At 64.4% G+C, this 230,686-nt stretch carries 213 protein-coding genes, 1 tRNA gene and 1 pseudogene (2 of these 215 only partly in view); 100 read left to right on the top strand and 115 right to left on the bottom strand.

Going from position 1 to position 230,686, the window contains the following annotated elements; genetic code table 11:
* A protein-coding gene (locus CH273_RS04290) for a DUF3995 domain-containing protein (protein WP_032396681.1) crosses the window boundary here: on the bottom strand, positions 1 to 441 show its 5' portion. Its footprint begins 33 nt before the window's first position; only the first 441 of its 474 coding nucleotides appear in the window; it begins with the start codon at positions 439 to 441; the stop codon falls past the left edge of the window.
* Between the two features lie 77 nt (positions 442 to 518).
* Between CH273_RS04290 and CH273_RS04285 the strand changes: the two genes are divergently transcribed.
* On the top strand, positions 519 to 2,234 hold the full coding sequence (locus CH273_RS04285; RefSeq protein WP_371828379.1) for an AMP-binding protein: 1,716 nt from the start codon (positions 519 to 521) through the stop codon (positions 2,232 to 2,234).
* A gap of 68 nt (positions 2,235 to 2,302) precedes the next feature.
* Here CH273_RS04285 and CH273_RS04280 read toward each other — a convergent pair whose 3' ends face one another.
* The 6 genes from CH273_RS04280 to CH273_RS04255 form a co-directional block, all read right to left on the bottom strand.
* A complete protein-coding gene (locus tag CH273_RS04280; protein ID WP_371828378.1) occupies positions 2,303 to 3,106 on the bottom strand; it encodes an alpha/beta fold hydrolase in 804 nt (267 codons plus the stop codon).
* Between the two features lie 77 nt (positions 3,107 to 3,183).
* Positions 3,184 to 4,785, bottom strand: coding sequence for an ABC-F family ATP-binding cassette domain-containing protein (locus CH273_RS04275; protein WP_032396680.1), 1,602 nt, complete (start codon positions 4,783 to 4,785; stop codon positions 3,184 to 3,186).
* Between the two features lie 133 nt (positions 4,786 to 4,918).
* Positions 4,919 to 5,464 carry a hypothetical protein gene (locus tag CH273_RS04270; RefSeq protein WP_032396679.1) on the bottom strand — a complete coding sequence of 182 codons (546 nt, stop codon included), beginning with the start codon at positions 5,462 to 5,464 and terminating at the stop codon, positions 4,919 to 4,921.
* Between the two features lie 30 nt (positions 5,465 to 5,494).
* Positions 5,495 to 6,913, bottom strand: a complete 1,419-nt coding sequence (locus tag CH273_RS04265; protein WP_032397256.1) for an FAD-binding oxidoreductase — start codon at positions 6,911 to 6,913, stop codon at positions 5,495 to 5,497.
* Between the two features lie 27 nt (positions 6,914 to 6,940).
* The gene (locus CH273_RS04260) at positions 6,941 to 10,363 is read right to left on the bottom strand and encodes a BTAD domain-containing putative transcriptional regulator (protein WP_094637950.1); all 3,423 of its coding nucleotides are present in this window, start codon (positions 10,361 to 10,363) and stop codon (positions 6,941 to 6,943) included.
* Between the two features lie 73 nt (positions 10,364 to 10,436).
* On the bottom strand, positions 10,437 to 11,873 hold the full coding sequence (locus tag CH273_RS04255) for an MFS transporter (protein WP_032396678.1): 1,437 nt from the start codon (positions 11,871 to 11,873) through the stop codon (positions 10,437 to 10,439).
* A gap of 93 nt (positions 11,874 to 11,966) precedes the next feature.
* Here CH273_RS04255 and CH273_RS04250 point away from each other — a divergent pair, with 93 nt between their 5' ends.
* From CH273_RS04250 to CH273_RS04240, 3 genes are all read left to right on the top strand, one after another.
* On the top strand, positions 11,967 to 13,796 hold the full coding sequence (locus CH273_RS04250) for a penicillin-binding transpeptidase domain-containing protein (protein WP_032397254.1): 1,830 nt from the start codon (positions 11,967 to 11,969) through the stop codon (positions 13,794 to 13,796).
* Positions 13,797 to 13,891: 95 nt separating this feature from the next.
* A complete protein-coding gene (locus tag CH273_RS04245; RefSeq protein ID WP_179275420.1) occupies positions 13,892 to 15,553 on the top strand; it encodes an NTF2-like N-terminal transpeptidase domain-containing protein in 1,662 nt (553 codons plus the stop codon).
* A gap of 44 nt (positions 15,554 to 15,597) precedes the next feature.
* Positions 15,598 to 16,344: a sulfite exporter TauE/SafE family protein gene (locus tag CH273_RS04240; protein WP_032396677.1), complete on the top strand. Its 747-nt coding sequence runs from the start codon at positions 15,598 to 15,600 to the stop codon at positions 16,342 to 16,344.
* On the opposite strand, the gene CH273_RS04235 is transcribed toward CH273_RS04240, so the two are convergent.
* From CH273_RS04235 to CH273_RS04170, 14 genes are all read right to left on the bottom strand, one after another.
* Entirely contained in the window at positions 16,329 to 17,561 is a 1,233-nt protein-coding gene (locus CH273_RS04235) for an MFS transporter (RefSeq protein ID WP_082322577.1), read from the bottom strand. The genes CH273_RS04240 and CH273_RS04235 overlap by 16 nt on opposite strands.
* The gene (locus tag CH273_RS04230) at positions 17,554 to 18,888 is read right to left on the bottom strand and encodes an FAD-dependent oxidoreductase (RefSeq protein ID WP_032396676.1); all 1,335 of its coding nucleotides are present in this window, start codon (positions 18,886 to 18,888) and stop codon (positions 17,554 to 17,556) included. Before CH273_RS04230 ends, CH273_RS04235 begins: the two co-directional genes overlap by 8 nt.
* Positions 18,885 to 19,940, bottom strand: coding sequence for an ArsO family NAD(P)H-dependent flavin-containing monooxygenase (locus tag CH273_RS04225; RefSeq protein ID WP_082322576.1), 1,056 nt, complete (start codon positions 19,938 to 19,940; stop codon positions 18,885 to 18,887). Before CH273_RS04225 ends, CH273_RS04230 begins: the two co-directional genes overlap by 4 nt.
* Positions 19,941 to 19,945: 5 nt before the next feature.
* On the bottom strand, positions 19,946 to 20,362 hold the full coding sequence (locus CH273_RS04220) for an arsenate-mycothiol transferase ArsC (protein WP_032396674.1): 417 nt from the start codon (positions 20,360 to 20,362) through the stop codon (positions 19,946 to 19,948).
* Positions 20,359 to 20,781, bottom strand: coding sequence for an arsenate reductase ArsC (locus CH273_RS04215; protein ID WP_032396673.1), 423 nt, complete (start codon positions 20,779 to 20,781; stop codon positions 20,359 to 20,361). The genes CH273_RS04220 and CH273_RS04215 overlap by 4 nt, the downstream gene beginning before the upstream one ends.
* Positions 20,781 to 21,869: an ACR3 family arsenite efflux transporter gene (gene arsB / locus CH273_RS04210; RefSeq protein WP_032396672.1), complete on the bottom strand. Its 1,089-nt coding sequence runs from the start codon at positions 21,867 to 21,869 to the stop codon at positions 20,781 to 20,783. The genes CH273_RS04215 and arsB overlap by 1 nt, the downstream gene beginning before the upstream one ends.
* Positions 21,866 to 22,228, bottom strand: a complete 363-nt coding sequence (locus CH273_RS04205) for an ArsR/SmtB family transcription factor (protein WP_032396671.1) — start codon at positions 22,226 to 22,228, stop codon at positions 21,866 to 21,868. The genes arsB and CH273_RS04205 overlap by 4 nt, the downstream gene beginning before the upstream one ends.
* Before the next feature lie 31 nt (positions 22,229 to 22,259).
* A complete protein-coding gene (locus tag CH273_RS04200) occupies positions 22,260 to 23,444 on the bottom strand; it encodes an APC family permease (RefSeq protein WP_094637957.1) in 1,185 nt (394 codons plus the stop codon).
* A gap of 115 nt (positions 23,445 to 23,559) precedes the next feature.
* A complete protein-coding gene (locus tag CH273_RS04195; RefSeq protein WP_218829558.1) occupies positions 23,560 to 24,657 on the bottom strand; it encodes a serine hydrolase domain-containing protein in 1,098 nt (365 codons plus the stop codon).
* 43 nt (positions 24,658 to 24,700) lie between these two features.
* Entirely contained in the window at positions 24,701 to 26,017 is a 1,317-nt protein-coding gene (gene nhaA / locus CH273_RS04190) for a Na+/H+ antiporter NhaA (RefSeq protein WP_032396668.1), read from the bottom strand.
* Positions 26,018 to 26,167: 150 nt separating this feature from the next.
* The gene (locus tag CH273_RS04185; protein ID WP_179275417.1) at positions 26,168 to 26,551 is read right to left on the bottom strand and encodes a DUF3054 domain-containing protein; all 384 of its coding nucleotides are present in this window, start codon (positions 26,549 to 26,551) and stop codon (positions 26,168 to 26,170) included.
* Positions 26,552 to 26,698: 147 nt separating this feature from the next.
* Entirely contained in the window at positions 26,699 to 27,250 is a 552-nt protein-coding gene (locus tag CH273_RS04180) for a YceI family protein (RefSeq protein ID WP_032396667.1), read from the bottom strand.
* A gap of 106 nt (positions 27,251 to 27,356) precedes the next feature.
* Positions 27,357 to 28,487 (bottom strand): lysylphosphatidylglycerol synthase transmembrane domain-containing protein, encoded by a 1,131-nt coding sequence (locus CH273_RS04175; protein WP_052049877.1) that lies wholly within the window; start codon positions 28,485 to 28,487, stop codon positions 27,357 to 27,359.
* 9 nt (positions 28,488 to 28,496) lie between these two features.
* Positions 28,497 to 29,972, bottom strand: a complete 1,476-nt coding sequence (locus tag CH273_RS04170; protein WP_032397250.1) for an adenylate/guanylate cyclase domain-containing protein — start codon at positions 29,970 to 29,972, stop codon at positions 28,497 to 28,499.
* A 142-nt stretch (positions 29,973 to 30,114) separates the two neighbouring features.
* Between CH273_RS04170 and CH273_RS04165 the strand changes: the two genes are divergently transcribed.
* Genes CH273_RS04165 through CH273_RS04150 form a run of 4 tightly spaced genes read left to right on the top strand, consistent with a single transcriptional unit; the run spans position 30,115 to position 33,394 of the window.
* A complete protein-coding gene (locus CH273_RS04165; protein ID WP_032396665.1) occupies positions 30,115 to 31,323 on the top strand; it encodes an AI-2E family transporter in 1,209 nt (402 codons plus the stop codon).
* The gene (gene macS, locus CH273_RS04160) at positions 31,310 to 32,479 is read left to right on the top strand and encodes a MacS family sensor histidine kinase (RefSeq protein ID WP_032396664.1); all 1,170 of its coding nucleotides are present in this window, start codon (positions 31,310 to 31,312) and stop codon (positions 32,477 to 32,479) included. Before CH273_RS04165 ends, macS begins: the two co-directional genes overlap by 14 nt.
* On the top strand, positions 32,476 to 33,135 hold the full coding sequence (locus CH273_RS04155) for a response regulator (protein ID WP_032397249.1): 660 nt from the start codon (positions 32,476 to 32,478) through the stop codon (positions 33,133 to 33,135). Before macS ends, CH273_RS04155 begins: the two co-directional genes overlap by 4 nt.
* Before the next feature lie 37 nt (positions 33,136 to 33,172).
* Positions 33,173 to 33,394 carry a hypothetical protein gene (locus tag CH273_RS04150; RefSeq protein WP_032396663.1) on the top strand — a complete coding sequence of 74 codons (222 nt, stop codon included), beginning with the start codon at positions 33,173 to 33,175 and terminating at the stop codon, positions 33,392 to 33,394.
* Between the two features lie 2 nt (positions 33,395 to 33,396).
* On the opposite strand, the gene CH273_RS04145 is transcribed toward CH273_RS04150, so the two are convergent.
* Positions 33,397 to 33,786, bottom strand: a complete 390-nt coding sequence (locus CH273_RS04145; protein WP_032396662.1) for a hypothetical protein — start codon at positions 33,784 to 33,786, stop codon at positions 33,397 to 33,399.
* A 109-nt stretch (positions 33,787 to 33,895) separates the two neighbouring features.
* Between CH273_RS04145 and CH273_RS04140 the strand changes: the two genes are divergently transcribed.
* The 3 genes from CH273_RS04140 to CH273_RS04130 all read left to right on the top strand — a co-directional run bounded on the left by CH273_RS04140 (position 33,896) and on the right by CH273_RS04130 (position 37,657).
* Positions 33,896 to 35,008, top strand: a complete 1,113-nt coding sequence (locus CH273_RS04140) for a glycosyltransferase (protein WP_032397248.1) — start codon at positions 33,896 to 33,898, stop codon at positions 35,006 to 35,008.
* A gap of 21 nt (positions 35,009 to 35,029) precedes the next feature.
* Positions 35,030 to 35,680: a DUF1707 SHOCT-like domain-containing protein gene (locus tag CH273_RS04135; protein ID WP_032396661.1), complete on the top strand. Its 651-nt coding sequence runs from the start codon at positions 35,030 to 35,032 to the stop codon at positions 35,678 to 35,680.
* A gap of 75 nt (positions 35,681 to 35,755) precedes the next feature.
* The gene (locus CH273_RS04130) at positions 35,756 to 37,657 is read left to right on the top strand and encodes a DUF2339 domain-containing protein (RefSeq protein WP_179275416.1); all 1,902 of its coding nucleotides are present in this window, start codon (positions 35,756 to 35,758) and stop codon (positions 37,655 to 37,657) included.
* Positions 37,658 to 37,813: 156 nt separating this feature from the next.
* Here CH273_RS04130 and CH273_RS04125 read toward each other — a convergent pair whose 3' ends face one another.
* The 4 genes from CH273_RS04125 to trmB all read right to left on the bottom strand — a co-directional run bounded on the left by CH273_RS04125 (position 37,814) and on the right by trmB (position 44,640).
* Positions 37,814 to 39,967 carry an MMPL family transporter gene (locus CH273_RS04125; protein WP_032396660.1) on the bottom strand — a complete coding sequence of 718 codons (2,154 nt, stop codon included), beginning with the start codon at positions 39,965 to 39,967 and terminating at the stop codon, positions 37,814 to 37,816.
* Between the two features lie 87 nt (positions 39,968 to 40,054).
* Positions 40,055 to 43,180, bottom strand: a complete 3,126-nt coding sequence (locus CH273_RS04120; RefSeq protein WP_032396659.1) for an MMPL family transporter — start codon at positions 43,178 to 43,180, stop codon at positions 40,055 to 40,057.
* Positions 43,181 to 43,867: an NYN domain-containing protein gene (locus CH273_RS04115; protein ID WP_230596976.1), complete on the bottom strand. Its 687-nt coding sequence runs from the start codon at positions 43,865 to 43,867 to the stop codon at positions 43,181 to 43,183.
* Positions 43,868 to 43,881: 14 nt separating this feature from the next.
* On the bottom strand, positions 43,882 to 44,640 hold the full coding sequence (gene trmB / locus CH273_RS04110) for a tRNA (guanosine(46)-N7)-methyltransferase TrmB (RefSeq protein ID WP_032396657.1): 759 nt from the start codon (positions 44,638 to 44,640) through the stop codon (positions 43,882 to 43,884).
* A gap of 178 nt (positions 44,641 to 44,818) precedes the next feature.
* Between trmB and CH273_RS04105 the strand changes: the two genes are divergently transcribed.
* The 4 genes from CH273_RS04105 (at position 44,819) to CH273_RS04090 (ending at position 49,896) form a co-directional block, all read left to right on the top strand.
* On the top strand, positions 44,819 to 45,880 hold the full coding sequence (locus CH273_RS04105) for a hypothetical protein (RefSeq protein ID WP_143546174.1): 1,062 nt from the start codon (positions 44,819 to 44,821) through the stop codon (positions 45,878 to 45,880).
* Entirely contained in the window at positions 45,877 to 47,412 is a 1,536-nt protein-coding gene (locus tag CH273_RS04100; protein WP_032396655.1) for a P-loop NTPase family protein, read from the top strand. The genes CH273_RS04105 and CH273_RS04100 overlap by 4 nt, the downstream gene beginning before the upstream one ends.
* Before the next feature lie 38 nt (positions 47,413 to 47,450).
* Entirely contained in the window at positions 47,451 to 47,756 is a 306-nt protein-coding gene (locus CH273_RS04095) for a DUF6802 family protein (protein ID WP_045197272.1), read from the top strand.
* 310 nt (positions 47,757 to 48,066) lie between these two features.
* Entirely contained in the window at positions 48,067 to 49,896 is a 1,830-nt protein-coding gene (locus CH273_RS04090) for a phosphoenolpyruvate carboxykinase (GTP) (protein WP_032396654.1), read from the top strand.
* Positions 49,897 to 49,962: 66 nt separating this feature from the next.
* Here CH273_RS04090 and CH273_RS04085 read toward each other — a convergent pair whose 3' ends face one another.
* On the bottom strand, positions 49,963 to 50,841 hold the full coding sequence (locus tag CH273_RS04085; RefSeq protein ID WP_032396653.1) for an ROK family protein: 879 nt from the start codon (positions 50,839 to 50,841) through the stop codon (positions 49,963 to 49,965).
* A 9-nt stretch (positions 50,842 to 50,850) separates the two neighbouring features.
* Positions 50,851 to 51,621, bottom strand: a complete 771-nt coding sequence (locus tag CH273_RS04080) for a class I SAM-dependent methyltransferase (RefSeq protein ID WP_230596926.1) — start codon at positions 51,619 to 51,621, stop codon at positions 50,851 to 50,853.
* 82 nt (positions 51,622 to 51,703) lie between these two features.
* Here CH273_RS04080 and CH273_RS04075 point away from each other — a divergent pair, with 82 nt between their 5' ends.
* On the top strand, positions 51,704 to 52,924 hold the full coding sequence (locus CH273_RS04075) for a glycosyltransferase family 4 protein (protein WP_032397245.1): 1,221 nt from the start codon (positions 51,704 to 51,706) through the stop codon (positions 52,922 to 52,924).
* Here CH273_RS04075 and CH273_RS04070 read toward each other — a convergent pair.
* Positions 52,871 to 54,607, bottom strand: coding sequence for a hypothetical protein (locus CH273_RS04070; protein WP_371828377.1), 1,737 nt, complete (start codon positions 54,605 to 54,607; stop codon positions 52,871 to 52,873). The genes CH273_RS04075 and CH273_RS04070 overlap by 54 nt on opposite strands.
* Positions 54,608 to 54,632: 25 nt before the next feature.
* Here CH273_RS04070 and CH273_RS04065 point away from each other — a divergent pair, with 25 nt between their 5' ends.
* The gene (locus CH273_RS04065; RefSeq protein WP_179272786.1) at positions 54,633 to 55,847 is read left to right on the top strand and encodes an MATE family efflux transporter; all 1,215 of its coding nucleotides are present in this window, start codon (positions 54,633 to 54,635) and stop codon (positions 55,845 to 55,847) included.
* A 70-nt stretch (positions 55,848 to 55,917) separates the two neighbouring features.
* Here the strand turns inward: CH273_RS04065 and CH273_RS04060 are convergent, their stop codons facing one another.
* Entirely contained in the window at positions 55,918 to 57,405 is a 1,488-nt protein-coding gene (locus CH273_RS04060) for a hypothetical protein (RefSeq protein WP_032396650.1), read from the bottom strand.
* Between the two features lie 117 nt (positions 57,406 to 57,522).
* Positions 57,523 to 58,644, bottom strand: coding sequence for a PorA family protein (locus tag CH273_RS04055; RefSeq protein ID WP_032396649.1), 1,122 nt, complete (start codon positions 58,642 to 58,644; stop codon positions 57,523 to 57,525).
* Between the two features lie 166 nt (positions 58,645 to 58,810).
* Here CH273_RS04055 and CH273_RS04050 point away from each other — a divergent pair, with 166 nt between their 5' ends.
* Complete coding sequence (locus CH273_RS04050; protein WP_052049874.1) at positions 58,811 to 59,956, top strand: acyltransferase family protein; 1,146 nt, start codon at positions 58,811 to 58,813, stop codon at positions 59,954 to 59,956.
* On the opposite strand, the gene CH273_RS04045 is transcribed toward CH273_RS04050, so the two are convergent.
* The 3 genes from CH273_RS04045 to CH273_RS04035 all read right to left on the bottom strand — a co-directional run bounded on the left by CH273_RS04045 (position 59,934) and on the right by CH273_RS04035 (position 64,963).
* The gene (locus CH273_RS04045; RefSeq protein ID WP_032396648.1) at positions 59,934 to 64,181 is read right to left on the bottom strand and encodes an alpha-(1->3)-arabinofuranosyltransferase; all 4,248 of its coding nucleotides are present in this window, start codon (positions 64,179 to 64,181) and stop codon (positions 59,934 to 59,936) included. The two genes, CH273_RS04050 and CH273_RS04045, sit on opposite strands and share 23 nt — an antisense overlap.
* Before the next feature lie 22 nt (positions 64,182 to 64,203).
* Entirely contained in the window at positions 64,204 to 64,374 is a 171-nt protein-coding gene (locus tag CH273_RS04040; protein WP_082073827.1) for a DUF2613 domain-containing protein, read from the bottom strand.
* Positions 64,375 to 64,477: 103 nt separating this feature from the next.
* The gene (locus CH273_RS04035) at positions 64,478 to 64,963 is read right to left on the bottom strand and encodes a universal stress protein (RefSeq protein ID WP_371828376.1); all 486 of its coding nucleotides are present in this window, start codon (positions 64,961 to 64,963) and stop codon (positions 64,478 to 64,480) included.
* A gap of 135 nt (positions 64,964 to 65,098) precedes the next feature.
* Between CH273_RS04035 and CH273_RS04030 the strand changes: the two genes are divergently transcribed.
* Together CH273_RS04030 and CH273_RS04025 are read left to right on the top strand one after the other, a co-directional pair.
* A complete protein-coding gene (locus CH273_RS04030; RefSeq protein ID WP_032396647.1) occupies positions 65,099 to 66,274 on the top strand; it encodes a glycoside hydrolase family 3 N-terminal domain-containing protein in 1,176 nt (391 codons plus the stop codon).
* Positions 66,275 to 66,336: 62 nt separating this feature from the next.
* The gene (locus tag CH273_RS04025) at positions 66,337 to 66,939 is read left to right on the top strand and encodes a TetR/AcrR family transcriptional regulator (RefSeq protein WP_032396646.1); all 603 of its coding nucleotides are present in this window, start codon (positions 66,337 to 66,339) and stop codon (positions 66,937 to 66,939) included.
* A gap of 77 nt (positions 66,940 to 67,016) precedes the next feature.
* Here CH273_RS04025 and CH273_RS04020 read toward each other — a convergent pair whose 3' ends face one another.
* A complete protein-coding gene (locus CH273_RS04020) occupies positions 67,017 to 67,874 on the bottom strand; it encodes a MaoC/PaaZ C-terminal domain-containing protein (protein ID WP_032396645.1) in 858 nt (285 codons plus the stop codon).
* Positions 67,871 to 69,217, bottom strand: coding sequence for a 3-oxoacyl-ACP reductase (locus CH273_RS04015; RefSeq protein ID WP_032396644.1), 1,347 nt, complete (start codon positions 69,215 to 69,217; stop codon positions 67,871 to 67,873). Before CH273_RS04015 ends, CH273_RS04020 begins: the two co-directional genes overlap by 4 nt.
* Before the next feature lie 83 nt (positions 69,218 to 69,300).
* Here CH273_RS04015 and CH273_RS04010 point away from each other — a divergent pair, with 83 nt between their 5' ends.
* Positions 69,301 to 70,644, top strand: a complete 1,344-nt coding sequence (locus CH273_RS04010; protein ID WP_045197258.1) for an acetyl-CoA C-acetyltransferase — start codon at positions 69,301 to 69,303, stop codon at positions 70,642 to 70,644.
* Between the two features lie 136 nt (positions 70,645 to 70,780).
* On the opposite strand, the gene CH273_RS04005 is transcribed toward CH273_RS04010, so the two are convergent.
* The 5 genes from CH273_RS04005 to CH273_RS03985 are packed head-to-tail and all read right to left on the bottom strand — an operon-like array spanning position 70,781 to position 75,613.
* Positions 70,781 to 72,082 (bottom strand): ABC transporter substrate-binding protein, encoded by a 1,302-nt coding sequence (locus CH273_RS04005; RefSeq protein WP_230596925.1) that lies wholly within the window; start codon positions 72,080 to 72,082, stop codon positions 70,781 to 70,783.
* A gap of 14 nt (positions 72,083 to 72,096) precedes the next feature.
* Positions 72,097 to 73,140 carry a branched-chain amino acid ABC transporter permease gene (locus CH273_RS04000; protein ID WP_032396641.1) on the bottom strand — a complete coding sequence of 348 codons (1,044 nt, stop codon included), beginning with the start codon at positions 73,138 to 73,140 and terminating at the stop codon, positions 72,097 to 72,099.
* Between the two features lies 1 nt (position 73,141).
* Positions 73,142 to 74,020 carry a branched-chain amino acid ABC transporter permease gene (locus tag CH273_RS03995; RefSeq protein WP_032396640.1) on the bottom strand — a complete coding sequence of 293 codons (879 nt, stop codon included), beginning with the start codon at positions 74,018 to 74,020 and terminating at the stop codon, positions 73,142 to 73,144.
* Positions 74,021 to 74,046: 26 nt separating this feature from the next.
* Positions 74,047 to 74,769, bottom strand: a complete 723-nt coding sequence (locus CH273_RS03990; protein WP_032396639.1) for an ABC transporter ATP-binding protein — start codon at positions 74,767 to 74,769, stop codon at positions 74,047 to 74,049.
* Positions 74,759 to 75,613: an ABC transporter ATP-binding protein gene (locus CH273_RS03985; RefSeq protein ID WP_230596923.1), complete on the bottom strand. Its 855-nt coding sequence runs from the start codon at positions 75,611 to 75,613 to the stop codon at positions 74,759 to 74,761. The genes CH273_RS03990 and CH273_RS03985 overlap by 11 nt, the downstream gene beginning before the upstream one ends.
* A 148-nt stretch (positions 75,614 to 75,761) precedes the next feature.
* Here CH273_RS03985 and CH273_RS03980 point away from each other — a divergent pair, with 148 nt between their 5' ends.
* From CH273_RS03980 to CH273_RS03965, 4 genes are all read left to right on the top strand, one after another.
* The gene (locus CH273_RS03980) at positions 75,762 to 77,066 is read left to right on the top strand and encodes a PucR family transcriptional regulator (protein WP_306436882.1); all 1,305 of its coding nucleotides are present in this window, start codon (positions 75,762 to 75,764) and stop codon (positions 77,064 to 77,066) included.
* 229 nt (positions 77,067 to 77,295) lie between these two features.
* Entirely contained in the window at positions 77,296 to 79,605 is a 2,310-nt protein-coding gene (locus CH273_RS03975; RefSeq protein ID WP_179275415.1) for a VanW family protein, read from the top strand.
* Between the two features lie 150 nt (positions 79,606 to 79,755).
* Positions 79,756 to 80,247, top strand: a complete 492-nt coding sequence (locus CH273_RS03970; protein ID WP_032396637.1) for a flavin reductase family protein — start codon at positions 79,756 to 79,758, stop codon at positions 80,245 to 80,247.
* Between the two features lie 527 nt (positions 80,248 to 80,774).
* A complete protein-coding gene (locus CH273_RS03965) occupies positions 80,775 to 81,761 on the top strand; it encodes a hypothetical protein (RefSeq protein ID WP_094637949.1) in 987 nt (328 codons plus the stop codon).
* A 234-nt stretch (positions 81,762 to 81,995) separates the two neighbouring features.
* Here CH273_RS03965 and CH273_RS03960 read toward each other — a convergent pair whose 3' ends face one another.
* The 3 genes from CH273_RS03960 to CH273_RS03950 form a co-directional block, all read right to left on the bottom strand.
* The gene (locus CH273_RS03960; RefSeq protein WP_032396636.1) at positions 81,996 to 83,831 is read right to left on the bottom strand and encodes an acyl-CoA dehydrogenase; all 1,836 of its coding nucleotides are present in this window, start codon (positions 83,829 to 83,831) and stop codon (positions 81,996 to 81,998) included.
* A 79-nt stretch (positions 83,832 to 83,910) separates the two neighbouring features.
* A complete protein-coding gene (locus tag CH273_RS03955; RefSeq protein WP_032396635.1) occupies positions 83,911 to 84,534 on the bottom strand; it encodes a class I SAM-dependent methyltransferase in 624 nt (207 codons plus the stop codon).
* Between the two features lie 23 nt (positions 84,535 to 84,557).
* On the bottom strand, positions 84,558 to 85,646 hold the full coding sequence (locus CH273_RS03950; RefSeq protein ID WP_032397238.1) for a DUF4185 domain-containing protein: 1,089 nt from the start codon (positions 85,644 to 85,646) through the stop codon (positions 84,558 to 84,560).
* Positions 85,647 to 85,805: 159 nt separating this feature from the next.
* Between CH273_RS03950 and CH273_RS03945 the strand changes: the two genes are divergently transcribed.
* On the top strand, positions 85,806 to 86,240 hold the full coding sequence (locus tag CH273_RS03945; RefSeq protein ID WP_032396634.1) for a MarR family winged helix-turn-helix transcriptional regulator: 435 nt from the start codon (positions 85,806 to 85,808) through the stop codon (positions 86,238 to 86,240).
* A gap of 6 nt (positions 86,241 to 86,246) precedes the next feature.
* Here the strand turns inward: CH273_RS03945 and CH273_RS27590 are convergent, their stop codons facing one another.
* From CH273_RS27590 to CH273_RS03925, 5 genes are all read right to left on the bottom strand, one after another.
* Positions 86,247 to 86,408 carry a hypothetical protein gene (locus tag CH273_RS27590; protein ID WP_176459095.1) on the bottom strand — a complete coding sequence of 54 codons (162 nt, stop codon included), beginning with the start codon at positions 86,406 to 86,408 and terminating at the stop codon, positions 86,247 to 86,249.
* A 195-nt stretch (positions 86,409 to 86,603) separates the two neighbouring features.
* Complete coding sequence (locus tag CH273_RS03940; RefSeq protein WP_032396633.1) at positions 86,604 to 87,254, bottom strand: TIGR04282 family arsenosugar biosynthesis glycosyltransferase; 651 nt, start codon at positions 87,252 to 87,254, stop codon at positions 86,604 to 86,606.
* The gene (locus CH273_RS03935; RefSeq protein ID WP_032396632.1) at positions 87,251 to 87,904 is read right to left on the bottom strand and encodes a glycosyltransferase; all 654 of its coding nucleotides are present in this window, start codon (positions 87,902 to 87,904) and stop codon (positions 87,251 to 87,253) included. The genes CH273_RS03940 and CH273_RS03935 overlap by 4 nt, the downstream gene beginning before the upstream one ends.
* Positions 87,897 to 88,955: an NAD-dependent epimerase/dehydratase family protein gene (locus CH273_RS03930; RefSeq protein ID WP_032396631.1), complete on the bottom strand. Its 1,059-nt coding sequence runs from the start codon at positions 88,953 to 88,955 to the stop codon at positions 87,897 to 87,899. Before CH273_RS03930 ends, CH273_RS03935 begins: the two co-directional genes overlap by 8 nt.
* Complete coding sequence (locus CH273_RS03925; RefSeq protein ID WP_032397237.1) at positions 88,952 to 89,749, bottom strand: S-methyl-5'-thioadenosine phosphorylase; 798 nt, start codon at positions 89,747 to 89,749, stop codon at positions 88,952 to 88,954. Before CH273_RS03925 ends, CH273_RS03930 begins: the two co-directional genes overlap by 4 nt.
* Before the next feature lie 78 nt (positions 89,750 to 89,827).
* Here CH273_RS03925 and CH273_RS03920 point away from each other — a divergent pair, with 78 nt between their 5' ends.
* Positions 89,828 to 91,144, top strand: coding sequence for a glycosyltransferase family protein (locus CH273_RS03920; protein WP_052050023.1), 1,317 nt, complete (start codon positions 89,828 to 89,830; stop codon positions 91,142 to 91,144).
* Here the strand turns inward: CH273_RS03920 and CH273_RS03915 are convergent.
* From CH273_RS03915 to CH273_RS03895, 5 genes are all read right to left on the bottom strand, one after another.
* Positions 91,131 to 91,796: a methyltransferase domain-containing protein gene (locus tag CH273_RS03915; protein ID WP_082322571.1), complete on the bottom strand. Its 666-nt coding sequence runs from the start codon at positions 91,794 to 91,796 to the stop codon at positions 91,131 to 91,133. The genes CH273_RS03920 and CH273_RS03915 overlap by 14 nt on opposite strands.
* A complete protein-coding gene (locus CH273_RS03910; protein WP_032396629.1) occupies positions 91,793 to 92,263 on the bottom strand; it encodes a hypothetical protein in 471 nt (156 codons plus the stop codon). Before CH273_RS03910 ends, CH273_RS03915 begins: the two co-directional genes overlap by 4 nt.
* Before the next feature lie 90 nt (positions 92,264 to 92,353).
* Positions 92,354 to 93,049: a hypothetical protein gene (locus tag CH273_RS03905; RefSeq protein WP_032396628.1), complete on the bottom strand. Its 696-nt coding sequence runs from the start codon at positions 93,047 to 93,049 to the stop codon at positions 92,354 to 92,356.
* A gap of 163 nt (positions 93,050 to 93,212) precedes the next feature.
* On the bottom strand, positions 93,213 to 94,799 hold the full coding sequence (locus CH273_RS03900; RefSeq protein ID WP_032396627.1) for a GMC family oxidoreductase: 1,587 nt from the start codon (positions 94,797 to 94,799) through the stop codon (positions 93,213 to 93,215).
* 32 nt (positions 94,800 to 94,831) lie between these two features.
* The gene (locus CH273_RS03895) at positions 94,832 to 96,550 is read right to left on the bottom strand and encodes an aldehyde dehydrogenase family protein (protein ID WP_032397235.1); all 1,719 of its coding nucleotides are present in this window, start codon (positions 96,548 to 96,550) and stop codon (positions 94,832 to 94,834) included.
* A gap of 188 nt (positions 96,551 to 96,738) precedes the next feature.
* On the opposite strand from CH273_RS03895, the gene CH273_RS03890 reads away from it, so the two are divergent.
* On the top strand, positions 96,739 to 97,926 hold the full coding sequence (locus CH273_RS03890; protein ID WP_032396626.1) for a PucR family transcriptional regulator: 1,188 nt from the start codon (positions 96,739 to 96,741) through the stop codon (positions 97,924 to 97,926).
* Between the two features lie 3 nt (positions 97,927 to 97,929).
* On the opposite strand, the gene CH273_RS03885 is transcribed toward CH273_RS03890, so the two are convergent.
* The 6 genes from CH273_RS03885 to CH273_RS03860 form a co-directional block, all read right to left on the bottom strand.
* On the bottom strand, positions 97,930 to 98,886 hold the full coding sequence (locus CH273_RS03885) for an esterase/lipase family protein (RefSeq protein ID WP_032396625.1): 957 nt from the start codon (positions 98,884 to 98,886) through the stop codon (positions 97,930 to 97,932).
* Positions 98,887 to 99,054: 168 nt separating this feature from the next.
* Entirely contained in the window at positions 99,055 to 99,906 is an 852-nt protein-coding gene (locus tag CH273_RS03880; RefSeq protein WP_032396624.1) for a glycoside hydrolase family 16 protein, read from the bottom strand.
* 374 nt (positions 99,907 to 100,280) lie between these two features.
* A tRNA-Gly gene (locus CH273_RS03875) sits at positions 100,281 to 100,354 on the bottom strand.
* Between the two features lie 31 nt (positions 100,355 to 100,385).
* A complete protein-coding gene (locus tag CH273_RS03870; RefSeq protein WP_052049872.1) occupies positions 100,386 to 102,167 on the bottom strand; it encodes a putative bifunctional diguanylate cyclase/phosphodiesterase in 1,782 nt (593 codons plus the stop codon).
* Between the two features lie 117 nt (positions 102,168 to 102,284).
* Complete coding sequence (locus CH273_RS03865; RefSeq protein WP_032396622.1) at positions 102,285 to 104,414, bottom strand: Rv1355c family protein; 2,130 nt, start codon at positions 104,412 to 104,414, stop codon at positions 102,285 to 102,287.
* Positions 104,411 to 105,124: a hypothetical protein gene (locus CH273_RS03860; RefSeq protein ID WP_052049869.1), complete on the bottom strand. Its 714-nt coding sequence runs from the start codon at positions 105,122 to 105,124 to the stop codon at positions 104,411 to 104,413. Before CH273_RS03860 ends, CH273_RS03865 begins: the two co-directional genes overlap by 4 nt.
* Before the next feature lie 140 nt (positions 105,125 to 105,264).
* Here CH273_RS03860 and dcd point away from each other — a divergent pair, with 140 nt between their 5' ends.
* The 8 genes from dcd (at position 105,265) to CH273_RS03820 (ending at position 112,919) form a co-directional block, all read left to right on the top strand.
* Positions 105,265 to 105,843, top strand: a complete 579-nt coding sequence (gene dcd / locus CH273_RS03855; RefSeq protein ID WP_032396620.1) for a dCTP deaminase — start codon at positions 105,265 to 105,267, stop codon at positions 105,841 to 105,843.
* Between the two features lie 105 nt (positions 105,844 to 105,948).
* The gene (locus tag CH273_RS03850) at positions 105,949 to 107,547 is read left to right on the top strand and encodes an Hsp70 family protein (RefSeq protein ID WP_032396619.1); all 1,599 of its coding nucleotides are present in this window, start codon (positions 105,949 to 105,951) and stop codon (positions 107,545 to 107,547) included.
* A 55-nt stretch (positions 107,548 to 107,602) separates the two neighbouring features.
* Complete coding sequence (locus CH273_RS03845) at positions 107,603 to 109,045, top strand: CYTH and CHAD domain-containing protein (RefSeq protein ID WP_032396618.1); 1,443 nt, start codon at positions 107,603 to 107,605, stop codon at positions 109,043 to 109,045.
* An 82-nt stretch (positions 109,046 to 109,127) separates the two neighbouring features.
* Entirely contained in the window at positions 109,128 to 109,871 is a 744-nt protein-coding gene (locus CH273_RS03840) for a hypothetical protein (protein ID WP_052049867.1), read from the top strand.
* On the top strand, positions 109,849 to 110,205 hold the full coding sequence (locus CH273_RS27335) for a hypothetical protein (RefSeq protein WP_179275413.1): 357 nt from the start codon (positions 109,849 to 109,851) through the stop codon (positions 110,203 to 110,205). Before CH273_RS03840 ends, CH273_RS27335 begins: the two co-directional genes overlap by 23 nt.
* Positions 110,206 to 110,355: 150 nt before the next feature.
* Entirely contained in the window at positions 110,356 to 110,643 is a 288-nt protein-coding gene (locus CH273_RS03830) for an ANTAR domain-containing protein (RefSeq protein WP_032396616.1), read from the top strand.
* Between the two features lie 141 nt (positions 110,644 to 110,784).
* Positions 110,785 to 111,753 (top strand): Hsp70 family protein, encoded by a 969-nt coding sequence (locus CH273_RS03825; protein ID WP_032396615.1) that lies wholly within the window; start codon positions 110,785 to 110,787, stop codon positions 111,751 to 111,753.
* Between the two features lie 50 nt (positions 111,754 to 111,803).
* A complete protein-coding gene (locus CH273_RS03820) occupies positions 111,804 to 112,919 on the top strand; it encodes a fused (3R)-hydroxyacyl-ACP dehydratase subunits HadA/HadB (RefSeq protein WP_032396614.1) in 1,116 nt (371 codons plus the stop codon).
* A 169-nt stretch (positions 112,920 to 113,088) separates the two neighbouring features.
* Here the strand turns inward: CH273_RS03820 and CH273_RS03815 are convergent, their stop codons facing one another.
* The 4 genes from CH273_RS03815 to CH273_RS03800 form a co-directional block, all read right to left on the bottom strand.
* Entirely contained in the window at positions 113,089 to 113,484 is a 396-nt protein-coding gene (locus tag CH273_RS03815) for a VOC family protein (RefSeq protein ID WP_032397233.1), read from the bottom strand.
* Positions 113,481 to 113,609, bottom strand: a complete 129-nt coding sequence (locus CH273_RS28430; protein WP_218829557.1) for a CGNR zinc finger domain-containing protein — start codon at positions 113,607 to 113,609, stop codon at positions 113,481 to 113,483. Before CH273_RS28430 ends, CH273_RS03815 begins: the two co-directional genes overlap by 4 nt.
* 33 nt (positions 113,610 to 113,642) lie before the next feature.
* The gene (locus CH273_RS03805; RefSeq protein WP_032396613.1) at positions 113,643 to 114,179 is read right to left on the bottom strand and encodes a hypothetical protein; all 537 of its coding nucleotides are present in this window, start codon (positions 114,177 to 114,179) and stop codon (positions 113,643 to 113,645) included.
* Positions 114,180 to 114,240: 61 nt separating this feature from the next.
* Complete coding sequence (locus tag CH273_RS03800) at positions 114,241 to 114,708, bottom strand: winged helix-turn-helix transcriptional regulator (protein ID WP_094637948.1); 468 nt, start codon at positions 114,706 to 114,708, stop codon at positions 114,241 to 114,243.
* A 93-nt stretch (positions 114,709 to 114,801) separates the two neighbouring features.
* Between CH273_RS03800 and CH273_RS03795 the strand changes: the two genes are divergently transcribed.
* Positions 114,802 to 115,971 carry a thiolase family protein gene (locus CH273_RS03795; RefSeq protein ID WP_032396611.1) on the top strand — a complete coding sequence of 390 codons (1,170 nt, stop codon included), beginning with the start codon at positions 114,802 to 114,804 and terminating at the stop codon, positions 115,969 to 115,971.
* Positions 115,972 to 116,069: 98 nt separating this feature from the next.
* Here CH273_RS03795 and CH273_RS03790 read toward each other — a convergent pair whose 3' ends face one another.
* From CH273_RS03790 to CH273_RS03755, 8 genes are read right to left on the bottom strand one after another with little or no spacing between them, the layout of a single operon-like run.
* Positions 116,070 to 116,696: a TenA family protein gene (locus CH273_RS03790; RefSeq protein ID WP_032396610.1), complete on the bottom strand. Its 627-nt coding sequence runs from the start codon at positions 116,694 to 116,696 to the stop codon at positions 116,070 to 116,072.
* The gene (locus CH273_RS03785) at positions 116,693 to 117,445 is read right to left on the bottom strand and encodes a glutamine amidotransferase (protein WP_032396609.1); all 753 of its coding nucleotides are present in this window, start codon (positions 117,443 to 117,445) and stop codon (positions 116,693 to 116,695) included. The genes CH273_RS03790 and CH273_RS03785 overlap by 4 nt, the downstream gene beginning before the upstream one ends.
* Before the next feature lie 9 nt (positions 117,446 to 117,454).
* Positions 117,455 to 118,468 (bottom strand): phosphotriesterase family protein, encoded by a 1,014-nt coding sequence (locus CH273_RS03780; RefSeq protein ID WP_230596920.1) that lies wholly within the window; start codon positions 118,466 to 118,468, stop codon positions 117,455 to 117,457.
* An 11-nt stretch (positions 118,469 to 118,479) separates the two neighbouring features.
* Positions 118,480 to 119,514, bottom strand: coding sequence for an ABC transporter permease (locus CH273_RS03775; RefSeq protein WP_032396607.1), 1,035 nt, complete (start codon positions 119,512 to 119,514; stop codon positions 118,480 to 118,482).
* Positions 119,511 to 120,293, bottom strand: a complete 783-nt coding sequence (locus CH273_RS03770; protein WP_032396606.1) for an ATP-binding cassette domain-containing protein — start codon at positions 120,291 to 120,293, stop codon at positions 119,511 to 119,513. The genes CH273_RS03775 and CH273_RS03770 overlap by 4 nt, the downstream gene beginning before the upstream one ends.
* Positions 120,294 to 120,297: 4 nt before the next feature.
* On the bottom strand, positions 120,298 to 121,311 hold the full coding sequence (locus tag CH273_RS03765) for a substrate-binding domain-containing protein (protein WP_032396605.1): 1,014 nt from the start codon (positions 121,309 to 121,311) through the stop codon (positions 120,298 to 120,300).
* Positions 121,308 to 122,204, bottom strand: a complete 897-nt coding sequence (locus CH273_RS03760) for a carbohydrate kinase family protein (RefSeq protein ID WP_032396604.1) — start codon at positions 122,202 to 122,204, stop codon at positions 121,308 to 121,310. The genes CH273_RS03765 and CH273_RS03760 overlap by 4 nt, the downstream gene beginning before the upstream one ends.
* A gap of 3 nt (positions 122,205 to 122,207) precedes the next feature.
* Positions 122,208 to 123,074 (bottom strand): BtpA/SgcQ family protein, encoded by an 867-nt coding sequence (locus CH273_RS03755; RefSeq protein ID WP_230596918.1) that lies wholly within the window; start codon positions 123,072 to 123,074, stop codon positions 122,208 to 122,210.
* 201 nt (positions 123,075 to 123,275) lie between these two features.
* On the opposite strand from CH273_RS03755, the gene CH273_RS03750 reads away from it, so the two are divergent.
* Positions 123,276 to 124,301 carry a LacI family DNA-binding transcriptional regulator gene (locus tag CH273_RS03750; protein WP_032396603.1) on the top strand — a complete coding sequence of 342 codons (1,026 nt, stop codon included), beginning with the start codon at positions 123,276 to 123,278 and terminating at the stop codon, positions 124,299 to 124,301.
* Here CH273_RS03750 and CH273_RS03745 read toward each other — a convergent pair.
* From CH273_RS03745 to CH273_RS03735, 3 genes are read right to left on the bottom strand one after another with little or no spacing between them, the layout of a single operon-like run.
* Positions 124,262 to 125,359 (bottom strand): M20 family metallopeptidase, encoded by a 1,098-nt coding sequence (locus tag CH273_RS03745; RefSeq protein WP_052049864.1) that lies wholly within the window; start codon positions 125,357 to 125,359, stop codon positions 124,262 to 124,264. The two genes, CH273_RS03750 and CH273_RS03745, sit on opposite strands and share 40 nt — an antisense overlap.
* Positions 125,349 to 126,212, bottom strand: a complete 864-nt coding sequence (locus CH273_RS03740; RefSeq protein WP_032396602.1) for an alpha/beta fold hydrolase — start codon at positions 126,210 to 126,212, stop codon at positions 125,349 to 125,351. The genes CH273_RS03745 and CH273_RS03740 overlap by 11 nt, the downstream gene beginning before the upstream one ends.
* Positions 126,206 to 127,402, bottom strand: coding sequence for an alpha/beta hydrolase family protein (locus CH273_RS03735; RefSeq protein ID WP_032396601.1), 1,197 nt, complete (start codon positions 127,400 to 127,402; stop codon positions 126,206 to 126,208). The genes CH273_RS03740 and CH273_RS03735 overlap by 7 nt, the downstream gene beginning before the upstream one ends.
* 69 nt (positions 127,403 to 127,471) lie before the next feature.
* Between CH273_RS03735 and CH273_RS03730 the strand changes: the two genes are divergently transcribed.
* Positions 127,472 to 128,227 carry a TspO/MBR family protein gene (locus CH273_RS03730; protein ID WP_032396600.1) on the top strand — a complete coding sequence of 252 codons (756 nt, stop codon included), beginning with the start codon at positions 127,472 to 127,474 and terminating at the stop codon, positions 128,225 to 128,227.
* Here the strand turns inward: CH273_RS03730 and CH273_RS03725 are convergent.
* Positions 128,224 to 128,889, bottom strand: a complete 666-nt coding sequence (locus CH273_RS03725) for a TetR/AcrR family transcriptional regulator (RefSeq protein WP_052049861.1) — start codon at positions 128,887 to 128,889, stop codon at positions 128,224 to 128,226. The genes CH273_RS03730 and CH273_RS03725 overlap by 4 nt on opposite strands.
* Before the next feature lie 70 nt (positions 128,890 to 128,959).
* The gene (locus CH273_RS03720; RefSeq protein ID WP_032396599.1) at positions 128,960 to 130,162 is read right to left on the bottom strand and encodes an acyl-CoA dehydrogenase family protein; all 1,203 of its coding nucleotides are present in this window, start codon (positions 130,160 to 130,162) and stop codon (positions 128,960 to 128,962) included.
* 140 nt (positions 130,163 to 130,302) lie between these two features.
* Here CH273_RS03720 and CH273_RS03715 point away from each other — a divergent pair, with 140 nt between their 5' ends.
* Positions 130,303 to 130,734: a type II toxin-antitoxin system Rv0910 family toxin gene (locus CH273_RS03715; protein ID WP_032396598.1), complete on the top strand. Its 432-nt coding sequence runs from the start codon at positions 130,303 to 130,305 to the stop codon at positions 130,732 to 130,734.
* 166 nt (positions 130,735 to 130,900) lie between these two features.
* On the opposite strand, the gene CH273_RS03710 is transcribed toward CH273_RS03715, so the two are convergent.
* Both CH273_RS03710 and CH273_RS03705 read right to left on the bottom strand, forming a co-directional pair.
* The gene (locus CH273_RS03710; RefSeq protein ID WP_032396597.1) at positions 130,901 to 133,255 is read right to left on the bottom strand and encodes a transketolase-like TK C-terminal-containing protein; all 2,355 of its coding nucleotides are present in this window, start codon (positions 133,253 to 133,255) and stop codon (positions 130,901 to 130,903) included.
* A 271-nt stretch (positions 133,256 to 133,526) separates the two neighbouring features.
* Positions 133,527 to 134,135, bottom strand: a complete 609-nt coding sequence (locus CH273_RS03705) for a TetR/AcrR family transcriptional regulator (RefSeq protein ID WP_032396596.1) — start codon at positions 134,133 to 134,135, stop codon at positions 133,527 to 133,529.
* A gap of 117 nt (positions 134,136 to 134,252) precedes the next feature.
* Here CH273_RS03705 and CH273_RS03700 point away from each other — a divergent pair, with 117 nt between their 5' ends.
* From CH273_RS03700 to CH273_RS03690, 3 genes are read left to right on the top strand one after another with little or no spacing between them, the layout of a single operon-like run.
* Complete coding sequence (locus tag CH273_RS03700) at positions 134,253 to 134,888, top strand: VOC family protein (protein WP_032397229.1); 636 nt, start codon at positions 134,253 to 134,255, stop codon at positions 134,886 to 134,888.
* A 40-nt stretch (positions 134,889 to 134,928) separates the two neighbouring features.
* A complete protein-coding gene (locus CH273_RS03695) occupies positions 134,929 to 135,855 on the top strand; it encodes a fumarylacetoacetate hydrolase family protein (RefSeq protein WP_032396595.1) in 927 nt (308 codons plus the stop codon).
* Entirely contained in the window at positions 135,852 to 137,642 is a 1,791-nt protein-coding gene (locus CH273_RS03690) for an FAD-dependent monooxygenase (RefSeq protein WP_052049858.1), read from the top strand. Before CH273_RS03695 ends, CH273_RS03690 begins: the two co-directional genes overlap by 4 nt.
* Before the next feature lie 70 nt (positions 137,643 to 137,712).
* Here the strand turns inward: CH273_RS03690 and CH273_RS03685 are convergent, their stop codons facing one another.
* Positions 137,713 to 138,627: an alpha/beta fold hydrolase gene (locus CH273_RS03685; protein WP_032396594.1), complete on the bottom strand. Its 915-nt coding sequence runs from the start codon at positions 138,625 to 138,627 to the stop codon at positions 137,713 to 137,715.
* Between the two features lie 138 nt (positions 138,628 to 138,765).
* Between CH273_RS03685 and CH273_RS03680 the strand changes: the two genes are divergently transcribed.
* The gene (locus tag CH273_RS03680; protein ID WP_032396593.1) at positions 138,766 to 139,746 is read left to right on the top strand and encodes an NmrA family NAD(P)-binding protein; all 981 of its coding nucleotides are present in this window, start codon (positions 138,766 to 138,768) and stop codon (positions 139,744 to 139,746) included.
* 98 nt (positions 139,747 to 139,844) lie between these two features.
* Entirely contained in the window at positions 139,845 to 140,606 is a 762-nt protein-coding gene (locus CH273_RS03675; protein ID WP_032396592.1) for a lysophospholipid acyltransferase family protein, read from the top strand.
* A gap of 6 nt (positions 140,607 to 140,612) precedes the next feature.
* On the opposite strand, the gene CH273_RS03670 is transcribed toward CH273_RS03675, so the two are convergent.
* A complete protein-coding gene (locus CH273_RS03670) occupies positions 140,613 to 141,290 on the bottom strand; it encodes a TetR/AcrR family transcriptional regulator (protein WP_032396591.1) in 678 nt (225 codons plus the stop codon).
* Positions 141,291 to 141,450: 160 nt separating this feature from the next.
* Between CH273_RS03670 and CH273_RS03665 the strand changes: the two genes are divergently transcribed.
* From CH273_RS03665 to CH273_RS03650, 4 genes are read left to right on the top strand one after another with little or no spacing between them, the layout of a single operon-like run.
* The gene (locus CH273_RS03665; RefSeq protein WP_032397227.1) at positions 141,451 to 142,653 is read left to right on the top strand and encodes a cytochrome P450; all 1,203 of its coding nucleotides are present in this window, start codon (positions 141,451 to 141,453) and stop codon (positions 142,651 to 142,653) included.
* Positions 142,650 to 142,847, top strand: a complete 198-nt coding sequence (locus tag CH273_RS03660) for a ferredoxin (RefSeq protein WP_032396590.1) — start codon at positions 142,650 to 142,652, stop codon at positions 142,845 to 142,847. Before CH273_RS03665 ends, CH273_RS03660 begins: the two co-directional genes overlap by 4 nt.
* Positions 142,844 to 143,986: an NAD(P)/FAD-dependent oxidoreductase gene (locus tag CH273_RS03655; protein ID WP_094637947.1), complete on the top strand. Its 1,143-nt coding sequence runs from the start codon at positions 142,844 to 142,846 to the stop codon at positions 143,984 to 143,986. Before CH273_RS03660 ends, CH273_RS03655 begins: the two co-directional genes overlap by 4 nt.
* An 11-nt stretch (positions 143,987 to 143,997) precedes the next feature.
* On the top strand, positions 143,998 to 144,378 hold the full coding sequence (locus CH273_RS03650; protein WP_032396588.1) for a hypothetical protein: 381 nt from the start codon (positions 143,998 to 144,000) through the stop codon (positions 144,376 to 144,378).
* A 20-nt stretch (positions 144,379 to 144,398) separates the two neighbouring features.
* Here the strand turns inward: CH273_RS03650 and CH273_RS03645 are convergent, their stop codons facing one another.
* Positions 144,399 to 145,703 carry a carboxylesterase family protein gene (locus tag CH273_RS03645; protein WP_230596916.1) on the bottom strand — a complete coding sequence of 435 codons (1,305 nt, stop codon included), beginning with the start codon at positions 145,701 to 145,703 and terminating at the stop codon, positions 144,399 to 144,401.
* 95 nt (positions 145,704 to 145,798) lie between these two features.
* Here CH273_RS03645 and CH273_RS03640 point away from each other — a divergent pair, with 95 nt between their 5' ends.
* From CH273_RS03640 to CH273_RS03625, 4 genes are all read left to right on the top strand, one after another.
* The gene (locus CH273_RS03640) at positions 145,799 to 146,350 is read left to right on the top strand and encodes a TetR/AcrR family transcriptional regulator (protein ID WP_032396587.1); all 552 of its coding nucleotides are present in this window, start codon (positions 145,799 to 145,801) and stop codon (positions 146,348 to 146,350) included.
* A gap of 102 nt (positions 146,351 to 146,452) precedes the next feature.
* Positions 146,453 to 148,045 carry a GMC oxidoreductase gene (locus CH273_RS03635; RefSeq protein WP_032396586.1) on the top strand — a complete coding sequence of 531 codons (1,593 nt, stop codon included), beginning with the start codon at positions 146,453 to 146,455 and terminating at the stop codon, positions 148,043 to 148,045.
* 21 nt (positions 148,046 to 148,066) lie between these two features.
* Entirely contained in the window at positions 148,067 to 149,359 is a 1,293-nt protein-coding gene (locus CH273_RS03630; RefSeq protein WP_230596914.1) for a lipase family protein, read from the top strand.
* A 45-nt stretch (positions 149,360 to 149,404) separates the two neighbouring features.
* The gene (locus tag CH273_RS03625; RefSeq protein ID WP_082322566.1) at positions 149,405 to 150,241 is read left to right on the top strand and encodes an EAL domain-containing protein; all 837 of its coding nucleotides are present in this window, start codon (positions 149,405 to 149,407) and stop codon (positions 150,239 to 150,241) included.
* Here CH273_RS03625 and CH273_RS03620 read toward each other — a convergent pair.
* Positions 150,168 to 150,341, bottom strand: a pseudogene (locus CH273_RS03620) (RraA family protein); the annotation flags it as partial. The gene CH273_RS03625 and the pseudogene CH273_RS03620 overlap by 74 nt on opposite strands.
* Positions 150,342 to 150,482: 141 nt before the next feature.
* Between CH273_RS03620 and CH273_RS03615 the strand changes: the two are divergent.
* Positions 150,483 to 151,271 carry a hypothetical protein gene (locus CH273_RS03615; protein ID WP_032396584.1) on the top strand — a complete coding sequence of 263 codons (789 nt, stop codon included), beginning with the start codon at positions 150,483 to 150,485 and terminating at the stop codon, positions 151,269 to 151,271.
* Positions 151,268 to 151,621, top strand: a complete 354-nt coding sequence (locus tag CH273_RS28425) for a type II toxin-antitoxin system PemK/MazF family toxin (RefSeq protein WP_032396583.1) — start codon at positions 151,268 to 151,270, stop codon at positions 151,619 to 151,621. Before CH273_RS03615 ends, CH273_RS28425 begins: the two co-directional genes overlap by 4 nt.
* 73 nt (positions 151,622 to 151,694) lie before the next feature.
* Here the strand turns inward: CH273_RS28425 and CH273_RS03605 are convergent, their stop codons facing one another.
* Genes CH273_RS03605 through CH273_RS03590 form a run of 4 tightly spaced genes read right to left on the bottom strand, consistent with a single transcriptional unit; the run spans position 151,695 to position 155,421 of the window.
* Positions 151,695 to 152,306: an RraA family protein gene (locus CH273_RS03605; protein WP_032396582.1), complete on the bottom strand. Its 612-nt coding sequence runs from the start codon at positions 152,304 to 152,306 to the stop codon at positions 151,695 to 151,697.
* 23 nt (positions 152,307 to 152,329) lie between these two features.
* The gene (locus tag CH273_RS03600; protein WP_032396581.1) at positions 152,330 to 153,322 is read right to left on the bottom strand and encodes a Bug family tripartite tricarboxylate transporter substrate binding protein; all 993 of its coding nucleotides are present in this window, start codon (positions 153,320 to 153,322) and stop codon (positions 152,330 to 152,332) included.
* Positions 153,319 to 154,842 carry a tripartite tricarboxylate transporter permease gene (locus CH273_RS03595; RefSeq protein ID WP_032396580.1) on the bottom strand — a complete coding sequence of 508 codons (1,524 nt, stop codon included), beginning with the start codon at positions 154,840 to 154,842 and terminating at the stop codon, positions 153,319 to 153,321. Before CH273_RS03595 ends, CH273_RS03600 begins: the two co-directional genes overlap by 4 nt.
* 3 nt (positions 154,843 to 154,845) lie before the next feature.
* Positions 154,846 to 155,421 carry a tripartite tricarboxylate transporter TctB family protein gene (locus tag CH273_RS03590; RefSeq protein WP_032396579.1) on the bottom strand — a complete coding sequence of 192 codons (576 nt, stop codon included), beginning with the start codon at positions 155,419 to 155,421 and terminating at the stop codon, positions 154,846 to 154,848.
* 142 nt (positions 155,422 to 155,563) lie between these two features.
* Here CH273_RS03590 and CH273_RS03585 point away from each other — a divergent pair, with 142 nt between their 5' ends.
* Entirely contained in the window at positions 155,564 to 156,403 is an 840-nt protein-coding gene (locus tag CH273_RS03585; protein WP_082322564.1) for a MurR/RpiR family transcriptional regulator, read from the top strand.
* On the top strand, positions 156,403 to 157,572 hold the full coding sequence (locus CH273_RS03580; protein WP_052049852.1) for an MFS transporter: 1,170 nt from the start codon (positions 156,403 to 156,405) through the stop codon (positions 157,570 to 157,572). The genes CH273_RS03585 and CH273_RS03580 overlap by 1 nt, the downstream gene beginning before the upstream one ends.
* Position 157,573: 1 nt before the next feature.
* On the opposite strand, the gene CH273_RS03575 is transcribed toward CH273_RS03580, so the two are convergent.
* Positions 157,574 to 158,011: a GNAT family N-acetyltransferase gene (locus tag CH273_RS03575; RefSeq protein WP_032397221.1), complete on the bottom strand. Its 438-nt coding sequence runs from the start codon at positions 158,009 to 158,011 to the stop codon at positions 157,574 to 157,576.
* An 88-nt stretch (positions 158,012 to 158,099) separates the two neighbouring features.
* The gene (locus tag CH273_RS03570) at positions 158,100 to 159,269 is read right to left on the bottom strand and encodes a PucR family transcriptional regulator (RefSeq protein ID WP_032396577.1); all 1,170 of its coding nucleotides are present in this window, start codon (positions 159,267 to 159,269) and stop codon (positions 158,100 to 158,102) included.
* Between the two features lie 122 nt (positions 159,270 to 159,391).
* On the opposite strand from CH273_RS03570, the gene CH273_RS03565 reads away from it, so the two are divergent.
* The 5 genes from CH273_RS03565 (at position 159,392) to CH273_RS03545 (ending at position 163,667) form a co-directional block, all read left to right on the top strand.
* Positions 159,392 to 160,447, top strand: a complete 1,056-nt coding sequence (locus tag CH273_RS03565) for an NAD-dependent epimerase/dehydratase family protein (protein WP_218829556.1) — start codon at positions 159,392 to 159,394, stop codon at positions 160,445 to 160,447.
* The gene (locus tag CH273_RS27585; RefSeq protein ID WP_052049850.1) at positions 160,447 to 161,133 is read left to right on the top strand and encodes a DUF4286 family protein; all 687 of its coding nucleotides are present in this window, start codon (positions 160,447 to 160,449) and stop codon (positions 161,131 to 161,133) included. Before CH273_RS03565 ends, CH273_RS27585 begins: the two co-directional genes overlap by 1 nt.
* 36 nt (positions 161,134 to 161,169) lie before the next feature.
* Complete coding sequence (locus tag CH273_RS03555; protein WP_032396576.1) at positions 161,170 to 162,033, top strand: fumarylacetoacetate hydrolase family protein; 864 nt, start codon at positions 161,170 to 161,172, stop codon at positions 162,031 to 162,033.
* On the top strand, positions 162,030 to 163,343 hold the full coding sequence (locus CH273_RS03550) for an MFS transporter (protein WP_032396575.1): 1,314 nt from the start codon (positions 162,030 to 162,032) through the stop codon (positions 163,341 to 163,343). The genes CH273_RS03555 and CH273_RS03550 overlap by 4 nt, the downstream gene beginning before the upstream one ends.
* 69 nt (positions 163,344 to 163,412) lie before the next feature.
* Positions 163,413 to 163,667: a WhiB family transcriptional regulator gene (locus CH273_RS03545; RefSeq protein WP_032397218.1), complete on the top strand. Its 255-nt coding sequence runs from the start codon at positions 163,413 to 163,415 to the stop codon at positions 163,665 to 163,667.
* 134 nt (positions 163,668 to 163,801) lie between these two features.
* Here the strand turns inward: CH273_RS03545 and CH273_RS03540 are convergent, their stop codons facing one another.
* From CH273_RS03540 to CH273_RS03520, 5 genes are all read right to left on the bottom strand, one after another.
* Positions 163,802 to 164,518: a TetR family transcriptional regulator gene (locus tag CH273_RS03540; protein WP_032396574.1), complete on the bottom strand. Its 717-nt coding sequence runs from the start codon at positions 164,516 to 164,518 to the stop codon at positions 163,802 to 163,804.
* A gap of 57 nt (positions 164,519 to 164,575) precedes the next feature.
* Positions 164,576 to 165,361, bottom strand: coding sequence for an SDR family NAD(P)-dependent oxidoreductase (locus tag CH273_RS03535; RefSeq protein WP_230596912.1), 786 nt, complete (start codon positions 165,359 to 165,361; stop codon positions 164,576 to 164,578).
* A complete protein-coding gene (locus CH273_RS03530; protein ID WP_032396572.1) occupies positions 165,358 to 166,338 on the bottom strand; it encodes an SDR family oxidoreductase in 981 nt (326 codons plus the stop codon). Before CH273_RS03530 ends, CH273_RS03535 begins: the two co-directional genes overlap by 4 nt.
* Positions 166,339 to 166,510: 172 nt before the next feature.
* Positions 166,511 to 167,488 (bottom strand): bile acid:sodium symporter family protein, encoded by a 978-nt coding sequence (locus tag CH273_RS03525; RefSeq protein WP_032396571.1) that lies wholly within the window; start codon positions 167,486 to 167,488, stop codon positions 166,511 to 166,513.
* A gap of 58 nt (positions 167,489 to 167,546) precedes the next feature.
* Positions 167,547 to 168,599, bottom strand: coding sequence for a YihY/virulence factor BrkB family protein (locus CH273_RS03520; protein WP_032397217.1), 1,053 nt, complete (start codon positions 168,597 to 168,599; stop codon positions 167,547 to 167,549).
* Positions 168,600 to 168,701: 102 nt separating this feature from the next.
* Here CH273_RS03520 and CH273_RS03515 point away from each other — a divergent pair, with 102 nt between their 5' ends.
* Positions 168,702 to 169,082 (top strand): VOC family protein, encoded by a 381-nt coding sequence (locus tag CH273_RS03515; protein ID WP_032396570.1) that lies wholly within the window; start codon positions 168,702 to 168,704, stop codon positions 169,080 to 169,082.
* A gap of 7 nt (positions 169,083 to 169,089) precedes the next feature.
* Here CH273_RS03515 and CH273_RS27580 read toward each other — a convergent pair whose 3' ends face one another.
* Positions 169,090 to 169,254 carry a hypothetical protein gene (locus CH273_RS27580; protein ID WP_155290812.1) on the bottom strand — a complete coding sequence of 55 codons (165 nt, stop codon included), beginning with the start codon at positions 169,252 to 169,254 and terminating at the stop codon, positions 169,090 to 169,092.
* An 88-nt stretch (positions 169,255 to 169,342) separates the two neighbouring features.
* Positions 169,343 to 170,023 carry a FadR/GntR family transcriptional regulator gene (locus tag CH273_RS03510; RefSeq protein WP_032396569.1) on the bottom strand — a complete coding sequence of 227 codons (681 nt, stop codon included), beginning with the start codon at positions 170,021 to 170,023 and terminating at the stop codon, positions 169,343 to 169,345.
* Positions 170,024 to 170,200: 177 nt separating this feature from the next.
* Here CH273_RS03510 and CH273_RS03505 point away from each other — a divergent pair, with 177 nt between their 5' ends.
* A complete protein-coding gene (locus CH273_RS03505) occupies positions 170,201 to 171,961 on the top strand; it encodes a 2-isopropylmalate synthase (RefSeq protein WP_052049846.1) in 1,761 nt (586 codons plus the stop codon).
* Here the strand turns inward: CH273_RS03505 and CH273_RS03500 are convergent.
* Positions 171,958 to 172,401 carry a VOC family protein gene (locus tag CH273_RS03500; RefSeq protein ID WP_032396567.1) on the bottom strand — a complete coding sequence of 148 codons (444 nt, stop codon included), beginning with the start codon at positions 172,399 to 172,401 and terminating at the stop codon, positions 171,958 to 171,960. The genes CH273_RS03505 and CH273_RS03500 overlap by 4 nt on opposite strands.
* 125 nt (positions 172,402 to 172,526) lie before the next feature.
* Between CH273_RS03500 and CH273_RS03495 the strand changes: the two genes are divergently transcribed.
* Positions 172,527 to 172,934, top strand: coding sequence for a hypothetical protein (locus CH273_RS03495; protein WP_032396566.1), 408 nt, complete (start codon positions 172,527 to 172,529; stop codon positions 172,932 to 172,934).
* 2 nt (positions 172,935 to 172,936) lie between these two features.
* Here CH273_RS03495 and CH273_RS03490 read toward each other — a convergent pair whose 3' ends face one another.
* From CH273_RS03490 to CH273_RS03470, 5 genes are all read right to left on the bottom strand, one after another.
* A complete protein-coding gene (locus CH273_RS03490) occupies positions 172,937 to 173,722 on the bottom strand; it encodes a hypothetical protein (RefSeq protein ID WP_032397215.1) in 786 nt (261 codons plus the stop codon).
* Between the two features lie 86 nt (positions 173,723 to 173,808).
* The gene (locus CH273_RS03485) at positions 173,809 to 174,030 is read right to left on the bottom strand and encodes a hypothetical protein (RefSeq protein WP_306436881.1); all 222 of its coding nucleotides are present in this window, start codon (positions 174,028 to 174,030) and stop codon (positions 173,809 to 173,811) included.
* Between the two features lie 136 nt (positions 174,031 to 174,166).
* The gene (locus CH273_RS03480; protein ID WP_032396565.1) at positions 174,167 to 175,321 is read right to left on the bottom strand and encodes an FAD-dependent oxidoreductase; all 1,155 of its coding nucleotides are present in this window, start codon (positions 175,319 to 175,321) and stop codon (positions 174,167 to 174,169) included.
* A gap of 92 nt (positions 175,322 to 175,413) precedes the next feature.
* A complete protein-coding gene (locus CH273_RS03475; protein ID WP_032397214.1) occupies positions 175,414 to 176,076 on the bottom strand; it encodes a TetR/AcrR family transcriptional regulator in 663 nt (220 codons plus the stop codon).
* 69 nt (positions 176,077 to 176,145) lie between these two features.
* Entirely contained in the window at positions 176,146 to 177,492 is a 1,347-nt protein-coding gene (locus tag CH273_RS03470; RefSeq protein ID WP_032396564.1) for a 2-hydroxycarboxylate transporter family protein, read from the bottom strand.
* A gap of 168 nt (positions 177,493 to 177,660) precedes the next feature.
* On the opposite strand from CH273_RS03470, the gene CH273_RS03465 reads away from it, so the two are divergent.
* The 3 genes from CH273_RS03465 to CH273_RS03455 are packed head-to-tail and all read left to right on the top strand — an operon-like array spanning position 177,661 to position 180,498.
* On the top strand, positions 177,661 to 178,905 hold the full coding sequence (locus CH273_RS03465) for a CaiB/BaiF CoA transferase family protein (RefSeq protein ID WP_045197130.1): 1,245 nt from the start codon (positions 177,661 to 177,663) through the stop codon (positions 178,903 to 178,905).
* The gene (locus CH273_RS03460) at positions 178,905 to 179,849 is read left to right on the top strand and encodes a beta/alpha barrel domain-containing protein (RefSeq protein ID WP_052049842.1); all 945 of its coding nucleotides are present in this window, start codon (positions 178,905 to 178,907) and stop codon (positions 179,847 to 179,849) included. The genes CH273_RS03465 and CH273_RS03460 overlap by 1 nt, the downstream gene beginning before the upstream one ends.
* 28 nt (positions 179,850 to 179,877) lie before the next feature.
* Entirely contained in the window at positions 179,878 to 180,498 is a 621-nt protein-coding gene (locus CH273_RS03455) for a GntR family transcriptional regulator (protein WP_032396563.1), read from the top strand.
* Between the two features lie 7 nt (positions 180,499 to 180,505).
* Here CH273_RS03455 and CH273_RS03450 read toward each other — a convergent pair whose 3' ends face one another.
* The 10 genes from CH273_RS03450 to CH273_RS03405 form a co-directional block, all read right to left on the bottom strand.
* Positions 180,506 to 181,540, bottom strand: coding sequence for a hypothetical protein (locus CH273_RS03450; protein WP_230596910.1), 1,035 nt, complete (start codon positions 181,538 to 181,540; stop codon positions 180,506 to 180,508).
* A gap of 1 nt (position 181,541) precedes the next feature.
* Positions 181,542 to 182,651: a glycosyltransferase gene (locus CH273_RS03445; protein WP_032396562.1), complete on the bottom strand. Its 1,110-nt coding sequence runs from the start codon at positions 182,649 to 182,651 to the stop codon at positions 181,542 to 181,544.
* Positions 182,648 to 183,808 carry a lipopolysaccharide biosynthesis protein gene (locus CH273_RS03440; RefSeq protein WP_032396561.1) on the bottom strand — a complete coding sequence of 387 codons (1,161 nt, stop codon included), beginning with the start codon at positions 183,806 to 183,808 and terminating at the stop codon, positions 182,648 to 182,650. Before CH273_RS03440 ends, CH273_RS03445 begins: the two co-directional genes overlap by 4 nt.
* A gap of 30 nt (positions 183,809 to 183,838) precedes the next feature.
* Positions 183,839 to 184,906, bottom strand: coding sequence for a glycosyltransferase (locus CH273_RS03435; protein ID WP_032396560.1), 1,068 nt, complete (start codon positions 184,904 to 184,906; stop codon positions 183,839 to 183,841).
* Entirely contained in the window at positions 184,906 to 185,523 is a 618-nt protein-coding gene (locus CH273_RS03430) for an acyltransferase (RefSeq protein ID WP_032396559.1), read from the bottom strand. Before CH273_RS03430 ends, CH273_RS03435 begins: the two co-directional genes overlap by 1 nt.
* Complete coding sequence (locus CH273_RS03425; RefSeq protein WP_230596908.1) at positions 185,520 to 186,494, bottom strand: GDP-mannose 4,6-dehydratase; 975 nt, start codon at positions 186,492 to 186,494, stop codon at positions 185,520 to 185,522. The genes CH273_RS03430 and CH273_RS03425 overlap by 4 nt, the downstream gene beginning before the upstream one ends.
* Positions 186,491 to 187,486 (bottom strand): GDP-mannose 4,6-dehydratase, encoded by a 996-nt coding sequence (locus tag CH273_RS03420; protein ID WP_032396558.1) that lies wholly within the window; start codon positions 187,484 to 187,486, stop codon positions 186,491 to 186,493. Before CH273_RS03420 ends, CH273_RS03425 begins: the two co-directional genes overlap by 4 nt.
* A complete protein-coding gene (locus CH273_RS03415) occupies positions 187,483 to 188,616 on the bottom strand; it encodes a glycosyltransferase (RefSeq protein ID WP_032396557.1) in 1,134 nt (377 codons plus the stop codon). The genes CH273_RS03420 and CH273_RS03415 overlap by 4 nt, the downstream gene beginning before the upstream one ends.
* A 427-nt stretch (positions 188,617 to 189,043) precedes the next feature.
* Positions 189,044 to 190,519: a glycoside hydrolase family 5 protein gene (locus CH273_RS03410; RefSeq protein ID WP_256991279.1), complete on the bottom strand. Its 1,476-nt coding sequence runs from the start codon at positions 190,517 to 190,519 to the stop codon at positions 189,044 to 189,046.
* A 156-nt stretch (positions 190,520 to 190,675) separates the two neighbouring features.
* Positions 190,676 to 192,097 carry an O-antigen ligase family protein gene (locus CH273_RS03405; protein ID WP_032396556.1) on the bottom strand — a complete coding sequence of 474 codons (1,422 nt, stop codon included), beginning with the start codon at positions 192,095 to 192,097 and terminating at the stop codon, positions 190,676 to 190,678.
* A 110-nt stretch (positions 192,098 to 192,207) separates the two neighbouring features.
* On the opposite strand from CH273_RS03405, the gene CH273_RS03400 reads away from it, so the two are divergent.
* From CH273_RS03400 to CH273_RS03300, 21 genes are all read left to right on the top strand, one after another.
* The gene (locus CH273_RS03400) at positions 192,208 to 193,668 is read left to right on the top strand and encodes a tyrosine-protein kinase domain-containing protein (RefSeq protein ID WP_082322561.1); all 1,461 of its coding nucleotides are present in this window, start codon (positions 192,208 to 192,210) and stop codon (positions 193,666 to 193,668) included.
* Positions 193,669 to 193,673: 5 nt separating this feature from the next.
* A complete protein-coding gene (locus tag CH273_RS03395) occupies positions 193,674 to 194,918 on the top strand; it encodes an alpha/beta hydrolase family protein (protein WP_032396555.1) in 1,245 nt (414 codons plus the stop codon).
* Positions 194,915 to 195,592: a YveK family protein gene (locus tag CH273_RS03390; RefSeq protein WP_052049840.1), complete on the top strand. Its 678-nt coding sequence runs from the start codon at positions 194,915 to 194,917 to the stop codon at positions 195,590 to 195,592. The genes CH273_RS03395 and CH273_RS03390 overlap by 4 nt, the downstream gene beginning before the upstream one ends.
* On the top strand, positions 195,589 to 196,827 hold the full coding sequence (locus CH273_RS03385; RefSeq protein WP_230596904.1) for a lipase family protein: 1,239 nt from the start codon (positions 195,589 to 195,591) through the stop codon (positions 196,825 to 196,827). Before CH273_RS03390 ends, CH273_RS03385 begins: the two co-directional genes overlap by 4 nt.
* 16 nt (positions 196,828 to 196,843) lie before the next feature.
* Complete coding sequence (locus tag CH273_RS03380) at positions 196,844 to 198,115, top strand: acyltransferase family protein (protein WP_032397205.1); 1,272 nt, start codon at positions 196,844 to 196,846, stop codon at positions 198,113 to 198,115.
* 4 nt (positions 198,116 to 198,119) lie between these two features.
* Positions 198,120 to 199,337 carry a lipase family protein gene (locus tag CH273_RS03375; protein WP_032396554.1) on the top strand — a complete coding sequence of 406 codons (1,218 nt, stop codon included), beginning with the start codon at positions 198,120 to 198,122 and terminating at the stop codon, positions 199,335 to 199,337.
* Complete coding sequence (locus CH273_RS03370; RefSeq protein WP_230596901.1) at positions 199,334 to 200,203, top strand: sialate O-acetylesterase; 870 nt, start codon at positions 199,334 to 199,336, stop codon at positions 200,201 to 200,203. The genes CH273_RS03375 and CH273_RS03370 overlap by 4 nt, the downstream gene beginning before the upstream one ends.
* Before the next feature lie 254 nt (positions 200,204 to 200,457).
* Positions 200,458 to 201,963 (top strand): sugar transferase, encoded by a 1,506-nt coding sequence (locus CH273_RS03365; RefSeq protein ID WP_230596900.1) that lies wholly within the window; start codon positions 200,458 to 200,460, stop codon positions 201,961 to 201,963.
* Between the two features lie 51 nt (positions 201,964 to 202,014).
* Entirely contained in the window at positions 202,015 to 202,314 is a 300-nt protein-coding gene (locus CH273_RS03360) for a hypothetical protein (RefSeq protein WP_032396551.1), read from the top strand.
* Positions 202,315 to 202,513: 199 nt separating this feature from the next.
* On the top strand, positions 202,514 to 203,833 hold the full coding sequence (locus tag CH273_RS03355; RefSeq protein ID WP_032397204.1) for a UDP-glucose dehydrogenase family protein: 1,320 nt from the start codon (positions 202,514 to 202,516) through the stop codon (positions 203,831 to 203,833).
* 497 nt (positions 203,834 to 204,330) lie between these two features.
* On the top strand, positions 204,331 to 205,842 hold the full coding sequence (locus CH273_RS03350; RefSeq protein WP_052049838.1) for a sugar transferase: 1,512 nt from the start codon (positions 204,331 to 204,333) through the stop codon (positions 205,840 to 205,842).
* A 148-nt stretch (positions 205,843 to 205,990) separates the two neighbouring features.
* Positions 205,991 to 206,971, top strand: a complete 981-nt coding sequence (locus tag CH273_RS27325) for a glycosyltransferase (protein WP_179275412.1) — start codon at positions 205,991 to 205,993, stop codon at positions 206,969 to 206,971.
* Complete coding sequence (locus CH273_RS03340) at positions 206,946 to 208,193, top strand: hypothetical protein (protein WP_143546171.1); 1,248 nt, start codon at positions 206,946 to 206,948, stop codon at positions 208,191 to 208,193. Before CH273_RS27325 ends, CH273_RS03340 begins: the two co-directional genes overlap by 26 nt.
* Before the next feature lie 409 nt (positions 208,194 to 208,602).
* Entirely contained in the window at positions 208,603 to 209,322 is a 720-nt protein-coding gene (locus CH273_RS28085) for a glycosyltransferase (protein ID WP_230596898.1), read from the top strand.
* Positions 209,323 to 209,348: 26 nt separating this feature from the next.
* Positions 209,349 to 210,800: an O-antigen ligase family protein gene (locus CH273_RS03330; protein WP_179275411.1), complete on the top strand. Its 1,452-nt coding sequence runs from the start codon at positions 209,349 to 209,351 to the stop codon at positions 210,798 to 210,800.
* Positions 210,801 to 210,843: 43 nt separating this feature from the next.
* On the top strand, positions 210,844 to 211,857 hold the full coding sequence (locus CH273_RS03325) for an acyltransferase family protein (protein WP_179275410.1): 1,014 nt from the start codon (positions 210,844 to 210,846) through the stop codon (positions 211,855 to 211,857).
* Between the two features lie 38 nt (positions 211,858 to 211,895).
* Positions 211,896 to 212,999 (top strand): glycosyltransferase, encoded by a 1,104-nt coding sequence (locus tag CH273_RS03320; protein ID WP_082322608.1) that lies wholly within the window; start codon positions 211,896 to 211,898, stop codon positions 212,997 to 212,999.
* A 126-nt stretch (positions 213,000 to 213,125) separates the two neighbouring features.
* The gene (gene rfbA, locus CH273_RS03315) at positions 213,126 to 214,001 is read left to right on the top strand and encodes a glucose-1-phosphate thymidylyltransferase RfbA (protein WP_094631888.1); all 876 of its coding nucleotides are present in this window, start codon (positions 213,126 to 213,128) and stop codon (positions 213,999 to 214,001) included.
* The gene (locus CH273_RS03310) at positions 213,998 to 214,582 is read left to right on the top strand and encodes a dTDP-4-dehydrorhamnose 3,5-epimerase family protein (protein WP_032396422.1); all 585 of its coding nucleotides are present in this window, start codon (positions 213,998 to 214,000) and stop codon (positions 214,580 to 214,582) included. Before rfbA ends, CH273_RS03310 begins: the two co-directional genes overlap by 4 nt.
* A gap of 211 nt (positions 214,583 to 214,793) precedes the next feature.
* On the top strand, positions 214,794 to 215,816 hold the full coding sequence (gene gmd / locus CH273_RS03305) for a GDP-mannose 4,6-dehydratase (RefSeq protein ID WP_032396421.1): 1,023 nt from the start codon (positions 214,794 to 214,796) through the stop codon (positions 215,814 to 215,816).
* Positions 215,813 to 216,790, top strand: a complete 978-nt coding sequence (locus CH273_RS03300; RefSeq protein ID WP_032396202.1) for a GDP-L-fucose synthase family protein — start codon at positions 215,813 to 215,815, stop codon at positions 216,788 to 216,790. Before gmd ends, CH273_RS03300 begins: the two co-directional genes overlap by 4 nt.
* Before the next feature lie 36 nt (positions 216,791 to 216,826).
* On the opposite strand, the gene CH273_RS03295 is transcribed toward CH273_RS03300, so the two are convergent.
* Complete coding sequence (locus CH273_RS03295) at positions 216,827 to 218,974, bottom strand: acyltransferase family protein (protein ID WP_032396201.1); 2,148 nt, start codon at positions 218,972 to 218,974, stop codon at positions 216,827 to 216,829.
* Between the two features lie 242 nt (positions 218,975 to 219,216).
* Between CH273_RS03295 and CH273_RS03290 the strand changes: the two genes are divergently transcribed.
* From CH273_RS03290 to CH273_RS03260, 7 genes are all read left to right on the top strand, one after another.
* Positions 219,217 to 219,765, top strand: a complete 549-nt coding sequence (locus CH273_RS03290) for an acyltransferase (protein WP_032396200.1) — start codon at positions 219,217 to 219,219, stop codon at positions 219,763 to 219,765.
* Between the two features lie 232 nt (positions 219,766 to 219,997).
* Positions 219,998 to 221,431, top strand: a complete 1,434-nt coding sequence (locus CH273_RS03285; RefSeq protein WP_230596863.1) for a hypothetical protein — start codon at positions 219,998 to 220,000, stop codon at positions 221,429 to 221,431.
* Positions 221,428 to 222,336, top strand: a complete 909-nt coding sequence (locus tag CH273_RS03280; protein WP_032396199.1) for a glycosyltransferase family 2 protein — start codon at positions 221,428 to 221,430, stop codon at positions 222,334 to 222,336. The genes CH273_RS03285 and CH273_RS03280 overlap by 4 nt, the downstream gene beginning before the upstream one ends.
* Positions 222,326 to 223,129, top strand: coding sequence for a glycosyltransferase (locus tag CH273_RS03275; RefSeq protein WP_032396198.1), 804 nt, complete (start codon positions 222,326 to 222,328; stop codon positions 223,127 to 223,129). Before CH273_RS03280 ends, CH273_RS03275 begins: the two co-directional genes overlap by 11 nt.
* Before the next feature lie 29 nt (positions 223,130 to 223,158).
* Positions 223,159 to 224,544, top strand: a complete 1,386-nt coding sequence (locus tag CH273_RS03270) for a lipopolysaccharide biosynthesis protein (protein ID WP_230596862.1) — start codon at positions 223,159 to 223,161, stop codon at positions 224,542 to 224,544.
* On the top strand, positions 224,541 to 225,059 hold the full coding sequence (locus tag CH273_RS03265) for an acyltransferase (protein ID WP_032396197.1): 519 nt from the start codon (positions 224,541 to 224,543) through the stop codon (positions 225,057 to 225,059). Before CH273_RS03270 ends, CH273_RS03265 begins: the two co-directional genes overlap by 4 nt.
* Positions 225,059 to 226,324, top strand: coding sequence for a glycosyltransferase family 4 protein (locus tag CH273_RS03260; RefSeq protein WP_032396196.1), 1,266 nt, complete (start codon positions 225,059 to 225,061; stop codon positions 226,322 to 226,324). Before CH273_RS03265 ends, CH273_RS03260 begins: the two co-directional genes overlap by 1 nt.
* On the opposite strand, the gene CH273_RS03255 is transcribed toward CH273_RS03260, so the two are convergent.
* Positions 226,276 to 227,214 carry a cellulase family glycosylhydrolase gene (locus CH273_RS03255; protein ID WP_032396195.1) on the bottom strand — a complete coding sequence of 313 codons (939 nt, stop codon included), beginning with the start codon at positions 227,212 to 227,214 and terminating at the stop codon, positions 226,276 to 226,278. The two genes, CH273_RS03260 and CH273_RS03255, sit on opposite strands and share 49 nt — an antisense overlap.
* Positions 227,215 to 227,394: 180 nt before the next feature.
* Here CH273_RS03255 and CH273_RS27925 point away from each other — a divergent pair, with 180 nt between their 5' ends.
* From CH273_RS27925 to CH273_RS03240, 4 genes are read left to right on the top strand one after another with little or no spacing between them, the layout of a single operon-like run.
* Positions 227,395 to 227,994, top strand: coding sequence for an LbetaH domain-containing protein (locus CH273_RS27925; protein ID WP_045197070.1), 600 nt, complete (start codon positions 227,395 to 227,397; stop codon positions 227,992 to 227,994).
* The gene (locus tag CH273_RS27920) at positions 227,994 to 228,524 is read left to right on the top strand and encodes a DapH/DapD/GlmU-related protein (RefSeq protein ID WP_032396417.1); all 531 of its coding nucleotides are present in this window, start codon (positions 227,994 to 227,996) and stop codon (positions 228,522 to 228,524) included. The genes CH273_RS27925 and CH273_RS27920 overlap by 1 nt, the downstream gene beginning before the upstream one ends.
* Positions 228,525 to 228,532: 8 nt before the next feature.
* Entirely contained in the window at positions 228,533 to 229,636 is a 1,104-nt protein-coding gene (locus tag CH273_RS03245) for a glycosyltransferase (protein ID WP_032396194.1), read from the top strand.
* Positions 229,623 to 230,333: an SGNH/GDSL hydrolase family protein gene (locus tag CH273_RS03240; RefSeq protein ID WP_032396193.1), complete on the top strand. Its 711-nt coding sequence runs from the start codon at positions 229,623 to 229,625 to the stop codon at positions 230,331 to 230,333. Before CH273_RS03245 ends, CH273_RS03240 begins: the two co-directional genes overlap by 14 nt.
* Positions 230,334 to 230,339: 6 nt before the next feature.
* Here the strand turns inward: CH273_RS03240 and CH273_RS03235 are convergent, their stop codons facing one another.
* Positions 230,340 to 230,686, bottom strand: partial view of an SGNH/GDSL hydrolase family protein gene (locus CH273_RS03235; RefSeq protein WP_052049765.1) — the final stretch only. Its footprint extends 439 nt past the window's final position; the window shows 347 of its 786 coding nt (coding positions 440-786); its start codon lies off the right edge, out of view — the gene reads right to left on this strand; its stop codon occupies positions 230,340 to 230,342.

The raw sequence follows: 230,686 nt of genomic DNA, 5'->3' as shown, positions 1-230,686 counted from the left end.
GATCAGTGCCGTCAGAAGCGCGGCACCCCAGAGCAGGAAGATGCCGTCGAAGAACAAGTGCCCGTACTTGACACTTCGATTCTCGTCCGAGGCGATCAAGCCGATCACCGCGCCGACGAACGACGCCCCGCCCCAGAGGATCAGCAGCACCGAGCCGGGCCAGGAGATGCCGAGGATCAACGACGGCACCCTGGTCCGGTTCTGTGCTGCCAGGCGCGGCCGGTTCATGTACGCGAGGGCCGGAAGAATCGCCGCGCCGAGTTTGACCAGCGCGAGCACCAGCAGTGCCGTTCGCGCTGTTGCCGGGTCGCTGTCGACCCACTCTGTGGCGAAAGCACCGACGGTATCGAGCATCCACCGTCCACCTGCGGCCCAATAGCCGGAAAATGCTGCGTGGACTGTCCCCAGTGCACCTGCGATCGCGAAGTATCCGATGGCCACGGTGGTCGAGGCTAGCCGAGTTGCCACCCCCGTTCAGGGGTAGCGAGCAATTGTTCATCTCACCTACCGTGACGGTGATGGGCATCACACGCGCAGGAGGAAACATGGCCGAATCGGCATACACGGCATTCAGGAACGCTCGCGATCTACTGCTCGACGCCTACGGCGAGTACGACCGCGCCGTCGACACTTTCGAGTGGCCGTCGTTCGGTGAGACGTTCAACTGGGCGATCGACTGGTTCGACGCGATCGCACGAGGCAACGACGGCACCGCGCTGTGGATAGTCGAGGAGGACGGCAGCGAGGCCAAGTACAGCTTCGACGACATCGCTCGTCGCTCCGACCAGGTTGCCCGGTGGCTCGAGCAGCAGGGAATCGGCCGCGGTGACTCGGTGATCCTGATGCTCGGCAATCAGGTGGAGTTGTGGGAAGCGATGCTCGCGGTCATGAAGCTGGGCGCTGTGTTGATGCCGACCACCACGGCCATCGGATCCTCGGACCTGACCGACCGCGTGGTACGCGGCAATGCGCGAGCAGTGATCGTGAACCCCTCGGACACCGGCAAATTCGACGATGTCCCCGGTGACTACCTGCGTATCGCCACCTCCGCCTCCGACGGTTGGGTCGACTATTCCGGGGCCCGTGATGTCGAAGCTCGATCGTTCGAGTCGGTGACCGCTCCCACCGACCGACTGCTGATGTACTTCACCTCCGGCACCACCAGCAAGCCCAAACTCGTCGAACATACTCAGATCTCCTATCCCGTAGGGCATCTGAGCACCATGTACTTCCTCGGGCTGCGCCCGGGAGACGTGCACCTGAACATCAGCTCCCCGGGGTGGGCCAAGCACGCGTGGAGTTGCTTCTTCGCCCCGTGGATTGCCGAGGCGACCATCTTCATCTACAACTACGGCAAGTTCGACGCGAAAGCACTGCTCGAGCAGATCCGGCGCGCCGAGGTGACGACGTTCTGCGCGCCACCGACCGTGTGGCGCATGCTGATTCAGGCCGATCTCGCCGGCGGCGGCGGCTCGCTCCGCGAGGCGATCGGAGCCGGTGAACCGCTCAATCCCGAGGTGATCTCGCGGGTCCAGCAGGAGTGGGGCCTGAGTATCCGCGACGGGTTCGGACAGACGGAAACCACTGCACTGGTGGCCAACACGCCCGGTGCGGTACTCAAGTCCGGCTCCATGGGTAGGCCGTTGCCGGGCGTCCCGGTGGTGATCGTCGACCCCACCACCGGCGAACTCGCCGACGAGGGCGAGATCTGCCTCGACCTGGCCCAGCACCCGTTCAACCTGATGACCGGCTACCTCGGTGACCCCGAACGCAATGCCGCCGTGATGGCCGACGGTTACTACCACACCGGCGACGTCGCATCACGGGACTCCGAGGGCTACATCACCTACGTCGGCCGCACCGACGACGTGTTCAAGGCCTCGGATTACAAGATCTCCCCGTTCGAGCTCGAAAGCGTGCTCATCGAACACCCCGCCGTTGCCGAGGCAGCGGTGGTGCCGGCCCCGGACGAGACGCGACTGGCCGTTCCCAAGGCATACGTGGCATTGGCGTCGGGCTGGGAACCCAACGAGGACACGGCATTCGAGATCTTGAAATACGCACGCGAGCACCTGGCTCCGTTCCTGCGTGTGCGTCGCATCGAATTCTTCGAGCTACCGAAAACGATCTCCGGCAAGATCCGCCGTGTGGAATTGCGCGCTCGTGAGGATGCGGCCGTGGGTCCGCTGGAGACCGAGTGGCGCGACGACCAGTTTCCTGCGCTGAAGAGGTGATGTGACTGTCCACAATTTGCCTGCGGAGACGGGATCCCGATTCTCGAGGCGAATTGTGGGCGCTCAGGTCACCTGCCCCAGAACCGTTCGAGGACGCCGAGCACTTCTGCGGAGGCCGCCATCGTCGTCGCATGATCGAATCCGCGGATGACATGCAATTCGGAGTTCGGTACCAACGCTGCGGCAGCGCGCGTGTCGTCGAGCCGGGTGCCGTCCTGAGAGCCGACGTAGAACAGCGACGGCTGGGTGAACTGCTGCAACGTCTCGTCCGGTAGTCCGGGATCGGCGTCATTGGCTCGGATGTACGCAGCCATGGCCTGAGCGTCGTTGGCGGAGAACACCGCTCGCGTACCGGGATCGATCGGAAACATGCGGTGGTCGTTCCACGCCTCGAGGAACCCGTCCATGCCACTGTGCTCCAACACATCCGCGCATCCCGGGAAGAACAGGCGATCGAACGCTCCGGCCTGAGCGCCGTGACTACCGCCGCCCACGGCCAGTGATCGCACTCGCTCGGGCCTCGCCGCGGTCAACGCCAAGCCCGCCCGGGCCCCGAACGAATAGCCGAGGTAGTCGACGGTGTCGACACCCACTGCGTCGAGCACCGCAGTCAGATCGCCGACGATGATGCTCATCGCATACGCGTCGGGAGTATGGGGCTTGTCGCTGCGGCCGTGACCGCGACTGTCGATCAGAATCAACTGCCGACTCCCGCGCAGCGCCTTCACATACCCGAACGTCCGCCAGATCGTGTGCGTCAGAAAACTGCCGTGCACCATCAACAACGGTGGGCCCGACCCCACCACCGTGTACGCAATCCGTGTCCCATCGTCTGCATTCGAGGCGTACTCCACCCCGCGATTCTTGCCCACTGCGCCTGTGGGTCGCTCCGCAGGCTCCACTCCGGTCCACTCAATGTGACATTGACCCCCGAAAAGGCCACTGAACGTCACATTGACTCCTCACGGGTGGGCGCTTCTCGGGCCGACTCTGCGGTCGGGGTGAGGTCGATGGTGCGGGTCGGGCCGATGGCGTCGAGGAACGGTCGATCGTGGCTTGCGACGATCAGTGCACCTTCGAATGTCTCGAGTGCGTCGATGAGGTGTTGTCGGCTGGTGATGTCGAGGTTGTTGGTGGGCTCGTCGAGCATCAGTAGTTTCGGAGCGGGCTCTGCCAGCAGAATTCGTGCCAGTGCGGCGCGCAGTCGCTCTCCTCCGGAGAGGGTCGCGACGACGGCATCGGCGTCGGATCCGCGGAACAGGAAGCGCGCGAGTTGGCCTCGAATCCGTTCGGCGGTGGCCTGTGGCGCGACGTCTGCGACGTTGTCGGCGACGGTGCGAGCCTCGTCGAAGATGTCGAGTCGCTGCGGTAGGTACTTCCACGGAACCTCGGCTCCGGTGGCGTCCAGAGCCCGTAGCAGTGTGGTCTTGCCGCTGCCGTTCGGCCCGACCAGAGCGATGCGTTCGGGACCGACGACAGTGAGCTCCTCGTGGGTCAGAACGACCTGTCCGGGATGAACTCTCGTTGCCGGGAGGTCGACGCGTATCTCGCGGTCGTCGCGCACGAGGTCCTCGGCGGCCGAGAGCGACGATCTGGCGTCGTCGACGCGATCGGTGTGGGTACCGCGTAGCTTTCCGGCCGATTCCTGTGCGGCGCGTTTTCGCGCGCCCATGATGATCTTGGGTTCGCGCTTCTGCTCTTCCATCTTCTTGCCGTACCGCAGACGGCGGTCGAGTTTGATTCGGGTGTCGATCAATTCGCGTTCCTGCTTGCGGACGTCGTTCTTCGCGTCGCGGACCGTTGCCCGCGCCGCCTCCTGTTCGGCGTCGATCACCGAGCGATAGTGCCGGTAGTTGCCGCCGAACATGCGCAGCCGCGAGACTCCACTGCGCTCTGCCCGCACCTCGGCGATGGAGTCGACGCGTTCGAGCAGTTCGAGGTCGTGAGTGCACACGATCAGCACACCCGAATACCCGTCGACCGCTGTGTACAACCGTTGTCGCGCAACCCGATCGAGGTTGTTGGTCGGTTCGTCCAGCAGTAGTACGTCGGGCTCGGCCAGTAGCTCCGCGGTGAGAGCGAGCAGCGTGGCCTCGCCGCCCGACAGGGTGCCGATTCGGCGATCCAGGTCGTCGAGGGACCCGACGACGCTGCCGAGGCCGAGCTTGTCCAGCAACGCCAGAGCGCGCTCCTCGATGTCCCAGGCCGACCCGACGATTGCGAAGTCTTCCTCGTCGGCGGAACCGGATTCGATGCGGTGCAGTGCTTCTCGCACCGAATCGATGGCCAGTACCCGATCCACGGGTAGGTCGGGGTCCAGTGTGATGTCCTGTCGCAGGTAGCCCAAGACGCCCGGCATCGTGATGGAACCTCGTTGCGGTACCAATTCCCCGGCGAGCAACCTCAATAAGGTCGACTTCCCCGCGCCGTTGGAACCGACGAGACCTGTTGTGCCGCTGGTAAAGATGGCCGACAAGGCGTCGAACACGGGGTCGCCGTCGGGCCAGGAGAACGTCAGGTTCGAGACAGAAAGGGAGGATGAATGAGGCATGGGCGCTCCAAAGGTGTGCATGCGGACGATCTGCAGGCGTCTAGGACCTTTGGAAGAGCAATGGCCACTCCGAATCTGTGGGCAACAGGGCAGGACCCACGCTAGCCCCGAACCCCGCGAGCGCGCAATCGAATTAGATCGTCGGGCCCTTCTTGCGCAGATCGTCGACCGTCTCCATGGCGCCGCGGAGCTCGTCCAACCACTCCTGGGTGTGTTCTCCGACCAGCTTGACGGCCCACGCGAGGGCGTCCGCGCGGGAGCGAGCGACGCCGGCGTCGACGAGGGTGTCCAGGACGCGACGCTCGGGCTGACGCAGGCGGGTCATGACCGGTACCGCGAGGTGGGTGAACAGGACCACGTCGGATCCGGTTCTCACACCCCAGGCGACCTTGCGTCCGTATCGCTTCTCGGCCTCGGCGGCGATCTGCATGCGGTCGCCGCGGGTCGTTTCTCGGAACCGTGCGATGCGACCCTCGTTGGTGGCCGGTGAACTGTCCGGCTCTGCAGGCAATGTTCCGACGACGACGATCTCCTCTCGGTCGACCTCGACCGACGCGGCACCGTCGAACCAGGTGTCCGGGAGTCGGCCACCGAACCAGTCGGCGGCGTCGGTGGCGTCCGGAATGTCTGCGTGCTGCCAGCCGCCGGGGCGGCCGAACGAGCGTCCGTTGGGTTTCATGAGGACTCCTTCGCTGTGTTGTAAGACTGATTACATAATTACACCTCCTTCGGCAGGTGCGCCACCGATGTCGCGTACGACTGGTCCGACGCGCAAAACACCCGCAGGATCGTGCTCTTCGGCGAGGGCGCCCAGCCAGTGTGCGGTGTCCTCGTCGTACATCCTCGAGATGCGCTCCGGATCGCCACTGGACGCGAAATTGGGCAGCGATCCTCCGGTCGACCATGGCGACATCGCCTGAGCGACGAGCTCCGCATGCGAAAGAACGGGCTCGACTTCTGCCCCGTGCGCCGGCACGCCGGTCGTGAAGAGGGTGAATGCCGCATTCCGATGGCAGAACGCGCTGCGGTGCCGGGGTTCGCGGGCGAGCGCACCGCCGAGCAGGCGTGCTTCCACGACCGTCTGCGGTGACCCCGACTCCGGGCCTGCGACGGCGAGCAACTCGTCGATCGCGTCATGAGTCAATTGTTCGGTCAGACAGCTGAATTCGTGGCTCGGCATTGGATCGACCGGATCGGCGTGCACGGCCCCGATCGCCGCGTACGGCAGCATGCCCACCGCATCGATGACGGGCGTGGCGACGCCTCGAACCGGGGTCAGGAGCGCTTCTGCCTCCTTCGGGCCCGCGACACTGGCGAACCGAATCGCCACGGTGAAGCGACCGGCAAGAGGTGGTGGAACCTGCGGCAGCGACGGCAGCTGCAGCAGGGCCATCGAGGTCGACGTGTGCTCGGGGAGGTCGGTGCACAGATCCAGCCAGGCGTGGGCGACAGCGGCGGCATCGGAACCGACGAAATACAGTGCACCGCCGTAGAAGTGCGAGAGCTGCATCAGGTCGATCTCGACGGAGGTGACGATGCCGAGCGTGGACTTTCCGCCGCGCAGTCCCCAGAAGAGTTCTGCATGCTGATCGGGCGTGACACGCAGGATGTCACCCTCTCCGGTGACGAGCTCGAACGCTCGGACGTGATCTGAGGACAGACCGAACGTGCGCACCAGCGGGGCGATGCCGCCACCGGTGAGGAAGCCGACCACCCCGACGGCGGTGGACGATCCGCACAAAGGAGCCAGGCCGTGCGGCGCGGCGGCGTCGACGACGTCCTGCCAGATCACACCGGCACCGAGCTGAGCTGTCCGGGTGTCTGCGTCCACGACGCAGCTGTTCAGGCGTCCGGTGTGGACGAACAGGACGTCGCCCTCGATCGGGACTGCGCCGTGTCCGGTTCGACCGACGGCGACCCGTAAGCCGGTGCGGGCGGCATATCGAACTGTGCTCACCACATCGCGAACGTCGTGTACCTCGATCACCGCGAGCGGTCGCACGGGCACGGCGACGTTCCAGGGCGTTGCGAGTTCGTAGCCCGGCTCGCCGGGCAGCGCGAGCGAGCCGGTCAGTTCGCTGCGCAGTGAGTTCAGATCTGCGTGGATCGTGGGGGTGTGAAAAGCCATGATGGGGTCCATTTCTCGTCGAGTGCTTCAACGAGGACGAGAATTGCCCACCGCGCTTGGAGAATTCTTGAACTGTGCGGTCAGCCCGAGCATGCCGATTCGTCGGGCCTCCGCGATCACCTCGGCAATCGCGTTCTCGCGGGCACTCGACGGCGGCTGTAGCTGGGCCCTGAGCAACCGACACCGCAGCAGGGTCGGGCGGCTGGAGGTTCGGCTGGCCAGTGCCTCGGCTCGATCGAGCAACTCGGCGGCGCGGTCGCTGCGCCCCAGCACTGCGTGGAGCCTGGCCGACGCCTCCGCGACCGAACCGATGGAGCCGACATGCCCCACCGTCGCGATGCGGTCGGTGAAGGGCTGGAGTAACTCCACGAATTGCTCGGCGTACTGGACCAATTCGAGATCCGCGACGACGCGAGCCAGGAGGGTCGTGTGGCCGAGTGTCGTCCACGTCGGTGGCCGAGACTCCGTCAACCAGCCCGATATCGATTGTGTCGCTTGAGCTTTCCTGCCATTGGCTGCGTCGATCGCGATGCTCCACGATTGCGGCTCGACGATCCCCGGTTCCGCGGTGGCCAGATTGCCGCACTCCCACTCCAGTGCGTTCATCGCCAGCCCGGCACTGCCCGCGGTGTACAGCTCGGTCTGCAGATGGATCTGGCGGGCGGTCTCGTACTGGCGACGGCACTCGTCGAAGTTTCCGTGCCAGGCTGCCAATGTTGCTTCCATCCAGCGCAATTGAACGCGAACAACCGGTAGGCGCAGTAGATCGCACCCGGCGATTCCGCGTCGCAGGTGATCGGTGGCGTTCTCGACATCGCCCAGATTCATCTCGGTCATGCTCGCAACCGCATGGGCGATGACGTTGTCGAAAGGAGAATGGCGATGCGGCAGCGTGAACAACTCGCGAATCAGCCCGAGGGACTCCTCGCTGCGCTGAGCCACACCGGAGAACAGCAGGATCCGAGCAAGCAGAGCATCGGCGACAATCTCGAAGTCGTCTGTTGCCGAGGCAATATCGAGTGCTCGACGGCTCAGCGCGTCGGGAACGGACGAGTCCGGGTGGTAGCAGAATCCGACGGCGGTTGCCGCCAGTACACGCGCATGAGCGGCCGCGTCCGATTCGACGAACTGCTCCATTCCGGCGAGTCTGCCGAGCAACGGTGCCGGGTCGCGGCCGTAGGACACCCACGGCCATGCACCCGCGGCGCGCAGGAGGGCTGCGGCCAACCGTCCGACAGTCGATGTTCGACCTTGACGCACGGCGTCGAGCAGACACTCGTCGACGACGTCGAGGACGGTTTGACCGCGCCCTGCCCGAGCGAGTGCTTCGACGCGTGCGACCAGTAGGTCGTCGCGGTCGTCCGGCACCTGTTCCGAGGCAGGGAGGAGATCGAATGCCTGGACCGCACCATCCCACCATCGTGCTGCTGTTTCCGAACTCCACCGTTCGGTCGCTTCACGGGCGGCATCGGTACAGGCGGAGAGTGCGCTTCGAGGGTCGACGATCGGCAGCGCGGCCATCAGATGTTGCGCGCGCTTGCTCGATCGGTCGGCATCGTGGGAATCGATCAGTGCCTCGGCAACCGACGCATGGATACGTTGCCTACGCAATGCCGGAATAGCCGCCAGCACTGCGTCTCTCAACAGACCGTGGGCAAAGACGCAGCCACCTCCGGCGGGATCGGCGACGATGATGCGCTCGTCTGCGGCGTCGTCGAGGTAGTCGACCAGGGTATCGACGGTCAGCCCGGTCGCCGCAGCGAGCAGGCCGACGTCGAGGGCGTCTCCGATCACCGCTGCAACCCGAAGTACCTGCAGTACGGCTGGTTCCACTGCGTGGAGGCGGCGGTCGAGTACCGACCGCACGGCAGAGGGAATCTCACCGTCCCGGCGATCGTCTCGGGGTAGTCTCGCGTACTCGGACACGAACAGTGGGTTTCCGCCGGTGCGCTCGGCGAGGCGGTGAATTTCGTCGGCATCGAGATCTTCGCCCGCGACGCGCCGGGCCAGTGCGTCGACCTCCATGGGGCCGAGCGGGGTGACCGTGAGGTGGCGGTTCCCCGCTGCGTGGAGCACCGTCTCGACCAGCTTGCGTACCTCGGGTCCGGTCTCGTTCTCGCGCAACGTCAGAACGAACCACACCGGGTGCCGGTGCAGCGCTGCGACCAGATGCATCAGACATCGCAGAGAGGTCGTGTCTGCCCACTGGACGTCATCGACGACCAACGTCGTCACACCCGACCCGAATCCCGCCACCGAGTCCTCGATGGCTGCGGTGACTCGCTCGTAGACGGCGAATCTCGCCTCGTCCGGTTCCACGTGGGCGGGTGGGAGGAGGACACTCTCGGCGTCGACCCCCAACTGGCGCAACAGTTGTCGAATCGGCCACCAGGCTGGGGTGCCGTCGTCCTCCAGGCATCTGGCCCACAGTGACCGGCCGGCGGCGGCGAGGGTGCGGCGGTCGCACTCCTCGGCGAGGCGTGTCTTGCCGATTCCGGCGGGACCGGTCAGCACGAGCCAGCGACTCTCGCCGCCGCGAACCCGGTCGAGCATCCCGGCGATCAGTTCGGACTCCGAAGTCCGTCCGATCAGCGTGGATTCCGGCTCCATCGCGGCGGACTCCGGCGGCCCCGCCGGCGATGCCGGGATCGACAGCCGCTCGGCCCCCGACCATCCCGGCTGTCGCGGCCACGCCGCCAGACCCGGATCGTGACGCAGAATCGCGGTGTGGAGGGACGCGAGTTCGGTGCCTACGTCCAATCCGAGTTCGTCGTCCAACCGCGCGGAGTGATCGCGGTATGCCTGAAGTGCTTCGGTGGAGCGTCCGGCTCGGTGCAACGCGAGCATGCGGAGCCAGCACGTGCGATCACGCAGCGGGTATTCGTGGCACAGCGCGGCGGCGTCGACCAGAGCCGGTGCCACACGTCCTGCGGCCAACAGAGCAGTGATGCGGGTTTCGCGGCACTCCGTGCGGACTTCCTCGAATGCCGCCGCCTCCACTTCCACCCAGTGCTCGTCGCGAAGATCTTCGAGGAACGGCCCGCGAACCCTGGCCAGCGCACGATCTGCGTTGGTCAGGGCTTGCTCCCACTGCGCTGCCCGAACGTGCTGCCTCGCCGATTCCGCCTCCGTGAGGAATACGGCCCGGTCGATGTATTGATCATCGAGGTCGAGCACGTAGCCCGGTGGTTGCCGGACGATGACCGACGCCGCGGCAGGGTCGACGCGCAGAGCTCGTCGCAGATTCGAGATGTACGCCTGCAGACTCGCCATGGCGCTGGACGGGGCATTGCCCTGCCACAGCACGTCGATCAGCCGATCGGTGGACACCACCCGCCCGTTGTCGGCCAGGAGTGCAGCAAGTACGGCTCGCTGCTTACGCGGTCCGAGATCGATTGGACGGCCGTCGGGCCGCGTCACCTCCAGGGGGCCGAGCAATCGGTAGATCATGCGCGAGCCCCCTCCCCACGTGCTGTTCGGCGTCAGTGTAAGTACCGATGCTCGATCGCGTCAGCGAGAACGGTCATGCCGCCACCTCTGCCGGACTCGAAGTGGACGTCATGGCCTCCGGCCGGGTGGTGTGCTGCAACGTCGTCGCGCAGACGAGTGCACCGACCGCGGCGATCAGTGCGGCGACGAACAATGCCGCGTGCAGCCCGTGCACCAGCTCGATCGGTGAACCGCCGGGCAGCATCGACTCAGCGGGGAGAAACGCGCCGAGTCCGGCGACTCCGACGGCGATTCCGCTCTGCCGGAACGCGTCGTTGATGCCTGCGGCCAAGCCGGAGTGGTGGGCTGTGCCTTCGCCCAGAACGAGTCCGCTCATGACGGGGTTGAACACCCCGGCACCGATGCAGGCGACCACGAATCCCGGGATCAACGTGTACGGCGAGCCGTCGACGTCCACGACGGTCATCATCAGCAGGCCGACGGAGACGAGGATCAGCGACACGGTCAACGAGAGCGCAACCGGAATTCGACCGTCCAGTTTCGCGGTCATGCCTGCCACGACGAACATCGCCACCGTCGCGGGCAGGTACACCAGACCGGCCTCGATCGGCGAGAGATTCTGCACGTTCTGCAGGTAGACGGTGGTATAGACGAACACCGCGAACAGGGAGGCGGAGATGGCGAACGCGGCGATCTGTGCTCCGGCAAACGCACGGTTGGCGAGTAGATGCGGCGGCAGCATCGGCTCCGGTGCGTTGAGCTCGTGCAGGCAGAACGCCACGAGGGTGACTGCTGCGACAGCAAGAGCGAGCACGGTCGTCGGTTCCGTCCACCCCGCCTCGTTGCCGTGCAGCAGTCCGTAGACCAAGCCGGCCAGGCCGGCCGACACCAACACCTGCCCGGGTACATCTGCTCCGCGAGGGCGAGGATCGCGAGATTCGGGCACCCATCTCAGGGTCGCGACCAGAGTGAGCAGTCCGATGGGAATGTTGATCAGAAACACTGCGCGCCAATGGAACACCTCGGTGAGCACGCCGCCCACGAGTGGGCCGACCGCGAAGGCTCCGCCGATGGTGGCACCGTAGGCGGCCAGCGCAGACGCCCGGTCCGGCCCCTTCTCGAACACGTCCGCGAGCAGCGCGAGCGAGCAGGCGAAGAGCAACGCTCCGCCGACTCCTTGTGCGGCACGGGCGATGTCGAGGATCACGATGTTCGGCGCGAGCGCGCACGACAACGATGTGACGGTGAACGTGACGATGCCGATGAGGAAGACCCGTTTCCGCCCGCGGCGATCGGCCCACGAGCCGGCGCTGAGAACCACGGTCGCCAAGGCGAGGGTGTAGGCGTCGACGACCCATTTCAGGGCGCTGACGCCGGAATTCAGGTCGGCTGCGATGGAGGGTAGGGCGGTGTTGACCACCGCGATGTCGAGCATGAGCATTGCCGTCGTCACACAGACGACGGCCAGGGTGGCGCGGCGGACAGCCGCACTTTTCGGTGTTGCGAACATGAAGGGTCCTGGTGAGTCGAAGGAACAGTGCTCGATCACGGTGCGCGGAAGGTCTTGGTCAACTCTTGGACTCCGCCAGGACTCGCTCGAGGCATGATCGACCCCGTGCGCACTTCGAGAAGACCCACGACTCTGGCCGCGATCGTGTCGGTACTGGCATTGGTGCTCGCCGCCTGCGGTCAGAGTGGGCCGGATCAGCCGCAGACTGTCGCCGAGCAGTTCGCCGCCGCGGTCAACAGTGCGAACATCGACCAGGCGGCTGCGTTGACCACCGATCCGGCCGGCGCGACGGCAGCCCTCACCGAGCTGTACGACGGGCTTTCGGCAGGCGGAACGGTGACGGCGACTCCCGATTTCGAGGCCACCGACGCCAACGCCGATACCGGCACGTTCACGTTGAATGCCGGTTGGCGCTTCTCGACGACCACCGACGGCACCGCCGAACCCGACGGCGAGCCGAAGGAATGGAACTACACGACCTCGGCGACCGCGGCGGAGACCGAGCAGGGCTGGAAGATCACCTGGGATCCGGCGATGTTGGTGCCGGGCCTGACGGCCGACTCGTCGGTGCGCTTCACTCCGACCGACGCGCTCGTCGCGCCGCGCATCTTCGACGGCAACGGCGTCGAGCTGATGTCGCAGCAGGTGGTCACCCTGGTCAACGTCGATGCGACGGCCGATCCCGTGGCTGTCGCGAACCTCGTCGGATCCGTCGTCCCGGGTATCACCGCCGAGTACGTCACCTCGACTGTGGCTGCAGCGCAGGGTAATTCGGCCACCATCGTGTTGCTTCGTCAGGCGGACATCGACCCCATCGGTGCTCAGCTCGCGACCGTCCCCGGAGTCACCCTGGCCCCGCAGACGCGGTTGCTCGCCACCGACCGCAACCTGGTGTCGCCGGTCCTCAACGACCTCACGACGCTGTGGGAGCAGGAGCAGGCGGCCAATCGTGGATGGGCTGTACAGGCTGTTGCAGCGGACGGCACCGTCACTCCGCTGGCGGGACGCGATGCCGGAACCGGCGACGATATTGCGACCACCCTGGATTCGGCACTGCAACTCAAAGCCGAGAATGCCCTTGCTTCGCTGCCGCAGCAGGCGGCCATCGTTGCGCTTCGGCCGTCGACGGGGGCGGTTCTGGCAGTGGCGCAGAATGCCGCCGCCGATGCCGAGGGCCCGATCGCGCTGACCGGCCTGTACCCGCCGGGGTCGACGTTCAAGACGGTGACCACCTCGGCTGCACTGCAGTCCGGTGCCGTCACCCCCGATACCGTGCTGCCGTGCCCGGCGACGGAGAACATCGAAGGCAGGCAGATCCCGAACGACGACAACTTCGATCTCGGCGACGTGCCGCTCCACACCGCCTTCGCCAAGTCCTGCAACACGACGATGGGCCGCCTCGGTGTGGCACTCCCGCCGAACGGACTGACCGACGCGGCCGCGCAGTACGGCCTCGGCGTCGACTACGTCACCCCCGGTCTGACGACCGTCACCGGCTCGGTCCCGTCGGCCGACACCCCGGCGCAGCGCGTCGAGTCCGCCATCGGACAGGGGCAGGTGACCGCGTCGCCGTTCGGAATGGCGCTGGTCGCGTCGTCGATCGCGAACAACGGATTGCTGCCGCCGACGATCGTCGTCGGAGAGCCGGGCGTGGGTAACATGCAGCCGGCAGCGGTGAACCCGCAGGTCACCGAGCAGATCAAGACCATGATGCGCGAGACGATCACCGGCGGCACCGCGACGGCGCTCAATGACATCCCCGGGTTGCTCGGCAAGACCGGCACCGCGGAGTTCGGTGCCAACAACGAAGGCGCCCACGGTTGGTTCGTCGGGATCTCGGGCGATCTCGCGTTCGCGGTGTTCGTGAACGACGCGGGCAGTTCGAGCCCGGCCATCGAGGCTGCGGGTCGTTTTCTGCGGTGAATCGGCTGCGGCCGAGTCTCAATCGTGACCGGCTCGTATGAATCCCGTGCTTGTTACTCGTGTGACTACAGTGAATATTGTGATTCATGAGTTCTATGAGTCGTGCCCGTCGTGGCCCGCGCAAGGTCCGCGGTCGCTACCTCGTCGCCGTTGCAGCATCGGCGACGTTGACGGTCTCGGCAGTGTTCTGGATGGTCGATCGCCCGCCGAGCGAGGCCGAGGTGCTGGTCTCGAAGTTCGTCGACGCCCTGGACAACCGCGATGTGGCGGCCGCTGCCGCGATGACGACCTACCCGAACGCCGCGACGGCCGCGCTGAACCAGATGTTCGACGGCTTGTCGGCCGGTGGCACGTCCACCGGTGACTTCGACCTGACCCAGTACATGGACCTCTCGGACGAGAGTGGATTCTTCACCATGGCGTCCGCCTGGAACTTCGGTGAGGGCAAGGACTGGAAGTACAGCGCACAGGGCTCGACCAAGAAGCTCAGCGTGGGTTGGCGCATCGCGTGGGATCCGGCCACCCTCGTCCCCGACCTCACCTCGGGCGGATCGGTCCGCTACACCCGGACCGACGCCGCCCCGCCGCTGATCTTCGACGCCGCGAACAACGTGCTGATGAGCGAGCGCACCATCAACGCCATCTCCCTCGACCCGGCGCAGATGAGCGATCCGGCCACGTCCACGGCGCAACTAGCGGATGTCATCGACGTCGTCGCCCCGCTCATCACCTCCGAATCGATGCTGGCCGAATTGAACTCGGCCGGCGGCGCACCGATCACCGCCGTGACCTTGCGTGACGACGACTTCGCCGTCCTCGAAGACGACCTGCGCGCCGTGCCGGGCGTCGTGGTCTCGCCGCAACCCAAACTGATCGTCGACGATCGTCGGATCACCTCTCCCGTGCTGGATTCGCTGCGCGCCGCATGGCAGGAAGGACGCGACGCCACCGCAGGCTGGGCCGTCGACACCTACACCGTCGACGGAACGGGCGAACGCCGCGTCGGATTCCAAGGACCGGGTGGGCCGGATCTGCACGCGACACTCGATCCGCGTATCCAGTTGGCAGCCGAGAATGCGGTCGTCATGGCGGGATCGTCGGCGTCGATCGTCGCCGTGTCCACCTCGACCGGCGCGATTCTCGCTGCGGCACAGAACAGTTACGCCAACGAGCAGGGCGACGTGGTGTTCGGGGGCTCCTACCCGGCAGGCACCGCGTCTGAGCTCGTGCGGGCCGTGCAGTCCGATCGCGGCGACGACAGTGCCGAAGACGCAGCTGCCGGCTTGGGTCTCGGTATCAACTACTCGATGCCGGGACTCGACGCCCACACAGGATCTCCCGCCGCCAGCCGCAGTGCGATCGACGGCATCAGGACCGTGTCCACTGCCTCCGGTGACGAGGCGACCGTGACTCCGTTCGGACTCGCGCAGATGGCAGCCGCGATCTCTCGGGGCAGCGCTCCGACTCCGGCGATCGTCGCGGGGCAGACCGCAGTCGCCGATCGAGAGTCCAAGGCAATGGGGTCGGATGCGGTAAACCGGTTGCGCGGCATACTCGCCGACTCGTCGAGCAGTAGCGGTCTCGACACGTTCGACGGTGTGCAGGGATTCGCCGGGGACAGTGGCGACGACCGCTTCGTCCTCGCCACCAGTGGTGACGTCGCATTCGCGGTGTACATCGAGGACGCGGACGGTGGTGACCAGGCAGTGCGGATGACGAGCCGGTTGCTGCAGGAGATGGCGAACCCCGTCGAATGAGCCTGAGGTTCAGGCCAGATAGTTAGGCGCGGTAGTTTCATTCGGTGACTGTGCTCGATTTCGGACTTCTGGTGGTGGCCGGGTTCTTCGCCGGGCTCATCGGGTTCGTCACCGGGCTCGCATCGCTCGTGTCCTACCCTGCTCTGCTCGCAGTGGGTTTGCCTGCGGTATCGGCGAACGTGACGAACACTGTCGCGTTGGTCGCGGCCGGTGTCGGAGCGACGGTGAGCTCCTCGGCCGAGCTGGCCAAGGACGGTAAGCAGTTGGTTCGCTACGCGATCTACTCGGCGCTGGGCGGCACCACGGGTGCGATTCTGCTGCTCAACACGCCGGACGGTTCGTTCGAGGTGGTCGTGCCGTTCCTGGTCGCCATGGCAGCCATCGCGCTACTGCTGCAGCCGAGTATCCGAAAGCTGTCCGGAGGCAGGCAGTTTCCGACGCTCTATCCGCTGGCGCTGTTCGCGGTCGCGATCTACGGCGGCTACTTCGGGGCCGGGGCCGGGGTCATCTTCCTCGCGCTGGCATTGATCTGCACGGCGGATACGTTCTGGCGCGCAAGCGTTCTGAAGAGCTTCTTCCTCGGTATCGCGAACCTGATTGCCGCGATCATCTTTTCGTTCTCCGGTCAGGTGAACTGGTGGGCTGCGCTCGCGCTGGCGATCGGTTGCTTCGCCGGCGGTGCCTGCGGGCCACCGACGGTCAAGGTGATCTCGCCGATCATTCTGCGTATTGCGGTCGGGATTCTGGGGCTCGGTCTCGCCGGGTGGCTGGGGTATCAGGCCTTCGGCTGACGGTCGGTGTTCGGCATGCTCAGCGCAGCCAGCCCGACGGCGGTCAGCGCCAGAAGGCCGAGAATCACGTACGCACCCGAGTAGCTTCCGGTCCATTCGGCGAGCACGGCACCGGCCCAGGGGGCCGAGGCCATCGCGATGACGATCGGCGCAGACATGATGCCGCTCAGATGCCCGTACTGGCTCGGACCCCAGCGATCGGTGATGGCGGTGGCCTGGACGAGTGTGAACAGTCCGCGCGCGAGTCCGGCACCGATCGCGACGGCGATCAGCGCCACGACCGAGGTGGCGACGCCGAGCAGGATGGTCGACAGGGCAGTTGCGGCGATGATCCCTACGGTCCTGGTTCGGGTACCGGCGAAGCGTTGCAACGGAAGGTAACCGATGCGGCCGAGCACCTGCCCGGCTCCGCCGAGACCGAGAGCCGTTGCCGCGAGAGCAGTATGGGCACCGTGTTCGATCAGCAGCGGAACCAGATTGAAGATTCCGGCGAACGCGACGAAGCCGGTGACGCTCATCGCTGCGGTGAGCATGACGAACGGACGACTACGGACGGTCTGTGCAGCAGTAGGTACTGCTCGCGCGTGCCCGGACTCACCCGTCGACGGCCACTGTCCGCGCAACCCGATCGAGTGCGCGGGAACGGTGACGATCAGTAGGACGACTGCGAGTACGAGATACGTTCGACGCCAATCGGAGTGGCTCGACAGGATCGCCGTCAGCGGAGCGAAGACCGTACTGGCCAGTCCCGCGGCCAGAGTGAGGATCATCAGGGCTCGGACGCGGTCGGTGCCCCACCACCGTGTCAGTGCAGCGAACGCAGGGGGATACAGCACCGCCCCCATGGCGATACCGGCCACGAACCATCCGAGAAAGAACAGCGGAAGTGTCGGGGACGTCGCGATGAGAACCAGCGCGGGTATCGCGAGAATCGACCCTGCGCTCATCACCCAGCGCGGTCCGCGGCGGTCCAGGATGCGACCGACGGGAACTCCGACCAATGCTGCAACGAACTGGCCGATCGAGAACTCGGCCACGATCGCCGTCGTCGACCATCCGGTATCCGCGGAGATCGCAGGCGACAGAACGGGGAAGGCGTAGTACAGAATTCCCCAGCTGGTGATCTCCGTGACGCACAGAACCGACAGGATTCGGCGTCGCCCCGGGTGCGAAATTTCCAGGGGCAACGCCGAATCCACCGCCGCAGAGTCAGTCACGCGACGGTGCGCCGAGAGTGATCAACTCCGGCGCAGCAGGGGCACCGCAGCAACCGCCGCTCGACGGGGCGTCGGGCTCGTCGAACAGGCCCGCGCCGCCGCAGACGCCGGTGTCGGGCAGCGTCAGCTCCACTTTCCGCGCGCCTTCGTGGTCACCCGCGAGTTCGGCCGCGATGCTGCGAACCTGCTCGTATCCGGTCATCGCCAGGAACGTCGGCGCGCGGCCGTAGCTCTTCATGCCCACCAGGTACAGGCCCGGCTCGGGCTGGGTGAGTTCCTCGACGCCGTGCGGTGACACCGATCCACACGAATGCAGGTTCGGATCCACCAACTCGGCGACGAACTTCGGTGCCTGCAGGGTGGGGTCGAGATCGAGGCGAACCTCGGACAGCCAGGACAGATCCGGGCGGAACCCGGTCAGCGCGACGACGCGGTCGACGTCATCGATGCGCGATCCGGTGTCACCGATCAGAGCGAGCCGATCACCCTCCACAGCAACAGTTTCGGTGCGGAAGCCCGAGACCACGGTGAGGAAGCCGTCGTCGACCGCCTTCTTGGCACGCTGACCGAGAGCGCCGCGAGCGGCAAGTTCGTCCGCGTCCCCGCCGCCGAAGACCTCCGCGGTCACGCCTCGACGCACGGCCCAGGTGATCGTCGTACCGGGCTCGTCCGCGGCGAGTTCGGCGAAGGTGATGATCGCGGTCAGCGCGGAATGGCCGCTGCCGGCGATGACGATGTGCTTGCCTGCGAACTGGGCGCGGATCACCGGGTCGGTCAGGTCGGGAACACGGTAGTCGATCCGGTCTGCGGCGGTCTTCTCGCCGATGGCCGGAAGTCCCTCGCTGCCCAGTGGATTGGGTGATCCCCAGGTGCCGGACGCGTCGACGACCGCGCGGGCGAGGATGCGTTCCTCGGTGCCGTCGGAGTGGCGGATGTGCACCGACAGCGGCTCGGTGTCGCGGCCGGCGTCGACCACCCGGTCGCGTCCGCGGCGAGCGACGCCGACCACCTCGGAGTCGGTTCGGACCACATCGCCGAGAACGGCGGCCAGGGGCGCGAGATACCGCTCCACCCATTCGCGTCCGGTGGCGTAGGTGTCGCCGTCCGGCGCGGTCCAGCCGGTGGATTCGAGCAGCCGGACGGCCGCGGGGTCGACGACCTCGGACCACGGGGAGAACAGTCGAACGTGATTCCACTCGGACACTGCCGATCCGGCAAACTTTCCGCGTTCGAGAACGACTACCCGGGAACCGGTTTCGGTCAGATGCGCCGCGGCGGCGAGACCGATGGGCCCTGCGCCGACCACCACTACGGGGTACGTGTTCATGACTGATCCACCTTTCTGCTGTTGACGATGGTGTCCACGGCTGCACGCGCTGTGCGGCCGACACCGATGAGCGTTGCCGACGCCGGGCCGGTCCAGTCGCCGTAGCCGAGAAGAATCAGGCTCGGTTCACCTCGAACATGGTTGCCGTCCAACACGATTCCCGACCCGTCGGCGCGCAGGTGCAGTGGCCGCAGGTGATGCAGAGCAGGGCGGAACCCGGTGCACCAGACGATCGCATCCAGCCGCTCTGTCGTGTGCCCGTCGGTGACACCGTCGGAGGTGAGCGCGGTGAACATCGGCCTGGCATGCAGAACTCCACGATCGCGAGCCTCTCGCACCGGCGGGACCATCACGATGTCTCCCAGACCGGCGACCCCGCCGGAATCCGCTGCGCCCTCGGCAAGAGCGCGAGCTCGATCGCTGGCGACATCGAACAACACTCGGCCGTCCACATCGTCGGGGAGAAACCTCGGCTCGCGGTTGGTGAACCACGTGGTGTCGGCGACAGTGGAGATCTCGGCCAGAATCTGCGCAGCCGAGTTCCCTCCACCGACGATGCCCACGCGCTTGCCTGCAAAGGAATCGGGCACGCGGTAGTCAGCGGCATGCAGCTGGGTCCCGCCGAACTCGCGCATGCCCGGGTAGCTCGGCCAGAACGGTCGTGACCACGTCCCGGTGGCATTGACGATCGTTGTGGCGCAGAAGGAGTCACCGTCGGTATCGACTCGATAGTCGTCGGTCGTACGATGCACCGACTTCACCTCGACGGGCCTGCGCACCGGCAACTCGTACTTCTTCTCGTATGCCCGCAGGTAGTCCACGACGTGCGATGCCGGAGGGAACCCGCTCGGCCAGCGTGGCATCGGCCAACCGGGGAGTCTCGAGTACTCGGCAGGCGAGAACAGGTGCAGCGACGGCCAGTAGTCCTGCCAGGAGCCTCCCGCATGCGTCTGGTCGTCGAGGATGACGAAGTCCAGCCCGGCTCGTCGCAGGTAGTAACCGGCGGCCAGTCCTGCCTGACCGCCGCCGATCACCACCACCTCCGAGTTCATTCGAGTCAACCGTCGGTGTCGCGCAATCGGGACGCGAGTTCCTCGACTCGAGCGGCGATGTCGTCGCGCACCAGACGCATCCGTTCGATTCCGTCGATACCGCGTTCGGACGGCTCGTCGGTGTTCCAGTTCTCGAACGTCGGACCGTCGACGGGATCGACCCTCGCCTCGCTCCCGAGGGTGATCACGTAGTCGATGCGAGACAACAACTTCGGGTCGATCGGTTTCGGCTGTTCACCGGCCAGGTCGACGCCGACTTCGAGGAGGGCCTCGGCCGAGAGTGCATTGACCGTTCCGCTCGGCTTCGTTCCCGCCGAGTGCACCTCCACCGCATCGCCGACGGCCTTGCGCATCAGACCGGCCGCCATCTGAGACTTGCCGCCGTTCTTGACGCAGACGAACAGCACGCTCGGTGTCGTCATGACACCGAACTCTGCTTGGCCGGAACCAGTTCGGCGATCAGGTCTTCGATGCGGCTCCTGATCTCGTCGCGAATCGGCCGGACCGCCTCGACGCCTTTGCCTGCCGGGTCGGCCAGTGCCCAATCGCGGTAGCTCACTCCGGGGAACACCGGGCACGCGTCACCGCAGCCCATGGTGATCACGACGTCGGATGTCTCGACGGCTTCCGGGGTCAGAATCTTCGGGGACTGGGACGAGATGTCGATGCCGACCTCGGCCATGGCCTCGACCGCTGCGGAGTTGACGGTGTCCGCGGGAGCGCTTCCGGCGGAACGCACTTCGACGGTGTCACCGGCGAGATGAGTCAGAAATCCGGCGGCCATCTGAGATCGGCCGGCATTGTGAACACAGACGAACAGAACGCTGGGGGTGGCGGACATCAGAATTCCTTCGGGGACGTGGTCGTGGACACGGCGGGGGAGAAGCGTTTGCGCAGTGCGAGCGAGACGTAGACGAGGCCGACCAGTACGGGCACTTCGATGAGTGGTCCCACGACTCCGGCGAGGGCTTGCCCGGATGTCGCACCGTAGGTGGCGATGGCGACGGCGATCGCGAGCTCGAAGTTGTTGCCTGCCGCGGTGAACGCGAGGGTGGTGGTGCGTTCGTAGCCCAGACCCATCGCGGCACCGAGGGCGTAGCCGCCGCCCCACATCACCGCGAAGTACACGAGCAGTGGCAGCGCGATACGCACCACGTCGAACGGCTGTGACGTGATCTGATCACCTTGCAGCGCAAAGAGAACGACGATGGTGAACAGCAGGCCGTAGAGCGCCCACGGGGCGATCCTGGGGATGAACTTCTCCTCGTACCATTCGCGGCCCTTGGCGCGTTCGCCGAAGAAGCGAGACGCGAATCCAGCTATCAACGGGATTCCGAGGAAGATGAGGACCGACTTGGCGATCTGCCACGGCGACGCCTCGATGGTCGTCTGGTCCAGGCCCAGCCAGCCGGGCAGAACCGAGAGGTAGAACCATCCGAGGACCGCGAACATGAACACCTGGAACACCGAGTTGATCGCGACCAGAACCGCGGCGGCTTCTCGGTCGCCGCAGGCGAGGTCGTTCCAGATGATGACCATCGCGATGCATCGAGCGAGGCCGACGATGATCAGGCCGGTTCGGTACTCGGGCAGGTCGGGAAGGAAAAGCCATGCGAGAGCGAACATCAGGGCCGGACCGAGGACCCAGTTGAGCACCAACGAGCCGATCAGCAGGCGCTTGTCTCCGGTCACGGTATCGAGGCGGTCGTAGCGAACCTTGGCCAGTACCGGGTACATCATGATCAGCAGTCCGATGGCGATCGGAAGTGACACCCCGTCGATCGAGATGGCCGACAGCGTGTCGTTCAGCCCGGGGATCATGCGTCCCAGGAGCAGACCCACGACCATGGCCACGCCGATCCACACGGGCAGGAACCGGTCGAGGGTGGAGAGCTTGCCGACCACGGCAGTATCGGTTTTCGTACTCATGCCATGACCTCCGTGGACTCTGCAGCGTTCAGCACGGCGGAAAGTTGCTGCAGCGCAGCGGGAATCACCGAGTAGTAGACCCAGGTGCCGCGGCGTTCGCAGTCGAGCAGCCCGGCTTCGCGCAACACCTTGAGGTGGTGCGAGATGGTGGGTTGGGAGAGGTCGAATGCGGGGGAAATGTCGCAGACACATGCTTCGCCGCCTGCATGGCTGGCGACGAGGCTGAGAAGGCGAAGCCGCACGGGATCTCCCAGTGCTTTGAACATGCGGGCGAGATCTCCTGCCCAGTCCGCGGTGAGGGGCTCACGGATCAGCGGCGAGCAGCATTCACCGTCGACGGGAAGGTCTTGATTCGACATCCGTCTATATTGACGTCTGCCGAATCAGGCGTCAAGTGAACAGTTGCCGAACCCGAAGAAGGCGGTACCCGACACCGAGCGCGACCACGACGGTTCCGACGACGATCGACGGCACCGGCAACGTGGCGATCAGCACCACGCATCCGATGCTGCCGATGACCTGGAGGGCGCGTGGGTAGCGGCGATGCTCGGCATCCTGGGTGAACGCGCTCAGATTGGCCACCAGGTAGTAGAGCAAGACCCCGAACGACGAGAAGCCGATGGCGTCACGCAGATCCACTGTCAGGACCAGCACGCAGACAATCACAGCCAGGGTGATCTCAGCGCGATGTGGCACCGAGTACCGCGGGTGGACTGCGGCCAGATACGACGGCAGGTCGCGGTGGCGGGCCATCGCCAGGGAGGTGCGGCCGATGCCGGCGATCAACGCGAGCAACGCCCCCAGCGCAGCCAGGCCGGCACCGATCCGCATCACCGGCGACGCCCACGAATGTCCCGACGCCACCGCGAGATCGACCAATGGGGCAGACGACGAGGCCAGGAGTTCGGGGCCGAGAACCGTCAACAACGTCACCGCAACGAGCGTGTAGACCAGCAATGCGATACCGAGCGCGGAGACGATGGCGCGTGGGATGGTCCGTTCGGGTCGGACGACCTCCTCGCCGAGGGTCGCGATGCGCGCATAGCCCGCGAAGGCGAAGAACAGCAGTCCCGCCGACTGCAGAATGCCGTACCACCCGTTCTCGGTGAACGAGCCGAGTCCGTCGACGGCGGGAACGGACGAGCCGGTGAGGCCGAGGACCACTGCGATGACGAGGACGGTGAGGACGGCGGTGACCAAGATCTTCGTCAGCACGGCCGTGCGGGTGATGCCGAAGTAGTTCACCGTGGTGAGCGCTGTGATGGCAAGTATCGCAACGAGTTCGGTGTAACCGGCAGGCGCGACATATGCCGCGAACACCAAAGCCATGGCCGCCGAACTCGCGGTCTTACCGATCACGAACGTCCACCCGGCCGCAAAGCCCGGCCACTCGCCGAGCCGCTCACGGCCGTAGACGTACGTGCCGCCCGACGTCGGATACTGCGCGGCCAGCTGGGCCGAGGAGGTGGCGTTGCAGAATGCGACGACCGATGCGACGGCCAAACCGATGAGCAGGCCCGCCCCTGCGACGGCCGATGCGGGAGCGAACGACGCGAACACCCCGGCCCCGACCATCGAACCGACACCGATGACGACGGCGTCGACGAGACCGAGGCGACGGGCCAGCGGCTGTGTCACGCCCGAAGCCGGTTCTCGCTCACGGCGACAACTGTAGGCGCTACGAATCCACTCAGCGCAGTTCCTGGAACTCCGACAGCAGCGCGAAGGAGGCCTCGCACAATTCGGTCTGCGTCAGCAGGATGCCGACCGTCCCGTCCGGGTCGACGAAGAAGTCGGTGCCCTGCCCGCCGGACCAGCCGTACCGACCGAGATGGTCACCGTCGGTGACGACCGAGACGCCGAATCCCCACCCCGTTCCCGGCCAGAAGCCGGGGTAGAAACTGTCGTCGGTCTTGATCGACGCAGGCACCTGGTCGTGTGTCATCAGCTCCAGGTGCTCGGTCGACACCGACGTCTCGATCGCACGAAGGAGGCGGTGAAAATCGGTCACCGTCGACACCAGCTCGCCGTGACTGACGTCGACAGGGGGCGGTCCCGCGTAGGGCCCGCCTGCGATGGGTTCGGTTTCGATCAACGACCCGTTCTCCAACCGGTAGGCCGCCGTCAGGCGGTGGCATCGGTCGGTCGGTACCCACAGCCCGGTGTCGGGCATCTCGAGTGGCGTGAACAGGTCGCCGCGGAGGTGGTCCTGCAGAGACCGGCCGACGATGCGAGAGACGAGGATGCCGAGGATCGCGAAGCCGTGGTGGTAGCGCCACCCGGTACCGGGCTGGAACGCCAGAGGAAGTTCCGCCATGCGTGCCAACCACTCGTCCGCGCCGAGCGGAGACGGCGCGGGGCCTGCTTCGGTGCCGTTGTCCCTCATGGCCCGGGCCAGCGGGGTGTCCGCCATCTGAATTCCGTACCCACTGGTGTTGGTCAGCAAGTGCCGCAACGTGATCGGTCCCTCTCGAGCGACGGTGTCGTCGAGTGCAGCGTCGGGGCGGGTGAGCACCGGCAGGTCGGCGAGTTCGGGAAGCCAGGGCACGACATCGTCGTCCAGCGTCAGTCGGCCCGCCTCCACGAGGCGCAGGGCGGCCACGCTGGTGACGATCTTGGTCATCGACTGGATCCGGACGATGGCGTCGACTGCCATCGGTGGGCCGCCGACCGCCGATGACCCGACCGCGACGGGTTCTGCATCAGGGCCACCCAGTAACGCTGTTGCCCCCGGCGTCAGCCCGTCCTCGATGTGCCGGGTCAACAGCTCTCGCACGGTTCCGCTCACGGAACTCATCGTGTCACCGGAGCGGTCGGGATTCCAACGGTCGCTACTTCCGGTTCTGGTACACGTCCGGGATGCCGTCGTGGTCGTCGTCGCGGGTTTCTTCGATGTGGAAGTCCCGGTAGGCCTTGTTGCGGCTGCGCAGGATCACAGCGGCCAACGATGCGGCGATGATCGAACCGGTCAGCACACCGACCTTGACGTGGTCGTCTCGTTGAGTTCCTTCGCCGAAGGCAAGGTCGCCGATCAGCAGCGAGACGGTGAATCCGATACCCGCGAGCATCGCGACACCGAGAACGTCGAGCCACTTGAGTCCGGCGTCCAACGTGGCCCGGGTGAAGCGAGAGACGAGGTACGTGGTGCCGAAGATGCCGACGGCCTTGCCGATGACGAGGCCGGCGATGATGCCGATGGCGATCGGATCGGTCAGCGCGCTGGCCAGGCCGGAGAATCCGCCGACGGTCACACCGGCCGCACAGAATGCGAACAGGGGAACCGTGATGCCCGCGGAGATGGGCCGGATCTTGTGCTCGAAGTGTTCGGCGAGGCCGGGGCCTGCTTCGGGGCCACCGTTGGCCTTGCTGCGCATGACCGGAACGGCGAAGCCGAGGAGGACGCCCGCGACGGTGGCGTGAACGCCGGACTCGTGCATCAGAACCCAGGTCACGACAGCCAGTGGGATCAGGATCCACCAGGAGCGAACGCGCATCTGTACGGCCACGGCGAACAGCGCGAGCGGAATCAGTGTCAGGCCGAGCGCGACGAAGTTGATGTCGTCGGTGTAGAAGATTGCGATGACGCTGACGGCCAGCAGGTCGTCGACCACGGCCAGAGTCAGCAGAAAGGTTCGCAATGCAGTCGGCAGGTGGGTGCTGATCACGGCGAGAACGGCGACGGCGAACGCGATGTCGGTTGCCGTCGGGATGGCCCAGCCGAGCAGAGCTCCGTCTCCGGTGCCGAGGTTGATCAGGACGAAAATGACTGCAGGAACTGCCATTCCGCCGACCGCCGCGGCCACCGGTAACGCGGCGCGTGCCGGATCACGCAGGTCACCCGCGACGAATTCTCGCTTGAGCTCGAGTCCGACGACGAAGAAGAAGATGGCCAGCAGCCCGTCCGCGGCCCACGTCGAGAGCGTCAGATCGAGATGGAGCGCCGAGGGGCCGACCCGGGTGCTCATAAGCGAGTCGTATGCCGCGGACCAGGGTGAGTTGGCCCAGATCAGTGCGACGAGGGTGGCGACGAGAAGCAGTGCTCCACCGACGGTCTCCTTGCGAAGGATCTGCGCGACGCGGTCGGCCTCGGACCAGGAGCCGCGGGAGAACAGCGGCAATCGTGTGGGTGGAGTCGATGAATCTGTCACGGTGAGAACGCCTTTCGGTAGCTTCGTCGAGCTGCGAACCGACCGAATGTCAGGCAGTGGGTACGCAGCACAGAGTTGTTGCCGACCAGACTTCCCGGCGCACCGTGGATCATCCTATCGTGCCGAGGCCGTTCTCGACGAACTCTGCAGTCAACGAACGCTCGGCACGAACTTCGTCAGCGCTCGCCAACCCAGCAGCAGAACTGCGGTGGACAGCGTTGCGACGACGATGAACGATCCGGCTGTTCCCTGCCCGGTCACCGCACGCAACACCATGCCCACCGCGACCGTCATCACCCACACGACCATGCCCGTAGGGACGATGAGGAAAGCGTCGAACTTGTTGCGGTACAAGGCGAACGCGATGATCCAGCCGATGGCGGCACCGACGACGAACGGCCAGGCGGTGTGGAACAGGCCGGACAGTGCGGTGGCCTCGGCGTGACTGCGCCGACCGATCGCGGCGAACAGCACGACCATGAGCAGGTCGATGACGGCAGCAACTACTGGGGAACGAAACTTCACGCGCACCACTGTAGACACCGACAGCGAACGGCCCGCACCGACGAATGCGGTGCGGGCCGTTCGGTGTACCACCCGGTGCGGATCGATGTGGGTGTCAGTCGCGTGGACTGCAACGAAGTCGCACTGATCCGGAAGAGGGGGCGAAGCGAGGCGGACTTACGCCTGCAGTCCGGCCTCGATTTCGAGGTTCAGCGTGATCTTGTCGCCGACGACAGCGCCACCGCCTTCGAGGGGCATGTCGATGCTGATGCCGAAGTCCTTGCGGTTGATGACGGTGCTGGCCTCGAAGCCGGCGACCGGTCCGTTGCCCATGCCTGCGTTGACGCCGTTGAACTCGAGCTTGAGATCGATGGAGTTGGTGACGCCGTGGAGGGTGAAGTCGCCCGTGACGACGAAATCTCCGCCGTCGGCCTTGACCGAGGTGGACTTGAACGTCGCGGTGGGGAACTTCTCGACCTCGAAGAAGTCGGCGGTCTTGAGGTGGCCGTCGCGCTGCTCGTTGTCGGTGGTGATGGACGCGACGTCGATTTCGGCGTCGACCGACGGCGTGCCGTCCTCGGCAACGGTGATGGTGCCGCTGAAGGTCTGGAAACGGCCACGGACCTTGCTGACCACCAGGTGGCGGACGGTGAATCCGACGGTGGAGTGCGCCGGGTCGATGACCCAGGTGCCTGCGGTGAGCTCGGGAAGTGCGATCGCGGTGGTCATGGGGACTCCTAAGGGTTGAAGTTTCAATGCTGATAGTACACAAGCGGACCAGGGTCCGTATATATTCCGAGTGAACAGAAGGTGACGGACAACACAGCTCGTGACGCTACGCGGGCTCCGGATCGCCCTTGGCGTCGCGGATGTCCTCGGTACGTCGCAGCTCCGCGGTCTCCTGCTGCTTGAGTGCGATGTCGAACTCGAGATCGGCGTGCTGGTGCTTGCGGAACAGCACGAGAAACACGATCCACCCGACGATGGCGACGAGGATGAAACTCACGCCGCGGTACACCAGGGCCGAGGCGACGGCCTGCGATGCGCTGATCGAGGCAGCACTGGTGAGGAACGCGATGAGGGTGGCGTCGACGACGACGAGGCCGCCGGGTGCGAGGGGAACGGATCCGACGGCTTTGCCCGCGGCGAAAGCGATGAGCAAACCGGACAGTCGCGGATCTGCGCCGACGGCGAAGCACGCGAACGCCAAGCAGGCGACGTCGCCCAGTCGATGCACGGCCGACCACGACAGGGTGAGTGCGCCGTCGCGTTTGCCGAGCTGAACGGACTGGATCTGGCCGATGATCTTGTCGATCCCCTCGGCACCCGCGTCGAGCTCGTGGTTGCGCAACGCGTTGTATCTCCGCAGTCCCCAGCGCGCGACGGTCTTGATCGACTCGGGGTGATCGGAGATGTAGCGAACGGCGGCGACGATGGCGATGACGCCTGCGATCGGAAGCACCACGGTGAACGTGTTGAACGAGCTGCCGACCACCAGTCCGCCCGCAACGCCGAGCACGGCCAGTCCTGCCGCGGCGATCACGCCGGAGATCGCCAACTGCCAGGACGCAACGACCGGGCTCGCTCCCCAGCGGCGTGTCTCGCGATAGGTGAACGCCGTGGAGAACACCTGGCCTGCGGGCAGGGTGAGCGCCATCGCGGTACTGCCGTAGATGACCGCCACGGACTTGCGCTGACGCACCTTCACTCCGCCTGCGTCGAGCAACTGCTTCTGCACCCTGCCGAAAGCGCTCAGCGACACCGCTTGGGCGACTATGCAGGCCGCCAGCCAACCCCAGTGGATCTCGCGGACGGCTGTCCAGGATTCGTGCAGCCGCGGCCACAGGTAGATCGCCTCGCCGACCAGGAGCGCCACCAGGGCGATTCCGGCGATCCACTTGACCCACCGCAGTCGGTTTCGCGGACGCCGCACTGCGGGTCCGCGGGTGGAGCTGGGGTCGGGCACCCTGTCAGACTAACTGTCGCGCGAGGAGGAATCGGGATAGTCCACCGGCCAGGCCAGGTGGGTGGCCCGTCGTCGACCACGCAGTTGCACCTGGTCTCCCAGCTCCCACTGTTCCTGTTCCTCGTCGTCGGCGAAGTACAGGGCCGAGGTCGACGCCAGGACGCGTCCGGGACGCAGTTTGGCGAGCTCGGTGAGTCGCGAGGCCTCGTTGACCGGGTCTCCGATGACCGTGTACTCGAAGCGCTCCGACGCACCGATGTTTCCGGCGACAGCCAGACCCGCGGATACACCGATGCCGATATCGAGGCCGGTGATCTCGTCGAGCGCGAATCTGAGTTCGCGCGCGGCCGCGAGCGCGGCGGTCGGGGCGTCGGGACGATCGAGTGGGGCACCGAAGATCGCGAGGGCCGCGTCGCCCATGAATTTGTTGACGAAGCCGTGATGACGTCCCACGACGTCGACGACCACTCGGAAGAACTCGTTGAGCAGCACCACGACCTCGCCCGGTGGGCGCTCGGAGGCGGTGGCCGTGGAGCCGACCATGTCGACGAACAGCACTGCGACGAATCGTGTCTCGCCGCCGAGTTCGGTTCCGAACTGCAATGCCCGACGCGCCACGTCCTCACCGACGTGTTGGCCGAACAGCTCTCGCAGGACGCGTCGTTCGGCCGATTCCTCCATCATTCGGTTGAAGCCCACCTGCAGGCGTCCGATCTCGGAGCCGTCGAACACGTCGACCTCGACGTCGGTCTCGCCGCGCTGAACGCGCTCGATGGCGCGGTGCAGCTGGCTGATCGGGTCGGAGATCTGGCTCGCGGTGAGCATCGAGAGCACAAACGCCTGCACGATCGCCAGCATGCTGAGCAGGATTATGGCCACCGCGAGCGCGTTGGGAGAGAACACCAGATCGGTGGTGATCTGCGTGGCGCACAGCAGGATGATGCCGATGACGGGCATCAAGGTGCCCAGACCCCACGTCATGGCCATGCGGGTGCCGACGCCCGGCGTCATGGTGCGGTCGAATCGGCCCTCGCTCAACGCCAGAGCCGCGACCGGTCGCAGGATCCGTTCGCCGAGCATGTACGTGAATCCGAACGTCACGGTGGCGGCCATACCGACGGTGACGATGACGGCGATGGACAGCGACGGCATCTCCGCGATGGTCAGCAGCACGAAGATGATGCCGCCGATGATCCAGAGGATGAGGTGCACGATCGCCTGACGCAACGGCGCGTGCAGCGTCGTCATCTGTTCCTTGCGGGTGGGTGGGCCGCCGCGGAGCTGCCACCTGATCACCGACCGCAGGAGGAAGTACGCATAGATCAGGCTGACGACCAGGGCCACCAGTAGGTACGCCCCGAAGATGTACACGTTGCGCACGCGGTCGGCGACGATCGATTGCGATTCGGGGATGGGCAGGCCGTATCGCACGAAGGCGAACACGAGGACCGCACCGAAGACGTTGGCGATGAGCATCGAGAGCATATAGAGCGGCCAGCGACTCTTCAGGGTGAGCGAGACCGCTCGGAAAGATGCCAGCACGGGTTAAATTTAGCGGGTGAGCACCGACGAGTTGCGGGCGCAAGGTACGGGGGCGTCCCCGGGCCCCACTTCGGCTGCGGATTCGGTGCATCCACTGGTGCGGGTCGGCGCGGAATGGACGTGGCGACTGCTTGTCCTGTTTGCCGGATTCATCACGTTCTGCCTGGTGGTGGCCAAGCTCAGCACCGTCGTGATTCCGTTGGGCCTGGCGCTCCTGGCGTCGGCGATGCTCGTTCCCGTCGTCGATTGGATGCACCGACGCGGAGTGCCACGTGCCGTCGCGGTGATCGTCGTGATCATCGCCACCATCGGTGTCGTCGCCGGGATCATGACCTTCATCGTCGAGCAGTTCATCGAAGGCCTGCCGCAGGTGGGTGACCAGTTCACCCAGTCCATCAACGGCATCGAAGAATGGCTCAGCAACGGTCCCTTGCACATCAGCGAGGATCAGATCAGGCAGGCCACCGACAGCCTCGTCAAGGTCATTCAGGACAATCAGGAAGCCGTTACGAGCGGAGCCCTGACGACCGCAGCGGTGATCGGTGAAATTCTCACCGGCGCACTGCTGACACTGTTCACCCTCATCTTCTTCCTGTACGGCGGCGATCAGATCTGGCAGTTCGTCACCCGACTGGCGCCGACCGCGGCCCGCAGAAGAATCCGCACCGCCGGCATCCAGGGCTTCGGGTCCCTGGTGGGATACGTCAGGGCGACGGTTGCCGTCGCAGCCGCCGATGCCGTCGGCATCGGTGCCGGTCTGGCCATTCTCGGTGTGCCACTGGCTCTTCCATTGGCCTCGTTGGTGTTCATCGGAGCATTCATCCCCATCATCGGTGCGGTGCTGACCGGATTCGTCGCGGTGTTCATCGCATTGGTCACCAAGGGCCTGATCACCGCGGTGATCACCCTCGGCATAGTGGTGGCCGTCATGCAGCTCGAAGGCCATGTGCTGCAACCACTCCTGCTGGGCCGCGCCGTGCGACTGCACCCGTTGGCGGTGGTCCTGTCCATCACCGTCGGCATTCTGCTCGCGGGCATCGTCGGAGGCCTGCTGGCGGTGCCGATCGTCGCCGTCCTCAACACCGCCGTGCGGTCGCTGCTCGCCGACGACCCGGACGAGGTCTACGAGGAACTCGAGGTGCCCGACCCGCTGTATTCCGCCGAGCCGAGCAATCCGGACACTCCGCCCGGAAGCGACGTGCCTGAGCGGCTTGCCAAGGGAGAGTTGACGACCCCGGATACCGAGGCTGCCGGTACCGAGACGGCAGGTCCGAAGACCGATGCGGACGGCTGACCGGGTACGGACCACGCTCACCTCGTCCGATCCCGACACCCCGCTCTGGCGGGCCTCGCAGGCTTTCCGGCTGATCACACTGGTCTACGCGATCAGTTATCAGGCCGCGACCGTGGACAATTACACCAACCCGCGGCTGAGCTGGTTCCTCGTCGCTCTGATGGCCGTGTGGTCCGGGGCATCGGCGCTGATGCTCGCACGCGCATCACTGCCACGCTGGCAGGTGGTGCTCGCCGATCAGGTCATCGTCATCGCGCTGATGGCGTCGACGAGGTTGGTTGCCGATTACGAGTGGTACAGCACCCGCCAGACTCTGCCGACCACGCTGTGGGCCACCAACGCCGTCATCTCTGCTGCAATCCTGTTGGGCCCCAAGGGCGGAATTGCATCGGGGGTGGCGATGTCGGTGGTCAGCGCACTCGTCCGCGACCGCTTCGACTCCGATCTCTGGTCCGATGCCACCGCCCCGGTCCTGCTCTCGGCCGGACTGGCACTGGGATTGGCGTCGAACACCGCCAGGCGCGCCCACGAAGAATTGCGCCGCGCAGCACGATCGGCCGCGATCACCGAGGAGCGAGAGCGGCTGGCCCGGCAGGTGCACGACGGAGTGCTGCAGGTATTGGCCCTGGTACGACGGCGTGGTCTCGAAATAGGCGGGCCGGCAGCCGAACTCGCCGAGCTGGCCGGCGAGCAGGAAGTGGCTCTGCGTGTACTGATCTCGGAACAGGCAGCTCCTCGGGACGACCACACCGGCTCGATCGTCGACGTCAGGGCGCTGCTGCGAACTCAGGCGGGCACATCGATCTCGGTCTCGACGCCCGCCGATCCCGTGCTGGTCGAATCCGACGTCGCCGAGGAACTCGCCGCCGTCGTGGCCACCGCACTGTCTAACGTCGAACTTCACGCGGGAGCCGATGCGAAGGCCTACGTGTTGCTCGAGGACGTCGACGGGGAATTGATCGTCAGTATCCGCGACGACGGCCGCGGAATCCCTCCCGGACGGCTCGCCGCCGCCGAGGCCGAGGGTCGGATGGGCGTCTCGAAATCGATCCTCGGCCGCGTCGAATCTCTCGGCGGTACTGCGATACTCGACACCGACGAGGGTGAGGGAACCGAATGGGAGATCCGCATTCCGCGAGCGAAGGGACCGGAATGACAGAGGAAGCGAATGCCGACATCGCGGTGATGGTCGTCGACGACCACCCGATGTGGCGCGACGGTGTCGCCCGGGATCTCGAGGCCGCCGGATTCAGGGTCGTTGCCACCGCGGACGGCGTCGCCGCTGCGGGGCGCCGCGCCCGAGCGACCACACCCGATGTGGTGCTGATGGACATGCATCTGCCCGACGGCAACGGAGCCGATGCCACCGTCGCCGTCCTGGACGCCTCGCCCGAGACCAAGATCCTGGTGCTCTCGGCCTCCGCCGAACGCAGCGACGTGCTCGACGCGATCAAGGCGGGTGCGACCGGTTACCTGGTCAAGAGCGCATCGGCCGAGGAACTGTTCGACGCGGTCCGTGCCACGTCGGCCGGGCAGGCGGTGTTCACTCCCGGCCTCGCGGGCCTGGTACTCGGAGAGTTCCGGCGGATGTCGTCCTCGCCCGAGCCTGCATCCGACACTCGCCCGACGCTGACCGACCGCGAGACCGAAGTACTGCGCCTGGTCGCAAAAGGATTGAGCGCCAAGCAGATTGCGACCCGACTGACGCTCAGCCATCGCACCGTCGAGAATCACGTCCAGGCGACCTTGCGAAAACTGCAGCTGGCCAACCGCGTCGAACTGACCCGATACGTCATCGAAAAAGGGCTGTGAGGGTTTGCGTCGGTAGCCGAGGGGCACTCTGCATTCCATGACCGACAACGAAAATGCAGTGGACACCACCGTCGACCCGGCGAAGCACTCGAAGGGGGTCGACGCCGATCTCGATCAGACCGGTGCCGAGCGCGACGAGGCTATCGACGAGTTCGACGGCCACCTGGACGGGTCGGGCGAGGAGTCCTCGCTACCGACGCCCGAGCCGACCGACGTGGCCGACAAGTCCGAGGAGAAGACCGTCACACGGTCCGAGTAGCGCTACGGACTGCACAACCTGCCGAGCGCGAACTTGGCGATCGGGACGTACGGCAGAACCAGTGGCAGTGGGCCGTCGATCGTCAGCCACGCCCTGGTCCCGTTGGGTCGTGAGACGACGCCGTGCGTCAGGTCGACCCCGATGGCCTGATTCTGGAACCAGGCCGACCATGCCCACGTCCACGATCGCTCGTCGACCGAATGCACCCGGAAGTCGATCGGCAGCCCGAGCGGCCCCAGCACTCGGCCGGTGGTGTCGGCGTCCAGGCGCTCACCGCGGTACTCGACGCCGATGATCTGTGGAGCCCAGGTCTTCCAGGCCGTCGGTTCCATGTAGCGTTCCCAGACCTCGGGGGCGGGGGCGTTACCGGTCGATTGCAGTGTCACTCGCATCTGCCTCACCTACCCGTTGGTAGCGATCCCCACACAGAATTACGTGTGGGTTCGGCCACTGTCCATCACCGCGCCGTCGGGCGGACTCTCGGCTGGGGAGACTGGTCGGGTGCGCATCGTGCAGGTGGCCAACTTCTACGGACCGAGGTCCGGCGGCTTGCGGACGGCCGTCGACCAGCTCGGATCGGGGTACGTGGCCGGCGGCCACGAGGTGACTCTGATCGTGCCGGGCGATCGACGGAGTGAGACGCTGCTCCCGTCGGGAGTGGTGCGCATCGAGGTGCCGGCACCGCGGATTCCGCTCACCGGTGGGTATCGGGTGGCCGACCCGCGCCGAGTGTCCTCGGTGGCGGCCGGATTGCGGCCCGACGTGATCGAGGTATCGGACCGACTGACACTGCGCGGCATGGGTGCCTGGGCCGCGCGCCGAGACGTGCGCAGCGTGATGATCTCTCACGAACGTCTGGACCGTCTGCTCGCGCAGACGATGCCGATGCGCTGTGCTCGCCCCATCGCGGACCTGGCCAATCGGCGTACGGCCGAGCAGTACGACGCCGTCGTGTGCACCACGGAGTTCGCGCAGCAGGAATTCGAGCGCATCGGAGTGCGCAACGTGCACCGAGTGCCGCTCGGCGTGGACCTCGACCTGTTCCATCCGCGGCGTCGGCACGTGGGCAACCGGTCGGCTTGGTTGGGCGACGCCGATCGCCTGCTGGTGCACTGCGGCCGGCTGTCGGTGGAGAAGCACGTCGAGAGAAGTATCGATTCGCTTGCTGCGCTCTGCGATTCGGGAATGCGGGCGCGGCTGATCATCGCCGGCGACGGCCCCCGCCGAGCCGGCCTCGAACGACGTGCCCGCGGCCTACCCGTCGACTTCCTCGGCTTCGTCGACGGCAGAGCGGCCGTCGCAGCCCTGCTGGCCTCTGCGGACATCGCTCTCGCACCGGGACCACACGAGACGTTCGGCCTCGCTGCCTTGGAATCGCTCGCCGCGGGCACCCCCGTCGTCGTCTCCGAGACCTCGGCGTTGGCGCAGATCGTCACCCCACACTGCGGTGGATCCTCCGAGAACACCGCAGACGGATTCGCCTCCGAGATCGAACGAGTACTCGAACTACCGGTCGACGGCCGCCGCACCGCCGCCAGGTTGCGCGCCGAACAGTTCGGATGGCCGGCGTCGGTGTCCGGAATGCTCTCCGTTCTCGGCGGTCGCGCAGCCTGAGATCTTCGCTACCCTGAACCCATGGAGGCGAGGGATCTGAGAGTGTCCGATGCCGAACGCGAACACGTCGGGCAGCTGCTGCAGCGCGCGGTGGGCCAGGGCATGTTGTCGCTCGGTGAGTTCACCGAGCGAATGGACACCGCATTGGCGTCGAAGACCCGCGGTGAACTGAACTCGGTACTCGCCGACCTGCCCGGGATGCAGATCGCCGAGGAACATCGCCCGGCACCGAAGCCCTTTCCCGCGCCCACCCCGCAACCGACGGCGCGCCGCGTCGTTCACGAGCATTGGGGACACGGCAGCGGCGCGTCGGACACACTGCGCGGCACCATGTCCACCATCACCCGCAAGGGACCGTGGAACGTGCCGCCGAGCATGCGCGTCTCCACCCGCATGTCGACGGTGACACTCGACTTCACCCAGGCGGTCATGTCCACGCAGGTGGTCGAGATTCACGTCGACGACTACTGCAGCACCGTGACACTGATCGTGCCCACCGAAGCGACAGTCGATCTCAACCGCGTCGAGACGGTGGCGGGTAGCGCCACCAACAAGGTCCGCACCGGGCCTCCGTACGGGCCGCTGCATCTCGTGGTCTCGGGCAAGGTTCGCTTGGGTTCGGTGACCGCCAAGCATCCGTTCGGTAGCTCGATCCGTCGTATGTTCGGCTAGCGAGGCGCTTCTACTCGAGCAATCCGAGTAGCACTACTCACGCTTTCCGGCCGCCACGGTCGCAGGATCTAACCCATGACTTCTCCCCAGAGCTCCGGGCTGGATCCGCAACTCGTCGCGCGACTGTCCAGCCGCTTCGATTCATTGGGCGACCACATGCGCCAGGTGGCCGTCGACCTGCAGAACCTGCAGTCCCAGCTCGGTGCCGCAACGGCTCCCGCTCCCACGCGGCAGGCGTCGGCACCGGCAGCTCCTGCCGTTGCGCCGCCGGTGGCGTCGCCACCGCTGCCACCGCTGCCCTACGGTCAGCCGTTCGGCCACATCGTCCGTCAGCCGGCGGGGCAGCAGACGGCTCGGCCCCAGCCCGCCATGACCTACCCCGCACCACCCAGGGGACCGGTCGTCGCGCCTCGCCCGCCGGCTCCGCCGCGCGAACCGTGGTGGCAGCGTGACGGTGTCATCAGTCGTCTGCTGGCTGTCGCAGGCGCAGGCGTCACCCTCGTCGGTGTCGTGATGCTGCTCGTCCTCGCCGCACAGGCCGGGTGGTTCGGCCCTCCGCTGCGGGTCGCCGCGGGCGCAGTGTTCTCACTCGCGCTGATCGGTGCAGGTGTCCGAGTGTTCGGCCGCTCCGGCGGACGCATCGGCGGAATTGCCCTCGCCGCCACCGGCATCGCGGGCCTGTACCTCGATGTACTCGCGACGTCCGTCCTGTACGGCTGGCTCGATCCCGTACTCGGGCTGATCACCGCATTCGGAATTGCCGCAGCCGGAACGGCACTCGCAGTGCAGTGGACGTCGCAGCCGATGGCGGTGCTGATTCTCGCCGGTGTCGCGGTGTGTGGACCGGTGCTGACCGACGGCCTCACCCTGACCCTGATCGCATTCCTCATCGCCACGTACGTCGCCAGCTTTCCGGCTCAGATCGGCCGCAATTGGCCACTCCTGCAGGTCGTTCGGACCGTACCCCTCGTCGGTGCGGTGCTGGCTGCCATCGCGAGTGTCGATCTGTCCGGATCCACCGGCGACCTCTGGCTGCTCCTGGCCGTCGTGTCGGTGGCCGTCTTCGGGATCGGAACCTCACTGGAGTTGCTGCGCCGCAACGTCTCCGATGTGGTCGCCACCGTCATGGTCGCTCTCGCGTCTGTGCCGGTGCTGGTCTCTGCCGACGTTTTCGATCGCGCCGCGACCGTCTCTGTCCAACTGGTTCTTGCTGCTGCAGCCGTGGCGATCGTAATTCTGGTGAGGTGGTTGCCAGGGCACGCTCGCATCGCCGTCGCGGTGATCGGAGCGCTGGCGACGCTGCAGGCCGCAGTCGAGTCGACGACCCTCGAGATTCGCCCGGTGGTGCTGTTCGCCGTCGCGTCGGCCCTGATCGCGGTGGCCCACAGCACCCGCTCGACACTCGCATACTCGATCGGCAGCGGATTCGGCGTGATCGGCGCACTGATGTTCGTCTCGGTCAGTCCGCCGCAGGCGCTGCTGGACTCCGATCACGCAGTGGGTAGCGTCGGTATCGCCCTGGGCGGAATCCTGCTCGCTGCAACGGCATTCGCCTTCGCGTACGTGCTGGCCGAACTGAAACCGGTCGACGACGGACTGCGGACCCTGGGCATCGTCTCCGGCGTACTCGCGCTGTACGGCCTGACGGCGGCAACGGTGACCCTCGGCATCGGAATCGGTGGCGAAACAACGGGCTTCACTGCAGGCCACACCGCGGCGACCATCGAGTGGATGATCGCAGCCTTCGCACTCCTGGCATTCGGGCTGCGCAGTGTCACCCACGCGCATCTGGCACTGCTGGCCGGACTGTCCTTGACCGCGGCGGCCATCGCAAAACTGTTCCTGTTCGACCTCGTCGCCTTGGACGGACTGTTCCGAGTCATCGCCTTCATCGCAGTGGGGTTACTGCTGCTGATCGCGGGCACCCGTTACGCGAAGGTGTTCGCGGACCGAGAGAGTGCGGCAGTGTCTTCCTGACCTCCCACACCGCGTGAATGGACCATTGCATACGTCTGAGGAGTGCAGTGGTCCATTCACGCGTCCGACCCGAGCCCGGCCACACCGCATCAATGGACCATTGCATACGTCTCGGCGGTGCAGTGGTCCATTCACGCGTTGTGGGGCGGCGGCGCGTCAGTCGTCTTTCGGAGCCGTTTCGCCCAGTCCGAGTCTGCGTTGCATGCGCTTCATGCCCGCCGGTGCCCACCAGCTCGCGTCGCCGAGCAGTTTCATCGTCGCGGGTACCAGGAACATGCGAATGACGGTGGCGTCGATGATGAGGGCCGCGATCATGCCGTACGCGATGTACTTCATCATCACCAGATCGGAGAACGCGAACGCTCCGGTGACGACGATGAGGATCAATGCTGCCGCGGTGATGATGCGGCCGGTGTGCGAAGTGCCGATATGAATGGCTTCGCTTGTGCTGGAACCATTTTCGCGTGCTTCGACCATGCGAGAAAGTAGGAACACCTCGTAGTCGGTGGACAGCCCGAACACGATGGCGGCGATCAACAGCAGAATCATCGCCATGATCGGCCCGGGCGTGAAATTCAGCCACGCCGCGCCGTGGCCGTCGATGAAGATCCACGTCAGAATGCCCATCGTGGCACCGAGCCCGAGGGTCGTCATCAGCACCGCCTTGATCGGCAACACCAAGGAGCCGAACGTCAGGAACATCAGTACGGTCACGACGATGACGACCAGTACCGCCATCAGGGGTAGACGATCGACCAGCGCATCGATCGAATCCCGTTCGATCGCAGGCGTTCCCGTCACCTCCATCGAGGTGCCCTCGGGAGTGTCGATGCTGCGCAGGAACTCGATGGCGGGCGCTGCGTCGTTGCGATCGATCAGTCCGGCCTTGAAGACGATGATCCCGTCCTTGCTGGCACCGACCGGAGAGAACTGCTCGACCAGGCCCGGTGCGTCGTTCGCCTGGGTGGTGATGGCGGCCAGGTTCGACCCCTGGGCGTTCTGGATGACCAATTCGATCGGCTCGGTGCGCTGGCCGGGGAACAGTTCGTCGAACCGTTCCTGCGCCACCCGCGTCGGATTGTCCGGTGGCAGATACGTCTCGTTGATGCCGCCGAACGCGAGATTCCCGATCGGAAGCGTCAACGCCAGCAGCCCGAGCACGATGGTGACGACCACCTTGATGGGGTTGCGCATCACCCAGGTGGTGAGCTTGCCCCACATCCCGTTCTCGATTTCCTCCGACGACTTGGTCTTGCGCATGAACGCCAGGCCGAGGGCATCGACGCGTGGGCCGAGAATCGACAGAATGGCCGGCAGGATGGTGATCGCGTTCAGTGCCGCGAGAGCGACCGTCGCGATCGAACCCAGGGCGACCGACCGCAGGAACCCGTGCGGAAACAGCAACAGACCCCCGAGGCAGGCGACGATGATCGTCGCCGAGAACGCCACCGTCCGACCGGCCGTCATGACCGATCGACGGACGGCATCAGGCGTCGACCGGCCGTCGCCCAGTTCCTCTCGGAAACGCGACACGATGAACAGTCCGTAATCGATCGCCAAGCCGAGTCCGACCAGCGACACCACCGGTGCAACGAAGGTGTTCACGTCGGTGACGTGGGTGAACAGCTTCACGATGCCGTTGGCGCCGACGACGGTCAGCGCGCCGACGATGAGCGGCAGCGCAGCGGCCACGACGCCGCCGAACACGAAGAACAGCAGCACTGCCACCGCCGGGATGGCAAGGATTTCCATTCGATGGATGTCGTCGGTCATCGTCGACTGCAGGGCGGCCGCCACGGCCTGTTGGCCGGCGACCTGTACGTCGACGCCGTCGATGTAGAACGCGTTCTGGACGGCCTGGAAGTTCTCGGTCAGCTCGGTGTCGTCGGTACCGACGATGGCGATGCTCGCGATGGCGTGCTGCTTGTCGGTGGTTCCGAGCGCCGCCAGCACCGGGGCCTCGGCAGTCCGGAAGTAGCTGGCGTTGATCTTCGCGATGCGGTCCGGGTGATCGGCAACCAGCGAATCGAGACTGCCGACGACCGCAGCGTCGAACGCCGGGTCGTCGATGGTCGACCCCTCCGGCGCGGTGTACAGGACGATCACATCGCCCTCGGTGTTACGGCCGAACGTCGCCTCGGCAAGGTTGTTCGCAGCCGCGGATTGCGACGTCGGATCGTCGAAGCCGCTCTGGCTCAAGTGGTCGGTGAGATCCCAGCCGTACGCGGCCAAGATCGACAGCCCGGCCACCATGACACCGAGAACGGTGTATCGGAGTCGGTGGACGAACTTTCCCCATCGAACGAACACGTGTGTGTAACTCCCCCTGGATGCACGCGACTACCGTCGCCACGTGAGTGAACCTCGGCTCAGGGAGGTTAGCCGATCACACGAGCGTCAGCGTGAACGGTTGCGCTCGCGTGCGAGCAATTCGCTGACGCTGAGCACCTGTCCGTTCTCGCCGCCGCGATGACGACCGCTGTCGCCACCCTCGGTGGTCGGTGCGGATCGGCGGCCCGACGGCTTCTCGGACCGTGGCTCGCTCGACGCGGATCCGTTGCTGCCGTTGCGTTCGGTACCGGTCTGCTCGGTGCCGTTGCGATCGGACCCGCTGGTGCCGTTTCGGTCGGTGCCGTTTCGTTCGGACCCGTTGCTGTGGCCGTTGCGATCGGAACCGTTCTGCGGGGAGCCGGTCTCGTCGCGACCGCCGTGGTTCGAAGCGCCGTGGTTCGATCCGTTGTGATCGGACCCGTTGGCGGTCGAACCGTTGCGCGGTGTGCTCGGGGGTGGTGATGCGCTGGGTGCTCGCAGGTCGGCGAGCCAGCTCTCGATGGAACGGGAATCCGGTTCCTCGGCGCGAGGCGCGCGTGCGGCCCGGGTTCGGCTCGGCGGCGCTACGGGTGGACGCGGTGCGCTCGGTGCGCGGGGCGGCTCCGCCGACGGGGGAGCTGCCACCGGGTTGACCGGCGGTGCGGGCCGGACGACCTCCGCTGCCTGGGTCGGTTCCGGTTCGACGGTCGGCCGCGGCGCAACCGGCCGGCTCGGGGCAGGCCTGGGAGCCGGTCGTTCCTGCGGAGCGGCCTGGGTCCGAGGGGGAGTCGGGGTAGGTCGAGCAGCCGGTGCCGCAGGCGTGGCGGGAGCCGCACGGGTCGGCTCGGGTGGGGTTGCCGGACGCCCTGTCACACTGCGTCGGGATTCTTCCTTCGCCGCGTGGGTCGCTCGGATCGGGCCCCCGCCGTGCGGTGCGACCACGGGAATGGGTTCGGTGAGCGGCTCGCTGCGGCGCGGTGCCGGACGCATCGGCGGCGCGACCGTACTCGACGGTGCACCGCCCGCGAGAGCGAGCTCGGGCACGTCCGCCATGGGGAGCAGTTCGTCCTCGAGGATGGTCTCGCCGAGTCCGAGCTTCTGCTGAATCCGCTTCATCCATTGCGGGGCCCACCAGCAGTCGTCGCCGAGCAGTTTCATCGTGGCGGGCACGAGGAACATGCGGATGAGGGTGGCGTCGATGATGAGGGCCGCGATCATGCCGTAGGCGATGTACTTCATCATCACCAGATCGGAGAACGCGAACGCCCCGGTCACGACGATGAGAATCAGGGCCGCTGCGGTGATGATGCGTCCGGTATGCGAGGTTCCGATACGGATGGCTTCGCTTGTGCTCGCGCCCTTTTCGCGCGCTTCGACCATACGAGAGAGCAAGAACACCTCGTAGTCCGTGGACAAGCCGAACACGATCGAGATGATCAGCACCAGAACCGGAGCCATGATCGGCCCGGGAGTGAAGTTCATCAGCCCCGCACCGTTGCCGTCGATGAATATCCACGTCAGGATGCCCATGGTGGCCCCGAGACCGAGGACGGTCATGAGCACCGCCTTGATCGGCAGCACCAACGATCCGAACGTCAGGAACATCAGCAGGGTCACGATGAACACCACGAGCACAGCCATCAGCGGAAGTTTGTCGATGAGCGCACTGATGGAGTCCTGCTCGATGGCAGGGGTGCCGCCGACCAGAACGGACGCTCCGTCCGGCACGTCGATGCTGCGCAGGAAGTCGATGGCGGGCTTGGAGTCGTTGCGATCGACCAGTCCTGCCTTGAAGACGATGATCCCGTCCTTGCTGGCACCGACCGGAGAGAACTGCTCGACCAGGCCGGGAGCATTGTTCGCTTGATTGGTGATCGCGGCGAGGTTGGCACCTTGCGCGTTGCTGATCACCAGCTTGATGGGTTCGGTCCGCTGGCCGGGGAAGAGCGAATCGAACTCGCCCTGCGCTTCGCGGGTGACGTTGTCGGGCGGTAGGTAGGTCTCGTTGATGCCGCCGAATTTGATGTTGCCGACCGGCAGCGTCAGGAGCACCAGGCCGAGCACGATCGGGACGGTGACCTTGACGGGGTTGCGCATCACCCAACGAGTGAGACGGCCCCACATGCCGTTCTCGATCTCCTCGCTGGACTTGGTCTTGCGCATGAACTTCAGACCGAGGGCGTCGACGCGGGGTCCCAGGATGGCGAGCATCGCGGGCAGGATCGTGATGGCTGTCAGAGCTGCGAGAGCCACGGTTGCGATGGAGCCGTAGGCCACCGACTTGAGGAAGCCCTGCGGGAACAGCAGCAGACCACCGAGGGACGCGACGATCATCGTCGCGGAGAACACCACGGTGCGACCGGCCGTCATGACGGTGCGGCGCACGGCCTGTGGCGTCGAGTAGCCGTCGCCCAGTTCTTCTCGGAATCTCGAGACGATGAACAATCCGTAGTCGATGGCCAGCCCGAGGCCGACGAGTGAGACCACGGGTGCGACGAATGAGTTGACCTCGGTGAAGTTGGTGAACACCTTCACGATGCCGTTGGCGCCGACGACCGTCAGACCGCCGATGATCAGCGGAAGAGCAGCCGCGACGACGCCGCCGAAGATGAAGAACAGCAACACCGCGACGGCGGGGATCGCCAGTAGCTCCATGCGGTGGATGTCGCCGGCCATCGTCGACTGCAACGCGCCTGCGACGGCCTGCAAGCCGGTCACCTGCACGTTCACACCGTCGATGTAGAAGACGTCCTTGACGGCCTGGAAGTTGTTGGTCAGTTCGGTGTCGTTGGCACCGGCGATCGCAATGCTGGCGATCGCGTGTTGCTTGTCGGTGGTACCGAGGGCGGCGAGGTTCGGGGCAGTTGCCGTGCGGAAGTAGCTGCCGTTGACCTTCTCGATCTCGTTCGGGTGGTCGGCGGCGAGCGAATCGAGGTTGGCGACGATCTTGGATTGGAACTCGGGATCGTCGATCGTCGAGCCCTCGGGTGCGGTGTAGAGGACGATGACGTCACCCTGCTTGTCGCGACCGAACGTCGTGTCCGCCAGACGGGCAGCCTGGGCCGATTCCGACGTCGGATCGTCCCAACCGCTCTGACTGAGATGGCTGTTGAGATCGAGACCGTAGGCAGCGAAGCCCAGCAGTCCGGCCACCATGACACCGATAACGGTGTACCGCAGGCGGTAGACGATGTCTCCCCATCTGGCGAACACTTAAGAAACTCCTTGGCGCCCGACGAGCAGGGCGGACAGCGGTCGGAAGGGCTGCAGCCACGCACCTTCGTCGGGAAGCGAATCGAGACTCACCCGTGGCAGTGGCTCACGGAAGACGCCCGGAATGTCCTCGAGGTCGAGGAACTCCAGGATGTCCGACGTGACAGCCCAGCTTGCGTGCTCCCGGAAGCCCAGCACCTGCACGGGCACTCCGGTTGCTGCGATGGCCTCCAGTGGACCCTTGAACGCCTGACCGTCGGCGGACGCGACCATGACACCGGCGAGGCCGCCGTCACGGTTGCGGAAGTCGATGTGGTCGAGCATGTCTGCGTCGACGTCACTGTCTTCGTCGACCTTGGGCTTGGCGAACACCGCGAAACCCACGTTACGCAATGCTTCGACCCAGGGTCGGACGACATCTGCGCTGCCGGGGGCGATGTTGGTGAACACCGTGGCCTCGGGTTCGAGCGTCGCGGTGCCGGAGGTGGAGAGCTCGGCAGTGCGGCTGAGCAGCCATCGGCCCAGGGCATCGAAGCGCGGACGGTACGCAGCGGTGGGTCGGCCACCGAGAATTGCGCCGAGTCCCATGTCCAGGTTCGGGGCGTCCCACACCAGCAGGACGCGTTTGCTGTGGCGCGATTCACCGAGTGCGCCGAGTTCTGAGGGGTCGACCACGGTGTCGGGCATGTCCGTACTGACGCTCATGCTGTCTTCTTTCCCCAGGTCAATTCCGTCACCGAGCTACCGACCAGCTGTGCCTTGCCCTCGAACTTGGTCACCGGTCGCTCGTGTGTCATGGGCGACTCCCAATCGAGAACGGTCAGACCGGGCTCGGCGTTCCCGGCCTCGGCAATCCACTCAGCGTATTCGGCATGATCGGTTGCCACGTGCAGAACGCCGCCGGGCTTCAACCGATCCGCGATCATCGCGAACGTCGGACCCTGCAGCAGGCGACGCTTGTGGTGTCGAACCTTGGGCCACGGGTCGGGGAAGAAGACGCGGACGCCGGTCAACGATTCCGAGGTCAGCATGTTCTCGAGCACGTCCATCGCGTCACCGCGCAGCAACCGAACGTTCTCGATGCCTTCGCGTTCGATCTGCTGCAGTGTCTGGGCCAGGCCGGGCCGGTAGACCTCGACGGCCATCAGGTTGACGTGCGGCTCGGCCGAGGCCATCGCCGTGGTCGCGGTGCCCGTACCCGAGCCGATCTCGAGAATCGCCGGACCGCTGCGGCCGAACCAGGCGTCGATGTCGATCTGCTCGTCGGCGACGTCGCGGCCGATGCGCGGCCACAGGTTGTCCCAGGTGGTCTGCTGCGCTTCGGTCAGCGCTCCGCGCCGAGAGCGGAAACTCGTCACGCGGGGGTACAGCCGTGAGCCCCGTTCCTGGGTCTTCACGGCATTGTCCTCGGTGTCGACAGAGGGGTCCTGGGGCTCGTTCACCGGTCCATTGTCGCGCATCGACGGGGCGTGTGACAGGTGGGTCTCGAGTTGAAGTTGAGACTTACCGTCCCACCGCTGATCAGCGGTGGGACGAGCCCGGCTAATTACAACGATGCAATTCCCGACGGTCGGCTCGTGAGCGCCCACATGTGCCAGAATCGGTGCCGCAGCAGGGGGCTGTGCGTCGCCTCTCGACGTGGGCGGCGGGTCGTCGGTGGGGGAATCGATCATGGATGTCGCCGAGGTCGGTCTTGGCCTGTTGCGTGACCGCGTTGCGTCGAGCGACGCACGCGAGTCCGTCGACACCGCCGTCCACGATCGCCTACGGCCGATGACCGCACGGGTGACCGGCCGCTCCGGCGTCGGGAAATCCGCGGTGCTCGCCGTTCTCGACGCGGCGCCGCTCGATGTCGACGGCCTCGATGTCCGATGGCACGAGGGCAGAGCGGACAGCAGCGAGGGCGAGGTGCTCGTCCACGTGATCGCGGGTGCGGTGTCGCCGGTCGACACTGCTCTGCTGAGTGCTCGGCCGAGCGATCCTCTGGACGGGACCGTCGTCGTGCTGACCAAGGCGGACACACTCGACGATCCCGCAGCCGCGGCCGCAGCGGCAGCGGAGCAGCTGGGGCGGACGGTTCTGCCACTGATGGGAACCACCGCGGCGGGATTGCGGGGAGTGGGCCGAGCCGGCGCACCTCTGGACATGTCCGACGTGCGCGCCGTCGCAGCGGCCGATCTGCGTCCGACCGACCTGATGACCGTCGATCGGTTTCGCGCCGCCGACCTCGCGGTGTCGACGTCTCGACGAGAAGCGCTGATCGAATGCATCGAACTTCGAGGTCTCGCCCTGCTCGTCGACGTGCTGCGGCAACCAACGGCTGTGTCCGACGGTGATGCCGTACGGATACTCGCCGATGCCACCGGTGCCGACGCCGTCATCGCCGCGGTCTCCACCGCCGTCTCGGCGGCCGCGGCGGCTCGAGACGTCGAGCTGCATCGCAGACTGCACCGGATCTCCGCCCGGAACAGGCGGGCTCGTGCCGCCGTCGAGTCGTACCTGGCCTCGGACGAGGCGGTAGCTGCCGAGATGCGCCACGCTGCTCTACGTCTCGGGGTGCCGATCGAGACCGGTTCGGAGGAGGTCGCGCTGGAACAGGCGGTGCTGTGGAAACAGCGCGCGGCTGCTGCCGGGGACCCCGACGTGCGTCGCGCGGCACTCGCGCTGTGTCGAGGACACGTACGAATGCTGCGCCGATGACGCCCCTGTCGGAAGACATGAAAAGCGTTCTCCGACGCTGGAATTCGGGTGCACTCGACGAAATCGAACGGGCAAGGGTCAGTCGACCCGCCGGGGTTCATCTCACCGGGACCCCCGGATCGGGCAAGTCCGAACTGCGCCGGGAGCTGTCTCGACTCGGTGGTTCCACCATCGGCTTCACGGACTCGGTGGCCGATGCCGCGGTCGTGATGATCGTCGTCGACGCGTCGGCTCCGGTGGGCCGCGTCGAGGTCGAGCAATGGCGAGCAGCCCTCGAATCCACGCCGGTCCTGTTCCTGGTGAACAAGATCGACGTGCATCGACACTGGCGTGAGGTGGTCTCCGCCGACAGCGATGTCGTGGCCGAGTGTGTTCCACGGGCGGTGGAGTGCACGTTCCACCCGATCTCGGTTCGGTCGGCGCGGACGGGCCGAGACAGCGGTGACGCCGCGATGTCCGCGGAGTCGGGTCTCGGAGCAGTGGCGGACCGGCTCGGCGCGCTGCTGCTGCAGGCCACAGCTATCGGATCCCAGCGCAAATACGTTGCGGCAGTGCAGGACTGCGCAGCCGGAGCCAAATCGTCGATCGTGGCGAGAGCGCGCGCGGTGACCGGGGGAGGTGACACGGCCGAACTCCGTGCGCGGCGAGCCGAGCTCGTCGGCGAACGGGACAATCTCGGTGGCGACCGACGGGCATTGCTGCACAATCGAATTCAACGGGTGCGTGTGGAGTCCCTCCATGCTGCCGCCGAAGATTTTCGCGCCCTGCTCGCCGAGTTCAAGCGCACGATCGACGGGTCGGGGCGTGCCGAACTCACTCACCTTCCCGTACATGTCGCCGAGTCCGCGCGCGGAGCCCGCAATCGGGCCGACGCGGCGCTCACAGCGCGATTGCGGGCAGTGGAGACCGATCTCGGGCTCACGCCGGCGCAGGCGGAATCGAATGTCGAGGACTCCCCGCTCGACATCGGGGAGCCGTCCCGGCGGCGGGGGATCGAGGATGCGGTCATGATCGTCGTCGGTGCGTCGGCGGGGGTAGGACTCGGGCGGCTGGTGGTGTCGCCGATGGCGCTGGTGCCCGCCTGGGCAGTCGCCAACACCGTGATCGCACTCGTCCTCGGAGGTGCGCTCGCCTGGTGGATCACGCGGTCACGGGCGCTGGTGGCCGATCGGGCCCGCCTGCGCGGCTGGACACAGGAAAGCCTGGCCCGGGTGAGATCGTCGGTGGAGCAGCACGTGCTCTCGCGGATTCTCGATGCCGAGTCGATGCTCGCGTCCGCCGTCGCGACTGCGGATCGCGATGCTGTGGCCCGCATCGACGTCGCACTCGCCGAGGTGGACGCCGAGCTTCGTCGGCTTGCCGACCACCGATCGGCACTGCTGTCTGCCTGCGATCGCGATCTGTCTGCACTCGAGCGGGGGCTGGAGCGATTCCGCGGGCTCGATCGCGGTGTGTTCGTAGCCCGTGAACCCGTCCATTTCTCTTCGGAGCAGGTGGAACCATTCGACGAGCCGGTGCGTCGGAGTCAGTAGGTGCAGTGTCGGTTCGTTGAGCGAGGTGAGGAGCGTCGATGATCGCGGTGGATGGCTTCGCAGCAGGTGGGTTCCTCGCGGAGGAGGCCGAACCTCACGACGTCGGGGATTCGGGTGAGCCCACGGTCTCGACGGACCTGTTCGATCTCGACGGAGACGGTCACTTCGAGACCACCGTACGCCGTACCGACGCCGGGATGACCGTGGCGACCGACGTGGACGGCGATGGTGTGACCGACAAGTTCACATCGTTCGGACGTGACGGGCAGTACCGATCCTGGGAAATTTTTCGAGAAGCGAACGGTATCGGCCGGGGCGAAATGACCGAATCGGGCGAGCTGTAGTCGGTCCGTCTCGAGTGGACGTCGGTGCTGGTAGACGCCTTCTTGCGTGGATCTTTCCCTATCTGAATCGGTCCTGTGACTAATCGGACAACACCCTGTTTCCGGATTTACGTCGCTCGGCGTTAACCTGAGTACCAGGACACCCGGCGCTCGACGCTCGGCTTGCTGTACCCGTTACGATGGTGTACTGCGGCTCGAACGGTCGAGCAGCGCCCCGCCGAGAGGGGAAAACCGAGATCTGCTCGCGCATGTTTGCCCAACAGTGATCGTGCGAGTACTTCACGGTTCCGGCTCACCCCAGGAGAGTTAGATGACCTCAGCCACCATTCCCGGTTTGAGCGGCACCGACAACGTGCCGACTCGACACAAAGAACTGCTCGCCTGGGTTGCCCAGGTAGCCGAACTGACCGAACCGGAATCCGTGGTGTTCGCTGACGGATCCGACGCCGAATGGGAGCGCCTGACCACCAAGCTGGTCGAGGCAGGCACCTTCACTCGTCTCAACGACGAGAAGAAGCCCAACTCGTTCCTCGGCAACTCCGATCCGTCGGACGTCGCTCGCGTCGAGTCGCGTACGTACATCTGTTCCAAGGAGGAGATCGACGCCGGTCCCACCAACAACTGGATGGACCCCGCCGAGATGCGGACGCTGATGTCCGATCTCTACCGCGGCTGCATGCGCGGACGCACCATGTACGTGGTGCCGTTCTGCATGGGCCCTCTCGACGCGGCCGACCCCAAGTTGGGCGTCGAGCTCACCGACTCGGAGTACGTCGTCGTCTCGATGCGCGTGATGACCCGCATGGGCCAGGCCGCACTCGACAAGATCGGTGACGACGGGTTCTACGTCAAGGCGCTGCACTCGCTCGGCGCTCCGCTCGCCGAGGGCCAGGCGGATGTGCCGTGGCCGTGCAACGACACCAAATACATCACGCATTTCCCCGAGGATCGCGAGATCTGGAGCTACGGATCCGGCTACGGCGGCAACGCCCTGCTCGGCAAGAAGTGCTACTCGCTGCGCATCGCCTCGGCCATGGCCCACGACGAGGGCTGGCTCGCCGAGCACATGCTGATCCTCAAGCTGATCTCCCCCGAGGACAAGGCCTACTACATCGCCGCGGCGTTCCCGTCCGCGTGCGGCAAGACCAACCTCGCGATGATCCAGCCCACCATCCCGGGCTGGCGTGCCGAGACCATCGGTGACGACATCGCGTGGATGCGTTTCGGTGAGGACGGCCGCCTCTACGCCGTCAATCCCGAATACGGCTTCTTCGGTGTCGCACCGGGTACCAACTGGGATTCCAACCCCAACGCGATGAAGACCATCGATCAGGGCAACTCGGTGTTCACCAACGTCGGCATGACCGACGACGGCGACGTGTGGTGGGAGGGCCTCGAAGGCAAGCCCGATCACCTGATCGACTGGAAGGGCAACGACTGGACCCCCGAGTCCGGAACCGATGCCGCGCACCCGAACTCGCGCTACTGCGTGCCGATGGCTCAGTGCCCGTCGATGGCTCCCGAGTGGGACGACCCCAAGGGCGTCCCGATCTCGGCGATCCTGTTCGGTGGACGTCGCAAGACCACCGTTCCGTTGGTGACCGAGGCTCGCGACTGGCAGCACGGCGTGTTCATGGGAGCCACCGTCGGCTCCGAGCAGACCGCTGCGGCCGAGGGCACCGTCGGAACCGTCCGCCGCGACCCGATGGCCATGCTGCCGTTCCTCGGCTACAACGTGGGCGACTACTTCCAGCACTGGATCGACCTGGGCAAGAATGCCGACGAGTCGAAGCTGCCGAAGGTGTTCTACGTCAACTGGTTCCGTCGCGGCGAGGACAAGCGCTTCCTGTGGCCCGGATTCGGTGAGAACTCGCGCGTGCTCAAGTGGATCGTCGAGCGCATCGAGCACAAGGCCGCCGGCATCGAGACGCCGATCGGTGTCGTCCCCACCGCCGAGGCACTCGACATCGACGGACTCGACACCACCGTCGAGGACGTGGCCGAGGCACTCGCGGTGAACTCCGACGAGTGGAAGGCCGAAATCCCGCTGATCCAGGAGTGGTTCGACTTCGTCGGCGAGAAACTGCCCACCGGAATTCAGGACGAATTCGACGCCCTCAAGCAGCGCCTGGGCGCGTAGTATTCACGACACAGAACGGGACTCACCGAGGGGTGGGTCCCGTTCTGGCTGTGTGGATATGGACGCTCAGGCAGTGAGCGCGGCCGCCCCGGCCAGGGTGCCTAGTCCACCCAACGCAGCAGGCACCACCTGCAGGCCATCGAGGAACTTCAGGCGTGCGTGCAGCGCGATCGACTCCTGAATCGGATTCCACAGCGGCGGGCCGGCTTGGGCGAAGCCACCACCGATCACCACCATGCGAACGTCCACCAGGGCGACGGCCGACGCGATCGCCTGGCCCAGTGCCACTCCGGCGCGCTGCAACGAGGTGATGGCGATCGGCTCCCCGGCGGCGGCATCGGCGGCCAATTCGGTTCCGCTGCTGCCGGTCCAACCCAGCTCACGCGCCCACCGCACCGTCGAAGGCCCACTCGCGACGGTTTCCACGCAGCCGATTCCGCCGCACGCGCAGGGCGTCGTCGAACCGGGAACGACGATGTGGCCGATGTGGCCCGCGTTGCCGCTGGCACCGGCGACGATCTTCCCGCCCAGCACCAACCCACCGCCGATCCCGGTCGACACCACCAGACTCAGCACATCCGGCACACCTACGGCCGCACCGTAGCGGTGCTCACCGAGTGCCGCTGCGCTGCCGTCCATCGCGAGGCGGATGTCGGCCTCGGGGAAGACCACGGCGATGTGATCGCGCAGACCGAAACCGTTCTTCCACTCGTCGATGTTGATCGGTGCGACCGACCCGGTCTCGAGGTTCACCGGACCGGAGCAGGCGACGCCGATGCGGTCGATGTGCTGTCCGGGAGCCATCTTCCGAAGCAACGACGCGCACGCCTTCCACACCCCGGACTCGGGAGTCGGCACCGTCACCGGATTCTGGGGCCGCCCGTCGTCGCCGACGAGTGCCGCTGTCATCTTGGTGCCGCCGATGTCGAGCGCGAGTGCCGTCATCGGTCCAGATTATGTGTTCGGTGTCAGGACGAGGACGAGGTTGCTGCCCAGGAACTCTCGGAGTACGGGTACTCGCATCATCCACCAGGCCCAGCGGGGATGGTAGCGCGGGAATGCGGCCAGCAGTGTTGCGTTGGGTGTGCTTCGCGCCCAACGTAATCCGTCTGCCGCACTGATGTCGAACAGTGATTCGCCGAATCGATTCTTCGGTTCGTGACCGGTGGTGCGGGCATAGCGGCGGGCTGCGTATTCGCCGCCGAGGTAGTGCCAGGGTCGGGTCTCGTGGCCGCCGAACGGACCGAACCAGATGGTGTACGAGAGCACGGTCAACCCGCCGGGCTTGGTGACTCGCAGCATTTCCTCGGCCATGGTCCACGGCTCGCGGACGTGTTCGGCAACGTTGGACGAGAAGCAGATGTCGACGCTGTCGTCACGAAACGGCAGCGCCATCCCGGAGCCGCGTACCGAGCCGGGTATCTGCAGTCCCGCTGCGTGCATCTCGGACGCGTCGGGCTCGACGGGCAGGTAGCGCGCGCAGCTCGCACCGAAGACCTCGGCGAAGTATCCGGGTCCACCGCCCACGTCCAGTACGGTCGCCGCGGACATGTCGGTGCCGGTCAGGCCCCGATACAGATCGCCGATCAGCTCCACGGAATCGCGAGCGAGCGCGCCGTAGAAGATGTCGGGGGCACTCTGCTCGTGCCCGAAGTCCTTCAGCAGACTCACCGAGCGGCGCAGTGTCGCGCGAGAGGCGAACAGACGTGTCACGGCGGAAGTCACGAAAACGAACCCTAGCGGTTACTGTGGCAGCGGTAATCGACTGCGGTCGAGACGAGCATGCGGAAATTGGGTGAAGCGAGCTGTGCGCGAGGTTCTGTTGCTGTGCTGGCGCGATACCGGGCACCCGCAGGGCGGCGGCAGCGAGCGTTACCTCGAGCAGGTGGGCGCGGGTCTGGCTCGACGCGGCGTCCGCGTCACGCTGAGGACTGCGTCGTACCCCGGAGCTCCCGCCGAGGAAATCGTCGACGGCATCCGCATCAGTCGCGGCGGTGGACGCCTGTCGGTGTATCCCCGCGCACTGGCCGCCATCGCAGCCGGACGGCTCGGTTTCGGCCCGCTCAAGGGCATCGCACCCGACGCGGTGATCGACACCCAGAACGGCATTCCCTTCTTCTCACGGGCGGCGCTCGGCGTTCCGGTGACGTTGCTGGTGCACCACTGCCACCGCGAGCAGTGGCCGGTCGCGGGGCCGATGATGGCCAAGCTCGGCTGGTGGCTCGAATCTACGGTGTCGCCGAGGGTCCACCGCCGCAATCAGTACCTGACGGTGTCGTTGCCGTCCGCGGACGAACTGGTCGCACTGGGCGTCGACCGAGAGCGCATCGCCGTGGTGCGCAACGGAGCCGACGAGATTCCGCAGTCGGTGCCCGAGGGTGACGAGAGCACCCGCACCGCACATCCGTCGCTGACCGTCCTGTCCCGCTTGGTTCCGCACAAGCAGATCGAGGACGCACTCGACGTCGTCGCCGCGCTGCGCGGTCGTATCCCCGACATCCACCTCGACGTCATCGGTGGCGGCTGGTGGGAACAGAACCTCCGCGACTACGTCGCAGAACTGGGCATCGAGCAGTACGTCACCTTTCACGGACACGTCGACGAGGACCGCAAGCACGCTCTGCTCGGTCGCTCCTGGGTGCACATCATGCCCTCCCGCAAGGAGGGCTGGGGTCTCGCGGTCGTCGAGGCGGCCCAGCACGGCGTGCCGACCGTCGGCTACCGAAGTTCCAAGGGGCTCACCGATTCCATCATCGACGGCGTCACCGGTGTTCTGGTGGGCGGGCTTTCCGATGCCGAGGGGGACCGGGACGTCTCCGGCCTGACCGCTGCCGTGTCGGAGCTGCTGCAGGACACCGAAGCCCGAACTCGCCTGGGCGAGAAGGCCCGAGTGCGCGCGGCCGAATTCTCCTGGGAGCAGTGCGCGCAGGGTGTCTACTCGGTGCTCGACGCGACGACGCGCGGCACGTGGTCGTCAGGTCTGGTGGGTGCGCAGCACTCGGATTCGGCGCAGCAGTCCTACCGCTAGGCCCCCGAGAAGCAGTACTGCCCAGGCGAGGTGGGCAACGACGACGGCCGCTGCCGGCCGGCTCTCGGTCGGCACGGGATCGGGTACCCGATAGAGCGTGAGTTGGTCGTCGGAATACACGACGTCCAGTGCATCCAGTGTTTGCTCGGACCGCCCGAGTTCGCCGGGGGTGGTGTTCTCCACCAGTACCCAGCCGACGCCCAGCTCTGCGATCACGTTCGTGGGTTCACCTGCGAGCAGGGCATTCTGGACCTCCGTCGCGCGCGCCCCCTCGCCCCGCACCGTGCCGCCCGCGACGATGAGCTCGCCGGTCTGCAGTACGTCCAGTGGCAGCATGCGCGGCGCGGGATCGAGAACGGGAGCACTCCCGCTGTAGGGAAAGCGGCGGAACATCCCGGCCGGTAGTACCGCGACATCGCCGTCGCTGCCCTGCAATTCGGCTGCGACCGCCTGCCAGGACGCCGGATACGCCACGGGTCGCATCGAGTTCGCGACGCCCCAGCCCAGGTCGGGCAATGCGATCAGAAGGGCCGAGATTGCAACGGCGCTGCCGAATCGGGTGCGCTGGACCGCGGTCAGCGCGGTTGGTTGCACCGGATTCGGTCGATACCGAGGAGTGAAAGCGGCCGCCGCGGCCAACACGTAGATCGGCACGGCCAGCGCCACCCATTTCTGGGAGTCGCGGAGCAGGCCGGCACCGGGCACCGTCTCGCCGAGCGCCCTGGCCGCTGCCAGACCAGGTCCCGTCGCTGCCAGCGCAGGGGCTGCGATGGCAAGCACGGCAACAACACCGAGCCCTACGATCACCGGATTTCTTCGACGCCTGAGCAACGGACGCACACCGAACGCGACAACGGTCAGCAGTAGCGCCGTACCCACGAACGCGAAAAGCCCTGTGCGAGAGGCGGGTACAGCATCGGAGTTCCAGATTCCACCGAGACCGGCGAGGCTGCCGAGGGTGCCCAGACCCGGCTCGGCCCGCGCTGCGAACGCCGCCCAACCCGCCGGATCCGCCTGCTCGACGCCACCGCCGGACACCGCCGTCGCCACCAGCCACGGCGCCGACGCCACCGCCGCCAGCCCGACGGCGCCGACCACGCGCAGGCCGCGTCGGGCACCCCCGGGGAGGGCGAGGACCACCAGGGCGATGGTTGCGGCGAGCAACGCGCCGGTGGGGGTGAGCCCGGCCGCGGCGAGACAGGCTGCGAGCGCCCACCAGGAACGGCCCTCTCTGACCGCGAGCGCAGCGACCACGGTCCACGGGAGGGCGGCGTATCCGACGAGCAGGCTCCAGTGTCCCTGCAGCAGCCGCTCGGCGACGTACGGATTCCACACGGCCACCGTCGATGCCACGAGCAGTGCGGGTAGCGGGGCTGTCGGCAGAACTGTTCGGGCCATGACCGCGGCACCCCACCCGGTCAGCCACAGGGCCAGCAGCAGAATGGTCTTGACGACCAGGCCACCGTCGAACACCGTCGACAGCGTGGCGATAACGGCGTCCTGCGGTACTGCCCTCGCGGCCGCGTCGGCGATTCCCCAGGCGGAGTCGGTGAAGTAGGAACGGGGAGTGCTGACAGCGTCGCGCAGCAGGAGATAGCCGGGGCCGAGCAGTGGGCCGACGATCACGACCGCGAGCAGCAGGCTGTACAGCGGCGGTGTCCACCTCGACCTCGACCACGCCATGATCGGCACCCTATACCGTGGGCTCATGTCTTTCCGTGCCTCGTCCGAGGCAGAGCACACCGCGGGTGCGTCGGTCGCCGGGATGGGGATGGTGACGGCCGGTTCGATGTTCGCGAACGTTGCGGCGTACCTGCTGCAGGTTCTGGCGAGCCGGATGCTCGGCGTCGAGGGCTACGGAGAATTCGCGAGTCTGCTTGCTGCGCAATTGGTTCTCGCGGTTCCGGCGTTGGCGTTGCAATCCGTCGTCGCGCGTGAGGTGGTGCGCGGACGCAGTTCTCGTGAACTACGCACGGTGGGATATCGGTGCGCGGCGGTGGTGGGGGTGCTCGCTCTGGCACTGTCACCTGCACTGTCCGCGGCCATGGACGTCTCGATGGCGGCGACCGTGTCGGCGGTCATCGCTGCGCCGGTGCTGGTGCTGTTGGCCGCCGAACAGGGTTTGCTGCAGGGACGGGGACGTTTCGGAGCCCTGAGCATCGTGTTGGCCGCCGCCGGGTTCGGCAAGGTGGCTCCGGCCGTGCTGGTGTTGGTGCTCGGCGGTGGTCCTGGTTCGGTTCTTCTCGCCACGGCCGCGGGCATCGGCGTGGTGGCCCTCGGTGCGCGATGGACGGCCGGGGTGCCGGTGAACTCGGTGTCGGAAACCAAGGTCACCGTGCTGGCCGTACTGCAGGCGTCGCAGGTGCAGTTGGTGTTGATCGCGATGTCCGCGTTGGATCTGGTGCTGGCACGCACGCTGCTCAGCTCCAACGAGGCCGGGCTGTACGCCGTCGGGGCCGTTGCGTCCAAGGCGGCGTTCTGGTTACCGCAGGCCGTCGGGGTGGTGCTGTACCCACGGATGGCGAACCCTCTGCATTCTGCTGCCGCGGTGCGGTCGGCGCTGGCCGTCGTCGCAGGGCTCGGTACGGTTCTGGTGATCGGCGGTGCACTGGCGTCTCCACTGTTGCCGTTGGTGGTGGGCGATACGTATTCCGGTGTGCAGAACTACGTCTGGCTGTTCGTGCTGCAGGGTGCGTGTCTGGCCGTGCTGCAGAGCGCGTTGTTGTGGGCCATCGCAGGTGAGCGCACCCACCTAGCAGTCGTTGCCTGGATCGCCCTGGCCGCAGAGGTGTTGCTGTTGCTGTTCGTGGCGTCGACTCTCGCGCAATTCGTCACCGTCGCTGCAGCCACTGCCGCGGTGACGATGGTGGTGGTGTGCGGACTCGCCCTGTGGGGAAAGGACATCAGTCGGCGACGGGCCTGATCTCACTGAGGATCTCGAAGTCGACCCGGACGACGACAACGAGCAACGGTCTGGGGTCGGTGGCGGACTGTCACGGCATCGAGGTAACGTCGAGGTACATGCCGTGGCCAGTTGTCGGATTCGGCACGTACCCGAACTTCTCGAAACTTCGGTCCGAGAATCGCGACTCGATTGCTCGTGCGCCGGCGTTGGCGAGGGTGTGCGTGATCGAGTGCACGAGCTGCGTTGCCACCGATTGCGGAGTGCCCGACACCACTTCGAGTACGTCGATACGCGCGGTGGTGTCGTCGATCCATCGCGCGGCGGCATGTCCTACGGACGGTCGCGCCTCGCGATTGTCGACATACGCCTGCAGCCAGCACGCGAGCGCACCGGATTCCAACGCTTCTCGGGCGGAGCCGATGTCCAAGCCTGCTCTGGCGAGCCAAGAACCCGAGGTGTCGTGTCGCGGTACCGCTGCCACCCGATGTTGTCGACTGCCGGTCATCTCGGTGATCGGCCACGAGATGTGCACGGCACCGTCGGCCCGCCGTGTGCGTCGCCCCCACACCAGCAAGCCTGTTCGCAGATCCTCCTGCCAGTCCGAAAGGCAGATGGCGACAATGGAATCGGGCGAATCCAGCGGAGGGCCGGAGAACTCGTCCTCGGATCGAGGAAGCCGCAACGTCATCGCAAATGTATTCGGATTCTTCGCCCAACGAAAGTAGACGCGAGCCCGGTCCTGCTCGACATGGACGCGGATGGGGCGAAACCTGCTGTCGACTCGTCCGCGAACCCGCACCCTCCGAATCAGATTTCGCGCGGTAGCGGCTGCCGGCGTCGGGAGATTTTCTGTGTCGTCACCGGTGATGTCGAGACGCCACCCGCCGTCGGCCTCTGTGTTCGGATCACGGATGTCTGCGGTCTCGAAGAACGGTCCCACGGCCCTGAGGTGCGCTGCCACAGTGGATGATGTCGGGATGATCTTGCGGGCCGAATCGATCGCGTTCCATACCCGCTGGAAGGCGAAATTGTCGGGCGCAAGTGTCGGCTCGCCGTGGGTATCGAGCAACAGCGCATAGACGCGCTGTGCGAACAACATTCGCGTCGTCGTATTCGTCGGTCGTTTCGGAGTGCGCACCAATTCGTACGCATAGTCGGCCCACCGCTGGCCGAGGAGCGCACGCGTCCAGGCCTCGCTTTCCGGATCGGTCACCGAGTCCACCAGATTGGACCCTGCAGCTTTGCGGTCCTGGTATTCGTCGGAGAACCCTTGGACGTGGATGCGTAGAAGGAGCGGATTCGATTCGGCCGGAAACGATCCCAGATCGGCCGCGTCCTGGTAGCTGTGCCGCACGTGTATGCGCAGACCTGGAACGGTGAGCGAGGGCCCTTCCACCGGGTGGTCGTCGATCGGCCGGCGAGGGTGGGGCGAAGTGCGGTCGACGGCAAGGTGCCGCAGCACGTCTTGGTAGACGGCGATTTCATCTGCGTACACCGAGGCGATGTGGTCGGTCATGGCGACGATATCGGGCGCACCGTTCGATGGTGCGTCGTCGTACTCAGTGGGCCGGGACATTCTTTCTGCGTGTTGTCAGCATGTCGACACCGTAGACCATCGTCGGCCCCCACATAGACGAGTGGCGTGGTTGTGCGCCCTCACGGGCACTCAACCACGCCACTGCGCGTAGCGCACTTACTCCTTGGACAGGTTCGTCCTCGGGATTTCCTCGGTGCGGTCGGTCGTCCAGTCGCGGTTCGTCGCGGTTCCGCCGCCGGGGGTCGGTCGCGGAGTGTTGTCCGCTCGGGCCGGCTGACGGTGTCCACCGTTGCCACCGCGCAGCAGCAGGAACACTCCGGCGATCAGCGAGATGACACCGAGAATTCCGGCGATGATCGGGACGGTGCGGCCGAAGAGCGAGATCCGGTCCTGGCCGTCCTTTGCCTGCTGGATCTGGTATTCGACCGTGTTCTCGTCGAACGTGATCGGAGCATTGAGGACGTCGACCTCGGGCCGGCCTGCTTCACGTGCGTAGTACTGGTGAATCTGCTCTTCGCCCTTGACGACGACGCCGGTCTCGGGTTCGACCCACAGGGTGCGGGTGTTCTCGTACCAGCGAGTCATCGTCACCGGAGCGGCTCCACCCTCGACACCCCAGGTGTCGGCGGGCAGCGTGACCTTGTTGGTCGGCAGGTTGACCACGGTCGACAGGTCGACCGGGCCGACGGTCTGCTGGTACTGGTACACCGGCGTTCCGTTGATCTCGGTTGCCTCGACGAAGTCGATGTCCTTCGATGCGCGGGCGTTGACGTCGAAGTACGGGTAGCTCTTCTGCTCCGCGTTGAACGGGAACTTGTACTGCAGTCCGGTGTGGGCCACCTCGTCGGCCGGCGCGTTGCCTGCCACCTGGATGGTGCCGATCGGGTTCTCGACGGGCATCGACGTCTTGCGGTCGATGGTGACGCGATCGACGCTCGCCGTCAGCAGCCCGGTATCGGCCTGCTTGTCGCTGCGTCGCAGGGTCTGGCCTGCCTGCAGCGTCATGATGTCGGCGTCGGAGGGATCCTCGACGGTGACGAATCGCTGCGAGACGAGGGGAACGTTCTGGTCGACGACTGCGCGACCGGCCGCGAGCGAGCTCGCATTCAGGACGCTGCCCTCACCGGTGGAGACGGTGGTGACTTCGAGGTCCAACGGCGTCTTCTCGAGCGCCGAGATGGTGTACGTGGGAATGAGGATGGCGGCGACCACCAGAAACGCGCCCAAGCCGATGAGTACGAGGGCAAGTATCCGGCTCGGCCCTGAGCGCTCCGCCATGCTGAATCTCCTTAGTTGACCGCTTCATGGAAGACACCGCGGTCGGGAAAGACGTCAGCCCCGACCCGATGCCCGATTTGATACGACACGTCGCAGGTGACAGTAACAGCAGACAGTGGCACCGGTCTCGTCTGCGCCGGTTCGACACGGCACACTTGAGACCACCATGAGCACTCGAGTCCACTCGCCCTCCGTCGTTCCGCTGCGCGCGTTCGTCCCTGCGCTCGAGGGAATGCGCGCGCTGGCCGCGATCGGCATCGTCGTCACCCACGTCGCATTCCAGACCGGTGCCGCGAATTCCCCGCTCATGGGGCGTATCTGGGGCAGGTTCGATCTGACCGTTGCCATCTTCTTCGCGCTGTCGGGGTTTCTGCTGTGGCGCCCCCATGCCGCGCAGGCCCGCGGACTCGCGCCTGCTCAGCCGGCTCGTCGCTACTTCTGGTCGCGGGCAGTGCGCATCCTGCCCGCCTACTGGGTCGTCGTCGTGCTGGTGCTGCTGTTTCTGCCGAATGCGGGTGGCGACTACCGGGTGTGGTTGGCCAATCTGTCTCTGACACAGGTGTTCGTGCCCCTGACGTTGACCGAGGGCATGACGCAGATGTGGTCGCTGTCGGTGGAGGTGGCCTTCTACCTGCTGCTACCCGTGTTCGCCTGGCTGATGGTTCGACTGCGTGGGGCCTCGGCCCGGCACCGGATCTCGGTGCTGCTCGGTGCATCTGCGGTGACGCTGTCCTGGGCCTTCGTCCCGATCACGACCGCGGACGCCATCCATCACGACAACTGGCTGCCCGGGTACTTTCCGTGGTTCGCCGCCGGAATGGTGTTGGCAGAGGTGTCCGTGGGCCCACAGACATGGGTGCATCGGTGGGCTCGGCGCAGATGGGTGATGCCGTCGATCGCGGTCGCGGCTTTCGTGCTGTCGGCGACTCCGCTGGCGGGCCCACAGGGACTGGTACGTCCCGAGCCGTGGCAGTTCGAGCTGAAGATCGTGTTCGGTGCCGTGCTCGCGTTCGCGATGCTCTCGCCACTGGTGTTGGCCGACACCGGTCGTCGGCACCGAGTGTTCGAGCATCCGGTGATGCTCACGCTCGGACGGTGGTCGTACGGAATCTTCATCTGGCACCTGGCCGTCCTGGCCGTGGTGTTCCCGGTGTTCGGCATCATCCCGTTCTCGGGTGGGATGTGGTTCGTACTGACGGTGACTCTCGCGCTGTCGATTCCGGTGGCCGCGGCCAGCTACGCGCTGGTCGAAGAACCTGCCCGACGACGCTTCGCACCGAAGAAGCCGATCACTGTCTCCGCATCGCACTGATCGCCAACGCGACGATGCCGATCAGCGCGGCCAGCTGCACTCCGTACGATTCGCCCACGTACCCGTCGGTCGATCGCCAAGGCCCGAGCGAGAGCAGCGCCGCGCCCAGCAACGCGAATCCGCCTGCCGCGCCGACCAACACGCGCGAGGAGAGCGCGCGACCGTAACGGCGGTCCAGGAACACCGCGCCGAAACCGATCACGGCCACCGTGATCGCACCGGCAATTCCGGCCAACACGATCGTCGCCCCGAGCAGTGCCACCAGGGCAGCCGAAACGCTCCGCCACGGCCGCGGCGAGGGCCCGAGATCGGGCATACTGCGCGGCCGACCCAGCGCTGCGAACAGCAGCGGGATCAGCAGGAGCAGCCCACCGAAGATGCCGAGCCGATACCAGCGGTCGGTGGCGAAATCCAGCGAAATCGTGCCCGACGCCCCGGCCGGAACGATCCAGGCCTGCTGCCACCCGTCGACCACCACCGGGGACAGTTCGACGCCACCGGGAGTGGTTGCGCGCCAACCACTGTTGTTGCTCTCCGGGATGACCAGCAAGCGGTCCTCCGTCGTGGACGTCAGCGTCACCTCGCGGTGATCGGGGCTCCAGGCGGTGGTCCTGGCGGACTGCGGGGCCGATTCCGTCGGCCAGTCGGCCGGAATGGGCATGGTGCGCAACCGAATACCGTCGACGAAGAACGATGCTCCCGGCTCCACCACCACGTCCTGGTGTCCCTCGGGCAGCGAGACCGGGTTGACGAAGTTCTCGTTCACCGGAGTGTCGGCGTCGCACACCGAGGCCTTCAGTGGTTCACCGGATCGGAACTGGTCCGCGGTGGCCGTCACCGACGTGCGCACCGTCTGCCCGGCGATGGAGACGATGGGGCCGTCGAAGCAGTCGACGGTGATCTCGCGATCGCCGTCGTACGGTGCGCCGATCGGTTCACCACCGGACAGTGGTGTCACTTCTGCGAAGCCGGGCGGCTGAGACTGGATGAAGCCCAGAGAGTTTCGGTCCAACACCCCGTCCCAGTCCACGATCGACAGGACGATCCTGTCCGTCACCTGCGGTGCCAGCTCGAGGGTCGTCGAGCCGTCGGTGTCGACGTCGCGCACCATCGGCCCGTTGCCGAGGTTGACCGCGACCCGAGTGGGATGGGCCGGGAGTGCACCCAGGCTCGGGCTGAGCTCGAGCCCGTCCACCAGTGTGGGAGCAGGCAATTCGATGGTCAGGGTCGGGTTGGTCCCCGCTCGGTCGGTGATCGACTTCTCCGGCGCTGTCCAGGACGTGCGCGGATCGCCGTCGGTCGCCGCGAACGCCGAGCCGTGCAGGTCCGCGACGTCCGACGCCCCGCCGGCCAACGGCCGCCCCGGTTGCGCGAGCAGCGCTTCGAGTTCGGGGGACTGCCGCGTACGCACCGTCAGATCGGGGATCACCGCGGTGCCCATCGGCACGTCGATCGTGCGTGAGAAGCGCCCGAGTTCCTCGGGTGACTTGGACAGTCCACTGCTGCAACGGATTCGATCCTCGGTGTCGAGGCACCCGGAGCGGCCTGGGAATTCCTGGCCCAGTTCCCAGGCGTCGACGCTCGCCCCGGCGGGAGTCTCGGGCAGCACCGCGCGGTGCACGATCGGTACCTGCTTCGGATTGTCCCGGTCGGAGTAGTCGTCCACCGACACCTCGCTGATGCCGAACTGGCTGCCTCGGGTTCCGTCGACCGTCGACTTCGCGGTGATGCGCAGCCACGGCGTCTCACCGCCCGGCAGTGACACCGTCATCGGCTCACCCGGCTCGTCGACGCGCGCCGCCGTCGAGCCGTTCGGAGTGGTGATCTCCACCCATTTCACCGGGTCGCCGATCGTCCCGGGGCTGGTGCGCATGTGCAAGAGCCCGCCGCGCACCGGAGTATCGAAGTCGAGTTGAAGCCATTGCCCCACAGCACGTTCGATGCCGTTGCTGATCCAGCTGGTGGCCAGGTCGCCGTCCACGGCGGCGGCGACACCGCTGCCGGGGGCGCTGCCGCCGATCTGGGTGGCGTCCGACGCCGAGCTCGACGCCGTCAGGGTCGCGCCCTCCCATTCGGCGTCGACGGTCTTCGCCCCGTACACCGGGTAGTCGGGAACCTCGTTGAGCGAACGCCGTGGCTCGTCGGCGGCCCGCAGGGCAGAACTGTGATTGTCGACCTGGCCGAAGTCGGTCTCACGGCTCATCGGGGTGTCGGTCACCGTCACCGAGTCCACGGCAATGCCGGCCGCGGCCGCATCCGAAGCCAGCAGAGTGGGGCCTGACGGCACCGGATTGCGAATCCCGTTGTTCCGCATCTCGTTCGAGCGCAGAATGGACTCCGGTCCACCCTGGACCACCGGGACACGATCGAGATCAACGGTGTAGGGGCCGGACGCGGGAATGCCCGCCGAATCACGCACCGAATAGATCTCCACAGCCGGATACGGCGGTCGAAGGTCACCGTCGAGCACAACGCCGTCGACCTGACCGGGGGCCACGTCCTCACCGAATTCGGCCACCTTCTCGAGTCCCGCGGAACCGTCGAGCACCTGGTGCACCGATGCCGGACGCGTGGACCGGGAGTTCTCGGGATCGAGGTCGTTGCGCACGACGACGTAGCTGATGCCCTGGCCCAGAAGGGTATCGGCCAATCCGGCCGATGGCCGACCGTCGGCGAAGAGTCGTTGCACGGAGTCCAGTGCCCGGATGGCACCCGGCGGGGTGAGGGGTACGGCGTCGCGGACGGCCCAGGGGGTGGTGGCCAGAGCCTGCAGCGGTTCGTCTCGGGTCAATCCCCAGGTCTGCAGAGCGAACGGTGCGCCCGGCACGATCAGGGCCCGCTGCGCGTCGGAACCGTCCGGACTCGATCCCGACGCATTCTCGGTGAGCCAGTCCGCCGCGTCGTGCCAGTACTGCGGAACGGCCTCGTACGCACCGCGGGGCGCGAGCTTGCCCGTCCACGCCAGCGAGGTGGACAGCGTCAAGGCGACGAGCACCAACGCGGTCACCGCCATCATCGGGTGCTTCTCGGGATGCGCGACGGCCGTTTTCCACTGCGATCGCGGCGCGGAACCCGGCAGCGGAACCCGGGCCAACAGATGAGCCAGCCCGAGCACCAACGGAATTCGAATGACCGGCTCTAGTTTGTGGATGTTGCGTAGCGGTGCGCCTGCAGAATCGAGAAACACTCGAACGGCGGCAGCGAACGGGCCGTCCAGATCACCGACGAACCCGGCACCGAGGCCGACCAGACCGACGAACAGCATGATCGTCAACCGGCCGCGGGCGGGCATGGACCGCATCGCCAGGCCCGCGATTCCAGCGGCCGCGATCAAGCCCGTTGCGATGACGGCCGCCGGCTGCGTCACCAGAACGGCACCGGCCACTCGCTCGGGAGAGACGAACGGCGTCCAGCTGCCGGTACCGCGCAGCACTTCCGTCAGTGACGTCCACTGCGTGGTGGTGCCGGAGGATTCGATGTAGTCGAGAAACGGCGGAGAGACCTTGCCCAGCAACAGCAGTGGAACGATCCACCACAGCGTCGCAAGCACCAGAAAGCCCGACCACCAGGCACCGAAGACGAACCACCGCTTGTTCGGCCGATGCGTGAGCATCCAGATCACGGCGACCAGAACGGCGGCGGCGGTGGCGACGGCGTTGACCGCGCCCATCAGGGCCACCGCCAGTGCAGACTGCGCGGCCGAGCGCCGAACCGTATGTTTCGCATCGTCGCCGGCGAGATACCGCACCATCGGGACCAGCACCCACGGTGCCAGCATCATCGGCATCGTCTCGGAGGAGATCGACGCGAGGGTGGTGATCACTCGCGGAGACAGAACGAAGGCCGTCGCTGCGATCAGACGGGAACTACGGCTGCCGACACCGAGAGCTTCGGCGAGCCGCACGATTCCCCAGAACCCGGCGATGAGCAGCAGCGCCCACCAGACGCGTTGAGTGATCCACGGCGGGATCGACAGCAGATCGCCGCCGGCGAAGAAGGCACCGTGGGGGAAGAAGTAGCCGTAGGCCTGGTTCTGCACCTGGCCGAGCGGGGCTGCGCTGTTCCATTGATGGGAGGCGCGTTCGAGAAATCCGAGAGGGTTCTGTGCCAGGTCGTACTTGGTGTCGGCGACGGTGAAGCCGGGGACCTGCAGAAAGGTGAGGAGGAACGCCAGGATCGAGACGCCGAGAAGCCACTTGCGGCCGAGCGGCTCGGCCGAGATCACCGATTCACGAGAGCGACCAGCGTCAGCGGCTGCCGTACTCAACCTGGTTCAGCAAGGACGAGTCGGCGTTTCCGGAGCGATCGATATCCGGACGAGAGTTGTCGGCTGCAGCTGCGGTGACTCCGAAGACGACGCCCGCACCCAGTACGGCTCCGACGACGGCGGCAATGACACCCGGGACAGCAAACTTCATCTCGGTTCTCCAGTCAGTCGGCTCAGAACGGTAGCGGGCGAGGTGGACCCCCACGCGGGCATCACGGTATCACCTGCGTCACGGAAAACAGCCGTCGGACGCTCTACTTGCCGGGCGGAACGATCAGGACGGGTCGATGGCTGTGTCGAAGAACGTGCTCGGCCACCGAACTCCGGAGCAGCGCACGTAGACCGGTGGTGCCTCGCGTACCGGTGACGATGATGTCGACGTTCATCTCGTCGGCTTTCTCCACGATCGCGGCCCAGATGGCGGTGGTGCATTCGGTGCACTGACCCTCCACTTTCAGGCCTGCGGCCTCGGCCAGCGCGACGCCTTCGCTGTTGGTCACTTTCGCGTCGGTGAGCGCCACGTCCTCGGCCTCGTCGTCGGGCACCCATTCGGGCTGCATCACACCGGAGAGGCCGGACATGCGCGCGGCCTGACGCACCATCGGCTCCCATGCGGTGACGACGATCGCGCGTGAGGTGGTGAGAAACCGTCCGGCATAGTCGATGGCGCGTTTGGCGTTGTCGGATCCGTCGTAGGCAATGAGTATGAGGTCTGCGGTCACGGTCGATCTCCTCCTCATGTCGCGTTCGTCCAGATTACCCTCACCCCTCGGCGGATCGATGTGGGTTTCGGTCGGTCGGAGTGCAACGAAGGCGCATCGATCCGGACCCCGGGTCGGCAGCGACACCGACGATCTGGGCTACCGTCGTATTCCATGCGACTTCGGTTTTCGGTTCGGTCCGCTGCGGTGATGACCGTCGGTGTCGGCTTGTTGGTCTCGTGCTCCACCGAGTCTGCGCCGGTCGCGTCGACGCAGACGGCACCGGCTGCTCCGACGACGACTGCCGTCGACACGGCGGTGCCGCAACCGGTACCGCCCGTCGACGGCTGCGTTGCGTTCGTCGACGGATTGTCGGAGCGGCAGCGGCTGGCTCAGTTGCTCACCGTCGGGGTCACCGGAACTGCGGACGCGGTGCAGATCATGTCCACCGAGCAGGTCGGCGGTATCTTCGTCGGCAGTTGGACCGACGAGTCGATGCTCGGTAATCGGGAAGTACCGCAGGTGCTCGACGCCTCCGCGGTGGCTCCGATGGTCACGATCGACGAAGAAGGTGGACGGGTCTCGCGGGTCGCGGATCTGCTGGGTGCCGCACCGTCGGCGCGGGAACTGGCGCAGACGGTGTCGGTGGACGAGGCGTATTCGATGGCGTTGACGCGCGGCCAGGGGTTGAAGGATCTCGGTGTCACCGTCGACTTCGCTCCGGTGGTCGACGTGAGCGGTCAGCCCGACGATTCCGTCATCGGCGATCGGTCGTTCTCCGACGATCCGCAGGTCGTCATCGACTACGCGGGGGCGTACGCGCGGGGTCTGGAGGACGCGGGTGTGAAGCCCGTCATCAAGCATTTTCCCGGGCACGGTTCGGGTTCGGGCGACTCGCACACCGGCGCGGTGACGACCCCGTCGCTCGACGAGTTGAAAACCAAGGATCTGTTGCCGTTCGCGGCGCTGAACAACACCGGCGTCGGTGTCATGGTCGGGCATCTCGATGTGCCCGGACTGACCGAGCCGGGGGTGCCGGCGAGTATCAGCCCGGCGGCGATGGCGTTGTTGCGCGATGGCGTCGGATACGGTGCCGCGCCGTTCGACGGCCCCATCTTCACCGACGACCTCAGCGGCATGGCGGCGATCACGGCCAGGCTCGGGATCGTCGACGCGGTCGAGGCGGCGTTGGTCGCGGGAGCCGATGTGGCGCTGTGGCTCACCACCGATCAGGTGCCCGCGGTGTTGGACAATCTCGAGGACGCGGTGGCGACGGGACGTCTGCCGGCGGCTCAGGTGGACGAGGCCGCTGCTACGGTTGCTCGGTTCAAGGGGGCGTGCGGGTCCTGATTGTGCGGTACTGGACCTTACTGTGGAGTAAGGTCTAGTAGTTCGTACGTATTGGAGGATCCATGGCTGGTGGCACGAAGAGATTGCCCCGCGCCGTCCGTGAGCAGCAGATGCTCGACGCGGCGGTGGATGTGTTCTCCGACAACGGTTTTCACGAGACATCGATGGATTCGATCGCCAAGAAGGCGGCCATCTCCAAACCGATGCTCTATCTGTACTACGGGTCCAAGGACGAGTTGTTCGCAGCCTGCATCCACCGCGAGGGCGTCAAGTTCGTCGAGGCCCTGACTCCCGCCGCAGATCCGACGCTGACGCCGCGCGAGCAGTTGCGCAAGGCCCTGATCGGTTTCCTCGGATTCGTCGGCGAGAACCGCAAGTCGTGGATGGTGCTCTACCGTCAGGCTATCGGTCAGCAGGCGTTCGCCTCACAGGTGCAGAGCAGCCGAGATCGGTTGATCGAGTTGACGGCCGGCTTGCTCGCGATGAGTACGAGAGATCCGGAGCAGTCCCAGAATTTCGGGCTGATGGCCGTCGCGTTGGTCGGGGCGGGCGAGGCTGTGGCCGACAGAGTGGCAGGCGGCGAAATCGAGGTCGACGCGGCCGCCGACCTACTGGAGAATCTGGCCTGGCGCGGCTTGGCCGGAAAGAAGACCGCCACCACCTGAGCCCCGCGCCCAACTCGAAGTTGTGGACGGAAATCCGGAGAAATCCGTCCACAACTTCGAGTTCGAGGGTGAGGCGGTTACCGCAGGGTTCCCGTCAGATGCGGGTAGCCCTTCTTCGGGTTCTTCAGCGACAGGTCCCAGCCGGTGCCGACGGCCTCGGCGTAGGCGTTCACCGTCGCGGGCAGGATGATCGGCTTGCCGAAGCGGATGCTGTAGTTCACAGCCTCCGGAATTCGGCCCTCGACGGTCTGCAGCACGGCTGCCGCGCTCCACATTCCGTGCGCGATGGTCTTCGGGAACCCGAATGCCTTTGCGCCCAGCGAGGATACGTGAATCGGGTTGCGGTCTCCGGAGATGGCCGCGTACCGGCTGATGATCCGTTGGTCGACGCGCAGAGTGCGGGTCGGGGGCGGCGGAACCTCGTCGGCCGGCGGTGCCTCGCGGGGGCCACCGGACAGTGACGTCTTCTGCAGGCTCAGGAAGCTCGAGGTCTGCTTCCAGACCAGTTCGCGTCCTACCTTGACCTCACTGATCAGGTCGACGAGCAACCCCTTGCGGTGCTCGCGCAGATTCTCCGCGTGCACTCGCACGTCCAGCGGCTCGGACGCGGAGATGCCACGGTACTGCTCGATGACGTTCTCGGCGTGTACCGAACCGATGGCGGCGAACGGAAAGCCCTTGGACACCATCAGTTTCATCACCGTCGGGAAGACGAGGGTGAAGGGGTAGGTCACCGGGAGCTGGTCGCCGAATCGCAGCCCCGTCGCCCGGCAGTACCCGGCGAGGTTGTCGGGGTCCACTCGCAGACCCTTGAGCTCGTACACCGTGCTGGGAACCGAGGACGACCTGGATCCGAAGAACGGCAGTGCGCCCAGCGCTGCCGAGGTGTAGATGTCGGAGGTCTTCGGCTGCGCGGTGAGCGTGACGGTGCTCATGCGCCGAGGAGGCTCTGGCCGCACACGCGCACGACCTGGCCGGTGACGGCGTTGGATGCGGGAGAAGCGAAGTACGAGACCAACTCTGCGACGTCGACGGTCTCGCCGCCCTGCAGCAGCGAGCTCATGCGTCGTCCGGCCTCGCGGGTGGCGAACGGAATCGCAGCCGTCATCGCGGTCTCGATGAACCCGGGAGCGACGGCGTTGATGGTGATGTTCTTCTTCGCCAGCACCGGTGCGGACGCGTGCACCAGGCCGATGACGCCTGCCTTGGACGTGCCGTAGTTGGTCTGGCCGCGGTTGCCCGCGATGCCGGCGATGGAGGAGACGTCGACGACGCGGCCGCCTTCCTTCAGTGCACCCGACTTGACTAGCTCATCGGTGATGCGCTGCGGCGCAGCGAGATTGACGCCGATGACGGAGTTCCAGCGGCTCTCGTCCATGTTGGCGAGTGTCTTGTCGCGGGTGATGCCTGCGTTGTGCACGATGATGTCGGCGCCGCCGTGACGTTCGAGGAGGTGCTTCGAGAGGACATCTCCGGCGTCGGGCGAGGTGACGTCGAGCGCGAGCGAGGTGCCGCCCACCTTGTTGGCCGTCTGCGAGAGTGCTTCTCCGGCAGCGGGAATGTCGGCTGCGATGACGGTGGCTCCGTCGCGGGCGAGGACCTCGGCGATGGTGGCACCGATACCGCGTGCGGCTCCGGTGACGACGGCTACCTTGCCTGCGAGCGGCTTGTCCCACGAGGCCGGGGCCTGCGAGTCCGCGTCACCCACGGTGATGACCTGGCCGTCGACGAACGCGGACTTGGCCGAGAGCAGGAAGCGGAGGGTGGATTCGAGTCCGGACAAGCCGGTCGACGCCTTGGGGGAGATGTAGACGAGCTGCGCCGTGGCTCCGCGCTTGACCTCTTTGCCGACGCTGCGGGTGAAGCCTTCGAGAGCGCGCTGAGCGACGTGCTCGTCGACGCTCGAGGTCTCCTCCGGCGTCGTACCGATGACGACGACGCGCGCCGACGGTGCCAGGTTGCGGATGACCGGCTGGAAGAACTGGAACAGCTGCTCCAGCTCGGCGACGTTGCCGATGCCGGTGGCGTCGAACACCAGTCCGCCGTGCTTGTCGTCGTGCGGCTGCGACTGCGGGTAGTCCGAGAGCAGCTCACGCAGGGGCTCGACGAGGCGACCGCTACCGCCGATCAGGACCGGTCCGGCCAGCGGCGGCTCGCCCGCCTTGTAGCGGCGCAGCTTCTCGGGCTGCGGCAAGCCGGCCTGCTTGGCGATGAAGGCTCCCGGCGCGGACGCGAGGAACGTTGAGTAGAGATCTGGGGCTCCCTTGGAGGCTGCCACTGTCGTACCTTTCATTCAGCGCTGCTCGCTCGAGGAGCGAGGCGCACGACCGGGTGTCGACAACCAACTTACTCGCCAGTAAGATGAAACTCCACCAGGGCCTTATTCGACGATGTTTGGAGACGTCAGTGACAAGCAAGCAGCTACGACCGGTCGCAATCGTCGGTGGCAACCGCATTCCGTTCGCGCGCTCGGACAAGAAGTACGCGCTGGCGTCCAACCAGGACATGCTCACCGCAACCATCGACGGGCTGGTCTCGCGATTCGGATTGCAGGGCGAGCGCCTGGGCCTCGTCGCCGCCGGTGCCGTGCTCAAGCACTCCCGCGACTTCAACCTCACTCGTGAGGTCGTACTCGGTAGTGCACTGAGCCCGTACACCCCGGCCTTCGACATCCAGCAGGCCTGCGGCACCGGCCTCCAGTCGATCATCGCCGTCGGCGACGCCATCGCGTCGGGCCGTATCGATGCCGGTATCGGTGGTGGTGTCGACACCACGTCCGACGCTCCGATCGGAGTCAACGACGAACTGCGCGAGTTCTTGCTCTCCCTGAACCGGGCCAAGAGCACCACCGACCGCATCAAGCTGCTCGGCAACGTTCGTCCCGGCATGCTCGGCATCGAGATCCCGCGCAACGGTGAGCCGCGTACCGGCCTGTCGATGGGTGACCACGCCGCCATCACGGCCAAGGAGTTCGGCATCCGCCGCGAGGACCAGGACGAACTGGCCGCAGCGAGCCACCACAACATGGCGGCGGCCTACGATCGCGGCTTCTTCGACGATCTGGTGACGCCGTTCCTCGGCCTCACTCGCGACGACAACCTGCGTCCGGGATCGACCGTCGAGAAGCTCGCGACGCTCAAGCCGGTCTTCGGAACCAAGCTGGGCGACGCCACCATGACGGCAGGCAACTCGACGCCGCTGACCGACGGTGCGTCGGCTGCGCTGCTGTCGAGCGACGAGTGGGCTGCCGAGCGCAACCTGCCGGTACTGGCGCACCTGGTCGATTCCGAGACCGCCGCCGTCGATTACGTCCACGGCAACGGGTCGTTCAAGGACGGTCTGCTGATGGCGCCGACCTACGCGATTCCGCGTCTTCTCGCACGCAACGGCCTGACGTTGCAGGATTTCGACTACTACGAGATCCACGAGGCGTTCGCCTCGGTGGTGCTCGCAACTCTGCAGGCTTTCGAGAGCGACGCGTACTGCAAGGAGCGTCTCGGCCTCGACGGCGCTCTCGGTTCCATCGACCGCAGCAAGCTCAACGTCAACGGATCCTCGCTCGCGGCGGGCCACCCGTTCGCCGCGACCGGTGGACGCATCGTGGCTTCGCTGGCGAAGATGTTGGCCGAGAAGGGCTCGGGCCGTGGCCTGATCTCGATCTGCGCGGCCGGTGGCCAGGGCGTCACCGCCATCATCGAGCGCTGATCACTGCAGCTTCGGCTGCTCTCCGACCGGGGGTCATAGGGTCGGTGGATCCGGTAATCGAGGGGTTTTCGGATCTGCCGACCACAACGTGGGAAAGGGCACGCAGAGTTCGCTCTGCGTGCCCTTTCACGTGTGATCAGCCCGGTATGCCGCTTTCCGGTGGTGTGGACTCCTCGCCGGTGTATTCCTCCACCGCCGAATCCCCGATGTCGGTCTGCAGCACCGGAGTCAGGTACTCGGGCACGCCTCCCTGGATCTGGAAGACACTGGCACCGGAGATTCCGAGGTGGCTCGAATCGGAGTATCGGAACGGGGCCAACTGCGGTCCCTCGAAGTCCATTCCGCCTTCCTGGATGGCTGCGACGATGCCCTCACGGGTGGGATTCTCGCCTGCCGCCTGGAGGGCTTGTACGAAGGCGTATGCCTGGCTCAGTCCGTAGATGCGGTAATTGGTCAACGGGTCACCGGTTCCGTACTCGGCCCAGACCTTCTGCCACAGTTGGGTCCACGGATTCTCCGGAGAGTCGACGCCCGGGATGTATTCCAGCGAGATCATCCCTTCGAGCGATTGCGCGCCGTCGGTGACCGCGCCCTGAGAGAACCGTCCGAGCAGAGAACCGACGAGGTCGACGTCGGATCCGATGGAGCTGTAGAACCACTCGGGGTCGTAGTTGAGTCGCATGGCTGTCAGCTGGCTCAGTGCGGTGTAGGAGGGGACGTTGAAGCCGAGGACCAGATCCGCTCCGGCACCCTGCAGAGCAGCGATCTGTGGTGCGACGTCGGTGTTGCCCGAGGTGTAGCGCACGACCTCGACGATCTGATCGTCGAGATACTGGCGCACTGCGGCCTCGCTGTCCCGGCCGAGGTCGTCGTCCTGAAGGAAGAGTCCGACCTTGGCGTCGGGCCGGTTCTTGGTCACCCAGTCGCCGATGATCTTGCCCTCGACCTGGTAGTCGGGCTGCCACCCGAAGGTGTTCGGGTACTTCTCCGGATCGTTGCCCCACATGATCGCACCGGAGGAGACGAACAGGTCCGGCACACCTTCCTCGTTGAGGAAGTCGATGACGGCGCTGTGGGTCGCGGTGCCGAGTCCGCCGACGACGGCGAACACCTCGTCCTGGAGAACCAGTTCGTTGACGACCTGGGTGGTGGTCGTCGGATCGTACGAGTCGTCCCGAACCACGTACTCGATCTGTCGGCCGTTGATGCCACCTGCGGCATTGACGTAGTCGAAGTAGGCCTGCGCGCCCGTGGGGATTTCGCTGTATCCGGGCGCTGCGACCCCGGTCAACGGAAAGTGGGCACCGATCTTCACCGAGGTGTCGGTGATGCCGACCGTCGACCCTTCCGAGGATTCCGTCGTCTCTTCTCGGCCACCTGCACCGCACGCCGCGGCCAACGACACGACGGCGACGAGCGCGGTCGTTCTGAAAGCCACCGATCCGAACTTTTTCATTTCATTCCTTTTCTGGTTGTCCGTAACTTGCGATACGTGCCCACCAAACCCAGTGGGGCGAACAGGATGACGAGGACGGTGAAGATTCCGGTCACCAGTGGTGCGAGTTCGGCCGATTGCAGACTGCTCAGACCCAGATCGAGCCCGAAGTTGGTGACCACCGGCGGGATGTAGGTCAGCAGAACCGCCCCGATCAACGCGCCGGAAAGGGTTCCCAGCCCGCCGATGACGACGGCGGAGAGCAGAGTCAGTGAGAGAGTCAGCGTGAATCCGCTCGGTGCCGCGATTCGTGCCGACATCGCCAGGACTGCACCGCCCGCTCCAGCACAGGCCGCGCTGACCACGAACGCGAGAATGCGTGCGCGGCCGAGATCGATTCCGGACAACTCGGCGGCCACTTCGTCGTCCCGGACGGCCCGCCAGCGACGGCCGATTCGGCTCGACGAGACGTTCGCCAACAGGAAGAACACGAGCACCAGCAGTATCCAGCTGACATAGGCGACGAATTTGGTTCCGCTGAGCTCGTTTCCGGTGACGAAGAACATCATGTCGTCGATCAGCTCGGGCACCTTCGGTGCCGGTACGACGAGTCCTTGTTCGCCGCCGAGGTAGTCCGAGAAGTACAGGGCGAGGCCCGGTACCGCGACGGCGAGCGCCAGAGTCGCGCCGGCCAGGTACGGCCCGTGCAGTCGGGCGGCCGCCACACCGACCACGACACCCACCACCGCCGAGATCACGGTGGCGGCGAGCAGGACGAGGGGGACCGACCATCCCGAATCGTTGGCCCGCAACATCAATGCCGCGGTGTACGCACCGACCGCCATGAATGCGCCGTGCCCGAGTGACAGCTGGCCGCTCAGCCCGGTCAGCACCGTCAGGCCGCCGGCCGCGATGGCGAGGTAGGCCACCGAGGTGAGTTGGCTCTGACGGAAGGTGCTCAGGGATTCGAGCGCGAGGACGATGACGACCAGCCCGATGACGGCACCGAGCACGTGGCGTCGAACCGGTGTTGCGGTGAGGCGAGTGAGAGTTGCGTTCATGTCACACCCTCCTGGCCGCGGAGCTGGCGAACAACCCGCTCGGTCGCAACAGAAGAACGACGATCAGGATCACCAATGCTGCGCTGGAGACCAGATCCTGACCGAGATAGCCACTGACGAAACTCAGCCCTACGCCCATCAGCAGGCCACCGACGACTGCGCCCGCCGGGCTGTCCAGTCCGCCGAGAACCGCTGCGACGAAACCGAATACGACGATCGAGTCCATGTAGCCCGGGTGCACCAGCGAGCCGCCTGCGATGAGCAGTCCGGCCAGCGAACCGACCACTGCGGCCAGCGCCCAACCGAGAGTGAGCATTCGACTCACGCGCACGCCGAGGAGTTTGGCGACCTCCTGCTCGAAGGCGCTCGCACGCATCTTCAGTCCCAGATCGGTGAACCGGAAGAGCAGGATCAGCAATCCCAGGACCACGAGGACGGCGAGGATCTTGAAGATGTCGTACCCGGTCAACGCCACGTTCACGTCGCCGATCCGCTGGCCGGTGAGGCCGAACGGCGCAGGGAACGAACGGAATTGGTTGCCGAAGACGATGGCGGCCACCGCGTGGATGATGATGAACAACCCGAGCGTGAGAATGACCGGGTTGATGTGCGACGAGCTGTCGACGAATCGGATGACGAGTCGCTCCGTCAAGGCTCCCAGGAGCAGGCCGCACAGGAGCGCGACCCCGAATCCGATCCAGTACGAGTAGCCGGCGTCGATGACGACCAGTGCCACGTACGTGGTGATCATGGCCATCGGGGCCTGTGCGAAGTTGACGATGCGGGTCGATCGCCAGATGAGTACGAGGGCGAGCGCGAACGCGGCGTAGATCATGCCTGTGGTCACGCCGTTGATGAGGATGGTGAGCAGTTGTTGCACTGTGGCTGGCGTCCTTTCGGCTTGCTCTAGAACCCGAGGTAGGCGTGTCGGAGGGCGTCGTCCCCGGCCAAGGTGTCGGCGGGGCCTTCCACCGCGACCTTGCCCAGATCGAGTACGACGGCATGTTCGGCGATCGACAGAGCGCTGCGGGCGTTCTGTTCGACGAGTACGACGGTCATCGACTCGGAGTCGACGAGTCCGCGCAACGTCTCGAATATCTGCGCAGCGACCTTCGGCGCGAGTCCGAGTGACGGCTCGTCGAGCAGAAGTACCGACGGTGTCGCCATCAGCGCCCGGCCGATCACGAGCATCTGTCGCTCGCCGCCGGACAGGGTGTGCGCCGAGGATGTTCGACGACCGGTCAGGGGCGGAAACATGTCGTAGATGCGGTCGAGGGTGACGGCGTCGTGACTTCGGTTGCGTCCCATCGCGCCGAGTCGAAGATTCTCGTCGACGGTCAACTCGGCGATCACGCCCCGACCCTCGGGAACGTGCGCAAGACCTTTGCGGGACATCCGATCCGGTGCAACGCCGACGATGTCGACCCCGGCGAGTTCGATCCTCCCCGATACCGGTTTCAGCAACCCCGAGATGGTGCGCAGCAGGGTCGTCTTTCCTGCTCCGTTCGCGCCGAGGACGGCGGTGACAGCTCCCGCCGTGACGGTCATCGACACCGAGTCGAGGGCGGTGACCGGTCCGTATCGAACGGTCAGATCGGTGATCGTCAGATGCGCCGCGTCAGTCTTCATGTGCCACTTCGTTTCCGAGATAAGCAGCGAGCACGGCCGGATCCTCGCGAATCTCGTCGGGCGTTCCCTGAGCGATCACCTTGCCGAAATCGAGCACGTAGATCCGGTCGCACACACTCATGACCAGATCCATGTGATGCTCGACGAGCATGACCGATGTTGCGGGTCTTTCCGGTTCGGAGCCGGTCGATGCCGCCGGGGTGGGGCCTGCGGAACGACCCGTCGACGTTGCGAGCGCACGGATCTCGTCGCCGAGTTCGCTCATCTCGTCACTGGACAGTCCCGAGGCGGGTTCGTCGAGCAGGAGCAGTGTCGGTTCGCTCACCAGGGCGCGTGCCAGTGCGACGCGTTTACGCACCGCGTACGGCAGGCTCGGTGGCAGTCGGTACGCGTAGTCGTCGATTCGCAGCCGTTCGAGGGTGGCCATTGCGGTCGAGCTGACCGCGGCATCGTCGGATGCGCTCGACGGTAGGCCGAGCAGGCCCGCGAGGATTCCGGTGTGCGCTGTTCGATCTGCACCGACCATGACGTTGTCGAGAACCGTCATCCGATCGAACAGCCCGAGTCCCTGCAGTGTTCGGCTCATACCGAGTCGGGGGAGGTCGTGCGGTCGTAGTCGAGTCAGCGTGTCGCCGTGTCGTCCGAGTGTTCCCGATTGCGGTCGGACGAGTCCGCACGCAACGTTGAACAGCGTCGTCTTGCCTGCGCCGTTGGGTCCGATGACGCCGAGGACTTCGCCGGGTCGCACCTCGAGACTGACTCCGGACAGCGCGACGATTCCGCCGAACGACACTTCGATGTCCGTCATGGTGAGGACCGGGTCCAACGTGTCGAGAGAGTTCAAGTGATCCACCTCACAATCTGTTGCGTTCACTATGGTGCGTTTCGCACAACGGGCGATATGGGCGCTGCGCACAGAATGTTTGGGTCCCTGGGCACCAGTAACGGTCAAATCGACCTGCCATGTGGGCTCAGTGCGCAAAACTGTGCAGGTGGGAGCTCCCGATGGTCGACGCGGATCCGCGCGTTCGGCTGCCCGGGGCGCGGTGACGGACGCCGACCAGGAGCAGATCCGCCGTGCATGGGCAGCCCTGACGTCACGGGCGGATTCGATCGCGGACTCCATCACGCTCGCATTGATCGAGCAGGAACCTGGCTACTTGGCCAGTTCCACTCCGGACATCGCGGGCGAGATTCGTCGAAGCACTCGCGAGCACATCAATCAGGGGCTCCGCACCCTGTCGGGGCTGACCGCCGCGGGTGACAACGCGCGCGAGGTATGGCGCCGTACCGGCAGAGAGCGTGCGCGCCAGGGAATTCCGATGGAGTTGGTGCTCAAGGCGTACACGCTGGGGAGTCGGACGCTGTGGGAGGAGCTGATGCTCGAGCGCGAGCAGTGCCGCACCAGCATCGACGAGCATCTGCTGCTCGTGGCCGGGCAACAGCTGTGGCGCGCGCTCGACAGCCAGTACGAAACACTCGTCGAGGCATACCGGCAGGAAAGCGCCCGGATGCAGCAGCGCGATCTCGCCCACGTGCTGGTGATACTCGACGGCCTTCGATCGGGGCGGGGCGGTGATCCAGCGTTCGTCATGGAAGCGCGTGCCACCCTTGGTCTTTCGGCATCGCAGCAAATCGCGTGTGTCGTCGGTCCGCTCGACGATCAAGGGTCGCCGCCGCTCCCGGCACCGGAAGACGCGATGGATCAGATCGGTGCGGTCTCGCATTGGAACACCAGGGACGGCCACCAGTTCGCGCTCGTCGCACTCGGAACGGGATCGTGGCACTCCGTCGTCGACGCACTCGCAGCTCGGGCGGTCGGGCCCGTGGGGGTCGCGCATTCGCCGGAGGGCCTGTCGTCGTTCGCTGCGGCGTATCGCCTCGCGGCATTGACGGCCGAGACCATCACCGAAGACAGTGGCGTGGCGTTGGCGACGGACCGACTGCCCCGCGTGATCATGGCGGCCGATGATCGATCGTCGGAATTGCTGGTCCGCCATGCTCTGGGAAAGCTGTGGACGCACCCGGAGCCGCATCGAGGAACTCTTCTCGACACCCTGGCGCACATGCTCGCGTCGGACGGCTCGCCCACCAACGCCGCCAAGGCGCTCTACTGCCACCGCAACACCGTGATCTACCGGGTCCACCGAATCGAGGAGTTGACCGGTCAGGATCTGACCGATCCGCGAGATCGGCTTCTCCTCACTCTCGCGCTGGTCAGAACCGGACATTGGGCCCGAGCCGTCGGGCAAGGGGACAGCTCGACGACCCCTGGATCATTCAACCGAATGAAATGACGAGACAATTTCGCGGTCGTTGTAACGGCGTGCCGCAGTGGGCCTATATTCCCAGTGGCTCCGTGCTGCTGCCTGACCCCCGACCCGGCAGCAGCACGGGGCCTTTACTCGTCTCTGTGCCGATGGTCTCCGAAGTGAGCGGCACCGTTCGGTTTGCGTAAGCTCGTGCGAGGGGTACGCCGGGCAGAAGGGCGGAACACAACCAACGGTGGTCCTGGAAGGGTCGAACGTGAGCGAGGGCAACAGTAGGTCGGGTGGCGCGCCCAACGGTGCCGAACCGAAACCCGACGTACCGCCGTACGACGCTCCCACCGAGGTCTTCGGTGCGATCCGCGACGAGACCGACGGTCCGAAGCATTCCTCCGAGGCGGAGCAGCCTTCCGACGCGACATCCGATGTCGTCGATCCGGGGTCGGACGATGCCGAGTCGGCTGATGCCGAGTCCGTCGATGCCGAGTCGGTTGACGCCGAGTCCGTCGATGCTGAGTCGGTCGATCCAGGGTCGGTCGATGCAGACACAGTGGCCGCAGATCCGGTCGTCGACGAGGCCGAGTCCACCGACGCCGACGACGTGGGTCCCGGGGACGCCGCGCCCGATCAGATCCCGGCCCCGCAGCCGCCGCCCGCAGCCGACGAATCGCCGACCGTCGCGCAGCCCGTCGTTCCTGAGCAGCCTGTTGCTGCTGCAGAAGCTGGTGCTCCCACCGAGACCGTTGTTTCTCCCGAATCGGAGTCGCCGGCCGGACCACCTGTGATTCCGCCGGAGGATGGCTCGCCGCAGGCCGCCGACGGGTCCGGATTCGTGCCGCCGTGGCGGAAGATCGCGATCGGGACCGGCGCGGTGGTCGCCGTTCTCACGCTGCTGTACGCGGCGGATTGGATCACCTCCAGCGACCGAGTGCCCCGCGGCGTCACCGTCGCCGGGATCGAGGTCGGCGGCAAGAGTCACCCCGACGCCGAAGCCCTGTTGCGCTCGGAGCTGGGTGCGCGCGCCGAGCAGCCTGTGTCGGTCGACGTCGGCGATCGACAGGTCGAGATACTCCCGGCCGCCGCAGGCCTCGGTGTGGACTGGAACGCGACGCTCGACCGAGCCGGATCGCAGCCGATCAATCCGATCACTCGGCTGACGTCGTTGTTCGGCAGCCGCGAGATCGGCGTCGTGTCGACCACGGACGAGCAAGCGCTCACCGCTGCCGTCGACGGACTGCGCGTCGAGACCGACCGAGATCCTGTCGAGGGCGACGTGGTGTTCGACGGCAGCACACCGATTGCCGTCGCGCCGCTGTCCGGCCGGGTGCTCGACGCCGACGGCACGCGTCGAAACCTGCAGGCCGAATGGGCCTCGGGCGCAACGGAAGCGGCCTACGAAACAACACCCGTCACGGTGACTCAGGACGCCGTGGATCGCGCCTTCGCCGACATCGCCGTTCCTGCGGTCGAGGCACCGGTGACCGTAGCGGGCCGGCAGAACGTCGACGCGATCCTTCCGACGGATCGTGTGGGCGAAGTGCTGCGTTTCGACCCGGACGGCCAGGGCGGACTGACTCCGATCTACGACACCGACGTCGCCACAGGCATTCTCGCGCCGCAACTCGTGCGCACCGAGACGCCGCCGACGGACGCGTCGTTCACTTTCGCCGGTGGTGCCCCGACCGTCGTTCCCGGAGAGATGGGCGAGCTGGTCGAGTGGCGCAAGACTCTCGAACAATTGCCCGCGTTGCTGTCCGCCGACGGACCGCGCACCACCGAGGCGATCTACGAACCGGCCCCACCCGCTCTCACCACCGAGGCCGCACAGAATCTCGGGGTGCGAGAAGTGATCGCCGAGTACACCACCGGCGGGTTCGAGTACGCGTCCGGCGTCAATATCGGGCTGACGGCGCAGATCGTGAACGGTGCGCTCGTGAAGCCGAAAGAGACGTTCTCGCTCAACGGGTACACCGGTCCGCGAGGCAGCGCGCAGGGCTTCGTGGAGTCGGGGATCATCGACAACGGCCGACCCGATCGCGCAATCGGCGGCGGCATCAGCCAATTTGCGACGACGCTCTACAACGCGTCGTACTTCGCCGGTATGGAAGACACCGATCACACCGAACACAGCTACTACATCAGCCGATACCCCGAAGCGCGCGAAGCGACGGTTTTCGAAGGTGCCATCGACCTGAAGTTCACCAACCCGAACGACACCGGCGTGGTCATCGAATCGTTCGCCGACTCGTCCAGCGTCACCGTCCGACTGTGGGGAACGAAAACGGTCGACGTCGAATCGATCACCGGTTCGCGAACCAATTTCACCTCACCGAACACGGTGACATTGCCTGCAGGCGCAGGCTGCGTCGCCTCCGGCGGGGGCCAGGGATTCACCGCCAGCGACACCAGGGTGATCAGCGATGCCGCGTCGGGCAGGGAAATTTCACGGAACACCAGAACAGTGAAGTACGACCCGATCCCCATCGTGCGGTGCGTTCAGCCCGATCGCCCGGACCCCGCTCCGGCACCCGCAGCGGACCCCGCTCCGGAACCGGACGAAGACGAGTGATGCCGCACCCGCGCGCCGACGGTTCGAATCATGGCGATTCGGACTGTGGCGTCGCCGCCCGATCGGGTGTTTGCTTGCACTAGGTGTTCGCTCGACAGAATTGCGCCCACGCGGGGGTGCACCACAAGATCGGAAGGGGAGCTTCGTCCAATGTCGCTCACACGTACCGTCCTCGATCAGCAGACGCTTCGCGAGGCGTACGCGCAGTTCCCGAGCGGCGTCGTCGCAATCGCCGCGAAGATCGACGGTGTCATGGTGGGCTTGGCGGCCAGCAGCTTCGTCTCGGTGTCCATCGACCCGCCGTTCGTCGCGGTATGCATCCAGAACACGTCGACGACCTGGCCAAAACTCGAATTGGCACCCAACATCGGCGTCAGCGTTCTCGGCGAGGCACACAACGACGCCGTCCGTACCCTGGCCGCCAAGACCGGTGACCGGTTCGCCGGCCTCGATCTCACCGTCACCGACGGGGGCGCAGCCTTCATCGTCGGTGCCACCGCCTGGCTGGACACTACCATCGAACAGCAAATCCCCGCGGGCGACCACGCAATAGTGTTGCTGCGCATACATTCCCTGGACGTGCAAAGCGAAGTGAACCCAATCGTGTTCCACGGCAGCAAGTTTCGCAAACTGCAGCAATAGTCCTTCGTTTCGCTCGGCCTAGTGGGTTCGGCCTCGCTGGCCCTGGTTGCGTACCTGTTCGCCTCGGGATTTCGCAAACGCGCGCGCATTTGCCGAACGCGCGCGAATTGGTGGCCGGATCGGGGGTCATTGTGCGCGCGTCTGACGACTGCGTGCGCGTTTGTTCGTGGTCGGCCCCGGGGGTTCGGTCTTGCTGGCCCCGGGTTGCGTACCTGTTCGCCTCGGGATTTCGCAAACGCGCGCGCGTTTGTCGAGCGCGCGCGAATTGGTGGCCGGATCGGGGGTCATTGTGCGCGCGTCTGACGACTGCGTGCGCGTTTGTTCCTGCTCGGCCCCGCGGGTTCGGCCTTGCTGGCCCTGGGTTGCGTACCGTCTCGCCTCGGGATTTCGCAAACGCGCGCGCGTTTGCGCAACGAACGGTGGGCGAACTGGTACCCCCGTACCTGTATTCATCCACAGGTCCTGAGTTGTGCACAGGTGGCTACTTTTCTTCTCGAGACGTCGCGCGCGTAGTCGAAACTCGCAGAATGAAGGATCACCGAATGGTGCGACGCTCGGAGGCGCTCGCCGACGGCCACGCCGATCACGAGTTACGGGCGCTGTACGAACGCGGGGGCTGGGAGCGTCTGGTGAACGGCGTCTACGTTCCGTCGTCCAGGCTTGCCGGCCTCTCGGAGCAGGGACGTCATCGGCTGTTGATCGACGCCGTACTTCCGACAATTGCCGAGGGCAGCGCCCTCAGTCATCGATCTGCAGCACTGCTGTACGAATTACCCTTACCCGCAGGGGGATTCGACAAGGTGCACGTCACTCGACATCGCCGCGGCGGAGGTCGCGCGAACGCAGCGGTGATCGTGCACTGTGCGCCGTGGGTGCCGTACGCGACCGTCGACGGAATTTCCGTGACCTCGCTGGCGCGGACGGTTGTCGACCTTGCTCGTACCGAGCCCCTTGTGTCGGCGGTGATTGCCGGTGACGCGGCTCTGAAGCGCTGCGATCCACAGGAGCTCGACGCGGAGTTGCAGCGTGCTCGGGGATGGAAAGGTGTGGCGCAGGCGCGGCGAGCCGTCTCTCTCATGGACGGGCGAAGCGAAAACCCTGGCGAATCTCAGAGTCGAATCATGCTGCGCGAGAACGGATTCTCTGTGGAGTCGCAGGTGGAGATCCTGGATCCGGATGGGCGGGCGCTGGCGCGAATCGACTGGCTGGTCAACGGCGTTGTTGTGTGCGAATTCGATGGTAAAGCCAAGTACACCAAGTACCTACGGGAGGATGAGAACCCCGGCGACGTGGTGTTCAGGGAGAAAGTGCGGGAGGACGCCGTACGCGATCTCGGCTATCCCGTGGTGCGCTGGACCTGGGCAGACCTGGCGAATCCGGCGGAGGTGGTGGCACGTGTAGCTCGAGCCGTGGAGCGGGCTGCTGCCCTGCCACCACCGCGAGGGAGCGTGCGGAGTACGCCGTCTGGCCGGCAAACGCGCGCGCATTTGCTGAACGCGCGCGAAATTGCCTGAGGATCCTGCAGAATTCGCGCGCATCTGACGAATGCGCGCGCGTTTGCGGCAGCCGGAAGCCGTAACTCTCGCAACCCGGACGAATGCGCGCGCGTTTGCGCCAGCCGGGACCCGTAACTCCGCCACGTCAACAAATGCGCGCGCGTTTGCGGCAACCGATCCCATCCCACCATCCCCACCACATGGCAACGGCCGCACCCGAGAACAGGTGCGGCCGTTGACGATGTCAGGGAATCAGAATGCTGCTTCGTCGAGTTCCATGATGTCGTTGTCGATGTTGGTGAGGATTGCTCGGGTGGAGGTGAGCTGCGGGAGGATGTTCTTGGCGAAGAACGAGGCCACGGCGACCTTGCCTTCGTAGAACGCCTTGTCCTTGCCCTCTGCACCGTTGTCGAGTGCGGCGATGGCGATTTCGGACTGACGCAGCAGCAGCCAGCCGATGAGCAGGTCACCGAAGCCCATGAGGAAGCGCACCGATGCCAGGCCGACCTTGTACAGCTCGGTGGGCTGGTCCTGTGCGCCCATGAGGTGCTGGGTCATCGAGGTGACGATGGCCTGCACGTCTTCGAGTGCGGTGGCGAGCAGTGCGCGCTCGGCCTTGAGTCGGCCGTTGCCTGCTTCGCTGTCGATGAACGACTTGATCTGTCCGGCAACGTGAGCCAGCGCCACGCCGCGGTCGCGGGCGATCTTGCGGAAGAAGAAGTCCTGCGCCTGGATGGCGGTGGTTCCCTCGTACAGCGAGTCGATCTTGGCGTCACGGATGTACTGCTCGAGCGGGTAGTCCTGGAGGAAGCCGGAGCCGCCCAGGGTCTGCAGGGACTCCGCGAGTACCTGGTAGGCGATTTCGGAGCCGACGCCCTTGACGATGGGCAGCAGGAGGTCGTTGACGCGGTACGCGATGTCGGTGTCTGCGTCCGAGACCTGCTTGGCGGTGATCGGATCCTGGTGTGCGGCGGTGTAGAGGTACACCGCGCGCAGGCCCTCCGAGTACGCCTTCTGCATCATGAGGCTGCGACGCACGTCGGGGTGGTGGGTGATGGTGACGCGAGGGGCGGTCTTGTCGGTCATCTGCGTCAGGTCAGCGCCCTGGACGCGCTCCTTGGCGTACTCGAGTGCGTTGAGGTAGCCGGTGGAGAGAGTGCCGATTGCCTTGGTGCCGACCATCATTCGAGCGTGCTCGATGACGTCGAACATCTGCGCGATGCCCTTGTGGACCTCGCCGACGAGCCAGCCCTTGGCGGGGACGCCATGGCCACCGAAGGTGAGCTCGCAGGTGGCGGAGGCCTTGAGGCCCATCTTGTGCTCGACGCCGGTGACGAATGCGCCGTTGCGCTCGCCCAGTTCGCCCTTCTCGAAGTCGAAGAGGATGGACGGTACGAAGAACAGGCTCAGGCCCTTGGTGCCCGGTCCGGCACCCTCGGGACGCGCAAGTACCAGGTGGAAGATGTTCTCGAACAGGTCGTCGGAGACAGCCGAGGTGATGAAGCGCTTGACGCCTTCGATGTGCCACGAGCCGTCGTCCTGCTTGATGGCCTTGGTGCGGCCTGCGCCGACGTCGGATCCGGCGTCGGGCTCGGTGAGCACCATCGTGGCACCCCAGCCGCGCTCGACGATGACCTTGGCCCATTCCTTCTGCTCATCGGTTCCGTTGTGGAACAGGATGTTCGCGAAGCCGGGGCCTGCGGAGTACATGAATGCTGCGGGCTGCGAGCCGAGAAGCATCTCGTTGATGCCCCACAGGAGGTTGCGAGGGGCTGCCATGCCGCCGACTTCTTCGTCGAGGCCGACACGCCACCACTCACCGTCGTAGAGCGCCTTGAACGACTTCTTGAAGGAGTCGGGCAGCTTCAGGCTGTGGGTTTCGGGGTCGAACACGGGCGGGTTGCGGTCGGCGTCCGCGAAGGACTCGGCCAGCGGTCCCTCGGCCAGGCGAACGACCTCGCGCAGCATGTCGCGGGCAACTTCGCCGTCCATGTCGCCGAAGTTGTCGCCTTCGAGGGTCTCGTCGAGTCCGAAGAGCTCGAAGAGGTTGAACTCGAGGTCCCGAAGGTTGCTCTTGTAATGGCCCATTGCTCGTTCGCTCTCCAGTCGGTGGTGCGGTCTCGTAAGTACCGCCCAAGTTAGCTACTCGTCGGTAACATAGGGGATGTTACCCCCGATCCGCTGTGCTGCCAAGGGGAGACCTACTCGCCAGTAGCAGTGCGTCCACGGCTGTGCCCTCGCTCACGTCGCGGTAGCGGTTCTCGGCAGTGACGATGGTCAATCGCGAGTCGATGTCCGCCGTCAAATCCTCAGGCGTGTAGAGGATTTCGGATTCCTGTGGTCCACCGGTGCCTGTCTCGATGTTGTCGGTGTGGTGCCCGAGAATCATGAGGATTCCATCAGGTTTCAGCGCCGAAATTGCGGCGGACACGGCCGTGCGACGTGCCTCCGGGGGCAAGTGGAGGTACAACATGAGAACCAGGTCATAGTTCGGTTCGGTTGACAATTGCGTCACATCGGCGTGCACCCAGGTCAGGCGCTCGCGCACCGACCGAGGTGCCGAGGCGGCGACACGGCTGGCCCTGTCCAGTGCCGTCGAGGAGAAGTCGACGGCGTCGACGGTCCAGCCGCGGGTGGCCAACCAGATGGCGTTTCGGCCCTGACCGGACGCGAGATCGAGTGCCCGACCACGTTTCAGCGTCGTCGCGACTTCCACCAGCGTTGCGTTCGGTGCCTCGCCGTACACGAGTTCTCGGCCTTCGTACTTGCGATCCCAGTCTGCGGCGTCCACCCGGGGAAGCCTAGTGGGGGTTTCTACAGCGTCGCGCGCAGCAGCAGAACGTTGTAGTTCTGGTAGACCGTCGCCAGGAAGTACAGGTCGCGGCCGGTCGAGTAGGGGTGGATGTACGGCGCGTAGATGGAGCTGACCTCGCGGGTGTCGACCAGAACCTCCGGCGCGCTCCACGGCCCGACGGGCGACGGCGAGCGTCGCAGCACGATCGAGTTGGCGTTGTCGGTGGTCAGCATCAGGTACTGACCGAGGGTCGCGTTGTACGCGACGGAGAGTTCACCGACGCCCCCGACGATGGGTGCGGCTGCCGCCGGGTCGCCCTTCTTCCAGTCCTGGCCGGTCCAGTACTCGTACTCGCCGAGCCTGGCGATGTCCTGCTCCTTGACGCGAGCCACGTGACCGAGATTGAAGCGGCCGGGCGGGGTGCCGTACTGGTAGACGTAGCCGCCGTCCTTCAGGTACGCGCTCTGCTGGAAGTTGCGATCGCCGCCGACGCTCGGCCGCTGGGTCTCGGGTAGCGCTGCCCAGTTCTCCCCGTTGTCGTTCGACACTGCCAGGCCGGAGAAGTTGGTTTCCCAGGTTCCTGCGGGTCCCCAGTTCTTCACCGACATCAGGTTCAGGTACTGGCTGTCGCCGACGGCCACGCCTGCCGTGGGGATTCGGCTGATCTCGACGAACGGAATCTTGGGGCTGGGGACGACCTCTTTGGTCTGGCCGATCGGGTCGAGTACGACGCTGTCGAAGTTCATGCCGTCGGCGAGGTTTCGGTCGTTGCTCCGCACGATGGCGTTGCTGCGCCACGACCACAGGCTGCCCTGCAGCAGGTTGGGTACGCCGAGTCCGGCGGTATCGCCGAAAGCCGTCAGTACCTCGCCGCGGCCGTTGTCCCACATGATGCCGAGGTCGGTGCCGATCATGTTGACGTTCTGGGTGTTGTTGGGGCTCGACATCCCGGTCACCTGAGCGACGGCTTGTGCGCGGCCGTTCAGTTGCGGCAGCCCGAACGTGCCGTTGAGGCCGGCGATGGGGTTGACCGCGTTGGGATTGGCAAGTGCGTTGGGGCCGGTGACCAGCAGCGATGTGGCCGCGGAAATGACGGCAACGGTCAACATTCTGGAACCCACGCGACTCACGACGTTCTCCCCATTTCGATTCTCTCCCCGACAACCGGGAAGAACCATATCAGCGGTTTGTTCGAGAGGTAATAAGACGAGGTATCCGCTGTTTCGGGAAATCGGGCGATTGCACCTCGGTGTCGTAATCTGGACAGCGTGAGTTATCTGCCCGATTCCCGGCTGGCGAGGGATTTGTCCGTCAGCGCGATGCGGCTGAATCGGAGGCTCCGGCTGCGCCATTCCAGCGACAGATTGCCCGTCGCTCACCTGTCGATTCTGACGACGTTGCTCCGTGAGGGACCGATGACGACGGGCGAGTTGGCGGCGCGGGAGCGGATCAAGCCACCGTCGGTGTCCAGGTCGTCGCACGCCTTGGTCGAGTCGGGGCTGATATGCCGGGAGCCCCATCCGACGGACGGCAGGCAGGTGGTTCTGCGGCTGACCGATGCCGGGACTGCGACTGCGCGTCAGGAGGTCGCAGCTCGGGAGATCGCGCTCGCAGAGCAACTGGACGAGTTGACGCCGCAGCAGCGGGAGACACTGGCCGCGGCGGCCCGTATTCTGACGGAGATCGTCGAACGGGTCGACTGAACACCGTCAGTTCTCGTGGTGAACTTCGTGATCGAGAGCGTCGACGTCCCATTCGATGGTGGACCCCAATTCTTCGGAGTCACCCCGGCGCGCGACGCGGCCGAGGACGGTCGCGACGACTGTCGCGATCACCATCCATACGGCTACGCCTATCAACAACCCGGTCATGTCACACTTTCTAGCACCTGTGTCTGTGAAATCGCCGTGAAACGGTGGTTCGGATTTGTTGCGATTCGATATTGGTTGTTTACGGTCCGGCAATTCGGGCAGATCGAACGCGCTGTTCCACAACGGATGTGGAGATTTCGTGAAACCGGCCGAGTTCGGGTTGAAACAGACCTCTCGGAACGGATCGAGACCCGATCAATTACCCATTGCCATGACAGCAATACGGAATCTGCTGTTCGGTGCGCACAATTGCGCCACCGGGTCGAGATCGGACTCGAAGTCGACATCGCGCAATTCGGGGAGCATCGTGATCGACGCTCCTGCGGCGGTCAGAGCATCGAGAGTGTCGGTGCCCGTCGAGGGCGCAGACATGGGCACGTCGAGCAGGGACCGTGCCAGGTCGGGGTCACGCAGGCCCAGCGCCCACCAGCCACCGTCCTCGGCCGAGCCCAGCACGTCACTGCTGCCCAGTCGCGCCGCCGCGTCGGAGAGCAGTCGCGCCGTGACCTGGGGGGTGTCCATACCGATCTGCAGTACGGCACCGGAGGTGGCTGCGTCGGCGTGTGCATTCGCCAGTCGTTCGCCCAACCCGTCGCCGCGCTGCGCAATCACCGTGAACGACGCCAGAGCACGAGAGAGTTCGTCCGCGCGGGCCGCGTCGGCGAGGGAGCCGGTGAGGGCTACGACACGGCGGTCGACGTCGGCGGCCGCGACGGCGTCGAGGGTGTCCAGCAGCGAGGCTGCGGCCAGCTCGGCGGCAGCTTCGTCGCCGATCGTGGCGGCGAGGCGTGTCTTGGCCAGCCCGGGAACGGGGGCTTTGGCGACGACGAGAGCGGTGACGGTCACGAGAGCACCTTCCAGAAATCTCGCACGGCGACGATCGTCCCCTTCACCGAGCCGGAGACCTTGGACGTTCCTGCTGTCCGTGGCCGGTAGACCACGTCGTGTTCGACGACGGTCCAGCCGGCTTCGGCCGCCAGTACGAGCAACTGCAGCGGGTAGCCCGAGCGTCGGTCGGTGACGTCCAGGTCGAGCAGTGCCTGACGGCGTACTGCGCGGATCGCTCCCAGGTCGTGCACTGGCAGCTTGTACTTGGTGCGAAGTCGAAGTGCGAGAACGGCATTGCCGATCCTGGCGTGCAGGGGCGAGCTTCCCCTGTCCGGTCGACGGCGACCGACGGCGAGGTCCGCGTGATCCAGGGCCGCCACGAGGGTCGGTAGGTCGAGTGGATCCATCGAACCGTCACCGTCGAGGACGCAGACGATGTCGGTGTCGGCCGCGACGACGCCTGCATGAACTGCTGCACCGTAACCGGGCACCGATTCGGAGACCACCGTTGCTCCGTGGGCAGCGGCGACGGCGGCGGTGGCGTCGGTCGAGTTGTTGTCCACCACGATCGTCAGGTAGCCCGCCGGGACCGAATCGAGCACTGCCGGAAGCGATTCGGCCTCGTTCATGCAGGGGATGACGACTGTGACGGACTTCGGTTCAGACACGGGGCGGTCCCGTGCCTTCGGCGTCGCGCAGCGGTGCGTCGGCGAAGGCGGTGAGACCGTCCCTCGGCATGATCGTCGCGCGGAATCCCAGGGTCTGTTCGGCCAGCGCGGAACTGGCGACGATGTGCCGTACGTCGCCCGCGCGGTAGCGTCCGGTGATCTCGGGCGTCGGCCCGCCGCGTGCGTCGGCGAGGATGGTGGCGACCTCACCGATGGTGATCGGTTGTCCCGAGCAGACATTGAGGGCGGTGAAGCCGTCCAGCTCCGCCTCGATCGATGCGATGTTCGCGGCCGCCACGTCGTGCACGTGCACGAAATCGCGGGCCTGCTTGCCGTCCTCGTAGACCGTCGGGGCCCGACCGAGCTCGAGTGAAGACCGGAACATCGCCGCCACACCGGAGTACGGGGTGTTTCGCGGCATGTGCGGTCCGTACACGTTGTGGTACCGCAGTGCGATCACCGAGCCGCCCGTGGCGACCGCCCATGCGGAGGCGTAGTTCTCCTGTGCCAGCTTGCTCGCGGCGTAGGTACTTCTGGGCTCGAGCGTCGAATCCTCCTCGACCAGAAGCCAATCGAGAGGCTCGCCCGATATCGGGTCGCGATTGTCGAACAGTCCCGCGTCGAGGTCGGCTCGGGTGCGGGGCCGAGGAATCACCGTCTCACCGGAGGAGTTGAGATACCGCCCTTCGCCGTAGACGACCATCGACGACGCGAGAACCAGGCGCGAACACCCCGCCTCGTACATCGCAGCGAGCAGAACCGCCGTCCCGTAGTCGTTGTGACTGGCGTAGGCCGGGGCATCTGCGGCATCGACGCCCGCTCCGACGACTGCGGCCTGGTGACACACGACGTCCACCCCGCGCAATACGTCGACGAGCGAGTCCTTGTCTCGCACATCGAGATCGATGACCCCGTCGGCTCGCGCTCCTGGGCCGTGAGCCGACTCCAGCATGGCGTCGACAGCGACGATCTCGAGATCGGAATCGCGGGCGGCGTCGAGAATGTGGCCACCGATGAATCCGGCTGCGCCGGTGAGCAGTACCCGCGTCATGGCAGTTCGATCGGCAGCGTGAGGCCGGTGTGCACTCGGCACGTCGGGCAGTCACCGGTGGGAGCGTCGCGGACGGCCGAGCGCACCAGTGCTTTGAGCGGCTCGATGTTCTTCTGGAATTCGGCGAACACGTCCACTGCCTTGACGCCCTGGCCGGACTCGATGCCTGCGTCGAGGTCGGTCACCAATGCGATCGGCGCGTAGCAGAGTTCGAGTTCGCGAGCCAGGACCGCCTCGGGGTGGCCGGTCATGTTCACCAGCGTCCAACCCTGGCGGGCGAACCATTGGCTCTCGGCGCGCGTGGAGAACCGAGGACCTTCGACGACGACCATGACGCCGCCGTCGATCGCCGAGTCCTGGACAGCGGACTTCCTCAACGTGGGGCAGTATGGGTCTGCGAATTCGACGTGTATTCCGCCTTCGTCGAAGTAGGTCTGCGCACGCCCGGAGGTTCGGTCGACGAGTTGATCGGGGATCACGACTGTCCCCGGACCGTATTCGGACACCAGGGATCCGACCGCGCATGGGGCGAACACTCGGCTCACCCCGAGCATCCGCAGCGCCCACATGTTGGCGCGATACGGCAACGTGTGCGGTGAGTACTCGTGATTCCGGCCGTGTCTGGGCAGAAACGCGACTCGCCGACCTTCGACCTCACCCAATGTGATCGGGGCGCTCGGAGCGCCGTAGGGGGTGTCGAGCACGACCTCCTCGGCATCGTCGGCGAAGAACGAATAGAAGCCGCTGCCGCCGATGACGGCTATCTCGGCCCGTCCCTTCGCGTCGTTGTTCATCTGCTCATCCTCCATCACCGTCGGTCGATATGCTGGTCCGAAGTCGTGGTCGCCTCGAGTCCGCAGGGAGAAAAGACTATCCGTTACTGGAGAGAAGCCGTCGCCGGCACGTTGGCCGTCGTGCTCGTCGTGGTCGCATTCGTCGTTCCGTACCTGGGCAACGAACTCGTCACTCCCATCATCAACAGAACTCCGCAGCAGGTGCGTGATTTCGCCGATGCGGCACCGCTGTTCGGCTTCCGTGAGATTCACGTGGGATGGGGGACTCCCGTCGCCGTTCTGATCGCCGTGGCCACCGTGTTGTGGGGGCCGACGGTGGCACGTCGACTGTCGTGGACGCGACTGCTGTTCCTCGTGTGGGGTGCGTCGGCGGCCTGGACGATGTCGCTGGCGATGGTGGACGGTTGGAAGCGCGGCTTCGTCGACCGGCTGGCGTCGACGGACGAGTACCTGCACGAGGTGCCCGGTGTCACCGACATTCCGGCCACGCTCCGCGGGTTCTCCGAGCGGATCCTGGACTACCAGGCCGATTCGTGGACGACGCATGTGTCGGGTCATCCACCGGGCGCATTGCTCACCTTCGTGTGGCTCGATCGTCTCGGCCTCGGCGGTGGAGCCTGGGCGGCGACGCTGTGCGTGCTGGTCGGTACGAGTGCCGCCGTCGCGCTGGTGCTGACACTGAAGGTGCTCGGTGACGAGAACATCGCGCGGCGTGCAGCACCTTTCGTGGCGATCGCCCCGGCGGCGATCTGGATCGCCGTCTCGGCGGATGCGTTCTATGCCGGTGTTGCCGCGTGGGGCGTTGCGTTGCTGGCGATTTCCACGAAGCGGTACCTGTGGCCGGCGTCGATCGGTGCTGGAGTGCTGCTCGGTTTCGGTATCTACCTCAACTACGGGCTGGTGCTGATGGGCCTGCCTGCGGTCGCGGTGTTGATTGCCGGGCGGAGGATTCTGCCGTTGGTGGGCGCGCTGATCGGTGCACTGATCGTCGCGGGGATCTTCACGGCGTACGGATTCTGGTGGTACGACGGCTACTTGCTGGTGCAGGAGCGCTACTACCAGGGCATCGCGAAGGACCGTCCGTTCGAGTACTGGGGTTGGGCGAATTTCGCGGCGCTGTTCTGTGCGCTGGGTGTTGCTGTGCCCGCGGCGTTCCCACGGATTCTCACCCGGCTCGAACCGATCAATCTGTTGGTGATCGGCGGTGTCGCTGCGGTGGTGATGGCGGATCTGAGTCAGTTGAGCAAGGCCGAGACCGAGAGAATCTGGTTGCCCTTCGCGATGTGGATGCTGATCGCGCCCGCTGTGTTGCCGATCAGGACGCATCGCTTCTGGTTGGCGCTGCAGGTGATCGGTGCATTGGCGATCAATCATCTGCTGTTCACGAACTGGTGAGCGGAGCCAGCGTCATCTGAGCGAACCAGCGCCCGTCGATCGGTGCCACGTCGACCACTCGAAGGCCGGCGGCATTGGCGAGATCCGATGTGGCGTCGGCGCTGACGCTCGACCAGGCGAACCAATCGCCGACCATGGTGTCGGTTTCCCACCGTACGGTGCGGTGACGAATTCCTGTATCGCTGGGCGCATCCACTTCCGCGATGACGGCTCCGTGGGGTGCGAGCAGGTCGGCCGCCCGGCGGAGCAGACGCACCGGGTCGCCCCCGATGCCGATGTTGCCGTCCGCGAGGAGGACACACGACCAGTTGCCGGTGTCGGGCAGTGGCTCGAACAGGTCGCGGAGAACGGCGTTGCCGCCGCGCCCGATGGTCAGATCGACTGCTGTTCGGGATGTGTCGACACCGAGTGCCGAGACGCCGCGTCGCGCAAGTGCTTCGGTGAGTCGACCCGGCCCGCAGCCGAGATCGATGGTGGGGCCGGTACATCGGCTGAGCATGGCGTGATCCGCGCGGCGATCCTCGGCTGACGAGGCGCTGCCGCCCATCCACCGCGCGGTGGGAAGTTGCTCCCTGCTGCCGTCGGAATCGCCTATCCAGCAGGGTAGTCCGGCTGCTGCGCGGTTGAAGAGTGTATCGGCGGTGACGCTCATGCTCGGCTCCGTACGAGAGTCCATCGGATGAAGTAGGCGGCGGCGCTCACGGTGAACAACACCGCGGTCAGCGCGAGCCAACGTCCGAGAAAGGGTTCCTGGGTCAAACCGGTTGCGGCCCGATAGGATTCCGCACCCTGAGAGAGTATCCCGGGGAAGAACATCAGAAACGTCAGTGCTGTCCCGAGAGCGGGAACGCGAACGTAGTTCACCGGTGACACGGCCAGGTGGCGGCTCGGAATGCTGGTGAGGAGCCGATCGGCCAGTGAGTAGAGCGGGAACAGTACTGCGTCGTGCAGCAGTACCGATCCGAAGAACCACACGAGAACGGATTTCCACCACACGTCGCTGTTCCACAGAGTCTGCGGCCCTGCGAGTGTGACGACGTAGCCGACGAGGGCGAACGAGAGCAGCAGACCGACCGCATGCAGCGGGTGCCCGCCGTAGATCTTCGTGAACGCTCTCATCGGTCGGCTCCTGGTCCTGCGATGCAAACACCCGTGCGCGAGAGCCACCGTCGTCGACGGTGACGCCTCGCGCACGGGGTCAGGAAACTGTTATGCAGCGGTGTTGATGGTGATGGTCGCAACGCCCACGAGCAGTCCGGGGGTCACAGCATCGGTGTTGAAGGTGCTGTTGAGCAGTCCGGCAGCGGTCTCCGAGATCTTCACCTGGGTGCCCTGCAGGATTGCAGTGTTGTCGGGTCCGGTAGCGAGCGGCTGCAGGGTGCGGCCGTCGAGATCGAACAGCACTGCGTCTGCGGCTGCTTCTTCGCCGTTGACCAAGACGTCACCGGTGAGCAGCGACGTGCCCGGGTCGATATCGAAGTTGGTGAGCTCGACGACGGTCTCGCCTGCGGTCAGCGAAAGGCCGCTGCCGTCGTGGTTGATCTCGCCCTGGACGTAGGGATCGACGGTGCCGGGCTCCCAGTACTTGACGTCTCCGCCGGTGATCGGGAAGCGGATGGATCCGTCTGCGAGAGTGGCGGTTCCGACGACACCGGGCGTGAGGCCCAGGGTGGTCAGTGCACCCGTGAAGCCGGGATCGAGCGCAACTGCGGTGTCGACACCGGTGAGGTTGTCGACCTCGGCTGCGGGCTCGGGGGTGCTCTCGGTGGTTTCCATGGCCGACGATGCCGATGAGGTGGCTGCGTCGGTGGTGCTGGAAGCGTCGTCGCTGGAGCATGCGGCAAGCGGGACGATGGTGAGTGCACCGATTGCGGTGGCGGCCAAAGCTTTACGAACAGTGAACATGTCGGTCAACCTTCCGTGCTCGTCTCTCGAGCGTTGTGGGTCATTCGGCGCTGCTTGCCGAGCGGATGGGTTCCATCTCGATCCCCTGCAAGGGAGCGTGTCCACCTGTTACCCGACAAACCGGACTGCCAAACCGGAAATTTTCCGAAGGTTCACTCGCGGATCAACGAAGGATCAAGTCCGCTGCTCGTTCGCCGATCACCACCGACGGCGCGTGCGTGTGTCCGCGGATGATGCTCGGCATGATCGACGCGTCGGCGACGCGAAGGCGGTCGACGCCCCGTACCCGCAACTCGGCATCGACGACACTGTCGGCGTCGTTGCCCATACGGGCAGTGCCCACGGGGTGATACAGCGTGTGCGCATTCTGCTCGAGAGCCTCCGTGAGCAGGTCCGCCGGGGAGATGTTCGACGCCACCCTGGGGCGTACGACGTCGCCGAGCAGTCCCTTCAGAGCGGGTGTTTCGGAGATCGCGATGCATGCCCGAAGGCCTTCGATCATCGCCCGGCGGTCGAGGCCCTCCGGATCGCCCAGGTAGTGCGGTTCGACGATGGGCTTGGCCGTCGGGTCGGACGATCGGAGGGTGATCTCGCCGCGGCTCTCCGGTTTGAGGAGCACCGTTCCGATGACGGCGGCATGGGAGTCCTGCGCGATGAGTCCCTCGTCGAAGAAGGGTGCCGGGCCGAAGATGACTTCGAGATCGGGCAGGGCGAGGTCCTCGCGGCTCTTGACGAAACCGTAGGCCTCGGCGACGTTGGAGGTCAGCATGCCGCGTCGGCGTGCGAGGTAGTTGACCAGCTCCGGGATCTTCTCGGCGTGGAAGAGCGAGTCGGTTTCGGTCTTCCAGCCGATGAGTGCGGCCAGATGGTCGATCAGGTTCTGTCCGACTCCGGGTGAGTGATGCCGGACGGCGATGCCGTGCGACTTCAGCTGTTCCTGGTCGCCGATGCCCGAGAGCATCAGCAGTTGCGGGGTGTTGATCGCTCCGCCGGACAGTACGACTTCTCTGCGTGCACGAACGGTGTGTACTGCGCCGCCCGAGGTGTATTCGACGCCCACCGCGGCACTGCCCTCGAAGAGGACGCGAGTGGCCTGCGCATCGGTGAGGATGGTGAGGTTCTTGCGCTTCTTCGCCGGTCGTAGGTACGCATCGGCGGTGCTCCACCGTGCGCCGCGCTTCTGGTTGACCATCGTGCGGCTGAAGCCCCTGGGTTCGGGCAGGTTGGCCGTCTCCACCGGATAACCGGCCTCCTCGACGGCGTCGAGGAAGGACGACGTCAGGGCACGGGGACTGCGCTGGTGCGAAACGACGAGCGGGCCGTCCGTACCGGAGTCGAGTTCGGTTGTGCCCTCGATGTTCTCGATCTTGCGGAAGTAGCCGACGAGGTTGCGGAACGACCAGGAGTCGTCGGAGACTGCCGCCCAGTCGTCGTAGTCTGCGGCGAATCCGCGCACCCACATCATGGCATTCATGGACGACGAGCCACCGAGCATCTTGCCGCGCGGCCAGTAGATGCTGCGATCACGCAGTTCCGGTTGCGGTTCGGTGAGGTAGTCCCAATCGACCTCGCTGCGAAAGAGTTTGGAGAATGCAGCGGGAATGTGGGCGAACTTGTTCTTGTCCTCGGGGCCGGCCTCGAGCAGGATCACCTCGTTGCGTGGGTCTGCGCTGAGGCGATTGGCCACCACCGCGCCTGCCGAACCTGCGCCCACCACGATGTAGTCGGCCGTCGTGCGCTGAGAGCTCATGATTGTCCTTCGATCGTCGTCGACGCTGGGTTCTACCCGCGCAGGGCGGAGGCGAAAATTGCCGGCAGCTTGGACCAGGACGGTGCGCCCGCGAATGCGGTGAGCAGCTTGCCGGTCGATGCTGCGGTCTTGTTGGTGACGAACCACGGTGGCTTCGGCGAGATGGAGAGTTCGCCGTTGACCAGCGAGCGCGGCAGTGGCCGGAAAGGCCCGCGCACCACTGTTCGCTCGGCCCCGTCGATCAGTAATGCGTTGTGCACGACGCCGATTCCGCTCTGCACGTCGTCGACGGTGTGGCCGGGGAATGCGCCCCAGGTGGCCGCTGCGGTGAGGAATCCGATGGCCGTCCAGGCGTTGACGGCGATGGTGCCGTACCGGAGGTCGGCGAGCATGGTGTCGAACTTCTCCCCGAGTCCCTTGATGGTGCCGGGGGTGCCGATGATGTTGATGCCGAGTGTTCCGGTGAATTCCTCGTTCGCGGCCTGTACCGCCTTGGCGGCGAATGCTGCTCCGCTGTAGGGCAATTCGATGATCCCCATGACCGGTGCGAAGTACTCGGTCTGCAGCAGCGGTGCGTATTCGCCGGGGTTCAGATCGGTGATGAGCACGCGGCCGCCGCGTTCACCGAGGCGTTCGGCGGACGGGTAGGTGGCGGTGGCGTCGGACACTCGCTTGTCGCTGCCGGGGTAGTAGGGCGTTCGTGCCGGAGCTCGGTCGAGGGCGGCGCGCAGGGCGGCGACGAATTGGTCGCGCTGCTTCCATTCCGAGGACAGTACGACGACCTGCGAAGCGACACAGTTGTATCCACTGTTGTGCAGGCGTTGGGTGGCGATGTGTTCGGCCTGGAACTCGATGTCGGCACGGCTCCATTCACCGGGCAGAACGATGGTGGGGGAGACTCCGCCGAGTTCGCTGGAGATCTCCTTGGTGAGGATCGGGTCGTTGGCCGCCTTGCGCGCAGCTCCGTCCGGGCCGGGACCGAAGACGATCGCGTCGTGCGTGATGGCGCTGCCGGTCATGTGGACGTGGTCGACGGACGAGTGCTGGACCAGGTAGGTGCCCACGTCGGCTCCTCCGGTGAGCAGACGCAGTGCGCCGATGTCGACGAGCGGGGCGAGGATCTTCTCGAACACGGGCAGCAGCGGATCCATGATGGGGTTGAGCTTGAGTGCAACGACCCGGTTGAACGCGATCAGTTCGTACAACGCATCCAGCGGCGCGATCGAGGTGATGTTGCCAGCGCCGAGAACCACTCCGATGCCTGCGGTGCGGGTGGGGTCGAGCTGGGCGAGACCCGCGGTCCGCTGTGCGGTTGCACGGTCGATTCCGGGCTTCAGCCACACCTCGGCGCTGAACCCGTTGAGCAGGAGTCGCTCGAAGATGTTGAGGGGCAGCACCGACACCGTCGTGCGCCCACCGGGTGCCGTCCCGAACTTCGCACCGGCCAGTGGGCTGGTGCCTGCTTCGAGCGCCGCGAGTGTGTGCGCCACGGTGCCGAGTCCGTTGAGGAACGAGTACGGACCCGACAGCCATTCCTCTCCGACGAGGCTGGACGAGGCGTCGAGTCCCTTGATCGACGTTGCCGCCGTCACCCACTCCTGCGCGTGAGCTGTGGTCAGCGCATGCACACGTTGGAGGAGCGCTCGGCGTTCGGCCAGGGTGAGGCGTTCCCAGTTCTTCTCTCCCGCGGACAGATCGGCGAGTGCTGAGTCGACTGCCTCGGTGGGTCCCGTCGTCGGTACGGATTGCAGGTGTGGGGTGACGTCGCTGGTCAACTTCTCGGCTCCACTCGTCGTTCGGGTACACGGCTTCACTGTGATTGTGGTCGCACTCGGGCGCGGGACGCTATGGGCCGGGGGCCTCAATCGGATGCGACAGTTTGTGCCACCGCACAATTCCGCTGTGGCGTGGCTTACACGGGTACGGCTAGAGTTCGGTCATGACCGCGACCGAGTTCGATGTGCATCCGTCACCGACCGATCTGGCCGCGACGATGCTCGACGGCGTCGACGATCTCGCGACCGAACTGGTGCGACGCATCCTGGGGGCCGAGCACGCCTACCTCGAATCGACGCTGCTCACCACCGAGCAGCTCTACGAGGCGTCGCGGAGCAATCTGGCCTCGATGTTGGGCAAGCTGTCCGGTCGTGCTCCCATGCGGCTGGAGTCGGCGCGGGACGCGGGCCGGCTCAAGGCCGAGCAGGGGGTACCGCTGGCTGCCCTGCTGCACGCCTTTCGGCTGGGCGGCAGGTTGGTCTGGGACGAGTTGATGGAACGCTCGGACGGCCGGGCGAGTCATGCGCTGCTGGACATGGCCGCTCAGGTCTGGGCGTTGGTCGACGTGTACTCCGACGAGGCAGCGGAAGCCTATCGAGAGAGCGCCGACATGCGTGCGCGCGAAAGCGCCGAAGCTCGTGGACGCCTCATCCGTGTGCTCTTCGCCGATCACGGCGCGAATCCGACTGCGGCGGCGGACGCGTTGCGAACGTTCCGCATTCCCGACCACGGCTACTTCGCGGTGGTTTCGCAGGAGCCGTTGACCGCAGCGATGGGGATCGACGGATTGATCGCCCGCCTCCGTACCGCGGGTGCCGAATCGGTGTGGGACGCCGAGGTGGACGGTACCGTCGGGCTCATCTGTGCCGCAACGGAATCGGAGATCGACTCCGCTGTGGTCACGCTGAGCGAGCTGTGTCCGGGGCGGGTCGGGGTGAGCTCGGTGTTCCGGTCGCCGTCGGGTATCGGTGACGCCGTCGGCCAGGCCCGGCTGGCGCGGTCGTGCACCTCGGGCGAGGCATCACCGCCCGCACCGGTGCGCTACGACTCGGTGCCGGTGCCGCTATTGCTGGTCCGCGATCCGAAATCGGGCCGGATCGCCTCCCGTCAGATACTCGGCGATCTGCTGGCGTTGCCGCGAGCCGAACGGCAGAGCCTGCTCGATACTCTCGACGCCTGGTTCTCGTGCGGCGGTTCCACCCGCGATGCCGCCGAATCGCTGCACTACCACCGGAACACGGTGTTGTATCGGCTACGTCGAATCGCCGAGCTCACCGGTCGCGACTTCCGTGATCCGATCCAGGCCGCCGAACTGTACGTCGGGCTCAGGGCGTATCAGCTCCTGACCTGAGGATCAGTGGCTGGCGAGGACGACGTCGAGGATTCCGGCTCCCAGCGGCACCGGTACGCAGGTCGGGGGACGCGCGTTCGCCGGGTCGAGGGCGTTGAGCGCCAACCGCAGCGCGGTGGGATCGTAGGTGAACGTGAAGTGCGCTACCTCGGTATCGGGGCACACGTCCTGCACCACGATGTTGTGCGCTCCCGGATCTCGAAGCAGCGCATTGGTGTACGGCTGAATCACCTCGTCGACCCGTGTTGCGATGGAGGTGTACTCCACCCCGGGCACGGTGTCGCCGCCTGCGTTGAGTCGGTCGAGAAAGTCGGATCCGGCCATCAGTTGGGCGAGACCGGGACCGAATTCGCTTGCCAGGACACCGGTTGCACCCGGCACCGCCTGCACGACGGGCGCTACTCCGTACATGGTGCCGCCGTACGTCGGTGATGCGATTCCCACCCATCGATCGACGACGTAGGCGCCGCCCAGTCTGTTGACGAAGTATCGAGCCACCGCGGCACCCTGGGAGTAGCCGACCACGTCGACTGCGGCGGCACCGGTTGCCTGGAGTATCGACGACGTCATCGCCTTCAGTTGCGCTGCACTGTCTTCGATGACGCCGTACCCGTTGGATCTGCCGTCCGGCGACGTGCCGTAGTTGATGGCGAAGACACAGAAGCCTGCTGCTTTCAGGATCGGCGCGAAGCCTGCCCAGTCGGCGTACGCGGTGGCATCGGTGCCGTGCACGAGGACGACAGGATTCGGGTGGGCTGCGGTGGGTGTGCAGCTCATGTCGTTGGCTCCGGGCGGGGCGGCGTCGCGGTTCGATGCCGAGTAGCGGATGGCATCGGCGTGGTCGGGTTGCTCGGGGGCGGCGGCGATGGGCATCACGGGCCCGGCGTGTGCGGAAGGCGCAAGGAGCGCGGTGGCAGCGGCGATGACGAGGGTGATCAGACTCCGCCGTGGCCCGCGCATGAACAGACGATATTCCCCTGACTGTGGAATGTCCCTATGACGAGACGGCGTCGCTGAGAAAAGTCACAAGAATTGTTCTGCCGTCGAAACCGTGCCGATTGCGCACACCGCACGGGGCCCAGCCGTGGTGGCTGAGCCCCGTGCGGACAGGAAGTGCTGCTCTGCAGGTCAGAGACGACTCACGCGTAGCCAGTCGACACTCATCGTCTGCGGGTACGGCGTGCTGTTCGGTGTCTTGCCGACCCAGTTGTTGCCGACGGCGACGTTGAAGAGGATGTAGTGCGGCCACGAGCCCGAGAACGCTTTCCAGTTGCCGCCCTTCGCCTCGTACTGGGCCTGAGTGAGGGAGAACCGAGCGACTCCGTCGACGAACCAGGTGATGCTGTTGGGCAACCAGTCGATTCGGTATGTGTGGAATCCGTTGTTGACCGGATTCATACTTCCGCCGGTCTTCGTATCTTGATTGGAGTTCCACTTGGAGGGGCCGTGCAAATTGAATGACGGCCCGTACAGCCCGGGAATTTCGACGATGTCCACTTCCCCTTGGCTGGGCCATGAATATTCGCCACCGGGTTGGAGACCGAGGGTCCAGAATGCGGGCAGCAGACCCTGGGCGCTCGGCATTTTGATCGATGCTTCGATGCGCACCGGCGGCGTCACCGATTGCTTGCCCATGCTGACCACGCGGGCGCTGGTGAAGTTGTACGGTGCCCGCTTGCGGTCGGGTGCGTTCTCCCGACGCGCGGTGATGTTCAGTGAGCCATTGAACTGGTTGGCGTTGTTCCAGGAATCTGTATAGTACTGCTGCTCACCGGAACTCGCGCCCCAGCGGCCGGTCTGAAATCCCCATTTGGCGGGGTCGGGTCCACCGTATCCGTTGAATTGATCCTCCCACAGAAGGGTTCCGGCTCCGCCTTGGGTTCTCGGAGGTGTGGCCAGTGACGGGGCGGCGGTCGCCGACGAGACGGCCACGGCCATCGTCGTCAGGGTGACCGCGACAATTGTCGAAAGTGATCGCATGAGGGGGATTCCTGTCAGGTCATTTGTCGGTGAAAAGATGTCGACATTTGATTTCTAGCACGGCGAAGAAGGCGGAAGAAGTTTCTTCGGAAATGCAGGAATTCTTGCGAATACAATGAATGAATTCGCACATGCTACCGGTCGGTAGCAAGGGTATCGACCGAAATTGTGCGGTGGTCGGTTTGTTTCAGGAGTGACCGCAGTGACTATGCAGCGTCTGTGAGTTCAGCGATACGGACGAGACGGGAGCAAATCGGATGGGCAGGAGTGGAGCCTGCAGGAACGACCGGGATGGGCAGGAGTGGAGCCTGCAGGAACGACCGGGATGGGCAGGAGTGGAGCCTGCAGGAGGACGGTCCGAGGTGGGCGGTCGGTGGAGCCGGTGACGGGAATCGAACCCGCCTCTCAACCTTGGGAAGGTCGCGTTCTACCAATGAACTACACCGGCGTGTGGTGCGGATGTCAGGTTATCAGGATGGTCAGATGTCGATGCGCACGCCGTGGAGGAGTTCGAGTGCGTCGTCGGCCGGCACCGGTTTGGAGAACAGGTATCCTTGCGCGCGGGTGCATCCCAGTTCGATCAGGGTTCTTCTGGCGCTCTGCGTTTCGACGCCTTCGGCGATGATGGTCAGCCCGAATGCGCGGGCGAGTCCGATGATGGACTGAACGATCGCGAGGTCGCCGGTGTTCTCGTTGCCCAGGTCGGTGACGAAGGCGCGGTCGATCTTGAGTGCGTCGACGGGGAGTTCCTTGAGGTGTGACAGGGAGCTGTATCCGGTGCCGAAGTCGTCTATCGCCACTTGCACGCCGAGTTCGTGGAGTTCGCTCAGGGTCACGCGGGTGCGGGAAAGGTCCTGTACCACTGCCACTTCGGTGATCTCGAGGCACAGGTCGGGCCCGGCTATCGAGAATTCCGTGAGTGCTCTGGCGACGGCACCGACGAATCCGTTGGTGACGAGTTGGACGGGGGAGATGTTGACGCGCATCGCGATGTCGAGGTTGGGGATCTCGCGTTGCCAGTCGGCGAGGGTGCGGCAGGCGTGGTCGAGGACCCAGCGACCGAGTTCACCGGCGAGGTTGGTCTCCTCGGCGACCGGAATGAATGCGGACGGGGGGAGCAGTCCGCGGGTGGGGTGTTGCCATCGGACCAAGGCTTCGACCGCGGTGATGCGTCCGGTGACCAGGTCCACCTCGGGTTGGAAGTGCAGGGTGAGCGAGTCGCCCGCGATGGCTTCGCGCAGGTGGATCTCGACGTCGTTGCGGAGTTCGGCGTCGGCGTGCATCTCTTCGGTGAACAGCGCGATGTCGTGGCCGCCTGCGCGTTTGGCCACCAGGGCGGCCTGATCTGCCTGCCGCAGAAGCGACTCGGCGGTGTGCTTGCCGGGCTGGCCGAAGGCGATTCCGATGCTCGCGCTTCTGCTGATGCGTTCGACTCCGAGGGTGACGGGGGCGTTCACGGCTTCGGCGATCATCTCGGCGTGGTGTGTTGCGACGCGGGCCGAGCACGGCCCGGCCAGTACCACCAGGAACTCGTCGCCGCCCAGGCGTGCGACGAGACCGGCCGACCTGCCGACGAAGCTCTGCAGTCGATCGGCGATGGTCTCGAGGTAGTGGTCTCCGGCCAGGTGGCCCAGAAAGTCGTTCAGTGCTTTGAGTCGATCGAGATCGATGTGCATCACGGCGACGGGACCGGGCATGGACGGGTCGAGTCGTTCGCGGAGGTGTTGTGCGAGAGCCGTGCGGTTCGGCAGTTTGGTCAGCGGGTCGTGCAGTGCCGAGAATCGAAGTTGCTCCTCGGCGATCACCCGTGCCTGCAGTTGAGAGAGCAGTGCCGCAATTGCTTTGAGCGCGTTGAGTTCTGCCTCGGACCAGCTTCGGTCACCGATCTTGATGAAGCCGAGGATGCCGGTGGTGCGTTCGGAGTGCAGCAATGGCACGACGGCCATCGAGGTCGCGGAGAATCCCGACCCCTGCTCGACGCGTCGACGGTAGTCCTCCTGTTCCGGATCCGGCCGAAACACTGCCGGTTCGGTCAGTGTCTCGGCCAGGCGGAATACCGAGTCTGCGTCGTCGAAGTAGACCACAGCCAGTGGATCCGGATCGGGCACGCTCAGTCGCGGTGGCCATTCCGCGGTGAGTCTGGTGGCCCTGGCCTCGAAGTCGTTGTGTCGGAGGAAGCTGAAGTCGATGCCGAGGTAGTCCACGAGTTGCCGCAGCACGGATTCGTAGGCCTCGCGCACCGTCGCCGCATCGACTCCCATGAGTTCGGTCGCGACGCCGGTGACGAGGACCTCGAGCGTCCGTTTGTGCTCCAGGGCCCTACTCCCGCCTCTCGTAGACTCAGTGCAGGACTGTTCCCCCTGGTCTTCGCCGGAACTCTACCCCGATACAGACGCTGAAACAGGAAGTCTGCGACTATGTATGGCTGTTTTCGGGGCGCAACTGAGCCGCAACACCAGTGCAACGGATTCGGTGCTTTCCATTTCAAGCAGTGCGCGGAACCGAAAACTCAACTGCTGCAGTGCTTCTGCGTGGTGCGTCGACAGTTGCCGATACTCCTCCACGCTTCGGGCGTAGAGGAACGCAGGGGAAACCGGTTGCACCGCCAATCCACGCAAATGCGCAGTTACCCATACGTTCTCTGTTGCACATCCTCCTCTGATGTAATGTTCCGCGGTCGATCCGGGTACGACGACCACGGCAAGTGCCGAACTCGACAGCACTCGATCCCGCATATCGGTCCCCAGTGCCGCGCCGGCGTCCCAGACTTGGACGAGCTCCATGACGTCCGGCCGCTTGACGATCTCCAGCTTGGACAGGTCTGCGTCGTCGATCCCCAGAGTCGATACCTCGATGCCCCGGTCGGGATCGGGATCTCCCGGCCAACGCAACTCGGAGAACATGTCTCGATGCAGGTGCGGTGTGAGGTACCGAATGCGATCCGCGGCGGCGAGGACATCCGCGGCCGCGGCAATGGATTCGGGTGTCGTCAGCAGCACTGCCCGTCCACCTTCTGCGGCCGCTGCAGCGGCGATGTCGGCGGCGATGTCCGCGTCCAACGGCGCGCCGGTGCCCAACTCCCGGTTGGTGCACCGCTCGAGAACGCCGTCGAGCAGGCGTCGATCGGTGATGGGTTGTGGGTCCCCCGCGCCCAGCGTGATCTCGACTCCGTTCTCGCCGACGTCGGTGCGGTCGAGCCTGCCCTGCGCGGTGGCCACCACTCGGGCGTTGAAAGCGGCAGCACCGACGGCGACGCAACTGCCGCGGAAGGCGATGTCGAGCGTCGAGGTTCGTGAACGATCGACCTCGATCCGCACGGTGCGTCCGTCGCGGGTGAAGGTCCACGGCTGACTGTTTCCACCGGACGGCGCTCGACGGGCAGCCTCGAGAACGAGCGCGTCGGGATCGACGCACGCCCGTCGGGCGTCGACGGCGGTATCGACCGAGGGCTCCTGCACCCGACGCGTCGGGTTCGGGGGCACGAGCGCATCGAGATGGGTGTCGAGGTCGATGCGGATTCGTCCGGACGGCAGGTGCGCTCCGGTGCCGAGGCGTCGAACGGCTGCGGCGATGGTGGCACCGCCGAGTTGAACGTCGCCGCCCAGTTGCGGCCAGGTCTCGATGGTTTCGCTCACTTCCACCATCGAAGCGGCCATGCGCGCCGAGAGCAGCGAGGCGTCGAGCTGATCGAGAACGATCGGGATCTTGTCGCGCGTGCCGAGCCCTCGCAGACTCGCAGAGTCGATCTCGCCGAGCACGCCGTGGAACACCGGGCGTTCGGGCTCGAGGTCGAAGCGCTCGACGTCGAGAAGCCCTCGGTCGGAGGTCTCCATCAGTACCGGGATGCGTCGCGACCGGGCCGCCTCGCGGGCCCGGACTTTGACATCGAGGGAGTCGCATTCCTCGACGAGGAGGTCCAGTCCGTCGAAGAACTCGTCGATGGTGCTCTCGGTGATGCCGTCCTCGGCGATTTCGACGCGTAGGTACGGGTCGATTTCGGCAATGCGTCGGGCAGCGACGACCGCTTTGTTGACGCCGAGATCGAGGATGGACGCGGGAATTCTATTGAGGTTGGAAAGTTCGATCTCGTCGAAATCGGCGAGGCGAAGCGTCCCGCAGATTCCTTCGAGTGCGAGGGTGTGGGCAATGGCGTGTCCCACGCTGAGCCCGATGATTCCTATCGTGAGATCTCCTAAAGAATTCTGTTCCGCGAGAGTTATCTTGTTTCGGTTTCTGTCGAGCCTCAGGTGTCGGAACGAGTTCGGTCCGAGTACCGCGACGACGGTTTTCCGCCATGGAAAGAAGACCCACCTGTCGTTTTCGTCGAGAAGGCTCTGCTCAGGGCTGGGAAGAAGTGAGAGGAGGCCTTTTCTCTGCGTCTTCCTCTCGTCCAGAAATGTGAGGGTCGGATCGCGTCTGAGTTCGTCGAGAGCGGCGCGCTGTGTGGCGTCCGTCTCGTCGAATATCACAGGCTTCCAGTGGTGGCCGGGTAGGTGTTGATCGTTCATGATGCGACTGCTTCCGGGAGTTCGGCGGCCGCGCGGCGGTGCGCGAGCAGGGTGACGGTGTTCTGCCGCATCCGGCGCCAGGTGGCCAGATCGGCGTTGAATGCGAGTGTGGTTCTGTCCCACCAGAACACCTCGGTTCGATAGCGCTCGTCGGGGTAGGGGATCGGTGCGATCTGGGTGGCGATGACCGCTCCGGTGTCGAGCCACGCGGCGCGCACGTGGGATGCCGCGGTGGCCAACGCGTAGCGCGCGCCGAGAAGCGCGGTGCTGTAGGCGGGTGATTCCGCGATCATCGCGGTGACGGCCCGGCCGTGGGGTGCGCCCTGAGCGACCCACGCAGATTTGAGTTCGACGACTCCGTGGCCGATGCGTTCGTCGAGCATGGTGTGCACGCGTCGGAGCCCGTCGGGGTACTCGGCGAATTCGATCAGTGCGTGAGATTGATCGACCGAGGAATACGGTCCTTGCACTCGTACTCCACCGACTATTTGCCCGGTTCGGTCGAGTGCGGCGAAGAACAGTGAGGTGGTGCTGCCGTCGCGAATGGTCGACATTTCGAGTGCGGTGGTCACACCGTGTCGCATATAGCTTTCCTCTGCGCCGTCCAGGAATTGTTCCCACAAGGTCGGATTCTCGGCGGGAGTGGTGGCCAGAACGAGGCATTGTGATCTGTCGTCCCAGTACGAGGGGACGTCGAACGGAATTGTCATTTCACTCTTCCTGATAGGAGTTGCCCGAATGTGAATGGTCGTGCCGCTCGATTGTCCGGCTTTTCCTTTGTGGAGCTACGTAACGTGATCGGGGTTCGGGTGTGTCGCGAGGGACCGCCCAGGACCAGTAGCCTGCAGAGGTGCTGCTCTCCGACCGTGACATCCGTGCCGAAGTGACCTTGGGAAACCTCGCGATCGAACCGTTCGACCCGTCGATGGTTCAGCCGTCGAGTGTCGATGTGCGGCTCGACAAGCTTTTCCGGGTGTTCAACAACACCCGCTATACCCACATCGACCCGTCGCTACAGCAGGACGAATTGACGACGCTGGTCGAACCTGCCGCAGGTGAGCCGTTCGTTCTTCATCCGGGGGAGTTCGTTCTCGGCTCCACGCTGGAATTGACGACGCTGCCGGACTACTTGGCCGGTCGGCTCGAGGGGAAGAGTTCGCTCGGGCGGCTGGGTCTGCTCACGCACTCGACCGCAGGCTTCATCGATCCGGGCTTCAGTGGCCACATCACGCTGGAGTTGTCCAACGTCGCAAACCTGCCGATCACGTTGTGGCCGGGCATGAAGATCGGGCAGCTGTGTCTCTTCCGGCTGTCTTCGCCGTCCGAGAATCCGTACGGCAGCGCCGCGGTGGGGTCGAAGTATCAGGGCCAGCGTGGGCCGACACCGTCGAAGGCCTACCTGAACTTCGTTCGCTCGAGCGTCGAGTAAACGATCCTGAGGTCTGTTTCTCACCGCGAAACGTGGTGAATGTCCGGTTGTAGCGGTACTCTGGTAACTCGACGTGGGTTGGGGCCTACCAGAGCGAGGTTTCTAGTGTCCGCGGTTCCCGATGTGTCCGTACTCGGCGCTTCGTTGGGGTCGAGTGGTCTGCGCAGCGTGATCAGCGACAACGCTCGCTCCGGTGCTGTCCTGGAAGTACACGAGCCCGTCGCATCCCGGCCGGCACCCAACGGCCTCGCTCCCGATCCGTGGGATGCCGTCATCACGTCGGTTCACAATCTGGCGACCGAGTATGCGTCCGCGGATTTCCATCCGGTGCTCGCACTGCGCGAAAGCGACCCCAAGACGGCCTACGACCAGGACTTCTCCGATGGCGTTGTGCTCGTCTCCGAACTCGGTGCCCAGTTGGGTGCGCTGCGGGAGACGCGGGTGCTCGCCGGTGAGCGCTGCGTCGCTCTGTTCGACGTCGGTGCATCCGGTACCTCGGTATCCGTGGTGGACGTCGACAGCGGTGATGTCCTCGCGTCGCGTCGTACGGACGCTCTCGGTGGTGACGACTGCGATCGGGTGCTGTGCGATCACCTCATCGCGACGTTCGGTGCGGCCGAGGCGCTGACGGTCGAGGCTCGGCGGCGGCTCGTTCACGACGTCCGCGCCGGGAAACACGAACTGGCACTGCTTCGCAGCGTGTCGATCATCGGACCGTTCGTCGGCGGACGTGCATCGCTGTGGCGTGGCAATCTCGACGAGCTCATCGGCGACGCCGTGCGCCGAGCCGTCTCGATGGCTGTGGACGTGCTCGACGAGGTCGGTGCACAGGGCATCCACGTCGACGCCATCGTCGCCGTCGGTGGTGGTGCCAACATGCAGATAATTCGGCAGGTCCTGTTCGACGCGGTGTCGATGCCGGTCTACGTGCCCGAGCAGCCGGAACTGCTGGCGGCGCACGGCGCTGCCGGGATCGCTCGGACGGTGGGTCGGCGGCCCACCCCGGCACCGCCCGAAGTGCTCACCGATCGGTTCGCTGCCGTGGATCGGGACTCCGCAGACGTGGAGGTGGGTGCGGTCGCCCCGGTGGTCTCCAAGCGCCCACGGCACAGCGACACCTCCTCCAAGCGGATGACCAGGGTCAACAAGTCTCGGCATCTCGGGGGCGCACTCGCGGCGATCGTGGCGGTGTGTGCAGCCGGCACCGTGGTCACTGCGGCCGCACGCACCAGCGGCGACGAGCCGTCTCCGTCGGTGAACAGTTCGCAGGACGCCTCACCGACCGCTCGGTCGCAATCCGTGGTGCCTGCCGCAGACGGATCACCCGCCGACCCCACCGGGTCGTCGTTGCCGCCCGCGACCACGACGGCGCAGGCCTCGCCTCCGGTCGACCCGTCGGCAACGTCGCCCTCGGCCCCAGCGCCGACCACTTCCGACGCGGCGAGCACCACCGCAGCGCGGCGCACCGTGGCCACGACCAGTGCACCGTCCGACATTCAGCAGACGACGGCACCCGACACGCTCACCCCCGATCGGTCGACCGTTGTACCGACGGCTGTCCCGCCTGCCACCACGACTCGTCCGACCACGACGAGCCCCGCCACGACGACCCGGGCGACGACGACGACGCGTCCGCCGACCACCACACGGTCCACTCGGACGTTCGATTTTCCGCTGCCGGACTTCGACTTTCCGCGACGCTGACCGGTCTGCAGTTTCGGACTCCATCGGCCCCGGTACTCGAGGCAGGATGACAGGTATGGAGTCGATTCAGACCGAGCGCGAAGACAAGTTCGACGTCGACGCAGATTTCCGATTGCCCACTCTCGCTTCACTGGTGCCCTCCGGCGGCGCTCTGGCGTCGAGCGAGACCGACCTGAGCAGTGAGTACTTCGACACGACCGGCCACGACCTGTTGCGACGCGGAATCACGGTTCGGCGTCGTACCGGTGAATCCGACAACGGCTGGCATGCGAAGGTCCCGGCGGAGAAGGCGCGGACCGAGATTCGGCTCCCTCTCGGCAACGGAGCGCACGGTGCGGTGCCGGACGAGCTGAACGACGTGCTGCGCGGTGCGGTGATGGGCGCGGAGTTGTCTGCGGTCGCGACTCTGACGACGCATCGCACGATTCACACCGTGTCCGACGCCGACGGGGCTGTGGTCGCGGAAGTGGCCGACGACGAGGTCTCCGTCGTCCTGATCGGCGGCGCGACCGGTCCGCGGTGGCGGGAGGTCGAGGTGGAACTCGGACCCGCAGGGTCGGAGTCGTTTCTGAAGAAGGCGGGCAAGGTGCTGCGGGCTGCCGGTGCCCGGCCGTCGGCGCATCCGTCGAAGCTGGATCGGGCGCTGTCGGTGGTGCGTCAGGTACCCGCCGAACCCGGGGTGGTGCTGTTGGCGGACTATCTCGACGCGCAGGCGCAGGCGATCGTCGCAGGCGATGTGTATCTGCGTCGAGGGCTGGATCCGATTCATTCCACGCGGGTGGCGATTCGGCGATACCGCAGTACCCTTCGTGTGTTCGGTAGCCTGTTCGAGGATGAGCCCGCCGCCCAGCTCGAGGCCGAACTGTCTTGGTATGCAAGCATTCTCGGTGAAGTGCGCGATCGTCAGGTGCAACGTGCCCGGTTCGCCGCCGCGTTGCGCGAACTACCGCCCGAACTGGTGCTCGGTCCGGTCGCGTCGCGCATCGAGAACGACCTGCTCGCCGAGCAGATTCGGTACCGCGAGGCGGCGATGACCGAACTCGACGGAGAGCGCTACCGCGCGCTGCTCACGACGCTGGCGGAGTGGTCGCGCGGGCTACCGATCGACGGCGAGGTCACCGACCGCGTGTTGGTCAAGCTGGCACGCAAGGCAGGAAAGAAAGCGATCGATCGGACGAAGAGTGCCGTGCGCGGTACCGACGACGAGGCGCTGCATCGGGCACGGAAGGCATCGAAACGAGCACGGTATGCGGCCGAGTTGGTTGCACCGGTGGTGGACAAGAAGGTCTCGAAAGCGAACATCAAGCACTTCAAGACGATTCAGGAGGTGCTGGGAGAGCATCAGGACGCGGTGATCGCGGCGGACATTCTGCGTACCCTCGGCGCGCGAGCAGGCACGACGGCGGGGGAGAACGGATTCACCTTCGGCCTGCTCTTCGAGCGCGAGCGCCGGGCCGCCGAGACGGCCCGCGACGAGGCCAGCAGGTTGGAGTTCTGATCGAGCAAAACAATTTGTTTCCCCGATTTCGGGCTCGAAGGGTACTCTGAGCCCGAATCGAAGTCGGGGGGAGTCGACGACCATGGCCATTGCGCTCGGGATACACGTCGGTGCCGAAGAAGTGTCGGCCGTGCTGGTCGAGGCCGATCTACCCGAGTTGGGAGCCATCTCCACGCGCACCGTGTCCGTTGCCGCGGTTCCCGGCGGCGTGGGTGACGCCGTCACCACGATGCTCGGAATCATGAGGGTGCAAGCGGCCCAGAACGACCTGCGGATCAGCGGTTCCGGAGTGGTGTGCGACAGCATCGCGCTCTGCGGGATCGTTCGTGCAGCGCTCGCCGCCCATGAGGTTCGCGATGTCGTGGTGGTCGACGCCGGAGATCCGCGGTTGAACGCCGAGGTTCCGCTGGGAGTTGCAGCAGCACTGATCGGCACCGTCGACGCCCTCACTGCATGGGCAGGCGGGCCGGTCGACGTCCCTGCGGAGTCGGTCGACGAGGTCTGGAACGGTTCCGGCAGCGATGCGGCCGGTACTCCACGCGGTGCGCGACTGACGATGATCGGTTTGGGCGTCGGTTCTCGCCGCGCTGAGCGGAGCCACGGTGTGGGCGCTGTCGGCGGCCGGTCCGACCCAGAATTCCGTGGTCGACAGCGCGGATCGCACCGAGATGCCGTCGGCCGGGGGCAGCGAGGTCGCGTCGTCGTCGGTGGCGGTGGTCGCGGGTTCGGCGGTCCCCCCGCCTGCGCCATCGGTTGTTCCGTCCATCGAGGCCGGGGTGTTCGAGGCACCTGTGTACGGGCCGGTGCCGGTCGGTACCTGGAGTGAAGCGCTCCCCGCGAGTCCGGTCCCCACGTCGAAGAGCTCGTCGGGGGGTGGGGACTCCCGGGCCGGATCGGGTGGCGGCAGACCCGGCGTGGTCTCCGGCGGCGGCAGCGAAGGTCGTGGCGACTCGGACGGCGATGCGGACGGCGGGGCGTCGGGCGGCGGCAACTCGGGTGGCGGTGGTGATTCGGGTGGAGAAGAAACGACGACCGTCGAGCCGGAACCCGACCCCGATCCTCCGACGACCACGAGCCCGATCGAGACCACCACGGAGGTTCCGGTCACCACCGAACCCACGACCGTCGACGAAGAACCGGCGGCGAGTCCGGTCGAGTGAGATCGATTCGTTGATTCCCTTGTGAGCGTGCATTTTTGATACTTGGACAAGTCCTTCTCGTGACGGGTATGTGAATTCGACTCCGACACCTGAACTTCTGCTCATGCGTGGCTACCATCGAGTCATCGACCAGCAGACGGTGAGTATTCGATGACCGAGAATCCCGCAGCAGAACCGTTGACTCGCACCACTATCGACAGGGCGGTGGGTGTTCTCATCGCGCTGCGCGGCTGTAGTCCGGAGGACGCGTTCGCCGAATTGGCGGCGCACAGCTTCCGATTCGATGTCTCCCTCGTGCAGTCGGCTCGGTCCATCGTCGCGGCCGCGCGCGGAATGGACTCGGCCAACGGCGTCGCCTGTGCGGCGATGACCTCGGCGCAGGAGGAGTGGGGTCCGCTGCTGGCGTACCGTCGAGATCCTTTCGATCACGTCGCCTAGGATCGGTCCGCACGAGTTTCGCTGCTTGTTATATGTCCCAAAACAAACCGAAAGTTCATTCAGATACCGAGATTGCTGTCCAGACGACGGTTCGGCGGTTTACTATCGGCAGGTCGGAGTAGCCAGTCGAGTCGAGGAATCATGAGAACAGTCCTTGGTGTTTCGGTGGGTTCTGCCACTGCCCGAGGGGTCGCAGTCGATGCGATCGACGAGTCGGTGCGGTCGGCCCACATCGTTCACTCGTTCGATCCTGACGATCACCTTCAGGTCGCCATCGACTTATTGGACTCCATGTCGCGCGATCAGATGGTCGACCGAACGGACATCGTGTTGGCGGTACCCGACGATCCCGGTGCTCGCGCGCGTACGTCCGCCTACTCCACGTACGAGGCCGATCGACTGCTGGTCGCCTCCGAACTCGGAGCTCAGCTGCGGTATCTGCAGGGAACGGGCCAGCTCGAGGGCGCTCGTACGGTCGCGGTCTGTGACATCGGGGCGTCGGGCACCACGGTGTCCGTGGCAGACCCGGCCACCGGTACGGTCTTCAGTTCCGTGCGCACCACGTTGTTCGGAGGCAACAGCTGCGACGAGCAACTCTCCCGCTACCTGCTCTCGACGTACGGAGCGGACGAGTTGGCGTCCGATCGGGCACGGGCAGAATTGACGGTATCGGTCCGAACGGCGCGTGAGCAGCTTTCTCGACTGCGGGTGGCCGAAGTTGCCGGACCCTTCGTCGGTGGTCCGGTCAGGTTGTGGCGCAACACTTTCGATGATGTTCTCGAACGCAGCATTCGGTCGTTGGAGGACTGGGTGGCCAGTGTGATCGTCGACGCGCCCTGTGCCGTTCACGCCCTGGTGATGGTCGGTGGCTGCGCCAACATTCCGACGCTGCGGCGCCTGTTCCGTCGTGATCTGATGCTGCCGGTCGTCGCACCCGCCAATCCGGAGTCTCTCACCGCGCACGGTGCGGCTCTGATGGCCGTCGACGCGGTCGCGTCGCGTCGACACCGCCCGCGGGGTGCCACGATCGCCAACGTCGCGCCGTCGCAACATGCCTCGATGGTGGGCATGGTGGGCTACCACGACTCACCGCGACACCGCTCGGCTTGAACCCGCCGGCCTGGCCAACGAACGCCGTTGTTCGGTAGGTTGCTCGGGTAATGGTGAACAGTGGGGTACGAGACGGTGGGACAACAGTGGCAGAGCAGGTAGCGGAGTCCGGTACGGCAGCAACCGACGGTGAAGCATTCGATCCGGCGGAACATGCTCGGAGCATGGTCGGTTATCACTACCGCACCGAGGACTACTACGAGGTGGGCCGCGAGAAGGTCCGTGAGTACGCCCGCGCCGTCCAGGATTTCCACCCCGCCCACTGGGACGGAGATGCCGCGGCCGCGCTGGGTCACAGTGCCCTCGTCGCGCCTCTGACGTTCATGTCGCTGGTCGGCACCCTTGCGCAGAAGAAGCTTCTCCAGTCCATCGCCGAGGGCTACGACCTGAGCCAGATCCTCCAGACCGATCAGGTGCTGGTGTTCCAGAAGCCGATCCTCGCCGGCGATCAACTGACGTGCGATGTCTCGCTCGACTCTTTCAAGACGGTCATGGGACGCGACATGATGGTCACCAAGAACGTCGTGTCCAACCAGAAGAACGAACTGGTGCAGACCACGTACACCACGCTGCTCGTCGGTCGGTCCGGCGAGATCGATCCGGCCATCGCCGAGTCTGCGAAGAACTTGGTGATGTTCGGCGCGACGACGGACGTCAGCGGTGCCGATTCCGGCGAGAGCGGCACACTGTCCACTCCGCAGGAACACGAACCTCTGGTCGTCGAGGAGTACCGGGGTCGGCCCACACAGAAGTTCGACGAGGTGAACGTCGGAGACGAACTGCCGCCCCGCACGGTGCGCCTGACCCGCGGTGACCTGGTCAACTACGCAGGTGTTGCCGGCGACGCGAACCCGATTCACTGGAGCGAGCAGTTCGCCAAACTGATCGATCTCGAGAACGTGCTGGCCCACGGGATGCTCACGATGGGCGTAGGCGGCGGGTACATCACCGAGTGGCTCGGCGACCCGGGCGCTGTGAAGGACTACACCGTCCGCTTCACCACCCCCATCCCGGTCGACACCCACAAGGCCGCCGAGATCGTCTTCACCGGCAAGATCAAGTCCAAGGACGAGGCGACGCGTACTGCGGTCATCTCACTGGGTGCCACGTTCGAGGGCAAGCGAATCTTCGGTCACCGCGCCACGGTCACAGTGCAATTGGGCTGAGTGCCTGCGGCAGTGGTGTGGTTGTGTGCCCCGGGCGGCACTCGACCACACCACTCGGATGCTCGGTTGGCGTCCGTAGTCCGCGGATCGGCTCCTCGGTTGTGGATATGTGACTCCGATCGGCGTCGGGTATCCGAATGTGGGGAGCTGATGTGCGGGGCGCGGCGGTTCACGTCCCGACGAAGATGCAGAACGGATGGCCGGCCGGGTCGGCATAGATTCGGATCGGCGCTTCCGGGTCGTCCCGCAGGTCCCGCAATAGTTGCGCACCCAATTCGAGTGCGCGCGTGTGCTCTTCGTCGAGTTGCTCGACGGTGTCGACGCGAAAGTCCAGGTGCAACATCTGAGGGTGCTCGCCGTCCGGCCATGTTGCGGCCGGTAGTGAGTCGATCTGTTGAAACGCGATTCGCCACGAACCGTCCGGCGCGGTGATCGCGAGCCAATCCGGATCGATCGTCTCGGCGTCACCGGGGATGTACTCGAAACCCAGCAGTTGCGGGTAGAACTCGGCGGACTCACGGGCGTCGGTGCAGTTGAGGACCACTTGATGTACCGAAATGTTCATGATCTGCCCTTCTTCACGGCGTGGTGTCGTGCAGCGCGCGCCCGATTGCCGCATGCGCTGCAGCACCATTGCTGATTGGGTCGATCCTGCAGAAACAGTTGACCGCATCGCGGGGCATCGCACAACGCCAGGCGATCACGGCCTGAACGTACTCGGCCTCAGCGTCGGTCGGCCCTGTGTTGAACACCCGCGAAAACTGCACCGATCACGATCGACACTGCCAGGCATTCGATCAGGAACACGAGACTCGATTCTCGGAACAGCGGCGACTCCGACATCTGCGCGGCCATCGAGTCGGGGTGAACCAAGGCAATGGCCGAGACCTGCGGCGGACTGACGGCGGCGGAGGCCCACAAGGAAGCTCCGAGAAACACCGACGTCGGCAAGGGCCACCAGAACAGCGACTGCCGAGATCCTCGAATCCGTGCTGCCGCAGCAACCACGCACAGTGTCAGTGCGCCGATGACGAGCGACGACGGAAACCACGGGGGACCCTGTTCGGTGAACAGTTGCGCGTAACCAATGATCGATACGCTTCCGGTCTCGCCGGATACAGCCGCCGGGTCGAAGGGCGCGAGGGGCGCGGCGAAGTGCCACAGCGATGACAGGGCTGCGGCCAGGGTGAGACCGAAAACCAGTGCGGTCCAGGCCCTGTCTGGTCGGCCTCCGGTGCCACGCCGTCGATCGTTGCCCACGTGCAGCAGGTTACGGGTCGTGCCCGCTGTGTGTGCGCCTCTTCGAGTCGAACACCGGAGGCTAGGCGATGCGCACTCTCAGTTCGTTCACCGGCACTTCCGCGCCGTTGTTGTCGGTGATCCGGACGTGCACTGGGTTTCCTTGTGCATCAACCACATCGAGGGGCCCGTCATCATCCTGTAGATACTCGTCGCCCCATTGCATCAGCCCGAGTACGACGGGCAGCAGGTCTTCCCCCATTTTCGTCAGGATGTACTCGTAGCGTGTTCGTCCTTTGTCGGGGCGGTAGGGCTGTTTGACGAAGATTCCCGCGTCGACGAGTTCTTTGAGTCGGGCGGCGCTGCTGGCGTCGGTGATGCCGACGCGTCGGCTGAAGTCGTCGAATCGCGTCGTGCCGTAGAAGGCCTCGCGCAGGATCAGCATGGCGGATCGGGTTCCGACCACGGACAAGGCGCGCGCAATGGAGCAGCGGTCGCCGGCCGTCCAGGAGTCGAGGTCGGACAGTGGGCCGTCCATGTGGAGGGGCATGTCACGATACTACTAACTTTACAAAACTATAGCCAGATCGTACCGTGGTGTCAGCGATCCGATAGGAACGGGTCGATCGGACAAGGAGCCGTCATGAGAGACGCAGTCATCGTCGAGGCAGTCAGAACCCCGGTCGGGCGGGGCAAGGCAAACGGCACTCTGCATCCCGAACATCCAGTGGACCTGATGGCCCACAGTCTTCGGGAAGTTGTGCAGCGCAGTGGAATCGACCCGAACCAGATCGACGACGTCATCGGTGGTGTCGTCACCGCAGTGGGGGATCAGGCGTCGAACATGACTCGACGTGCTGCATTGGCGGCGGGCTATCCCGAATCCGTGCCTGCGACCACGGTGGACCGTCAGTGCGGAAGCAGCCAGCAGGCGATTCACTTCGCCGCTCAGGGCGTCATCTCCGGCGCCTACGATCTGGCGATTGCGGCCGGGTCGGAGTCCATGAGTCGAATCCCGATGGGCTCGAACATGATCGGTACCGAGGACCCGGCAGGTGTCGGTTTCGCCGAGAGGTATCCGGACGGTCTCGTGCCGCAGGGCATCAGTGCCGAACTGATCGCGGCCAGGTGGGGTATCAGCCGGACCGAAATGGACGAATTCGCATTGTCCAGTCACGCGAAGGCCGCGGCGGCAACCGAAGAGGGACGCTTCAAGAGGGAGATCAGCGCCATCCGCGGGCTCGACCGTGACGAGGGGGTCCGCACCGGGTCGACGCTGGAGGCCCTGGCAGGGCTGCGTCCGGCGTACTACAGCGACGCCATGGCGCAGCGGTTCCCCGAAATCCAATGGAACATCACCGCGGGCAACGCAAGCCAGATCAACGACGGTAGCGCCGCGGTCATGATCACCACCAGCGAGAAGGCGAAGGAGCTCGGCCTCACGCCGATGGCCAGGCTGCACAGCTTCGCCGTGGTCGGTGACGATCCGCTGATGATGCTCACCGCCGTCATCCCGGCCACGCAGAAGGTGCTCGCCAAGGCGGGGTTGACGATGAGCGACATCGACCTGTTCGAGGTCAACGAGGCATTCGCCTCCGTGGTGCTCGCATGGGCCAAGGAGACCGGCGCCGATCCGAGCAAGGTGAACGTCAACGGCGGAGCCATCGCCATCGGTCACCCCCTCGGCGGCAGCGGTGCGCGCATCATGACAACCATGGTCCACGCCCTCGCCGAACGTGAGCAACGCTTCGGGCTGCAGGTGATGTGCGAGGCGGGCGGCCTGTCGAACGCCACCATCGTCGAACGCCTGTAAGTGCCTGCGGCAGTGGTGTGGTCGAGTGCCCCAGGCGGCACATGGGAGTGGAGCCTGCGGAACGACCCGCAGGCCTTGTCACACCACTGCCGCAGGCACTAGTCCATCGCCGCGTTGTGGAATTCGTTCTCGGCGGCCAACATTCCTGCGAACCACTCGTCCAGCCTTGCATCGTCCACAGCGTTCATGACGTCGACCTCTCGGGCCAACGCGTCGACCTGCGCCACGAAAGCAGGTCGGGTATGCATTTCTATCCACTCCTGCAGCGCCGGTTCGCGATCGGCCGACGTATCGAGTGCTGCGCGGCACCAGGACAGGTACAGGGTCTCGGCGGCGAACATCGCCACGAGTGCTGCAGCCCTGCCGTCTCGACGGGCAAGTCCCAACGCGTAGTCGGACAGTACGGACGAACTCTCGATCAACTCGTCGGTATCGCCGTCGTACGGAAACTGCTCACGTAGCCCGGCGAAGTACTCCCGCTGCTCACCGACGAGATTCGACAGTGACACCACATGATCGGTTGCGTCGTCCAAGGACTCGGACTCTGCGACGACGAGTCCCAGGATGCGCACCGCGGTGAGTACGAACGCCTCCTCGATCACCAGGTAACGCCGGAAGTGGTCGTCGCGTAGTGTGCCGTCGATCGATTCGACGATGAAGGGGACGCGCTGCGCAGCATCGAGGTTGCGTTGTTGCCGCGCAATCAGTTCGGCGGAGCGACTCATTCCGCGGACAACCAGGTGATCAGGCCGTCGAACAGATCGGTGTAGCCGAGCCACTGCTCGCAGAACTCCGGCGGTGCCCAGTGCGGCGAGCAGTCCGAGGTGAATACCGCCGAGCGGCCCTTGCCGTAGGTGCCCGCAGCGACGAGCGGATCTCCGTTGATGGTGGCGGGGACGGCAACTCCGTCCTTGGCGATCACTCGGTTGTAGCCCAGGAGTGCAGGCCACTCGATCCCACTGGCGCTCACGGTGGGGTGCTTGTCGTCGACGACCACGGGGACCATGCCACCTGGGGTCTCCACGCGATCGTCTTCGGCGAGCATCGTCACCGGCAGAGCGTCTGCGAGTGCTGTTTGCCGAAACGCAGCGCGGGCCTGGAACCCGGAGAACGAAAGGTATCCGCCGATCATCAGCAGTGCACCGCCGTCGTGCACCCAGTTCCGGAGCTCGACCAGGCGGTCCTCGCCTGCCTGAAAACGGTCGAAGACGCTGGGTGCGAGCTGAATCGAGTTGGCACCGATGTCCGAGAGGACGATGACGTCGTAGGCGGACAGAGCCTCGCCGTTACCGGGAAATTGTGTCGGCACCAGATGCGCCGGCATGTGCACCACGTCGTGTCCGCGGGAAGCCAGGGCGTCCTTGAGTGGTCCGACACCTTCCACGTAGGAGTGCACGGTGAATTCGTCGACGCCCTTGACGTGCGTCGAGGTGGTCATCCAGCTTTCACCGGCGATCAGAACTTTCTTACCCATGGTGGTTCTCTATCCTTTTCCGGCGCTCTCGAAGAGCGACCTCGGGTTGTCTCGCATGAGCGAGGACACGTGCTGGGGATCGATTCCGCTGCGCACGAGTCGTGCTGCGAAAGAGACTGGTACGTAGGCCAAACCGTTGCCACCGAATGTGCGGAGCATCGACTTGAGAAACAGGTCGTGACTGAGGAGCAATTGCCGTCGGTATCCGCCGCCGATGAGACCGGCGACCGCGAAGGCGGTGTCGGCGGGCGATGGAGACTGACCCTCACCCGGGAACTCGAAGGGCATGCCGATCATGTCGAATTCCAGATACACCCCGCGATCACCCAGAGCGCATTGGTAGTCGGGATCGTTGCCCGACGGGTCCATGTGGCAGAGCACCACAGCACTCGGGTCGACACCCATCTCCTCGACGACGATGTCGAGCACTTCGTGCCCGCGCCGCTGCCACCCCGGAAGGTGAACGAAGAGTGGTACAGCGACTTCTCGTTGCGCGACGCATGCGGCGCGTAACGCCTTCTTCTCGGCGGCGGTGAACGACGGCGAGACTCCGATCTCCCCGATGACCCCGGGGCGAGGCCCGTCGTTCGAGGAGAACTCGGCAACGAGTCCCGACGCGAGTTGGTCGACGCTCAGCGAGGCGACCTCGGCCGGGTGCGTGGCCTCGAGGTACCAGCCCGAGCCCATGACGACCCGGACGCCCGAGTCTCGGGAGTACCGTTCCAGGATCTCGGGTCGACGACCGATGCCCGGTGGTGTCAGATCGACGACGGTCGTCCCGCCGTGGTCGGCAAAGGTTTTCAGGTCCGCCAACACGGCCGCCGCGTCGTCGATCCGGCAATTGTCGGCGCTGTGATACGGATTGTCGTGCAACAGCCAGGCGTCCGAGGCCGAGATCGGTCCGGAAAGAATCTGCGCCACAGTGGGATCGGGCGATTCCGAGTACGCCACCGAGGCGTCGTTGTGCAGGTGCTCGTGCGGTAACACCAACCCCAGCTCGCTGGAGTCGACCGGACCGGTCACCGTCCGGACGATCACTGTTTGCCCGGTGCGCTCTGCAGGTGCTTGAACAGTGACGCCAACGAGTGCCCACGCATGTTGATCCAGATGGCGACGAGCAGAACGATTCCGGTGATGATGGGCGTGAGGAAGGGGCTCACGCCCAGCAGCGTCAGGCCGTTGGCGATGATGCCGGTGAGGACCGCACCGATCACGGTGCCGACCACGGTTCCTCGTCCACCGAACAGGTTGGTTCCGCCGAGCACCACCGCGGTGATGACGGTCAGCTCGAAACCGTTGGCGGAGTTGGCGGAACCCGATCCCAGTCGTGCGGCGATGAGCAGGCCGGCAATGCCGGCGGCAAGACCGGTGAACACCAGCGTCATCATCAACACGCGACGGGTGTTGACGCCGGAGCGTCGGACGGATTCGACGTTGGACCCGATTCCGGTGACGTAGCGGCCGAAGCGGGTGCGACCCAGCGCAACCGCGCCGATGACGACCACGGCGAGGGCGATCCAGGCGCTCGCCGAGAACCCGAGCCACGACGCAGTGCCGAGCTTGGCGAACGCGGTGCCCGGGGTGATGGGAACCGAGAAGCCCTCGGTGCGGTACAGCGCGATTCCGCGGATGATGGAGAGCGTGGCGAGTGTGACGATGAACGGTGGAATGCCCTGGTAGGCAGCGAGCCAGCCGTTGACCAGTCCCCACGCCGCACCCATCAGTGGAGCCGCGACGAACACGACCGAGGAGTCGACGCCTGCCTGGATGAGCTCGGCGCTCATCGCGGCGACGAATGCGACCGTCGCTCCGACGGAGAGGTCGATCTGGCCGGTGGTGATCACGAACGTCATCGCGACGGCGATGATCAGGACCGGTGCGATCTGCGTGGCGAGGTTGGAGATGTTGGTGAACGTCAGGAACGACGACGTGGTCACCGAGAAGACGAGGGCCACCGCGACGGTGACGGCCAGCATGGCCAGTGTCGGCTTGTTGGTCTGTTGCCACAATGTCGGTCGCGCAGCGAGTTTCGCGACGCTGGGCTGTGCGTTCTTGTCGATAGTGATCATGGGCGGCCTTCCGGCGAGGACGGTGAACGCTGGGGAACCGGAGTGCGAGTGATCAGTCCGACGAGCGATTCGATGTTCAGCTCGCCGATCGGAACGTCGTCGACGCTCTGTCCCTCGTACATGACGGTGATGCGGTCGCAGACTCGGAACAGATCCTGCAGGCGGTGCGTCACGAGGATGACGCCGACGCCCTGGGCCGCAACGTCCGTGATGAGTTTCAGGACCGATTCCACCTCGGCGACGGCCAGTGCGGCCGTTGGCTCGTCAAGGATCAACACGTCGGGCCGGAACGAGACGGCCCTGGCGATGGCGACCGTCTGCCGCTGCCCGCCCGAGAGTTGCCCGATCTCCTGGTACGTCGACTTCACTTTGACGTGCAGGTCCGCGAGGATCTTCGCGGCGCGTTCGTGCATGCCGTGCCGGTCCAGAAACGGTCCCTTGCGGGGTTCACGGCCGAGGAACAGGTTGCTCGCGACATCGAGGGTGTCGCACAGCGCCAGATCCTGATAGACGATGCCGATCTTCTGCTGCTGCGCATCGAGCGGTGTCGAGAAGCGCACCGGTTCCCCGTTGACTCGCATCTCACCACCGTCGTGTTGAACGGCGCCGGCAAGGATTTTCATGAGCGTCGACTTGCCGGCGCCGTTGTCTCCGACGACTCCGAGTACTTCGCCGCGTGAGAGCCGGAGGTCGACTCCCCGCAACGATTTCACCGGGCCGTACGATTTGGTGATTCCCGACAGTTCGATCAACGGTGTTGTCGGATCATGGTGTGCCATAGGGCTACTTCTCCAGGTAGTACATGTAGTCGCCCACGTTGGCGGGGGTGACGATCTGCGTCGGGACCGGGATGTCCGCGGGTGCGGTGCGACCGCAACCGAGATCGATCGCGGCGTTCATTGCCTCGTAGCCGAATTCGAAGGTGTTCTGCTGCACGACGCCCTCGAGCCAGCCCGCCTGGAGGGCGGAGACAGCCTGATCCGACAGGTCCCATCCGACGGCCTTGATCCGGTCCTGTGCACTCTGGCTGTTCACTGCCGCGACCAACCCGATGAGTGCGGGTTCGCCGGTGGCGTAGACGTATTCCATGTCCGGGTTGCCGGTGAGCAGGTTCTCCGCGGCGGTCTGCGCGTTCTCCTGAATGTTGCGCCCGTCGACGACCGTCCCGACGGTCATGCCCGCGGCGGAGACCGTGTCGGTGAAGCCCTTCTGACGTTCGAGCTGGATCGTGCTGTTGAGTGCGCCGACGATGCCGACGGTGCCGGTGTCGTTCGCCAGCTCGGCGAGTGTGTCACCGATCTGAGCGCCGCCCTCGGCGTTCGCTGTTCCCACCTGGGTCGAGATGCCCGGGTCGTCGACGGTGGCGTCGACGGCCACCACCGGGATACCTGCTGCGGCGGCCTTGGACACGGATGGCTTGATGCCGTCGGTGTCGATGGCGTCGACGATGATGGCGTCCACGCCGGAAGCGATGAGGTTGTCGAATGCGTTGGCCTGGGTGACCGAATCGTCGTTGCCGCTGATGATCTGGAGGTCGACACCGGCTTCGTCGGCGACCTTCTGGGCGGCGTTGTTGATCTGGTTGAAGAACAGAGCTTGCAGATTGATGGTCACCAGGCCGACCTTGAGGGTGCCGTTCTTGCCGTCGCATGTGTCGGCGACGCGGGACGGATTCGGAATGGACGACGCGGAGGCGTCGGTGCCGCCCGCGGTGTCGCTGGGGGCGGCGGAGTCGCACGCGGTGAGACCGAGGGCAAGTGCTGTGCCGAGGACGAGGGGGAGTGCGCGTTTGATCATCGGGTCTCCTGAAGATCGACAGTGGCCAGGGTGGCAGTGAATTCGTTGAGTTCGGTGATGCTGGGGCAGCCGCGTGGTCCGGCCGTGGCGCATGCGAGAGCAGCGGACGCCCCGGCGAGGCGCGCTGCATGAGCCGGGGCTTCGCCTGCGTCGACGAAGGCGATGTAGGTGCCGCAGAAGCAGTCTCCGGCTCCGACGGCGTCGACGACGTCGACCTGTACTGCGGGTTCGGTGATCGTCTCACCCGAGGGTGTCACCAGGGTCCACCCGTGCTCGCCGTCGGTGACGACGAGGTGAGTGTCGTGCTCGGCGGTCATCGTCGACCACCGTTCGGCATCTATGCCGAAGCTGTTCTGCCACAGGCTGCGTCCGACGATGACGTGATCGGCGAGGGCGAACGCATGGAGTGCGGCGTCGAGATCGTCGCAGCCGTCGAGATCGATGGCGAGGCTGACGTTGTCGGGCAGTTCGGCGGGGAGCATCTCTGCTCGGTAGCCGTCGACGAACAGTCGGCCGCCGTCGTCGGAGAGGGCCTCGAGGACTGCTGCCAGCCGTTGTGCGTCGTTGGCGTCGTCCTGGCTGATGATCGATCGATCACCGCCCTCGGCGATGAGAACGACTGCGGTGGAGAGGAAAGCGTCACGCGGGGCCCAGCTGGTGTCTACTCCGTCGTGCTCGAGTCCGGCGAGAAACTCGGTGGACCCGGCGTCGGGGCCCACTGCGCCGGCGAAGGCCACGCGGGCACCCATACGGGCTGCGGAGACCGCGGCATTGGCGTTCATGCCGCCGTCGATCGTGTCGATCGCCGTTGCCTGCACCCTCTCTCCCAGCACCGGGACATGCGGAACATGCACCGTCACATCGTTGTTGGCGTAGCCGAAGAAGACGATCATCGGCTATTTCCCAGCTGCGCGGGCGACGGCGCGAACCTTCTCGCCTGCGACGCGTCCCCACCAGCGGGCGTTCTCCTTCACCGACGACGCGATGATGGCCCCGTCGCATTCCTTCATCAGCTCGCCCACGTTGGCCGCGGTGATGCCGGAGCCGATGATCACAGGAAGCATCGTGTTGTTCTTGATCACCGAGACCTCGTCCACGGAGGCGGCGTCTCCGGTGCGGGAGCCGGTGGCGATGAGGACGTCGGCGTCGAAGAACTCGGCGTCCTCGGTCTGTTCGGCGATCGTGCGGTCTGCGACGATGGCATGCGCGCCGTGCTTGACGTGCACGTCCGCGAAGATCTTGACCGGGTCGGCACCGATGCGGTGGCGGAAGCGGGTGGTCTTGGCGGCCTGGCCTTCGATGAATCCTTCGTTGGCTATGTACGCGTTGGCCCACTGGTTGACGCGGACGAAGCTCGCGCCCGCTGCCCACGCTGCGGCCACGCCGCATTCGCCGGCATTGGACAGGATGCTCACGCCGACGCGGTCGCCGAAGTCGCCGACGACGGCGGCGGTGACGACGCCCATGCTGGCCGCGGTTTCGTATCCGTGTTCACCCGGCTTGAGAAAGGGTATGTCCCAATGGTTCTCGACGATGACTCCGTCGAAACCATTGTCGATGTATGCGTGCGCCTCGGCCAGGGCGAACTCGGAGATCTCCGAGACGGGCCGGCCCTTGTAGTGCGGGCTGCCGGGGAGGGCGGGCAGGTGGATGGCACCGATGAGTGCTGGTGCCGAGGTGAACATCGCGGCCAGGGCCGACGGCTTGGTCGGAAAGACTCCCAGCGACTGCTCTGGGTGCTGGTCCGACAGGGACGTACTCACGTAGGGAACTCCTCGGGTGATCGTCGGGCGAGATGATGTAATCGATTACCTCGCATGTATGCACCGTAAGGGATCGGTACCTATTCATGTCAAGGAATTTCGGAGTCGTTTATGTAAACGATTGCCTCTACTGTGTAAACAGCAACGCAAGCGACCGCGCGGTTCGATAGCCTCGGGTCCACACGTGAGAGTAGGAGTTGGATGCGTAAAGCAACCATTCGCGACGTTGCCGAGCGCGCAGGCGTCTCGACAGCCACGGTGTCTCGAGCGCTCTCGGGTTCACGTCCGGTCTCGGAAGACGTTGCTGCCACCATCCGACGGGCGGCCGAGGATCTGGGATATTCGGGCAACATCATCGCCAGTTCCCTGCGCCGCAACAGAACGGACACCGTCGGCATGGTGGTGCCGAGTATTGCCAATCCCTTCTTCACCTCGCTGGTGGTCAACGTCGAGCATGTGCTGTCACAGCGCGGCTTGCAGTTGTTTCTGTGCGACTCCCGATCCGACCCGGACGTCGAAGCGCAGAGGCTGCGCAGCTTGGTCTCGCGTCAGGTCGACGGCATCATCATCAGCCCGTGCCATGGCGAGCGGTCCGCAGAGGCCGTGCGCACCACGGCTCGCGCGATCCCTGTCGTCCAACTCGACCGGTTCGCGCTCGACACCCACACCGACTGGGTCGGGGTCGACGACGATGCCGCACAGGCGCTGGTGATGGACCACCTGGCCGCTCTCGGTGTTCGGAGCGCGGCATTCATCAGTTCCGAACTGACCAATTCGTCGACCGAGCTACGTCGAGCCGGCTTCTTTCGCCACGCGGAGCGAGTGGGTATCGAGACGCGAGAGGAGTGGACGCTGTTGGGCGACTACTCGATCGACTGGGGCCGTGAGTCGTCTCGGTCCGTACTCGAAGCAGCCTCTCGTCCCGACGCGGTGGTGTGTGCCGACGATCTGATCGCGCTCGGTGTGTTGCAGAGTTGCCAGGCTCTCGGACTGTCGGTTCCGACCGATGTCATGGTGACCGGGTTCGACGACATTCCGTTCTCCGCGTTGAGCAATCCGCCGCTGACGACCGTCCGGCAGCCGCAGGAACGGATTGCCGCCGAGGCCACGCGGCTGTTGGATCAGGCGATGAACAGCGACGAGACGGGCACCGCGCACATCGCTCTGCAGCCGGAGTTGGTGGTCCGTCAGTCGACGGTCGGCCAGGCGCGCGTCACGGCGGTGTAGGCGGTGATGGCCGCATCGAGTTCGTCGAGCGTGACGGTTTCGTCGGCGGCATGCATCAGGGCCGGAGTCCCCGGTCCCCACACGACGATCGGCGCACCGGGAGCCGCCGCGGCGATGATGGACGCGTCGGTGAAGTACGTGACCGGTTCTCTCGCAACGGAATGCGGCAGCTCGTCGATCCAGCTGTTGCCACCGGCCGTCCGCACACCGGGCAGGTCGATCCGTGCCTCGATGTGGTCGACCTCGGGTTGATCCCGCCACCACGACAGCAGTGCCGAGCCGTCACCGACGGTCCGGTGATCGACGACGACGTGTGCGGTGTCCGGGACGATGTTGGGGGCCGAACCCCCGTCGATCAACCCGACGTTGAACGTCTCGGCACCGAGGAACGGATCCGTCGACAGCGGGAGCTCGTCGCGTGCCCGTGCCAGGACGTCGACGAGCTTCATGATTGCACTCTCGCCTCGCTGGGGTGTGCTGCCGTGTGCTGCAATGCCTTTTGTGGTGACATCGACCCACAATGCTCCGCGGTGGCCCAGATGCACCTTGTTTCCGGTCGCCTCGGGCACCACCACGGCACCCACCGAACATTCGGCGACGGCGTGACGGGCGGCGAGCGCTCCGAGTGAGCCGATCTCTTCGTCGCTCGTGAGCAACAGTGCTGCAGGAACACCGTTCTCGAAGGCGGCGAGCACGGCGGCCGTGGCGGCCACCAGGCCTGCCTTCATATCGGACGTACCCCGGCCTCGCAGCACTCCGCCCTCGACGTCCGCGGCGAACGGATCGAACTGCCAGTTCGAAAGATCGCCCGCGGGAACGGTATCGACGTGGCAGGCGAACATCAGTCGCGTGGTCGTGGGAGGGGCGTCGTTGGTGATCAGCAGCCACGGGTGCGCGCCGTCTCGATCGCCCTCGACTGAAACGCCGGTCGTCCGCGCCCTCAGAAGGGATACGACGGCGTCCATCGAGGAGCGTTGGGGCGCAGGGTCGCCGGACACGGTGCGTTGCGTGACCAGTTCGGTGAGCATGCCGACGGCAGTGGTGCGGTCAAGTGCCATGGGGAGCACTCGATCGCATCACTGCAGCGGCAGCCGCATCGGGTGACTGTGTCGGAATCCAGTGCGAGACGCCGGGCAACACGGTCAGTGTGTAGGCCGCATCGACGTAGCGTTGGGCACTCTCGACGGTGGAGCGTCCGATGAAGGTGTCACCGTCACTCCAGACCATCGACGTCGGCACGGTGATGCGCAGGCGGCCGATGCCCGGGCTCGAGAACGGTAGGCCCCGATACCAGTCGACGGCGAAGGGCAGCGCGCCGTAGTCGACGATCTCCGTCTGCGTGCGTTCGAGATCGGCTTCGGTCATTCCGCTTTTCTCGTACCATCTTTCGGCCCTGCGGCCGGGTTGCGTCATCCACTTCTCGGGCAGCACCGGTAGTTGGAAGAACGCGAAGTACCAGGAATGCAGTATCTGTTTCGAGCTGAGCAGGCCGGTCATGAATGCGCCGGGGTGGGGTACCGAGAGCGCCGTCAGAGACGAGACCAGGTCGGGACGACGACCGGCGGTGACCCAGGCTATGTTCGCTCCCCAATCGTGTCCCACCAGGTGAACCGGCGTTCCGATGAGGTCGATCAGGGCGACCGCATCGCCCACCAGTGCGCCGACGCGATAGTCTCGTCGCCTCGTGGGCCGGGCGCGTGGGGAGTATCCGCGCTGATCCGGTGCGATCGTGCGCATCCCGTGCTCGTTGAGTATCTCCATCACCGCGGACCACGACGACGCACGTTCGGGAAATCCGTGCAGCAGCAACACGACCGGGCCGTCGAGCGGTCCCTGGTCGAGGACGTCGAACACGAGACCGGCGTGGGTGTACTCGGTGATTCGTTCGGGTGCAGAGCCGGTCGTCAGCATGTGCTGGGTACCGTCTGTCCTGCGAACCGGGCGGCCAGGAATTGCATTGCCGCTTCGTCGCTGACGTCGTGGCCCTGTTCGGGCTGTTCCTGGGCGACGACCGAATCGCCGAGGGCGCAGGCTTTCTCGACACCGTCGGCAGTCCACTGCGGCAGAACGACGTCGTCTTTCGCGCCGTACGCCACGAACAGCGGTACCTCCGTTCGCACCTGCGGGAGTGTGTAGCGATCGACCACGTCGATCAGCTTCTGCTCGGAGTCCGTCGAGTCGGCCGCGAACTCGTCGGGTGTCATCGCCTGGACGGCTCGCTCCTTGCCTGCGGTGTCGCCGCCCGAGCAGGTGAGCAGCAGTTCGTTGTTGGCCTCGGCGACACTGCCGCTGTAGTCCTTCGGATCGATCGAGGGGTCGACCTGCTCAGCGCCGTAGAGCAGGTACGGCAACAGTTCCTTCTGCGGCCTGGTCAGGGTGCCGTCGTTACTGGATCGAATCAACGGCTTCAGATCTGTCGGGGGCGAGAGCGACACCGATCCCACCAAGTCCAGGCCTTGACCGTAGGAAGCGGCGAGTTCGTTTGCAGCCCAGGCGGCTTGGCCACCCTGCGACAGGCCGACGGCAGCCCAGCGCGTGGAGACGTCGGGCAGCGCGGTGTGGGCCGCGCGAGCCGCGTCGATCATGTTGTTTCCGGTGGTTCGCGGCTCCAGGTACGGGTGGGTGCCACCGCCGGTGCCCAGGCCCTGATAATCGGGTAGCACGGTGACGTACCCGAGTGCGGTGAAGTCCTGCACCGCAAATTGGTATCCGAGCAGATCGGGATACAGGGTCGGTCCGCAATCGGCCTGAACTCCGGTGGTGCCGTGCCCGTAGACGATGATCGGCCACCCGCCCTCGGGCGGCGTGCCCGCCGGAACGGCTGCCACCCCGGAGACCGCGGTGGGGGAATTGTCGACGCCCGATGTCGATTCGTAGACGAATCGGTAGAGCGTGGCACCGGTCGCGGCGAGGGCGGGGGATCGATCACCGAAGTCCGCGGAATCGAGAACGGTGCCGGGCACTCCTGTGAACTCGTACTGCGGTTCCGGAGCAGACGTCGATTCCGTGGGAGCGGGCTCCGGCGTGGAACTGCATCCGGCGGTCACGGCCACCGCGAGGCAGCAGACGGCAGCAGAGATCGAACGCGAGTAGGAATGCACACCGCGTGTCTACCAGAACCGGGCTGCTGCTGTGTTTGCACTGCCCGTCGATCGGGGATCAACTCGACTGTGAAAATCGGCGTCGTTCTCAGTGCGGTCGTGGCCGTTGTCGTGTCTTTTCTCGGGTCGGGTGCATGGATCGGGACGCCCATCGCCGAAGCGGCGGACGGAGCGCTCAGTGCCACGTCGACTCTGGTGGCACCCGCGGGGCCCGCGTTCTCGATCTGGTCGGTGATCTACGCGGGGTTGATCGTCTATGCCGTCTGGCAGCTCCTGCCCGGGCGCACTGCACGCCACGACGCGCTGCGGGCACCGATCATCGCGTCGATGTTGCTCAATCCGGCCTGGATTCTCGCGGTCCAGTTCGGCCAGGTGTGGTTGAGCGTGCTGGTCATCGTGGCGCTGTTGGCGGCGCTCGTGCGCGTGTTCGTGCTGATGCAGCAGTTCCGGCCCGAGGGCGTCGCCGACGCAGTGATCACCGACGGCACGATGGGCCTCTACCTCGGTTGGGTGTGTGTCGCGACGATCGCGAACATCTCTGCCTGGTTGGTGAGCCTCGGGTTCACCGGCGGTGCAGGTGCAACCGTCTGGGCGATCGTGGTGCTCGTCGTTGCAGCGGCAGTAGGGCTGCTGCTCGCCCGCTACTCGCGCGGAGCGATCGCTCCGATGCTGTCGATCGGGTGGGGATTGGGATGGCTGGCGCAGGGTCGCCTGTCCGGCGAGCTGACCAACTCCACGGTGGGATACACCGCAATTCTCGCAGCCCTCGTGGTCGTCGTATCGACTGTGGTGACCAGGGTTCGCGGGCGTCGGTCGGTAACCTAGCCGCGTCCGAGGATCGCCTCGACAGCGTCGTCGACGTTCAGGGCCGGGTCCAGAACCGGTGCGGTACGCAGGCACGCGACGATGATGTGCACCAACCATTCGACCATCTGCTCGACGTCGATTCTGGCGTCCTGTTCGAGCCATCGGGCCGTCGCGCCGTCGATTGCCGCGACGATGCTGTGACCGACGAGTCCGACGCCTGCGTTCTCCGCGTCGAGTCCGAGTTGCGTGGCCGCCGCCTCCAGCACTGCGGTTCGCGCGTTCTCGAACACTTCCCAGGCTTCGGGGTCTGCGCCTCTGCCGCCCAACACCATTCGTAACGCCAGTCCGCGGTGCCGGCTGAGATAGTTCAGGTGGCTGGTCAGCGCAGCCCGAATCTGGATGTCGGGTGTCGAGTCGGGAATGTCCGCGAATGCCTCCGACATGGCCGCGGCGGTGGCCCGCATCGCCTCGAGGTAGATGCCCCTCTTGTTGCCGAAGTAGTGGAACAGGAGGCCGTGGGCAACGTCGGCCGACTCGACGATGTCCGAGACGGCGACCTTGTCGTAGTCGGCCTCGGCGAACAGGCTCGCCGCTGCGTCGACGATTCGCTGCCGGGTCTCGGCCGCTCGGGCGGTGGCCCGGTTGGCTCGGGCAACCGGTTTGGCGGAACGATCTGGCACCGAAAGTCCTATCTGCCTTGGCCTGCCCGTCCGGCTGTCACCGAGGGCTCGGTACGAGCCTAGGACGTCATCAGATGATCGGGGTGATGTGGTCGTGCAGATCGAAACCGAGCAGCGCCTTGCCGTAGGTCTCGATCGACACTCGTGGCAGCATGACGGCATGGCGGGCACCGACATTGGAGTCGCGCCAAATGCGCTGCAGAGCATTGACTTCGGCGAAGGCTCCGGCACCGGTGGCGTCGACGAGCATGTTCAGCGCCTCGTTGACGCTCCGTAGTGCAACGGCTGCGTCGCCGCGAACACGCGCACGGGAGAGCAGGTCCGGGTATTCGCCGGCCTCGGCCCACCGCTTGACGTCCTCTGCTGCGCGGTAGGCGTGCAGGTGCGCGGTGTCGACCTTCAGCGCTGCTTCGGCGAGCAGCATCTGGAATGCCACCGAATCGGCCTGACGGTCGAACACGGTGTAGGCGAGGGCCTTCTCTGCGGCCTTCTTTCGTGCCAGTTCCACTGCAGCGCGGCCCATTCCGAGCTGTGGACCGACGAGGACCATGACGAGCATGGGTCCGAAGGCCGAACGGGCGAAGGCGGAGTCGGTACGTTCGGCAACGTTGGCACCGCTGAATGCCGGGATCATCGACAGCATCCGGTGTTCGGGGACGAAGACGTCCTCGGCGACGACGGTGTTGCTCCCGGATGCACGCATGCCTGCCACGTACCAGGTGTCGTCGATGCGGTAGTCCGTGCGCGGGAGCAGCGCCATACCCTGGTCGAGCATGTCGCCGTCGTCGTCGTTGACGATGATTCCGCCGGTGAACCACTGCGAGTGCAGGCTGGCCGAGGCGTAGGGCCATGTTCCGGTCAGTCGGTAGCCGCCCTCGACCTTCCGGGCGGTGCCGCCCGGGGTGACGACGCCGGAAATGATGGCGTCGGGGCCGTCGGCGTAGATCTCGGCCTGAGCCGCATCACTGTAAAGGCCTGCAGCCCAGTTGTTCACGTTGGACAGGGTGGTCACCCAGGAGGCACCGGCATCACCTTCGGCGATGATCGCGGACACGTCGAGCATGGTGCGCAGGTCGGTTTCGAGTCCGCCGAACTTCGCCGGTGCTGCGACTCGAAATGCGCCAGCGCGGCGGAGGGCGTCGACGGTGTCCTCGGAGAGGCGTCGTGCCTTCTCGTTCTCGGCGGCTCCGGCCTTCAGGTCGGGCACGAGGGCTCGAAGGTTGGCGATCACATCGGTGGCGGTTGCAATGGGCAGCGCTTCGGTCGTCGTCATGGCTCGTCTTCCGGTTCGGCCCCGTGGCTGTGAGGCGTGTGTCACGAAACTAAACGGTACTTGACTTGAGGTCAATATTGACTTCCGATCAATCCTATGGCGTAGTGGTGAAACACCGACCTCGAGCGAAGGAACCTCCGATGCTGAACATCACCATGACGCAGGAACTGCCTGCCTCGCAGAACGACGTGTGGGCAACTCTGTCCGACGTCAGCACCTTCGAGAAGTGGCATGCCCTGCACGAGGAGTGGGTGGAGACGCCCCCGAGGGACCTCGAAGTCGGGTCGACGATGGTCGAGAAGATCAAGATCGCGAGCATCATCGACACCATCGAGTTCCAGGTCGAAAGTCTGCGTGCGCCGGAGGAATTGGTCCTGGTGGGTGCCGGGTCGACCGGATCGAAGATTCGGCTGACGATGAACTGCGCCGCTCGCGGAGGCGGCTCCGCCGTCACCCTCGAGCTGGAGGTGACCAGCCCGTTGTTGTTCGGAGTGGTGGGCAAGGCGCTGCAGGGCACGTTCAGGAAGAAGCTCACCGCCACCCTGAACGGACTCGCGGAGTACCTTGCGTGAAACGCCGATCGCCCCGCACGTGCGAGCGGGGGGATCGGAGAGTTCGAATTGTCAGTCGAGACGATCTGCTGTGTAACCCTTTTCGAGCAAACCTGACATCGCCGAGGTAGCGAGCGGCACCGTCGACGATGCGGTCATCGCTGCGTTCGCTGTCGAAGGGGCCCTGTCACCGACCGGTCACATCGAGAGCTGCGCCCACAATGGAATCGGTGTCGATTCGGTGGTGCTTGTACACCTCGTCGAGTGAGCCCACCTGTCCGAAGTTGCTCACGCCCAACGATGTCGACGCAACCCTGTTGACGGTGGCGAGGAACGCGAGGGTGTGTGGATGCCCGTCGAGCACCGTCACCATCGGGGTCGCTCGGTCGGCGGGCAGCAGTTGATCGAGAATCCAGGATTCGCCGACGTGGTGTCCTTGCCGCGCCTGGAGCGCGCGGTAGAGCTCGCCAGGGCTGGTGATGCACAGAACGTCGGCGATGACACCGATCCGCTCCAAACGCTCTGCGGCGTCCAGCGCTTCGGTCATCAACGCGCCCATGGCGGCGATGGTCACCGTTGCTCCGTCTCGACGCACCAGCGGATAGCCGCCCGCGACCACCTGCCGACGCCTGCGTTCCCGGGCAGCCGGATCGCTGGGGACGTCCGCCTTCGACTGATCGACGGGACGCGTCGACAGACGCAGGTATGCCGAGGAGCCGTCGGGGCGTCCGAGTCGGCCGATGCTGGCGAGCAGTGTCCATTCGACGTCGATGGCGAATGCGGGCTCGTAGGTGATACAGCCGGGCTGCTCCAGTCCGATGGACGGGGTCTTGATCGACTGGTGCGCACCACCTTCCGCGGCCAGGGTGACTCCCGACGGCGTGCCGACCAGAATCGACTGACCACCCGCGTAGATGCCGTAAGACCACGGCTCGAGCGCACGCTCGACGAAGGGGTCGTACATGACCCCGATCGGGAAAAGCGGCTCCCCCCACCGACTCCACGTGGCACCGAGCTCGCCCATCAGGCCGACCAGGTTGGTCTCTGCGATACCGAGTTCCATGTGCTGACCGGACGGCCCTTCGCGCCAGTGCATGATCGTCTCGGCGTCGTCGCCGAACCAGTCGTGTCGATCCGAAGACGACCAGACGCCCACCTTGTTGACCCAACCGCCGAGGTTGGTGGTCGAACTGACGTCGGGACTGACCGTGACGACACGACGAGCCGCGTCGGGGGCTTCTCGGGTGAGGTCGATCAGGGTGCGTCCCAGCGCGGCCTGCGTGGTGGCCGTGCCCTTGGGGGTGCGTCCGATGTCGGTGGGGACGGCAGGTGGCGTCGACGCGGGAATCGGTTCGCGGCGTAGCCGTTCGGCGGTGGCAGTGCACAGCCGGCCGGGTCCGCTGTCGGAATCGAAGCGTCCCCAGGGCTGTTCGGGATCGGTGCCGAGGGTACGTGCGAGTTCTGCGTACTCCTCGACGGTCAGCAGTGAGGAGTGGTTCTGCGGATGTCCCTGGGTCGGCAGGCCGAATCCCTTGACCGTGTACGCGATGATCACGGTGGGTCGGGTGTCGTCGATGCGAGAGTAGGCCTCGCGCAACGCATCCAGATCGTGTCCGCCCAGGTTGCGAATGGACTCGGTCAGCAGTGTGTCGTCGAGATCGGCGATCAGGTCGGCAATGGCGGTGGCGTCGGGACCCGATCCGGGAAGTCTGGTGCGCACCTCGTCGGCGGTGCAGCGCAGCAGGCGTTGGTATTCCGGATTCGGCATGTCAAGGATGCGCGTGCGCAGTGCGTCGCCGCCCGGCTTGGCGAACAGGTCCTCGAGCAACCGGCCGAACTTGACGGTGATGACCTGCCAGCCGGCGGCGTCGAACATCTTCTCGAGGCGACGGGCGGCGATGTTGGGGACCACTCGGTCCAACGACTGACGATTGAGGTCGACGATCCAGACGATCTCGCCGAGTTCGGCTATGCCCGGGTCGATGATCGCTTCCCAGACCGCGCCTTCGTCGAGTTCCGCATCGCCGACCAACGAGTACTGCCGTCCGCTGAAGCCGGGCGTCTTCGGTGTGGATTCCTCCGGGCCGAACCGGTCCTCGACGAAGCGTCGGGACATCGCTCCCCAGATCGGTGCCGTAGCACCGATGCCGACGGATCCGGTGGAGTAGTCGACGGTGTCCGGGTCCTTGGCCCGCGACGGGTAGGACTGCAGACCGCCGTATGCACGGAGCGTCGTCAGGTACTTCTGGTCCAACTCACCGAGCAGGTAGTTGATCGCGTGCAGCACCGGCGAGGCATGAGGCTTGACCGACACGCGGTCGCCTGGCTGCAGCTGCTCGAACCACAGCGAGGTCATGATCGAGACCATCGACGCGCAGGAGGCTTGGTGGCCGCCGACCTTGAGTCCGGTCGGGTTGGGCCGAATTCGATTGGCATGGTGAATCATCGACGTCGACAGCCACAGCACCCGCTGGGCGAGCTCGTGCAGATCGTGGTGATCACCGGTGGGTGAGCGGTGATCGGCGGGACTGATGCTGGTCATGACAGGTGCTCCTGAATCGACGTCGAATGTGCCGGGGGCACGAAGAAAGTAGAGCGGACGAGGGAGAACCGAGTGCGGTTCTGCGGTCCGGGCGGGCGTTCGGGTTTCGAATCGCCGAGAGGATGCAACTGAGCTGCGATGGGAGACAGTGCACCAGCAGCCTGCGTTGTTGCGCAAGTGCTGAGCCTCGCAGGGTGCATATTGCTCAATATCCGGTGCGGGAGCGTGGGCAAATATGGTCGTTCTGACCTCTTCCGAGACGCCGGTGGGTCTACTTCGATGCGTCGACGACCGCTTCGAAGGCGTCGACCACCAGCGCTACGATCGCATCGAGTTCGAGCCCTGGAGTGTCGAAGTAGGCGTCTGCTGTGCGGTCGAGAAAGCCGGTCCATCCCGAGATCGCGGCCGCCTGGAGCGGGGACAGTGGATCGGGCAGCTCGGCCAGGGCTGCGACCTGACGTGCGCCCTCGGCTCGTGCCTCTCGGACGGCGTGTTCGACGACGGAATCGCCCAATTCACCTTCCCGGACCACTCGGACGTAGAGGGCACGGTGGCGCTCGAGGAATTCGATGTGGCGTCGCACGAAACCTTCCATGCGTGCGCGCACGGATGTCTCGTCGGCGGCGGGCTCCTGAAACTCGGCCAGCTTCGACAGCACGTCGGCGAGGGCGGCCGCGACCAGGCCTTGTTTGTCGGTGAAGTAGTAGAACAGCAGTCCGTGTGCGACGCCCGCTCGACGGGAGATCGCGGCCGCGCTGATGTCGGCGCTGTTGCCCTCGGCCAGCAGCTCGATGGCGGCGTCGATCAAGGCCTGCCGACGGTCCAGTCGGGGGCGGGCACGGCGAGACCGCTCGGCACCGGTGGGCGAGTTGTTCGACACCGATCCGACATTAGCCCACCCGGCGCGATCTCTCCTGACGCTCGATCAATTTCTTGACTGCCAGTCAAAGTGGTCGTAGCGTAGGTCACACAGGTGACCCGAGGAAAGGCTCGTTCGATGAGTGCGACGCAGGATGCAGGGAGTCGGAAAGCGCCGAGGGTTGCGCCCGATCTCATCGCCCACTGGGTGGTCAAGTCGGCTCGCACCGAGGAGATGGTGCGCTGGTACGGAGCGGTGTTCGGTGCCGAGATCGTCTACCAGGACGAGGGAATCACGTTCTTGACCTGGGACGACGAGTCGCATCGACTGGCGATCATCGCCGTTCCGAAGCCGGTCAGGTTCCTTTTCCCGTTCTCCAAGTTCAAGCGCAAGGCATACGGGATCGATCACATCGCGTTGACGTTCGTTTCGCTCGAGCGGTTGTTGGAGAATTACGTGCGGCTCAAGCGGTTGGGCATCCTCCCCGTCTGGTCGATCAATCACGGACCGACGATCTCGCTCTACTACGAGGATCCCGACGGGGTGCGCCTCGAGTTCCAGGTCGAGAACTTCGACGCCGAGAACACCGCGGCGTTCTTCTTCACCGAGGAGTTCGCCCAGAACCCGATCGGCGTCAACATCGACCCCGATTACCTGCTCAGCCAGCTGCGCAACGGTGTGCCGCACGAGGAGCTTCGTCGACGCGAGGCCGGAACTCGGCCGGGCCATCCGGTGGTCGCGAACAAGAAGACCATCACGCCGAAAACATTGTGAACGCGCCGATTTCGATCGAACCAGGGGGATAGAGACTCACATGTCAGTCAACGTAGTCCGGACCATCGACGGTTGGTGGCGCCTCGACGGCGACCGTGCGATCCGTATCGAGACGACGGCCGAGACCACCCGCGAACTTCTTGCCGACCGCGACGCCATCACCGGTGCGTCGGGTGCAGGGTCGAGTGTCGACGAGCTGGAGCTCGTATCTCCGGTCAGCACACCGTGCCGGGTGGTGGCGCAGCTGCTCAATTATCGGTCGCACGCGATCGATGCGGGTTCCGATCCGAACACGTTGCAGCCGACGTTCTTTCGTAAGTCCTCGGCGTCGGTCAGTGGTCCGTTCGATCCCATCCGCCAGCCACCCGAGGTGGCGCTGTTGGACTACGAGATCGAACTGGGGATCGTCGTCGGTGCCGAGATTCCCATCGGTACGACGGTCACCGACGAGAACCTCTCGGATTACGTAGCCGGGGTGATCGTGGCGAACGATGTGTCCGCGCGGGAGATCCAGTTGACGAAAGTTCAGGTGTACGAGAGCAAGTCGTATCCCACGTTCACCCCGTTGGGTCCTCGCTTGGTGCTGTTGGACAACGACGAGCTCCGCCGCATCCCCGAGCTGCACATGACGCTGGCGGTCAACGGCGAGACGCGCCAGGACCAGACGATCGGCAACGACCTGATCACTCCGCCGGCCGAGGCGCTCACCAGGCTGGCCCGCTTCCAGAACATGACTGCCGGCGACGTACTCCTCACCGGAACACCGATCGGCACCGCCATTTCCGCGCCGCCCAAGATCGTGCAGAAGATCGGTGAGTTGATTCCGCCGGCGCTGAAGTGGAAGTTCTTCTTCGCCCGGCAGGCGAAGAATCCCGATTACCTCTCGGTCGACGATGTGATCACTGCCGGTATCAGGACCGCCGACGGAGCCATCGATCTGGGGATGCAGGAGACGGTGGTCCGATGACCGTGCCGATCGCCGTGGTCGGAGCCGGACCGGCCGGTTGTACCGCCGCGTTGCTGTTGGCACGCAGGGGGATTCGCAGTGTCGTTCTCGAGCGCCGCAATGCGCCGCTGTTTCATCCCGCCGCGCACGTGATCAACGCCCGCACTCTCGAGATCTGGAACGAATACAGCTCCGAGTTGGCGCGCTCGATCGCTGCGATGTCGCCGCCGCACGAGACCGTCAATCTCATCAGCTGGTTCGGGAATCTCGCGGACGAGGCCATCGGTTCGATCGACCTGCTCTCGGACCCCGAGCGCAAGGCAATCGTCGAGAGTCAGAGTCCGTTCCTGGTCTCGCACATCGGTCAGCATCTGTTGATGCCGGCACTGTGGGATGCGCTCGACGCCGAACCGCTGATCGAGTTTCGCCGCGGATGCGCTGTCGAGTCCGTCGACACCGACTCGTCCGGTGCACGTGTGCGTGGGCGTTGCGCAAGCGGAGTGGCCGAGATCGAGGCCGAGTACGTGCTGGCATGCGATGGTGCGAACAGCGCGACACGAGACGGTACCGGGGTCGGACTGACCGGACCTGTCCTGGCGAACATGGGCAGTGCCTTCTTCACCTCGAAGACACTTTTCCCCGATGATGCTCGGCCGCTGCTCAGTTGGATCTACACGCCGGACCTGTGCGGAGTGATGATCGCGCATGCCGACCATCGATACATTCTGATGACGGCGTACCTGCACCCCGACCAGGAGATCGCCAAGGACAGTCGAGCGTACTGGTCACGCACGCTGCCGAAGGTGTTGGGAGACCACGACTTCGATCTGGAGTCGACCGGGACCTGGGTGATGACATCGCAGACCGCCGATGCGTTCCGTCGTGGCCGTCTGCTCCTGCTCGGCGATGCGGCGCACCGGTTTCCGCACACCGGTGGTTTCGGGCTGAACTCGGGTGTTCAGGATGCCCACAATCTGGCTTGGAAGCTCGACGCCGTTCTGTCCGGCACCGCGTCCCCGTCTCTGTTGGACACCTACGAGACCGAGCGTCGTCCGGTGGTGGAGAAGTTCGCCGAGCAGAGTGTGGCGAACCACTTCCGGATGGACGACATCGGCAAGAGGGTGGGCATCACCAACAAGATGTTGGCGAAAGCGACTCAGGTGGTGGGTCGGCCGCCGCTGAACAAGGTTCCAGGGAAGTTGATCGCGCCACTGGCTGCCGCTGCCACCCGGAAGCAGATGGCGCGATCGCACAAAGTCGATCCCGACGCACCCGGGTCCGCTCAACTTCGTCGCGAGATCGCCGACGCCATCCCGCTTCAGGTCGAGCATTTCGTGTCGATCGGCTTGCAGTTCGGTTACCTCTACGCCAGTCCGTTGATCGCACGGGACCCGTCGGCAAAGCCCGCCGAAGACGTGGTGGATTACCTGCCCACGACCTACCCGGGGGCAAGACTCCCCCACGCGATGGTCTCGGTGGGTGGTGCGCAGGTGGCGGTGCACGAGACACTCGACCCGAACACACTGTCGCTGTTCACTTTCGATGGCGACAGGTGGGCAGGCGTGGTGTCCGAGCTCGAGAAGGTCGGACCCGGCGTCACCTTGATCTCTGCGGAACTACCGGCAGGTGCCGCTCGGGACGAGCTGATCGGTCTGTACGAGGTGGGTGAGACCGGAGCGGTGCTCGTGCGGCCCGACGGCCACAGTGCCTGGCGCTCATCGGCATCGGGTGAGGACGCCAGGCGGGAGCTGAGCGAGTTCGTGAGCCGACAATGGGGGCATTACTTCGCGGTGTCCGCCGGCGTGTAGCCCTCGCGCGACACGAACCGATGGTGCCCTACATTCGGCAGGGCACCATCGGTCGTGCTCGACAAAGCGGTCAGCGCTGCTGTGCCGGAATGTCCAGGAAGGCAGTCAGTTCGGCCAGGAACTCGGTCGGTTTCTCGATGTGCGGCCAATGTCCGGTGCCCTCGATCTCGACTGCGGTGGCGGTCGGAACGGCGTCGAGGAACCGCTGGACGTCGGCGGGCGGTGACAGGGGATCGCCCGGTCCGCGGATGATCCGCGTCGGGCAGGTGATGCGGTCCAGCCCTGCACTCGGGTCCGCGGATGCGGTGGACAGCAGCGCCGGGAAGGATCCCGGTGCGCCCAAAGCGGACATCACCTGGTCCATGAGCTCGGGATCGAGTCGGTCGGTCCGGTTCACGAACGGCCCGAGTGTGGCTTTGAGGATCTTGGGCGATCGTGCGGCCCTGTGCGCCAACCAATTCGGCATGGGCAGGCTGATGGTGATCAATTCGGCCAACAGGGTTGCGACCGCGCGTGGTTGGTCACGGATGGTGCTGATCGGACGTCGGGTGAGGCCGGTGAGCGTGAGGATCGGTCCACCGGTGACGACGAGGCGCTCTACCAGTCCTGGGTGCTCCGCGGCCAGGCGCGTCGCCACGATCGAACCCATCGAGTGTCCGACGAAAGTAGCGCGCGTGATACCGAGGGTCGAGCACGTGGCGGCGACGGAATCAGCGAGTGCGGCGAAGCTGCTGTGCCCCCGTGAGTACTGCGAGCCACCGAAGCCGGGGAGGTCGATGCCGATGGCTCGATGCGACCGCGCGACCTCGGGAAGGATCTCGACGAACCAGCGCCAACTGGCCGAAATTCCGTGTAGGAAGATCACGACGTCGTCCTGGGTCGGATTGAGGTCGACGAGGTGGATACGCGATCCGTCCACATCTATGTCACGAGTGTGTTTGTCCCACTTGATGTCTTGCCATCGTCGGAGGTCGGATTGGGTCACTTCGCAACTTTCTCTCGAGGGATCGGTGGCGGGACGAAACGAATCATTGACTATCAGTCAGTTTTTTCAGTATCGTACATTTTGACTTCAAGTCAATATGTGACTTGTTCGAACTCGGCAGTCGAAAGAGGGTGCACGATGATCCTGGTGACAGGTTCCGGCGGTGGCGTCGGACGCGCAGTGCTGCGCGAACTGCACGGACGCGGAGAAAAGGTCCGCGCCTTCGTCAAGGACGAGAAGCAGGCCGCGGGCGCGAGGGCAGATGGAGCGAACGATGTCGTGATCGGCGACATTCGATCGGCAGCGGATGTGCTGACGGCGACCACCGATGTTCGACGTCTGTTCCATATCCATCCGACGTCCCTCGTGCACGAAGTATCGATCGCCGAACACATCGTCGCCGCGTGCCGTGCGAACGGTGTCGAGCACGTCGTCTACCACTCGGTGATCCATCCCGAGATCGAGGAGATGTTTCACCATCAGGAGAAGGGTCGCGTCGAGGAGGTGTTCCGGCGATCGGGGATCGCCTCCACCAACCTGAGGGCCTCGCACTTCATGCAGAACTACCTGGACTTCTGGGAGTTCGTGCAGGGTGGTGTTCTGCCGTACCCGACGTCGCCGAATTCGGTGATGGGGGTCGTCGATGCCGAGGACGTGAGCGAGGTCGCGGCGAACATCCTGACCGTACCCGAGGGGCACGAGGGGCAGACGTACGATCTGTCGTCGCATGAGCTCGATCGACACGAGATGGCACGCATCTGGTCCGACGTTCTCGGACATCGCGTGTCTGCTGTGCGACTCCCACCGGCGTCTCTGCAGAATCCGCTGCGAGGTGCAGGCGCGCTCGCCACCGTCGTTGTCAAGTCGTTGCTGTCCACCAGGATTCAGGCACCTCGGCAGGTGATTCGTGGGCTCGCGCAGTCCTCGAATGCCCGGGGAATCCGCAACTGGCCTCAGGATTCGCGAGATTGCTACGAGGGCATGATGAACTACTACGACAAGAACGGACTGCCGGCGGGTGACATGACGGTGCTGCCGAAGCTGCTCTCGCGCCCTGCCACCACCTATCGCGAGTTCGCGGTCCGCGAAGCCGAACGCAGAGGGGTTCGGCGGGCATGAGTCTCCCCGCGGACGCTCGAGTTCCGGCGAGAAGCGTGAATTCGAGGACGGGGGTGGATCGCACCCGGTGATGCGGGATCGCCCGCTAGAGTGCGGCCATGCACAATGTACCTCGCGCGATTCGCGCCATGGGAATCAACGCGGTCCGTCTCTACAACCGCCTGGAAGTGTCGGTCGCACAACCGGTTCCCGACGAGCCGGTGTTGTTCGTGTGCAATCACGGGTTCGGCGGAGTGATCGATCTGAACGTGTTCGCGTTCGCGGCGGCGTACGACGATCTGAAGCTGTCCAGGGAAGTGATCGCGTTGACGCACCAGATCGCGTGGACACTGGGTGCAGGAAAGTTGGTCGAGCCGTTCGGTGCGCGGCCGGCTGCCCGGCAGAATGCGCTCGATGCGTTCGACGAGGGACACAATGTCGTGGTCTTCCCCGGTGGTGACCTCGATGCCCTCAAATCGTGGCGGCATCGCAACGAGATTGTCTTCGCCGGACGCATCGGTTACGCCCGTCTGGCCATGGAAGCCGGGGTGCCGATCGTCCCGGTCGTGACCGCGGGCGCGGGCGAGTCCCTCCTGGTGCTCAGCAGTGGAAAGCGCATCGCCCGAGCGCTCGGGCTGGACAAGACATCGCTTCGAACCAAGACGGTCCCGCTGTCGCTGTCCATCCCCTGGGGCTTCAATGTGGGGGTGGTGGGGTTGCTTCCGTATCTACCGCTGCCCACGAAATTGGAGACGTCGGTCCTCGCTCCCATGCGTCCCGAACCCGACGAGTCCGCAGAGGACTTCGCACACCGAGTCCACTCGGCGATGCAGGCAGAACTCGACGAATTGACGAAGGACCGCACGCCGGTGATCGGCTGAGCCGAATCATCGACTCCGATCGTCCGCCTCGGACGTGGGGTCGATGGCGGCATGTACTCCGCCCCGATAGGAGACAGGAAGTTCTCGACTGCAGAGGCTTTCGGCTTCTTCGGCGGAGATTCCGAGTGCACGGAGAACGCGCTGCGTCGTGCCGTCGACGGTGGCAGCCTCGTCACGCTCGGGTTGCGCGAGCAGCAGTCGTCCCATGGACAGCAGCGAGCCTGCCACGATGGCGAGTGCTACATCCGCGTCGTCCACGTCGAATCGTCCTTGTGCGGCGGCCGATTCGATATCGCGGCGCGAACGCGGTGCCAGGCCCCCGGCTGCGGCGAATGCCGCGGCTTCGGAGTTCAGCAGGACGCGACTGAGTTCCGGCTCGAGGCGGAAGAGGCGTCCGGACAATCGAAAGGATTGGGTGAATTTCTCCACCGCGTCGTCGAGGTCGACGGTGAGCGAGTCGAGATAGTCGCCTGCGGATTCGAGGGCCGAGTCGATGGCCGCCTGCCACAGCTCTTCTTTGCTCTCGAAGTAGTTGTAGAACGATCCATTGCTGACGTCGGCGGCCTGCGTGATCTCGAGGACCGGTGCGTTGGTGTTTCCGCTGGCGAGAAGCCCTTGAGCGGCGCGGATCAGCGCGGCTCTTGTGCGTGCCTTGCGGCGCTCGACGCGGTTGCCTTCGGTCACGATCTGCTCCTGGTCTGCGGTGTGAGTGAGGGCAGCCTATCGCGTTCCATTCATGACGAATTCGTCAAAAAGCTTGACGGTCAGCTGTGTCATGGGTGACGATATCGTCAATATCCTGTGCAGGCAGGGCGAAGTTACTCTTCCGGCGGCGAAGGACCTCATGACAACGAACGCGACGATTCCCCAGTACCGCACCGACATCTACTCCACCGGTGCGATCCTCGATCCGTACCCGCACTACGCGAGGCTCCGGGCACTCGGACCGGTGGTGTGGCTGCCGAATCAGCAGGTGTTCGCCATCTCGCGTTATGCCGACTGCAAGAAGGTCCTGCTCGACGACGAGACCTTCATCTCCGGGGACGGGGTCGGACTCAATCCGGTTGCCAACAGGCTCGGACGTGGCACGACGCTCAACAGCGACGGTGACGAGCACGCGACCAAGCGTGGGGTTCTCGCGCACCGCTTGACCCCGAAGGCCGTGCGAAAGATGAAGGCCGCGGTGGAGGAGAAGGCGGAGGGCATCGTCGATGCGGCCCTGAGCAAGAAGTTCGTCGACGGTGTCGACGACCTCGCCACCGCGCTGCCGATGTCCGTCGTGCCCGACCTCGTGGGGTGGCCCGAGGACGGTCGTGAGGAGCTGCTCCGTTGGGCTGGAGCAACATTCGACTCGCTCGGGCCCGTCAATCGTCACTCCGTCACGGCCGTGAAGGCGGCCACCGAGATGCTCGCGTTCTCCAGGAAGGTGGTGCGGCAGCGATCGGTGCTCCCCGGGAGCATGGGTGACGACGTGCTCAAAGCCGCCGACGAGAACAAGATCAGCAAGTCCGCATGCCCGGCACTGATGATCGACTACCTCGGCCCATCGCTCGACACGACGATCGGAGCGATCTCCGGGGCACTCGATCTGTTCGCTCGCTACCCCGAGCAGTGGCAGGCCGTCCGGCAGGACCCGGATCTGATTCCCAACGCCGTCAACGAGGTCGTCCGGTACGAATCACCCATCAGGGCCTTCTCTCGCCGAGCAGTGCGCGACGTCGAGATCGATGGATCGCGAATCCCGCAAGGTGCACGCGTGCTGGTGGTCTACGCGTCGGCGAACCGGGACGAACGCGAGTGGGAGAACCCCGATGTTTTCGACGTCACCCGTGACGCCGCAAGGCAACTCGGATTCGGATCAGGAGCGCATGGGTGTGCGGGTCAGGGTCTGGCGCGCCTCGAAGCGCAGACCATGCTCCGAGTGCTGGCGCGAAGAGTCGAACGGTTCGTCCCGTCGGGAACGCCGAAACGGGCCGTCAACAACGTCATTCACCGCTACGAAAAGTTGCCGCTGAAATTGGTGGCCACAGAAGGGACACAGCAATGAGAATCGACGTCGACTGGGATCGGTGCGAAGGCCACGGCATCTGCGCCGAGCAGGCCCCGGAGGTGTTCGGTCTGGACGACGAGGGCGAGCTTCACTATGCCTTCGACGGCAAGGACATTCCGGACGATCAGCAGGCTGCAGCACGATCGGCCGTCGGCGTCTGTCCGGTGGCCGCGCTCCGAGAGAGCAAGTGAGCACCACAGAACGTCGGATCGTCATCGTCGGAGACTCCATCGCGGGCTGCACCGCAGCCCGTGAGGTGCGCGCGCGAGGACATGACGGCGCACTCACCGTGATCGGTGCCGACGCCGACGGCTACTACGCCAGGCCGCCGCTGTCGAAGCACGTGCTCAAAGGCGATGGGGCCGAGGCGGAAACGTGGGATCTGTCCGATCTCGACATCACTGCCGTCGTCGATCGCGCCGTATCGGTCGACACCGATCGACGCACCGTGACCACGGCCGACGGCACCGATGTCGCCTACGACGCGCTCATCGTGGCGACCGGGGCGTCGGCCCGTCGTATCGCCGGGCCGGATCAGATGGGCGAGAACGTCTTACGGACGTTCGCCGACGTTCGGGCGCTGCGTCCGAAGCTGGACGAGGCTCGAACCGCGATCGTCGTCGGCGCTGGCTTCCTCGGTCTGGAAGTTGCCACCGCGTGCGCCGCTCGCGGTGTCGAGGTCACCGTCGTCGATGTCGATCCACCGCTGCAGCGGCTTCTCGGGCCGTTTCTGTCCGAGGCGATCGCCCGGCGCGCGAAGGAATGGTCGATCGAGTTCGTCCTGGCCGACGGGCCGGTGGGCCTGAGCGGGGATCCGGCGACCGGCATCGAACTCGGTGACGGCACGCGCACAGCCGATCTCGTGGTCACCTGCGCGGGCGATCTTCCCGAGACGGACTGGTTGGAGGGCACCGGGATCGCAGATGCTCGGGGCGTCGCCATCGACGAGCAGTGTGCCACCACCGCTCCCGACGTGTTCGCCGCCGGGGACGTCACCTACTTCCGCGACGCGTCGGCCCGAGCTCCGTTCTGGTCCAACGCCGTTGCGCAGGGCAAAGTGGCTGCGGCATCCGCGCTGGGCGTGGAACCGACCTGCGCCCCCACCGACGACTACTTCTGGACCGAGATCCTCGGGTTGCCGATCAAGGTTGTCGGCCCCCTGCCGCTGCAGGGTGACCCGACCGTACTCGAGGGGGCCGTGGACGAGGGGTCGGCCCTCTTGCAGTGGAATCACGACGACGGTCGGGTCACCATCGTGGCCTTCGGTATCAAGAAACCCGTCGGCCTGCTCCGGCGGCTGGCCCGCGACAGCGCTGTCTCGACGAATTGAGGAATGCATTCATGGCCATCGGCTCCACGCTTATTCGACGCCTGCCCGAAATCGTCGGGCTCGGCCGCGCCGCCATCGGCGTCGCCCACATGATCGCTCCCACCCGCGCCAACGAACTGCTCGCCGGTCCCGACGCCGCAGTGGCGACCACGCGAGCGGCCGCCCGCACCTTCGGGATTCGAGAAATCTACATCGGCGGTGGGCTGTACGCGGCTACCAAGTACGCCCCGAAGCTGGTGCGTCCCTTGCTGCGAGCCGGTGTGGCTGTCGATGTCTGGGACACCGGTGCATTCGCGCTGACCGCGTACCTCCCGCAGAAGACACGCGTGGCAGGCTGCGCCATCGCTGGAGGTTTCGTTGTTGCCGGTGTGCTTGCCGACGTGCAGCTCTGACGTTGGGAGAGGGTGGCCGGTCAGAACACCAGCGAGCGCTCGGGCAGCCCGGCCACTCCTTCTCGGGCGAACGCGGCCCATGTCCGACGGACCCTGGCGGCCAACGCCGTCGGCGGTGTGTGGCCGGCCAGCATCGGCGCGTCCGACCACGAGTCCCCGAACAGCAACGGCAATTCCATGCAGTGACATGCCCCCAGTGGCGCGCCTTTCGGTGCCCAGTCCACCCGGTAGCTGGCGACCCGACCGCCGGCACGGTGCCACATCTTCACCATCCCGTCGACGCCGAACAGCATGCTGGTGACGAGACGGACCACCGGCGCGGTGAGTGTCGAGCTCACGACACCGAACCTGTTGAGCCACAGCATGTTCGTCACGATGTCCACGAACGGGGCGGCGTCGTCCCTGGTGTGACCGATCAGAAGTTCGACTCGGGTGGCGCTTCGGCGTAGGGCGTCGTCGGGGTCGCCGGACAGCGGTTCGAGGTGAGCGACCGGCCCGAACGGCATTCCGCCTGCGGCACCGAACCTGCGCACCGCTCGCGTCACGGCATTCTCTGCGTCGAGCACATCCGACGCGGGAGCGGTGGCCGGGTCGGTACGAAAGTGACGTGCGAACGCCGTTCGTGCCGTGTCGTACAGAGCCGAACGTCCCGACCGCAATCCGAGAGGCGCACTCTGCACTATTGCTCTCGAGAACAGCCCTGCGGCCGACTCGCACGCCATGAGCGTGAGGACGGCATCGCCGCCCGCGGACTGGCCGAACAGAGTCACGTTGTGTGGGTCACCGCCGAATCGCGCGATGTTGGTCGACACCCAGTGCAGTGCTGCGATCTGATCTCGAACACCGATGTTGCTCTCTCCCGAATCTTTCGGGGTCAGATAGCCGAACCCGCCGAGCCGGAAGGTGACGCTGACGACCACGACACCCTCCCGAGCGAGGTGGTCGGCGTCGTACTTCTCGGCCTCCCCGCCGCCGGAGACGTAGCCACCGCCGTGCAGCCACACCATGACCGGAAGTCCCTCCGCCGCAGCGGGAGCGGTCACCGACAACACCAGGCAGTTCTCGCTCTGTTCGAGCCCGTCGATCATGGGACCGGTGACATTGTCTATCCGGGACGGCAGTTGAATGCAGACCGGTCCGCGGCGGGTGGCATCGCGCGTCGTATCCGGGGTGTCGATCGGTTCGGGCCGACGAAATCGCGTGGCGGTGGCATAGGGAATTCCCCGGGCGTGGATCAGCCCGTCGAATTCGACTGCTTCGAGGTCTCCGCTGGTGGTGCCGGTGACCGTGCGCAGTGTTGCCCCGGCCGTCGTCTCGTCGTTCACGTGTGAACCCCCATTCGATGAACAGGACCGAGCTTATCGTCTTCGGCTCGTCATCGGATGCGGCCGCAACGCCGGGTTGCCGTCATACTCGGACGGTGCGGTCCAAGCAGAAGATTCTCGATGCCACCCTCGGGTTGATCGCCGAGACCGGCTTCGAGGGTGTCACGATCGCTGCGGCGGCGCGCGCTGCGGGCGTCACGCGCCAGACTGTCTATTCGATCTTCACCACCCGCGAGGACATGGTCTCCGAGGCGATGGTGGGACTGATCGTGGACGTGCTGGGCGGTATCAGGGAGAAGGCCGATCAGGCGGAAACTCCGACGGAGTTCATCGTCGAGACCGTGGTTGCTGCGCGCAATCTCATTCGGCGCGAACCGGTTCTGAACTCGTTGTTGCGCTCGGGCAACGCGAACCCACTGTTCGACCCGGACATGATGGATCGCGCACAACCGGTGGTACGCCAGTTTCTCGACGGATACATCGAGCGCAATCCGGGCTTCGATTCCGCGCAGTTCCACGGCATCGACGGCGTCATCGTGCGGGTGGGGCTGTCGGTGATTCTGTTCGACGACCCCACCATTCACCACGACGACGGGTTGCGGCGCTACCTCGAACGATGGTTGATCCCGGTTCTGCCCTTTTCTTAGCGTCTAAAACTTGACACCCAAGTCCTCTTCTGTCTAGTTTTGCACGACGCGTACACGTAACTCGGGTTTCGATGTACGTTGCCGCAATCCTTTGGGGGGAACGTGTCGACACTGAATCGCCGGTCATTTCTGGGCGCGACCGCGATGGCCGGGATTGCTGCCGTGGCGTCGGGTACCGGTGCCGCGCAGGCCGCCCCGCGTTCGAGGGTTCAGGTCCCGCTCACCCGTGAGGACCATCGAGTCGTCGTGATCGGATCGGGGTTCGGGGGCGGTGTCGCGGCGCTGCGCTTGGCGGAGGCAGGCATCCCGGTTCTGGTGCTCGAACGCGGAAGGCGTTGGCCCACAGGGCCGAATGCCGATACCTTCCCCAACGCGACCGCGCCGGACAAGCGGATGCTCTGGTACGGCTCCAGCCCGAACCTGTTCGGGAGACCGGTTCCGTTCGATCCGTACGTCGGCCTGCTCGAGGCAGTCTCCGGCGACAACATGACCGCTCTGTGTGCAGCCGGAGTGGGCGGCGGGTCGCTGATCTACCAGGGAATGACGCTGCAGCCCTCGCAGGCCGTCTTCGAGTCGCTCTTTCCGATCGACCTCGACTGGGCCACGTTGAACGCGGTCCACTACCCCCGCGTCGCGCGGATGCTGCAGCTCGCGCAGGCCCCTGACGAGTTGATCGCAACGCCAAATTATCGAGCGGCACGGGTGTTCGCGGACAGTGCGCGGCGGGCGGGTCTGCCCGTGTCGAAGATTCCGATGCCGATCGACTGGAACTACGCCCTCGACGAAACCCGCGGGGTGATGAAGCCGTCGTACACCAACGGTGCGGGCGCATTCGGAGTGAACAACGGCGGCAAGCATTCCGTCGACGTCACCTACATCGCCGCTGCCGAGGCAACCGGGCTGGCCACCGTGGCAACGCAGCACAACGTCACGCACGTCGAGCGTGCCACCGACGGTCGCTGGACCGTCCATGTCGACCGAATCGATTCCGACGGAACGGTGTTGGAGAACAAGGTCCTCACCACCGGTGCGCTGATCATGGCCGCAGGCAGTCTGAACACCACCAAGCTGCTGGTCCGCGCCGGTGCCACCGGTGCCATCCCGGATCTACCGGACCAGCTCGGGCAGGGCTGGGGTACCAATGCCGATCGCATCTACGTGTGGTCGAGTATCGAGCAGCAGTTCGGTACGCCGCAGGGCGGTCCGGTGGTGTTCGGCAGCTTGAACTGGGACGATCCGCGCACCGCGCACACGGTCATTCAGGCATCCATTCCGCCGTTGGGCGTCGATGCCCACAGCACGATGATCGTCGGCTACGGAGTCAGTGACGGTCACGGCCACTTCGCCTACGATTCCACGCGCGACCGAGCCCAGCTGTACTGGCCGGCCGACGGCGACTCCGTCATTCAGGACGGTTCCATCGATCCGACGGTGCGTCGCATCGCAGGTTCGGGCAGCATCCTCACCGATACCAATGCGGTGTTCCCCTCCACCTGGCATCCGTTGGGCGGGGCGAACATGGGCCCGGTGTGCGACCTCGACGGCCGTGTTCACGGTCAACGCGGACTGTACGTTCTCGACGGTGCGTTGATGCCGGGCAACACTGCGGCCTGCAACCCGTCCATGACGATCGCGGCGCTGGCCGAACGAGCGCTGGACAACATCGTCGCCCGCGACCTCGGCACGATTGTCTGACCCCTCAGCAGAAAGAGCCCAATGCATCTGTATCGCAGCATGATCGGTGTTGTCGTCACCGCCGTCCTCGCGTCCTCGGTGACCGCACTCGGTGCCTCGGCCGCGCACGCCGATCCCGTCGACGACTTCTACGTCACGCCTGCCCAGCCGGCCGACAGCCCTGGATCCGTCGATCGAACCCAGCCGATGTCGTTGTTCGCTGCACTGCCGGGCATCGACGGCTCGTATCCGGCCCAGGCGCAGCGGGTGTTGTACACCTCGCGTACGCAGGACGATACGCCGGTGGCAGTGTCGGGCACGTTCGTCGAGACCGAGGTGCCCTGGCGTGGAGCAGGCCCGCGACCGACGATCGTCGTCGCCCCGGGAACCGTCGGGCAGGGCGATCAATGTGCCCCGTCGAGAGCGTTTCCCACCTCCATCAACGCTGTGACACAACCACTGTCGATCTCGTTCAATCAGGAACTGCTGTCGTCGACGCTGTGGGGGTCGATGGGGGCGAACGTGTTCGTCACCGACTACATCGGATTGGGAACGCCCGGCCTGCACACGTACGTGAACAGGGTGGAGGAGGCGCATGCAGTTCTCGACGGTGCCCGGGCTGCAGTCGAATTGGGCGGCGACGCGAATGCACCGATCGGCATCTGGGGTTACTCGCAGGGCGGTGGGGCTGCCGCGGCCGCCGCGGAACTCGCCGGCGAGTACGCGCCGGAGCTGAATCTGAAGGGGACGTGGGCCGGGGCTCCGACGGCCGATCTGCTCGAGGTGTTGAAGACGGTCGACGGAACACTGATCGGCGGTGTGATCGGTTATGCCCTCAACGGATTCGTCGAACGTGACCCGAGTCTGCGCCCGCTCGTGGACGAGCGACTCACCGATCAGGGCAAGGCGGTGCTGAACGAGCTGTCGACGGAATGCATCGGCGACACGATTCTCGAGCACCCGTTCCTGCGCACGGAGACGCTGACGAAGGACGGAAAGTCCATGTTGGAGAACCTGCGTGGGATCCCGCAGGCCGGAGCGATCTTCGACGAGCAACGAATCGGCCGCAGTACGCCGAACGCACCGGTGATGATCACCAGCGGACTCAACGACGACACGGTGCCGTACGGCCAGGCCCGGCAGTTGGCCCAGGATTGGTGCGGGCGAGGTGCCGCGGTCGAGTTCCGGACGAATCCGTTGCCGCCGATCCTGCAGGGTACGGTGTTGCCCAACCATTTCGGGCCGCAGCTGATCGACGGGTACGGCGGAGAAGCTGCGTCGTTTCTGATGGACCGGTTCGCCGACCTTCCCGTATCCGCATGCACTCTGGACTGATCGCAGTTGTGGCTCAGCGGCGTTCGGTGATTCCCGTGTGGACCCGTGTCGTCGACTAGAGGTGCCTCGACGCCGCTGCATTCGACACTGTTGCGTGCGAGGCGTCGAGTGGAGGCCGTGATTGCGTGCGGTGGTCCGCAGATCGTCTTTCAGCCGATCGTTCGAGCCGATGACGGTGCGATCGAGGGATACGAGGCTCTTTCTCGTTTTCCGCCCGGCGGCGGTGATACCGAAGCATGGTTCACCGATGCCGCGCACTGCGGTCTGGGACCCGAGCTCGACCGATCGGCGGCTGTCCGGGCCTTGGACGAGTCCGCTCGTCTACCCTGCGAGTCCTTCGTTGCCGTGAATCTCAGCGCTGCAACGCTACTGGTCGATACGCCGCTGATCGAACTACTGCTCGACGCCGCTCGTCGACGACCTCTGGTCGTCGAGATAACGGAGCATGCCGCGTTCGACGACGAGGATGCGGTGGTGGCTGTACTGGGCGATCTCAGACGCGGCGGGGTGGCCGTGGCGGTCGACGATGTGGGATCGGCGTACGCGGGTATGCGTCACCTCGTTCTGCTGGAACCGGAGATCGTCAAGCTCGATGCCTTCGTCGTCCACGAGATGAGGGCGAACCGGGCGAAGCTGGCATTGGCCGAACTCGTGCTTGAGTTCGCGCGCAAGACCGACGCCCGATGCGTGTTCGAGGGTGTCGAGACTTACGACGATCTCGAAGCCGCGATCTCGGTCGGGGCCGACCTGCTGCAGGCTACCGAATCGGTCGCCCTGCAGCGGTGGATCTGCTTGTCTGAAGCGGTGTTCAGTGGCTGCGGGCGGAGAAGCTCTCTCGTTTCGACGCCTCATGTGCCACTACTTCCTCGGCAGCGACGATGACGACCTCCACTTCGGAGCTCTTCACGACAACCACGCCGTCGGCGTCGGCGACGATGACATCACCGGGAGATACGACGACGCCTCCGAGCGCCACCGGCTCGTTGAGCCGGCCCGGCCCGTTCTTGTACGGTCCTGCCGGGTTGACATTGCGGGCGAAGAGTCGAAGTCAATTACTGATCACAGCCTCTGTAGGTGCGCTGATGTGGGCGACGAAGTAGATCCCACGGCGTAGTGTGAGTCCATGAGCCCAACGAACACCACTGCCGGGACGGCGCGCCGCGACACTCGCCGCAAACTTTCTGCGCAGCTGAACCCGCGTGAAGAAGAGGCGCTTGCGTACATCCAGAAGTGGTCGGAGCGCGCAGGCCGGCTGTCGGCACTAGACCCCGACGCCAGGCCCGCTATTAACTCGGATCTTTCCGAAGATATGCGGGCTGAGCTTGTCGAACGGATTGCCGACTACGAGTTGCGAGCTGAACTCAAACGCATATTTCGCACGTTGGACTTGCCCGATGACAAAGCTAACATCACTCGCTTCGCGCTTCGATTCCTTGCCAGGTCACTTAAGGGCGCCGTGACGAGGGCAGGGCTGCGGGCAAGCGAAGCAGACCCATCTCAGCGCGCGGAGGACGCGAGTTGGTCTGCTGTCACGTCGGATGCTGTCGAGCGGTCGTTTCGAGAGATCGAAGCAGATGAAGTCGACCGCCGCTCGAAGTTGCGAACTGGCTTTACTCCTGCGTTGCTGTCGATCGGTGACTCGACCGACGAAAAGGTGCTCGTCTACGTTGCGAAGGGCGACGAACGCAAGCTGGCGACGCAACATGCCGGGGTGTACCCAAGAATCAATCTGATTTCTGACTTAAACGGAGACCGTGATGATCCTTCGGTCGGCCTCATCAGAGGCTTGCAACTCACTGCGGAGGTCAGGGCTGCTGTGGAGGACGCGATCAAGCCAATTCGCGAACGCCTTGACAGCGTGATGGAGCCGTTGCCAGGTCCCGTAAGTAGAGCAGCGGACAGTGCGAAGTGAGAGGAGACGTCTATCCGTTCGAGAATTTCGATGCTCGCGGTGCCGAACAGGCGGGGCCCCGTTACGCCGTCGAAGTGGGTAGCAGCAGCGTCTCCTCGGCCAAACGTACAATCGTGTGCCCAACTTCCAGCCGAGAGCCCGAGTTGTACCTCACTGACGTCCACGTGCGGATCAAGTACACCGACGATAGGACGGGGGCTCGGGTGACGTCGTATGTACTAATCGAACAGGTTGTCGCAGCTGATAATTCGAAGATTCTTGGGCCACGTGTCGGTGTCGTAGATGAGATGGACGAAATCGACACCGCATTGCGTTTTGTGTTCGATTTAGAAGGCGATGACGACGACTAACCGATGCCGACTTGCTGCAGGGCTACCGAATCGGTCGCCCTGCAGCGGTGGATCTGTTTGTCTGAGGCGGTGTTCAGTGGCTGCGGGCCGAGAAGCTCTCCCGCTTCGAGGCCTCACGTGCCACCACGTCCTCGGCCGCGACGATGACGTCGTCCACATCGGCGCTCTTGACCACGACCACCCCGTCTGCGTCGGCGACGATGACGTCACCGGGGCAGACGACGACACCTCCCAGTGCGACAGGCTCGTTCAGGCGACCCGGGCCATTCTTGTAGGGCCCGGCCGGTGTGACGCTTCGGGCGAAGACGGGTAGTCCCAGTTCGGCCAACGCGTCGGCGTCGCGAACGGCACCGTCGATGACGAAGCCGGCGATGCCCAGTGATTTCGCACGGATACCGATCAGATCTCCGATGAGGGCGCGGGTGTCGTCACCCGAACCGTTGACGACGATGACGTCGCCGGGTCGAGCGTCGTCGAGAGCCTTGTGGATATAGAGGTTGTCGCCCGATCGGGTCCATACGGTGTAGGCGCGGCCGGTGACCGCTGCGCCTGCCCAGATGGGTCGGAGCCCGGCGATGATGCCGAAGCGTTCCTGGGCGTCGCCGACGTTGGCGGCGGGCACACGAGAGAAGCGTTCGATCATATCGTCGGATACGGCAGTGGCGGAATAGGTTTCGGTACTCATGAGATCAATGCCTTTCTGGAGACTTATTGCTGGTCGGCAAGCAGTTCGGCGATGATCGGCTCGATCTCGGTTTCACGCTGTTCCCACAGGGTCGCGACGTCGGCCCCGGAGACCCAATCGGGTTGTGTCGCTGCGCCGGTGAGCTTCTCGGCAACGGTCGGGTCGGCCAGCGCGGTCTCGAGGGCATTCTGCAGCGTGGTCATCGTCGCGTCCGGGGTACCTGCGGGGGCGCTGATCGCGAAGTTGTTGGTCATGAACGGGGCGTCGTATCCCTCGCTCGCCAGCGTCGGTACGTCGGGGATGAGCTTGTTTCGCTCCTCGGTGAGTACAGAGAGGATGTTCACCTCACCCGATGCGAACTGGCCGTAGAAGCTGGATACTCCGCCGAGCGCGAAGTCGGTTTCGCCGGAGACCAGTGCCGAAATCTTGTCCGCACCGCTGTTGTAGTGAACGATGTTGAAGTCCAGGCCCAGAGTGTCTTCGAGGGTGCGCAGGTTGACGTGGTCGTCGCCCGCGCGGGAGTCGGTGCCCACCGTGATGGTGCCCGGATTGGCCTTCACCGCATCGAACAGTTCGCCGATGTCCGCGTACGGGCTGGACTTGTTGACCCCGATCACGATGTCGTTGGATGCGAACGAGCCGATGGGCGAGAAGCTTTCGCGATCGAACCCGGCCTTCTTGCTCGGGTCCAGGTATCGCCCGAGGATCGACGGGATGTTGGTGAAGCCGATGGTCTCGCCGTCCGGTTTCGCGTTGGCCAGGTAGTTCAGGCCGACGACCTGGCTGCCGCCCTCCTTGTTGACGACTTTCACCGGCACGCCCAGTTCGGCTTCCATCGCCGGTGCCATGATGCGGGCGAGGATGTCATTGCCTGCGCCTGCGGCGGACGGGACGACCCATTCGACCGTGGCACCGTCGCGTGGGAACGGTGTCCCCGAATCGGTTGTACTCGAGCTGCATCCGGCAATCAGCGCGGCGGTGGAGATGGCCGCGACGAGGATGGGCAGTGTTCTCATGAGATGGACTCCTTGATGCGGTGGTTCGCGGTGGCGCGGCGGGAGAGGATGCGAGCCAGGACGGGGCGCAGCATTCCGAACAGAACGGCTGCGATGAAGACGAGCAGAAGAACCTTGTTGATGGGGCCTTCGACGAAAACGCCGTAGTCACCGCGGGACAGTGACAGTGAACGTTGGAAGTTCTCTTCCAGCAGTGGTCCGAGGATCAACGCCAGGACGAGAGGAGTGAGCGGAATCTTGGTGAGGTGGAACAGGTATCCGATGACGCCTGCGCCGAGCATGATGAAGATGTCGAAGACGCTGCCGTTGATGCTGTAGACGCCCAGGAACATGAAGGCCAGGATCATCGCCATCAGGTAATGGAACGGGATCTTCAGTACCGCGATCCACAGGCGCACCAGTGGCACGTTGAGGATCAGCAGAATGATGTTGCCGACGAGGAAGCTGGCGATGATGGTCCAGGCGACTTCGGGGTTGTCGCGGAACAGCAGTGGGCCGGGGATCAGACCGTTGATGGTGAAGGCGCTGGCCATGATGGCGACTGTGGCGGAGGTGGGGATACCGAGTGTGAACAGAGGAATCATCGACGACAGCGCGAGTGCGTTGTTGGCCGATTCCGGTCCGGCGACGCCCTCGACGGCACCCTTACCGAACTGCCCGGGACGCTTGGTGAGCTTCTTCTCCATCGCGTAGGACGCCAATGAAGTTGCAGCACCCGGGGATCCGGGGAGCAAGCCCATGAAGAATCCGATGACCGATCCGCGCATCGTCGGGCCTGCAGACCTGGTGATGTCCGTCTTGGTGGGCAGTAGCTTGCCGACGGCCAGCGGTCGACGGCCGGCACTGCCCGCCGAGCGGGCTTGAATGAGAATCTCGGTGAGGCCGAAGCAGCCCATCACGACGGCCACGAGTGCGACGCCGTCGAACAGCTCCGGCATGCCGAACGTGAATCGCTGCACGCCTTGGCCGGAGTCGATGCCCACCGACGCGATGGCGAGTCCGAGGCCGACGCTGATCAGGGCTTTCGCGGGGTTGTTGCCCGAGAAGCTGGTGATCAGGGCCATGCCGAGCAGTGCGACCAGAAACAGTTCGGGAGCACCGAATTCGAGTGCGAATCGGCTGAACGGGGCGACGACGACGAATCCGACGACGCCGACCAGTCCGCCGACGAACGACGCGAGTGCGGCGACGACGAGAGCGGGTCCGCCGCGTCCGCTCTTGGCCATCTCGTAGCCGTCGAGCGTGGTGGCGATGGACGACGCCTCACCCGGAATGCGCAGCAGCACAGCGGTGACGGTGCCGCCGAACGCAGCGCCGTAGAGGATGGCGGCGAGCATGATCAGCGCTGTGGTGGCGTCCAGTCCGAAGGTGATCGGGATCAGCAGTGATACCGCCGCGGCGGGACCGAACCCGGGGAGGACACCGACGAGCATGCCGAGCACGCAGCCGAGGAGTGCGAACAGCAGATGCGTCGGAGTCAGGACGTTGACGAAGCCTGCCATCAGATCGGGAAATCCCATGACTCACAACCCCCAATCAGCGAGGAACGGAATGGAGGAAGCCGGCAGGGCCGTGCCGAGCCAGACGTCGAACACCAGCCGGGTGGCCAAGGTGGTGGCCACTGCGACGCCGACGGCGACCACCGGGGTGCGCTTGCCGACGAACGTCAACACGACGGCGAGCATCAGCGCCATGGACAGCGTGTAGCCGAGTGTGGGGAGCACCAGTGCGGCTCCGGCGATCGCGGCAACGACCACTCCGATTCTGATCCAACCGGCGCGATCGGGCAGTTCGGCCTCGTCGGCGTCCTCCTCGGTGTCGCTGGAGAGGAACGCGACGGCCGCGGAGGTAGCGGGCTCGAGTTCGGGATCCGGTTCGGGCGCGCTCGTCCGCGGTGCTCGAACGAGCTGAATTGCCCACATCGCACCGCCGAGGATCATGCCGAGGCCGCCCGCCAAAGGCAGGAAGCCCGCCCCGACGCCGGGGTCGGCGGCGACGCCGTACCCGGTTGCCATGGTGACCGTCGCCAGGCCCACGACGAGGGTTGCGCCGAGCACGATCCATTCGATCGTGTGTTGTGTGCCGAGCAGTACCTTCACGGCCTGCCGCCTTTCTGACATATGTTCGGATGCGGCCTGAGAAGGTCGGCCGGATTGCTGTGCTGTGGATCACTTGCAATCTTGCACAGGTTTACAGGATTGTGGTTGAGTGTGTCAACAGACACAGTGGAAAGTGGAGGGTATGAGCTTCCGAACAGTGGTGGCGAGCAGCGGAAAGTCGCTGAGCGCGTCCGAAAAACGGGTCATTGCGGTGCTTCTCGGCGAGCCCGAGCCGTCGAGTCTGCGCGCGGCTCCCGTTGCGGCCCGCGCGCAAACTCACGAGTCGACCGTCGTGCGGTTGGCGCAAAAGCTCGGATACAGCGGCTTCCCGGACTTGCGCGCAGATCTCGAACGCGACAACCCCGAACCCGTGACCGCATCGGCTCTGATGCGCAGCGATACCGGTCACGAACTGGCTGTCTTCGCGCGCGACGAGGCCCGTGCACTGGAGCGGTTGTCGAGCTTCATCCCGCAGGAGCAGCTGGTGGACGTGGCGACCTCCATTCATCGGGCGCGGGTGGTCTACCTGTTCTCCAAGGCCGACGAACGCCCGGCCCTGGATATGTTGGCCCGTCGTCTCCGCCGACTCGGTCTTGTCGTCGTCGAGCTCGGTCTCGGGGGAAAGGACCTCGCCGAGCGCTTCGTCAGCTTCACCGAGGACTCCGTCCTTATTGCATTTGCGCTGCGCGAGGCACCGTCTCAGCTGCCTGCTCTGGTCCGTGAAGCGGAACGACGCGGCGGCACGTCGATTCTGATCAGCGATGCGCCGGGATATCACTTCCGGCCCGCACCGACGCATCTCCTCGTCGCGCAACGCGGAGACGATTCCGAGTACAACACTCTCATCATTCCCATCGCCATTGCGTACGCACTGCAGTTGGCAATCTTCCACCTCGATCCCGATCGGTACGGGGCGGTGCGCGACGACATCAACGACGTGTCGAGGTTGGTCGGAGGAACCGACGAAATTCCCTTGCGCTGATGGCTTCTCGTGATTCCATTGCTCTGACCGTTCAGGCGACGACTGCGCAGGCCGGGTGGGTCGGGGTGCGGTTGATGATCGGTTATCGGGCGATCGCCGAGGGTGCCGACACTCGAACGCTAGCGGTGATCGCGGCACTGTTCGCCGCGCCCGCGGTATTGGCGGCCCTGCCGATCGGGCGCATCGCCGACAGGTTCGGCGGACCGGTGGTGATCGTATCGGGAATCGTTCTGTGCTCGATCGCAACCGGTGTACTCGTTGCGTTCTCGGCAATGTGGGCGTTGCTCGCGTGCACGGCCGCGTTCGGTCTGGGCAATCTTCTGATCATGATCGGGCAGCAGGCGTTCGTTGCACACGTCCACGTCGACGGCAAGAACGAAAGTGCCTTCGGCGCATTGACTGCCGCCGCGTCGATGGGGCAGTTGGTCGGGCCGCTCGCGGTGACGGCCGTCGCGTCGAGATTCGGCGGCGCGAGCGTCGAGAGTCCGAACACGACGGCAGGCATCCTCACTGCCGGTGCGTTCACCGCGGTAGCGCTCCCCACCGCACTGTTCTTGATGCTCGGCCGCAACCACATTCGCGCGCAGAAACCCGCCGAGGGCGAAGCGTCGGGGCTGAAATTGCTGAAGCTGCCGGGCATGTGGCAGTCGTTGACGGTCAGCGGTGCCGTGCTGGTGACGGTCGATCTGCTCTATGCCTTCGTACCGGCGTGGGCCGTCGAGCGTGGGGTGTCGGTGACGACGGTGGGGTGGCTGCTGGCGTTGCGTGCCGGGGTGTCGGTGGTCAGCCGAGTGGGGCTCGGCAGACTCGATGCGAAGTTCGGTCGCACTGTGCTGCTCAATGTTTCGCTGGCGGCGGGCGCGATCGCTCTCGCAGTGCTGCCGTTCGTGCAGGCAGTCGGAGCTATCGGAGTCATGATTGCACTCGGCATCGCGTTGGGTATTCCGCAGCCACTGACCATGTCGTGGGTGGTGTCGATCGTGCCGAAATCCACGCAGGGGGAGGCGTTGGGATTGCGGATGTCGGCGAACAGGTCGGCCCAGATTCTCATCCCACTCACGGTCGGTGCCATCGCCGGGCCGTTCGGGGTGACGGGCATTCTGGTCGGTAATGCATTGGTGCTCGGGGGATCGATCGTCGCGGCCTCGCATCCGAGGAGTCGAGGCTGACTCAACCGGCGCGGGTCAGCATCTTCACGTGTGGGATTCCAGCTTCCAGGTATTGCTCTCCCACCCGAGTGAATCCGAAGCGCTCGTACCATTTTTCGAGGTGCGCTTGCGCGGAGATTTCGACTACCCCGGGGTAGGCCGTCAGTGCGGCATCGACGAGTTCGCCTGCGTAGCCGCTACCGCGCGCATGAGCTGCGGTCGCGACCCGTCCGATGTGAACCGTGTCGTCGACGAGGACGCGAAGAGTTGCCACCACCTCGCCGTGGTCGTCCTGGATCCAGAACAACTCCGTCGTCGGAAGTAGGTCCGCGCCATCGAGTTCCGCCTCGTCGACGATCTTCTGCTCGTGGACGAACACCGCGACCCGAAGCGCCATGATGCGATAGAGGGTATTCGGGGCCACGCCCGCAAGCGGTGCATGTTGAAGATTCGACTCCATCATCCGAGTTCTCACCGACCGAGCATATTGGAGACCAGGCCACACTGGACCTGCGGTCCGTGCCGGAGATGCCCAACTCGGCTGTTCGTCAGGAAATGCGGGTTCGTACCACCACGCGCGACGCGAGATACAACTCGACCAGGTCGTTGAAGACCAGCGGATTTCGACCGGTCAGTTCCTGTATTCGTTTCGACCGTGCAGACACGGTGTTGACGTGTACGTAAAGCCTTTTGGCGGTGGCGGATTGCGACATGTTGGATTCGGCCAGAGCGGTGATCGTGTCCATCAGGTGCGCCGCGTCACGGATGGGTCCGACGCGGTCGATCTCGAACTTTTCTCGTGCTTCCACATCGCTGTTGATGAGGATGTCGAGCAGTACGTCGGCGTAGTGCACCAGGGTTCTCGACGTCAGGTCGGGGTTGGAAGCGTTGCGAACCGCACTCGCCTGTGTGAAGGACCGATGGACGGTTCTCAAGGAGGACGTGCTTTCGCCCACGGATACCGCCAGACAGTCGGCGGTATGCCTCAGCAATGTTGTCAGCACGGTGTCGAGCGCTCCGAGCGAGGACGGCCCGTCGGGAAGCGGTACGAAGACGATCAGGCTGCCGTCTGCTTCCCCGAATATCGAGGGGCCGAGGCGTGCGGTGGTCAGCGCACTGCTCACCTGACGTCGAAGTCGTTGGCCGGCAAGAGGATCTGCACTGTCGGCCATCGTGAGTATCGCGCACACGTGCGCGGCGTTCGGATCGACCCCGAGCACGCTGGTCCACCGGTTCAGCTCCTGAGTGTCCACGTCCCAGCCGTTCGTCAGTGCTGTCGCCAGTTCGTCCTCGGCTCGGCGCGTCACCGCGTCGATCACGGACGAGGCCTCACGGTAGGCGTCGATCATCGAATTGGTGAGCGCGTCGAAGCAGGAGAGGGCGAGTTCGGTCGGTGTCGTCCCCGTCGCGCTGTCCTGGCTACGGAGTACATGCAGCAGCAGTACTCGCTCGGTCGAGCGAAACGCTTGAATGACCGACTCGAGCGGTACACCCTCTTGCGCCCGCGAGATACCCAGTTCGCGTGCATGGCCCAGTTCCTCGCCGGACGGCGTGACACCGCGTCCTACGCAGTCCAGCACCACCTCGATGTTGCGACGGACGAAATAGTCGAGTTCGCTCCGGCTGAGCACGTCGTTCGTATAACCGCGGTACGTGTTCCAGATGAGCCCGACTGCCTCGTCGACCAGTTCGTCGATCGATCGGTGGTAACTCCGCATTCCATCACCCTACTGTGGGAAACCCACATAGTTTCCGCTCTTCGGGTAGCGATATGACCGGTGTTGCGTGGGTTGATTGTGGGTCACGATGTATGTCACAGGTCACAACGAGAGGACAACACGTGAGCATCACGCAAGAAACCCGGCAACAGGACACCGAGTTCGACGGAGTCGACGCCATCGAAGAGGCGCTCGCAACACCGTCGCAGGAACTGATCGACGCAATGCGGACCATCGAGGGTGACATTGCAGTGCTGGGCGTGGGTGGCAAGGTCGGCCCGAGCGTGGCGGTGATGGCCAAGCGCGCCGCGGAGGCAGCGGGTACCGACAAGCGCATCTTCGGCGTCGCTCGGTTCTCGGACGTGCGTACCCGTGCGTTTCTCGAGCGCAACGGCGTCAAGTGCGTCGCCGCGGATCTGACCGACGACGACCAGCTACAGGCCCTACCCGAGGCCGCGAACGTAATCTTCATGGCAGGCAACAAGTTCGGCACGACAGGCAACGAGTCGTTCACATGGGCGATGAATGCCTATCTGCCGGGTCGGGTCGCCACCAAGTATCGCGACAGCAGAATCGTTGCGTTCTCCACCCTGGTGACGTACCCGCTGGCGGATGTCGCCACGGGCGGTTCGCGCGAAGACGATCCGGTCGACCCCATCGGTGAATACGCGGCCTCCTGCGTCGGACGCGAGCGCGTGTTCGAGTACCACTCCCTCCAGTTCGGGACACCCTTGCTGATCTTCCGGCTCGGATACTCGATCGAGACCCGGTACGGAGTGCTCCAGGAAATTGCGCAGGCAGTTCAGGATGGATCCGAGATCCCACTCGAGATGGGCCATGCCAGCGTCATCTGGCAACGCGATGTCGCGGACTACGCGATTCGATCGCTGACGCTTGCCAGCTCGCCGCCACGGAGGCTGAACATCACCGGGCCGGAGATCGTGTCCATTCGATGGCTTGCGCACCGATTCGGCGAAATCCTGGGCAAAGAACCGAGATTCGTGGGGACCGAGACGGGTACCTCCTACGTGATGGATGGAACGGCACTGCAGAAGGAGTTCGGATATCCCTCCACTACTTTGTCCTTCATGATCGACGCTGTCGCAGCGTGGGTCGGCCGCGATGGCGAGACGTTGGGCAAGCCCACCAAATTTCAACAGCGGCAGGGTCTGTTCTGATGACCGGCGCATTGATGAACGTGATTGCCGTCGACCGCGACGATGTTCCGGAATTCGACGACTGGTACTCACGTGAGCACTTCCCGGAAAGGCTCGCTGTCACCGGTTTCCGCAACGCCCGTCGATTCGTCGAGGATCCCGACAGAGGGGCTGCCCGAGTGGAGTACTTCTCCATCTACGAGACGGACTCGGTCGAGGTACTGACGAGCCCGGAGTATCTCGCCGCCTTGGATTCACCGACACCGCGCACGAAAAATGCGGTAGCGCTGTTCCGCCAGAACGAAAGAACGGTGGGAACTCGACGCTTCCGCGGAGGGCTGGGCCGAACCGGCCGAATTCTGTTGGGCCGGATCACCGGTGGGGTGGGCATGAACGGGTCGCTCGTCGAGGCGGTGGAGGACATCGCGAGGGCGACGATCGAGAGCGGTCTGGCCGAGGGAGTCGCGGTCTACGAAACGGACGCGGTCGCCGCGTCGGCGAAAGACAGCACCGCGGAGGGAAAAGCGGCCGGCAGCGCCGCCGCGGCCGCGGCCGACGAGCGACCGTCCGTGTTCGTGGTCATCGAGCAGTACGGATCGCTGGCGGTGTCCCCGACAGGTTCGGTATCGGCGGCGGTCGACAGGATCGGTGCACACGCGCGCTGGTCCACCTACCGACTCGTCAGCGACCAATCGTCCCAATCATAGTGTTGCCCAACGACAGTCTCAGAACAGGATTCGACAATGCGTATCGCCAATCATGCGGGTCGGCTCACCTTGCTGCACGGTGGGGCCGAGATCGACGTTGCTCGGCTCAGCGGTGAGAGGTTCGGCCACCGTATCGAAGACATCTTCGAGCGCTGGGAGGAGTTCACAGCGTGGGCCGCGGCGGTGAACCCCGATCACCCGGCCGCGTCTTCGGGCACTGCCGACGTGGGTCCGGTGAGCCCCCGACCACGTCAGGTGATCGGGGTAGGGCTCAACTACGTCGACCATGCCCGCGAGGCAGGATCACCGCTGCCGACGGTCCCGCTGTTGTTCACCAAGTTCCCGTCGGCGATCGCCGGACCGGACGCCGACGTCGAATTGTCGGGCGACTCCGTCGATTGGGAGGTCGAATTGGTGGTGGTCATCGGACGCGAAGCAGCCAGGGTCTCGAAGGACGACGCATGGAGTTGCATCGCGGGGTTGACTGTGGGGCAGGATATCTCGGACAGAGAGGTCCAGCTGCAGGGAAGCACTCCGCAGTACAGCTTCGGCAAGTCGTTTCGGAACTACGCGCCGATCGGGCCGGTGCTGGTGACTCCCGACGAGTTCGAGGACCTCGATCGGCTGTCGTTGAAGTGTTGGATCGGCGATGAACTCGTCCAGGACGGAACGTCCGGGGACCTGGTCTTCTCGATTCCGGAGTTGATCGAGTACATATCGGCGGAAGTCACCCTCTACCCCGGCGATCTGATCTTCACCGGGACACCCGCGGGTGTCGGCCTGGGTATGACGCCTCAGCGGTTCCTCACCGACGGCGATGTCATCACCAGCAGCATCACGGGAATCGGGTCGATGACCAACAAGGTCAGGGCTCGCGCAGGGAAGGTCGGAGCACTGTGAAGTCGACCAGCGCAGTGGGGGAGAGCCGGCTCAACGCCGAGAACGCGTACACGCCGAAGGAACGAAAGATAGTTCTCGGCTTCGCCATCACCGGTGCCCTCATCGAGAGCATGGAACTGAACCTGTTGAGCTATCCGTTGAGGGATCTCGCCGATTCGTTCGCGGTATCGACTCAGGCTGTGGTCGGCGTCATCACGGCTCAGAGCATCGCGTCGATTGCCGGCGGCTTTCTGTTCGGTTGGACCGCCGATCGTTGGGGCCGTCGGCCGACCTACGTCGCGTTCACCGCCATCTACGGCGTGCTGGCGATCGTCGGAGCCTTCCTCGACAGCTTCGAGCTCTTCACCCTGACCCGCGTATTGGCGGGTGTGGCGATGGGCGGTGCCTTCGGCGTCATCTTCGCGATGTTCACCGAGACGTGGAAGACGCGAAACCGAGGACTGATGGGGAGTGTTCTGCAGGGGATGTTCATCTGCGGAACTCTTATCACTCAGGCAATTCTGTTCGGCACCATCACCACGCTTGGATCGGAATCCGGTTGGCGTACCGGCTTCGTCATCATCGGAGCCATGAGCGTCGCAGTGGGGCTGTTCGCCTTCCGGATGCTGCCGGAATCCAAGGTGTGGCGCGCAGCCAAGGACGCACCGCCGTTGGTCGCCGTGGAACCTACCGAAGCGCAGCAGCTGACGAGCGCGGCCGACAAGCGTCGAACGATCGTCGGTGGACTGTTCCTGACCCTTGCCGCCACCGGAATTTTCGCCGCCAGCTATTGCTACATCACGTTCGGTCCCACCTACCTGCGCGAATACGCCGGGTTGTCGTTGGGCTGGGCGACGATCGTGCTTTCGATCGGAACTGTGCTCGGCATCGCTTCGTACATCACGTTCGGAGCGTTGTCGGACAGGATCGGTCGCCGCGGATCCACATTCTGGTCCTGTGCAGTAGGTGTGGTCGGATTCGGGCTGTTTCTGTCGATCGGGTCGGACACCGAGATGCCTGCCGGTACGGGCAGTGTGTGGACCGCCGCCACAGCAGCTCTGGCCGGCTGTGCCATCGGCTATGCGGGATTCGGTGTGATCGGCACCTGGATATCGGAGTTCTACCCCACGCGCTACCGAGCCCTCGGTTCGGGTGCCACGTACTACGTGGCACGCGGTATCGGGTCGGGACTGTTTCCGCTGTTCGCGATCATGCTGGCCGACGGAAACATCCATCGTGCAATGGGGTTCGGAGTCATCGGAGCGGTCGTGGGAATGCTCGGGTGCCTTCTGGTTCCCGAAACTCGAGGGAAAGTCATCACCACGGACTGATCGATCGGCCCCGAGGCAGGACGCCTCGGGGCCCATCGTGCGCAGTGAAAGAAGACTGGGTCGAAAGCAATGAACAGCGGGAATCGGAAAGTGCTGGTGCCACTGGTCGAACAGTGGGTATGGCAGGCAGACGCACACTGTCGCGGCTTCGGGTATCTGTTCTACGGCGACGGAAACGAGAGCAGTCGCGAACAGTCCGAGCGCGAACGCGCCGCCAAGCTGATCTGCACGGCGTGTCCGGTCATCGACTCGTGTTACGACCATTGCATGACGTTCGAGGAACGTCACGGCGTATGGGCGGGGTTGGCCGAGAGAGATCGATGACCACACCGAGAGAAGTACAAGTCGAGGTAGCAGGTCCAGCTCGAGATGATTTTCGTTCGCGGGCGTAGTGCGACCGGCCCTTCACCGAACCGTAATTCCGTTGTTGTGCTCAGGTATTCGACTCGTACTTGATGTCAGCGCGGTGGGACCAACAAGTGAACCCTGTCGACGAGGCTCAATGCGGTGGCAGGGTCCGTGCCCTCGAATACTGCTGTGTGGATCCCTCGCATGGCTCCGGTGAGGAGGTGCGCGGTCGCGACGATGTCCGTGTCGCTGCGAATCTGTCGTGCTTCCGCCGCGGCCCTCAGTAGTTGTGCGATCGCATCGACGAAGCTGTCGTGCCAGCGTTCTGCCGAGCCCTCGGATCTCGGTACTCCGAGGTTGCGGAACAGCACATGGGTACGCGGGGTGTCGTAGATGCTCGCGGCCGCGATGTGTAGAAACGTCTGCAGTTGCTCGAGGGGCGAGTCGGGCCACGTCGCGGTGATCGAGCCCTCGTGAATGCGGCCGATCAGTACGGTGGCGGCGTCGTCGACCGCCGCTTGGAACAGCTCACGTTTGGTGGGGAAGTGGTGGAACGCCGTTCTCGGTGCGAGACCGCATCGGGCAGCAACGCTTTCGATCGTGATGTCCGAGTAGTCGGCGTGACGCAACAGCTCCTGGGTGGCCTCGATCAGTCGGGCCGCTGCGGGCCCGGGCTCGTCGGTGGTCGACGATCCGGCCCAGCGATAGAGCGTGGTGGTGTGGATACCCAGCGAGGTCGCCACGCTCGCTGGGCTTTCGGCACCGCCGAAGGCGCGCGCGACCGCTTCCTGCCGGTCGGCGAGTGTGAATCTGGAGACCCTGGCCATGTTCGTGACACTACATTTCGGTGGGGGAGTCGGGAGAACGCCGCGTTCGGAACCGTACTAGTGAAGCATGCGCGCGAGGGCGGGCAACAGAATTCGCGCGGGGACCAGACCCGCCGCGATGGCCTGAGCAGTATTTCGTCGGCCCGAGATCACCTGCGGCCGAGACCTTCTGGCGTCGAGTGCGCGCATGGCAGTGGCCACGACTTCGTTCGGTGTTTGGTAGGTACCGGTCGCTGCGGCGGAGTCTCCGATGACATCGAAGAATTCGGTGCGGGTCGGCCCGGGATTGAGTGCGAACACCCTGACTCCGTTCTTGGCAGACTCGTACCACAGGGACTGGCTGAAGCTCAGAACGAATGCTTTGGCGGCCGCATACACCGCGAGCGACGGAACGGGCTGGAACGCAGTCGTGCTGGCCACGTTGACGATGGTCCCGTCCCTGCGGTCGATCATGTCCGGCAGGAACGCCGAACAGATGTCGACGACCGCGCGGATGTCGACGGCGACGAGGCGCTCGAAGTCGTCGGCATCGCCGTCCGCGAACGGTCCCTGTACGGCGAACCCTGCATTGTTGACGACGAGATCGATCCGCTCGGGCACCAGCTCGCGCAGTCGGCGTCCGCTCGACTTTTCCGACAGGTCCCAGGCCACTGTGCGGCAACGGATTCCGTGCTTCTGCTCGAGCTCCTCCGCCAGAGCGGTCAGTCGCTCTTCTCGTCGTGCGACGAGTACGAGATCGGATCCTCGTGCCGCCAGCGCTCGGGCGAATTCGGCACCGATTCCGGAACTCGCGCCGGTGACCAACGACCGGCCGGGACGGTAGTGGGGCCCTCGGCGCATCATCGGTCCGACCGTCCGAGCTCAGCGGCCGAACGCCGTGCGAACTGTTCGTACGATGTGGGAGCACGGCCGAGCAGCGTCGGAAGAACCTTCAGGTCTCCTGCCGGTAGGCCGTAGCCGTCGTAGTGGGTCATCATCGTTCGGTACGCCGTGCGTGCGTCGGCGGGCCAGTTCTTCATGTCACGCGGGTTGGACGCAGCCTTGGCGCCACGAACGAGGTGGCCGATGGATTTCAGTTTGGTCGAGACCAACGCATGTCCGATGACCGGGGCAAGCGCAGGCAGCACCGTCAGTGAGTTCGTCAGCGACGACGGCGGGATTCGAAGGGCAGTCACCTTGTGGCCGAGCACATCGGACCAGATCTCTGCCATCTCGTGACGCGTGAGTTCCACGGTGGACAGGTCGTAGACGCGACCTTCGTGCGGCGATGGGTCGATCAGGATGTTCGCGGCGGCTTCGGCCACGTCGGCTACGTCGACAACGCCCATGACGCTGTCCGGTGAAACCGGGTAGGGCATCACTCCGGCCTGCAGAAATTCCCACACTTCCAAGTAGTTCTGCATGTAGTGCGACGGCCTGAGCACCGTAGTGGGAATTCCGCTGTCGCGCAGCATCCCTTCGGCGATGTCCTTCTGGTGATGGTGCGACAGTTGGTGCAGGTTCGGATGGATCACGGAATGAAAAACTATGTGCTGCAATCCGCTTGCCGGTCCCACTGCGATCAGGTGATCGATGATCGGCTTCTCGTCGATGATCTGCGTCGGTGCAGCGTGGTAGAGGACGTCGGCCCCTGCCAGGGCGGTATGGAGCGTGTCCTGAGATCGGAGATCACCCACGACGACCTCGGTGGCTCCGTCGCCGCGGGTGGTCTCGGCTTGCGTCGTGTTCTTGACCACCGCCCGAACCGGCACGTTCTGCGCAGCGAGCTGTCGAACGAGCAAGCGGCCGACACCACCCGCGGCGCTGGTCACTGTGATCATGGGGCCTCCTCGACGTCGAGCTCGGCGGACACTGAGCGTAATGCATATATTGCATAATGAATGCAGATAACGCAAGGACGGTGCGGAGCAGAACCGAAAAATCCGGTGCAGCCGACCGCGCTCAGCGCGGTCAGCTGCACCGGATTCTGTGTCGAAATCCAGCGTGCGGGTTCTACTCGGTCGTCGTACGTGTCGGTTCCGGCGTGCGCTCGGCCGGCCGCGGTTCGATCGATCGCCTGGACCAGTAGCTGGCCAGAAGTGAGCCGGAGACGTTGTGCCACACGGAGAAGATGGCGGCGGGCAGAGCCGCCGCGGGACTGAAATGGACCGACGCAAGTGCTGCGGCCAGGCCGGAGTTCTGCATACCCACCTCGATGCTGATCGCGCGTCGGCTGGCGACATCGAGTCCGCACGCCTTGCCGATGCCGTACCCCACCGCGAGTCCGAGCGAATTGTGCAGAACCACGGCCACGACGATGAGTGCTCCGATCGAGAGCAGTGTGGGTGCACTGGCAGCCACGACGAGAACGACGACGGCGGTGATTCCGGCGACCGAGATCAAGGGCAGAGCATCGAGCATGCGGTCGATGATCTTCGGAAACAGCAGGCGCAGAACAACTCCTAGTACCACCGGTACCAGCACGATCTGCAGGATCGAGACGAACAGTCCACCGGCGTCGACCGGCAGATACTCACCGGCGAGCCACAGCACCAGCAGCGGCGTGAGTATCGGTGCGAGCAGGGTGGACACCGAGGTCATCGCCACCGACAGTGCGGTATCGCCCTTGGCCAGATAGACCATCACGTTGGATGCGGTACCGCCCGGTGCGGAGCCGACCAACACCATGCCTGCGGTCAGTGCCGCCGACAGTCCGAGCGCGTTGGCAATACCGAGTCCGAGGAGCGGCATCGCGATGAACTGCGCGGCGACCCCGAGCAACAGTGCCCACGGTCGCCGGGCGACGACAGCGAAGTCGGAGAGCCGCAACGTCATTCCCATGCCGAGCATGATGATCGACAGCAGCCACGGAACGGCCGGTGTGCCGCCGCTGAACGTGTCGGGAGTGATCAGGGCCAGCGCTCCTGCGGCCACGACGATCAGGGCGAACCACTTGCCGGTGAATTCGCTGACGGTCTTCAGCTGGGGCATGTGGAGACTCCAAAGGTGGTTGGGCACGGCGTCGGGAAGTCTAGCTCTTTCGCTGAGCTCACTGTTCCGGGTTGTGTTGCTCCCGAAGTGCGCGACCCTGCTCCACGGCCTGCGCATCCTTCTCGTCGTTCTTATCCGAGACGCGGGTGTCCCGGGGCGGCAGTTGCAGGCGCTTCTCGGCGACGATGCCTGCCTGGAGTTGACGGCCACGTTCGAGTTCGGAGTCCAGTTCGGCTCCGAACAGCAAGGCCAAGTTGGTGATCCAGAGCCACAGCAGGAACACGATGGCTCCAGCGAGGGATCCGTAGGTCTTGTTGTAGCTGGAGAAGTTCGCGACGTAGAAGCCGAACGCGACGGTGGCCAGAATCCACACGATGATGCCGACGGCGGCACCGGAACTGATCCATTTGAACTTGGGCTGCTGCACATTCGGTGTTGCGTAGTACAGGATCGCCACCGCAAGTACGACAACGATCAGGACCAGCGGCCAGCGCGCGATGTTCCAGATTGTCAAAGTGGTATCACCGAGTCCGACGGCGTCGCCCACAGCTTTCGCTACGGGCCCACTGATCGCCAGCATGACGGCGGCGAGTGCGATGAGTACGAGAGCGACGAGCGTGACCAGAAGCATCACCGGACGCAGCTTCCAGATGGGCCTGCCCTCGTCCACCTCGTACATGCGGTTCATCGCGCGGCCGAATGCGCCGACGTAGCCGGACGCAGACCACAGCGCACCGGCGATACCGATGATCAACGCAAAGCCCGCGGTAGGTGCCTGGACGAGCTGTTCGATCGGCTCGCGCAGGGTGTCGACCGCCGATTGGGGTCCGAGATCGCCGACGATCTGCAGTACTCCGTCGACCGTGGCCTGCCCTTGACCGAACACGCCCAGCAACGACACGATGGCCAGGATCGCGGGGAAGAGCGAGAGGACGGCGTAGTAGGTCAGCGCGGCTGCGAGGTCGGTGCACTGGTCGCGGGAGAACTCACGAGCGGTCTTCTTCAGTACGTAGATCCAGGACGGCTTGGTCAGATCCGCAGGTGAATCCGCCTTACGGGGGTCGTCGGGGTCTGCTTCGGTCGGTGCGGGTGATGTCGCTGAATCGGGCATCAAGGGCGCATACCCGGGCAATTCCTATGAAAACAAAGGTGTTCGGCGGAGGTCGACCGTCAACGCGCTTTTCGACCCTGTGCCAGGTGTAGATTCGCGCCCATGGCATGTCGAATCAGTGAACTCGTACTCGATTGTCGCGATCCCGAGGCCTTGGCCACGTTCTGGTGCGAGGTGTTGGGCTTCGTCGTATTGGACAGGGAGGACGACGGTTCCGTGGAGATCGGTGCGCGCGACGGGTTCGGAGGGTCGCAACCGACCATCATCCTCAGTCGTAACGAGAATCCCGAAAAGGCGAAGCCTCGCTTGCATATCGACGTCAGCGCAACCGATCGGGATCAGGACGCCGAATTGGAACGACTCCTCACCCTCGGCGCACGACGAGTGGACATCGGTCAGACCGGCCAGGAGTCGTGGCACGTGCTCGCCGATCCCGAAGGTAACGAATTCTGTTTGCTGCGAACAGGACTCAGCCCTGTGTGAGAACTCCTCAGCGAAGGCAGAGGGATCCGATATCGGCCACCACGGTGTTGTCGTGCGGATCTATCCATCGCGCCCCGTTCGCGTCGGCGGACGGCTTCAGTAAGTGCTTGCCGTGGCTCGGCCACTGCACGAATTCGTATCCGGCCAACTCCGTTTGTACTGTCTCGGCCACCCATACGGCGGCGTCGCCACACCAAGCTGTCGTTCCGCATGTAGTCCCATCCCGGATACACCTTGTTCCTCCCTTACCTGCCGGCCCGTTACATCGACGGATTCATCGACTCCGACAACTCCAGCAGGTGCGCGCGTGTGAGGACGTGAGCTTTTTGTGAATCGCGGGCCCCGATTGCCTCGACGACGTCTGCGTGCGTGTCGTGGTCGGCCTTGTCGCCGAACGATCCGGCCATTCGCAACATGTCGATCATGGCGTCGCGGAGACGTGGTGCCATGGAGTCGAAGAGTCCGAGCAGAATGTCGTTGTGTGACGCGACCACGATGGAGCGGTGAAAAGCCATGTCCGCGTTCACCAGATCGACTGCGTCGCTGCGAGCGGTGTTGCGCGTTTCGAGTGAGCGGCGAATGGTGTCGAGATCGGTGGGGGTGCGTCTGGTTGCGGCGAGGGCGGCGGCCTCACCTTCGATCGCGAGGCGGGCTTCGAGGACTGCGGTGATGTGAACCCGCTGCAGAACTCGGTCCCATTCCGTACGTGCCTCGTCGAGTGATTCGACGAAGACTCCGGAGCCCTGCCGGGTGACGAGGATTCCGCGCCCCGCCAGTTGTCTGATGGCCTCGCGCATCGTCGATCTACCGACGTCGAACATGGGGGCAAGGGTGGTTTCACCTGGCAGTTTGGTGCCGATCGGCCACTCGCCGGACTGAATTCGTGCAAGCAGAAGTTCGGCGGCCTGATCGGCCAAGGATGTTCGGCGTATCGCGGTCACACCGGAACAATACTCCTCAGCTTGTCTGAGGAGTAGTGATACATTGCTCGCATGCGCACATTCACGGGCCTTCTCCTTATCGGCCACGACGGGGCATAGCCAGGACCGGCAACCCCGTCGTGGAGCCCGATGCCTGCCGGTTCGCCTCACCGTCCGATCAGAACAGGTACCTCCACCATGTCTGCATTTCCCACCCTGTCCACTCCCGCTGGTCCCGTCCCCTCCGGTGCGCCCACCTGGAATCGGCAGCGGCGCTCCCAGATGCCGTCACATCGTTACCGTGACGTCTACTCGAAGGTCGACATTCCGCTTACGGAACGTCAATGGCCGGACCGACGGCTGACCGAGGCACCGCTGTGGGTACCTGTCGATCTCCGCGACGGTAACCAAGCGCTTCCCGAGCCGATGGATCCTGCCCGCAAGAAGCAGTTCTTCGAGTTGATGGTTGCCATGGGCTACAAGGAAATCGAAGTCGGCTATCCGTCGGCCTCGCAAACCGATTTCGATTTCGTGCGACTGCTTGCTCACACCGACCTCGCACCGGACGACGTCACCGTGGTGGTCTTCACCCCGGCTCGACGTGACCTGATCGAGCGAACAGTGGAGTCGATTCAGGGCATCACCAACGACGTGGTAATCCACATGTACACCGCCACTGCTCCGACATGGCGTGAGGTAGTACTCGGCCGCGAGGCCAACGAGCTTCGCTCACTGATACTTTCGGGCGCGGCCGACGTTCTCGAACTTGCCGGCGACCTGCCCAACGTGCGGTTCGAATTCTCACCCGAGGTCTTCAATCTCACCGAACCCGACTATGTTCTCGACGTCTGCGATGCAGTCACGACTGCGTGGGACGCTACGCAGCAGCGGCCGGTCATCCTGAATTTGCCTGCCACCGTGGAAGTGGCGACACCGAATGTCTATGCAGACCAGATCGAGTACATGAACAACAACCTTGCGCGTCGAGACAGCGTGATCCTCTCGGTCCATCCGCACAACGACCGCGGCACGGGGATTGCCTGCGCCGAGCTGGCAGTTCTGGCCGGTGCGCAACGAGTGGAGGGTTGTGTGTTCGGCAACGGCGAACGCACCGGAAACGTCGATATCGCCACTCTCGCACTCAATTTGCATGCACAGGGTATCGATCCCATGATCGACTTCTCCGACATCGGCCAGATTCGCCGCACCGTCGAACACTGCAACCAGCTCGAGATCCATCCTCGGCACCCGTATGTGGGCGATCTGGTGCACACCGCCTTCAGTGGTACGCACCAGGACGCCATCAAGAAGGGTTTCGCCGAGCACCGCACGCGAGCGGTGAGCGAAGGTCGCTCCGAAGGCGAGATCGAATGGCGGGTGCCGTATCTGCCGATCGACCCCAACGACATCGGTCGCTCGTACGACGCTGTCATTCGAGTGAACTCGCAATCGGGCAAGGGAGGAATCGCCTATCTTCTGGAAACCGGCTACGGCATCGAACTCCCGCGTCGCCTTCAGATCGACCTCGCCCGGCACGTGCAGAACCGCACCGATTCGATCGGTACCGAACTGTCGGCCGAGCAGCTCTGGGACATCTTCAGGGCGGAGTACATCGATATCGACGACGCCGATGTGACGCTGATCGGCTTCGACTCTCACGATGACAAGGGTTCCGCCGACACCTGCGTCACACTGAAGATCGACGGGACGTCCTACAGCACGTCACACGGGGGAGTGGGCCCGGTCGAGGCACTCGTCGACGCGTTGGCCGCGCATGGCCGTCACGTGGAGATTCTCGGCCTGACCCAGACCAGTGTGCGGGCCGGCAACGACAGCGATGCCGTCACGATGCTCGAATATCGCACTGCCGCAGGCTCCGAGTGGGCGGCCGGTATCGATCGCTCCGTCCTGTCAGCCACCCTCGACGCGGTTGTTCGAGCCGCCAACGCGGTGACCTAGCTTTCGGGAGTCGAAAGCGATTGGGCGAACATCAGAAGAATGTCGCTCGGCCCGCGGAGGTAGGTGAGCTTGTAGACGCCCTCGTAATCGGCCACGCCTCGCAGGGGTAAGTAACCGTGGCGGGCTGCAATCGCCAGAGCGGCGTCGATGTCGTCGACCGAGAACGCGATGCGGTGCATGCCGATCTCGTTGGGCAGCGTCGGCGTCGTCTCGATGGCGTCGGGGTGGATGTACTCGAACAGCTCGATACGGCCGAGGCCGTCCGGGGTTTGCAGCACTGCGATCTTGGCGTGGTTGCCGTCGAGACCGACGGCGGTGTCCGCCCACTCACCGCTGACCGTGTCGCGGCCGAGGACCGTGAGGCCGAGCTCGGTGAAGAAGTCGATCGTGGCTTCGATGTCGCGGACGGCGATGCCGACGTTTTCGAGCTTGATGCTCATACGCTGAGTCTCGCATAGTGCTTTCTCGGATAGAACAAGACCGAGCGGCCTCCTTCTGGCAGGATCAACAGCTACGCCGGGGTGCGGCGGCCACGACCGAAGGACGACCAACTCATGACGCCACCGTGAACAAGCTCTCGACGGTGGCATTGCTGATCGTGCTCGGTGCAGCCGGGATGTTCAACGGACTGTCCTTGACCTCCGACCCCAGTGGGCGGTCGCTCGGGTTAGACGTCGGAATGCTCCCTTCGTGGCACACCTGGGACTACCGCGTATCCGGGTTGTTCGTGCTGTTCTTTCTCGGCCTCGGGCCGTTGATCTGCGTGGCCGCGGTGCTCGTCGATGCGTCCGAAGCGGCGGTGTACGTCGCGTGCGTGGGGCTGGTGACCATCGGGTGGGTGGTATGGCAGCTCGTCGTACTCGACATCTACGCTCCGCTCGCCCACATTCCCCTCACGCTGTTGGGAGTCGCGTTGATCGTCCTCGCACTCGGCCAATTCCGTGCACGTGCCCGCGATCGCAGCCGGCAATAGAGTCAGAGACCGACCGCGCCGAGCAGGGCTGCGCCGGGATCGACGATGGCAACAACGGCCGCGACGAACAGCAGCGCCATCGCGATCGTCATCACCGTGCCGAGCGATCCGAGGATGACGAACATCCGACGGTGAGCACCGTCCGTCGATCCGTAGCGTCGGAAGGCGATCACGGTTCCGGTACCGACGACCGCGATCACCACTGCGGTAGCGACGATCACCGCCCAGTTGTAGTGCTCGACCTGTGTGAGCAACTCGAGCAGAGGCGGCCTGGTGTCTCCACTCTGCACGCCGTTCTCGATCAGAGACTGCGCCGCTCGCCCGTCCGCATTGTCAGCGGAGAGCATCGGAAGCAGGGCGATCACGGGTGCGACCGTCGACTGGATGTTGAGCACAGCTACGAACACCGAAAACAACGACAGCACAGTCGTAGTGGCCGCAGTGACCACGTAACCCACGCCTGCTGCCAGAGATCGCCGCCACAGAGTCGCCGCGAGCAGACCCAGAACCACGGTCAGCAGCACCGAGATGACGATCTTGATCGCGTGCCACTCGAACCAGTAGTCCACCATCTCCGCCAAGCCGGGCGGATAGGTGCGAGCGCCGCTGCCCCAGTACTCGACCAAGCCGCGGCCGAGCAGCTCACTCATGACGGATCGATCCTGGAACTGCGGATAGCGTCCGCGCAGCAACGCAGCTGGGCCGAGTACGAACGCGGCCACCAACGCCGCCCCGCCGCATGCCAATACGACGATCGACCAGCGACTTCGGGTGACGGACACACTCATCGGACGACTCACGGGGAAGAGTCAATCACCGGGTACTCGACTGCGCATCCATCTACAGGACTACATCTGACCGACGAGGTACCAGCTCAGGAGTCGACGCCCGGTCGCCGGCCGCGACGGACTCTGGCAACGGTCACCCCAGCCAGGATCACCCCGGCAACAGTGAGGAAGTCGGATTCGGTCAACCCTCTGTCCGCGTCGACCACGTACAACACTGCGCCTTCGATGGGGGCGTTGAAGAACAACCACAGGATGGAGGCGACAACCAGCGATATCGCTGCCGGCCACGAGGGCTTGGCGAGCTCCATGCGGCAGAGGCGAACACTGCATTCATCAGAACGAGGGCATGGAACGGATCGGTAGTCGGCACCGGTACATCATGACCGACATGGAGGCGGTCGGGTCCCACCCTCGCACTCGACATCGCGGCGGACAGCGAATGTGCTACTGCGCGAGGCGATCACCGGAGCTGCCGGTGGTGACGCCGGTGATCAGGTCGATCAGCCCGAACGGGGATCGTTCCCCGAGACACAGGTCGAGCGTTTCGTGTGCCTGGACGGCCACCGCTTCACTTCGGGTGAACATGGCCTTCTCGAAGACCGACAGAGCTGTGTCGAGGTCGCCGCGGTGACCGGCGATCGCGCGAGCGAGTTCGGCACCGTCGAACATCGCCAGATTCGCGCCGTCGCCGGATGGCGGCATCAGGTGCGCGGCGTCGCCAAGGAGTGTCACTCCCGATGTGTGATCCCAGTGGTGGTCGTTGGGCAGCGTGAAGATCCTGCGGGGAACCAGCGCGGTCTCCCCGTCGGTGATCAACGCCGTCAATTCCGTTGCCCACCCGTCGAACTCGGCTGCGATCGTTGCTTTGGCGGAAGCGGCGTCGGAGAAATCGATCGCGTCGATCCACTCGGGGCTGCGGTTGAGCTGAACGTAGGTGTGCAGGATGCCGCCGACCTCTCGGTGCACGGTGATTCCCTTACCCGGGCTGAGGGCGAACATTGCGCCACCACCGACTGCCCGGGCGGTGGCGGGGTGACTCGCATCGACGTCGTGCAGGTAGGTCTCGATGAAGACCGTGCCCACATATTCGGGCACGGCGGCGGAGAGCAGAGATCGGACTCGTGACCACGCGCCGTCGGCGCCGACGAGCAGATCACTGACCGTGGTGGTTCCGTTCTCGAACTCGATGTCGTGTTGCCCATTGCCCAGCGGGCGCACGGAGGCGAGCTTGTGGCCCCACTGAACGGTGTCGGAGGGCAGTGAGTCGAGCAGAATGCGTCGCAGGTCGCCGCGCAGCACCTCCGGTCGACCCCCGGTGCCGTCGTCGGATTCGTCGAACAGAGCCTCGCCGTTCGGGCGTAGTACGCGAGTCGCTTCGCCTCCCTCGTGAATGATGGCCCGAAACTGCTCGGTGAGCCCGGCTCCGGCCAGGGCGACTTGCCCATCGTGCTCGTGGATGTCGAGCTGTCCGCCTTGTGTGCGAGCGTCGGCCGCGGTGTCGGCCTCGTACACCGTGGCGGCGATTCCGTGTACGTGCAGAACCCGTGCCAGCACCAGGCCGCCGAGGCCTGCACCGATGATCGAGATGGATGAACCCATGACTGTCTCCGCTCGTTGTTGGAACGCCGTTCCAATTAAGAATGGAACACTGTTCCAAGCCTGTCAAGCGGGGGTGTCGGCTGGCGTTCGGTTCAACCTCGGTCGATGCCGGCCAGGATGATGTCGATTCCGGCCTGGAACTGCTCGCGGTCGTCGTGGCTTGCGAACTGCGACGAGATCCGAGTCAGGAACGGATAGTCGCCGGTGTCCGTCACTGCTGTGCGCGTGGAGTCGAGAAATGCCGCACGGTCCGTCACCGTGGCGGCCAGTTCCCTCCCGGCATCGCGCTGACTCGCAACCCCGATAGCGTGGTACAGAAGGACGGATGCGGCGTCGAACTGCGCATCGTTCGGAACTCCGCGTGCGTCGAGTTCGGTTCCGATGCGGTCGAACAGATGCAAGACGGCCGGCTGCCACGGAGCGGCGGCGAGTTGCGTTGCCACCCATGGACGGGTGGTGATCACGTCGAACACTCTCATCATCAGGCCTCGAACATCATGTTCTGCCGCACCGTTCTCGGACGATGATTCGAAGGCCGATGCCATGACGGTTTCGGCCGCCGCCGCGAGCAGATCGTCTCTGTTGCCGAGGTGGTGGTACAGCGCTCCGGGGCCTGTCGACAAACGTGCGGCCAGAGTGCGGAACGTCAACGCGTCGGTTCCGCCCTCATCGAGCATCTCGATCGCCACCGTCACGATGCGCTCTTTCGACAGAGCATCCGAACGTCGAGCTGATGTCGGCTTCGTGTTCGTCATGGCCAGATCCTGCCACAACTGGAACGTTGTTCCATACCGCTCGGCATCGGCCGGTGGGTCAGGTCCGCGTCACAGCACGAGAGGCCCCAGGATCGACAGAGTCAACACCACCAGTCCGCCACCGATGCGTGACGAGATGGACAGGAAGGGAAGCAGTTCCAGTCGATTCGCGGCACCCAGTACGGCCAGGTCGCCGCTCGAGCCGAAGTCGGCCAGACCGAGTCCGCCCGAGATGGCCGATTCGATGAAGTGCAGATGTACCAGCCATCCCACGAATCCGGCGGCGAACAGGGCGACGAAAACGACTGCGATGGTGGAGAACATGTACACGGGATCGTTGAGCAGGGTCAGCACCTGCTTGAAGTCGATCGCCACGATGCTCACTGCCACCAGGATGGCCGGGATGAAGGCGCTTGCGACGAGTTTGTACCAGATGTCCGCACCCTGAACCAGGAAGTCCGGGATGGGCAGGAAGATCTTCGCGATGGCGCACAACACGATCAGAAAGACGTAGCTGTGAATCGAGGGGAGGTAGAACGACATGGCGTCGGCGATCATGAACAGCATTCCGGCAGTGAACAATCCGATGATGGAGCTGCGAACGGCGTCTGCCGAGGACACTGCTCTGCCCACCGGCACGATCATCTTCGACTTCGTGACGGCAAGTTCGCCGTTGCCGTTGAAGCGGGGGAACAGGTTCGGCTTTCGCCTGCCGAGCCACGCCAGCGCACCCGCCACGACGATGCAGACGGTGTTGGCCACGACGACTGCGGGCACGAGCATCGACAGGTAGTCGGTCGAGGCTCCGCCGGTGTTCTGCGCGATGATCTCGGAGATCGGAATAGCCCCTGCCGCAACGCCTCCACCGAGAACGGGCCCGACGACGTAGAACAACATCTTGCCGAGTCCGTATCCGGTGAGATACCCGATGAATCCGAACAGAGCGAAACACACCGCGATGGTGGCCACGATCGGCACGATGATGCGCGAACCCGCCTTGATCAGCAGAGAGCGGTCCATTCCGAGGATGCTGCCGACTATCAATGCGGCGACGACGAATTCACCGAACGCCGACAGGGTGTAGAAGTCGTCGATCGCCGTAGCGGTGCGCTCGGGCATCAGGTTGTAGCTGAACAGCACGGCCGGAACCAGGATGGCGAGGATGACGCCACCGCCGATGCGGTTGAACCACGGGATCGCGTTACCGATCACCATCAGCAGGCCGCCGAGGGCCATCGTGGTGGCGAAGCCCGCCGTCATTCCCTTCGCGGGGGTGAACAGGTACGCCAGCACGATGATCGCCAGCGCCATGGGTACGAACCAGCGCATCGGCAAACCGAGGGTCGAATTCATGTCCGACGCGCGTTCACCGTCCTGGGTGTCGACTTCGGATTCGGTCGGGCGGGTTGACGTCAACGAACTCTCCTGAAATCTCGGTGCGCGATGAGGGGATCGGGCTGCCGCAACGGTATGTGTTGCGGATCACTACTTTAACCTGATTGTATGCAAAAGAACACCGATTGCTGGTAGAACTGGGCCAGAGCCGGGAACGAAACATTGATTGCATGCAATAGAGGAGAAGCTGTGACTGTCGACGATCGAGCCACGGATGAGACGAGTACACCTCGGCCGGCGTCAACCGGCCCCCTCGAGGGCCTGCGCGTCATCGAGATGGGTCAGCTGATCGCCGGGCCGTTCTGCGGGCAGATTCTCGGCGATCTCGGTGCCGAGGTGATCAAGCTCGAGCAGCCGGGAACCGGAGACCCATTGCGTGAATGGGGTCGGACGCGTCCGCAGGGCGAATCGCTGTGGTGGTCGGTCGTCGGTCGCAACAAGAAATCGGTGACGGTCGACCTGCGCACCCCCGAGGGGCAGGGCATCGCGCGGACGTTGATCTCGCGGTCCGACATCGTCGTCGAGAATTTTCGCCCGGGAACCTTGGAGCGGTGGGGGATGGACTACGACACGCTCTCGGCCGACAACCCGGGCCTGGTTCTGGCTCGGGTCTCGGGGTTCGGTCAGAGCGGCCCGTACTCCTCGCGCGCAGGCTACGGCTCCATCGGCGAGGCGATGGGCGGACTGCGCTACGTGGTGGGAGATCCCTCGACGCCGCCGTCACGGGTCGGAATCTCGATCGGTGACACCCTGGCTGCGGTGTTCGCCGCCATCGGAACACTCGGTGCGGTGTACGAACGAACCCGCAGTGGCCGTGGACAAGTGGTGGATTCGGCCATCTACGAGGCCGTACTCGGCATCATGGAATCGATCGTGCCGGAGTGGGTCATCTCGGGCTATCAGCGCGAACGCAGTGGTGCCATTCTGCCGAATGTCGCGCCCAGCAACGTCTACCCCACCGCGGACGGCGGATGGGTCCTGATCGCAGCCAACCAGAACACGGTGTTCGCACGTCTCGCCGAGGCGATGGGTATGCCGGAGTTGGCCACCGACCCGCAGTTCAGCACGCACGGTGCGCGTGGCGAGCGGCAGGAACAACTCGATGCGATGGTCGGGAAGTTCACCATCGAGCACGATGCGCGTGCACTCGAAGAGCTGCTGCTCGCGCATTCGGTTCCGGTCGGCAAGATCTACCGACCCGAGGACATGTTGGGCGACGAGCAGTTCATCGCCCGCAAATCGATCATCACCACCCCGCATCCGACCCTGGGCGAGGTGCCGATGCAGAACACGTTCCCCCGGCTCAGTCGTACCGACGGGTCGGTGCGCTGGCCCGGCCCGAAGCTCAGCGAGCACACCGACGAAATCCTAAGCACCGTCGGCGAATTCACGCGCGAGGCCATCGACGGCTTCCGTGCCGCGGGGACCATCTGATGGTGTTCGACGGGCTGCCCACGAGCGCGAGATTGGTCGAGGTCGGCCTACGAGACGGTCTGCAGGCGGTGTCGCAGTTCGTGGACACCGACCACAAACTCGAGCTGCTGCACGGAATCGTCGATTCCGGTGTGACCACCGTCGAGATCACGTCCTTCGCGCACCCGAAAGTGTTGCCGCAGTTCAGCGATGCCGAACGCATCATCGAGCAGGCACCGCGACGAGACGGCGTCCACTACAAGGCGCTGGTACCCAATGTTCGCGGCGCACAACGGGCCTGCGACACGCAGATCGAGGAGATCGTTGCGATCATCCCGGTCGATCGCGAGATGGCCGCGAAGAACCAGAATTCGACGCCCGAGCAGTTGCTGCACGATTTCACTGCGATCGTCGACCAGGGTCATCGCTCGGGAAAGAAAGTCAGCGCGGCGGTGGCGACCGCCTTCTTCGCTCCGTGCCGCGGCGCGGTCGACGCTGCCCAACTCGATGCGGTGATCGAGCGCGTGGTCGATGCCGGAGCGGACTCCTTGTACCTGGCGGGCACGAGCGGGGTGGAAACTCCCAACGAGTTCTACGACGGTGTTCGACGCGTCAAGGGCCGTCACCCCGGGGTCCCGGTGGGGGTTCATCTGCACAACCGCAACGGCTTCGGCACCGTCAACGCGTTGGCGAGCCTGTCCGCGGGAGCCGATTGGATCGAGGCGTCCTTCGGGGGCCTCGGCGGAGACATGTGGTTTCCCGGCGACCCGTCCGTTCTGGGCAACGCCCCGATGGAGGACGTGGTGGCGCTGTTGGATTCGCTCGGGATCGAGACGGGCATCGACCTCGATGCCTATCTGGCAATGGTGCGGGCCGGTGAGAGGTTCACCGGAACGCCGTCGTACTCGTTCGTCTCCCGAGGTGGCACCAGGCAACAGCTCGCTGATGCACAATGGCCCGTGTGAGAACACCTCCGACGGCCGGGCACACACAGTGTCCGAGCTGAGCGACAAGATCCTGGACCTGCTCGTCTCGGGTCTCTACAGCCCGGGCGAGAAGCTGAACGAGGCCGAACTCGCCGGGCGGCTCGGCGTCAGCCGGACTCCGGTGCGTGAAGCGCTTCTCACTCTGGCCACCACGGGCGTGGTCACGGTGGAGAAGAACAAGGGGGCCAGGGTCACCGAGTTCACCCGAGAGACGGTCGAGGCGATCTACTCGTCTCGGTCGCTCCTGGAACCGCACGCCGCCAAGCTTGCCACGGGGCATTTCTCGGTCGAGGAACTGGCGGAGCTACGTCGTACGGCGCAGCGGATGCACGACATCGTCGTCGAGGCCGAGGACCTGCCGGAGATCGCGCGTCTGAACAATGCCTTCCACACCGCCGTGCTGTCGAAGTGTCCGAACGCGCGAATGGCGGAGATGGCCATCGCGTTGCTGAAACCTCTTGTTGCAGCACGAACTTTTCGCAAGTACAGCGCCAAGGAGATTTCGCGCAGCGCAGCACATCACCTCGAGATCGTCGACGCGTTGGAATGCGAGGACGCCGAGTGGGTGGAGGCCATCATGCGTGCACACATTCGCGCCGGCTGTCACAGCGCGACCGCAGAAGACTGATCGTCCGCTACGAACCCCGCACCACGTCGTAGGCCGGCTTGGCGCTGAAGTCACTGCGCAGCAGTCCGTAGTTCTGTTCGGTGTCGGCGAGGTTGGTTCCCGAGTCACGCAGGGAGTGCACGAACACCGGGCCGACGTAGGGGAGCGACGACGCCTTGGCCAGGCTCGAGCCGATGATGGCGGCCTGCAGATCCTCGGGAACAGCTCCCGCGCCGGTGCCGGTGGGTGCGCCGAGCTCGGTGATCCAGATCTTCTTGCCACCGTCTCCGTTGGCCGCCATCGTGCCGTAGGCCTGATCCACCTGTGCCCATTGGCCGTTGGGGTCGTTCTCGACGGTGAAGGGGAAGGTGTAGGGGTGCATGGCGACGGCGTCCATGAATCCGGCTGCTCCGGCGGCGTACATCTGCTGCAGGAAGGTCACCGGCGCGACGGTCCAGGCTCCGGCGTTGATGGTGGTCGCCAGGCCGGCGCTCAGCACGGTGGCTCCGGCGTCGGCGTTGTGGATCGCGGGGTAGGCCGCGCGCAGAATGTTCGTGTAGCGGACTGCATCGACGGGTGCGAAGAAGGTGGGGATGTTGGGCTCGTTCCACACCTCGTAGTGGTCGACGCGATCGCCGAGGTGTGCAGCGGCTGCGCCGGTGAATGCGCCGAAGGTGTTGGGATCGAGCGGAACTGCGCCGGGAAGTGGTGAGGCGATGCCGCCCTGCGCCCATCCGGGGGTTCCGCCCAGCACGGCCAGTACCGAATAGCCCTGCGCTCTCGCGGCGTTGATCACGCGATCGGTGTTGCCCCAGTCGTAGACTCCAGGGGCTGTCTCGATCGCGGCCCAGTTCACGACCACCCGTACCCACGAGGCACCGATGTCGCGTCCGGCACCGAGTTCGTTGTTCAGCGTGGCGTCGTCGAGCGTCAGAAACGGTGCGCCACCGGTGAAGCCCAGGTCGGCCGGGGCCGCCTGCGCGACAGGCGAGGAGAGTCCGACGGCGATCGCGGCGGCGGCGGCAACGGTGAGCAGGCGTGAGCGGAAGGTCATGGCGGTCATCCTAAGTGCTCGTCAACGGGGCGCTGATCAGTGCTTCGACGGTCGAATGGGGCACACGGTCGTTCCACCGCGCGGTGTTCAGCTCGTAGATTCGCTCCCCCGCTTTGACGGCGGCGGTGCGGTCGAGCAGGTAGCGGCGGCATTCGGCGACGAACTGCTCCTTGTCGTCGAACGTGGGCAGCTCGAAGATCGAATCCAGTGATCCGACGGCCGCCGAGGTACCGACGACGGGGAGTCCCTTGCTGGCTGCGTCGAGGATCTTGACGCGTACGCCGCCGCCGGTGGCGACCGGGGCGATCAGTGCCCGGCAGGTGCCGAGGAATTCCTGCAGATCGTCGACGAAGCCCAGATCGCGCACGCCGGCGGGGTAGACGGGATCCTTGGCGCCGGGAGCCTTGGCGCCGATGATGCACAGTTCGGCACCCTCGATTCGCGCCGAGATCGCCGGCCAGTATTCGAGCGCGATCTTGAAGGCCTCCTGGTTCGGTGGCCAATCGCGAGTCCCCATGAACACCAAGCGCTTCGCGGTCTGGGACAGGTCGAGTTGCGGCGCGGGTTCGAGGGTGAGGTCGATCCACCGAGCGTCGCGGACTCCGTTGTCTCGGTACATCTGGGCCTCGTCGGCGTCGTAGGTCCCGACGGCATGGGCCGCGCGGGCGACGCGGATCTCGTCCCGCAGGATGCGGGGTGCCTCGATGCGGCCGATCAGTCCACGGGTCACCTTCCACACCTGCGATTCGGTGTTGACGGTGTTGATCGCGAACGGTGACCCCATCTTGGCCGAGCGGAGGAACGATTCGGCCATGTAACTGTGTTCGGCCACATACACATCGGAGGTGGATGCGTCGATGGCGTCGCGGAAGGCGTCGACGTCGTAGCGTCCGTGTACCACCGAGCGCGTCGGCCGCACCGACTTCAGGAGCAGAGCGACGTCGACGGTCGGCTTGGGGACGCGCACCACGTCGGGGACGACGTGGGTCTCCTTGGACAGGCAGATCGATCGCACCTCGAACGCCTCACGGGCGAGCTGCATCATCAACCGGGACAGTGCGATGTCGCCGCCGTGTTCGGTGACGGGGTCCTTGGACAGCAGGAACGTCGCGCGTCTCATTGCGGCACCTCTTCTTTCACCGAATTGTCTTTCACCGCAGTGCGGTACAGGGCGCGCATGAACCAGACGAGCAGTACGGCGTCGGTGATCACCGAGGCGACGGCTGCGCCGACAGCACCGAACGGGAACAGACACAGGACGAGGACCATTTTCAGCGGTGCCAGGGTTGCGGCCGCCAGCACTCGCGTGCGGTCGCGGTGCTGGAGGTAGAGCACGGTGGTGAACACGTGATTCATCACCCGCATCACCACGAACAGCGACATCACCACCAGGGCGCCCGCGATCTGATCCGACGCGGGCGTGAAGAAGAGCAGGAGGCCGGCCACCAGCAGCAGTGAGCCCGCTGCGGTGCCGAGAGCCGCGGTGTGCTTCAAGGCCGGTCCGGCGCTGACGAGTCCGTCTGCTGCACGCAGCTTTTCGTGGAATGTGTTGCCGAAGGCCTGTCCGATGAAGGCCACCGCCCAGGCGGTCACCGCGGCAACGGAGTAGTAGCCGGCGATGGTGGAATCGGTGAGGAAGCCGAGCAGCAGCACGTCGCCTTGGATGTAGACCGCGTTGGCGAGGTTCTCCGAGAACAGCATCGACATCTCGCGCCACGAGCCGGGAACGCGCGGCGCGGCTACCCGGGCCTGCAGTGCTGCGAGCAGTGCGATCACGAAATACGGTGCGGCGTAGAGCAGGCTGGCGATTGTCAACGTGGGGTCGGGAACGGCGAACAAGTACGCCGTCGCCAGCGCGATGGACGTTGCCTGCCTCGTGGTGTCCAGTCGTTGTGTGAGGTCGGGACGGCCGTCGCGCAGTGCCCTGCTCTTGTATGCGTTGAAGACCAGCTCACCACCGCCGATGACGAGGGCGAACCAGGCGATGTAACTGACCTGAACCAGACACAGCCCAGCGACGACGAGCACGGCGCCGACGAGTACGCGGGTAGTGCGCTCGCCCAGGAAATCGCGTTCGGTCACGCGAATCGATCGCACGGTGAACGGATGATCCAGTGGCGCAGCCAGAATCGCGGCGAGGGCGAAGGCCATCGCGTACTGGCCGTAATCGCTGATCCCCAGCTTGGCGATCAGCGCGACGGTCCACAGCAGGCCGATGCCGCGGCCGCCGTAGGTCCACAGGGCCGCGATCCCGGCCTTGATCAGGTTGCCGTTCATTCGCACCACCGCATCATCGAAACCACCGCATCATTTGGACCACACAGCCACGAAATTCTGAGCCACCATGTCGGGGGAGTTGGCGCGGCGCAGGGTCTCTACTTCTCGGCGCAGCCTCGTCAGTGCCGCCCGGTCGGTGACCAGGGCTGCGGTGGCGTCGGCGATCTCGTTCGTTCCTCCCGCGACGACCAGTGCACCGCCGTCGGTTTCGGACAGTGCGCCTTCCTGAAGGCACACCACCGGGGTCTGATAAGCGATGGCGCGACTGACCGAACCGGAGGCGGGGAAGGCGTCACCGTAGATGGATCGTTTGCCGTAGGGCACCACGAGTGCACGGATGGAATCGAAGAAGGCGTCCTCGTCCGGTCCGTTGACCTCACCGAGGATCTCGACGCCGTCGACGGGGTCGAGTAGTTCGGTTCCGCGGCCGGCGATGCGAATGGCGATGTCGTTCGGCATACGATCGCGGAGCTGCTGGAGCTGGTCGAATCCTTTTCCGCGATAGACGAATCCGAACAGGCCGACGGCCAGGGGGCGATCCTCGGCGGGGGTGATGTCGGGGCGCTCGGGAACGAAGTGCATCACGGCCTCGGCCGTCACTTCGGGGTAGCTGCGCTCGAGGGAGTCGGCACCGGAACGGGTGAGCGCGAACAGCGTCCGGCTGCCCACCACGGAGCGTTCGAGGCGACGCCAGGCCGCTCGAAGTGGGTAGTGCAGGCCGTGATTGAGGACCTTCTTGCCCGCGAGGAACTTGGTGCGGGCGGGCCACCAGACGATTCCGGGTGGGTCGTGCACCGTCGCGGTCACCATTGGGTTCCCGGTGAGCCGAGCTGTGGCCCAGAACGGCATCACCGAGCCGCCGCTGAGTTCGCAGTGCACGATGACACGGCCTGGATCGGCGTCGACGAGCTCCTGAATCGCTTTGCGGTGTCGCATGATATCGCGCACCGAGTGAGATCCGGGTCCGTCGTGGCGGTACTCGATCACCTCGGCGAAGTGTGGCCGCACGGCGTCGGCGAAGTCGTCGGCGTAGTCGCCCACGCCGCCGACCCCGGATCGGGGGGCGACGTAGACGAGTCGGCAGTCACGCAGGATCATCAGTAGAACAGCGGCCGATACTTGGGGCGGTAGGCGAGCGCCTTCGGGTCACGCATCGCTCGCACCTTCGCGGGCACTCCGGCAACCACTTCGAGTTCGCCGACGTCTCCGCGCACCATCGAGCAACCACCGACGACGGCGCCGCGACCGAGGGTCACCCCGCTGAGAAGGGTACTGCGGCTGGCGATCCAGACGTAGTCATTGATGACGCAGGGTTCGAGGATCGGAGTGAATTCCGGTGAGTTGTGATCGTGGTAGCCGGCGATGATGTGTGTATCGCTGGCGATGACGACGTTGCTGCCGATCGTGATTCCGCCGCGGGCGTCGAGCATGCAGCGGAAACCGATGGAGCAGGCGTCGCCGATGGTCAGGCCCTCGGGGTCGAGGACGGTGGTGCCGCGGAAGATCGAGACGTCCTTGCCGATCGTCGCCCCGAACGCGCGCAGGAAGTTCTGCCGAATCCAGTGCGACGGGATGAAGGTGACGATCATGTTGAAGCCGAGGGTGCCGATACGGTTGCGCAGCTTCCGCTTGAACGTGATGTCCTGCATCTTGTAGTTCGACACGTCGTAGATCTCGGGCTCCGCTTCGCCCACAGGCCGTTCCACCGCTGTCATGCTGCCATCTCCTCGGTCATGTCGAATTGGACCATCGCGTCGACGATCTGGTCGAAATCCTTCGTCGGTGCCCAGCCCAACAGATCACGGGCTTTGGCGGCGTCACCGACCATTCTTGCCGAGTCGGCGGGCCTGAGCATCTCGGAATCGCTGCGCACGTAGTCACGCCAGTTCTCGATACCTACGGCTGCGAAGGCGGCGGCCACGAAGTCGGCGACACTGTGAGCCTGTCCGGTGGCGACCACGAAGTCGTCGCCCTTGCCGTAGTCGGCCATGGCGGCGATTGCATCCACGTAGTCCGGGGCCCAGCCCCAATCGCGTTCCGCGGTGAGGTTGCCGAGCTCGAGCGTGTCGAGGGTGCCCCGGGTGATGGCGACGGCGGCCTTGGTGATCTTGCGGGTCACGAAGGTCTCCGGTCGCCTGGGCGACTCGTGGTTGAACAGGATGGCGTTGGTGGCTTCGAGTCCTCGGGCTCGGTAGACCTGAACCATGTTGTGACTGAGTGCCTTCGACACCCCGTAGGGGGAGGTGGGCGCAACGCGCGTTTCCTCGTTCTGCAATGGGACCCCGGAGCCGGCGAAGATCTCGGCACTGGATGCGTTGACCAGCACGATGCGTTTACCCGATGCTTCCTGCTCGGTGTAGCAGGCATCGAGCAGCGCCGCAGCAGAGAGCCCGTTGACCTGAGTGGTCAGGACCGGGTCGTTCCACGATCGCCACACCGAGGAGATCCCGGCGAGGTGAAAAACGTAGTCGGGCTGCACTTCGTGGATCAGCACCTGGGCGACACCCGGCTTGCTGATATCGACGCGGTGCTGCTCGACATGGACGTTCACCGTCCCGTCGTTCCCGCCGGGCTTGGCCACACCGTGGAGGGTCCAACCGCGCTCGAGCAACAGATCGGCGAGGTAGCTGCCGTCCTGGCCGGCCACTCCGGTGATCAGCGCAGTCGGGGTATGTCCGGCACTCACGCGATCTTGACGGTGTCGGGCGATTGTTCGACGAGGTCGTTCTGAACCATCATTGTAACCAATTCGGGGAAGCCGACTTTCGGCTTCCAACCGAGTGCGGCATGGGCCTTGGCCGAGTCGCCGACGAGGAGGTCGACCTCCGCGGGCCGGAAGAAACGGGGATCGATCTTGACGTAGGGCTCCCAGTCGTCGATGTCGACGGCGGCGAACGCGTGGTCGAGGAGTTCACGAATCGAGTGGGTCTCCCCGGTGGAGATCACGTAGTCGTCGGCGTCGTCCTGTTGCAGCATCAACCACATGGCTTCGACGTAGTCGCCGGCGAAGCCCCAGTCGCGTTTGGCGTCGAGATTGCCGAGCGAGAGCTCGCTCTGCAGCCCCAGTGCGATGCGCGCAACGGCCTGGGACACCTTACGTGTGACGAATTCCGGTCCACGACGGGGTGATTCGTGGTTGAACAGAATTCCGGAGCTGGCGTGCATGCCGTAGGACTCGCGGTAGTTGATGGTCATGTAGTGGCCGTAGACCTTGGCGACGCCGTACGGCGAGCGTGGCCAGAGCAGTGTTTCCTCGCGCTGGGGAACCTGCTGGACCTTGCCGAACATCTCCGAGCTCGAGGCCTGGTAGAAGCGAACCTGCTTGCCCGCTACCTGCTCGTAGAGCCGGGTGGATTCGAGCATGTTCAGCACTCCGCCGCCGGTGACGTCGGTGGTGAGACGTGCGTTCTCCCACGAGTACGCCACGAAGGAGACGGCTCCGAGGTTGTAGACCTCGTCGGGGTCGGCCACGGCGAAGGCGCGCATCAGCGCCGAGAGATCCAGAAGGTCGCCGTGCAACACCTCTACCTGAGGCAGCACCTGCTCGATCATCGCTGCCTTCGGATTGTTCTGTCCCCGTAGCAGACCGAACACTTTGTAGCCCTTGCTCAGTAGCAGTTCGGCAAGGTACAGGCCGTCCTGCCCGGTGATGCCGGTGATCAGTGCGCGCTTGGTCATCGCGACGCCGTCCTCTCCATATGTCCTGCATGAATGTCTGTCACTGCGGCGTCCAACTCGGCTGCGAAGCGTTCTTCGCTGAACTGCTCCATGTGGTTCTGGATCTTCGACGGCTCCCAGTGCGTGCGTTCCAGGGCGTCGACCGCGTTGGCGATCGAATCCGGCTGGGGCTCATCGAAGTACACACCGGTCACGCCCTCGTCGACGGTGTCGAGGAAGCCGCCCCAGCGCAACACTGCGCTGGGCTTGCCGTGATGACCCGCTTCGATGGGGGTCAATCCGTAATCTTCATAGCTTGCAGCGATCAAACCGTTACAGCCCTGGTAGAGCCAGGTCATCTGTCCCGAGGTCAGGTCACTGAGCATGAGGACGTTGTCGGACTTGAGCTTTCGCAGTCGATCGGCCTCCGGGCCGCGTCCGACGACGATCAGCTTGCGATCGGTGTCGGCGAAGGCCGCCATCACCTTGTCGACGTTCTTGTACGGAAGCAGGCGGGAGATGCACAGGTAGTAGCCGTCTGCGCCCAGCCACGCGGCCGCGTCGGGTATCGATTCGGCCGGCGCTTTCTCGACGGTGAACGGTGCGGGTACGACGGTCGACGAGATGCCGTACGCGTCGCTGATGCGCTGCTGCACCACCGTGGAGATGGCGAGGTAACGGTCTGCCGAGAAGGCCGCCCGTCGATCCCACTGGCGAAGCGGATGCGAAAGCGCTTTTAGGGCAACACGTTTGACGGGGCTGCGACTTTCCCCCAGGTACATCTGCGATTCGTACAACCAACGCGCAGGTGAATAGCAGTAGACGAGTTTGCGTCCCGAGGTGTGAAAGCCGTGTGCCCAACCGCTGGTACTGGTGAGCACCACGTCGGCGTCGATCTCGATCGAGGAGGATGCGAAGGGCAGCAACGGAAGCGCGGCACGGTGGTTCTTGCGTAGGAAACCGATTCGGTTCAAGGACGACGGGCGTACGTCGAGATCGGAGAACTCGGGGAACGTCGTCGACGGCTCGAAGAGCGTGGTGTAGATGGGTGCGTCGGGGAAGGCGCGGGCCATGGCCAGGACGACCTTCTCGGCACCACCGCGCTGGGTGAGGTAGTCGTGCGCAATGGCCACGCGGAGGCGGTCGGTCATGCTGCCGCCGCGTCATGGAGCAGTGAACCCGGCTGCAACACAGAAACATCGGTCTTCATGAGCTACCCATCGTGTCGGTCCGTACTCGAATGGAGCTGGGGCTTCCCGCACGCCGAATAGCGCCCCCTAGTGCGCCGATGCACAACAAGAGCGTCGAATACCTGGCGTCCCCCGACGAGACGTGCGAACACTGGACATAATCCTGCCACGAAGAGTCATTCGTTCGCTGTATATGAATATCCGTTTCGGGGACAAATAGATAGCGCTAAGTGAGGTGGTTCACAAGGCAAAATAGATTTACAGAGAACGGAAACCGTGCCTTTGCGCAGAGTTAACGTGGCCGCAATGAAGTCACCGAGAAATGGCAGCACGGATCGAAAGAATAGGTCCGCGCGGTTTGTGAATTATCGATCAGATGTGTGTGAATTCAACGAGTGACGGTGGTGCCGACCCACGGTGCCCACGTGATCGCGCCGTACTGGAACGTCACCCGCACGCCGCCGCCGTACTGCGGCACCTCGTCACTGGTTGCCGGCCCCAGAGTGGGGTCCCAGGCGCTGAAGATGCCGCCACCGATGTTGTGGGTGCCGCCGATGGCGGTTGAGAACACCCTGAGGCCGTAGGGGCTGTCGAAGTCCTGGTAGGTGCCGTTGAACGGCGTGGTGGGCAAGAAGCCCGTGTAGCGCACCGCTTCTGCGACCGCGCGGGGGACTCCGACGAATCCGTTGGGCATCTCGTACACGACGGCATCCTGGCGGTACTGCGCCCAGGTGTCTCGGACGGGGAACACCGGCCCCAGAACGGCACCGAAGTTGTTGGGTGCTGCGGCGAAGCGGTTGTACTCGGCGGTCCGTGGAATGTTGTTCTGCAACAGACTCATCAGTGCCCACAAGGCAGGCTTGGCCGACCAATCGGTGCGCAACAGTCCGAAGGTCATCTCCGGGTCGTTGCTGCCGGTCTGCTTGTCACGGAGCTGATAGAGGAAGATCGGGCCGGTGTACGGCAGCTCGCGCCACTTGGTGACGAAGTCGGTGATCATCGCGCTCTGCTGGTCCTCGGACGCCACCGATGTCGGCACGCCGTACTCGGTGGCCCAGATCTTCTTGCTGCCGTCGCCGTTGGCGACCATGGCCGTCCGCATGTCCATGACCTGCCGGGCCGGTGAGTGGTCGACGTACGGTCCTTCGGAGAACTTCAGGGAGTACTGGTACGGGTGGTAGGAGAGGGCGTCGAAATACCCTGCGGCACCGGCAGCGTACATCTGATTGGTGAAATCGACCGGGTTGATGATTCCCCATGCCTGTTCGGCCGCGCCCAGGACGCCACCGACGACGGTGGCGGCCGAGTCGGCTGCTTTGATCTTGGGATACGCGGCCTTGAGCAGCGCGGTGTAGCCGGCGGGGTCGGGTTCCGGTGCGTAGAACATCGCCCCGTTGGGCTCGTTCCAGATCTCGTAGTCGGCCACCTTGCCCTTGTATCGAGCCGCGACTTTTCCGGCGAAGGTGCCGAATGCCGCCGGCGATGCCGGTCGGGTGTTGATGGGTTGGTTCACGGGCGAGGTCGCCCATGCCGGGGTGTAGGCGATGATGCCGAGCATGGAGATGTTCGCTGCGCGAAGCTTGTTCACGACCCGGTCGACGGGCGCCCAGTTCAGTTGATTCTGGGTGGGTTCGACGGTCGACCACGGGATGGCGATGCGCATCGACTTCACGCCCATGGCGGTCACGAACTGCACGGTCGTATCGAGTTCGGCGTCGGTGGCCCAGAGCAGTCCGCCGCCGTCGGAGAGTCCGACACCGGGCGGGTTCGGGGCCGCCTCGGCACGTGATTGGGAGCCGACGAGGTGGTCGGGTGAAAGGAGAACGGACGTCGTTCCGAAAGCGAGCCCGACAGCGACGACCACTACCGTTGTCGCTGACATTATTGTGCGAAAGCCACCGCGAAAGTGAACCATCATCATTCTCTCCACCAGGGGGTCCGTACCAATCGACGGGCCGGTGCGGTGAATCATTGCACTACGAACGCAGCTTTGTACAAATCACAAGAATTGGCGCGATTTTTATGAAACTGCTGGTCGAGTACTGTCCGGTAAAAGCAAGCTTTTCGTTTCGGAACTCTCGGAGTTATCGCCGTCGAGATCGGTTTCGGACGCCTTTTCCCATGCGTGGACGAGAAAGGCGTACATGACCGAAAACGCCATCGTCGTGGCCGGGATGGTGACGACCGGGAAGTCGAGCTGCAGTGCCACGACGGAGAAGCCGATCATTCCGCCGCCGTAGAACCCGTACTCCCACTGCCGAGCGCGGAGCAGTTTGTAGCCCACTATCGCGATGACGACGAGTATCGCGACGAAGGCGATTCCGGCGACGAGACCCCCGCGGTAGATGGTCAGCAGGGGAGTGTTGGCAACGTAGTTGACTTCGAAAGCGACCGTGGGGTCTTTGAATTCTGCACGGCCCCAGCCGAGTCCGAACATCCAGTGGCCTTGCATGTGACCGGGGAATTCCACGAGGGCGTCACCGCGTGCACTCGAGCCCGCGTCTTCGTTGCCGAAGGAGGAGAAGACGCGATTGCGGACGGTGGGTACGGCGATGGCACCGACGAAGGCGGCCGCGAACGCGCCGACGATGGCGAGGCGTTCGCGGGTGCGTAGCTGTTGGAACACCAGCATCAACACCACGCCGAACACCACCGAGAACAGTGCGGCCCGCGAGAGCGTCAACACGATCGACAGGAACAGCAGGGCCGCAAGGGCTGTGCGCAGGTAGCGGCGCAAGAGCAGCACGCACAGCATCAGTGCCAGCACGAATCCGATTCCGGCTGCGTTGGGGTCGACGTACGTGCCTGCCAATCGGACGGTGGCGGCTCCGGTGCTGCTGTAGACGAAGCGAGTGCTTTCCTCCTCGCTGCCGTAGCCGAATATCGACAGATAGCGGATGAGTTTCCCGGCGGGGTCGACGGCGAAGATCACCAGGGCGAAAGCGGCTGCGGCCGAAGCTGCATAGACATAGATGCGCCCGAACAATGCCAATTCGTCACGCTGCATTCTCAACAGGCAGACGACTACGAGTGTGGAAACGAGCCATTGACCGAATTCGACGTAGTCGACCAGAGCGCCACTCGTCGCGAATATCGACAACGCGGACGCAGCGATGAGCGCAATCATGGGCAGTTCCGGCCATGTGATGCGGCTCACGGCTGTGCGGTGGATCACAGTGGCGAGAACGACCGCGATACCCAACGCGAAAACCAACGGAGCGTGAACACCGGGTACGTATCCGAACGGCAACGCACCGAGTGAAAATGCAAGAGCGCGAGACAGATACAGCGGATGACGTAGGCCGATGTACGCTCCCACAGTCAGCACGACGAGGGCGAACGCCCCCAATTTCGCTGGAGTTCCGCCGACAATCATGGCGAATGTAACGAAAACGGGAACGATCACGATGGCTGCCGCACCGGCTCGTTGCGTGATGCTCATAGGCTCTGATGTTGTCACGCTTTCATGCACTCGCAACATCTACGCCGTGCCGAATCGTTCGCTGCGCTTTATTCTTTCCCCTTGACCGATGTCATTCGATAGGAGCACTCGTGGAGATTCGAGAGTACGGGCGAATTCTTCGCGCGGGTTGGTGGATCGTTGCGCTCGCGACGGTCATCGGCGTCGCCGGAGGCTGGGCCTACACGTTCTTCACGACGCCGCAGTATCAGGCGTGCGCCCGTCTGTTCGTCACCACGGAGGGCGGCAGCTCGGTCGGTGAGGCGTACCAGAACAACCTGTTCTCACAGGAACGCGTGACGTCCTACGCCGGATTGGCAACCAGCACACAGGTTGCGCAGCGCGCGATCGATCAGTTGCAGCTGCAGATGTCCCCGGACGAATTGCGTTCGCGCGTCACCGCGACCCCCATCGAGAAGACGGTGCTGCTCGATCTCTGCGCCACCGATCCCGATCCGGCCGTCGCTCAGGTGTTGACCAACGCGGTGGCCGGCCAGCTGACCCAGTTGGTACAGGAACTGGAAACCTCTCAGCGCGGCGGCAGCCCAGCAGCCGGTGCCACCGTCGTGGATCAGGGGGATGTACCGACCTCGCCGATCGGCATGGGCTTGACCACTGTCCTCGGCCTCGGCGCTGCCATCGGCTTCGTGCTCGGCATCGCACTCGCGTTGCTTCGCGGTCTGCTGGATCGTTCGATTCGGGACAGGCCGCGCGCAGAGGAGATTTCGGGTCGCGTCGTCCTCGGCGGCCTCCCGATCGACGCGACGCGACCCAAGGCCGCCGTGGCATCGATGCAGAAGATGGGCGAGCCACTCCGCGCTCTGCGCACCAACATTCGCTTTCTCGGCGGGGGCACTCCTCCTCGCGTCATCACCGTCACCAGTGCGGGCGCGGGCGAAGGACGCACCAGCACCGCCATCGACCTCTCGGCCGTTCTCGCCGAAGCAGGACACCGGGTGCTGCTCGTCGGCGGCGATCTACGCAGCGCAACCCTGGGCACCCGGCTGGGAATCGACCAGAGCAGCGGCCTGTCGACGGTGCTCTCGGGCGAGCACAGCATCGAGGATGCCATCCAGGACGATGTGTTCGGCGGTGTCTCGGTGCTGCCCTCGGGTCCGGTGCCGCCGAATCCGAGCGAGTTGCTCGGGTCGGACCGCGCTCAGGAGCTACTCGAGTCGCTGCGCGGCGAGTACCGCTACGTCATCGTCGATACCCCACCTCTGCTCCAGGTCACCGACGGCGCGATCCTCACCGCATTGTCCGACGGCACACTGGTTCTCGCGCGCACCGGCCGCACGACGCGCGACAAGCTGAGGCGTGCGATCAAGGTGCTCGACGGGGTCGGGGCCACCGTGCTCGGCGTCGTGACCACCTTCGAGCCCGCAGCCCGACGCCTCCTCGGTGGCAGCGCGACGCCTACCGAGAGTGCCGCCGAGACTCCCGCTTCCGCAGAACCGTTCACTGCACCGTCCTCGGCACCTGCCCATTCCACATCGGTCAGGCCGAAGCCGGCGCAGAGCGATACCGCGACCTCCTCGGCGAGCAGAGGATAGTTTCGATGCCAGGTAGGTTCGCGGCACAGGTCGGCGTCGTGCTGACCGCCGCCGCGGTGCTGGTCTCCTGTTCTCAGCAGGCGTCGGTCGTTCTTCCTCCCAACGCGCCAACGGCTCCGGTGACCGCCGAGGCTCCGGCCTCGCAGCCGCCTCCGCCGTCGAATGTCGGTGGCACAGCTCCTGGTTCGCTGATCTCGGCCGAGCCGATCGAGGACATCGCGACCGACATCACCGAGCTCGGTGCCACCGCTACTCGGGTGGTGTATCGGTCGACCTCGGGTGTCACCGGTTCACCGACAGAGGTCTCGGGAACCGTCATCGTTCCGGCCGGTACTGCGCCCGAGGGTGGTTGGCCCATCGTGTCGTTCGGCCACGGCACCACGGGGGTACTCAATGCCTGTGGGCCCTCGTTGTACGCGAACCTGCTCGGCAATGCTCCTATCGTGGCCGCTCTGGCCCTGAACGGGTTCGCGGTGGCGATGACCGACTATCAGGGTCTCGGTACGGACGGTGACTACCACCCGTACCTGGACTCGAAAACGTTCGGCTACAACATGATCGATGCGGTACGAGCGGCCAGGAACTTCATGCCCACGCTCAGCACGCGGTGGGCGGCCTACGGCGTCTCGCTCGGCGGGATGGCCGCATGGGCGGCGAGCGATCGCAACGGTGAGTACGGCGGCGGCCTGGAGCTGGTCGGTACGGCCGCGATGGTGCCGGTGTCGGACATGTCGGGGCTGGCCGACGCGGCCGCGAACGAAACGTTGACTCGTGCTCAGTACCCCCTGTTGATGTACGCGCTGCACTCGTTGGCGATCTCGCATCCCGAGATGAACCTGGACGACTACCGGTCCGGTTTCGCGAAGGAGCGTTGGGACGATCTGCTCGAGTGTGTTCCGCCGGGGTCGCTCGATGTCCCGGAACTGCAGACACAGCTCGAGCCCGCCGATCTGAAGCCGGTGAGCGCCGAGGCCACGGATCGGCTACGCGGCTACCTGTCGGATATGGCGCTGCCGCAGCAGGGTTCGACGACACCGCTGCTGGTCATGTACGGCAGCGAGGACGATCTGATCCTCGAACCGTGGACCGAGAAGGCACTGCAGCGCGCGTGTGACTCCGGAGACCTCGTCGAGTACGAGCTGCATCAGGGCGAGGGGCACGGCAATCTGGACAGCAGCCGATCGCTGCCGTGGGTCAAGGGCATGTTCGCCGGCCAACGCCCGGTCAACACGTGTGAGCTGAACAAATGATCGCGCCGACCGGTGTTCCGACCCTCAAGGACTACGGTCGAATTCTGTTGTCCGGCTGGGCATCGATCCTCGCCGCCGCGGTGCTGTCGGCGGGCGTCGCGTGGTTGGCGACCTATCTCGTCGAGCCCTCGTACACCGCGGTGTCGCGAGTGTTCGTCACCACCCCTGGACCACCGTCGCCCAAGAACTCCCTCGACGGAAACCGTGGAGCGCTGGTTCGCGTCGAGTCGTACGTCGAGCTGGCCACCGGGGAGCAGGTGTTGCGACGCGTCATCGCATCCCAGGACCTGCCCGTCGAGCCCGACGTGCTGAAGCAGGACATCACGGTGGTGCCGAGTCCCGGCTCTGCCCTGATCGACATCTCGGTGGTGAACGCCGATGCCGAGCAGGCACGGGACATCGCCAATTCCGTTGCGGTGCAGCTGATCAAGTTGGTCGGGGAGATCGATCTGGGGGTCGACGGGCCGGTGTCGGTCCTGACTCTGGTGGATGCGGCGACGACGCCGGGTGCGGCCACGACACCGCAGGTCAAGAGCAACGTGATGCTGGGAGCGGGCATGGGGGTCGTGCTCGGCGGCGTATTGGTTCTCGCGCTCGGTATCGCGCGGGATTCGATCGACCATCGCGATCAGGTCGAACATCTGGTCAAGCAGGTCACGGGGGAGAGACGATGACGAACACACGAACGATGCTGCTACGCAGAGCGGCAACAACAGGTGCGCTGGCGCTGGTACTGGTGGCTGCGGGATGTTCTTCGGACGATCAGGCGGTCGATCCGCAGTCCGTCGCCGTCGGGGCCACCCTGTCCGCCGATTACAGCGACGACGGCCCCGGTTCGCTCGAGAGTGCGGAAGAGTTGCTCACCGTGGACCGCCGGGTGAGCGCCATCTCCTCCATCGCTGCTCGAGTGGTGTACACGTCGACGTCCGGGATCGACGGGTCCACCCAACGAGTCTCCGGCACCATCTTCGCCCCGGAAGGGACTGCGCCCGAGGGTGGTTGGCCGATCATCGCCTACGGTCACGGGACCACCGGCGTGTTGAACGATTGCGGGCCGTCGACCGATCCGGAACTGCTCGGAAGCTCGCAGATCGTGGCAGCGCTGGTTCGCTCCGGATACGTGGTCGCGGTCTCGGACTACCAGGGTCTCGGTCTGGACGGCACGTATCACCCGTACCTCGATGCGAGGACCGTCGGGAACAACCTGATCGATTCGGTGCGTGCGGCCCGCAAGTTGGTGCCCGGTACGTCGACCCGCTGGGCATCGTTCGGTGGTTCGCAGGGTGGTCAGGCAGCCTGGGCGGCAAACGAACTCGCGCGCAGCTACGGCGCGGGACTCGACATGGTCGGGTCGGTCAGTCTGGTGCCGGCAGCAGACATCACCGGCCTGGCGGCCGCAGCCGCCGACAGGACACTCACCGACGACCAGAAGCCGCTGTTGCAGTGGGTGCTGGTGGGCCTGTCGCAGGCCCATCCCGAGCTGGATCTGGACGATTATCGCCGCGGCATCGTCGCCGAGAAGTGGGACGAGCTCTCGGCATGCGGGGGCGTCCTCGCGGCCGACCGTACGTCGCTGGCCGCGCAGATCGGCGACGACGATCTGCGGCCGGCAACGCCGGAGGCCACTGCGGTTCTCGAGGGATACCTGCGGGAGATGAGTCTGCCGAAGTCTCCTGCTGCTGCACCGATGCTGGTGATCTACGGCGGTGAGGACACGTTGATCTCCCAGGCGTGGACCGACACCGCCATCGGTGCCGGCTGCGCCGCAGGTGACACCATTCAGTATGTGCTCCAACCGAATTCCGGTCACGCAGACATCGACGGTGCTGCTGCGTTCGGCTGGCTCGGCGACCGGTTCGCCGGTACCGAGGCCGTCAACTTCTGCCCAGCACCACCACCAGCGCCGTGACCTGAAGAAGGTACCCATGACTGCTACTCCAGACAGCACCGCAGCCGCAGCGACTGCGCCCGCGCCTTCGGTGGCCGGTGAGTCCAAGCGTCCCGCGCGCATCGTCGGCCTCGACGGCCCGCGTGGCTTCGCGTGCCTGTGCGTGCTCGCGGTCCACGTCGGTGGCCATTACTCACCGCAGACCGTGCTGACGTACAAGTTGGGGTTGCTGGGGCAGGGCCTGATCTTCTTCTTCGCGCTGTCGGGATTCCTGATCTTCCTGCCGATGGTACGAAAGTTGTTCGCAGGCAAACCGATGCCGAACAACTTCAGTTACGCGATGCATCGCCTGCTCCGAGTGTTCCCGGCCTATCTGTTCATCTTCCTGTTCGCGAACTTCGTGATGCGAGCGGTGTTCGTGGAGAACGCGGCCGTCGCCGAACGGCATTTCACCGACAACGGTCTGGGCATCCTCACCGATCCGCTCACGCTGCTGGCAAATCTGACGCTGCTGCACTCGTACATTCCGAGCATGCTGCAAACCGGGATCAACCCGTCGTGGTCGCTCTCGCTGGAGTTCGCGTTCTACCTTGCGTTGCCACTGCTGACGGGCATCGCGTTCTATCTCCGCAAGCGCACGTCCATCTCGGCACCGGTGCTGGCGATGATCCCGGTGGTGATCATGTTCGTCATCGGTATCACCGGAAAGCTCTACACCGCCTCGCTCGTCGGGCCGTCGGGCATCACCGACCCGAAGTTATTGGATTGGGGTCCCAACCAGGTCGCGGTGCTCAGCCGCAGCTTCTGGTCGCTGGCAGACAATTTCACGTACGGGATGCTCGCTGCAGTGGTGTTCGTCGCCATCGACAACGGGATGCTGAAGGGCGCGATCGCCACCAGGATGCGCTGGTGGACCGGACTCGCGATGATCCCCACCGCCGCGATCTCGCTCAAGCTCATCGACGACAATTCACGCTGGCAGAGCTCCACCGTGGCATTCGGCTCGGCGCTGCTGATCCTGTTCATCATCGTGCCGCTGGCACGTGGGGAGAAGTCGCTGCTCGCCGAACGTGCGGACTGGGCACCGCTGAGCTACGTCGGCATGATCTCGCTCAGCGTCTACCTGTGGCACTTCCCCATCCTGATCATGGTGGGGCGCTTCGGGTGGATGGCCGGGGACAGCCCTCTGGGGCTTCTGCGGAACTTCGTGCTGGTGGGAGCGATAAGTATCGCCTTCGGGTCATTGACCTATCGATTCATCGAGAAGCCCGGTCTGACGTACGCGCGTCGGTTCAAGGCCTCCAAGTAGTGACGTGACGACGACGCGGCGGTGGTTGGCAGCACTGTTGCTGCTACCCCTGCTTTCCGGGTGCGCGGTCGTTGTGCCCGTTGCCGGGCAGGTGCAGGGAGCCCTCGCGGCGGTACTGCGCGGGTCGGACCCCCAACCAATGGTGATCGCGGATCCGGGAACCGGTAGCGGGTCCATCGTCAGTGCCGAGACAATGCCCAATCTGCCGATCCAGGTGCGGCTTTCGGGCGTGAACGCGGCGCGGGTGGTGTACCGCTCGGTGCAACCGGGGGTGGGCGAGCGCGAAGTATCGGGCACGGTGTTCACCCCGTCCGGCGAGGCACCCGAGGGCGGTTGGCCCGTCATCTCCTACGCCCACGGCACCACGGGTATCGAACAGGCATGCGCTCCGTCGCGGTCCGCGTCGCTGCTGGGGGCCTCGGCGCTCGTACAGGGTTACACCACAGCCGGATTCGCGGTGGCCATCACCGATTACGAGGGACTCGGGCATCCGGGTAACCATGCGTACCTGGACAACATCACCGCCGGCTACGACGTCATCGATGCCGTACGGGCACTGCGGACGGTCTTTCCCGATGTGGGTACGCAGTGGGCTGCGTTCGGCGGATCGCAGGGCGGGGGTGCCGCGTGGGCGGCGAACGAACTCGCCGATTCCTACGCTCCCGAGCTGGATCTGGTCGGCGCTGTCGCGCTGGCACCGGGGGCCAACATGGTAGGGCTGGTGGACAAGGCCATCGCGGGAACACTGACCGACGATCAAGGCCCTCTGCTGCAGTGGGTACTGGAGTCGTTGGCGCGACGCGACCCGGCTCTGAACCTCGACGACTACCGCAGCGGCAGGGCCGCTCAGGACTGGGCCGCGCTCACCGGCTGCACGCCGGACAAGGCCGGTGCGCGTGAGGACGCGGTGAACAGGCTCGGCGACAGGGACTTCGCCCCGAAATCCGATGCGGCCGCGGATGCCCTCCGGCGCGCACTGGCGGCGATGGCCGTGCCACAGGGACCGGCGTCGGCACCGATGCTGGTGGCCTACGGTGATGCCGATACGTACATCGATGCGGCATGGACCGACGCGGCTCTCGAGCGGGCCTGCGGGTACGGAGACGTCATCACCATCGATCGTCAGGCGGGCCGGGGGCACGGGGATGTGAACGGCGACGCCGTCAATCAGTGGATAGGGGATCGTTTCGCCGGGGTACCGGCGCAGAACGACTGCACGTGAGTAGGGGGAGCGTCATGGGGTTTCGGCAGAACGCGAAGGTGCGAGCGAAAGACGTCGTGAAGAAGCGTCTCGGACGCGGCATTCCGGTGGAACCGATCGACGAGCCGTATCTGGTGGTTGCCGTGCTGGGCCAGTCCAATGCGCACGGTGCCGGCGTCGGATTGGACGGGGCCGGCCTGGATGCGCCGCATCCACGGGTGCATCAGTGGGCCGCGTCGGGCCGGTCGAAGAACACCATCGTGGCGGGCAGCAATCCTCTCTTTCACGAGGTGCCCTCCAAGGCAGTCGGCTTCGGTCCGACGTTCGCCGCGCACCTCGCCGATGCAACGGGTAGGCCGGTGTTGCTGGTTCCGTATGCTCGCGGCGATTCGGGCTTCGCACGGATCCACGGCATCTCCTGGGATCCGGCCGACACCGGCGCGCGAGTCAATCTGTTCTGGGATGCACTGCAGCGCATCCGAACAGGGCTGGCGACGAAGCCCGGCAACGAGCTCGCCGCGGTGCTGTGGCATCAGGGTGAGAGCGATGTGCCGCTGCTGACCGCGCCGGTGTACGCGGAGAAGCTCGACAGCCTGATCGACACGCTCCGCGGCGAGTTCGGCGACGTTCCGTTCGTGGTGGGCCAGATGGTGCCCGACGAGATCGAATCGGGGGAGGCGAACTACGCCGCCATCGATGCGGTGCATGCCGATACTCCCCGGCGCAAGACGAAAGTGGCGTACGTGCCGGGTCCGCGCGGGCTCTACAACAGCGAGACCGAGAAGATCCATTACAACGGCGAGGGGCAACGGGAACTGGGACGCCGAATGTGGGAGGTCTTCGCAGACATCTCTCCGAACGTACGGCGTTCGACCGACAATGCTTGACACACGAGGTGAATGTGGCACTAATAGGTGGTCGACAAAGGCCGGAATGGGGGCTTCCGGGAGAATTCGGCAACGCGGGGGACGCGTGCGGTTAATGCAGTAGAAACATGTAACGACCTGCGGGTTCTCGCCGATCAACAAACCGTTACCAAGTGACACGATAAGCACGAAAAGATAATCTGCACGACGGGGTGGCACGGAGCTGTGCCGATCACGCAAGGGTTCGGCAACGCGTAAGTACCGAGGGGAAACTAGTGTCAGTCAGCGATCTGGAAGCGCAGAGTTCGGTTGTCTCGCGGCGTGATGCACGACGGTTACGCAGAACGACATCGCGTCGTGAATGGGAGACGCACTACACCGAGGGGCTCCGTGTCACCGATACGGTGGTCGTTCTCGGCGCGGTGACGGTTGCGCAGATCATCCGCTTCGGCGAGATCGATTTTCGTGAACCGTGGTCCGTCATCGGCTACCTCGGGATATCCGGAGTGCTCGCGATTCTGTGGCTGACGTTTCTCGCCATCTTCCGCACCCGTTCGCCACGGGTGATCGGCAACGGCTCGGAGGAGTACCGCCGCATCGTGTCGGCCACGTTCCGGCTCTTCGGAACCATCGCGATCCTCTCCCTGCTGTTCCAACTGGACATCGCCCGTCTGTATCTCGCGATCGCACTGCCCGTCGGCCTGATCGGACTTCTGCTCAGTCGGTGGGTGTGGCGAAAAGTGGTGTCACGCAAACGAGCTCGTGGCGGATACCAGACCTCGGTACTCATCGTCGGCAGCCGCAGCTCGGCTCTCGCCATGGCCAAGTCGTTCGAGCGTTCCCCCGAGGCCGGCTACAGCGTGGTCGGCATCTGCCTACCCAACTACGAGCCCGGCAACGACACGTCCTTCACCGTCGACGGCGTCGAGATCCCGGTGCTCGGTGACGAGCACAGCGTCGTCGAGGCCATCGAGACCTCCGGCGCAGACACCGTGGCGGTGACCGCCACCGAACACATCGGCCATCGCGGACTGCGAAAGATGGTGTGGGATCTGGAGAAGAAGAAGGTCGACCTCGTGGTCTCGCCCGGCGTGGTGGACGTCGCCGGTCCCCGTCTGGTGATGCGTCCGGTGGCGAACTTCCCGCTCATCCATGTCGAGAAGCCGCAATACAACGGTGCGAAGCGATTCGGCAAGACGGCGTTCGACTTCCTGTTCGCCGCCTCGGTCCTCCTGCTGATCTCACCGGTCCTGATCACTCTCGCCGCAATCATCAAGCTCACCAGCAAGGGCTCGATCTTCTACAAGTCCGAGCGAATGGGCATCGACGGCAAGCCTTTCCAGATGATCAAGTTCCGCAGCATGGTGCAGGACGCCGACAAGCGCGTACAGGAACTTGCCGCGCTCAACGAAGGGGCAGGCGGGGTGTTGTTCAAGATGCGCGACGACCCACGGGTCACCCGGGTGGGCAAGGTGATGCGCAAGTTCAGCCTCGACGAGCTGCCGCAGTTCGTCAACGTGCTCAAGCGCGAGATGAGCGTGGTGGGTCCGCGGCCGCCGCTGCGCAGCGAAGTGGAAACGTACGACGGCGACGTGCGTCGTCGACTGCTCGTCAAGCCGGGTATCACCGGGCTGTGGCAGGTGAGTGGCCGATCGGATCTGTCGTGGGAGGAGAGCGTTCGCCTCGATCTCTCGTACGTCGAGAACTGGTCCATGACAGGGGATCTGCTCATCATCGCCAAGACCGCGGTCGCCGTCGCCAAGAGCGACGGCGCGTACTAGTTCGAGGACGCTCACCCTGCGGACGGTCGGTTTTGTTCGTACCATGACGCAATGACACCTGTTTCGGAGAACGGACGTGACGTGACCATGGCGCAGAATACGTTTCACGACTTCTTGGCCGATCGCATCGATGTGATCGCCAAGGTTCACCTGAACAGGTCCACCTCGCTGCACGCGGTGATCTCCGACAGCGTCGATGCCTACACGTCGGCGTTCGCGGAGTACCACGGCACCGACGTCCCCCTGGATCTACTCGCTCCCGAGGTCCGCTCCGAATTGAGCGATTTCATCCACCGCTGCGCCGAGGCCGTCGAAGAACCGGAGAACCCGCAGTTTCCCGTTCGTCGCTGAGAAACCTTCGACTCGCCGGTTGTTCAGCTGGCTCTGTGACCGCAGTCTCCTGGGTGACGGTCATGAACGCCTGTGTTTACTATTCCGGTATGCGCGCGTGACCTGAAGGCGATGTCCTCCAGGCACTTGCTGTGACGGGAAGTCACGGGCTCTTGTCGAATACACCATTGTTCAGAACGACCGACGGGGAATGGAACAAATGCGAATCACAGTGTTCGGTACCGGTTATCTCGGCGCGACTCACGCAGCATGCATGGCCGAGCTCGGCCACGAGGTGCTCGGCGTGGACGTGGACCCGGCCAAACTCGCGAAGCTCGAAGCCGGCGAGGTCCCGTTCTGGGAGCCCGGTCTCGAAGAGGTGTTGCAGCGGAACATCGCGGCCGGCCGCCTCCGCTTCACGGCGTCGTACCAGGAAGCCGCGGATTTCGCGGAGGTCCACTTTCTCGGTGTCGGTACGCCCCAGAAAAAGGGGGAGTTCGCAGCCGACATGAAGTTCGTGGACTCGGTCATCGAGACACTCGCGCCGCTGCTCACCAAGCCGGCCGTGATCTTCGGCAAGTCGACGGTGCCAGTGGGCACAGCGGCACGACTCGGCAAGATCACCCGCGAACTTGCACCGGCCGGCGACGACGTCGAGGTGGCATGGAACCCCGAGTTCCTGCGCGAGGGTTACGCCGTCAAGGACACCCTGCACCCCGACCGCCTGGTGCTGGGCGTGGACCGCGCCCGTCCGGGACGCGCCGAGGCGCTCGCCCGCGAGGTGTACGCGCAGCTGCTCGACGAGAAGATCCCGTTCCTGGTCACCGACCTGGCCACCGCCGAGCTGGTCAAGGCATCGGCCAACGCGTTCCTGGCCACCAAGATCTCGTTCATCAACGCTATTGCGGAGGTGTGTGAGGCCGCGGGTGCAGATGTCACCGTGCTCGCCGACGCCATCGGCCACGACGAGCGAATCGGCCGCAAGTTCCTCAATGCCGGCATCGGCTTCGGCGGCGGCTGCCTGCCCAAGGACATCCGGGCGTTCATGGCCCGGGCCGGTGAACTGGGCGCTGACCAGGCACTGACGTTCCTGCGTGAGGTCGACAACATCAACATGCGACGCCGCACACGGATGGTGGAGTTGGCGCGTGAGGCCTGTGGGTCTCTCCTCGGTGCACGGGTCGCTGTGCTGGGTGCCGCTTTCAAGCCCGATTCGGACGACGTTCGTGATTCACCGGCCCTCAATGTCGCCGGGCAGATTCAGCTCCAGGGTGCCGCGGTCAACGTGTACGACCCCAAGGCCATGGAGAACTCCCGTGCACTGTTCCCCACCCTGACCTACAGCAGTTCCGCGCTCGAGGCCTGCGAGGGCGCTGACGTGGTGCTGGTGCTGACGGAGTGGAAGGAATTCAAGGCACTCGCTCCGAAGGATCTGGAGGGTGCGGTGCGCAGCAAGACTTTGATCGACGGGCGCAACTGCTTGGACCCGGAACAGTGGCGCGCGGCGGGGTGGAATTACCGCGGGTTGGGGCGTCCCTGATCGCAGCGGGCGAGGAGGTTTTCCGAAATTCATTCGAGGGAATGAATTTCGGAACTCCGGGGGCATCTGCGGCGGAATCCAATTTTCACGCCGGTTACCGGCTCGTATCGGGTACTTCGCTGGCTTCTACCTGCGTGCAGAGGTGCTGTGGCCCTTTATCGGCAGTAAGCGCACACTGCGCTATATGATAAACGCCCTAAAAACAACTTAGATACCTGTGACAGGTCACAGTTCACATTCAATCCGCTTGTCGCAGAGCGGTTTTGGGCGGAAAAATTGCTAGCGGAGTTCGATTGTTCTCGCGGATCGCAGCATTACCTTCGATGTGGTAAACAACGTCAATGCTGTTATTGGTTTGTGATCTGTACCGCTCGCGTGGTGGTACATCGAACGGCATGGGACTATTTCAATTCGATACCAGTCGCACAGCGGATGGGTATCGATCGGATTCATCCGCTCGCCGGTGGCGTGCGTACTAGTGCAGAGGAGGAGAGCACGTGGCAACTGTCGGGGCTGCACACCGCTCTCTCTGGGGATCTCCCCGTCGTTCGGACGTGGTGGCAACGCGCACGCTGACGTCGCGGCACGTGTGGGAACGTCAGTACATCGCACGCCTGCGGGTGACCGATGTGTTGGTCGTGATCCTGTCCGTTGCTCTGGCCCAGATCGTGCGGTTCGGCGATGTCGAGACCACCGACTTGCTCTCGACCATGACGTACACCGGTGTCTCCGTCGCACTGGCCGGACTGTGGATCGCGTTCCTCGCGATCTTCCGCACCAGATCGCCTCGCGTCATCGGAAACGGTGCTGAGGAGTATCGGCGCATCGTGTCGGCAACCTTCCGCCTGTTCGGGGTGATCGCGATCGCGTCCCTGCTCTTCCGGATCGACATCGCACGGCTCTACCTCGCTATCGCTCTACCGGTCGGACTACTCGCACTGCTCTTGACCCGTTGGGCCTGGCGCAAGATCGTCACCCGACTTCGCGGGAAGGGCGAGTACAAGACCTCAGTCCTGATCGTGGGAAGCCGCACGGCCGCGGTGTCGATGGCGCAGTCGTTCGAGAAGTCTGCGTCTGCGGGGTACGCGGTGGTCGGAATTTGCATGCCCGGCTACGAGGCTCCGCGGGACGGCGTGGTTCACGTCGAAGGCACCGAGATTCCGGTGCTGGGCGACGAGCACGACGTTCTCGATGCGATCGAAGAATGTGGTGCCGACACCGTTGCCGTGACAGCCACCGAGCACCTCGGCCACAAAGGCATCCGAAAAATGATCTGGGATCTGGAGAAGAAGGACGTCGACCTTGTGGTCGCGCCGGGTGTCGTCGATGTGGCCGGCCCGCGACTCGTGATGCGGCCCGTCGCAGGCTTCCCTCTGATTCACGTCGAGAAGCCGCAGTACAACGGCGCGACGCGCTTCAGCAAGACCGCATTCGACCTGACGTTCGCGGCTCTCGTCCTGGTGCTGATCTCACCGATTCTGTTGGCAGTGGCCGTCGCGGTGAAGGCCACGAGCCGTGGCCCGGTGTTCTACAAGTCCGAGCGCATGGGAATCGACGGCAAGCCGTTCTCGATGATCAAGTTCCGCAGCATGACCGTCGACGCGGACAAGCAGGTTGCGAATCTTCTCGATAAGAACGAGGGCGCTGGCGGGGTTCTGTTCAAGATGCGTGACGATCCGCGGGTAACACCTGTCGGCAAGGTGCTGCGGCGTTTCAGTCTCGACGAACTGCCGCAGTTCATCAACGTGCTCAAGCGCGAGATGAGCGTGGTGGGGCCGAGGCCTCCGCTGCGGCGTGAGGTCGAGACCTACAACGGTGAGGTTCGACGGCGATTGCTGGTCAAGCCGGGAGTCACAGGGCTGTGGCAGGTCAGTGGACGATCGGACCTGTCGTGGGAAGAGACTGTGCGGCTCGATCTTTCGTATGTCGAGAACTGGTCGATGGTGGGAGATCTGTTGATCATCGCAAAAACTATGAAGGCGGTGGTCGGGAGTGATGGGGCGTACTAGCAGCGATGTCGACCCATTTCAGGCGGCGAATCAGGAAGCTCGGCTCGAATTCTGCATTTTGTCGCATTCCATTGCTAGCAACGCAGTTGGGCGCGCAATTGCGTTGAGTCTAGTCGCTGAGCAGGTTGCAGAAACGACTGTTTGGGCTGTGGATGACGGACAGCCGTGGCCAGGGATTGGACAGTTTAGCGTAAACGTAAAAGCGATCAGAAGGGGAGAACTCCCTGAATGGAAACTTCCGCAACCAGGAGTCAAGCGCATTGTCTGGGTTAGTAAGGGTATATCTCCCCTTGCGAAAATTGTCGAAAAGATTCGCGAGGCCGACGATACCGTCATTGTCGTCCTGGATCTAGACGACGATGATGCAGCATTGGCCGCCGACTTCAGATCGACGTCGATCACCAACTGGCTCAGACTAAACCCCGCACGGCGAATGTATCCAGGAAGAATTAGATCTGCGCAGCACAAAATCGCAGATGTCGCAGATCTGTTTACATTCTCGTCCAATGTGCTTGCGTCTAGATTTCCCGGGCATTGGGTGCCAACGGTGAGAATCACACACGCCCGTCCCATCGTCGCACCAGTCCTACCTACTCCTGTTCCAGGACTGGTTAGAATAGGTACATTTGGAACAATCCGGGGACACAAAGGCGCTCGAAGGCTCTCCGAACTAATGGAGTTCAGTGACACACTTGAGCTACATACTTTCAAGAACTCGGGTGTTTCTTTGTCCGCCGCCGCGAGCGAACGTCACATAGAGCACGAGCCGGGCACTCCTCTCTCGGAGGTATACAGTGCTGTGGACGTCGCATATATCCCTATGAGCACCAATTCCGGAGCCGACGTTCAACTTCCAGCGAAACTCATCGATGCTATGGCAATAGGGGTGCCAATTGTTACATCGCCTACGTCAGCCATTGTCGAAGTCGCAGGCGACTCTGTGCATTATGCCAGCCTAACACTCGGCCTCGCCGAGACGATTTCCATTCTAGCTACCGCAGCCGCACGTCACGAACGAAACGCGCACCTCCGGTTTCTGCAGGTGGCTTCTAGTCCGGTCTTGGCAAAAGATCTGATGCTGGCGATCCACGAGATTATATTTCGTGATGGAGCGGCTGCAGATGTATAGGCAAAATCACATCACGCGAGTTGCAAAGCTGGTCCTTCAACCAACCTTGCTAGCGCAGGTGGTGACCGTCTTGCTCGCGTTGATACAGATAGTTATTCTCGCCCGGTTTTTACCGATAGATGATTTTGCCAGGTACGGCGTCCTGACGGCAATCTGGGCCATCGGAAATGCAGTGATAGGCACAAGTGTTGGTGCAAGGGTGGTGCGTACCGCAGTATCTGACAGCGGCAGAATCAGCTTTACGGTCAGAGAAGTCTTACTTATACTCGCAGCCGGTTCCGCGGGCCTCGTGTATGCCTTGGTGGCGTGGAATGATTGGCTTCTAGGTCTCGTATCTGCACTGACAACTGCGTCGTTTGTTATAGCCGAAGCGCGTAGCTCCCTAGAATTGGGAAGGCGTGACTTCAAAAGCTACCTGCTGATCATTTGCTTCAAAGCAACTATTCCTGTGGTGATCATCGCGAGCGCAGTCGTATTTGTCGACGAACTTTCCCTCACGGTTGCGATGTCTGCCATTCTGCTAGCTAACCTAGCCGCATCGGCTATTAGGCCACGAAATGCCTGGTGTTTCAGAATCCTCAAGGACAACAAGGCACCGCTTGAGTGGATTGGTCTATTGAACTTGGGGCTTTGGATCGTGAGCGGCGTTGGCCGTATAGCCATGGACGGATCGGTAGCAGCGGCTGATCTCGCAGTATTCACGCTCTCGTACAGTTTGACTGACCGAGCATTCAGGGCGCTTCAGAATGCCTACATAACGAAGAACATCGCAACTGCATTCTCGGGAAGAATCACGGACATCAAGCCAGTGCACTGGTTAATAACCATCCTCTTATTTAGTGCTTCGACGGCTACGCTTCCCTTTGCTTCGCAGGTAATATCTGACGGCAAGTACGAAACCGCATGGATGCTTGCCGTGTGGATATCGTCGGCGGGGTCATTGATGTACGCCTCCGCGCCGTTCTACCTGCGCGTTATCGCGCTAAACAAGGTAAAGCTGGCGGCGGCAGTGTCTCTTACGATTTCTGTCCTATCTGCCGGAGCAAACTTCTGGTTTGTAGGCATATTTGGAATAATTGGATCATCTATAATACTCGCTACTTCTTATGGGCTATGGCTCCTGGCGGTAGCCCTTATCTCGCGAGGCGCAGCATCCAGAAGAGAGCCCGCATCACCGATCGTGGCCGAGACAACGTCTACCCGCATGGCTAGGTGGCAATAAAGTTATGACTCATAATAAGCAGTACCACGCCTTTCCTATGCACGGCAGTGCAAAGCTGGTTAAAGAAGGATTCCGTACCCGTGACGGACACCTTCTGCACTGGATGTCGACGCTGGTCGGAAGCGAGGGGTCGTTTAAGGTTAGATCTCGGCCTGAGCCACTGCCGATTCACGCATCACATGCGTTGCGGCCGCGAATTTCGCAGGACCATGCCAATCTTCACGAGATAAATTCATATTCGCTAAAGCTTCCTAATTTGCGAAACCGCCAGGAGTGGTGGGACCGGTCACGGACTAGCTATCGAAGAGTAGGAGATATCGGGGAAACGGATCCCGTTATTGTGTGGAATCCTTTTGTTGCTGTTTCAAATATCGCTCAGACAGTATTTAATGGTAAGCGGACAGTTGTTATGGATCTGTTGGATGACTGGACCTACCACTATGCCTTCGCATCGATTAAGGACCAAGTCGTGGAGGCATATGCAAGATCATTCGACGGCGCAAATCATGTAATCGCGAACGCAGAGGGGACCGCAGAGCTCGCGCGACGAAACGGCCGTTCGGACGTTCAGCAAATCTTGAACGGAGTTGACCCAACACGGTTCTCGACAGAAAGCCATGCCATAGGTTCGCCTAAAATTGGCTATGTAGGAAAGATCGGACGTAGGCTTGACTTGCAGCTAATTCAGGCCGCGGCCCGCGAACTCCCGCATGTCAACTTTATATTTGCAGGACCAATCTTGGACTCAGAGTATAGGCGTGGCATGCAGAATATCCCCAATATCGACCTTTTGGGAGATATACATTACCGTGATGTACCAGCTTTGCTTCAGACCTTCGATCTCGGGTGGGTGCCTCATCGAGTGGGCGAAGGCGAGGTAGGGGGAGACGTAATAAAAACGTACGAGTACCGCGCCGCAGGTCTCCCAGTTCTGAGCACACCAGTGCAGGGTGCCGGAGAACGGGGTTTGAAGGCGGTAACCGTCATGTCTGCGGAAGAGCACATTCGGGAGATTGCCGGCTTATTCGAACCTGGCCCACGATTGGGTCGAATTCATGAAGAGATTCCGCCAGAGATGACCTGGGAGTTCAAAGCGAAAACGGTGCTCGATCTACTGGACGCTACATGATGCGGCAAAAGCCTCCCCTTGTCGACGTGGTGATTCTGATTTCCGTCGCTACTATCGCCTTGGTCGCGGGTATCGCTTCGGTCACTGTGAGTTTGAGTATAGTTTTGGGTTTTGTCTCACTCTTCGCGCTGCTGGCAATATGGACAATTCGTCAGCAAAGGGTCGACCGCCTGCCTTCCATTTACTATGGTTTCTTCATTTTGTTAGTATTTTCTTCTCTACTTCCGGCTTCGGTGAATCTTCCACTTCAGTTGGCCGCTCTGGGTGGTGCAGTGCTTGCCTGGCTCCTACAGCCTAGGGAGGAAAGGCGTGGAGGACCTGTTGTGGGTTGGGCAATAGCAGTCATTGCATTCTGGTTCTTGCTGATGTTCAACGCAAATATACCGAGTGTGAATGTGGGAATTCTGGGATTCCGGAAGTCGGTCCTTGCGCTTGGTGGGCTAATCCTTGGCTGCTCGATTGCTGCTACACATGTTCGATCAGCTGAGGCGCTAGTAGTAAGAACTCTGACCGCTGGTCTAGCAATTTCAATTATTGGACGACTGTGGTTTCCTGCTCTTGATGACATCGGGGCTGATAAATCGGCGGATTCCTATACCGCGCTGTTCGATGGCGCGCGTAGGCTTCAGGGTATTTTCGCGGGTCCTTTCCATGTTGCAGTTTGCGGTGTTTTCTTACTTGGCTGGTGCCTTGTAAGATTTCGAGGGCACAGGATCGAAGCATCTTTGGTTGGCTTGATTGCAGTCGTTGCGACCTACATGACCCTCGTCAGAACGGCCTATGTCGCTATTGTTTTCTTGGTGCTGGTTTATATCCTGATCTCGCCTCGTTTCGAGAAGTTTCTGGCTAGAGCGGCGGGAGCAATACTGACGTCCGCCTTGCTGAGTTATGTTGTACTGACTGAAGATTCTGGTTTGGCGTCCGTCGCCAGGTCGCTGGGCGAAGCATCGTCTGATGGTCGCTTTTTGAACCGCTTTCCTGAGTACATCGCGTCCTGGAACCTTTTCCTGGCATCACCCCTCTGGGGCTGGGGCGCGGGGAGTGCTGGCGACGTCATGGGCCAGTTCTTCGGTCCGGATGGAGTTCATGTAACGGCGCACAACCTGGTATTTAAAATCATGGTTGAGGGTGGAATAATTGGTCTAATTCTCTGGACGGGCCTGCTATCCGCGGTGATACGTTCGACTGTTGTACGGTCTGAATCGGGTTCGTTTGCACTGATCACGCTCGCCGGACTGACACCGTTTGCACTGACTGGGTCTGCAGTCGAGGCTCTACCGGTTTCGTATGTCGCCTTCTTCGTGGTCGGTCTGGCGATAACAGAAAACCCGCGGCATAGGGACAAATCAATTCGGGGTTTTGATCATTCAGCTGGCTCCAGGAGAGAGGGCGTGCCGGTCGTGGATGTGGATGTCGATTCTGCTGAGAGTCGTCGCGCGGCGGCTCAGTTGGAAAGTAGGAGCTATGGGCATGAGTGAGAAGTCCCGAGGCGTTAGGGGCCATACATCCGAGGCAAGCAGGGTGGAATTTCTGGATGGTGTGCGGGGATTAGCATCATTCCTAGTGTTGATTGGGCACTCTATGGAGGCAGCCGACCCGTGGTGGGGACAGTGGCAGAGTACTCTGAACCTTGGCCGCGCGGGAATTGTCGCATTTTTCTTGGTCAGCGGTTATGTCGTAGCGTTGAGCCTAGGTTTTCAGTCATTACGGGTCTTCTGGATTCGAAGGTTTTTCAGATTGTATCCTATATTTTGGATTACTCTAGCCTTATACATAATTATTGATTGGCCTGCGAGCAGTGAGCGCTATTCGTTTTCATTTGTGACAGTTGTTTTAAATATTCTGATGATTCAAGGTTTCGTCAGCGTAGCGAGCATGCTGTGGCCAACGTGGACGCTAGGCAGTGAACTTGCATTCTATGGGCAGCAGTCTATCTTAAAGTCCTTCGCCAGTCGCTTTTTCTGTCATGTAGGTTGGTTTTGGCTCTTCGTTTTTGGTCTAATGTGCATCTCGACACGGTTCAGCGATTTGGACCTTACCGCTGTATCGCCATTGATGATGTTCACTGCTAGCGTTGGTATTGCCTTTTACCAGAGAGACCAAGGCAAGCCGTCTAACCTTTTGTTGTACTTGTTAGCGTGTGTGATTGTGGTTCCAATTCTTGGTTGGGTGCTTCAGGGGGACTCGGCTGCGTTCCCGTCATCGAATTGGTCGGCGCTTGGTTTCAATGTTTCGTACTTGGCTGGATTGGCGATATTTGTTGCTTTTTACTGCTTGCAGGACAGGTCGATGCCGAGGATTTTAACTTGGTTGGGGTCTATTAGTTACGTGCTGTATTTAGTGCACGCAATTGTCATTCGTGTTCTCGAACGCTTGGACGTCGAAGGCGCGGTAATAGTTTGGATCACGGTTCCAGTCTCGCTGGGCGCGGCTGTAGTAATGCACCGATGGATCGAACTACCATTTATCAGCGTTGGTCGCTCCCTATCCAAGAAACTTGCGAAGGGGAATAAGCGGGACCATGCTGCAGGCTGACTGTGTACATACGCGCCAACATCCAGAGGAGAAGGTTCTTGAAGAATTCCGTTGATATCATCGGTACGCGTGGCTATCCGAGTTACTATGGCGGCTTCGAGACTCTAGTTCGAAATCTGGCACCATATTTAGCTGATCATGATTGGGATGTCACGGTCTACGGTCGGCCGGGCGCTGTGCGAGCGGACGATCCGCTGCGTGACCCAAGGGTGGCGTCGAGGGAATCCTGGGGGGTAGAGTCCAAGTCGCTTTCTACTCTCAGCTACGGTCTGTCGTCCTCGATTAGGTCTGCTAGGAGGAAGCCTGACGTTGCGCTAATTATGAACGTAGCTAATGGCTACTGGCTTCCGTCGATGAAAGTCCGCGGAATTCCGACGGTCGTTAATGTCGACGGGATTGAATGGGAGCGCGAGAAGTGGGGTTTGGCAGCGAAGGGCGTGTTCCGAATCGGCGCCAGTCTGACCGCGAGGTGGGCTGACTACCTTGTCTACGACTCGATTGCTCTTGGCCAGCGTTGGTCCGAAGAATTTGGCCGTACAGGCACCTTCATTCCGTATGGTGGCACAAATCCAGATGTGCTGCCTCCTTCGCATAGTGGGTCGCCGGGTTCGTATGCATTATTGGTTGCGCGATTCGTGCCTGAGAATACCGTTTCAGAGTTTTTTGACGCCGCCGAGGTCATTGCACGATCGCATGACGTAGTCATAGTTGGATCTTCGGGCTATGGTGGTGAGTTTGACCGACGCGTTAAAAATATGGCTGACGGTAATAGTCGCATTCACGCGTTGGGTCATGTTAGTGACGATCGCCGTTTATTTTCACTGTGGCAGAATGCGGGAGCCTACTTTCACGGCCACAGCGTCGGTGGAACTAATCCCGCGCTTGTTCAGGCTATGGCCTGCGGCGCTCCCATTGTCGCAAGAGATACGGTCTTCAATCACGAGGTACTGGCTGATACGGCGGTTTTTGTCGAGCCAAATGGTCATCGTATTGCTGAGGCGATGCTGTCGTTACTGAAAGACCGCCCCCGCCAGTTGGATCTTGGCAACCGGGCCCGCTTGCGCAGTGCGGAAAGATACAGCTGGGATTTAGTCTGCGGGGCATATGAAGACGCGCTCATCGGGGCCATTGGGAAATCTTGATAAATTGGTACTCGATCAGTTTCGGTTTGCATGCCAGATGCATCGCGATTTCGCCGATGGTTGGTCTCTTCCTGCCGGCTAGCTCTCACGATTTGTGTCAAGTTGTAATTGTGCGATAATTTGCTCATGCGGGGAATCATTCTGGCGGGCGGCACGGGCTCGCGTCTTCATCCGATCACGATGGGCGTCAGCAAGCAGCTGGTTCCGGTCTACGACAAACCGATGATCTACTACCCGCTCTCGACTCTGATCCTGGCCGGGATCCGCGAGATCCTCGTCATCACCACACCCCAGGACGCCGACCAGTTCACGCGTCTGCTCGGTGACGGCTCCCAATTCGGCATCGACTTGACCTACAAGGTCCAACACGAGCCCAACGGACTCGCCCAGGCCTTCGTGTTGGGTGCCGACCACATCGGCACCGACTCCGCGGCATTGGTGTTGGGCGACAACATCTTCTACGGCCCCGGCCTGGGCACCCAACTGTCCCGCTTCGACACCATCGACGGCGGAGCCGTCTTCGCCTACGAGGTCTCCGACCCCACCGCCTACGGCGTCATCGAATTCGATGCGAACCGCAAAGCCATCTCCCTCGAAGAAAAACCCGCCGCCCCGAAATCGAACTACGCCGTCCCGGGGCTGTACTTCTACGACAACGACGTCATCGCCATCGCCCGCGACCTGCAACCGTCCGCGCGTGGGGAATACGAGATCACCGACGTCAACCGCCACTACCTCGAGGCAGGCCGCCTCCAGGTCGAAGTCCTCCCGCGCGGTACCGCCTGGCTCGACACCGGCACCTTCGACTCGCTGCTCGACGCCTCGAACTACGTGCGCACCATCGAACAACGCCAGGGCCTGAAGATCGGATCCCCCGAAGAGGTGGCGTGGCGACGAGGATTCATCACCGACGACGAACTGCGCGCCCGCGCGGAGACACTCGTCAAATCCGGGTACGGCCACTACCTGCTGGATCTGATCGACCGAGGACACCGAGCATGAGCTTTCGTGAGTTGAGCATCGCCGGTGCCTACGAGTACACCCCACGCCAGTTCGGCGACGATCGCGGTGTGTTCTTCGAATGGTTCAAAGCGAGCCTCTTCGAGGAGACGACGGGGCGGTCGTTGAACCTGCTGCAGGCGAATTGCTCGGTCTCCGCAGCCGGGGTCCTGCGCGGGATCCACTTCACCACCAACCCACCCGGACAAGCGAAATACGTCACCTGCGCCCGCGGAGCATTCCTCGACGTCATCGTCGACCTGCGGGTCGGATCCCCGACGTTCGGGCAGTGGGACAGCGTGCTGATCGACGACATCGACCGCAAAGCGGTGTTCCTGTCCGAAGGACTCGGCCACGCCATCCTCTCGCTCGAGGACAACTCGACCGTCATGTACCTGTGCAGCCTCGAGTACACCCCGACCCTGGACCGCGACATCAACCCACTCGACCCCGCGCTGGGCATCGACTGGCCCACCACCGCACGCGACGGATCGCCCCTGACCTACGAACTCTCCGACAAGGACACAGCCGCCCCCACCCTCGCCGAAGCACTCGAACGCGGAGACCTGCCGAACTTCTCGTGAGGCTGGAAGCCACTAAACCGAACGGTTTCGGAGAAGTAGCTTTCCGAACAGTCGAAACCCTGGATTGGCTGAGAACGGCGGGCGCTTAGCCCGATTGAGTCCGTAAAATACTGTTGCACAGGGTGATTCCCAGTGTGCGGTTCTCCTGCACCGATGACGGTCCACTTGTACGCTGACCCCAGCATGCATGGTGTGCCTGAACGGAGCAGGTATGAAAAAGGCCTTCATCACGGGAATTACCGGTCAGGATGGCTCCTATTTGGCGGAGCTCCTGTTGTCCAAGGGTTACGAAGTACACGGCTTGATCCGCCGTGCGTCGACTTTCAACACCTTGCGCATCGAGCATCTGTACGTGGACCCGCACGTGTCTGCAGCAAAGCTGTTCCTTCACTACGGCGACCTCAGCGATGGCACACGAATGTTGATGCTGATGGCAGATATTCGGCCCGACGAGGTGTACAACCTCGCTGCGCAGTCACACGTTCGGGTCAGCTTCGACGAGCCCGAACATACCGGCGACACAACAGGAATCGGATCCATACGACTCCTCGAAGCAGTAAGGCTGGCTGGAGTGAAGTGCCGCTTCTATCAAGCATCGAGCTCCGAGATGTTCGGTGCCAGTCCACCGCCGCAGAACGAAGACACCCTGTTCTATCCGCGTTCGCCGTACGGAGCTGCGAAGGTCTACTCCTATTGGGTGACTCGGAACTATCGCGAAGCCTATGGGCTCTTCGCAGTCAACGGAATCCTGTTCAACCACGAATCGCCCCGGCGTGGCGAGACATTCGTGACTCGCAAGATCACTCGGGCGGTTGCGCGAATCAAGGCCGGCGTCGAGAGCCACCTCTACATGGGCAACCTCGATGCCATCCGAGACTGGGGGTACGCACCCGAATACGTGGAAGGGATGTGGCGGATGCTGCAAGCCGATCGGCCTCAGGACTACGTGCTCGCTACCGGCGGTAGCTACACGGTGAAGGATTTTCTGACAGTGGCATTCGAGCATGCGGGTCTCGATTGGCGGCAATACGTGGAATTCGACGATCGCTATCTTCGACCGACCGAGGTGGACGCGCTGGTCGGAGACGCCAGCAAGGCAGAGGAAGAACTGGGGTGGAAGGCATCGGTGCACGCTCCCGAACTCGCGCGCATCATGGTCGATGCTGATTGTGAGGCACTCGCCCACGAAGGACAGCCCTGGATCGACACACCCGCGTTGAAGGACTGGCCATGAGCACACTGGAGTCGACGCAGAGATCCAGAACAATCGATCGTGATGCAACGTTCTACGTCGCGGGCCACAAAGGACTGGTGGGCTCGGCAGTCTGGCGACACCTCGACAGCCACGGCTTCACCAACCTGATCGGAGAGACCTCGACCGATCTGGACCTTCGTGACCGCACTGCGGTGTTCGACTACATCGAGCAGAACAAGCCAACCAACCTCGTACTCGCCGCGGCCAAAGTGGGCGGAATCCTGGCGAACAGCACCTATCCCGTCGACTTCATCTCCTCGAACCTGCAAGTGCAGGTCAACGTACTCGACGCAGCGCTACAGTTCGGTGTCGAGCGTGTCCTCTTCCTCGGCTCGTCCTGCATCTACCCCAAACATGCAGCGCAACCGATCAAGGAGGAATACCTCCTCACCGGTCCTCTCGAGCCGACCAACGATGCCTACGCAATCGCCAAGATTGCAGGAATTCTTCAGATTCAGTCGGTGCGCAAGCAGTACGGACTGCCCTGGATATCCGCAATGCCGACAAACCTGTACGGACCTGGAGACAATTTTTCACCGCAAAGCTCGCACGTTCTACCCGCACTCATACGCCGCTACGACGAAGCGGCAAAGGCGGGGACAGCTGCAGTCACCAACTGGGGCAGCGGTTCTCCCAAGCGAGAGTTTCTTCACGTGGACGACATGGCCTCCGCGTGCCTGCATCTGCTGGACCACTACGACGGTCCGAGTCAGGTCAATGTCGGAACAGGTGAGGATCAGACGATCAAAGAGGTTGCAGAGATGGTCGCCGACGAAGTCGGCTACTCGGGCCGAATCGACTGGGACACATCCAAACCCGACGGCACGCCTCGGAAACTGCTCGACGTGTCGACGCTGAAGAAATCCGGATGGAAACCTGCAATCTCGCTGCGTGAGGGCATAGCGTCGACAGTCCGCTGGTATCGGGAGAACGTCGATCGCATACGGCAGTAGTCATCCACTCGTGCAAGACAGACTCGCCGATCCGGCTCATACCCCGTTCGCACCCAGAATTTCGGCAATTGCCGACGACACCTTTGCTCCGTATTCGATTGTCATGTGCGCAGAATCGGACTTCATGGGAGTAGTACCCACGAAGCTGGGGCAATAGTTGTCCGGGGTGCAGAACAGGCCTCGGGTGTCGACGTAGGCTCCCCCTACCCGGTAGGCCAGGTTGCGGTCCGCCCGCGATCGCGCCTTCCACGTATCGGTCACTCTGCTCAGACAGTCGGCAGGCGTGCTTGTGCGCGTATAGCAGTCCGCCGGCTTCTTGTCGTTCGGGGGAGCGGAGAGGATCAGGATCTTTCCCGCGTTCGCTGCGAACTGATCGGTGAGCCGCTTCACCCCAGGGATCCAGAGCTCCGCTGCGATGTCGGTGTGGAGATTGGTGATGACCACGACGTCCGGCCTCACCTCGTTCACCGCGTCAATGGCGGCCGCCTTGCGTGCGGGGCACGCCGCGGAGGTGTCGGCATCTCGGGTGTTCACGTCCATGTCGACGAACGTGCAACCGAACATCGCCTCCGAGCGCGCCTTCCACACCCCACCGCTGGCCTCGGCGAAATTCTTGATCGGTTGAACAAAGCTCATCGCCATCGAATCGCCGAGAATCATGATGGTCTTGGGTGCGTCGGCCGCGCCCCACGTGCACTGCTCCGGGCCCGGCCGGTCGACCAACCCGCATTCGGCAATGCCGCCCGGAGCTTGAGCCCCACTGATGGCCTCGCCCATCGTGGGTGTCAGCGCCGGCCACTCCACTGCATTCACCGCGGCGTCGATCTCGGTCGCCAAGGCAGATTGCGCAGGGCCGAGGGGCACCGCGATGTCGTCCGGAGCAAGAGCGGCGTCGGCCGCAGCTCTGGCCGGTGGGGTTGCAGGCGGGTCGAGTGGTTTGAGTGAGAACGCGGCCACGGCGATGGTCACCAGAGTCAACGCACCTAGTGCCGCGTACCGCACGGACGGCGGCCGAGACTTGCGGCCGATCTGATTCCGGCGTTTTCTCCGAGCCTCGGCGCGCACCGCCCTCGGTTCGAGGAAGTTGGACCGCCGAACTGGGTTCTCTACGAAGTGATACGACGCCACCGAGAGTCCGAACGTCATGGCCAACACGGTGACGTAGTAGTAGGCGTCGACATCCATGATCGATCCGAGGATCACGATGATCGGCCAGTGCCACAGATACAGCGAATACGAGATGTCTCCGACGTACACGCTTGCCTTGTTCGTCAACGGAGCGAGGTAGGGAGTGGCTCCGCCCGTGCCGGCAGCGATCACCATCGCTGCGCCCAGCACCGGGAGCGCGGCGGAAGGAGCGGGGAACGAGCCCGACTCGCTGATGACGAATGCACCGATACCTATCGCTGCGAGTCCCGACCACGCCAAGGGGGCTCGAGCCGCGCGAGGCAGCCGTGCGACCCAACCTGTTCCGATGGCGAGCAGTGCGCCCACCCCCAACTCCCACACCCGCGTGAACGTGGAGAAGTAGGCCCAGGCCGGGTCGGTCGCTGTGTCGTGCAACGCCCACACGAACGATGCCGCGACGATCGCGCCCATCACCGTCGCCGACAGGGTGCGCTTGACGTTGCTGTGCCAGGATCGCCGCGTCACCAGTACTCCGATGGCGAGCATCAATGCCGGCCACACGAAGTAGAACTGTTCCTCGACCGACAGTGACCAGTAGTGCTGCAGAGGCGAGATGGCCGCGTCCGCGTTGAAGTAGTCGGTCCCTTCCAGTGCGAACCGCCAATTCGATGCGAAGAAGAACGCCCAGACCGCGTCCGTGCCGATCGATGCTGCACGGGCCGACGAATACACCAATACTCCAGCGACGCAGGCCATCACGAGCACCAGGGTGGCGATGGGCATGATGCGCCTGATCCGTCGGCGGTAGAACCCCGCGAACGAGATCGTCTGTGTCTTGTCGTACTCACGCAGCAGTAGTCCGGTGATCAGAAAGCCGGAGACGACGAAGAACACGTCGACACCGATGAAACCGCCTTGCGGCCAACCGAAGAGGTGATCGACGATGACCAGCAGCACCGCCACCATTCGAAGGCCCTGAATATCCGAGCGTCGGTGGGAGTCGGTGATCCGTCGGCGGTGTCGGCGACGAGCGGCTGACGGTTGGATCGTGGTCATTCGCGGTCCTCAATGTGAGAAGTGCGATGTCGGGTGCGAGACGTCGAATACGAGGCGAATCGTAACCCGCTTCGGTCGAACGTGACGACGCGTTTCGTTCGACCGAATGGGTGAAACAAACTGGATGGCCTTTACCTGCTTCGAGTCGAATACAAAGCCGGAATTCGGGTCATTTACCGATCACGCAGACTGCGCCGTTTTCTGCGTTCCTGCTACGTCGATGGCAGAGTTAGTCTGTGGCCATGACGTTGCACCGGAAGATCCTTCTCGGGGAGCTAGGCCAAGTATTCCGGGACGTCGTCCTCAACCGGCTCGTCGCGAGTGGTGCAGTTCCCCGGAAGATCCGAACCATGTTGCTACGCAGAAGCGGCCACGACATCCATCCCTCCGCGCTGGTGAACGCCGGGGTGTTTCTCGGTTCGTGGAGAGGGTTGACGATGGGTGAGCGTGCATTCGTGAACTACCGCTGCTTCTTCGATCTCGGGTCGACCGTGACCATCGGCAGGGACACTCGAATCGGATACGAGTCGATGTTCGTCACGTGTGGGCACGAGATCGGTGGTGAGTCCGATCGCGCAGGTAGACCGGTCGATTCGCCGATCACCGTCGGCGCCGGCTGCTGGATCGGTGCACGGGTGACGGTCCTGCCCGGTGTCCGCATCGGCGACGGGTGCGTCATCGCATCGGGCAGTGTGGTTGCGGCGGATTGCGAACCGAACGGTTTTTATGCGGGCGTACCGGCGGTTCGCAAGCGCTGCCTACCAACCGATTTGGGTACCGACGAACTCTGAAACAGGGTGTGTGACGCTTTCCGTACCGGCTTCGTGTAGGCCGACCGGTTTTGTCGGATTTTTTATCGATGGACTTCTGAAAAACAAAGCTTCAATCGGCAATTTGATTGTGAATGCAATTCAGAACTCCGCCTCTGATTCGATTTGTCCTGCATGTGATTAATTCTCACGCTAGGCTGCCGAAATACAGCTCAAATGGCATTTCGGGGGGAATGGGATGGGGTATGTGCCGATGAGTCTGGCCCACTACCGAACTCGTCCCGACCGGTTACATGCGACGGTGTTTCCCGAGGCCGACTTCCTACGGGAACTGCCGGTGCCCAAGCGCGTCGGTCGCGTCGCACCGGTACGGACACCTCGACCCCGGAGAGCGGCTCGGCAGGAAGCAACACTTCGCTTTCCTGAACGGGCCTGGTTGTTCATGCTGGGGGCGACCTCCGCACTGCCACTGATGAATTTCACGGTCACCGGCTTCTCCGTGGTGTGCGTCGCCATCGGGCTGGCGTATTTTCTGCCCGGCACCCGAAGCCGAAACGACAGCCCGTTGGTGCTGGCGGCTGTGGGAACAGTCGCCTACGTGGCCTCGGCATGGGTGAACGACACCAGCTACCTCTCGCCCGATGTTTTCGCGTTCGCGTCGTTCGCACTGTATTTCTGTGGAATCACGGTGCTCGCTCGCGACGTCGAGCGCATCGCCACAGTGCTGCTCGGCATCGCGTTCGGTTCGGTCTTCTTCTACGTCGTGATCGGCACGTTCCTCACCGCGACCGGTGGCGTCGTCGACCTCTGGAAATACGGGGTAGCTCCGGCCGCCACCATCACGGTGCTCTACTTCCTGGCCACATCCCGGATCGGCACGTCGGCGGTCGTGATCGCGCTGTTGGCACTGGGAGCGTTGAGCCTCGTGCTCAACTTCCGGTCCCACGCCGTGATCTGCTGCGCGGTGGCACTGCTGCTCGTGCTCTCGAAGTACCGCCGCGGCACTCTGTCTCTCACCACCCGGGTGGTGACATTGGGTGTCTTCGCAGTGGGGTTCACCTGGGCACTGGAGTACGCGGCGCGTGAGGGCCTACTCGGCGGATCGCTGCGTGAGAAGGTGCTCATGCAATCGAACGGTTCGGTGCCGATGTTGCTGGCGGGGCGTACCGAACCGCCACTGTCCCTCACCGCAATCGTGCAGCAACCGTTACTGGGGTGGGGCAACGCCGACAACATCTCGCGGGCGGCCTACGTCGACGCTCAACACGTCGCCATGTCCTTGGGCTTCGAGAGATCGTTCCCCTTCGAGTACGCGTGGAAGCTCAGCGATGGATCGATCTCCCTCCACTCGGTGCTGCTCGGATCGTGGGCCGAAGCAGGGGTATTCGCGGTCCTGCTGCCGATCTGGCTGCTGTGGGCCTGCTATCGACTGATCTTCGTGGCCGACTCTGCCGGGCCGTGGACGCCACTGATGATGTACCTGGGCATGCAGACCATCTGGGACCTGATCTTCTCGCCCTGGTCCTACAACCTCCCCGCCGTGTTCGCCTGCCTCGCATGCTGCTGCGTCGCAGTGCATTCCAACGGTCGCCACAACAACTCCACCCAAGACACACACCTGCTGATGCGTCTGCTGCGAGACAACCGAACACCCCGGAGTCGTAGCCTGCACGAGGAGAAGCGATGAACTCTCACGCGACCGTCAGCGTGGTCATCCCGACGATCGGCAGACCGAGCCTCGCCGGTGCCGTCGACAGCGCCCTGGCCCAATCGATCGATGTGTTCGAGATCGTCGTGGTGGCCGATACGACCGAACCCTTGGCCCTCCCCGACGACGACAGAATTCGCGTCGTGCGAACCGGGCCGGGATCCGGCGGAGCCAATGCGCGTCAATGCGGAATCCAACACGCGACGGGCGACATCATCGCCCTGCTCGACGACGACGATCTGTGGCACCCGTACAAGCTCGAACGCCAGCTCGCCGAAGTGTCCGGTGCAGACAGTGGACGCTGGGTGGTCACCTGCAAGTGCGCGGTACGAGAGCCAGGACATCGCGAGAAGATATGGCCCAGAACGCTGATCGGTGAGCACCAGTCCGTCGCCGACTATCTGTTCACCCTCCGGCGTTTCACCCTCGGCGACGCGATGCTGCAGAGCAGCACGCTGTGCTTCCCGCGGGAGCTCGCATTTCAGGTTCCGCTCAATTACGCGCCGGAGTCCATCCACGACGAACCGGGCTGGCTGATCGAACTCCAACGCACGGTGCCGGACTTGATCATCAAGCATGTGCCCGAATGCTTCTCGATCTACAACGTCAGCGAGAACTCCGTGTCTCGACAGTCGGCGGACGTGTCCGAGAAGTACATCGAATGGGGTCGTGAACACCTTCGCGGCGCGACCGCGCGTGTGCGAGGCGACTACTTCCTGTTCAGCGCCGTCACCGCGGCGGCGTCGGCACAATCGCTCGGCGGAATCCGCAAATCGGTGGCCAGCGGCTTCTCCGAAGGCAGGCCCGGACTGCCCGCGATGGTCTACGCCGCGGCGAAGTTCGGCAGAACTGCCATACGGCAAGTGAGGGCCCATGCCCACTGACGCCACCCTGAGCGTGATCACCATCAGCTACCGCGACCTGGCCGGGCTTACCCGCACGCTGGAGAGCGTCGCCGAACAGACGTACGCGCCGCTCGAGCACATCGTCATCGACGGCGGTTCGGGCCCCTCCGTCGAGCAACTGCTCGAGCGTGCGAACCCGTCGTACTGGCAGTCCGAGCCCGACGCCGGACGCTACGACGCGATGAATCAGGGCATCGACCGCGCCACCGGAGATGTGGTGTGGCTGATGCATTCCGGCGACTGCTTCGCAGCCCGGGACTCCGCCGCGATCGGCATGGCGGCGCTGAGTGCGGCTGGAACCGTGAGACACCGATGGGGTTACGGCCGAGTCCGCATCGTCGGCGACCCGCTCCGCGACGGTCTCGAATGGGGCTACAGCCCCTTCGAGATGCGACCGTTCGCCCTCGGTATCCGGCCGATTCCGCACCAGGCCGCCCTGTTCGGGATGGACCTCGTGCGAGACCTCGGGCACTACGACGTCGGCTTCGGCCTCGCAGCCGATCACCTGTACATGCTGGAGGCGGCGCAACGCGAACAACCCGTCGTCATCGACGCCGTCCTGTGCGACTTCGATGCCGGGGGTGCCGGCAGCGTTCGCCCACAACGCGAACACTTCGCCGACATACGACGATCCTTGAACGTCACCGGCTATCACCCGTGGGGACGCCGAGGCCTGACCACCGTGGCATCCCGCATAGTCGAATACACCGCACGATCCAAACACACTGCGCGCACGGTCCTCTCGCGTCGAACGCACGGGGGTGATCGATGATGGGCGGACGTCACCGCAGACCGAGCGAGATGGACGACGATGACGACGGCGTCCCCGGTACGGGGCTCGACACCGTCGAACGCAGAGCCGTCGTTCTCAGTACCCTGTTCCGCATCATCGGGACGCCCGTAGTGGCCGTCGCCGGGCTCGTCAGCGCCGGACTCGTCATTCGCGCCACCGGACCGTCGGCGTACGGCGTCGTCGCGCTCGTTGCCACCGTGGGGCTTCTGCTGCCTTTCGCCGATCTCGGCATCGGAGCCGTGGTGACGAGTGCGACCGCACGATCACGGGACCCCATCAACGACGCCTACGCGCTCGCGGTGATCCGCCGCGCGTACCGAATTCTGGCTCGTGTGAGCATAGTCGTGGCCGGGGTGGCCGTCGCGGTGATGATGTTCGACGGCTGGGGCGCACTCATCGGAACCACCACCGGACCCGAGGACAGACTCGTCATCACGATCGCCGTTGCCCTGTTCGGTGTGACGATTCCGGCGGGACTGGGACTGCGCATCCTGATCGGAGTGGACCGCGCACAACTGATCGTCGTTGTGATGGTGAGCAATTCGCTGTTCGCGCTACTGGTCACCGTCGGAATGTATGCCGGTGGCGTCCGCGGGATCTGGTACGTCCTGCCGCCACTCATCGGTGCCTTGCTCGGAAACCTGATGGGAACGATTCTGGCGCTGAGAGTTTCGGGTCTCGGGATGTCGGTGTTCCGGAGAGCGGCGCTGCCGATACCGACCAAGGGGCTGCTCGAGGGGTCGCTGTGGCTGTTCGTCGTCAGCGTCGGAATACCTTTCGGCCTCCAAGTCCAGCGAATCGTGCTCTCGCATCTGTCCACTCCCCTCGAACTGAGCCGATACGCGTTGATGGCACAGTTGTACGGTCTGTGCTGGTCGGTGTTCTCCACCGCGGCGCTGGCCTTCTGGCCGATATTCGTCAAACGCCGATCGGCAGCCGAACAGACCGTCAGCCTCTGGTTGATGTCGACGCTGGGCTTCGGTCTGGTCGCGCTGGTCGCGGCGGTCCCGCTGGTGCTCCTGAGTCCGTGGCTTGCGGATGTGCTCTCGGGAAACACCATCGACATCCCGTCGGTACTCGCCGGAGCGTTCGCGGTTCTGCTCGTCGCCCAATGCCTGCATCTGCCGTCGGGGATGCTGCTGACCAAGCCGACCGAGGCGCGGTGGCAGGCGGGATGCCTCGCCGCCATGGCGGCGGTCACCACCGCCGCGGCGATTGCGGTGGCTCCGACCACCGGGGCCGCGGGGGTCGTGCTCGTCACTGCGGGGGCGGTGGTGTTGTGCCAGTTCATCCCGGACATGGCGTGGGTTCCACGGTTGGTACGGCAGCGCGGTGCCGACCCATCCACCGCACCTGCGCGCATCGAACTCAGCACCGCAGCGAGGATCCCATGATCGACGTCTCGAAGTTCCTGCCACTGTTGCGCAGCCTCAACAGGATCGACCAGAACGCCTACATGAGCGTGGTGGTGAGACTGCTCGAGCGTTCGGGCGTGGCGATCGAGGGCAGGCCGTTGTGGATCTCGTCCTCGGTGTTCCTCGACAATTCCGGCCCCGGGTCGATCACCTTCGGCGACCGCTGCGTCGTCTCGGATGCCGTCAAGATACTCACCCACGACTTCTCCCTCGACAGAGTGGCCGAAGCGCGTGGAGAACTTCCCCCCGACGAAGAGTTGTATCGCCGTGCCCCGGTATCGATCGGCGCACGAGCATTCGTCGGGTTGGGAACGGTCATCATGCCCGGTGTCGTGGTCGGCGACGACGCGATCATCGGAGCCGGGTCCGTGGTGACGCAGTCGATCGCACCGGGAGATGTGGTGGCAGGCAATCCTGCTCGCCGGATCTGTACGACCGACGAGCTGTGGGACAAGAGGCGGTCGGAATTCGAAGTACGGAAACGGAGACGCTGATGCGGATCACTCTGATCGGACTCAACTACAAACCCGAAGTCACCGGGATCGCGCCCTACACCGCCGATGTCGCCGAAGGCCTGTCGCAACGTGGATACGACGTCCACGTCGTCACCGGCTTCCCGCACTACCCGCAATGGGCTCCCGATCCGCGTTACGCAGGCCCGACCATCGAGGAGATGGTGGACGGTGTGCACGTCACCCGGCACCGCCACTACGTTCCGGGCAGCATGACCGTCACCCAACGCGCGCACCTCGAACTGTCCTTCGGTACCAGGGTGGCGCGCAGCCGGATCCCGTCCTCGAACGTGGTGGTGTGTGTATCGCCTGCGCTGGTGTCCACCGGCCTGGTGATGGCACGCCTCAAAGCGCAACCCTTCCGGCCCGCGCTGGGGGTGTGGGTGCAAGATCTCTACAGTCGCGGAGTGATCGAGACGGGCACGATGCACGGGTCGAGTGCCGGTGCGACAACGAATCTCGAATCCGGCATTCTGCGTGCGGCCGACGGAGTCGCGGTGATCCACCGTCGTTTCGCCGAGCATGCCCACACCGCACTACGGGTACCGGAGAGCAAGCTCACCGTCATCCCGAACTGGACGCACATGCCGCATCAGGCATCGATGAGCCGCGACCACGCGCGTGACCTGCTGGGGTGGTCACGAGAGGCGGTGATCGCACTGCATGCCGGCAACATGGGCCTCAAGCAGGGACTGGAGAACGTGGTCGAGGCAGCGCGAGAGTCGGACCGACGTGGTGGCCCGGTGCAGTTCGTCCTGATGGGCGACGGCAATCAGCGGCAGATACTCGAGGAACTGGGTACCGACATCTCCAGCCTGAGATTCGTACGATCCCTGCCGGAGAAAGAATTCAGAGCTGCCCTCGACGCAGCGGACGTGCTGCTCGTCAACGAGCGGCCCGAGGTGTCCGAAATGGCTGTCCCCAGCAAGCTCACGGCCTACTTCGGCAGCGGCAGCCCCGTCCTCGCCGCCACTGCAGCGGGCAGTGTCACCGACCAGGAGGTGCGATCGGCCGGTGCAGGCGTACGGGTGGACCCCGCGAACCCGGCAGCGCTACTGGAGGGAGTGATCGAACTGGCCACGGACCCCGACAGATCGGCGCAGTTGGTCGAGTCCGGTAATCGGTATCTGCGACACCACATGTCTCGGGACGTTGCCCTGGACAGGTTCGAGGAATGGGTACACACGCTGGCGAGCGCTCATCCCACGAAGGCTCGAACCGCGTCGAGTGCAGGTTTGGGGGTGTAGTCCGATCGCACCAGACCGTAGTTGTAGTCGGGCACAGCGCTGCCCGTCATCGAGTCACGGAAGTCGAAGACGAACACCGGACCCGCATACGGTAGCTGTGTCAGCGCGGTGATGCCGTCGACCAGAATGTCGGCCTGCCGTTGCTCGTCGACGCCCGAACTCGTTGTGGGTGCACCGAACTCGGTGAACCAGATTCGCTTGCCCGCGTCTCCGTGGCTCTCCATGACGGCGCGGACCTTCGCGATCTCGTGGGCCGAGGACCACGGCTCGGTGGGTTCGCTCAACAGCTGCGGGCTGCTGTAGGGATGCATCGCCACCGCATCGAACGTCTCGGCTCCTGCGCACCGGTACAGGGCCTCGACGAATGTCGCGGGCGACAGATCGTTGCTGGAATCGACTGCGGGAGAGGTGGGTCCGGTGATCACCAGTGCGCCGGGCGCGGCGTCGCGAATTGCCGCGGAGCTCGCCGACAGAACATCGCAGTATTGGACGGGATTCGCGCTCGGACCGTAGCTGGCTGCGACGTTCGGCTCGTTCCAGATCTCCCAGGCACCGACCTGGTCGCGATAGCGAGACGCTGCGGCAGAGACGAATTGGGCGAACCGTTCGGCAGAGGCAGGCGCGGGATGTGTGACGAGTGCGTAGTCGGCCGGCACCGCCCACGTGGGAGCCCAGGTGAGTACTCCGAGCACTGCGAGATTGCGCTCGGCGGCCCACGCCATTTCCCTGTCCACTCGACTCCAATCGAGGATTCCCTCGACGCTTTCGATGTCGGACCACTTGACCAGCAACCTGATTCCCTCGAAGCCGGCATCGGCGACGGAGTCGATATCGCGTCGGGCGTCGGAACCGGGCATCCCGATGCTGGCGACATTGCTGGCGACGTGCACCGAATCCCACTCCGAAACGGGAGGCGGGCTCGTTTCCGGACTTCGTTCGGGCTCAACACTTGTCGAGCACGACGACGCGAGAAGCAGCGCACATGCCAGCGGAACCCATCTGCGTCGCACGGCCATACGATGCAGTATGACGGGTGGACACCACGGCTGCGCGACCTTAGATTTGCACCCATGCCGCCGTACACCGCGAAGAAATCCTTTTTGATTCGCCTGGCTCGAATCTGGGCGCGGCCACTGTGGTGGGGTGTGCTCACATCGGGAAACGAAGACCTCGTGCGAGCAGACGTCGCGAGGTGGATCGAATGCATCGGCAACGATGCTCTGGTCCCCTTGGACGAATACTCGCGGTTCGCCTACCTCGCGGGTGCGCTGCACGAATTTCGGAACGTCGTCCACTTCAGACTGCGGCAGAGCCCCCTGGCTGTGCGGATCGCTCTGAAGAAGATCTACCGACCGGACCGGACCATTCTGCTCGAGTCGGATTCCATCGGCCCCGGGATCTTCCTGCACCACGGCAACGGAATCATGGTCTCGGCAACCTCGATCGGCCGAAATTTCTGGGTCAACCAGCACGCGTCCGTCGGCTACTCACCGAAGGGGCGACCCACCATCGGAGACGACGTCATGGTCGCGGCCGGAGCCGTCGTCACCGGCCCGATCGTGCTCGGAGACGGTGTCACGATCGGGGCCAATGCGGTTGTGGTGAAGGATGTTCCGCCGGGCACCGTCATGGCTGCGCCGCTGGCGCAGCCGCTCAGGAAACGCACGTGATCGGCCGATCGCTCGCCGGCTTCACCGGAGCGGGATACGACAAAGGCAGACCGTTCCACATCCAGGTGCTGTGGATGCTCGCGTCGAGCCTGCTGGTCTCGCCGTGGTGGTGTCCCAATTCGATTCGGCTGCAAGTCCTCCGGATGTTCGGTGCACGGATCGGCGTGGGAGTGTCGATCAGGCACCGCGTCCGCATCCACTGGCCGTGGAAGCTCACCGTCGGCGATCACTCGTGGATCGGTGAGGACGCCTGGATTCTCAACCTGGAACCGGTGACGATCGGAACGAACACCTGTATTTCCCAGGCCGTGCTGCTGTGCACCGGCAGCCACGACCGGCGCTCGGCGACATTCGAGTTCGACAACGCACCCATCGTCGTGGGCGACCGAGCGTGGATTGCGGCGCGGGCGACCGTTCTGCGCGGGGTCAGCATCGGTGACGACGCAACGATCGGAGCAACGGCACTGGTGACCGCCGATGTAGCCGAGGGCGCGACGGTGTTGGCACCCGCCGCCTGCCGTCCGGAGTGAGTGGCGTGATGCGCATCCTGCATGTGGTGACGCTGATATCCGAGGACGGTGCCTACGGTGGGCCCGCACGGGTTGCGCTCAACCAGGCCGACGCGCTCGCCGATCTGGGCCACGAGGTGACCGTCGCCGCGGCAGGCAACGGACCTCCGCCCACCGCAGGTGCCGTCGACATCTGGTTGTTCCGACCGCGAACGGTGATTCCGCACAGTGGATTTGCAGGCCTCGCCGCTCCCGGCATGCTGCGGTGGTTGGCCGAGCACGCGAGGACGTTCGACGTCGCCCACGTCCACCTGGCCCGTGATCTGGTGGCACTCCCCGCTGCCGGTCTGTGTCGACTGCGCGGCGTCCCGTCGGTGGTGCAAACCCACGGAATGATCGATGCGAGCGACAAACTGCTCGCCCGTCCGCTCGATGCTGTGGCCACACGATCCGTCCTGCGCCGATCGGCCGCAGTCTTCTACCTCACCGAGCGAGAACGAGCCGATGTGGTCGAGGTGGCGGGCACGGGGATGAACCTGGTGAATGTGATCAACGGCGTTCCCGCGTTGCCGGAGAAGATGCCGAACACCGATCCGGAAGTGTTGTTTCTGGCGCGCCTCCATCCGCGGAAGCGGCCGGACCTCTTCGTGGATATGGCCGACATCCTGGTCCGCGAGAACGATTCGGTGACCTGTGCGATGGTCGGCCCGGACGCGGGAATGGCACACTCCATCGCGCAGCGGACCGGCCCCCGGATTCGATGGGAGGGGCCGTGCGCCCCCGAGAAGACGGCCGAACGCATGCGAGCGGCCACGATCTATGTGCTGCCCTCCGTCGACGAGCCCTATCCGATGTCGGTGCTCGAGGCCATGGCGGTCGGGCTGCCGGTCGTGGTCACCGACAGCTGCGGTCTCGCACCGGACATCACCCGCATCGGCTGCGGAATCGTGGTTCCAGGCGGTGAGCTGCAGCCGCTCGTCGACGCTGTGAGATCGCTTCTGGGCGACGCGAACCTACGCGCCGAGATGGGCAGGCGAGGCCGGGTGGCGGCGCGCACCGAGTTCGGTACCGACACCGTCGCAAAGATGCTCGACGAGCAATATCGACAGGCGGTGCAGCATGTCTCGCGGTAGAGCGGCGCTGCTGATCCTGGTGGTGATCGTCGTCGTGGCCGGCGTCGTGGTCGTCGGCCTGCGGTACGACGCGACGCGGACCGAGCCCGGATCGTCCGACGTCTCCGCCGCGCCGTTCGTTCCGTCGTCCAACGGGGGACCGACCGCCGTCTTCATCGGAGACTCGTACGTATCCGGCGCGGGTGCAAGCGATCTCGGCCATCGATGGACATCGATCGTCGCGGCCGACAAGCTGTGGACCGAGCAGAACATCGGAATCGGTTCCACCGGATACGCACTCGCGGCACCGGACTGTGGAGCCGAGCGATGCGGCAGCTTCCAGGAGATGGCCGGATATGCCGTGACCTTGAAGCCACCGATCGTCGTGGTGGCCGGCGGCACCAACGACTTCACCGAGTTCGTTCGCGACCCGACCGAGACCGTCAACGCGATCTACGACACCATGGGCACACTTCGTACCGGGCTCCCCACCGCACGCATCATCGCCGTTGGACCTTCTTCGGCGGGCGAGGTTCCGCCGTTCGTCACCGCCTACGAGGGGGTGGTGCGCGACGCGGTGAACGCAGTCGGCGGAGAGTTCGTGTCACTGACCGACCCGGACGTCATCGACGAGGACATGCTCGATCCCGACGGAGTGCACGTCGACGACCGGGGACACGCTGCCATCGCCGACGCCGTCGAACAGGCCCTGAAGTAGCGGTTCTCACCCCAGTGCCGTCTGCACTCGCCGGCTTATCGCGCTGTGGCCCAGGTTGTCCACGTTCTCACCGTCCGGGAGCACGGTCGCGGGATCGACCACCGGTGGATCGAGCAGTGAAACATATTGCGCACCAAACACTTCTGCCGTATCGCGGACGTCGCGATCCAGGCCGAGAACCGTATCGGTGTCTTCGCCCGTTGTCGACGGACCGACGGCGATGATGCGCGCGTTCGGCAGGGCATTGCGAATCTCGATGTACGTCGTCGCAATGGCGGCCTGTACCGCTGTCGGATCCTCGGCGTAGGCGGCCACGTCGTTCTGGCCACCCGAGACCACAACGATCGACGGAT

This window comes from Rhodococcus sp. 05-339-2 (assembly GCF_002258965.1).
Lineage (GTDB): Bacteria > Actinomycetota > Actinomycetes > Mycobacteriales > Mycobacteriaceae > Rhodococcoides.
The sequence above is the reverse complement of the archived record's forward strand: the minus strand, read 5'-3'. Positions and strand labels throughout refer to the sequence as shown.

Coding starts and splice junctions, on each gene's coding strand:
- CH273_RS03310 (WP_032396422.1), top strand. CDS start 213,998: ATGAGCTTTCGTGAGTTGAGCATCGCCGGTGCCTACGAGTACACCCCA.
- CH273_RS04275 (WP_032396680.1), bottom strand. CDS start 4,785: ATGCCTCATTCATCCTCCCTTTCTGTCTCGAACCTGACGTTCTCCTGG.
- CH273_RS03435 (WP_032396560.1), bottom strand. CDS start 184,906: ATGATCCTGCGTGACTGCCGACTCGTCTACGTCGCCCCCCGATCCGGG.
- CH273_RS03615 (WP_032396584.1), top strand. CDS start 150,483: ATGAGCCCAACGAACACCACTGCCGGGACGGCGCGCCGCGACACTCGC.
- CH273_RS03380 (WP_032397205.1), top strand. CDS start 196,844: ATGACTGCTACTCCAGACAGCACCGCAGCCGCAGCGACTGCGCCCGCG.
- CH273_RS03990 (WP_032396639.1), bottom strand. CDS start 74,769: ATGAAGACTGACGCGGCGCATCTGACGATCACCGATCTGACCGTTCGA.
- CH273_RS03595 (WP_032396580.1), bottom strand. CDS start 154,842: ATGGGATTTCCCGATCTGATGGCAGGCTTCGTCAACGTCCTGACTCCG.
- CH273_RS03930 (WP_032396631.1), bottom strand. CDS start 88,955: ATGACGCGGGTACTGCTCACCGGCGCAGCCGGATTCATCGGTGGCCAC.
- CH273_RS03415 (WP_032396557.1), bottom strand. CDS start 188,616: ATGACCGACCGCCTCCGCGTGGCCATTGCGCACGACTACCTCACCCAG.
- CH273_RS27590 (WP_176459095.1), bottom strand. CDS start 86,408: ATGACCGGGTTGTTGATAGGCGTAGCCGTATGGATGGTGATCGCGACA.
- CH273_RS03665 (WP_032397227.1), top strand. CDS start 141,451: ATGACAACGAACGCGACGATTCCCCAGTACCGCACCGACATCTACTCC.
- CH273_RS04130 (WP_179275416.1), top strand. CDS start 35,756: ATGACTTCTCCCCAGAGCTCCGGGCTGGATCCGCAACTCGTCGCGCGA.
- CH273_RS03825 (WP_032396615.1), top strand. CDS start 110,785: ATGAGAACAGTCCTTGGTGTTTCGGTGGGTTCTGCCACTGCCCGAGGG.
- CH273_RS03885 (WP_032396625.1), bottom strand. CDS start 98,886: ATGCGCGGGCCACGGCGGAGTCTGATCACCCTCGTCATCGCCGCTGCC.
- trmB (WP_032396657.1), bottom strand. CDS start 44,640: ATGCGCGACAATGGACCGGTGAACGAGCCCCAGGACCCCTCTGTCGAC.
- CH273_RS04180 (WP_032396667.1), bottom strand. CDS start 27,250: ATGACCACCGCGATCGCACTTCCCGAGCTCACCGCAGGCACCTGGGTC.
- CH273_RS04090 (WP_032396654.1), top strand. CDS start 48,067: ATGACCTCAGCCACCATTCCCGGTTTGAGCGGCACCGACAACGTGCCG.
- CH273_RS04085 (WP_032396653.1), bottom strand. CDS start 50,841: ATGACGGCACTCGCGCTCGACATCGGCGGCACCAAGATGACAGCGGCA.
- CH273_RS03290 (WP_032396200.1), top strand. CDS start 219,217: ATGACGTTGCACCGGAAGATCCTTCTCGGGGAGCTAGGCCAAGTATTC.
- CH273_RS03790 (WP_032396610.1), bottom strand. CDS start 116,696: ATGAGTCGCTCCGCCGAACTGATTGCGCGGCAACAACGCAACCTCGAT.
- CH273_RS04020 (WP_032396645.1), bottom strand. CDS start 67,874: ATGAGCACCGTCACGCTCACCGCGCAGCCGAAGACCTCCGACATCTAC.
- CH273_RS03950 (WP_032397238.1), bottom strand. CDS start 85,646: ATGTTGACCGTTGCCGTCATTTCCGCGGCCACATCGCTGCTGGTCACC.
- CH273_RS03770 (WP_032396606.1), bottom strand. CDS start 120,293: ATGGCACACCATGATCCGACAACACCGTTGATCGAACTGTCGGGAATC.
- CH273_RS03245 (WP_032396194.1), top strand. CDS start 228,533: ATGCGCATCCTGCATGTGGTGACGCTGATATCCGAGGACGGTGCCTAC.
- CH273_RS03750 (WP_032396603.1), top strand. CDS start 123,276: ATGCGTAAAGCAACCATTCGCGACGTTGCCGAGCGCGCAGGCGTCTCG.
- CH273_RS03680 (WP_032396593.1), top strand. CDS start 138,766: ATGATCCTGGTGACAGGTTCCGGCGGTGGCGTCGGACGCGCAGTGCTG.
- CH273_RS03700 (WP_032397229.1), top strand. CDS start 134,253: ATGAGTGCGACGCAGGATGCAGGGAGTCGGAAAGCGCCGAGGGTTGCG.
- CH273_RS04225 (WP_082322576.1), bottom strand. CDS start 19,940: ATGAACTCGGAGGTGGTGGTGATCGGCGGCGGTCAGGCAGGACTGGCC.
- CH273_RS03745 (WP_052049864.1), bottom strand. CDS start 125,359: ATGGCACTTGACCGCACCACTGCCGTCGGCATGCTCACCGAACTGGTC.
- CH273_RS04060 (WP_032396650.1), bottom strand. CDS start 57,405: ATGTCCCGGCCCACTGAGTACGACGACGCACCATCGAACGGTGCGCCC.
- CH273_RS04065 (WP_179272786.1), top strand. CDS start 54,633: ATGTCTTTCCGTGCCTCGTCCGAGGCAGAGCACACCGCGGGTGCGTCG.
- CH273_RS03905 (WP_032396628.1), bottom strand. CDS start 93,049: ATGTTCACTGTTCGTAAAGCTTTGGCCGCCACCGCAATCGGTGCACTC.
- CH273_RS03535 (WP_230596912.1), bottom strand. CDS start 165,361: ATGATGCGCCGAGGGCCCCACTACCGTCCCGGCCGGTCGTTGGTCACC.
- CH273_RS03710 (WP_032396597.1), bottom strand. CDS start 133,255: ATGACCAGCATCAGTCCCGCCGATCACCGCTCACCCACCGGTGATCAC.
- CH273_RS03960 (WP_032396636.1), bottom strand. CDS start 83,831: ATGGGCCATTACAAGAGCAACCTTCGGGACCTCGAGTTCAACCTCTTC.
- CH273_RS03840 (WP_052049867.1), top strand. CDS start 109,128: ATGGCCATTGCGCTCGGGATACACGTCGGTGCCGAAGAAGTGTCGGCC.
- CH273_RS03280 (WP_032396199.1), top strand. CDS start 221,428: ATGAACTCTCACGCGACCGTCAGCGTGGTCATCCCGACGATCGGCAGA.
- CH273_RS04040 (WP_082073827.1), bottom strand. CDS start 64,374: ATGAAGTTTGCTGTCCCGGGTGTCATTGCCGCCGTCGTCGGAGCCGTA.
- CH273_RS03690 (WP_052049858.1), top strand. CDS start 135,852: ATGACCGTGCCGATCGCCGTGGTCGGAGCCGGACCGGCCGGTTGTACC.
- CH273_RS03760 (WP_032396604.1), bottom strand. CDS start 122,204: ATGATCGTCTTCTTCGGCTACGCCAACAACGATGTGACGGTGCATGTT.
- CH273_RS04270 (WP_032396679.1), bottom strand. CDS start 5,464: ATGAAACCCAACGGACGCTCGTTCGGCCGCCCCGGCGGCTGGCAGCAC.
- CH273_RS03580 (WP_052049852.1), top strand. CDS start 156,403: ATGGCTTCTCGTGATTCCATTGCTCTGACCGTTCAGGCGACGACTGCG.
- CH273_RS03890 (WP_032396626.1), top strand. CDS start 96,739: ATGACCGCGACCGAGTTCGATGTGCATCCGTCACCGACCGATCTGGCC.
- CH273_RS28085 (WP_230596898.1), top strand. CDS start 208,603: ATGGATCTGTTGGATGACTGGACCTACCACTATGCCTTCGCATCGATT.
- CH273_RS04170 (WP_032397250.1), bottom strand. CDS start 29,972: ATGCTCTCGATGCTCATCGCCAACGTCTTCGGTGCGGTCCTCGTGTTC.
- CH273_RS04245 (WP_179275420.1), top strand. CDS start 13,892: ATGAGTCGTGCCCGTCGTGGCCCGCGCAAGGTCCGCGGTCGCTACCTC.
- CH273_RS04265 (WP_032397256.1), bottom strand. CDS start 6,913: ATGGCTTTTCACACCCCCACGATCCACGCAGATCTGAACTCACTGCGC.
- CH273_RS03285 (WP_230596863.1), top strand. CDS start 219,998: ATGAGTCTGGCCCACTACCGAACTCGTCCCGACCGGTTACATGCGACG.
- CH273_RS03925 (WP_032397237.1), bottom strand. CDS start 89,749: ATGAACAACGACGCGAAGGGACGGGCCGAGATAGCCGTCATCGGCGGC.
- CH273_RS03395 (WP_032396555.1), top strand. CDS start 193,674: ATGCCAGGTAGGTTCGCGGCACAGGTCGGCGTCGTGCTGACCGCCGCC.
- CH273_RS03740 (WP_032396602.1), bottom strand. CDS start 126,212: ATGCTGACGACCGGCTCTGCACCCGAACGAATCACCGAGTACACCCAC.
- CH273_RS04230 (WP_032396676.1), bottom strand. CDS start 18,888: ATGAACACGTACCCCGTAGTGGTGGTCGGCGCAGGGCCCATCGGTCTC.
- CH273_RS03530 (WP_032396572.1), bottom strand. CDS start 166,338: ATGATCACAGTGACCAGCGCCGCGGGTGGTGTCGGCCGCTTGCTCGTT.
- CH273_RS03300 (WP_032396202.1), top strand. CDS start 215,813: ATGAGCACACTGGAGTCGACGCAGAGATCCAGAACAATCGATCGTGAT.
- CH273_RS03295 (WP_032396201.1), bottom strand. CDS start 218,974: ATGACCACGATCCAACCGTCAGCCGCTCGTCGCCGACACCGCCGACGG.
- CH273_RS04100 (WP_032396655.1), top strand. CDS start 45,877: ATGACGCCCCTGTCGGAAGACATGAAAAGCGTTCTCCGACGCTGGAAT.
- CH273_RS03540 (WP_032396574.1), bottom strand. CDS start 164,518: ATGGCCAGGGTCTCCAGATTCACACTCGCCGACCGGCAGGAAGCGGTC.
- CH273_RS03260 (WP_032396196.1), top strand. CDS start 225,059: ATGCGGATCACTCTGATCGGACTCAACTACAAACCCGAAGTCACCGGG.
- CH273_RS03870 (WP_052049872.1), bottom strand. CDS start 102,167: ATGGGAGTCGATGCGGCGACGGTGCGCGAGGCCTACGAATCCGTGCTG.
- CH273_RS03605 (WP_032396582.1), bottom strand. CDS start 152,306: ATGAGTACCGAAACCTATTCCGCCACTGCCGTATCCGACGATATGATC.
- CH273_RS03900 (WP_032396627.1), bottom strand. CDS start 94,799: ATGAGCTCTCAGCGCACGACGGCCGACTACATCGTGGTGGGCGCAGGT.
- CH273_RS03450 (WP_230596910.1), bottom strand. CDS start 181,540: ATGACCGCCATGACCTTCCGCTCACGCCTGCTCACCGTTGCCGCCGCC.
- CH273_RS03585 (WP_082322564.1), top strand. CDS start 155,564: ATGAGCTTCCGAACAGTGGTGGCGAGCAGCGGAAAGTCGCTGAGCGCG.
- CH273_RS04200 (WP_094637957.1), bottom strand. CDS start 23,444: ATGGTCGGGGCCGGGGTGTTCGCGTCGTTCGCTCCCGCATCGGCCGTC.
- CH273_RS03490 (WP_032397215.1), bottom strand. CDS start 173,722: ATGAGTGTGTCCGTCACCCGAAGTCGCTGGTCGATCGTCGTATTGGCA.
- CH273_RS03775 (WP_032396607.1), bottom strand. CDS start 119,514: ATGATCACTATCGACAAGAACGCACAGCCCAGCGTCGCGAAACTCGCT.
- CH273_RS03970 (WP_032396637.1), top strand. CDS start 79,756: ATGTCGCTCACACGTACCGTCCTCGATCAGCAGACGCTTCGCGAGGCG.
- CH273_RS03390 (WP_052049840.1), top strand. CDS start 194,915: ATGATCGCGCCGACCGGTGTTCCGACCCTCAAGGACTACGGTCGAATT.
- CH273_RS04255 (WP_032396678.1), bottom strand. CDS start 11,873: ATGTTCGCAACACCGAAAAGTGCGGCTGTCCGCCGCGCCACCCTGGCC.
- CH273_RS04145 (WP_032396662.1), bottom strand. CDS start 33,786: ATGCGAGTGACACTGCAATCGACCGGTAACGCCCCCGCCCCCGAGGTC.
- CH273_RS03830 (WP_032396616.1), top strand. CDS start 110,356: ATGACCGAGAATCCCGCAGCAGAACCGTTGACTCGCACCACTATCGAC.
- CH273_RS03915 (WP_082322571.1), bottom strand. CDS start 91,796: ATGAGCGTCACCGCCGATACACTCTTCAACCGCGCAGCAGCCGGACTA.
- CH273_RS03475 (WP_032397214.1), bottom strand. CDS start 176,076: ATGACGAACACGAAGCCGACATCAGCTCGACGTTCGGATGCTCTGTCG.
- CH273_RS04215 (WP_032396673.1), bottom strand. CDS start 20,781: ATGTCCGCCACCCCCAGCGTTCTGTTCGTCTGTGTTCACAATGCCGGC.
- CH273_RS04150 (WP_032396663.1), top strand. CDS start 33,173: ATGACCGACAACGAAAATGCAGTGGACACCACCGTCGACCCGGCGAAG.
- CH273_RS04010 (WP_045197258.1), top strand. CDS start 69,301: ATGAAACTCCACCAGGGCCTTATTCGACGATGTTTGGAGACGTCAGTG.
- CH273_RS27925 (WP_045197070.1), top strand. CDS start 227,395: ATGCCGCCGTACACCGCGAAGAAATCCTTTTTGATTCGCCTGGCTCGA.
- CH273_RS04035 (WP_371828376.1), bottom strand. CDS start 64,963: ATGAGGAGGAGATCGACCGTGACCGCAGACCTCATACTCATTGCCTAC.
- CH273_RS03355 (WP_032397204.1), top strand. CDS start 202,514: ATGCGAATCACAGTGTTCGGTACCGGTTATCTCGGCGCGACTCACGCA.
- CH273_RS03630 (WP_230596914.1), top strand. CDS start 148,067: ATGCATCTGTATCGCAGCATGATCGGTGTTGTCGTCACCGCCGTCCTC.
- CH273_RS03505 (WP_052049846.1), top strand. CDS start 170,201: ATGTCTGCATTTCCCACCCTGTCCACTCCCGCTGGTCCCGTCCCCTCC.
- CH273_RS03525 (WP_032396571.1), bottom strand. CDS start 167,488: ATGCCCCAGCTGAAGACCGTCAGCGAATTCACCGGCAAGTGGTTCGCC.
- CH273_RS03240 (WP_032396193.1), top strand. CDS start 229,623: ATGTCTCGCGGTAGAGCGGCGCTGCTGATCCTGGTGGTGATCGTCGTC.
- CH273_RS04055 (WP_032396649.1), bottom strand. CDS start 58,644: ATGGCGGAGCGCTCAGGGCCGAGCCGGATACTTGCCCTCGTACTCATC.
- CH273_RS03460 (WP_052049842.1), top strand. CDS start 178,905: ATGGTGTTCGACGGGCTGCCCACGAGCGCGAGATTGGTCGAGGTCGGC.
- CH273_RS03675 (WP_032396592.1), top strand. CDS start 139,845: ATGCACAATGTACCTCGCGCGATTCGCGCCATGGGAATCAACGCGGTC.
- CH273_RS03860 (WP_052049869.1), bottom strand. CDS start 105,124: ATGACAATTCCGTTCGACGTCCCCTCGTACTGGGACGACAGATCACAA.
- CH273_RS04220 (WP_032396674.1), bottom strand. CDS start 20,362: ATGACGACACCGAGCGTGCTGTTCGTCTGCGTCAAGAACGGCGGCAAG.
- CH273_RS04095 (WP_045197272.1), top strand. CDS start 47,451: ATGATCGCGGTGGATGGCTTCGCAGCAGGTGGGTTCCTCGCGGAGGAG.
- CH273_RS03820 (WP_032396614.1), top strand. CDS start 111,804: ATGGTGAACAGTGGGGTACGAGACGGTGGGACAACAGTGGCAGAGCAG.
- CH273_RS03405 (WP_032396556.1), bottom strand. CDS start 192,097: ATGAGCATCACGCAACGAGCCGGTGCGGCAGCCATCGTGATCGTTCCC.
- macS (WP_032396664.1), top strand. CDS start 31,310: ATGCGGACGGCTGACCGGGTACGGACCACGCTCACCTCGTCCGATCCC.
- arsB (WP_032396672.1), bottom strand. CDS start 21,869: ATGAGTACGAAAACCGATACTGCCGTGGTCGGCAAGCTCTCCACCCTC.
- CH273_RS03520 (WP_032397217.1), bottom strand. CDS start 168,599: ATGCCCGATTCAGCGACATCACCCGCACCGACCGAAGCAGACCCCGAC.
- CH273_RS03570 (WP_032396577.1), bottom strand. CDS start 159,269: ATGCGGAGTTACCACCGATCGATCGACGAACTGGTCGACGAGGCAGTC.
- CH273_RS04030 (WP_032396647.1), top strand. CDS start 65,099: ATGCGACTTCGGTTTTCGGTTCGGTCCGCTGCGGTGATGACCGTCGGT.
- CH273_RS04000 (WP_032396641.1), bottom strand. CDS start 73,140: ATGAACGCAACTCTCACTCGCCTCACCGCAACACCGGTTCGACGCCAC.
- CH273_RS03815 (WP_032397233.1), bottom strand. CDS start 113,484: ATGAACATTTCGGTACATCAAGTGGTCCTCAACTGCACCGACGCCCGT.
- CH273_RS03695 (WP_032396595.1), top strand. CDS start 134,929: ATGTCAGTCAACGTAGTCCGGACCATCGACGGTTGGTGGCGCCTCGAC.
- CH273_RS03720 (WP_032396599.1), bottom strand. CDS start 130,162: ATGACGACGACCGAAGCGCTGCCCATTGCAACCGCCACCGATGTGATC.
- CH273_RS03420 (WP_032396558.1), bottom strand. CDS start 187,486: ATGACCAAGCGCGCACTGATCACCGGCATCACCGGGCAGGACGGCCTG.
- CH273_RS03445 (WP_032396562.1), bottom strand. CDS start 182,651: ATGAGACGCGCGACGTTCCTGCTGTCCAAGGACCCCGTCACCGAACAC.
- CH273_RS03765 (WP_032396605.1), bottom strand. CDS start 121,311: ATGATCAAACGCGCACTCCCCCTCGTCCTCGGCACAGCACTTGCCCTC.
- CH273_RS03795 (WP_032396611.1), top strand. CDS start 114,802: ATGAGAGACGCAGTCATCGTCGAGGCAGTCAGAACCCCGGTCGGGCGG.
- CH273_RS04115 (WP_230596976.1), bottom strand. CDS start 43,867: ATGCCCGACACCGTGGTCGACCCCTCAGAACTCGGCGCACTCGGTGAA.
- CH273_RS03265 (WP_032396197.1), top strand. CDS start 224,541: ATGATCGACGTCTCGAAGTTCCTGCCACTGTTGCGCAGCCTCAACAGG.
- CH273_RS04285 (WP_371828379.1), top strand. CDS start 519: ATGGGCATCACACGCGCAGGAGGAAACATGGCCGAATCGGCATACACG.
- CH273_RS03385 (WP_230596904.1), top strand. CDS start 195,589: ATGACGAACACACGAACGATGCTGCTACGCAGAGCGGCAACAACAGGT.
- CH273_RS03515 (WP_032396570.1), top strand. CDS start 168,702: ATGGCATGTCGAATCAGTGAACTCGTACTCGATTGTCGCGATCCCGAG.
- CH273_RS27585 (WP_052049850.1), top strand. CDS start 160,447: ATGACCGGCGCATTGATGAACGTGATTGCCGTCGACCGCGACGATGTT.
- CH273_RS03440 (WP_032396561.1), bottom strand. CDS start 183,808: ATGAACGGCAACCTGATCAAGGCCGGGATCGCGGCCCTGTGGACCTAC.
- CH273_RS03500 (WP_032396567.1), bottom strand. CDS start 172,401: ATGAGCATCAAGCTCGAAAACGTCGGCATCGCCGTCCGCGACATCGAA.
- CH273_RS03910 (WP_032396629.1), bottom strand. CDS start 92,263: ATGAGAGCGTTCACGAAGATCTACGGCGGGCACCCGCTGCATGCGGTC.
- CH273_RS03430 (WP_032396559.1), bottom strand. CDS start 185,523: ATGACAGCGGTGGAACGGCCTGTGGGCGAAGCGGAGCCCGAGATCTAC.
- CH273_RS04155 (WP_032397249.1), top strand. CDS start 32,476: ATGACAGAGGAAGCGAATGCCGACATCGCGGTGATGGTCGTCGACGAC.
- CH273_RS03660 (WP_032396590.1), top strand. CDS start 142,650: ATGAGAATCGACGTCGACTGGGATCGGTGCGAAGGCCACGGCATCTGC.
- rfbA (WP_094631888.1), top strand. CDS start 213,126: ATGCGGGGAATCATTCTGGCGGGCGGCACGGGCTCGCGTCTTCATCCG.
- CH273_RS04205 (WP_032396671.1), bottom strand. CDS start 22,228: ATGTCGAATCAAGACCTTCCCGTCGACGGTGAATGCTGCTCGCCGCTG.
- CH273_RS03575 (WP_032397221.1), bottom strand. CDS start 158,011: ATGGAGTCGAATCTTCAACATGCACCGCTTGCGGGCGTGGCCCCGAAT.
- gmd (WP_032396421.1), top strand. CDS start 214,794: ATGAAAAAGGCCTTCATCACGGGAATTACCGGTCAGGATGGCTCCTAT.
- CH273_RS03800 (WP_094637948.1), bottom strand. CDS start 114,708: ATGCCCCTCCACATGGACGGCCCACTGTCCGACCTCGACTCCTGGACG.
- CH273_RS04250 (WP_032397254.1), top strand. CDS start 11,967: ATGATCGACCCCGTGCGCACTTCGAGAAGACCCACGACTCTGGCCGCG.
- CH273_RS03480 (WP_032396565.1), bottom strand. CDS start 175,321: ATGGGTTCATCCATCTCGATCATCGGTGCAGGCCTCGGCGGCCTGGTG.
- CH273_RS03845 (WP_032396618.1), top strand. CDS start 107,603: ATGGAGTCGATTCAGACCGAGCGCGAAGACAAGTTCGACGTCGACGCA.
- CH273_RS03600 (WP_032396581.1), bottom strand. CDS start 153,322: ATGAGAACACTGCCCATCCTCGTCGCGGCCATCTCCACCGCCGCGCTG.
- CH273_RS03865 (WP_032396622.1), bottom strand. CDS start 104,414: ATGAACGATCAACACCTACCCGGCCACCACTGGAAGCCTGTGATATTC.
- CH273_RS04070 (WP_371828377.1), bottom strand. CDS start 54,607: ATGGCGTGGTCGAGGTCGAGGTGGACACCGCCGCTGTACAGCCTGCTG.
- CH273_RS04260 (WP_094637950.1), bottom strand. CDS start 10,363: ATGATCTACCGATTGCTCGGCCCCCTGGAGGTGACGCGGCCCGACGGC.
- CH273_RS03965 (WP_094637949.1), top strand. CDS start 80,775: ATGAAGGATCACCGAATGGTGCGACGCTCGGAGGCGCTCGCCGACGGC.
- CH273_RS03785 (WP_032396609.1), bottom strand. CDS start 117,445: ATGGGTAAGAAAGTTCTGATCGCCGGTGAAAGCTGGATGACCACCTCG.
- CH273_RS04025 (WP_032396646.1), top strand. CDS start 66,337: ATGGCTGGTGGCACGAAGAGATTGCCCCGCGCCGTCCGTGAGCAGCAG.
- CH273_RS04050 (WP_052049874.1), top strand. CDS start 58,811: ATGAGCACTCGAGTCCACTCGCCCTCCGTCGTTCCGCTGCGCGCGTTC.
- CH273_RS03650 (WP_032396588.1), top strand. CDS start 143,998: ATGGCCATCGGCTCCACGCTTATTCGACGCCTGCCCGAAATCGTCGGG.
- CH273_RS03275 (WP_032396198.1), top strand. CDS start 222,326: ATGCCCACTGACGCCACCCTGAGCGTGATCACCATCAGCTACCGCGAC.
- CH273_RS03715 (WP_032396598.1), top strand. CDS start 130,303: ATGCTGAACATCACCATGACGCAGGAACTGCCTGCCTCGCAGAACGAC.
- CH273_RS03880 (WP_032396624.1), bottom strand. CDS start 99,906: ATGCGATCACTTTCGACAATTGTCGCGGTCACCCTGACGACGATGGCC.
- CH273_RS03485 (WP_306436881.1), bottom strand. CDS start 174,030: ATGGAGCTCGCCAAGCCCTCGTGGCCGGCAGCGATATCGCTGGTTGTC.
- CH273_RS04135 (WP_032396661.1), top strand. CDS start 35,030: ATGGAGGCGAGGGATCTGAGAGTGTCCGATGCCGAACGCGAACACGTC.
- CH273_RS03360 (WP_032396551.1), top strand. CDS start 202,015: ATGACACCTGTTTCGGAGAACGGACGTGACGTGACCATGGCGCAGAAT.
- CH273_RS03270 (WP_230596862.1), top strand. CDS start 223,159: ATGGACGACGATGACGACGGCGTCCCCGGTACGGGGCTCGACACCGTC.
- CH273_RS03555 (WP_032396576.1), top strand. CDS start 161,170: ATGCGTATCGCCAATCATGCGGGTCGGCTCACCTTGCTGCACGGTGGG.
- CH273_RS03545 (WP_032397218.1), top strand. CDS start 163,413: ATGAACAGCGGGAATCGGAAAGTGCTGGTGCCACTGGTCGAACAGTGG.